Source organism: Adlercreutzia sp., assembly GCF_056795635.1.
In genome coordinates this window covers 1-230,686 of record NZ_JBQIIT010000001.1, presented here as the reverse complement: position 1 = coordinate 230,686, position 230,686 = coordinate 1, and the positions used below count along the sequence as shown (strand labels likewise).

The window sequence follows — 230,686 nt, the reverse complement described above, 5'->3', positions numbered from 1 at the left end:
GATGGGCTTGTCGGGCGTGATGGTCAAAGGCTCGAAGGAGAGCCCGTCGTACTCCTTCACAAGGCCCGAGAAGTACTCCTGCTGCTCCGCGGTCAGCTTCTCTACCTGAATGTCGATGTAGCGCTTGAGGGTGGAGCCCTGGTCGCCGCCCACTTCCTCGACGTACATGGGCTCGATGTCGTGGAGGCCGCCGTCCTTGTCGCGGTAGGACATGGTCACGGTCACGTTCTTGCCCGTGGCGCTCTCGGGCAGCCACAGGTACAGCTTGCCCTTGTCCAGGTAAGAGGGCGCGCCGTACTCCTGCTCGATGTTGTCGATCTCCAGCTTCCACTTCACCACGGGTACCGTTTTGTCGGCATCGGTGGCACCCTTGTCGAACTCGCTCGACAGGTCGATGGTGAGCATCTGCACCTTGTCGGTGTCGGGAAGGCTGCCGCCGAGGCTCTCGACATCGTCCCAGGTCTCCACCCCCTGGGTGTTGTAGGCGGTGCCGCCGATGCCCTGAAATGCCGGCTTGCCGTTGGCCTTTTTCTGGACCATGACCGAACCGCCGGTGACAATGGTGTAGCCAAACGAGGCGCCCAGGGCGGCGCGGGGCGGATTGGTGCTGTTGATGTCATAGGTATTGGTGAGCAGCGTGCCGCCGGTGACGCGCACGATATGATTGTGGTTGGAAGAGGGACCATGGGCGCAGCTCTGACCGAAGGCGTTACCGTGCTGACCGCTGTTGGCAGAGACGAAGCCTCCGTTCACGGTGATATCGCCCGCCACGGTGAAGTAGTTCGTGTCCTTAGCAGAACCGAGGTAGTGCACCCCCTGGGGGCATGTCATTTGGGCTGCCTTGCAGCAGAACCACTCTACGCTGTCGGGCCGGGCATCGAAGCTGTAGCCGCCCGAGGCCGCCTCGCCCGTGGGAATGTTGATGGCATCGGCCTTGGGGGTGCCTCCGCGGTGATCGGAGCTGTAGTAACCCAAGCCCGAGCCGATGCCGGCACCGCAGGAGCCAGCTGTCGCCGTCACGTTGCCGCCGTTGAAGATCATCACAGTGCCCGACCCGGAGGAGCCGCCGCCGATGCCGGCGCCGTTAGAGAGGGCCCAGCGGGAACTGTTCCAGGGCAGCACCTGGGACGTGATGATCCCCCCGTTGAAGATGAGCGTGCCGGCATTCTCGTTGGCCGCCGACCCGATGCCAGCAGAATGGCCACCGCCGGTCACGTTCAGCCTGCAATCGGGCGCCTCCATCTCCACCAGCGAATCACCGGCCTTCAGCCGGGTCACGCCGTCGTAGAGGGTGACGTCCTCGGGCACCATACCCCCCTCGGGCGTGACGATGTCGTCCAGATTGAACTTGGAACCGCCGGCGCGCACGTTGGTCACCGCGTCGTCGATGACGAGAATGGAGCCCCAGCCGCAGCGAATGCCCGGGGAGCCGGTGGCGGTGACGTTGTTGCAGACGAGCGTGTTGGTCTTGCCCTCCGCCAGCGTCAGGTAGAGCATGGTCTTGTTCGTGATCTGATTGGCGTTGGTGACCTTCACGCCGTCCTTGTCCTCGTCGGAGTTGGTGACGAGGTTGATGGGGGCCAGAGACGAGTTGATGTTCACGCCGGCCAGGGTGAGGTCGGCCTTCACGCCGGCATTGATCTCGATGTTGTGGCCCGTGGCAGCTGCCGTGCTCACGGTAAGCGGAGTGGAAGTGAGGATGTGGAGAGTGCTGCCCTCGAAGAAGAAGTCGCCGTCGCCGGCCGTCTGGCTCGTGGCGGCCTTGCCGCCGACGACGGTGAAGTCGCCGGCCGTGACGCTCTCGGGGGCTGCGGGAGCATCGGAGGCCGCTGCGGCTCCGTCGGCGGAAGCGAGCGCGCGGGGCACCATATTGCCGAGGGCTGCGGCCACGGAGGTCGCGGCGGCCCCCTCTTCAGCCGTGGGCTCGGCCTCGGTGGCAGCCGGGCCGGCGGCCGCGGCGTCCTCGCCGCCCGTCTCGGCGGCCGTGGCCCCGGGCGCGGAGGCACCCGTATCGACGAGGGGCCCGTCGAACGCCCCTTCGCCGGAACTGTTCTCAGAACTTAGGGGGGGGGTAGCGGTATTTTCCCCGTCGGCGTAGGCGGCGCCGGCCGGGACCATCAGGCCCCAGGCGAGCACAGCGGCCAATGCGCTGCGGAGGAACCGATGCTGCTGCTTCATGGCGGTCATCTCCTGGCTCTCTTATCGTGAGCGCCGGCACGGCCCCTTCGCCGTTCCGTTGCGCTTCCGTTACCAAGCTGTAGATAACAGCGCATTATATACCCTTCTTGTCCCCGATGTCAAGATGCGCCCCCCGCCAGTGGCGAGGGGCGCTTGTCATCCCTTCTGACCGGGGCCCTCCGGAGAGGGCCCCTCCTTCCATCAGAGCCCTTAGGGACGTCTCTCTCGGTCTCTTCTTACTCCTCCCCTTCCTCTTCCTCGTCTTCCTCCTTGCGGCGGCTGATGAGGACGAGCAGCAGAGCCGCGGCGCCCAGCAGGGTGAGGCCGAACAGCCAGGGCATGAGCTCGTCGCCGGTCTGGGGCAGCTTCAGGTAGAACAGGTTCGTGCCCCACGGGGTGGTGACCACGACGGTGTTCCAGTCGTCATCGCTGCCGGTCATGCCAAGGTCCACGGAGCGATCCGTCTCGGGCGTCCAGTCGTAGGGCGCCAGCAGGTTGAACTTGTGGCCGTAGGCGTTGGGGGTGGTGCGCACCTCGGTGAAGGAGCCGAGCACCGCCATGGCCGGGGTGATGCCCACCTTGCCCGTGCCGAGCACCGAGCCGGCGGCCTCGCCCCAGTCGGAGTCGTTGTTATCGTCGCTGCCCACCTCGATGGGCACGAACTCCTTGCCGTCGGGCATGGTGGCACGCACCCGGTAGATATAGGGCGTGTTGGCGCCGTCGACCATGGGCAGCCCCTCGAAGCGGTAGGCGCCCTCGGCGTTGGTCTCCTGAGAGGCCACCTCAGTCCAGCCGTCGCCGCCCTCCACGGTCTGGCCCTTGATGGCAGCCAGGGCCGTGGGCTTGTAGGAGGCGCCGTTGAAGCCGACCGCCGCCGTATCTCCCAGGGTCTTGCGCTCCAGGTACACCGTCAGGCCGGGCACCGGCTCGGCGGTCTCGTCCTGCAGACCGTCGGCCTCCGGATCGTCGAAGGCGATGCCGGCGATGGTGGCCAGGGCGTAGGGCACCAGGCCCGTGTCGTTGAAGTCGGAATCGACGCCCATGGAGATGACCCAGGTGGTGCCGTTCGGGCCGGCCAGGTAGGCTGCGCCGTTGCCGACCAGATCGGAGCGATCCGACGGGGAGGCCAGCACGATGAGACCGCCGTGGGGATCGGCCGGATCGAGGAGCTTGGTGTCCTCGTTCAGGTCGGAGTCGGTCTCGTGGGAGCCCTTGTTCATATGGGTCACGCCGAAGCCGGCCGGCAGATCGTCCACGGTCACCTCGAAGCCGTAGAGCACGTAGGTTTCCTTGCCGTCCACCATGCGCTTGCCGGCCACGTCCAGGTCATCGAAGATCCAGCGGCCATCGGCGTCCGAGGTCACCGTCTGGCTGAAGGTCTCGTCCAGCTGCCAGCCGTCGGCGGAGTACCAGTAGCGCTTCAGGCTCACGGGCACGCCCGCGATCCGCCCGGTCTCACCGGCATCCTGGATGCCGTCGTAGTTGTCGTCGCGCCACACCACGCCGGCGATATGGGCCTGGGCGATGCGGAACAGGCCGTAGCCGTGGTGCAGCGAGCTGAACCAGTTGATGTCGGACCACATGTTGTCGCCCTCGAGCTCCATGCGGCGGGCCTGGTAGGCCTCGTACAGGTCGTGGTCGCCCGTGCCGTCGTAGACCGGCGTGTTGGCCGTGCCGTCGGCGGCGGTGGCGTCGGTGGTCTCCCGACCGTCGGGGCCCAGGTACACCGGCTTGCCGCCGAGCATCTTCTGCTTGCCGAAGATGGCCTCGTGGTAGTCGGGGTGCGCCTCATGCAGCTCGTCCAGGTCGGCCAGCAGGGCCTTCTCGATCCAGGCCAGCACCTCGCTCTTCAGGCTGTCGGTCACGGTAATGCGGGCCACCGGCCTATCGCCCTGGTAGAGCGTGGTGAGGAAGGCGGCCTCAGTGGCTGCGCGCACCGTGCAGTCGGCATGGGTGCAGCCGGCCTCGGTGCAGAAGCCGTCGCCGTCCTTCTCATGCAGGCACGCAGAGCAGGTGTCGCACAGGCCGTCGCCGTCGGTGTCGGCCACGGCGCGGTCGTCGTGGTTCGCCAGGCAGTCGCCGCACAGATCGCAGCGGTTGTCCAGATCGCCGTCCACGTGCTCGCACTCGGTGCCGGCCGGAGCCGGGCAGCAGTCGCTGGCATGGTCGCAGCCCGGCTCGGTGCACAGGCCGCCATCCTTGACGTGGACGCACTCCTTGCAGGCATCGCAGAAGCCGTCGCCGTTGCCGTCCTCGTGATCGCAGTTCTCCGGATCGCGGTTGACCTGAGAATCGAAGGTGGCGTAGGCGCCCTGGGTCTTGGAGGATTCGGACTCCGTCGCATCGGCCAGGGTGGTCAGCACGATGAGGCCCTCGCTGGCGGCGTCGGCCGGGTCGATGGGCAGGGTGTAGTCGCCCTTGTGGCCGGCGGCGTCGGGGATGTTCGGGCGCAGGGAGCCGAACTTCTCGTCGAAGTCGGAGTTGATGGTGTCGTCCAGCTCGTCATCGACATGCTGCAGGGTGGGCGCGTAGGCCTCGGGCTCGGGATAGCTCACCACTTCGGCCCTGTAGGCGAACAGCACCTTGAACTCGGCGGTGTTCTCACCGGAGCGGTGGGTGCCGGTGCCGTAGGCCATGAACTCCCAGCGGCCGTTCTCGTCGGTGGTGGCGAAGCCGGAGCCGGGCACGTACTTGAAGTACTGGTCGTTGCCGTCCTTATCCTCGCTCACCCACTGCTCGCGCACCTCGTCGGCCGGGGCCACGGCCAGGGCCTCCTCCTCGGTCAGCGGCAGATAGGTGTGCTCGCCCAGGCCGTCCTTGGACAGATCGTGGACGCCCGTGAGCTCGGCCAGGTCGGCCTGGGAGAAGCTGTAGTCGCGGCGCCAGACGCCCTTCTCCCCTTCCGGCGTGGCCTCGCCGATCTTATCGATGCAGGCGTCGAAGGCCTCGCGGATGACCCGCTTGTTGTCGGGCCCCTCGGTGTAGCTGTTGAGGGAGGTGCCCTGGGTGGCCTCGAACACGTTGAGCTTGTTCAGGGCCGCGCGGTACACCGTCTCGCGGTCGGCGGCCGTGGCGTTATCCAGGTCGGCGCCGATGGCACCGAGCCAGTCGATCATGGCCTGGGCCGCGGCCGCGGGATCGGCCACCGCGTCGTCCTCGTCCTCCACGTAGGCCGGGGCCATGGCCTCGATGGCCTTGTACTCGTCCTTCGTGAGGCCGGAGTTCTTGTAGCTGCCGTCGCCAGCGGCGTTCTCCCAGTAGCCCATGCCGGCATCGTCGTACCAGTAGCGCACCAGACGGATCACGGCGCCCTCGATGCCCGCCTCGCCCTCGGTCATGAGGCCGTCGGAGTTCTCGTCGTTCCACACGTCGCCGTCGATGAGCACCGGCAGGCGCTTGGTCAGGCCGGCGTCGAAGGCGCGCTTGTAGTACATGCGGTTCGCGAGGTCGTAGTCGTTCTCCATGTAGGTGATGGCATAGGCGCTGGCCAGCAGGCTGCCGTTCATATCGGCATCCTCGTCCACCTGCTCGGCCACCACGGCGTACACCTCGTTGGCCTTGTCGGCATCGTTCACGTTGTCGGTGAGCGACGACTCGAAGGAGGTGAGGTCGGAGTTGTTGCCCGTGCCGGCACCGTCCACGTGGAAGCGGCTGGCCACGTACTCGCCGGAGTCGTCCACCACCTTGATGGCGTAGCCGGTCAGGTACGGGGTGGCCATGGTGAAGTTCGGGTCGGCATCGGCCAGGACCTGCATGCGGTCGTCGTAGGCAGCCTTCAGCTCGGCATCGGCCTGGATGAGCTTCATCTGCTCGCCGGACAGGGACTTGATGTCCTCGGCCGACAGAGACGCGATCATCTTTACCGACACCGGGCGGGCGTGCAGCACCTTCAGGTCGGAGGTGGACAGCGCCGTGCCGTTGGCGTTGGGCACACCGTAGGGCTGGTAGACCTTGGTCATGTCGGCGGGCTTGGAGGCGGTGACCACGTCGCCGTCCACGAGCACGTAACCGGGCAGGTTGTTGAACTCGTAGATGCCCTCCGCGTTGGTGAGGGTCCACAGCTGGTGGGCCTCGATGACCACGCCGCCGCAGTCGTCGCACTTGCCGTCGCCCTTGCCGTCGGCGCCATCGGCATCGCGGTGGGCCGCCGCAGCGTCCACCACGGCCCCGCAGCCGGCGCAGGTGGCCGTATGGGTGTTATCCAGGTTGTCCTTGTAGGCGAGGCCCTTGCCCACATGGTCGCAGGCCGGGGTCGTGGCCAGGGAGGCCTTGCAGATATCGCAGACCTGGTCGGCGTCATCGTCCACGTGGGGCGCATCGTCGGCGAGCACCGTGTTGCAGCTGCCGCACGTCACATCATGGGTGCCGTCGCCGTTGTCGGTGGCCACCGCGCCGTTGTGCAGGCACGCACCGCAGGCGTCGCAGCAATCGTCGCCGTCGCCGTCGGAGCACGCAACGTTGGCCTCGGTATAGGTGCAGGCCGGATTATCGCAGGTCACCGTATGGGTGCCGTCGTTGTTGGCGGTCACGGTGCGGTTGTCGTGGGTGCAGCTCGGGTCGCCGGGGTCGGTCACCTGGGTGTTGCCGTCACCCTCGCCGTCGGCCAGGGCCGCCGCACTCACGGGCACCGCCGCGGGCACCACGCGCCGGGCCGTGGGCTCGCCGCCCTCGCCCTCGCCGGCCTCTCCGCCGGCCTCGGGATCGGTAGGCTCGCCCGGGTTCTCCGGGTCGGTAGGCTCGCCGCCCTCGCCCTCGCCCTCGTCGGGCTCGTCGGCGCCGTCCTGGTACTGGTAACCGCCGGCCAGGTTGGTGTTCTCCACCCACACGCCGGAGTCGCGCAGCACGCGGACATGGGCCTTGCGCAGGGCATCGTAGTCGTAGGTGCGGCCGGAGCGCACCAGGTACACCTTGCCGTCGGCACCCACGACGATGTTGCCGCCCTTGCCGTCCACCAGGCGCAGGTCGCCGTCCTCGTTCTCGTAGAAGACGTTGCCGTCCTCGTCCTCCAGCAGCTGGTGGCCGCGGTCGTACTCGGGCACGAAGTAGTACTGGGTGAGGATGACGCGCAAGTTCTCCACGCCCTCCTCGGTCTTGTCGCTGTCCTCGGTGTCGAAGCGGTCGTCGGAGGTGTCGGAGTCGTTCACGCCATCGTAGTCCTCGTCGTACCAGGCCTGGCCCACCAAGCTGGAGCGGTCCGGCGGCACGAAGCCGGCGTTCATGGAGGCCTGGTTCTGGCCCGCGGCGAAGTCGTAGCCGTTCTCGCCCGCGACCGTTTCCTTAACGGGGTTGCCGTCGGCGTCGTAGACCGGCTTGCCGTTCTCGTCGGTCTTCACGCGCTCCTCGGACCAGGGGAAGACGGCCTTCTGGGCCGCCAGGCTGGCATCGTCGGAGGCGCCGGCCAGCACGATGCGCCAGTCGGCGGCGTTCTTGGCGATCTCGCCCTCCACCGTGGTGCAGGTGCCCGCAGGCAGGGTGCAGACGCCGTCGCTGTGGGCCTCGTCGGCGGTCTGGATGTTCGGCTCGTCGAGGAACACCGGGTAGTTGTTGTTCTCGTAGTGCTTCCACACCTCGGCCAGGCCGTCGGGGTTGCCGGCGTCCTTGTCCTCGGCGGTCACCATGGGCTGCACCCGGGAGTTCACGACATCGTGGGCCGTGGTCTGGGCCTCGAAAGTGGTCACGAGCAGCGAGCCCATGCCGTCGTCGGCCTTCACGCCGTTCACCTCCACGGTGTAGGACGCGAGGGTGTACTCGTACTTCTTCGCCGCGGCGTTCCACTGGCGGTAGGCCGTGGGCAGCTTGTCGAAGAGGTAGTAGCCAGTCACGGCCTTGCCGCCGAGCTTGCCCTCGGAGACGAGGGTCGGATGGGAGCCGGTCAGCACGGCCACCTTGCCGCCGCCCAGGTTCTTCGAGCCCGGGATGGTCTGAGTGAGGTTGGCGGTCTCGCCGGGCTTCAGGGTGTTCTTGCCCGGGGTGGTCACGTCGGCGGCCTTCACGTTGGTGTCGTTGCCGAAGTCGGCGTTCTGCACCCAGGTGCCGTCGGCGGCCAGCAGCCACTGCTTCAGGATGACCTGCTTGCTGTTGTAGCCGTACTCGATGAAGTCCTCAGTGACCTCCTTGCCGTCCTTGGTGAGCGTCTTGCGCACCTCGGTGTTGTAGTTGTACAGGCCGTCGTAGTCGGCATCCTCCCAGACGAAGCCGTCGATGGCGTAGGTGGGCGGGATGATGATGCCGCCGTCGTTGTGGTCGCGGCTGGCGCCCATCATGAGGTCGTAGGCCACCAGGTCGCCCTTGCGCATCGGCTCGGCCACCACGGGGTTGCCCTCGCCGTCGGTCACCACGTCGCCGTTCTCGTCGCGCTCGTAGTTGGGCGTCTGGTCGGCGTTGTGGGAGGCCGGGGCGTACACGATGTTGGAGCCGTGGGAGGTCAGGCCGTCGGGGGTCTGGCCGTCGGCGTTCACGGTCTCCAGCAGCACGATCATCTCGCTGCCATCGGTGTCCACCAGGTAGTTGTCCTCGGACAGGTCGGAGTCGTGACGGTAGTCCACGGGCGCCTCGGCGGTGCCGCGCACCTGGTACTTGGCCTTGAAGTCGGCCGCATCCGCCACGGAATCCTCGGTGACACGCACCTGGTAGCCGTAGACGACCCACTGGGTGGTGCCGCCCACGGTGCGCAGGCCCGCGGTCTCCAGGTTCTCGAAGCTGTACGTGCCGTTGCGGTACAGGTCGTTGCCCACCAGCTCCTCGTTGAAATCGAGGGTGAGCGCGGTCTTGTCCGTATCCTCCTCCACGAGCACCTTGCCGGTCACGGCCTTGGCCTCGCTGGTGCCGTCGGGCGCCCAGGCCGTGGTGTCGAGCACCCAGTCGGTACCGTTGAACCAGTAGCGCTCCAGGGCCACGGCGTAGCCGTTGATCGGAGCCTCGTCGGTGCGGGCGCCGGTCTCCTCGTCCACGAAGGTGTCCTGGATGCCGTTGTTGTTGGCGTCGTTCCACAGGATGCCGCGGATGGACTGGCGCGTGGGATGGGTGGCGCCCACGTAACCGCCGGCCAGCGGGATGCTGTAGCGATCCCACACCTCGTGCTCGAGACCGCCCTCATCGGTCCAGCTGTCCACGAGCACGCGCTCGGTGTCCACGGTCAGCCAGTCGTAGGCCGCCGTGCCGGCCGTGCCGGCCAGCAGCTGGGACAGGGGCACCCGCGCGTAGTCGGCCGGGTCGGCCAGCTTGGTCTTGCCCTCGCCGTCGCTCACGCCTTCGCTGGCCAGCACGATGCGGCCGCCGTTCTCGTTGCCACCGAGGTTGCCCTGGGCGGTGCGGGTGCCGGCGACCACGGTGCCGTCCTCGGCCACAACCTCGGTCCGGTCGGTCACCACGCGGCCCGCGCCGCCGGTCAGGGGCGCCACGCCGGTGCGGTCGAGGTTCTCAGCATCGGAGTCCACCGTGACGTCCTCGCCCACATGGTAGCGGGTGAGCAGCCAGTTCTCGCCGTCGGCCATATCGGAGCCGCCGGCGCCGAGGCCGTCGAACTCCACCTGGTAGCCGGCGAGCGCGTAGGTGTCGCCTGCCAGGGCCACGGTGCGGTCGGCGGCGATCTTCAGGGCAGAGGCCTCGGCACCGACGCCCGCGATGGCGCTCGGCAGCTTGTCGAAGCCGTAGGTGCCCGCGTCCAGATCGGTATTCACCGTCTTGCCGTCGCGGTCGTAGCCCACCGGGCCGGTGGTCACGGTGCGGACGCCGCTGTTGTTGGGGGTCAGAGTCTGCTGCCAGGAGGTGGTGCCGGTGTCGGCATCGGTCACCGACTCCCACTTCACCTCGGCACCGAAGCCCTTTACCTGGGTCCAGGTCTGGGCATTGCGGTCGTAGGCCCACTGGGTCAGGGCCACGGTGCGCCCGGGCAGGCCGGCCTCGTAGACCGTCTTGCCGTTCTCGGCCCAATGGTCGCGAATGCCGTTGTAGGAGCGCTCGCGCTCGGCACGGTCGAGCAGCAGATCGCCGGACCAGGTGTCCTGATAGGAGTCGTCCCACATAATGCCGTTGATGGAGGCGGTCGGCACGGCGATGAGACCGCCGTCGCCGCCGTCGGCAGACTGCACGTTCATATCGGTGTCGTAGGTGGCACCGGCGTAGAACTTCTGGGTCTGGGTATTGATGGACGTGGAGTTCTTCTCGCGAGCGATGATGACCATGCCGTCGGCGCGGGTGGGCTTGGTGCCGTCGTCGGCCACGTCGATATGGCGGTTCATGAGGGCGAACTCGGCCCCGCTGATGCCCGTGCCGTCGTCGTTGCGGAACAGGTCGGACTCCAGACCGTAATCATCGGCATCGTCGGCCACGTGGGCCCGGGTCAGGGTGTAGCCGCTCGGTACCGATTCCACCTCCACCGTGTAACCGCAGAGGTACTCGGTGTCGGAGGTGTCGCCGGGGATGGCGAAGCGCGTGGGCACTTCCTCGCTCTTGTAGTAGCCCAGGGGCAGATCCTGGATGATGACGCCGTCCTTATCGTAGACCGGCTTGCCGTTGGAGGTGGTGCAGGTGGTCACCGGCACCAGCTCGGTCGCACCCGTGGTCTCGTTGATGCGGAAGGTGCGCTTCCAGGTGCCGTCCGGGTTGGCGGCCGTCTTGTCGTGGTCGTCCAGGTACCACTGGGTGATGCGGATGCGCACCCCGGCGATACCCTTCTCGCCCTCGTCCTGCAGGCCGTTGTAGTTGGCATCATCCCAGATGAGACCCTCGATGGGAGCCGCAGGCGGCATGATGTAGCCGCCGTTCATATGCGGCTCGTTCTTGCCGAAGGTCAGATCGAAGGACACGTCGGTGGCCGCGGCGTCATCCTCACGGTTCTTGCCCGTGGCCCCCTGAAGGTACTGGGTGCCGCTCGTGCGCGGGCCCTGGCCGTCGGCGGTGGTGGAGCCGGCGAGCACTACGATGGCGTCGAGGGCGTGGATCTTACCGTCGGACTTGTAGGCGTCCTTGCGCACGAGCGGGAAGGTGTCCAGGCCGAAGCGGTACTCGCGGGGCAGGCCCTTGTTCACGTTGGACTGGCCCTTGGAGTTCCACACATCGTGGTCGGCATCGTCCACCGAGGTGTCGAAGGTGGTCTCCATCTCGTACTTGCCCGGCGTGAAGGACAGGTTGCCGCGGATGGCCACGGTGTAGCCGGCCAGGTACTCCTTGCCGTTCACGAACACGCGCACGGGCAGGTCGTCGAACTCGTAGTAGCCGTTGTAGGGCTTGCCGGAATCGGCCGCTGCCTTCGTGGTAGTGGTGTCGTAGTAGAACTCCTCCTTATCGCGGTCGGTATCGTAGGCCTTCACCGGGAACCAGTGGCGGTCGCCGGGGCGGGTGTCGTCGGTGTTCACATGATCCGGATCGTAGTACCACTGACGCAGGTACATGGTGGTCGGGTAGCGGCCCTCCTCGATCTCCTTCAGATCGATAGTGCCCAGCCCGGTCGGGTCGTCGGGATCGCGCAGACCCGTGAGCGGGGCGTTGTGGGAGTACCAGCCGTCCTTGTAGGCGTTGTCGCGCCACACGTAACCGCCGATGGAGCGGTAGGCCGGGGCCACCTCGCCCACATCGCCGGCCTCCTCGGTGGCCACGGGGCGGGTCCACTGGTAGGTAGCCGCGCCCGCAGTGTCCATGGCGCTGCCCGCCGGGATGGCGGCGAAGGCGGCCGGGATGCCCTGGGTGGTGTCGGCCTGGACGGTGCCCAGGATGACCTGGCCGTCGTTGGCGCGCAGGGTCTTGTCGGCGTAGCGCTCGATGACCGGGAAGCTGTGGTAGTAGGCCCGGGCCGGCTCGGCGGCGGCCAGGCCGATCTCGTCGGCATTGGCGGCCGGGCCGGTGGTGCCGTCGTCGGTGGCGTTGGAGTCCACCGTGAGGTCGGTGCCCTCGTTCACCGCGGTGATGTGCCACGGGTCGGCCAGTGTGCCGTCGGACTTCAGGTAGTTCTTCGCGGCGGCCAGCTCCACGCGGTAGGCGGCCAGGAAGTACTCGTCGGTGCCGGTGGCGTCGTTGTAGACCACCACGGCCGTGGGCAGGTTGTCGAAGACGTACTCGCCGTCGGCCACGGGCACCTGCGTGCCGTCGGCGGCGGTCTTGGTCGCAGCGCCCTGGGCGTAGGTGCGCACGGCCACCACGGCGTCCTTGCCGCGGCCGTCGGCGCGATTCTCGCCGCCGGTCACCACGGGCACGCGCTCGAAGTGGCCCGGATCGGTGAGGTCGGCCGGATCCTTCACGAACTTCAGCTCGGTGGTCACCCAGTCGGAGCCGAAGCCGATGTTCTGCACCCAGGCGCCCTGGGCCCCGACGCGGTCGGCCTCGTCGGTGGAGGTGGTGCCGTCGGCGGCCACCCACTCCACGATGCCGGCGGCCTCGCCGGTGGCGATCTGATCGAAGATGGGGCTCGTCGCGGGCACGTAGTACCACTGGGTGGCCAGCACCACTTCGCCGGCCAGGCCCTTCTCATCGGCATCGCGGACGCCATTGGGAGCCGTGTTGTCGTCGGCCTCGGTGTCGTTCCACACGATACCGGTGATCTGGGAGGTGGGCACGCGGAACAGGCCGGTGTTCACCGACGTGCGGGCGGCCACCTGATGGGCCGTATCGTAGTCCACCCCGCCCATGGAGGCGCGGTAGGGCGTGTTCGCGGGCACGGAGCCGTCGGCGAGGGTGGAGGCGTCGGCCGTCAGGATGAAGCCGGTGTCCTTGGCAAAGCCGCCGTCGGGCTGCTCGCCGGCCGCCGCGAACTGCGGGTAGGCCGTCACGATGGGCGTGTCGTAGCCGTCCACCTCGGCCGAGCGTCGTACGTCGCGCTTGGCGTCGGAGTCGGTGTCGGAGGAGCCCACGCCGCTGTGGTACACGGTGAGCACGTGGCCGGCCGGCACCTCGGGCACCGTCACGCGGTAGGAGGCCAGGGCCAGCACGTCGTCGGTGGCGGCCGGGTCACCGGCGGCCAAGGGGTTGCCCTCGGCGTCGAACTGCACGTAGGGCAGCAGCCCCTCGGTGGAGCCGGCCGCGCCGTCCTCGTCGTGGAAGCGGTAGGCGCCGTTGGCGTCGGTGTCCATGGCATAGAAGCCGGTGCGGCCCGTGACCGTACCCGTGGCCTCGTCGACGACCTCCTCGCCGAAGGCGGGGTTCTTGATCCAGGCGCCCACTACGGCGTCGGCGTCGTCGCGCACCAGCTCGATGCCGTGGATGTCGTTCACGTCCACGTCCTCGTAGGTCTTGGCGGCCCGCAGCACCTGGCCCTTGTTGTTGGTCACGGCGGCGGCCTGGAAGCGTGGCACCACCTTGCCGTCCACGGTGACGTTCACGAGCGAGCCGTCCAGGTAGAACCACTGGGCCAGGCGCACCTCGGTGTCGGCCAGGGCGGCATCGCCGTCGGAGCCGATCTCCTGCACGCCGTCGAAGTCGGCGTCGTACCACAGGGTGCCGGCCACCTCGGAGGTGCCGAAGTAACCGTAGCCGCCGGAGAGCTTCTCCTCGCTGCGGCCCGTGGCCATGTCGAAGGACACCTTCACGCCGTCGCGCACCTGGTCGATCTTGTAGTTGTCGTCCTGGGTGTAGGTGGTGGTGTTGCCGGCCAGCACGATCATGCCGTCCAGGGTGGAGTTCGAGGTGTTCGACGCCGTGGTGACGTCGATGCCCGCGTCGGCGAACATCTCCGGTGCCTGGCCGGTGAGGTGCTGCCAGCCGAGCGGGTAGTTGTCGTTGCCGTAGGTGTCGATGGAGGCGGTGCCGTCGGTGTAGGTCACCGTGCCGCCCGCGTTCTCCAGCAGCTGGGTGCCGATGACCTGGGCCGTGGACTCGTGCTCATCGTCGGCCAGGGCGTCGCCCCGCTCCTCGATGCGGGTCACGGGCACATTCAGGGTCTCGTTGGTGGCCACACCGTCGCCGCCGGCCACCTCCACGGTGTAGCCGGCCAGGTACTCGGTGCCGTTCACGGCCACGTACACGGGCAGGTTGTCGAAGGAGTAGAAGCCGTCGTAGTGGCCCTCGTCGGTACCGGGGGCGTCAGCGGCCTCGGTGAGGGTGGAGCACTCCACCGTACCGGCGGCCGCTGCGGCCGCGGCGCGGAGGCCGGCGGCCACGAAGGCGGCCAGGGCGCCATCGGCCCCGTCGCCGTCGGTCGGGGGCGCCGGGGCGTCGATGTTGGTGAAGTCGGTCACCTGGACCCACTGGCCGCCCGTGCCGTTGCCGTCGCCGTCGGTGGCGGCGCCGGGCACGAAGTACCACTGCTTCAGGATGACCTTCTTGCCCACCAGGCCGCGCTCGGTGTACTCGGTGCCGCCCACAGTGAAGCGGTCGGCGGTGCCGGCCATGTCGTAGATGCCGTTGTAGTTGGCATCGTGGAACAGGTAGCCGGAGATATGGTGCTTCGGCACATCCATGACGCCGGCGTCGTTGGAGGCGCGGTCGGCGCCCTTGGCGCGGTCGTAGCGCAGGGTGGCGCCGTCGCCAGCTGCGGCGGGCATACGCCCGTAGCGGTCGGCGGTGTTCTGGTTCGGGTTGCCGGAGGCGGTGGCCACGGCCACGTTGGCCCCCTGGGAGGCCACCGTCACGGCCGCAGCACCGCCGTTGGTGGCGTTGCCCTCGATGTCGGCCAGGGTGCCGTGGACGTAGTCGACGGTCTCCTCGGTGTTCAGGAGCACCGTGTACTCATCGGCGCCCATGACGTAGCCGTCGGAGTAGATGAGGTCGGAGTCCACCGTGTAGTCGCTGCCCTCATGGATGTTGGCGGCCAGCAGGCGGCGGGCCCGGAAGTCCTCGTCGGTGACGCGCACCTTGTAGCCGTAGATGACGACCTCGTCCACGCCGTCGCCGTTCACGTCGCGCAGGTCCGAGCTCTTCAAGTTCTTGAACTCGTAGGTGCCGTCGGCGCCGGCCACGGTGGCAGTGTCAACGTTGGCGTAGGGAGCGGCGGTGTAGCTGTAGGTGCCGTCGGCCTCCTTCGTCCAGCCCAGGGCCACGGCCGGCTTCATGGGCGAGGTCTTCGCCTGCACGGTGTCGTTGTAGTCGGCCGGGTAGGCGGCGGCCCACTGGTCGTCCCAGACAAAGCCGTTGTCGGCGCCCACCACGGTGTAGTAGCGCTCCAGGGACACCTGGATGCCGTTCACGCCGGGCTCGGGGCTCGTGACGCCGTTCTCGTCGGTGTAGTCGCCCTGGAGGCCGTCGTTGTTCATGTCCTTCCACACGATGCCGCGGATGGTCTGGTACGGGGGCAGCACCTCGCCCACGTCGCCGCCATGGTGCAGGGCGGTGCCGTCGGGCAGCTCCAGCATCCAGTCGTACTGGACCTGGTTGTCCCACATGTTGTTGCCCTGGTCCACGTCCTCGGTGGTGTTGTCGTTGCCCTTCTCGCCGTCGCCCACCAGCGTGGCCAGGATGATCTGGCCGTGGTTCTGGCGCTCCTTGGGCTCGCCGGAGGCGGTGTCCATCTCGTCGTTCTGCTGAGACACGATGAAGCCGCCGGCCACGCCGATGTTGCCGGCCACGCCGTCGCGGACCTCCTCCACCGGCCAGGCGTTCAAGTTGGCAACGTCGGAGTCCAGCTTGGCCGAGGCCAGGTCGCGCGTATCCAGTTCCTGGGTGGCGCGATGGCGCGTGAGCAGCCAGGTGTCGTCGGCGGTGCCGGTCACGGTGTCGCGGGCGGTCGTCACGTTCATGGACGGGATCTCCACGCGGTAGGCCGCCAGGTAGAACTCGTCATAGGTGGCGTTCTGCACCACGGCCACGGTGGGCAGCTTGTCGAACAGGTACACGCCCCGCTCGATGGCATCGCCGGCCGCGGTGGTCTTGGTGCCGTCGTGGGTGTTCACGGCCACGATGCCGTCGCCGCGGTACCAGGAGTCGGTCATATAAGGTTTATGGACGGTGTTGCCGTTCTCGTCCTGCTCGGTGAGGGCCGTGTAGCGCTCCTCGCCGAACTGGGTGTTGCGGATCCACACGCCCTGGGCGATGGAGGCCACGGGGTTGCCGTCGGCACCCTCGATGCCGTCGGTGTAGCCGAAGGAGGCGCGCACGAGGTCCTCGTGGTTGGCCACGAACTGCGCCCACTTGTCCCGGGGCACGTACATCCACTGGGACAGGCGCACTTCCTCGCCCTCGATGCCGGGCTCGGCGTCGGTGTCCACCACGGTGGTCTCCTTGCCGTCCACGGTCACGGTCTTGGTGGCCTGCAGGCCGTCGTAGTTGCGGTCGTCCCACACGCGGCCGGAGATGTTGGCCTTCAGCAGCTCCACGAGGCCCGCGTCGCCGCCGGCGAGCGGCTCGTCCACGCAGCGGGGCACGTCGTAGCGCTTGCCGTTGTAGAACACCTCGGCACCGATGAAGGCGGCACCGGAAGCGGCATCCGCGTTGTTGGTCATCTGGTACTGGCCGGCGGCCGGCGTGTTGACGGCCGCGTCATCGGTGATCTCGGCGGCCACGATGACGTAGCCGTCGGTACGGGCCGGGCCCACGTTGCCGGTGCCGTCGTCCACGGTGACAGCCAGGTTCTGACCGGCGTTGGTCTCGCCGGGCACCTGCTCGAACAGCTCCACGACGTTGCCGTCCTGGCGCAGGGCGTCGGAATCGTTGGTAATGTTCAGGCCGGCGGCCAGGTTGGCGGCCGTGGCGGCCGCATCGGAGTTCTGAGCCTGGCTCGGGAAGGTGAGCGCGTAGTCGGGCTCAGTCTCGTCCAGGGACACCCGGTAGGCCGTCATGTAGATATGGTCGCGGGTGACCTGGGCGGCGGCCAGGGCCACCGGGTCGGCGTCGGTGTCCACCACATCCAGGGTCACGCCCTCGCCCACGGCGGGCTCGGTCGGCTCCTCGGGCTCGCCGCCCTCGGTGCCCTCGCCTTCGCCCTCGCCGTCGGCGCCTTCGCCCTCCAGCTGGTCGCCCTCGGCCGCGGCCAGGGCCACCTCGCCCACGGGCAGGTTCACGTGCTTGCGGCCCGGGAAGTAGGGCTGGATGTCGGAGAGGGCCGCAGTGGCCTCATCACCCTCGCCCTGGGTGAGCATGTCCACGTAGACGTAGCTCGTCAGCTCCTCGAACAGGTAGTCGCCCGCGCTCTGGGCGGGGTCGGCAGCGTAGGGGTTGAAGCCCGATACCGTGCCCTCGAACCAACCGTTGGCGTCCACGGCCACGCGCGGATCCAGGGTGGCGGGCTGCTGGGTCACGGTGCCGTCGTCGCCCTTCACGTCCACCAGCGGCAGGTCGGCCACGTTGGTGCGGTAGCTGAAGGTCTTGGACTTGAACCAGATGCCGTCGTCGGAAGCGGTGTCGTCGGATTCGAAGCCCGCGGCAGTCAGGGCAGCGACGGTGTCGGTGCCGTCGGCCAGCGTATCGCCGTTGGGAACGAAGAACCACTGGGCCAGCTGGAGGGTCTCCCCTGCCACCGGCTTGTCGCCCGTCGGCTTATCGTTCACGTCCTTCTCGCTGTAGAAGCCGTCCACGTTCTTGTCCTGGAACACGGTGCCGGCGATCTTGCCGGTCTCGTAGGCGCCGAAGCCGCCGTCGAGGTTGCGCTCGTCGCGGCCGAGGTTCCAGTCGAAGGCCACCGTGGCGCCGGGGTTGACGGCGTCGTCGGAGGTGGTGGTTGTCACCGTGGAGGCGGCCGGGCTGTTGGCCTCGGCCACGCCGGCCAGGATGATCTTGCCGTCCATGGTGTGCTTGGTGAAGGCGTTGCCCGCCCCGTCGTCACCGTAGGTGGACTGCTCGGTGGCCTCGTTCCAGGCCAGGCGGTAGTTGCCGTTGGGCTTGCCGGCGGCGTTCTCAGTGGCGGAGACCGTCATGTTGGCGGCCTGGGAGTTCACCACGTCATCGTCGCGGGTGCCATCGGTCGGGCGCTGCTGCTTCAAGGTGGCCGGCAGACCGGTCACGGCCTGGGCCTTCTGGCCGGGCTCCACCGAGGCGCCGTTGATGTTGCCGAGCACCTCCACGGTGTAGCCAGCCAGGTACTCGGTACCCAGCTCATGGCCCTCATGGGCGCGCACGTAGCGGGTGGGCAGCTTCTCGAAGAGGTAGGAGCCCACGGCCGCGGCATCCACGGTCTCGGTGGTGGTGCCGTCGCCGTTGTTCACCACGGTCTTGCCGTCGGAGGTGAGCAGCCAGATACCGCCCTCGGCACCGTCGTAAGTGGAGCCGGGGATAGTGGTGAGCGTGACACCGGCGGCGTTCACCGTGGTGCCGAACTCGGCCTGGGTGTAGTTGTCGTTGCCGAAGTCGGTGTTCTGGATCCACTGCCAGGTGGTGGTGGCGTCGTCGCCCTCGCCCACGGTCACGGGAGCCCAGTACCACTGCTTCAGGATGACGCGCTTGCCGGCCAGGCCCGGCTCGCCGTCGTTGCGGATGCCGTCGTAGTCGGTCGCAGCGGCCGTGGTGAAGGTGTCATCAGCGTCGCGCCACAGCACGCCGCCGATCTTCTGGAACAGCGGCACGCGCAGGCCGCCGTCGTTGTGAACGCGGGTGATGCCCCACGCCATGTCGTAGCGGCGGGTGGCGCTCGTCACGTCGGACACCTCGTTGGCCGGCTTGCCGGCCTCGGCCACGGCCTCGTCCTCGCCGTTGTTCGGGTTCTTGGAGTTCGGCGCGAAGCGGCGGTTGGAAGCCGGCGAGTTGTCGTCGGCCACCTGGAGCAGCACGTCGTACTCGTCGGCGCCCATGAGGTAGCCGGTGTTGAACACCAGGTCGGAATCGTGGTCGTAGTCGTCGCCGTTGAAGCCGGACACCTGCATCTTGGCCGTGCCGAAGAAGCGATCCCACCAGCGAGCGTCGGTGACGCGCACCTTGTAGGCGTAGATGACCTGCACGTCTTCGGTGACAGCGGCGCCGTCCACCTCGTGGGTGAGGCGCGCCCACTCCTGGGTCTTCAGGCCGCCGAAGCGGTAGACGCCATCGTCGCCGGTGGCCAGGGTGCGGGCGATGCCGTCGCCGTGGGCGTCGGCGGCACCCAGGCCGGCCGTCGGATCGGCATCGTAGGCCTTCCACTGGTCGGCAGAGGCCCAGGCGGACTTCGCCAGGGCGTCGGCGCCGGCGGGCAGGGCGTCGTCGCGCACCCAGTCGGTGGCGGCCACGGTGCCGTCGGCGGTCACGATGGCGTAGTAGCGCTCGAGGGTCACCTCGATGCCGGCGGCCAGGGTGTCCTTGCCGGTGCCGGGCTCGTCGTCCAGGTCGTCGGCGGTCAGCAGACCGTCGTTGTCGTCGTCGTACCAGATGCGCCCCTCGATATCGTCGATGGGGGCCTGCACCTCGCCCACGTCGCCGCCGGCCACGCGGGTCACGCCGTTCTCGTCCACGGTCACCTTGCCGTCGGCCGTGGCCGGGGCCGTGCGGCTCCAGTCGTAGGCCACCAGGCGGTCGGTGTCCATGGCCTGGCCGGCGGGCACAGTGACCACGGACTTGGAACCCGAGGTGGCACCGCCGGTGATGAGGCTGCCGCCGTCGCGCGTGCCGGCCAGAATGACCTGGCCGTCGTTAGCGCGCGCCTGCACGCCAGCCTCATCGTAGCTGCCGATGACCTTGATACCGGCGATGCCGGTGTTGGTGATGTCGTCGGCATCGGAGTCGGCCTGGCGGTCGTCGCCCTGGAAGTGGCGGGTGAGCAGCCACTGGTTGTCAGTGCCGTCCTCGTTCTCGGTGTGCTCCACATCGGCGAGCTCCACGCGATAGGCGGCCAGGTAGTACTGGTCGTCGTCGGTCACGTAGGCCGTCGGCAGGTTGGCGAAGTGGTACAGGCCGAGCTGCTCGGCATCCTTCACGACCTCGCCGTTCTCGCCGGTGACTTCACGCACGTCGCCGGTGGTGGTGGCCAGCACGCCCGGAACCAGGTCGGCCTCGGTCACCACGGTGCCGTCGCCGTTGGTGCCCAGCTCATACAGGGTACCCTTGGCATCCACGCTGTGGCCGTTCACACGGTACACGTACTTGAGCGGCGTCATGGCGTTGCCGTCCAGGAGGATGGGGGTGAGCACCTCCACGTCCCCCGTGGCGGGGTTCACCTCGCCCGCCTTCACGAGGGCGGTGTTCCCGGCCTGGTAGGCGCCGTCGATATTGGAGGTGTAGCGGTCGCGGCCGAAGGCCGTGTTCTGGAACCAATGGCTGCCGCCGTCCTCATCATTGGTGCGGGCCGGGTCGTAGTACCACTGGGTCACCAGCACGGTCTCGCCGGCGATGCCCACCTCGTCGGGATCCTGGATGCCGTTGTAGGTGTTGGGCGAGGCGGAGAGGTCGGTCGGATCGATGTCGTTCCACACCCGGCCCGTGATGGAGGCCCGGGGCACGGCGTACAGGCCGGCGTCGCCGCCGCGCTGGGTGCCCATGGGATCGGGCACGTCGTAGGCAACCGAGCCCGTGGCGCCGCTGCCGTAGTTCTGCTCGTACTGGTGGCCGTCGCCGCGGTTGGCGTGATCGCTCACGAGCACGTAGCCGTCGGTGCGCCAGGCGGCCAGCACGCCGTCGAAGAACTCCTCGCGCAGCTCGATCTCGTCATCGGGGTTGCGGATGGCGTCGGAATCCACGTCCTCGCGGCCGTCGGTACCGGTGCCGGTGCCGTCGGTGGCGCCGGGATGATCGGCCGGCTTGGAGGTGGTGGTCAGGTTGCCGCTACCGTCCACGGTATCGGTCTCGATGTTCACGCCCACATGGGTCTTGGTGAGCGAGAAGGACGGGGCGATCTCGGAGAGCACGAGGCGGTAGCTCACCAGGTAGAGCTTGTCGGTGTCCACCTTCTCGTTGTTCTCGTCGGGACGGCCCGCGGCCTGCTTCTCGCCAGGCTGGTAGATGCCGGCGTTGGCGCCGTCCTGGGTGTAGACGAAGCTCGGCAGACCGGAGAAGGCGTAGTCGCCGGCAGCGTCGGTGACGGTGGTCATGGCACCGCCGCCGTTGAATCCGTCCACGCGCACCCAGGCGCCCACCACGGCACCGGCGTTCGTGCCGTCGCCGCGCACGGGGCGCACCGTGGCGCCCGCGGGCATCACTTCGCCGGCCGCGGCCACGAAGTGGGCGGCGTCGCCCTCCCCTTCCATGGTGCCGGCCACGTAGTACCACTGGGTCAGGGTCAGGCTCATGTCGGCCAGGCCGTGCTCGCCGTCTGTGGTCTCGAGCAGGCCGTCGAAGTCGTCGTCCTGCCACACGGTGCCCTCCACGGTGGTGGTGCCGAACAGGCCGAAGCCGGCGTTCAGGCTCACCTCGTCGCGGCCCACGGAGAAGTCGAAGTCCACGGGCACGTCCGTGTCGTCGGCGGCGCCGTCGTTCTTCCACAGGCCCGTGGTGGTCACGCGGTACTGGCCCGCGGTGGCGTTGTCGTTCACGGCGGGGGTAAGGCTACCCTCGGCCGGGGCGGCCAGGATGATGCGGCCGTCCAGGGTGGCCTTGGTGAAGGGCGCGGTGGCGGCATCCGCCGCGGGAGCCTCGGCCTGGCAGGTGTACTCGTTCCAGCGCACCGGGTAGTTGCCGGCGGCGCAGACGTCGGGCACCAGAGCGCCCGCGGCGGCCGTCTCGGCGGAGACCACCTGGGAGTTCACCCGGTCGGCGTCCCCATCGATGGTCCAGCTCTCCTGGCCGTTGGCATTCACCTGCAGGCGCGTGGCCGGCAGGCCGTTCATGGACTGGGCAGCGCTGTCGTCGTTGCCGAGCACCTCCACGGTGTAGCCGGCCAGGTACTCGCGGGCCGGCTCCATCACGCCGTCCAACGCGGTGCGCACCGCGGTGTAGCGGGCCGGCAGGTGGTCGAACTGGTAGTCGCCGGCGGTGTCGGTGGTCACCCACACGCCCTCGCGGCCGGCGTCGTAGGTGGCGCCGGGGATGGTGAACAGGGCGGAAGCGGCCGCGGCCGTGGTGGCCGTGGCGCCGAACTCGGCGCGGGTGTAGTAGTCGTTGCCGAAGTTCTCGTTATGCTGCCAGGTGCCCTTGGCATCCCCCTCGCCGGGCACGTAGTACCACTGCTTGAGGATGACCTTCTTGCCCTCGAAGCCGGGCTCGCGCACCAGGATGGTCTCCGGATTGCCGTCGGTGCCGAGCACCGGGTTGCCGTCGCCGTCGAGCACCGGTTCGGTGCGGTTCAGGGTGCCGTCGTAGTCGGTGTCGTTGAACACCACGCCGGCGATCTTGTTGGCCACGGGCGTGCGCAGGCCGCCGTCGGAGGAGGCGCGGTCGGCGCCCAGGCCCAGATCGTAGGTGAAGCGCGCGCCGTCGTCGGTGGACACGGCGTAGCCGGAGCCGTCCACCACGCCGGCCAGGGCCCCGCCGTTGCGGTCGGTGACCGCCTCGGGCAGGGTGAGCGTAGCGGTGGCGTCGCCAGCGGCCACGGCCTTCTCGTAGAGGGCGGCGGCGTTGCGGTCGGCGCTGTTCTGGTTGGCGTTGCCGGAGGCGGGCACGATGGCGTGGTTCGCCCGCGGCGACTCGGCGGTCACCACGTTCAGGAGTACGTCGTACTCGCCCGGGGCGTTCAGGTAGCCGTCGCCGTAGATAAGGTCGGAGTCCACGGTGTAGTCGTCGCCCATGCGGTACTTCGCGGCGCCGATGGTGCGCTCCCAGAAGTCGGTGTCGATGAGGCGCACCCGGTAGCCGTAGATGGTCACCGAGGCGGGAATGACCGTGACCTGCACGCTCTCCTCGCCGGTATCGGGATCGGTGAAGGGAGTCTCCACCTTCCGGGCCGGGTTGTAGCGGTGGCTCGGAAGGTCGGAGAACTCGTAGCGGCCGTCAGCGTCGGTGGTGGTGCCGCGGGTGCCGAGGCCTGTGGTCGGGTCGGCGTCGTAGGCATCCCATGCGGCCTGGTCGGCCCAGGTGAGGTCGCGCTCCCACGCGGCACCGTCGGCCACGGCGAAGGAGCCGTCGGCCTGCTGCACGGCGGTGATGGCGTAGCGCTCCAGGGCCAGGGCGCGGTCGGCCTCGCCGGGCTCGCCGGCGGTGCTGCCGTCGGCGGCCGGGCCGTCGTAGATGCCGTCGTTGTCGGTGTCGTTCCAGATGAGACCGCTAATGGTCTGGCGCGGGGCCTGGGTCTCGCCCACATCGCCGGCCTCCACGGGAACCACGGTCTCGGTGGTCACGTTCGTGTCGGGATCGGTCACCGTGGCGGTCTCGGGATCCATGATCCAGTCGTACACCTCGGCGCCCGTGCCCATGCCGGCCCCGGCGGGCAGCGCCACGAAGGCGTTGGCGTTAGCGTGGGTGTACTCGCCCGCCTCGTTGGTGGTCGTATCCTGGGCGGCCCAGGCCAGGATGGTCTGGCCCTTGAAGCCGCGGGTGGTGCGGGCCGTGGCCGTGCCGTCCACGGCGGTGCCCTCGGAGGCCAGGCCGCAGGTGGCGGCGTCCAGACGCCCGGCGATGACCATGCCCCCGGCGATGCCGGTGCGCTCGGTCACGGACAGGTCGGCGGCCACGTCGGAGTCGTCGGTCACGGAAGCCGTGCCGTTCACCGAGGACAGCTCGGCGCCGTCGCCGTTGTGATGGTAGCGGGTGAGCACCCACTGGTTGTCGGTGCCGTCGGCGGCGTTGCCGGCCGGCTCGCGGTACAGATCGGCCAGCTCGGTGCGATAGGCGGCCAGGTAGTACTGGTCGTCGTCGCTCACGAACACCGTGGGCAGGTTCTCGGCCAGCCACTGGCCGTCCTCGTTGGTGGTGGCCGCCAGGGCGCCCTCCACCCCGTTCACCCTCGCCAGAGGCGTCTGGGCGGCGGCGTTGCCGTCGTAGATGATGGGCTCCACGGGCTCGCCGTCGGCGCGGGCGCCGTACTTGTTGGAGGTGTAGGTGTCGGCGCCGAAGAGGCTGTTGCGCACCCAGGCGCCCACGCAGTCGGTGCCGGGGGCGAAGTCGGCGGCGTCGGCGGCGGCCACGGAGGTGACGGTGCCGTCGGCGGCCACGAAGTCGGCCTCGGTGTCGGCGATGGCGGCGAAGGCGGTGGAACCGGCCGGCGCCCAGTACCACTGGGTGAGGTAGACGGTCTGGTCGGCCAGGCCGCGCTCGCCGGCGTCCTGCACGCCGTTGTAGCCGGTGGACACGTCGTAGGTGCCGTCGGCGTTGTAGATGCCCGTGTCGTCCCACACGCGGCCCGTGAGGCTCGTGCGCGGGATCTTCACGAGGCCCGCGTGTCCCCCGCGCTGGGCGAACAGCGGGCGCGGCACGTCGTAGCGCACGCCGTTGTAGATCTGCTCGTACTGGTAGCTGGCCTCGTCGCGCTCGGTGCCGGCGTCGTTGTAGGGGTTGCCGTCGGCGCCGCGGGCGGCCACGATGACGTAGCCGTCGGTGCGCCAGAAGCTGGCGTTGTTCTTGTTCTCGTCGGCCTCGTCGCGGTCGTCCTGGTTGTAGTTGTCCTCGGTGTTCTTGTCGTACTCGTCGAAGGTGCCCTCGCCATTCCAGGAGTTGTCGAAGTACTCGTCGACGATCTGGATGACGCGGTCGCCCTCGGGATCGGGGCGCAGGGCGTCGGAGTCGGAGCCCTCCAGGCCGGGCACGGTGATGGCGGCCATGTCGCCCAGGGTCTTGTCGCCCACGTTCACGCCCACGTGCGGCGTGGTCAGGCTGAAGTCGGGGGCCACCTCGGCCAGGGTGATGCGGTAGGAGGCCAGGTACAGCTTGTCCAGGGCCACCTCGTTGGCCTCCAGGGCACCGGTCAGGTCGGTGTCGTTGGGCTGGAGCACGTACAGGTCGTTGGCGGCCGGCGTGCCCGGGGTGTTCTCGTCGCCCTCGGTGGCCGCGGTGAAGCTGCCGCCCAGGTACACGAAGCTCGGGAGCTGCTCGAAGGCGTAGGCGCCGGCCGCGGCGTCGGTCACGGAATCGGGACGGGAGAAGCTCGTGCGCACATCGGCCACGTCGATGGTGGAGGCACCGGCCTCGTTCATCTCGGCGTCGTAGGCGGCCTGCTTCTCGGCGGCGGTCTTCACGTGCACCCACGCGGCCTTCACGGTCTCGTTCGGGGTCTTGTCGGGGTTGCGGGTGATGACGTTGTCGATGCGGTCCACGGTGAAGTTCTCGGGATCGGCGGCCAGGGCCTCGATGAGGGCCGCATCGTCCACGTAGAACCACTGGGTGATGGACAGCTTCTGGCCGGGCACCGGCTCCTCGCCGACGTTCAGGATGCCGTCGAAGTTGTGGTCGCGCCACACCTTGCCGGTGATGGCGGTGTAGCCGTACTCGCCGAAGCCGGCGTGCATGCGGGTCTCGTCGCGGCCGCAGGACCAGTCGTAGATGACGGTCTGGTCGGCCGGCTGGCCGGCCTCGTCGCGGGCGGCCACGGCGGCCCCGGCGGCAGAGCCGGCGGCCTCAGCCTCGCGGGTCTCGTTCACGTAGTACTGGGGCTGAGTGCCGCGGGACGTGGCGGCGGCCGCATCGGCGCGGGCGCCGGAGGCGGCGTCGCGGGTGGGCTCGCCATCGCCGGCGGTCGGCTGGGCCTCGGCCTGGGTGGCCAGGACGATCTTGCCGTCCAGGCTGGCCTTCACCGTGGCCCCGGCGCCGTCGGTGACCTGCACCGTGAGCTCGTTCATGCGCACGGGGTAGTTGCCGTCGGTGTAGTCGGCGAAGTTCTGATCGCTGGAGCCCTTGGCCGCCAGCGCGCTCACGGCCTTGGAGTTCATGGTGTCGTCCACGCCGGGAACGGTCCGCTGGAGCAGCGTGGCGGGCAGGCCCGGGATGGCCTCGGCGTTGGCGGTATCCACCGGGCCGCCGAGCACCTCCACGGTGTAGCCGGCCAGGTACTCGCCGGCGGGCACGGCCAGGTTGCTCGGGTCCACGACCACGGGCTGGTCGTCCTCGTCCTCCGGCTCGCTCATGATGTCGCCGTGGCGGGCGGCCACGAAGCGGGTGGGCAGGCGGTCGAACAGGTAGTCGCCGGCCACGGTGAGGGTGCTGCCGTCGTCGGCGGCGCTATCGCCGTCGGTGAGCACGGTCACGCCCACGCCCTCCAGGTAGGTGGCGTTCGGGATGATGGTGGTGAGCCCCTCGGCGTAGGCCTCGTCGGTCGTGGTATCCACCACGGACACGTCCTCGGTGGAGCCGTCGGGACGGGTGATCGTCTCGGTGCGGTAGGTCACGGAACCCTCGGCCACGGTGTAGCCGTCGTTGCCGAAGTTCCCGTTCAGAACCCACTCGTTGGCAGTCACGGCCTCGGCGGTCACGCCGTCGGCCAGGGTGGTCTGATCCTCGTCCACAAAGGCATCGGCCGCGTCGATGACCTCGCCGGCGGCGTTCTTGTACACCGTGCGGGTCACGGGGGCCCAGTACCACTGCTTCAGGATGACGCGCTTGCCGGCCAGGCCCAAATCACCGGTCGGGGCGGTATCGTCGCCGTCGGCATCCTCGCCCTCGCCATCGGCCTCGGCGGCCACAAGGGGCGCCTCGGAAGAGGCCAGCGTGTTCATCTGGCGGGTGCGGGCCAGGGTGCCGTCGTAGCCGGCATCGTGGAACACCCGGCCGCCGATCTTCTGCTGCACGGGCACGCGCAGGCCGGCGTCGTTGCCGGCGCGGTCGGCGCCGCGGGCCAGGTCGAAGGCGAGCACGGGGCGGAACTTGCCCGCGCCGTCACCGTCGGCGGCCTCGGCGGCCGTCGCGGCACCGCCGGCCACGGCCGCGGCGGCGTTGGTGGTGTACACCCACTCCACCGGGTCGCCGTCGTAACGGTCGTTCTCGCCGTAGCGGTCATGGCTGTTCTGGTTCGGGTTGTCGGGGTTCAGGGCGCGGCGCAGGTTCACCGACGGCGAATCGCCGGCCTTCACGTCCAGCAGCACGGTGTACTCAGACGAATCGCCCTCGGCGGCGGTGCCGCTCATGAGGTAGCCGTCGGCGTGGACCAGGTCGGAGTCGACCTTCCAGTCCTCGGCATCGGCAGCGTAGGAGGAACCCTGGAGGTACTTGGCCGTGCCCCAGTAGCGGTTCCACCAGTCGGCCTCGGTCAGGCGCACCCGGTAGCCGAACACCACGAGCTTGGGCTCGGCGCCCTCGGTGCCGTCAGCCACGGCCACGCCGTCCTTGAACGGCAGCCAGCCCTGGGTCTTCAAGTTGGTGAACTCGTAGGAGCCGTCGGCCAGGGTGATGGCGTTGTGGGTGCCGTCCACCTCGGACTTCACGGGCACGGGGATGCCGTACTCGTTCAGCACCAGGGTCACCGGCGCGTACTCGGCGGGCTTGGTCTCGTCGCCGTTCTCGTCCACCTCGGCATCGGCCACGCAGGCGAAAGCGTGCACCTCGGTCACCTTATCGGTGAACAGGGCGGCCAGCTCGGCCTCGTCGTAGGCCTCGTAGGTGCCGGCGGTCTCCTTGTAGTAGGTCTCCACCTCCATCTTCGGGCAGATGACGCCGTTGGCGTACTGCATGAGCAGCACCTTCTCGTAGACGCCCTTCACGCCCACGGCCGGGGCCACCACCTGGCGGTACACCTCGGCGGTGGTCATGGGGGCCGGGAAGAGGGCCGCCAGATCGGCCTCGCTGTAGGCGGCGTAGCTCACGGTGCCGTCGGTGGGATCGGTCACCTCACGGTACCAGGTCTCGTCCTCCCCAACCTCCGGAGCCTCCCAGGCGCCGTAGTGGTTGTCGCCGGCCAGGCCCTGGGTGCGGTCGGCCTCGTAGACGGCCTGGGCCTCGGCGGTGGACCAGGTGGGATCGGCGTGCCAGCCGTTACCGGCCACCACGGCCTCGTCGGTGCCGAGGTCCTCGGCCAGGGTGTAGAAGCGCTCCAGGGTCAGCTGGGCGCCCTTCACCGGGGCGTCGGCGGCCTCATCGCCCTCGCCGGCGTTCACGGTGCCGTTGATGCCGTCGTTGTCGGCGTCGTTGAACACCACGCCGGTGATCTTCTGCGTGGGCGGCTTGATCTCGCCGGCGTCGCCGCCGCGCACCATCTTCTTGGGCAGGCCCGTGGCCGGGTCGATGACGTCGGTGCCGTCGTCGTTCTTCAGGGTGCGGTAGGTCAGCCAGTCGTAGGTGAGGTAGCGGTCGGTGGGCACGAGCACCTTCGTGCCGTCGGCCATGACGTAGGCATCGTCGCCCGGGGTGCCGTCGACGGTCTTGTTGATGACGTCGGCCAAAGGCACGGTCACCTTGGAGGCCTGCAGGTCGCGGGCTGCCGTGTCCGGATCGATGTTGGAGTACTTCACGCTCTCGGCCTCGCCGGCCAGAATGATGTGGCCGGAATGGGACCGCACGCCGGCATGGGCGCCGCCGTCCAGGGTCAGCACCTCGTCCTGGGCCGTGATGGCGATGCCGCCGTTCTTGCCCAGGGTACCCTCGGCGTCGGAATCCACGTCGTAGGCCGCGGTCGGGTCGGAACCGTCGGCGCCGGGCAGGGTCTTGTGGTAGCGGGTGAGCAGCCACTGCTCGTCGTCGGCCGTGACGGTCTCGTCGCCGGTGGTGAACAGGCGCTCGCCCACCTCCACGCGGTAGCTGGCCAGGTAGTGGCCGCCATCGGGGGCGGTGTAGGCCGCGGGCAGGTTGTCGAAGGTGTACACGCCGCGGGTGCTCTCGTCCACGCGGTCCACCTCCACGTCCACGGCGTCGTCGCCGGTGCCCTCGGTGACGGTCTCGGTGTAGTGGCGCGCGTCGGCCGTCTTCACGGCGATGACGCCGCGCTTGCCCTCCACGTTCCACGCATCGGTGGAGCGGGGGTTCACCTGGTCTTCCTCGGCCGGCAGGCCGGTGACCGGGTCGGTGGCCTGCTCGCCGGTGACCGGGTCGATGACCGGCACCTTCACGGTGCGGCTCGTCATCTTGTCGGTGCCGAAGGCGAGGTTGCGCACCCAGAAGCCGGAGCCGTCGGAGGCGGGCTCGAAGTCGCCGGCCTCCAGGGCCTCGGCGGGCACGCCGGCCTCCTCGGCCAGCTCGGCCACGCGGGCCGTGTCCTCCTCGGAGAGCGATTCCTTGGCGGCCAGCTCGGCCAGCTCGGCGTTCACCGTGAAGCGGAAGGCGTCGGCGTTGCCGTCGGCGGCCTGGTTGCCGTTCAGGTCGGCGTAGGGCAGGTAGTACCACTGGGTCAGGTACACGGCCTGGTCGGCCAGGCCCGGCTCCCCGTCGTCCTGGATGCCGTTGTAGGCTTTGGCGCGGGCTGCGGCGTCGTGGGCGTTCTCGTCGGTCTCGTAGAACGAGTCGTCCCACACCTTGCCGGAGATGCTGGAGCGCGGCACCATGACCAGACCGGCGTCCCAGTTGTACAGACGGGCCGCGTCGCCCAAGTCGTAGACGGTGTTCACGTCGCCGAAGAGCATCTTACCGTTGCCGTAGTCCTCCTCGGACTCGTACTCCAGCTTCTCGGCCAGGTAGGTCTTGTACTTGCCCTTGTAGGTGGCGTACTCGTCGTTCAGGGTATTGTAGATGGCCAGGGCCTCCTCGTAGCGGGCGGTCTTCTCGTCGAAGTCTGCCTTGAGGTGGTCGTAGATGGCCTTGTAGCCGGGGAACTCCTCCTTGGAAAGCGTGCCGGTGGTCACCGTGGTGCCCTTGTCGCACAGGCCGTAGAGGTAGGTGTCGTCGCCCTCGTAGGCGGCGCAGTACACGAGCCACTCGTCCTGCTCGGTCTCGCCCTGGATGACGATGCCGTGCTTGTTGTAGGGCTGGGTGAACACGTTGGTGGCCTCGGTGTTCACCTTGTAGGTGATGAGCTCGCCGTTGGCGTCGGCGTAGACGAAGCCGAGGGTCTTGTTCCACGTGGTGAGGAAGTTTTCCCAGTCGGTGGACCAGGCCTTGTCGGCGGCCTCCCGGGCGCGCTTGCGCTCATCGTCGGTCGGGTTGTTCGGATCCACCACCTTGATGGCGTCGTAGAAGTTCTCCTCGTTGTACTTCTCGTTGGCGCGGGAGAGCTCCTCGGGCGTGGGCGGCGTCTTCGGGGTGGCCGGGATCTCCTTCTTCAGATCCTGGGCGGCCTTCCACAGGTCGTTCAGGGCCTCTTCCACGGCCTCGGTGGACTCGTAGCGGTTCACGGCCTTGCCGCCCAGGGTGAGCAGGGGCAGGTACAGGCCCGTGGCGATCTTGTCCTCGTCGATCTTCTCCTGGCCGTAGACCTCGTTGTCGGAGCTCTCCAGGCCGTTGTCGGCCCAGGTGGCGCCGAGCACGTTCATGGCCGCGTCGCGGGGGCCGGCCACGATGAGGTTCACCGGGGAGCCCTCGTGCTTCAGCAGGCCGGCCACCGGCACCTGGCCGATCACCGTGCCCGGCAGCGCGCTGCCCGTAAGCTCGGTCTTGAAGATGACGCGGCCCACGGAAAGGCCGTCGGCCTCAATGGCCGCCGTGGCCTGGGCGAAGCTCTTGCCCGTCACGTAGTCGCCAGTGGCGATGGTGGGGGCCACGCGCTCGGTCTCCTGGCCGTTCTCGTCGTAGGTCACCTTGTCGCCGTCGCGCAGCATGGAGCTCTGGTACAGCGGCAGCACCGGACGCAGGGCCTCCAGATCGCGCTTGACCTTGTGGGCCACGGTGTTGGTCTCCACCTCGCCGTCCTCGGTGCCGCCCACGGTGGCGGCGTGCACCACGGTCTTCACGGTGCGGAAGCGGTAGGTGGCCGTCACGGTCACGGACTCGCCCGGAGCCAGCTTGATGCGGCCGGTGTAGGCGCCGGAGCCGTCCACGTCGTCGGTGCCGAAGCGCACCACGGGGTTGCCCTCGTCGTCGGTGGCGTTCATGTTCACGGGCACGCCGGCCTTGTCGCAGACGGCGTCCACGCAGACCACGTCGGTCCCGGCCGTGAGGCCCTTGCCCGTCGGGTAGGGATCGGTGATGGTGATCTGCTGGGTGGCGTCGGTCTCGTTGCGGTACACCGTGGTGTAGGCGACCTCCACCGGGGTGTTCTCGTTCAGCTCGGTGAACGGCGCCAGCTCCGGCGAGTCGGCCAAAGGCGCGCCGGTCACGCGGTCGATGAGCGTGCCGGTGGCGGAGTGCTGGCCGATGGAGGCGAGCACGATGTAGCCGTCGGCAAAGGAGCCGGGCTCCGGCGTCCAGCCCTCGTCCCGCTGCTCGTTCAGGTAGTAGGTCAGGGTCGTGGCGTCCTCGGAGTTGGTGCCGTCGGCGCTCTGGGTGCCGCTGAAGCCCTCGCCGGGCTCCTCCGCCTCGCCGTCGCCCTCCTCCACGGCGCCCGGGGCGAAGGGCGCGTCGGTCACGGCCACGTAGATGTCGTCGCCGGCGGCGTTGCCGTTGGCCACCTTCACGTAGCGGGTCACGGCCGGGTCGGTGCCGGCGGGCATGGGCTCGAAGACCGAGCCGTTCTTGATGTAGTAGTCGGTGCCGTCGGTGTAACCGGAGGCCACGTCGTTGGCCTGGCGCAGCACGCCGGTGGCCACGGGCTTGGTCATGAGGTCGGAGTCGGAGTCCACCGACTGGCCGCGGTTGCCCGTGTTATCGGTCATGAAAGCGTTGCGCACGGTGATGGCGTAGTCCTCATCGAGCGCGTTCAGGTCCTCCTGATCGATGCGCAGGCGGTAGCCGGCCAGGCGCTTGGTCTTGTAGTCGCTGTCCAGGTTGCGGGTGTCGCGCGGGTCCACCACGTAGGAGGACACGTCGCGGAACAGGTAGGTGCCCGCCGCGGCCGCGTCGCCCGTGTAGGCCTCGCGCAGCTCGTCACCGGGGTACAGCTGCCAGCGGAACTCGCCCTCGTCGGTCATGGTCCACTCCATGACCGGGGTCTTCTCGCCGGTGTCGGGGTCGATCACCGGCACGCCGGCGGCGTTGGTCTTCCACAGCGGGTTGCCGTTGGAGTCCTTCTTCTGGACGTACTCCATGCGGGTCTCGGCCGGGCCGTAGTACCAGGTCTCCAGCTTCACCTTCACGCCGCCGTTGTCGCGGCCCTGGCCCACGCCGTCCTCGTCGGCCTGCTGCACGCCGTCGTAGTTGGCGTCGTTCCACACGTTGTTGCCCAGGTAGCCCTTGGTGCCGTCCACGTAGCCCAGGGCCAGCTTGTCCTGGCGCTCGTAGCCGAGCCACTTGTTGGCAGGATCCTGGTAGATCACCTTGCCGTCCTCGTCCAAGGGCAGGGCGGCCGTGAGCGGGTAGGTGCGGGCGGAGCCGGACACGTAGCGCAGGTCGTTGTCAGCCACGAGCACGTCGGAGTCGTGGTAGTAGAAGCCGTCGCGCTGGTAGGCCGTCGCATCGTTGCTCCAGGTGTTCAGCGTGGGCTTGATGAGGCGGTTGGCCACGGTCTCGGAGGTCTTGATGATGTAGGTCTTGCCGGCCTTCAGGCGGAAGCGGAAGAAGCCGGTGTCGTCGGTCACGATGGTGGCGGCGTTGCCGTCGGCATCGGTGGCCAGGGTGGAGGAGATGGATCCCTTCGCCTTGTCGTACTCGTAGACGTTCACGCGGATGCCCTCGAGGCGCTTCTCGGGCTTGGCGTCGGCGCCGGCCATCTGCTCCTCGGTGGTGCCGGTGCCCACGCCCACGGAATCCAGCAGGGAGTTGATCTGGATGTCCTCCTCCGGCGTGCCGTCGGCCAGGATGTCGTCGCGGTAGGTGACGCCCTCGAAGGTGATGCCCTGGGCGATGCCGAGCTTCATGGAGGTGGCCTTCTTGTCGTAGGCCTCGTGCACGGCCTTGTCGTAGGCATTGGTGCCGGCGTTGGCCTGGTCGTAGGCCACGGGCTCCACCTCGATGGTGGAGGTGGTCACCACGAGCGCCGCGTCCACGCCGTTGGCATGGTCGGCCTCGATGCGCTCCACGGTGAGGTCCTTGTCCTCGGCGTTGGCGTAGATGTCCGTCTCGCCGATGGACTTCTGGGTGGGCGAGAAGTTGTAGTACTCCTCAGGGAAGGTGTAGCGCAGGCGGTACTTGCCCGGCTCCAGGTTACTGAACACGTAGTAGCCCGGGTTGCCGTAGTAGTCGGTCTCGGTGTAGTAGACGTAGGGCGCGCCCGAGTCGGCGGAGATATAGTTGCCCCAGGCGTCGAACTCCGGCTTGCCGGTGCGGTCGTCGCAGCGGACCCAGCGGTCCTGGCGGCCGGTCTTGTCGTTGTTCACGAGCACCGACACCTCGCCGTCGCGGTTGACGGGGTTGCCGTACTCGTTCAAGAGCTCCACCTTGACGTCGTTGATGCCCGGGTCTTCCTTCTCCAGGTCGTAGTCCAGGTCCTTCAGGCGGCTCTCCCCCGTCTTCTCGTCGACGGTGTTGTCGAAGCGCTTGAGCATCTGCTTCTCGTAGTACACCGGGTTGCCGTCCTTGTCGACCACCGGGTTGCCGTCGCGGTCGATGGCCGGCTCGCGCACGGTCTTGTACTCGGGCTTGCCGGTCGCCGGGTCCACCACCACGCCGCGCAGCAGCTTGCGGCCGTTGAGCGAGGTCCGGTAGGCGGAGTTCAGCACGTTGCCGTCGGCGTCCTTCTCGGCCTCGTTGCAGTTCATATCCAGCACGTCGTCCTCGGGGGTGCCGGACCAGTCGGAGTCGAGCCACACGTAGTCGCCGATGTAGCCGCGGTTGTCCGGGGCGTCCACGAAGGTGCCGGCGCGCACGTCCTCCACGTGGTAGGCGCCGGAGATGTCGCCGGAGTCGTTGATGTTCACGCGGCAGTAGAAGGTGTTCCACTGCACGGCGGAGCGCAGCTCGGCGGCGCGGGCACGACGCTTGTTGTAGAGGGCCTTCTGGTCCTCGGTGTACTTGTCGTACTCCTCCTGCTTCACCTCGGCCTGCAGGTCAACGGCCGGGTCGCCCGTCTTGGTGCCCAGGAACTTGGGCAGGTTCAGCGGGGCCTTCAGGTCGTAGACGAGGCGCAGGTAGCCCTTGCGCGGGATGAAGGTGTCGATCTTCGGCTGGGCCCAGATGGCCACGAGGCCCCGGGTCAGCTCCTCCTTCTCCTCGGGGTACTCCTCCACGTAGTCCTTCAGGTCGGCCAGCTTCACGAGCTTGTAGCGGCGCTTCATGGTGTCGGCGTCGGTGATGAGGTTGCCGGTCACCTCGTCGTACTCGCCGAGGCGCACCTTCTCGAACTCGTAGTAGGAGCTGTCGGTCCACTGCTCCAGGTCGTCGGGGTCCTTGCCGTCCTCGAAGGAGCCGTAGTTCGGCCCGTAGACGACCTTGTCGCCGTACATGTACATCCAGAACAGGTCGGAGGGATCGGCCAGGCTGATGCGGCCCGTGGTCGGATCCTCCTCGTAGGGGCCGACCCAGATGTCCATGTCCACGCCGTCGGTGAGGGTGATGCCGTCGGCGGGCATGGTGGAATCGGCGGCGGAGAACCGCTTCACCTTAATGGAGTCCAGGTCCTTCAGCCAGCCGGACCACTGGGAGCCGCGGGCGATGGGCTCGGCGTTGTTGTTCGTCCAGATCTGATAGTCGCCCTCGAACGGCAGGATGTCGTAGAGCGCGATGTTGTTGAAGTTGCGGGCCTTCGACTCGTCGGCCTCGGGGTTCACAGCACTGGTGTAGTAGCTGTAGGTGGTGCCCTCGGGCACGGCGGCCGCGCCGTTGGAGGCGTAGGTGGCCAAGTCCTCCATCTGGGTGGAGGCCGTCTTGGTGTTGGACAGGTTCTGCTCGCCGGTGAACTCCAGGGCCTTCAGCTGCATCATGACCATGGACTGCGAGGTCTGGCCGTCCAGGTTCACGTCGCGGGTGTCGGACACCAGGCCGCGGGTGGAGCCGTCGTTATCGGAGGTGGCCGGCGTGTAGGGCATGAAGGAGCCCGGCTTGTAGCCGTAGCCGGAGGTGGTCAGCAGGTCTTCCGACAGCAAGTCGGAGGATTCCTTCTGCACCGGCATGATGAGCTCGATGACGATGCCCTGGCCCGGGGACAGGATGCCGCGGTCGTACTCGGTGACCTGGGTCACGTTGCCGTTCTCGTCCTCCACGTCCTTGATGGACTTCTGGCCGCTGAAGCGCCAGTTGAACATCTTGCGGTTGAAATTGGAGCCCGCGTCCACGCCGGCGGCCTTATCGGCCATGAGGAAGGCCGAGCCCTTGCTGTTGATGGGGCCGGGGTCGTTCATGCGCGGCGCCGAGGAGGAGTTGGAGCGCACCACGTCGCCCACCTCGAGGTAGTCGGTCATGTCGGCCACGTAGTAGGTCCAGATGGGCTGCTTCGCGTCCAGGTTGGGATGGGGCTTGTTGCCCACCTTGGTGGACACGAAGTCCCAGTCGAAGTAGTTGTAGGCCGGGGTGGGCACGGTCTCGGTGGTGGTGGAGCCGTCGGGATTGGTCACCGTCTTGGTGGTGTACAGGTCGTCGTAGGCCACGTACTGCAGCTTGTCGTCGGTCATGTCCTGGGCGGCGCCGAAGCCCTCCACGTAGGGCAGGATCTGGGAGATCTGCGGGTTGGCGCAGTAGTCCTGCTCGTAGCCCTTGTAGTTCAGGGCGGCCATCTGCTCGTCGGAGAGGTTGGACAGGATGATCTTGTAGCGCATCATGCGCGAGGAGCCCTTGTCGATGGTGGAGGCGCCGGTGACCCACTTGTAGCCGGTGGTGCCGGAGCCGGAGAAGTAGCCCTGGATGATCTCGAGGGCCAGCACCGGCGACTCGGGCGTGCGGATGAAGCCGGCGCGGCTGCGCTCGGTCTCCACGCTCTTGGTGTCGTCGTAGCGCGGCACCGCCGAGACGAAGTGGTTCACGTGCACCGACGGGTCGGCCTCGGCCGAGGGGGCCTCGTTGTCGGGCGGGTTCTGGGAGGCCTGGCCCACGGTGGGCGTGTTCAGAAGCGACGTGGCGAAGTCCACCATGGGGGCGTTGTCGGTGATGCCGGAGGGCAGGGCCACGGTGGTGTCCGGGTAGTAGTTGCCCGCCGCGTCCAGGATCTGCACCTGGCCGTGGTTGTTCTTCTTGTAGCCCCAGCCGGCGTTCAGGCGCAGCGGGTCGAACTCGTCGGCCTCTTGCTTGCCGGCGGTGACGATCTCCTTGCCGTTCTGGTCGTAGAGCTTCTCGTCGGAATCGGGCACGGCGTCCACGTCGAGGCGGAAGCCGTGGGGCACGGCCACCTCGTGGGACAGGCGGTCGTCGTCGACGCGCGGGGTGATGGCGTTGCCCTTCTCGTCGGTGGTGGGCACGGCCTTCACCACCCAGCGGATCTGGCGCACCTGGCAGCCCTCGTACTTGTCGAGGAAGCTGTCGTCGATGGTGACGTTCTCCTTGTCGGAGATGGCGTAGCCGCCCGGCTCGCCGATCTGGATCCAGCGCTGCTCGTCGGCGGTGTTGTAGTCGGTGGAGTCGCCGAACACCTCGTCGATCTCGTCTTCGCCGTACCAGTAGTCGCGGTCGGCATCGCTGCCGGGCAGGGCGAAGTTCTCATGGTCGGTGTAGGTGGGGCCGTTCTGCTCGTTGTAGGCGTTCACGCGCTCGGCACGGTCGGTAGACACGATGCGGGCGAACATGAACAGGCGCAGCTGGCTCTCGGTCTCGGCGGCCTCGTTGGCGGGCAGGGCGCCGGCCTCGTTGGCGGCCAGGGGCGTGCCCTTTTCATCACCGGTGTCGGTGTAGAGGGCCCCGGGGACCTCCCACACGCCCGTGGACACGCGCTCGAACACCGAGCTCAGGCGACCCACAGCGTAGGCGGTGGACTCGAAGGGCGCGTTGTTCACGGTCATGGCATTGTCGTTGACTGTGGCGCCGGCGGTGGCCCAGAAGGGCACCTGCCAATCCACCACGAAGCTGTTCACGGCGCCGCCGGTGTTCACGGCCTGGGTCAGGTAGAACCCGTTGGAGCCGCGCAGCTGCACGTCCTGGCCGGTGTAGACGCCCATGTCGGAGTTGTAGATGAGGCTGCGCAGCTTCTCGGTGTCGGAGCGCACCGACACGCTGGGCTTGCGCACGTGGAACCAACCGGAGGTGGCGGTCACGTACAGGTCGTCGAGGTCCTTGTCGCGGTCGTAGTTGATGTTCTCGTACTGGTTGTCCTCGGCCTTCTTGCCGGCGCGGAAGAAGCGGTTCACCGACTGGCCGTGGAACGACGTGCCGATGAGGGTCTTGATCTGGTCGTCCTCCAGCTTGGGCTTGGTGGCCGCCGAGCCGCCGGCGTTGCCGGGATCGATGGGGTCGCCGTTCTCGTCCTTGCCGAAGCCGGTGTTCTCGCCGCCGGTCACCTTGTCACCGTCGAAGTCGTCGCCGTAGATGTGGTCCCAGGCGCCGTCCTCCGGGTCGTCGGACAGCCAGTTCAGCTTGGTCTCGTGGGCCGTGGCGTAGAACTGGGAGTCGTCGCCGTCCCAGGAGGCCACGGTCTCCATCTGCTTCTTGAAGCTGACCAGGTTGCCGTCCTCGTAGAGGCTGTCGTCCATGGCCGACTCCACATCGCCCAGGTTGTCCAGGCGCGTCTTCACCTTCACGGTGATGGCGTCGCCGTAGCCCAGGTAGCCGTCGGCGTGGGCGCCGGCGTAGAAGGCGTTCAGCAAGCTGTCGAACTCGGCGAACTCGTTGTCGGTGGCGTCGTCGGGGGCGGCCAGCTCGAACACGACCACCTCGCGGTCGTGGGAGTGGTCCTTCAGGGTGGTCAGCGCGCCCACGCCCTGGTTCTCCTCGGACTCGCCGGCCAGGAGGTCGTGGACGAGGTTGCGGCTCGCCAGGGTGTCGGTCGGGTCGTCCAGGTCGGCCTTGCCGTAGTGGGCGTTGTCGGCGCCGCCGCGGCCGGCCGTGGGGCCGGTGGTGGCGAAGGTGTCGTCGCCGTAGTTGGGCTGGTAGGTCACCTTCACGGTCCAGCCCTCGGCCAGAAGCTGCTTGGGAGTGAGGCGCTCGATGCGCATGACGCCCTCGCCCAGGGTCTTGTCGGCCCAGGTCTTGGCCACGAGCTTGTCGCCCGCGGCGTTGGCCACGTACTCGCCGGCCTCGGTGTCGGCCACGGTCTTGGGCACCAGGGTGCCGGTGCCGTCGTCGACCATGGCCGGGGTGCCGTCGGCGGCCCGCACGGTCTCGCCGGCCGCGGCATCGGCCGTGGTCTTGAGGGTGCCCTTGCTCTCGTTGCCGTTGTTCTCGGCCACGGTCACCCAGCGCTCGATCTTGTGGGCGGCGGCGTCCACCACGTAGTCGCCGGCGGCCGGGTTGGCCACGTCGGCGTGGCGGTCGCGATAGGTGCGCTCCACGTAGAAGGCGTACTCGTCGTTCTCGTAGTCGCCGATCCACTTATAGTTGCTGTCGGTGGAGGTGGTGCCGTCCCAGCCGGCCAGCTCCTTGTCGTCGGTGAGCATGCGGTCGTCGTAGAAGGTCACCTGGCTCGGCAGGTGCAGGGCGTACACGAGCTTCGCGTGCTTCAGGTTGCCCTGGGCCTCCACGATGTCGGTGTAGTCCTCAGGCTCCAGCTTGTCCGCGGAGTTGGTGATGGTGGCCGCGAACCAGGGGTGCTCGTTGTACTGCCAGGCGTCGTTCTCGCCCGAGGGCAAGAACAGGGTGTCGTGCTCGATCCAGTTGTTGTCCATGCCGAAGGATTCCAGGAAGGCCGGATCGTACTGAATCTCGTTGTGGTGGAAGTACGGGTCGTTGTCGCCCGTGGCCACCCAAGCCAGGGTACGGCCGTCCACGCGGTAGTTGTTGAAGGTGTAGGGGATGATCTCCCACACCTCCGGGTCGTAAGTGCCCAGGTTCGGGGTGCCGTCGGCGTTGTAGTCCACCGGGGTGGACACATCGCTCGTCAGGATGTCGGTCCCCTTCTCGCGCAGCATCCACTCGCCCGCATCGTTGGTCTTGTAGGGAATGCTCGGGTCCTTCAGCGGGATGTGGAAGATCACGTTGCGCGTCTGGGTGGTGCGGATGTCGTCCACGGTCTCGTTGCGGCTGTACTCGAACTCGTCGTAGGCGTCGGGGGCCTTCGGCGGCTCCTCGTCCTTCACGCGGATGATCTCCACGGGCAGGTAGATGGAGGGGCCCTCGTTGGAGTCGGACGCCGGGGACTTCACCTCGATGTAGAGCTGGTTGGCCTCGGCCTCCATGTAGTCGCCGAGCTTGTCGGTGCCGGGCACCAGGTCGTGGCGGACCGACTTCTCGGTGACCACCACGCCGTCGCGCACGACGTTCCACGTGCCCTCGGTGCCGTCGGTGCTGCTCGGGTCAGGATCGCTGAAGGTGTAGAAGGTCTCCCCCACGGCCGTGAAACGGCCCTCGTCGGCGGTGATGGTCGCCCCGTCGGGCGCCTTCACCTGGGCCACGTAGTGGGCGTAGCGCTCCTTCACGGGATTCTTGTCCGCGTCCACGAGCGGCTTGCCGGTGCTGTCCAGCTTGTTCTTCTCCACCTCGGTGTAGAGGTAGTAGTTGTCGCCGATCTTGACCAGGCGGCCGAGGCCAGCGGTGGTGTAGACGTACTTGGTGCGCGGGTCCACGTTCTTCTTGAAGATAGTGGCCTTGGTGTAGTCGGTCTCGGCGGTGCCGGAGCCCGTGTGCTTGTACAGCTGCGGGGCGCCCGGGCCGGTGTACTGGTCGAGGTTGGTGGAGTTCAGGGTCACGGCATCGTAGCTGACCTGGGTGATGAACTCGGGCACCTCGGGCTTCTCCGGGTCGGTCGGCTTGCCGTCGCCGTCGCCAGAGCCGTCGCCGCCCTCGCCGGAGCCGTCACCGGAGCCGTCGCCCGAACCGTCGCCCTTGTCGCCCTCGCCCTTGTCGCCGTCCTCGCCCTCGGTGGGCGGGGTGTAATCGGGGTTGGGCACCTGGGTCTCGGTGCGCACGTAGAAGGTGAGGTCGTCCAGCGGGTGCTCCACGAGGGCGCCCGTGGAGTCCTTATCGCCCTCCAGGGTGTACACGTAGTCGTCGAAGAAGCCCACTTCCAGGGCACGCAGCTTGGCGTTCACGTAGGTGACCTGGCCGCGCACGATCTGCTTCACGAAGATGTCGGGAGCCGCGTCGCTCGCGTAGAAGGCCAGCTGGGTGGCCGAGGACAGGTCCTTCTTCTCGTAGGTGCCCTTGGCGTCGTTGTAGGTGTAGAAGGTGGCGCCCAGAGCGCTCTGCTCCGGCACCGCCCCCAGGCTGTAGTCGAAGTAGCTGTAGGGATCCACCACGTCCTCGGTCACCGGCGCCTTGGGGGCCACGCGCACGGAGACGAAGGCGTCGCCCTCGCCCACGAACAGCGGGGTGCCCGCCGCGGCCAGGCTGCCCAGGACGTACTTGTCCCGCGGCACGGCGGTGTACACCTCGTCGCGCTTGTACACTGTGTCGGCGGACGGGTCGTAGTCGGTGGCGTCGGCCACGGCCACGTAGATGAACTGGCCCGGGTTGGCCGGATCGGGGCGCTGGATGTACTTCGTGCCGTCGTAGCCGGCCTCGGCCACGCTGTAGACGTACTCGCGGGTGTAGAAGGTCGTGCCCGCGGCGTCGTCCCACTTGCGGTCGGTGTCGGGAATGGGGTTGGTGGTCACCTTCTTGGTGCGCTTGTAGTTCTCGGTCAGCACGAGCTTGCCGCCGCCGTCGCAGTCGCCGGCGTACAGGTCGGCCACGGTCTGGTCCAGCTCGCCGGTCAGCAGCGACAGGGTGAAGGTCTTCTTGAGGGACCACACCACGTTGCCGTTCTCGTCATAGGACTTCAGCGTCAAGGTGACGACGTTGCCGTCCTTCACGCGCTTGGCGTAGTTCTTCATGGTGCCGTCTTCGTAGCGGGAGCTCATCTCGGTGGTGATGACGCCGTTGTCGTCGGTCTCGGTCACCTTGATGCGCTCGTGGCCCTCGGTGTCGCGCAGCACGCGGTCGGTGAACTTGATGCCGCCCTCCCACCAGGTGCGCGGGGCGGTGATGATGGAGCCGTCCACCGAGATGATGGAGTCCTCGTCGGCGCCCATGCCCGTGGCCGAGGTGCCCGGGATGCCGTCGTTGGCGTAGTTCTCGTTGTTGTCGCTCGGACGGTCGCTCGGGTTGGCCTCCACCTCGTAGGCGGCGTTCAAGGTGGGCACCTTGGTGCGCAGCTTCACGGTGGAGTACACGCCGGCGTCCCCGTGCTCGCGGGCCTCGCCGGCCAGGCGGTTCACGAACTTCTCGCGATGGGTGGCCGCGGTGTCGGGCACCAGGGTGCCGTCGCCGTTCACGTCGCGGTGGCCGTTCAGGGCCAGGGTGGTGGCCGCCGACAGGCCGTAGGCGTTGGCGGCGAACTCGTAGTCGCCCACCGTGAGGCCCTTGCCCTGGGTCAGCGGCGTGGCCAGCGGCTCGCCAGCGGCGTCCTTGGTCACGGTGTCGGTGCCCACGAGCGGCAGGCCCGCGGCGGGCAGGCCGCCCCGGGCGTTGGCCGAGCGGATGGTGCCGTAGCGCTCGGTGTAGGTGCCGTTGTAGCCGGCCAGGTAGTTGTAGGGCACCTTCTCGCCCAGGGAGGCGCCGGTCTTCGGATCGCCCGTCTTGATGTACTTGGCGGGAATGAAGCCCTCGGTGCGCGGCACAGCCGCATACTCGCTGCCCGAGGCGTTCTGGGCCGCGTACTCGTAGTAGGTGCTCTCGGTGGCATCGAGGCGCTTGTCGGCCAGGTAGTAGCCGGTGGCCTTGGCGATGTTGTTGTAGGTGGTAGAGTTCACCGTGGTCCAGTTGGAGTGCTCGGCGCGGTACTTCAGCCACGTGAGCTTCTTCTGGTGGCCCTTCAGGGGATGACCGTCGCCGAACAGGCCCAGCTGGGCCTCGGCGCCCGGGGTGAAGGGGTTGACGTCGCTGGCGGCAACCAGGGTGATGTTGCCCGTGGTCATGCCCGTGGACTGGGTGACGCGGTCGGCCGCGGCGGCGTTGGCCACCTTGATGTCCTCGTCCACGATGTGCTTGGCGCCGTCCACCTTGGAGGTGACGAAGGCGCGGATGTTCTCGTAGCTCTTGGTCATGGAGGCCGGGTCCAGGCCCATCTTCGGCTCGTCGTAGGTGAGCACGTTGAACTTGAAGGTGTCAAGACCGCCCGAGACGATCTGGGTCACCAGGTCGCGAGCGTCGTTGTAGCCCGTGGCCTTGGGCTCGAACCGCAGGACGTAGCGCCACTCCACCGAACCCGTGTCGGTGGTCACCGGCTCGAAGGCGTAGGTGGCATCCCAGTTGGCTTCCTTCCAGGCCGCCGACATATTGTCGTTCACGCTGGCCAGGGTCTGATACCCCGTGGCGTCGCCGGCCGGGGCGGGGGTAGCCGTCAGGTTGTCGTAGTTGTCGGCATCGGCACCCACCACGGCGGACACGTCCCAGTCCTCGGTGGCCAAGGTCCAGTTCGCCATGCCCTTGTTCTCGCCCTTGATGGAGTAGGGCTGGCCGGTGGTCTTGGAGTACGGGGCCACGCCGTAGGGCAGCACCACGGTCAGCACGGGCAGGGTGAGCGAGCCCTTGGACCCGCCGTCCACAGCGTAGTTGTTGTGGTACTTGGAGTTGTAGGTGGTGCCGTTGTGCACGTTGGCCGTGTTGTTGTACTGCCACTGGTAGGGCTGGTCGTTCAGCCAGTAGCGGTTCTCGATGTGCACGTTGATCTGGCGGCGGTCCGCCTCGGTGTCCACATAGTAGGTCTCGTTCACCGCTTCCACGGCGTTGGAGGTCTTGCCGGCTTCGGCCATGTACTCGCTCACGGTGCTCCACACGCGCACGAGCGGCTTGCGCATGACCGCATGGGTGCCGGTCTGGGCGTAGAGGGTCTGGGGCTCGCCGGCGGCGTTCTTCTTCAGGGCGTCGTTGTAGTTCACCTGGGCGGCGTCGGTCACCACGAGGCCCATGGCGGCCAGGGCCCGCTGGCCGTCGCTGGCGGCCAGGGCCTCGTCGGCCAGCACCGAGTTGGTCATGGTGGTGAACCCGTTCACGGCCGGGAAGTTCGGGGAACCGTAGAACTCGCCGTAGAGCGGCGCGTGCACGCCGAGGCGGCCCTTGGCGATGAGGGTCCAGGAGTAGTCCATGCCGTAGGGCTGCACGTTCTGGCGGCGGCTGCGCAGGGCGGCGTTGCCCTCGTACACGTCCACGTCGTAGATCTGGTAGTAGGCGCTCGCGTTGAAGGGACGGGTGCCCTCGGTGCCGGCGGTGGCCTCGGCGGTCTTCTTGTAGAAGGTCACGGTGCCGTCGGTGGGGTCGGCGGCCGTGGCGGCGCGGTAGGTGCCGTCGGCCTCGCGCACGTACAGGGTGCCGGTCTCGGCGGTCGGGTCGGCCACGGCCTCGTAGACGGCCTCGGTGCCGGGGGTGCCGGGGGTGGCGGCGTCGGTCGGGTCGTCCGTCTGGGGCTCGTCGGTGTGCTCGGCATCGTCCCACGGGGCGGTCAGCAGACGGTCGTACCAGGCCTCGTCCTCGTTGTTGCCGAAGACGTGGCTGGCCAGGTTCACGCGCAGCTTGTAGCCGCCCTCGGTGTAGCAGTCGGCCATGTTCGCCGGGTCGGGGTCGGTGGCGTTGGCCACGCCAGCCACCGTCGCCCCGCCGTCGATGGCGCGGCCGAACCACTTGCCGAGATCCTGCTTCACGGTGATCTTCAGCACCCAGGGCTGGGAGCTCTGGGTGTAGGCGGCGCCGGTCATCTTGGCGGTGTCCACCACGGGCGCGTCGCCGGCGCCGGGCACCGAGTCGGTGCCGGTGGCGGCGCTCACGCTGGAGTAGGTGGCCTGCTCCACGGCCCGGGACAGGTCGGTGGCGGCCGTGGTCACGTTGCCCTCGCGGTAGAAGGCCGGATCCTGGATGGCCGCCGGGGCGTCGTAGCCCGCGTAGGCGCTGTAGGGGGTCTGGAGCACCTCCACCTCGATGCGGTCCTCATCGATGGCCTCGTAGGTCTCGTCCACATAGGGGGCGCCGTCGTTGCCAAGGGTGCCGGTGGTGCTCGGGCGGCCGTTGGCGTCCACGGCGCGGCCGCCGGCAGAGTAGCCATTCACGGCCTTCAGCAGCTCGGCGCCCACCTCGATGGTGCCGTCCTCCCCGATCACCGGCTCCACGCCGCGGGGCATGATGTAGGTGAACTCCACGCCGTCCAGGTTGCGGTCGCCGTAGTTGTAGGCGGTCAGCTGGCTCGTGAAGGTCTGGCCGAATTCCAGGGCGTCCTCGTACTGGCCGAATTCCACCTCCGGATCCACGGTCAGCTGCCAGTGGGTCAGGTTGTTCTGGCCGTTGTCGTAGATGTTCTTGTTCGGGTCGGTGTAGTTCACATCGGCGGCCGTGGGGAAATCGGTGTTGACGGCAGCCGAGCCCGAAGCGCCGGTGGTCACGCGGATCACGCCGTTGTAGCGGCGGCCCGTCGGCAGATCCTGGGCCACGTTGCCGCTGTAGCGGCGAGCGGCCTGGTAATCGTCGGCGGCGTTGGCGGCGCCCACGCGGCTGTCGAAGTCGCTCACCATCTCGGAGGTGGTGGTCAGCCACGCCTTCTGCATGTGCAGGCGCGTCTGGGACCACACGAGCGGAGTGGCCGACACCTGGCTCGCCAGGGCGCGGTCCACGTCCACGGTGCTCTGCTTCTTGGCCGTGAGCTTCTTCTCGCCGAAGGTGTTCAGGGCGTCGGCGATGCGGCTGGCGGTGACGAAGGCGAAGTAGTCGCGGGCCACAAGACCGGTGGTGGTGTTGCCCTTAATGTCCCAGGCGTCGCGGGTCACGAAGGAGAACTGGTTCGGCAGGCTGCCCTTGGCATCGGCCACGCGGTTGTCGCCGGTGGTGGGGGTGCCCGTGAGCAGGTAGCTCACCTTCTGGTTGTTGGCCTTGCCGCCGCGCAGGGTCATCACGTCGGCGTCCATGAACTGGCCGTTGGAGCCGGAGGAGCCGTAGTCGTAGGCGTTCACATTGGGGGCCGTGACCACATTCTCGCCGATGTAGCCGCCGCTCGGGCGCTTCACGTTGGAGTCGGTGCCGGGAATGAAGGTGTAGGCGTGGTTGAACATCTCGTAGGTGTCCACGTGCTTGGGCTTGTCGGCCGTGAAGGCGGCCTCGTGGAGCAGGGAGTCCATGTCCATGAGCACGTTCTGGGTCTCCACGCGGTTCACGCCGGTCACGGCGTTGGACAGGCCGAAGGTGGCCGAGCCCACGCCGGGGTTCGTGAAGAAGCTGCCGGCGGCGCAGCCCACGTGCCCGCAGTGCAGGTGGTAGCCGGAGAAGTAGTACTCGCCCAAGCGGGGCAGGAAGGCCGGCTTCTTGCCCGTGGTGTTGCTCGTGCCGTCGGCGTTGGTGGCCGTGGTGGTGGAGGCGTCCAGGTCCTTGTACACCTGGGGCAGGTTCTCCTCGGCGGCGCGCACCGGGAAGGCGATGGCCACGGTGTCGCCCACCTCCACCACGGCGGAGGTGTAGTCGGGGCGGTCCACCGGGCGCAGGGCCACCATGTCGTCGGAGGCCACGGTGCCGTGCTCGGGCACGGAGCCGTCGGTCAGTTGAGAGCCCGTATTCAGTTCGTTCTCGTCCAGGAAACGGCTGTCGGCCGGGTCGGTGATGTAGGTGCGGCCCGTGGCATCCTTATACTCGGGGTCTACCACCCACTCGATCTTGAACAGGCCGAACGTAGTCGGGTTGGACACATTCTTGTCCCGGGGGTCCAGATCGTTGTAGGTCTTGCCCCAGGTGTACTTGTTGGAGCCGCCGTCAAGGCAGGGGTTGTTCAGGCCGCCGTTGGTGCACAGGCCCTTCTCCTGGGAGGCGTAGTTCATGGAGCCGCCGTAGTCAGGGGCCTCGGTCTCGGTGCCCACCAGGGTGGCCTTCAGCTTCAGGCCGCGGGTGCGCTCGGCGGTCACGTCGTTGCCGAAGCGATCGTACCAGGCGATGCCCAAAGCCGAGCCGTCATCGGCCTTGGCGTTCAGCACGGACTCGAGGTACTCCTCGGTGATGCGGGCGCCCAGGTTGCTCGACACGGAGGCCGCGTCGTCGTAGGCGTACTGGGAGGCCTGGCGCAGGTAGTCCAGGGGAATGCGCTCGTAGAACACCGGGTTGTAGATCTCGCCCTCGCCAGCGCCCTCCTCGTGGGTTTTGAGCACCTGGAGCTTGGTCCTCTCTTCAGCAGACCCCTCCCCCACGGACTGGTCGATGGCGTCGGCCACGTTGATGTTGCGGATATAGGCGCGGTCCTCGCCGCCATGGACGGAGCCGTCCTTGCGGTAGTAGAAGTACACCTCGTAGTTGCCCGCCGACACGTTGTAGCTCGGCCAGGTCTGCCAGCCGGTGTTGCCGCCGTAGTTGCCACCGTTCATGGAGCTGACCAAGGCGCCGTTGCGGTACACGCGCCAGTACAGGTAGTCGTAGCTCGCGCTCTCGGAGCTCACGCGGTACTGCCACGACACCTTGGTGTCGGAGTAGGCCGTGAAGGAGAACGACATGGAGGACGTCGCGCTGTTCACGTGGTAGTTGGAGTTGCTGTAGTACTCCGTGCCGTTGAAGGCCCAGCCGCCCGTGCTCATCACCGGCTTGGTGGCCACGGCCGCCAGCTTGGCGTTCACAAGGGTGTCGCGGTACCAGAAGGTCTCGCCGGCCACATAGCCGCTCTTCTGATCGGCGTTCTCGTTGTAGGCCGCCGTGGCCTCCTCCTGGGTCTGGAAGACCTGGTTCTGGAACTGCACGTTGGGGCTCTTACGGTACACGCGGATGGGCTCGTCGATGGCGTCCCACTGGTTCTGGTGGGTGAGCCACTCGCCGTGCTCCACGTTGGTGGAGGCCGCATCACCGAAGGTGGCGCCCTGGATGACGTCGTCGGTGTACAGCGGGTTCTGGAAGTCCAGGGTGGTGGCCTCGTTGTGACGGTGGCTGAAGGCCACGTCCACGGCCACGGTGCCCTCGTAGTAGTTGGCGATGTCGGTCCACAGGTCCAGCGGGTTGCGAGTGTCGTTGAAGCGGGCCACGCCCATGAGCTCCACGTCGTTCAGGGCGAAGGGAGCCAGGCCGTCGGCCGTGAAGGTGCCGTCGTCGTTCTTCACCGAGGCTGTGGCCGGCACGTCGAAGTAGGTCCAGCGCATGGCCTGGGCCTCGCGGAACAGGTTGATGTTGTACACGCCGCGGTTGTCGTAGGTGGCGCCCGTGCTGTCGGTCAGGCCCGAGAAGCGGTTCACGGTGCCGTCCACGTAGTGGGTCTGGCCCGCGAAGGTGCGGCCGGCGAACTCGCCGGTGGTGGCGGTGAAGCCGCCCATGTAGTTGCGCAGGGCCTCGCGGTCCTGATCCTCGGCCAGCCACGCGCCCTCGATGGTCTCGGTGGCCGGGGCGGTCTCGTTGCCCTCCCCATCAACCTGGGCCGGAGTCTTCTTCGTGACGATCTCCACGGCCTCCTCGCCGCCCAGGGCCGGGTCGGCCTTGATGGCCAGGGCCTTGTCGATCTCCTCCTGGGTGGTCAGGGCCACGTAGTACTCCACCATGATGTTCTTGCGGCCGTCGGGGCGCACGGCGGAGCCGTCGGCCACGGTGCGGTTGCCCTCGGTGGTGGCGAAGGACTGGGTGGGGTTGATGGCCTCGCCCATGACGTTGTTGGCCGCATCCATCATGGTCTCGTTGTCGGGCATGGTCTCCGGGTAGGCCAGGTTGTGGCCCGTGAACTCGAAGATCTGACGGCCCGTGGGCTGCTGGTTCTCGGCGTTGAAGCCCTCGGTGAAGCGCACCGTAGTGCGGATGTCGCTCGTGTGGAAGGTGGGGTTCGCCAGGTTGGTCACGGTCAGCTTCAGCGGGTTGCCGTCCTGGTTGGCCGTGGTGCGGCGCGTGGTGGACTTCTCCGTGTAGGCGGCCGTGATCTGCACGTCGTTCTGGTGGTTGTCGGTAACGCGGCCCATGCGCTTGCTGGCCGTAGCCCCGGTAGCGCCGGCGGCGCTGTAGGCGGTGTTGGCCGTGGTGGTCACCTGGCCGTACTTATCGCGGTTGGCGCCCGTGGCGGTCAGCAGGTCGGCGGCCAGGGCGTTGCCCTGGGCATCGGTGCCGCCGAGGGTGAGGTCGGCCACCTGGGCATGGGTGCCGGAGCCGGCCCCGTCGGTGTTGCCGTTCTTGTAGAAGCGCACCTGGGACTCCACGGCCGAGCCGTACTGGTCGCGGCCCGTGAGGTTGGCGGTCACGTCGGTGGGATGGCGGTGGTCGATGGGGTCGAGGGCCTCGTCGTCCACGGACTTGTACACGTCCTCGCCCACATTGTCGGACTGCTCCACGCGGTACTGGCTGAAGCCGTGGCGCGGGGCGGCGGTCACGGTGTAGGCGGCCTGCACGGTGCTGGCGGCGTAGGCCGGCCGCTCGGCGTCGTAGGGCTCCCGCCCGTCGCCGTTGCTGCTGTTGAAGGCCTTGTTCTCCGAGGCGTTGTAGGCGTCGCGGGTCGCCGCGTCGCCCTCCAGCTCGTCGGTCATCTGGGTGATGACGCGGATGTAGACGCCCTCGCCGGGCATCATCTGCTGGGTGGGCGAGCCCACGGAGAACACGAGGGCGCGGTTCATGTCGTAGTGCTCCCCCACCGTGTCGGGCTGGACGGCCCGGGCCAGGGCGTCGGCGGCCACGGCCGGAGCCGCGGGGGCCACGGCCGCCGGGGCCGGAGCCTCGCCGCCGTCGGGGTTCTCGGTATCGGTGCCGTCGGGGTTCTCGGTCTCGCCGGCGTCCGGGTTCTCCGGGTCCACGGGCTCGGGATCGGGCTCGGGCTCCGGGTCGGGCAGCACGATATCGTCGTGGGCCAGCAGGGTCAGATCCGTGGAGGCCGGGGCGAAGGCCATGGTCACCACGTCGGCGCCGGCGGCGTTGGGCTCGCCCAGCAGCTTCGCGGTCACGCGGGCCGCGTTCGCATCGGCGTCGTAGTAGGCCGTATCGGTGGTCAGCGGCGGGTTGGCGGTGTTGATGGCGGGGGCATCCGGGCCGAACTCGCCCGTGACGCCAAGTTTGTCGTTGGCGCCCACGAAGTTGAGCTGGGTTTTCCCGGAGGCGGCGCCGGTGGCGCCGGGCACTTCATCGGTCACCACCTCCCAACCGACGATGCGCTGTCCGCGGTTCACTTCAAAGCGGGCATCCACGTGCTGCAAGGGCAGCATCGACTTCAGGTTCGCACCCACGAACAGGGTGTACTCCACGTAGTCGCCGGCGTACAGGGCGCCGTCGGGGATGTCGTTGGCCGTGGTGGTGGGCTCGTAGCTGAAGATGCTCGTGGAGGAGCGCTCGTCAGCGTCGTAGGCGAACACGGTGTCCTTCTGGCGCAGGGTGGCATCGTCGCGACCGTAGCCCACGGTAGGCTCGATCTTGCGCCCGCGCACATAGGAGGTGTCCATGGTGCCCAGCTTGTGGGCCACGCGATAGGAGGCGGTGTCGTCCACGAAGGCGGTGAGCCCCTCGGTGTTGGGGTCCTTCGCCTTCAGCTCCACGGTCAGCTTGTGGCGCGAGTCGGTGCCCGCGAAGGCGCTCGACTGCTTGCCGAAGGACGGCGTGGAGTTGTAGTCCCACTGACCCGCGTTCAACTTGTCGCCGTCGCGGTCGGCTCCCAGGACGTTGTCCTTGGTGAGGGCCTGGTTCGTGGCGGCCTTGGCCGTGCGGAACAGCTCAACCGGGCGATCGGCGTAGACGCCATCGTACTTGAAGGCGTAGTTCACCATGAGGTTGCTGGCCGTGTAGGTGGCCTGGGTGGTGCCCACGTTGTACTGGCTCTTGCGGGTGAGCCACTGGCCGGCGTCCAGCATGGTGTTGTCGAAGCGACGGTTGGCGTTGGCGGCCTCGAAGGTGATCTGGAGGGAGGTGAACAGCGGCTTGGCGTAGGTCTGGTCCACCTCGGCGCTGTCGTAGGGGTCTACCGCGGCCCCGGCGTTGGCGAAGCCCTTGATGGTATCCGTCGCCTCTGTAGCCTTATAAACATTATATGACATAACGTCATCGCGGAAGAAGCTCTCGAAGTCGATGACGTAGTCGCCGTCGGCGTCGAAGGTCGGCAGGCCGTCGGCGTCGTAGACCACCTGGGCCGTGGCGTCGTCGATCTTCCAGGGGCCGCTCACGCGGCCGGCGTCCTTCAGCTCCTGCCAGGTGACGGACTTCGTCTGCTCAACGCCGTCGCCGTCCACGTAGGTGAAGGTGAAGTCGGTGGCGTTGAACCAGCCGCCGTCGCACTCCAGGCAGGCGCAGGCCTTGCCATCCTGGCCACCGCAGGCCACGGCCTCGATGAAGGCCGCGTCGTCCTTGGTGTAGGTGTCGCCGACGATGGTGAGGTAGATCTGCTCGCCGTTGTGGGCGCCGCCGTCGGCCACCTGCTTGCCGCCCTCGAGCCTGCGGGCGCCGTCGTAGGGCTCGTAGGTGCCGCCCACCTTCACGTAGGGGGCGTACTGGTAGCTGATGCAGGTGCCCTTGGCATGGTCGTCGCACTTGTGGTCGCCGTCGTTCACCAGGTAGGCGGGCACGTACACGTTCTGGAGGCGGAACACCTTGTCGCCGGCCTCGGCGATGTTCTCGTCGAAGCTGCTCTTCAGCTTCACGCGGGCCATGTGGGCCGCGCGGGTGTGGTCCTCGGTGGGCTTGCCGGCCGCCGGATCGTCGAACTGGTTCTGGAAGCGCACCTCGTAGGTGGCCTTCGTGGGCGTCAGGTTGTCGGCGTCGGCGTTGACCTTCTCCTTGCCGGCCACCAGGTCGTACACCCGCTCATCGCCGTAGTCGTAGACGCGCTTGGTATCGGTCTTCCAGGTGATGGTGTTGGTGGTGTAGCCGCTGGAGGTGGAGGACGTGTAATCGTTGGCGCCGTTTCTCAGCCACGCGCCCTGGGGCACGACCGAGGCGTTGGCGGCGTTGTAGCCGTAGCTGTCGGTCCGGGTGATCACCTGGGTGCGGTAGCTCTCGTTCAGCACCCCGTGGGTGGTGGTGTCGCCGATGTGATCGCCGTGGTTGTAGTTCTCGGTGTTGTCCGTCAGGGCGCCGTTGTTCTCGGTCTGGATGCCGGTATTGTAGCCGTAGCGCACCTTGTAGCCCACCATCCAGGCGGTATCGTAGGCCGAGTTGCGCGGCACCCAGGTGTAGGCCCAGCCGGTGTAGTTGTACTGGCGCTCGAAGGCGTTCACGATGCGCCACTGGTTGTTGGAGTACAGGGCCTTCTCCGCGCTCGTCAGGTAGGTGGCAGGAGCGGAGAAGCGGTTGTAGTCCACATGGGCCGTGGAGATGGCGTTGTCGATGTAGCTCTGGAAACGGGTCTCCTGGGCCGTGGTGCCGTCGGCGTACAGCTTGTTGGTCTGCCCCTTGAAGATGTAGGGGCGGCCGAGCACCTGGTAGTCGGACACGGCCTGGCCCGAGCCCTTGTCGCCATCGTAGGCGCGAGCGGTCTCGGCCGTGGCGTCGGCATCGCCGCCGTAGGGGCCCAGGTCGATGGTATAGCTCGTCACGAACTCGCCATCGGGCAGGTTGATGGTCAAAGGCTGGTGATCGTCCTCGTCGGCCACCTTGGTCAGGCGGTTCACCACCGGCTTGCCGTCGGCGCCCACCACCGGGTTGCCGTCCTTGTCGACGCCCTTCTTCACGTACTCGTACTTCGGCGCGCTCGTCCAATTCACGGCGTCCATGAACTCGGGGGTGTAGTCATAGGGGCGCTTGAAGTAGATGATGGCGTCGCCGTCCTTGTTCAGGCCCTTGGAGAACAGGTAGGTCAGGCCCGGAGAACCGGTATCGTCGGCCGGATCGGTCTTCTCGTGGTTCGACGGGCGCAACGACTCATCCACCATGGTCTCCTTGCCGGAGGCGTCCACGAGGAACATGCCGTGCTCGCGGATGCGGATGGTGCGGTTCACCGTATGGGTGACCTTCTGGCCGTCGGAGGTGGTGAACTCGTAGGTGGAGGAGCCGGCCTTCTTCTTCCAGCCGTTATCGGTGGCGGCGTCGGCCTCGGTCCAGGTGCTGTCCTTCTCCCAGGCGGTGGTGCGCAAGGTGATGAACACCTTGTCCATGTTGGCCGCGCGCTCCCAGCGGGCGTAGTTGGTCAGCGGGTTCAGGTGGGCCCACACGTTCGCGCCGTCCATGGCGCTGATGGAGCTCTCAGGGTTGCCCGTGTTCGCCCCGCTCGTGCGGAAGAACTTCAGGCCCGTGCCCAAATAGCCGTAGTACTCGGTGTCCTGATCGGGGTAGATGGTGGGCAGCGAGTCGTTGATGCGGATGTTGTCGGCCGCCGAGATGTTGGTGCCCCAGGGCTTGTAGTCGTGGTCGGTGTAGCTGTTGTTGTTGCTGCCGGGCTCCCAGCGGTACAGGGACATGAAGTAGCCCTCGTCATCGGCGAAGATGCGCTGGTCGTCGTGGTTGTCCGACACGTTGGTGTTGCCGGCCCAGCCGATGGAGCCCTTGTCGCGCACCACGGACTTCTGCACGTAGTTGCGGCTCTCGTAGGTGATGACCGAGGAGGAGGTGCGCAGGTGGCGCATCTTGCCCTCGTCGAACTGGTAGTAGTGGTAGTGGTGGTGATAGGTGTTGTGGTAGGAGCACCAGCCCGACTTGCAGCAGGCGCCCACCCGGTGGAAGTTCTTGTAGCCCCAGGTGCCGCGGTTGTACTCGTCGTAGTAGATGTTCAGGCACTCGGCGGCCCCGCCGGTATCGTAGTCGCCGTAGATGGTGCGCGCCTGCTTGTTGGCCTTGTCGGTCTTGGCGTTAACGCCGTCGGCGCGCTGGTCGGGCGAGTCGTAGCGGGTGGCGGCGGCGTGCACGTACTTGTCGCCGGAGTACTCGCCACCGATGGTCATGTTCACCGTGGTGGTGGAGGTCACGGTGTTGTTGGCCGTGGGCTCGGTGGCCTGGTCGGTCTTGATGAAGCGGCCGGTCACCTCGAAGGACATGGCCTTGGTCCACTCGGCGGACGAGGCCGAGAGGCTCTCGGGGAACCACTGGCCCCAGTCGGGCATCTTCGGGTAGCCGTTGGCATCCAGGGTGCCCTGGTTGATGGTCACGTCGTAGGTGATCTTCTTCACCTTGAAGCGCGGCACCGACTGGGTGTAGTCGTTGAAGGTGTCGCGGTAGGCGTAGGTGGGATCGGTGCCGAAGTCGGCCTCATGGCGGTCGTAGGCCGCGCTCGGGTTGGCCGCCAGGTCCACGGGCTTGCCGCTCTTGTCCACCACCTTCATGAGGTTCAGGCGGAAGAAGTAGTTGCCCTGGTTGTCCAGCTGCACCGAGGTGGGCGTGCCGGCGCCCCCGGCCGTGGCCAGAGAGCTGTAGTACTGCTGGCGGATGGTGTTGCCGTCCACCACCAGCTTCTTGCCGTCGCTGTACTCCACGGTCACCTTGTCCAGGTAGGACAGGGCCTGCTGCTTGATCTTGATGTAGTAGGCGTCGAAGCCGTCGCCGGTGATCTCCTGGACCATCTCCAGGTGGGCGCCGGTGTTGTAGGTGTAGGAGCCCACGGAGTTGTAGCGGGGGCTGCCGTTGGCCCAGTTGTAGCAGTAGTCGTAGTTGTGGTAGTAGGTGGAGTGGTTGTGCACCTGGTCCACGATGGAGCCGGCCTTATCGCGCAGGGAGCCGTCCACGAAGCCGGAGCCGTAGATCCAGCGGGTGTTCTTGTCGTAGTAGGCCCAGTTGGAATAGCAGCCCGGGCAACGGGTGTTGTAGAAGTTGGAGTTGCCCTGCTCCATGAAGAAGGTGCCCTCGGGGGCCACGGCGGAGATGCCGCCGCGGGCGTTGTTGTCGTAGGGCGAGCCGTTGGAGGAGGTGCGGTTCGCCGGCTTGTAGGTGATGTTGCCGAGGTTCTCGTTGGGCGTGGTGTCCACCTGGCGGAAGTCCACGAGGAAGGAGCCCTGGGACTTGTAGCCGATGGCCAGGTTGCCCGAGGTCTCGTCGAGGGAGCTGCCCCAGCAGGCGGAGTGGCCCGACTGGCCGTGGGCGTCGTTGGAGCCGGCGGAGTAGTTGGTGAAGCGGGTGGACTGGGCATCGCCGGTCAGGTAGTCGGCCCCGAGCTTCTCGGGCATGAGGTACCAGGACGGGTAGGTGCCGTCGGCCAGCTTCTCATCGTAGCGGCTGCTCGCGGGATCCTTCACGCTCCAGCTGGGGGTGACGGTCAGCTTGCCCGGCTGGGCACCGCTCGCGTCCCCGGAGGTATCGGGGCCGGAGGACACCACGAGACGGGCGCGGCGGATGTCGGTGGGGGTGTCGTCGCCGGTGAGCACGTCCTCGCTACCGTCCTCGTTCACGCGCACGAGGCCGACGCAGATGACGGCCCCCTCGTCGATGGAGGCGCTCGCCTGCTTGTCGGTCACCTCGTCCACGGTGTAGCCGCCGGCCACGAGCAGGGCCGTGGCCTCTTCCACGGTCTTGCCCACGCACTCGGCGAACAGCTGGGCGCGCAGGTACTCCTCGGTGGGACCGTCGGAGACGTACACCTTCACGGCGCCGCGGTTCTCGCGGTCCTCGGAGTAGTCGCCGATGCGCTCCACCTTGAATACGAGGCCGGCGGCCACGACATTGTTCTTCTCATGGACGACGTCGTTGGCCTCGTCCACGGTGTAGTGATTGTCGGTGAGCAGCTGGATGGCCTCAGCCAGGGTCTTGCCGGTGTAGGCGCTCGCCAGCTCCTCCTTCTCCAGGTCGCCGGGGTGCTTGCCCTCGGAGATAGTCAGCTGCACGGTGCCGAGGTAGTCCTTGGCCGGAGCGCCGTCCGGATCGTCGGGATCGGCCGGCTGGGTCCAGGGACCGCGGGTCAGGGCCAGGTCGATGAGCTCGCCGGCGGGCACCGCGTTGCTGTACTCCTTCACCGTGTCGGTCTCGACGAAGTAACCCAGATCCAACAGCTTCGCCCGGGCCTCGCTCTCGGTGAGGTAGGTGGTGGTGACATTGCCGTCCTCATCGGTGGAGGTGGTGGGGCGCAGGTCCTTGAAGGCATCGGGGCCCTTGGAGATGACCACGGCCACCTGGCCGAGGGTATCCACCTTGGTGGGATCGTCGGTGTTGTACACCGGCTCGGAGAGCTTCTGGGCCGAGATGATGAGCCCGGCGGCCACGGTGTCGCTGTACTCGTAGGTCACTTGGGCATCGGGAATCTCGAAGTTCAGGGGCGCCAGGGCCGCCTTGGCGTCGGCCAGGGTCTTGCCCACCTGGTCGGCGGCCTCGTCCACCTCCTCGGCCGGGCCGGCGGACACGTACACGGTCACGACGGCCTTGGCGGTGTTGGTGGCCTCGCTCTTCAGCTCGGCGCGGATGACGTTGCCCTCGGCGATGCCCGGGCTCAGCCAGTAGAGCTGCTCGCCGGCGGCGATGGCACCGGGCTTGTCGGTCACGCGCTCGTAGGAAGAGGTGCCGTCCTCGGCGGTCACGAGACGGTACAGGTCGATGGCGTTGATGTCCTCGGAGCCGTCGAGCGGGTGGTAGGTGTCGTTGCTGTTCTCGAAGCGCAGCTCGATGGTGTAGTCGGAGTCGCGCAGCAGCCACTTGGCGGTCTTCTTCTCCGCCTCGGGGGCCTTGTCGAAGTCGTCGCCGGAATGCCAGTAGGTGAGCACCTTCTTGGAGGCGTCGTCGCGGTCGACGTTCTCCTCCACGACCACCTTGCCGTAGGTGCCGTCGTCGTTGCGCACGTACAGCTGCTCGCCGGGGGTGTCCCCTGCCCCGTTCTGGGTGGCCAGCTCGGAGCCGCCGGGCACGACGAAGTAGCCGTCGTGCACAAGGGCCTCGTTGTAGGTGAAGAAGGCCACGCCGTCAGCGGGAATGGGAGTCGCGTCGGCGGCCATGGCATCGGTACGGTAGCCGAGGGTGTCCGCAGCGCCGTCGGCGCCGGGCACCGTCACCACGGTCACCTTCTGGTAGGCGCCCTTCTCGTCGCGCACATAGGCCTGGGTGGCACCGCCCACGAGGGTGGCCGGGTCGTCTGCGGCCACGTAGCCGTCGTGGACGGCGTCGGCGTCGTAGCGGTAGAAGGCCACGCCGTCGGCGCTCGGGTCGGGATCGATCTCGAAGAGCGTGTCCACGATCTTCTCGAAGAGGCTCTTGTTCTCGTTCTCGTCGTTCTTATCCTCCACGGCCTCGCCGGAATCCACGTCGGCATAGGCCGAGCGGCTCACGGCGTCGAAGTACATCTTGGACACGAAGATGAGCGAGCGGTCGATGCGGGTGAGGGTGTAGTTGTCCGCCGTGCCGTTGAGCACCTTGTCGCCGTTGAAGCCGTAGTTGGCCTTGTTGCCGTCGGCGGTGAGGGCACCGCTCGTAGCATCGAAGGCCGGCAGGTCCAGGGGCGCCTCGCGGAAAGAGTCTAAATGATTATATGTTGCAATGTTTATAGTGCGCTGGGTCTCGAAGTTGCTGTCTGTGTAGCCCTGGATGAAGACATTCTGGTCGTCGATGGTCTTGCCAGCCATGTCCTCGGCCATATCCTTCCAGGAGTACAGCTGGAACATGGTGGGCACCTCGATGCCCATGTCGTACACCTGCTGCTCGGTGAGCAGGAAGCTGCCATTGGCCTGGAGCGGGATGCGCACGCGGCCGTCCACCACATCGAAACCGTGGGCCCGCAGGGTGGCCTCGCTCACGGCCGCGGAGTTGTAGGACAGCGCACCGCGGGCCTGCAGCGACCGGTTGGCGGTGTTGGTGCCCGTGGCGTACTCCAGCTCGAAGCCGGCCAGGCGCTTCTTGCCGGCCACCTCGGTGTAGTAGGGCCACAGCACCACCTTGGTGGTGCTCGTCTGGGCCACCTTGCGGCTGATCTGGTAGGGCGAGTAGCCGAAGATGCGGATCTTGCCCACCTTGTCATCGGGGAAGCATTTCAGGTAGCCGCGCGAAATGGTGTAGCCGATGGGATGGAAGCCGGTGTAGGCGCTCGTCTTGCCGTTGTTGCCCACCACGGCAGTCTTGCCGGTCTGGAAGGTCTCCCATTCCACGGGGAACGTGATGTTCACGTCGGTGTCGTCCAGCTTGGAGATGCCGGACTCGTTCTTCAGCGTGGCCCAGTAGTTGAAGGTCTTGGCGTAGGGCACGGTCACCTCGGTGCGGGTGCCGTCGGAGGCGTAGGCCGTGGACTCGCTCACGGTCTTGCCCGTGTAGTTGTTCACGTCGCCGTAGCGCACGTAGGAGTGCACTTCCATATAGGGGCGGGCCACCGACAGGGCGGCGCACTTGCGCACCGTGTCATAGCGGTAGTCCCGGGACAGGGCCTGGGCCTTGTCCTTCTCGGCGGTGTTGACGGCGGAGTTGTCCTGCCAGTCGGCCGTGCGCACGCCGCGGGTGTCGTAGGCGCCCTTCTGCTTCAGGAACAGGCGGGCGTGCAGAGTCTGGTTGTGCGGGTAGTACCAGTTGTAATTCCGCGTGCCATTACTGCTCGTGGAATAGTAGGTACGGTAGCCGTTCACGCAGGGAGTGAGGGTCTTGTCGGTGCCGTTGACGAACAGGCCCGCCGCCGACCAGCTGTTGCTGTAGGTGGCGGTGTTGCCCACGGAGTTGTACCAGTCGGCCTTGCCCGTGGCGGTCACCGTGAGCTCGCCGGTGGCATCGGTGGGGTCGGCATAGCCGTTGTTGGCCGCGGTGGCCGGCACCTTGGCACCGGCGTTCCACGAGGCACCCGAGGCAGCCGGGCTGCTGTTGGCCGTCGTGTTGCCGTTGGCGTCCTGCATCACCCAGTCCTCGGCCGCGGCGGAATTCTGCTGGCCAGGGCGCCAGGAGGGCTCCAGCGAATCGTAGTGGAAGTCCACCTGGTACAGGTAGCAGTCGTCGATGGTGTAGGCCGTGGTGTTCTGGTAGATGGGGCCGGTGTAGTTCGCCGCGGTGTAGGCCTCGCTCTTGCCGGCCACGGTGGGCACCGTGGTCGTGGCGTCGTAGCCCGCGTCGCCCGAGGGGGTGCGCACGAGGCCCACGGCCTCAAAGCCGTCGATGGTGTTCACCACGGTATCGCCCGCAGCGTCGCTGTTCCAAGCATCGTGGAAGTTCAGGGTGGTGGCTGCGCCATCAGCACCGAGAAGCGCTGAATCGGCCGGCACCGTGATGATGAACTTCTCGCCGTTGGGCTGGTAGAAGGTCAGGTCGATGGAGTCCAGGGAGCCCATGGTCTTCAGCGCCGTGCCGATTTCCAGCTCAGCGGTCTTGAAGCCGCGCACCACGCCCCGGTAGCCGTAGTAGTTGTTGGTGTCCAGGTCGGCGGCGTTGCCGGCGTTGGCCTCTGGGTAGCCCGAGGCCAGCATGGCCTTCGCCTTCATGGACACGCTCTCGATGCGCAGGGACAGCGTGGCCTCGTCGGAGCGGGCGCGGGTGGCGTTGCGCAGGGTGAAGGTGTAGCCGGCGCCGTCGGCCTTGTTGGCCACCGACACCGTGGCGGAGTTGCCCGAGCCCAGGGTGCCGTTAATGGTGTCTTCGGTGAAGCCATTATCGACCCACTCAGGGGTGGAGGAGCTGGTCGCGCCGGTGGTCGGGCGGCTGGCGGCGTCCTTGAAGGCCGTGGCCTCCGAGGCGCCCAGGTACTTGTCCACCACGAGCTTCTTCTCGGAAGCGCGGTCGATGTTGCCGTAGAAGCTCGACAGCGGGAAGTAGTACATGGTGGAGGCCATGCGGTTGTCGTAGCTGGTGTTCACGGTGCCGCCGGCCACGGCCGTGGGCGTGCCGTGGGTGCGCACGTCGCCGTAGATGCGGGCCGTGAGCGTGGTGTTGCTGCCCGCCTTGGCCGGGGTCAGGCCGTCGGCCGGGTACTCCTCGTACAGCTCGGCGGCCATGGAGTTGTACAGCAGGCGCACGTTGGCGATGACCTCGTAGTCGAAGGCGCCGTCGGCGTCCTCGCGCAGGTCGATGGAGGCGCCGGCGGCCTTCAGGGCCTCCAGGCCGGCCTCGGTCAGAGGCAGGTGCGCGATGGCCTCGTCCACCGAGGCGCCGTCGGTGCCGGCGGCCGTGGTAAAGTCGATATCGGCGGCGCCGTTCTTGACCAGCAGCTCGATGGTGGCGTCGTTCAGGGTGACCGTGGCCACGGGCTTGGTAACGGTCTTGGAGCCGTCGGAGAGCTTGGTGACCTCCACCTCGCCGGTGGCGGCGTTCACGGAGCGGCGGTACTTCTGACCGTCGGCCCCGGTGAAGTCCTCGGAGGAGGCGTGGGGCACCACCGTGGAGCAGCCGTAGAGCCACAGCTTGCTCACGGTGCCGGCGCGGTTGGTCCACTTGGTGCTCGTCACCGTGGTGTTGGCCGGCAGCTTGGTGCGGGTGGCGTCGCCGTCGCGATAGCGGTAGTAGCCGTCGATCTGCAGCTCGTCGGCGATGAAGCCGCGGGCCTGCTCCACGATCTCGTTCGCGGCCCGATGGTAGGTGCCGTTGGCGTCCTTGGTCACCTTCATCATGGACACGCCGTCGATGGCCAGGTCCAGGTAGCCGTTCTCGGCCGTGGACTTCGACTTGTTGGTGAGGATGTACTCGTACCAGGCGTCCTCGCGCGGGTTGTCGCTCGTCTTATCGGGGGCGTCCAGGGTGTCGGTGAAGCGCGGGGTGGCATGGTCCTGGCCCACCTTCCAGCCTTCCCCTTCCCCGTTGCCGAAGTCGAGGTAGCTGAAGTCGCCCTCGCCCCAACGGTAGGGCACGTTGGTGATGGGGCGGTACAGGGTGCCGCCGATGACCTGGCTGTCCACCTTGTTGCCGGCGGCGTCCAGCGTGTAGGTGAGCGGGCGGTGGGTGGTCTGGTCCACCTCGATGTTGCCCTCGCCGGTCTTGCCGCCGGTCCAGTTGAAGTAGGTCTGGATCTCCGGCTCGGCCGTCAGCGGGTTCATCTTGGCGTAGTCGCCGTCGATGGTGCGGCTGTCACGGTTGCGGTTCCAAGGCTCGCTGGCGTACTCGGTGGAGAACTCCCCGTCCACGCTCATGACCGTGGCGCGGGTGGGCACGCCGTGCATCTCGATGACGGCGGCGTCGGCGGCCGTGGGATCGGTCTGGGTCACATGGGCGGCGAAGCCGGGCAGGTGGAACACCACGCGGGTCACGTACAGCTCGTCCTTGCACTGGGTATGGGCCGGGTTGGCGGCATCGTCGTTGTGATCGATGCCGTTCTTGGCCGTGCAGTCATCGCTGTGGGCAAGCCAGGCCTCGCTCGGGATGGAGATGACCCAGTTGCCCGCGGCGTCCTTCTTCAGGTAGTCCTTCAGGTAGATGGCGTTGTACTTCGCCGTCGTGCCGTCGGCCTTGGTGAACACCTTCTCGCCGGTGGCGTTGCCGTCGCCGTCAGTGTAGGCGCCGGTCGGGTCGTCCGCGCCGCCCATCTCGTGGATGGCCTTGTCGGGCACTCCGGGCACCGTGATGGTCTCCCGGGCGAAGGTGCCGTCGCCCTGCATGCGGTTCACCTGGATGCTGCGGGAGAAGGTCAGGTCGGCACGGCCCACGGCGTAGATGTCCACTGTGTAGCCGTCCAGCAGCGCCTGCACGTCCGCCAGATCCAGCTTGTTCAGGGCATCCAGATCGGCCACCGGAGCGATCTTATCGGTCTGCTCCTCGAAGCCGGGCAGGCCGTCGGGGCGCGTCGGGCGCGTGTAGCCGTCGCGCTCGGCCATCGCGCCGGCCAGGGCCGCAGCCAGGGCCGGGCCGTTCACGTACAGCGTCTTGGCATCGAAGCCGCGCCACTGGCCGTCCACCAGCTCGCCGTAGATGGCGTGGTTGCCAGCCGTGTCGCCGCCGTCGTAGTTGTGGAAGCCGTCCACCAGGTTGCCCTGGGAGCTCTTGTCGCCGTCGAAGGCCGAGGTGGCGCTCGCGGGCAGCAGGTCCGCCGCGTAGGCGGCGCCCAGGCTCACCCGGGCGGAGTCCATGGCGTAGTCGGCGTCGTTGGTCAGCGGGAAGCGCCAGCCGGAGTTCGGCGAGCCCATGAGGGTGTCGATGGGCGTGTCGGGCGCATTGTCGTCGCTCCACTCCATGGCATTGTTCACCGTACCGGCCTCGTCGGCGTACAGGTAGGTGTAGGCGCCGATGCGCGGGCGCACCGGGTCCACCTCAGCCACCAGGGTTGCGGCGTCGGCCAGGTTCATGCCGTTGGAGCGGTTCACCTTGGCCTGGTAGCCGTCGTAGTGGTTCGAGCCGAGGGCCTTGTAGGCCATGACCGGGGCGGCAGCCCACAGGGCGGCGCTGTCGGCATCGCTGCGGCCGGCCGTGGCCGTGGCCAGGTTCACCAGGCCCGCGGTGCCGTCGTATTCCAGATGGGCCCAGTGGCCGTACTGGCCGTAGGCGGCCGCGGCGTCGGTCACCGTATCGGCGAAGGACCAGGCGCCGCCGTTGTTCACCAGGCCGTGGTCCCAGGCGCCGGCCGTCTGGGCGCCGTCCAGAGCACCGGCCCCGGCATAGTCGGTGTTGAAGACGGAGTTCAGCGTGATGTTCTTGTTCACGGCATCGGCGCGACCGAGCACGTCGATGGCCGCCTCGTCGCCTTCCTTCACGCCCTTGTTGAAGTGGGCCACATCCACGCGCAGGTAGGTGAAGTAGCCCTCCTCCCACAGGGTGCTCGGCAGCACGAAGTCGCCGTCGGTGGTGTAGAAGGCGCCGGCGGCCGCGGCCGTATCCAAGTCGTAGGTGTAAGTGAAGGTGCCGTCGCCGTTGTCCACGGCGTCAGCGCTCACGGCCGTCGCGTCCAGGGGCACGGCGGTCACGGCAATGGACTTCACGGCGTTGCCCGGCTTGCCGTCGGCCAACTTGTCCCACTTGGCGGCCTCAAGGAGCCCCGCGGACAGGGTGATGCGCTTCGCGTCGAAGGTGCGCAGAGAGCCGGCGTAGTCGTCGGCCTCGTCGGCGGGCACCTCCTCGGAGGGCATGACGCCCACGGCCAGGTAGCTATCGAACATCTCGTAGTCGCGGTCGTACACGTTGGCGTCGGGGTTCCACAGGCTGTTGCCGTAGTCGTTGGCCACCACCTTGGTGGGGTTGGCGTAGTTGGTGTAGGTGAAGCGCCAGCCCGCGCCGTAGTAGCCGAGCCAGGCGGCGGTGGTGTCGTTTCGTTTGCCGTTGGGGGCGTCGGGGCTCAGGTTGGCCGTGGTGCCGTAGGGCACCGTGGTGGCCGGGGTCTCCGGGGCAATGGCGCCCATGGGCTCGGCCTTGTCCACGAAGTAGGCCTTGGCCGTCACCTTCTGGCTGGAGGCGGGCATGTGGGCGAACAGGTCGCCGTAGTCGGTGGAGCGGGTGAGCTCGCTGTAGCGATTCACGGCGTACTCGTTATGGCGATTGCTGCCCTCGGTGCCCTGGTTGTTGCCGACGAAGAGGTTGTTCCAGTTGGCGTTGCCGTAGGTGGTGCGGAAGTCGGTGTCCATGCGCACGGTATCGTAGTACCAATCCCACCACTGGGTCACCTCGGAGCCGTCGTTGTTCTCCCAGCCGTGGTTCACGCACCACTTGTCGCGCACCGACCGACGCTTGGTCACGTCCGGCGAGTCGATGGTGTAGCCGAAGAAGTCCACGTAGGGCTCGTCGCCGTTGATCTGCTTGTAATCCTTCTTCGCCGGATCCTTGGACTCCTCGCGGGTGAGGTCGGCCCGGTAATAGCCATAGTCGATGACCATGCCGGCCAAGTCGCCGGCCACCCACATGGTGGAATCCAGCAGGATGTCGTCGCCGTCCAGAGCGATGCCCGCAGCCTCGCCCGCCGCGATGTCGTACTCGCCCGTGACGATGGGGTTGCCGCTCGCGTCGGTCTTCACCACGGGATAACCGTAGAGGTCGAGCACCGTGTTGCCGTCCGCGTCCTTCTCGAACTCGTAGGTGCGGTGGATGCCCTCCTCGAACCAGCCGTTCACCTGGAGCGCCACGTACTTGGTGGCGCTGAGCGGCGAGGCGGTGGCAGTGGTGCGGACACCGCCGATGAGCGAGTCGGCGCGGCCGTCGCGGGCGTACCAGTTCAGCGTGATGCCGCGAATGGAGCTCTCGTCCGCGCCGCCGTCGGCCGGGCGCAGGCCCGCCTCGTACATCTCCTTCGACAGGGCCAGACGCGTGGTGCGGAAGCCCACGTTCTCCAGAAGCGCCGGGGCGGCGCCGTCGGAGATGGGCAGAATGTTGCCCAGGGTCACCCTCGCGCCATGGGTCATGGCGTAGCGGGACTTGTTGGACAGCAGGGCGCGGTAGCCCACGGCCTCGTCGCGCCAGTAGGCGCGGGGCTGGGTGTTCCAGTTGTAGTCGCGGTACACCGTGTGGTTCGCGCCGGGGGTGGCCGAATTGCCCACGGTGCCCACCGGGGCCGTGCCCACGGAGGTCACCGCCGAGCCGTCGGTCACCGTGGTCGGCGAGTTCGTCTTCTCGTACTTGTCCAGGTCGCCGAAGGCCTTGTTAGCCGTGTCGGCATCCTTGTAGGTGTACAGGGCCACCACCGGGCGCACCGGTGGCAGGGCCACGTTCAGGCGGGCGCTGGCCGTATAGGTGTAAGGGGCGTTGCCGCCCATGGACGCCGTCTTGGAAAGCGTCGTGGAGTTGTAGGCGCCGGCCGAGGCGTTCCAGTAGTAGTTGCGGCCCAAGGTGGTGCCGAAGGTGTTGTAGGCCGACACCGTCCAGTTGCCGGTGCCCGGAGTGGTGGCCTCGCTCACGCTGTAGCTGTAGTTCTGGAACAGCTGGTTGCGCAGGTTCGCATAGGTGGTGAAGTCGCCGTTAAGGCCGCGGACCTTGAAGGCCGGGTCGCCGTTGATGACCGGCGTGCCATAGCTCGCGCTCGTGGAATCGGTATCGTACTTGTTGTTGGAGTTCCACCAGCTGGTGATCCAGTCGGTGCGGAACGTGGCCCGCAGATCCCAATCGGTCCAGCGGTAGGTGCCCTCGCCCCAGTACTCTACATAGGCGCCCATGTCGTTGGTGGTCTGGGCGGCGAAGTCGCGCAGGTGCATCTCCAGGTTGCGGTAGTACTCGTGGTTCCACAGGGCGGCCGTGAAGATGACGTCGCCGTCGGCCTGGCGGTACATAACCACCTCGCCGTCGCTGTCCTTCGCCTCCAGCACACTCCCGTTGAAGGCCACGTGATCGAACAGGCTGCCCTTGCCGCTCGGCAGGGCCACGGTGCTGAAGGAGGCCGCGCCGAGAGCCGCGTCGTCGGCCACCGTGGCGAAGGTGCGCAGGTCGGCGCCGTCAATGGTCAGGCTGGCATCGGCCGCCGCCGGCTCCTGGGCGGCCTGGTCGTAGGGGCGCCAATACAGGGTGAGGTCCTTCACCGTGGAGCGCTCGAACAGGGCCGCCGACAGGGCCACCTTCTCGGTGAAGTAGTTCACCAGGCCCGCGGGCTTCTTGCCGGCCTTCACCTCCTCGTCGTCCTTGTTGTTCACGAAGGGAATCTTGGAGGTGGCGAAGTAGGCCTTGCGCATGCGGAAGTGGCCGTCGGCGCTCGTGAGGTTCGTGCCCTCCTTCTGGGCGAAGTCGGTCATAGCGTTGTCGGTGGCGCTATTGTTGGACAGGGTGAAGCGGAAGCCGCTGCCCTCTTCCTCATAGTAGCCGTTGGTGTAGCCGCTCGTGGTGCCGTTCACGAAGTTGCTCGTGGTCTCGGTGAGCTTGAGCGAGCCGCCGAGGGCCGTCTCCTGGGCCGTGCCGTCGGTATGGTCGTCGTAGCCGGCCGAGGCGGTGGCGTCCTCGGAGCGCATGAAGGTCTCGGCCTTGATGCGCTCGTCCACCTCGTAGGGGCGCCCCATGAGCCAGGCCGTGGCCGCGCCGTTGTGGTAGGCGTTCGCGCCCTTCCAGTAGGGGTTCCAGCTGGCCACGCAGCGCTTGAACTGCGGCATGTAGGCGTTGTAGCGGCTCGTGATGGCGCTGTAGTTGCCGGCGTTGGCCACACACCAGTTGTGGGCCGCGGAGCCGGGCCAGGTCATGCACTGCACATAGTCGCCCACGCGGGTGTAGCCGCTGCCGTAGGCCGAGGGGGTGCGGGAGTTCCAGGCCCACACGTTGGGCCAGCTGCCCCAGGCGTAGCCGCCCTTGTTGGTGCCGTAGGGGCGGGTGGGCTCGTCGCGGTCGTAGTGCCAGCCCTGGTAGTCGTAGGTGCAGCCGAACCAGGAGGACAGGGGCATGTCGCGCACGTTGTTGGCCTCGCCCCACACGTCCACGAAGGCATCGTAGGTCTTCACGGTCTTGTCCGGATCCTCGGGAGTCGGATCGGGCTTCAGGCCCGTGTTCGGGTCCACGGAGTTGAAGCGCACCACCACGTTCAGCACGTAGCCCTGCTTCCACTCGTCCCAGGGAATGATGAGGGAGCCGTCGGAATCGTAGGCCTTCGTAGCCTTGGTCGCGTCGTAGGCGGGGTTGCCCACGGCGTTGCCGGCGGAATCCACCTCGCCGCGCAGGTAGGCGTAGGGCAGAATCACGCGAGTCTTGGCCGGGGCCGCCGCCAGGGGCAGCTTGGTGGCCGTCGGCTCGTAGAAGGTGATCTCCACTTCCTTGATGTCGGAGCTCGCGCGCAGGGCCTTCGAGATCATGATGTTCTTGGTCTGGAAGCCGCGCACGGCGTTCTCGTAGTCCTCCACATCATCGGTGCCGGGCACCAGCTCCCAGGACACTTCGGTGCCCTGGGGCTTGATGCGGCCGTAGGTGATACCGGAATTCGTGGGGTTCACCCAGTACTTGGTGCCCTCGGTGCCGATCTGCAGCTCGCTCTCGAACATGGTGCGGGCGCCGTTGGACACGTTGAAGCGGTAGGCCGCGCCGTCCTCGCCCCACCAGGCCTTGGTCTGGCTGCTCATGCCCGTGATGTTGGTGGTGGCGGCCATGGCGGCCACGGACCGCTTGGCTGCCGCGTCGTAGGTCTCCCCCGCCGCGGGCTCCACGGCCTTGAAGTAGGTGTGGGCCTCCAGGCCGATGTTGGGCTGGCCGCCGATGGCGTACAGGTTCGCCTTGTCCCGGGCGAAGGTGCGCACGCCGTCGGAGTTCACGCCGTCGTTGGCACCGGTGGCGCCGTTGCTGGAACCGGAGATGTGGGACCAGTCGGCATCCGGGTACAGGGCCTTGAACTCGGAATCGGCATCCACGACCACGTAGTAGTTGCCCACGTAGGCGTAGCGGCCGAGGAACTGCTTGTTGATTTGCGAGGTGCTCGTGCCCGGGTTGCCGCCGCCCCAGCAGCCCCAGCCGTGGGTCTGGCCCACGTGCACCACGTTGTAGCTGTCGCCGTAGGCATAGACGTCGTCGGACTCGGCGTAGTAGGGGTCGGTGGCGTTGTTCACGTTCGGCGAGTCAATGCCGTAGCCGAACAGGTCAACGTAGGCGTTATCGGTCACGGTCAGGTGCGCGTCCACCTTCTTGAACGTCACCTCGAAGTAGAAGGCGTCGTTGCCGAACCAGCCCTCGGTGGCCGGGATGTTGATGTTCTCGCCGTCCCACGTGCCGTCGGCCTTGGCGCCCATCCACTTCTGCTGGATCTGCTCCCAGGTCCACGTGCTCTTCACGGCACCCGCCGTGCCCACCACATGCGAGCCGCCCGAGGTGTACTTGGTAAAGGCCGGCACCGAGTGAATGGTGACCGACTCTATCTCGGAGGAGGCGATAAGCCCGGCCGAGAGGGTCAGGTAGGTGGTGTGGTAGCCGAGGTTCTTGTCCAGGGCCTCGCCGGGCTTGTCGCCCTTCTTGTGGCCGTCGCCGTCAGAGCCCCATTCTGCCTGGTCCCAGCGGGGAGTCAGGTTGCCGATGGTCAGCTTCGCTCCCGTGTACATGGCATGGTCGGCGTCGTTGGTGACCACGGCGCGGTAACCGGCGTTCTCCTCGTTGCGGTAGGCCGTGGGCTTCTCGTCGCGCACCTCCGAAGAGGTGATGGGATACTGCTGGTAGTAGTTGCCGCCGCCCTCGGCCGTGAAGCCCTGCTGCTCGCGGCTCGTGCCCGAGTTCCACAGAGTGGTCTTGTTCATGTGGATGGTGCTGATGCCGCCGTAGGTGTTCGGCTGCCCTGGCACGATGGTCACGTTGTCATCGTCACCGGCGGCCTCCACGCCCTGCTTGGCACCGTAGGCGCCCAGGTTCATGGTCGGGCGGATGGGCGGCAGCACGCTCGTGAGGGCCACGGCGCTCGTCCAGGAGCGGGTCCACTCGTCGATGGCCTGCTTGGTCTTGAACGTGGAGTTCATCTGGAAGGTGCCGAGGTTGCTCGTGCGGCCCCGCAGCTCCACATAAGCGTTGGTGGCCTCGTTCACCCACTTGTTGAAGGAGCCGTAGTCCAGCTCCACCGACACGAGGTAGCCGCGGTCCCACAGATCCCAGTCGATGACCCAGTTGCCGTCCTCATAGCGCACCACCGACTTGGACACGGTGGCGCCGCTCTCATCGGTCACGTCCTTGGTGAACCAATCGGGCACGGCCACGGTGCCCGAGGCGAAGGTGCCCTCGGTGTAGCCCTTCCAGTTGGCGTCGCCGGGCTTGGTCACCGTGATGCGGGCCTGGTAGATGTACTCCACCAACTCGTGGAGGCTGATCTCCTTGAGGGTGCCCTTGCCGCCGTCGTTAATATCGTAGTAGGTGATCTTCGCGTCGATCATCTGGCCGGCATGGGAGGCCTGCTTCTCCCCCTCTTCCACGTTGCCCTTCTTGAACAGCTCCGGAGACAGGGTGATGCTGTGGGTCTCGAAGTCCACGAGCTTGTTCGCGTCGGCGGGGTTGCTCGGGTTCTTCAGCACATCGGCCGGCAGGGGCTCCACGGTGAAGCGGGCACCCTGGGCGATGGCGTACTTGGTGTCGTTGGCCACGTTGATGCGGTAGCCGGAGTCCTCGTAGTCGTAGTAGGCCTTGCGCTTGGGAACATCCACCCGGTCTTCGGTACCGGGCTTGGTGGCCCAAATCTCGTCCTTACCGGTGGTGGACTTGATGCGCAGGCCGGCGCGGTGGCCCAACAGCGGGTTGGAGTAGCCCTCCGAGGCGTTGTTGGGGCCCAGGTAATCGGTGTTATCGTCCTTCGCGTCCTCGCCGCGCATATCGGAGAAGGCCTTCACGATGGGAGTGCCGTCCGCGGGGTACGGGGCGCCGTTGAGCACGCCCTCGGAGTCCACGGCCGTGTCCCACTTGGGATTCTCGTAGTTGGTGGAGAAGATGCCGCCGATCTCCATCTCGGCCTTGTTCACCACGGTGCCGTAGATGTCCAGGTAGCCGCCGTCGTTCAAGGTCAGGCCGCTGCCGAAGTGCACGAATTCCTGCTCCAGGCCGCGCAGATAGTAGTTGCCGGCCTTCCAGGGGGCGCAGTCGGCCAGGGTCACCACGATGGTGCCGTCGTCGGCCAGAGACAGACCGTAGGTAGACACCTTGGCATCGTGGGCCTTGTGCAGCTCGGCATTCACAGTGGCGTCATCGGCACCGGCGAAGGAGGGGTTGGCGGCGCGGAAGGCGTCGCGATCCTCCTCGGTGAACAGGTCGAGCAGGGCCCGGAAGGCGATGCCGGGCACCGTCAGCGTCGTCGGCGTCTGGAGGTTCGAGGTGTTGGTGGCATCGAAGACCTCCAGGGTCAGCGTGTCGGGAATGCCGCCGCGGCGCACGTTCTTCTCCACGGCCACGGCATCGGGGCAGTCGGCCGTGTGCACATGGGCCATGCTGCAGGTGTTCGACTCGTACACGGTCATGAGCTTGGTCTGCCACAGAGCCGGGGAAATGGCGATGTGGGAGGCCTCGAAGTCGGTGTGCCCCTCGGTGATGTAGGGGATCTTCTTGTCCACGGTCTCGGTAGAGTCCGTGGGCGCCCCGGCGCCCATGCTGTCCTTCAGCACCACGCCGGCCTTGATGACAGCGTTGCCGATATCGTAGGCCGAGTCGTTGGCCACCGTGATGCGCCAGCCGCTGCCCGGGTCGCCGATGTAGCCCTCGAAGAGCTTGTCGTGGCCGGCGTCGTCTTTCTCCACCACAGGCGTCAGCAGGCTCATGTCGGTGACCGGGTAGCTGTCGCCCACGAACTCGGTGACGTTGTAGGCGAACAAGTCGCCGCGCCTCACGCCGGTCACGGTGTTGCCGTCGGCATCGGTGCCGCGGTGGTAGATGTTCTTGTTGCCGTCGCGGTGGTAGGACAGCACGCCCACGGCCGGGTCGATGTCCACGGTGCGCTCCACCTGCTCGGTAACGGTGTAGGTGAACCAGCCGTCGGCCACGTATCCGCGGTGGCCGTCCGGGTTCTCGTACTCGTCCACCTCCACTTCCACGATGGTGATGTCCCCGGTCACCGGGTCGCGCTGCTCCTGGTCCACCATAACCTTGTTGCCCGTGGGCGTAAAGGCGGTGGTGTAGGGCTTGCTGTGCTCCTTGCCCTCGGTATCCTTGTACTTGAACAGGTCGCCGACCACGATGCCCTCGTTGCCGGAGCGGTCGGTGTACAGGTCGTTGCCTTCGGCGTCCTTCTTGACCCTCACCTCTACTTCCAGCTTGTCGTTCTCGCCCGCGCCGAAGATGAACCAGCCGTCGGCGATGTAGCCGGTCTTGCCGGCGTTGTCGGTGTAGAGCGGGTTGCCGTCGTCGTCGATATTACCCGTGGAGGCCAGCTTCTTGCCGCCGGCCCACTGCTCGGTCACCAGGTCGAAGAGGTAGTCCTCGGTCACCTCGCGGCTCTGGGGCTCCTCGTAGACGAACTTGTCGTCCCGCAGGATGCCGGTGTGGGTGCCGTCGGAATAGCGCTTCGAGCCCGTGAGTGACTCCACCTCGAAGATGGGCACCACGCGGGTCTGCACCTCGCCGTTGGCGTCCTCGTAGGTGAACACGCCGCCGACGAGCACACCGCGCACGCCGTCCTTGTCGGTATAGAAGGGCAGCATGGTGGCCGCGTCGAAGGGCTTGGTCTGCTCGGTGGTCACCGTGGAGCCGTAGCTGAACACCTTGTCCTTCACGATGCCCTTGTTGCCCGAGGCGTCGGTATAGTAGATGTTGCCGTCGTTGTCGCGCTCGTACTCCAGGTTGCCCACGAAGGCGTTCGGGTCGCCGGGCACCTTGCTCTCGCGCATGCCCGTGGTGGTCACGGCCAGGTGGTAGGGGGCCTTGCGGGACGTGAAGGAGGCCGTGGCCTTGGCCAGCACGTTGCGGCCCTCCATGGCGGCGGCCAGCTGCTCGTAGTTGGTGGTCAGGGTGCCGGTCATCTCCATGGTGGCCAAGTCCTCGGCCGAGCCCTGCACCTCAACGTACATCTTGCTCGTGCCGATCTCGCTCTTGCCCTTCAGCTCCTCGAAGGACAGGGTCATGGACACGAAGTAGCCGGCACCGAACAGCGCATCGCTCCAGTCCTCGGGAATGAGCACGGCGCCGTTCTTGGTCCAGGTGGCGATGTCGTCGGGCTCCTGATCGGCGATGACGTTGCCCTTGATGTCGACGAACTTGCCGTCGGCGTTCTTCTTCCACACCTCCTGGCCGCCCACGGTGTAGGCCGCACGGGCCTCTAAGAGCTCGCGCAGGTCGCGCTCTCCCTGGGCCGTGTCGGGATTCAGGGTGTACACGGCGTGCTTGTTCGTGTACAGGGCCCCGTCCTTCACGCGGTAGGTGATGTCGATCTTGTTCAGGACACCGTTATCGAGCAGGCCCTGGTTGATGCCGACGCGCTCCGTGGTGAAGCCGGCGGCCTCGGCCGCGCCGTAGGTGTTGCCCACGGTGAAGGAGGCGGGCTCCATCTTCGACATGGAGTTGTTGCTCACCTGGAAGCGCCAGCCCGACCCGGTGCGAGACAGGATGGGCTGCTTGTTCACATCGTTGGGGCCGATGGCCGACTTCTCGTCGTAGAGCTTCGCGGCCATGGACACGGCCGTGGCGCTCACCTGGGGCGTCGGCGAGAGGGCCGAGGTGAAGGTGGCCTGGGAGCGATCGGATGTCTCCACCGAGGAGGCGTACTTCTGGGCCGCCTGGTTCCAGGTGCGCTTGCCGTACTGCACCTCCACCGCGTTGCGGTAGTCGGCTAAGGGCAGCGTCATGGTGCCGGTGACGCGCACGGTCACGGGCAGCACGATGTTGGCCGCCACGGGCGATTCCATGACCATGCGAATGCCGCCGGTGAAGTTCTTCAGGTCGGTCTTGTCCGTGACGGACAGATCGGTGAGCCCGGGGATGGGGCTGATCTGGCGAGCGGCCAGCATAGACGCGATGGAGGTGGCCTTGTCCTCGCCGCCGAGGCGGTAGATGTGGCGGTAGCGGGTGACCGGCTCGCCGTCCTCGTCGGTGCCGGCGTCGTAGGACTCGGTGCGCACGTATTCGGGGGTGCCGATGTTCACCCAGTAGTAGTCGTCCTCCTCGTTGGCGCTCTCGTCGCCGGGGTCCTTCTCGGCGGGCACGGCCACCTCGAACTGCACGACGGCGCTATGACCCCAGTTCGTGTTGTCGAAGCCGTCCAGGAAGTGGCTCTCGTCGGTATCGAAGTAGCGGGAGAGCGGCTCCATGTCGCTATGGTAGTCGTTGTCGCCGGTGCCCATGGTGCGGGCCGAGTCGATCTCGAACTCCAGGTTGTAGAGGCGGAAGTAGTCCGGCAGGGTGTCCATGACGGCCGGGCCGTGGGGCTTGCCGGCATCCTCGGGACGCTCAGCGCCGCCGATGCTGCCCACGTTCTCGCCGTAGAGGGGCATGTTGCCCTGGGAGGTGAAGTTGCCGATCTCGTAGGTGACCGGGTAGCCCAGGTAGCTGTACTTGGTGGAGAGCACCTTCTCGGCCTGCGGGCGCACAGAGGGATTGGCGGTGGAGCCGGTGTACTTGTTCACCGCCAGCTTCTCGCCGGTCAGAGTCGCCTCGGGAATGCCGAAGGGATAGGCGAACTTCGACACGGCGTCGGACCAGGAGTAGTCGCGGCTCGGCGCATCCACGCCGCTTCCCAAGTGACCGAAATAGATGGTGGTCTTGGGGCCAAAGTCCACATAGTGGCCGCGGCCCATGCCGCCATCGGTCTCGGGGATGTTGGTGGTGTAGGGCACGGCCACGATGAAGGAGTACTGGCCGCGGGCCCCCTCCTTCTCCGGAACGCGGCTGTTCGGGTACAGCAGGCCGCCCTCGGCATCGATGACCGTGAAGTTCACGTAGCCCGGCTGGTCGTTCTGGCGATAGGGAATGGAGTGCGTGGTCACCACGGGGTTGTCGTCGTCATCGAAGGTGCCGTCGATGTTGTACTCGTCGTCGCGGCTGTCGTCGATCTCGTAGCGGGAAACGGTGACGCCCTCCTCGTTCACCTCGGACTTCCACGTCTTCGGGCGCGCGTCGGCACGGGTCATGATCTGATCCAAGTTACTGAACAGCGTCTTGTCCAGATCCTTGTAGTCCTGCTCCAGCCAGTCGGTGGTGTTGTAGATGAGCACGCCGCCCTTGTTCGGCACGCCGACGTACTGGAGGTTCTGGGTGTCCCGCGGGGTCGTGAGCGGCTGCGCCGCTCGGGCCAGAGAGGGATCCTTGTCCTTCTCCGAGATAAGCTCGTTGGGGTACAGCGTGTTGAACACCGCGCCGTCGGGGCGCTTGCTCGTGGCGGGGTCGTAGAGCCACTGCATGTGGTCGCGCTTGGTCAGGCCAGTGTTGTTGTTGTGCTCGGTGTTGTGCACGCGGATGAAGTACTCCAGGGCGTCGATCTCGGCGGTGCCCGTGGAGGTGTTGGTGGTGGTCACCTTGTACACCATGTAGTTGTAGCGGTCGTAGAGCACGTTGTTGGAGATGGGCTCGTAGGTGGTCTCCCACGTGAGGTTCGTCTTCAACAGGTTGATCTTGCGCACGGTGCCGCCGTAGCCCACGCCCATCTGGGCGTTGAAGGTGCCGAACTTGCCGTTCTTCGGGTCGGTTCCCGGCGGGTAGAAGTACTTCTCACCAGAGGGCTGCACGTCGGTGAACACGTGGGCGCGGCCGCCGTACTCGATGGTGCCGCCGGCGTTCTCGGGAATGTCGCCGACCATGTTCACGTTCACGTTGGGGGCGCGGGAGAGGTGGCCGCCCACGGGGAGCTTCTGGTCGTAGCCGGTGGGGTTGTACACGTTGCCCTCGCCGTGCCACACGAAGATAAGCTCGCCGGTGAAACCGTAGGTGAAGTTCAGGCCTTCCAGCTGCGGGTAGTCCTTGATGATGTCGTTCAGGTCATCCTGGGCCAGAGTGGCGATGTAGGTGTCCAGGCAGACGCGCACGTCCTTGCCGCCGTCGGTGGTGGCGCCGGGCACGCGCAGGTATACCGACCAGTTGTTCAGCATGGAGGTGCGGTTCGTGCCGAAGTCCACGGAGATGAAGGGGTAGTTGGTCTTGTCGGCGGGGTTGCCGTCCTTGGCGTAGCCGCCGCGGGACCAGGTGCCGTCATCGTTCTTGTCGCCGCGCCAGTCGGTGTAGCTGTAGGTGGACATAAGGCCGCCGGCCTCGTTCTTGATGAGGTAGGGCACGCGCAGCTCGAACTCGGTGCCCATCTCCTGGTAGCCCTCGGCGTCCTTCTGGTAGTTGTAGTCCTGGAGCTTCCAGTAGTTCTGCTCGTCGGGGGGCAGCGTGGAGATGTCCTCGGGGAAGGAGGAATCCGAGCGCAGGTAGGTGCGCTTGTCCACGGTCTCGGCGCTCGTCACGGCCTCAGCCGCCGTCGTGAACTTGGTGGCGCCGGTGGGGTTCGGCGTGTAGACGAGGTTGTTGTCTTTATCGTATTCGTAGGTGCCGTAGTAGCTCGGGCCGTAGGCGCTCCAGCCTCCCATGTAGCCGGTCTGGCCAGAGAACTGGCAGGACAGCGTCAGCTTCGGATGGTTCTTGTCGTTGATGAGGTAGGTGTCGGCGCCGGTCTTCTCGTCCTTGCCGAGCGGGGTGCCCATGTCCTGGCACACGAGATTCGGGTTGAAGTTCGAGTTGCCGAGCTGGCCGGCGGTGTTCGGGTTGGGCGCGATGGCCAGCGGGGTTACGCCGAAATCCACGAGGGACATGCCCAGAAGCGCCATGTAGATCTCCAGGAGATCGTAGTCGCCCAGGGCCCCGTCGGCCACGGTCAGCTCGCCGCGGGCCGCCCGATCCAGCGCATCCATGAGCTCGTCCATGGAGTGGATGCCGGCGGCGTCCAGCAGCTTGGTCATCTCATCGATGACGTCTTGATCAAACTCGCTGTACTCGGGGCCGACCGCCATGGCGTCGTCCTCGACGGGCTCTTCCTCGGTCGGCTCCTCGCCGTCGTCGGTGCCCTCGCCGTCGTCGGCGCCCTCGTCGCCCTCGGTCGGCTCGTCGCCCTCGCCCTCGCCCTCGGCCGGCTGATCGGCCTCGGTATCGCCGTCGGGCTCGGTGGGCTCGGGCTCCGTCGGCTCGGGCTCGGCCGGCTTCGGGAACACCGCGTCCACGGTGCCCAGCGACAGGATGGCGCAGGACTCCTCGTCGGCCTCCATGGCCTCAACGTCACCATCGGCCTCGGCCACGGCCTCTTCCTGAACCGCCTTACTATATATATAGGACCACAGGGTGAGCTCCGGGGTCTCCGCCTCGTAGGCGCTGCCGTCCTCGGTGAGGGTCAGGGCGCTGGCGGCGTAGGGCACGGCCACGTAGAGCACGCGGGCGCCCACGGCCTCGCCGGTCTCCTCGTCGCGGGAGAGCGTGGCGTCGCCGGGCAGCTCGGCATCCTCGGGAGCCGGCACGGCCTCGGGTTCTGCCTCGTCGGTCGGATCGTCGTCGATGGCCATGAGGTTCTCGAAGCTGATGTCGGCCACGCCATCAGCCACCTTCTGCACCGGGGCGGCCTCCACCTCGGCTGCGGCTAGGGTCGCGGGGTCAGCCGGATCGATGGCGGCCAGCTCGTCGGCGGTGAGGTTGGTGGCGTCGAAGGCCACGATGGCGTCGGCGGAAAGGCCGCCGGCGCCCTTGGCATCCACGGGCAGGTCGGACACGCGCAGGGCATGGCCGCGCTCGAGCAGCGCGCCCTCGGCGGCGGTGATGTTCACGAGGAAGGCGGCCCAGCCGGTCTCGTCAGCGAGCACCGGCTCGCCCTGGGTGGCCACGGCCGCGCCCACGGTGGCCAGGGGCGCCACGTTGGACAGCACCACCGAGGCGGCCTCGGCGTTCTCGGCGCGATAGAGAATGGAGTCGGCCGGCTCGGCGGGCTCATCGTCGGCAGCGGCCTCGGCGCCGTCGCCCTCGGCAACGCCATCGCCCTCGGCGGCCTCCGGCTCGGCCTCGGGATCGGCGGCCGTGTAGGAGCACACCACGTAACCGGCCTGAACGGTCACGGCCTCGGCGGCGGGCACGTTCTGGGTGAGCGATGCCGTCAGCGAGGGCAGCGGGGTGCCGGCCGGCAGCTGCCCGCGGGTCTCACGCTCGGTGATGCCGTGCTCGTCCTGCACGCCGTCGTAGCGCAGCACGATGGTGCCGGACAGGCCCGCGGCCAAGTCCTCGGCCGTGCGCTTCTGGTACTGGCCCATGTGCTCGGTGTACACCGACCAGCCCACGGGCAGCTCGCCGGCCAGCACGGCGCGCATGTCGTCGGCCGCGCCGCCGCGGGCCTTCCACTCCTCCTCGGAGTTGGTGCGCCCGTAGGTGCCGTCGGCGTTCTCATAGAGATAGGGAGCGGCAAACGTGAGCACCACGGCATCGTCGCTCTCGGAGCCACCAAGGTAACCGCCCGCCAGGCTTACGGCCAAGTTGCCAAAGGTGGGGGCCAGCGTCAAGCCGGAGCCGGACACATGGAAGGCATCGTCGGAAGCGCGCAGGCCGCCGGTCACATTAAGGCCGTAGGTGAAGCGCTCGGCCAGAGCGGCCTTAAGCTCCTCCTCGGTGGAGGTGGCGGCGTTCAGCAGCTTATTCGCCTTCGTCTGCTCGGCCTCCTCGGACAGGGAGGGCATCACCTTGTCGGCATCGAGCAGGTCTTTGGGCAGATATGCCTGCATATCTGCCTCGCTGATGTCATCATCAGCGACCGCGTCGTCGGCGCCGTCCTCGGTGCTCTCGCCGTCCTTGCCCTCCGCGTCAGCCTCGTCGGTGCCCTCGTCGGAGGCTCCGTCTGAGGCCCCGTCGGCCTGATCGGCTGCCTCGTCATCGGCCGCCTCGTCCTCCGTAGCCGGCGCCGTGGACACCGGCTCGTCGCCGACGAAGATGGTACGGGCCTCGGCGATGGATACGGAATTCCAGCTGGTCAGCACCAGCAGCACGGCCAAAGTGCAGGCCAGAACCTTGCCCGAGGGGGTCAGCTGGCGCGGCGCGTTGCGGCTCACGATGCCGTCGCCGTTGAAGTCTGCCGGAGCCGGCAGAGCCCCGTCGAACCCGCCCTTGACCTCGGCATCTGCGGCAACGGCATCGGCAACGGCATTCCCCTCCTGGGAGTCAGCACCCTTGGCGGCGGCGTCGCGGGAGACGATGCCCTTGCCGGCAAAACGGCCCGTATCCACCGCAACCGAGTCCTCGTCCACGACGACCTCGGCCTCGACCTCCGTCGCGTCCTGGACGTCCTCGACCTCCTCGACCGCGGAAGCCTCGGCGGCTGAGACAACGGCCTCGACCTCGGCAGTTTCGACGACCTCGGCGGCCCCAGCGACCTCCGCAGCCTCGTCAGCCTTTCGCTGAGAGCGCAGGGCCCTCAGGACGGCAAACACGCCGCCCCGCTGGGCCTTCGGCTCGTTTCCTTCGCGAGTTTCAATGCGCATTTTGCTCATATTTCGCTCGTTCTCTCTCCGTTTCGCCCCGGCGAGCCTTTCCCATGCTCGCCCGGCGGTTATCTCAATGCCAAATTCCCTGATGAATTGGCATATTTTCTCTCTCTTGCAAACACTCGATCCGCGTTTTGGGCGCAGGAGTGCCAAAGAGTGTTTGCGTCTATGGATTATTATCTACAAATCGGCAACAAAGTAAAGCCAAAACGTTTTCAATTTCCATCGTTATACTGGGCTTTTACTATTGACCGGCCGTTATTTTCGATGCGCAAAATGAGCACCCTCCCCCCATTTCGTTCCTCCGAAATCCACAAAATCTCGTCAATTCTCCTTAAAGTTTCTTATGTAACATAGTTATATAATGTCTATATTACTTTACAGTTACATTATATATTGATGATTTGCTGTATCCACTATTCACAATACCCCAGGTAAACCGCTCTTTTTCTAAATCGTAATTAAATCCCTATAGGTTTATGTGATTATACTATTTGCTTGTTTCAAAATTCTTTTATCCCATCATAACATAGTTTAATAATCATTATATGTCTTAATGTCTTTAGGAATTGAGGGCAGCCTCTCCCGAGAAAAAATTTTTCTCGAATTCGCCTAAAACGGAATCGTCTCCATGTTCCCTCCAAACGGCATTGCCAGCCTTCGCAATCTGCCGTCTTCACTCCTTGCCACCCTCTCTTCTTGCCACCCTCTCTTCCCATCACCGTCATAACCCCAAGCCTTTGCTGACGCATCCGCCTCGCGTCTGTCGCAGCCTCACTTCGACCTCCCGCACCCCTCCCCGTCGCTTCACCTCTGCCGCAACACCATCCCTCACTTTCCCGCCTCTCCTCTGGCGTCATGCGCTCCCCATCATCCGCACCCCAACGTTAGTCCCCCCCCGCTTCGCCTCTGCCACAATGCCATCCCTCGCTTTTCCGCACCCTTCCCCGCGTCACGCATTCCCCACCTCCCCCACCCCAGCGTCAGGGCATAAGAAAAGCGCCCCAGAGGGCGCTTGATTGTTGCTCGGCCCCTGAGGGGCCGTCCCAGCTCCTGGAGCCATAAGAGGCGGCGCTGACGAGGGAGGGGTCGCCACCGTGCTTCGCAGCCTTGCGGTCACTTCATGAGCTTGCGGATAAGCTGCTCGTAGGCCATCACGGCGGCCTGGAGCTCGGCCTTGTGGTTGTCCCAGTACTCGTCGAGGGCCTGGCGCATCACCTCGGCGCGGGTGATCTTCATCACCTGGGCCAGCAAATCAGCGTGCTCCCGCTGCTCGGCGGTCATGGGAACGAGCACCTGGGCCGTCATGCGCGCCGACGAATCCGCGGGCTCTTCCACGGGCTCGGGGGCCTTCTTGCGCGGCTTGCGGGTCCGGGGGGTCTTGGGCTTCTCTGCGCCCTTCGACGACCCGCGGCGCCCCGTTCCCGCTGCCGGGGCGACATCCGCCAGGACGGCCACATCCCCAAGCCGGTCGGAGGTATCCGGGGCCATGGCCGCGGCCACGCCATCAACCTGGGACGACGAGGACGAGGCCTGTCCCGAGAGCACTCGCTCGGAAATAGCCGGGGGCGCCTCCCCCAGCGAGGCCTCCGCACGGGGAGCCTCTTCTGCCAGCGAGACCACCTCGTAGGCCACCGACGGGCCCGACTCCACGGGCACAGCAGCGGACGAGGCCGGCGCGGGGGCCGCTTGGGCTTCCCGAGCTTGATCGGCCTCCTGGGCGGCGCCGATGAAGGCGGCCGCGGCCCGAGCGGCGTCCATCTGGGCGCGCAAGTCCTTCTTAGCCATTGACTTCCCCCATGAGCTCGTCGATGAAGAACCGGTAGTCGTAGGCCACCTTGGCCGACGGCGCGTAGTCGAACAGCGACTGCTTGACCGCCTGGGCCTCCTTGATGACCGTGGCCTCGCGGATCCAGGCGCGGAACACCTTGGTGTCCAGCTCGGAGGCCATGGCCTCCGCGTCCTCGTGGATGACCCGCGAGATAGAGGTGCGCGGGTTGTAGCGCGTGAGCAGGATGCCGGCGATCTTCAGGTCGGGGTTGGTGTACTCGCGGATGGCCTCGATGGTGGCCGCCAGATCGGTCACGCCGTCGAGCGAGTAGGCGTCGGCCTGGGCCGGGATGACGACCCAGCTTGCTGCCGTGAGGGCGTTCACCGTAAGGGTGCCCAGGGCCGGGGGTGTGTCCAGGATGGCGTAGTCGTAGTCGTCGGCCACGGCGGCCAGGGCCTTGCGAAGCCGATAGTCCTTCCCGACGCTCGGCATGAGGTCGTCGGCCTTGCCGTTCAGGCGGCTGGCCGGCACCACGGCGTAGCCGTCGATGACCTGGGCCGCCTCGGCGATGGTGGCCTCCCCCGTGAGCACCTCGAGGGATGAGGGCACGCCGGCGCAGGCGGCCTTGAGCGTCGTCGAGAGGTTCATCTGCGGATCCAGGTCGATGTAGAGCACCCGGGCGCCGTCCTGGGTCAGCTTCGCCCCGATGGCCAAGTTGGTCGTGGTCTTCGCCACACCGCCCTTCTGCGAGGCCGCAGCCAATGTAATCATCCCGCTATCCTTCCCTGCTTCCCTTCCCGGGCACCGCAAGAGGGCCCAGTGCTCCTATGGTTGATGAAGCGTACTATAACATATAATGTTGTTAGGAATATAGGGTGTAATGACCTAGGAATTTCGATTTACATAACAACGGCCGCAACCACGGGGCCAACAGAGTTGGAAGCGGGGCTGGCCTAAGCCGAGACAGCCGAAACCGAGGTGAGCGCCCGCTCGCCAAGGGCCGAAGCCAACGCGCTCGGTGCGAAGGCCCCCTCCTCCGTCACGATGGCAGTAATGAGCGAGGCCGGGGTCACATCGAAGGCCGGGTTGTAGAGGGCCACGCCCTCCGGCGGATGCGGGCACACCTCGGCCCCGTCGCGCTCCTCGATGGGAATGGAACTTCCATCGGCCATGGCAACATCCACGGTGCTGACCGGCGCGGCCACGAAGAAGGGCACCCCGAAGTGATGGGCCAGCACGGCCACACCGAGGGTACCGATCTTGTTCGCCGTGTCCCCGTTGGCAGCGATGCGGTCAGCCCCCACCACCACGGCATCGACGCGGCCGGCGGCCATAAGGCTCGCGGCCATGTTGTCGCAGAGGAGCGTCACGGGAACCCCGGCCCGGGCCAGCTCCCAGGCCGTCAAGCGCGCCCCCTGGCCCACGGGCCGCGTCTCGTCGGCCCAGACGCGCTCCACGAGCCCCTCGGCGGCCGCGGCGTACACCACACCGAGGGCCGTGCCGTAGAAGGCCGTGGCGAGGCTGCCGGCATTGCAGTGGGTGAGGATGCGCAGCGGCCGCCCCAGGGTTTGGGCCCGGTCGCGCAACAGGGCCGCGCCCGCGGCCCCGATGCGCCGGTTGGCGGCCTCGTCCTCGACGATGAGAGCCTCTACGAGCCCGTACAGGGTCTCGGACACCTCTTGGGCCGTCTGCCCCCCATCCAGGGCCTCAGAAGCCGTCTGAGCGGCCCTGCGCACGGCCCAGGACAGGTTCACGGCCGTGGGGCGGGCCTGGGCCACCTCGGCGGCCACAGCGGCCAGCGCTTCTCGGAACGGCGCACCGTTCATGGCGGCCGCGGCGGCGTCCCCGGAAGCGCCGGGGCCTTCCGCCGATCGGGCCGAGCCGACCCGCGGGACCGAAGCCATGGCCGCCGCGCCGCCCTCTTCCGCGATGGCCGTTGCCCCGTCGCGCGAACCGGCGAGCTCGAAGGCCGCGAGCATGACCGCAGCCGCCCCCGCCACCCCGATGGCCGGGGCACCGCGCACGGCGAGGGTCTTCACTGCATCCACCACGACCCGCCAATCGGCCGTGCGAATCCACGCAAGCGCGCCGGGCAGGGCCCGCTGGTCGATCATCACGACCCGCGGCTCCCCTTCCTCCCGTTCGACGTAGATGGTCCGAGGCAGGTTATCGAGATGCAACGTCATCGCCGGCTCTTTCTTTTTCATTTTTTGACTGTCAAGTCTTTATTAGTAATTTGTAATACGCTAGTTTGTATTTGTCAACGGTGTAAGTCCCGAAACGTGCTGGCAGTGCCTTCTGATTCTATTGGCTCGTCCAACAAGGCAGGAGGTGATGGCCTATGGAGCTTACCATGTTTATCCTGCAGCTGCTGACCGCTCTCACAGGGTTGGCAACGGCAGCGGTGAAACTCTATACCCAGAGCACCGAGCAGAAACGGCAGGGGTTTGACAAAGAAGCCTCGGGTGAAAGCGCACCCGAGGCTCACAAACCCAACGGCACTGCCCGCTAACGGCCGGGCCTCCGTTGGCACCTATTCTAGCAAGTTCCTTCATTCTGCGCAAGAGAGGAAGGGCCGCGTCGCCAACCGACGACGCGGTCCTCTTCACACAAAGTGAAAAATGAGAGGCGGCCGTCCCGACCAAGGTGTCTACCTATCATATTCTTCATTATAGAACGCCGACCGCCACCGTCAAGACAACCCCGAAAAGAAAGGCGCGGGAGGGCCGAAGCCTTCCCGCGCCTTGGGTGATGCGCGGTTGCACGCTACCGTTGCGAGCACTGGGCGCGAACGCCGCAGCGCCGCAACCGGCGAAAGCGCCCTAGCGCTGCTGGATGGCAGCTTGGGCAGCGGCCAGACGGGCCACCGGCACGCGGTAGGGAGAGCAGCTCACATAGTCCAGACCGATGCGGTTGAACGTGTGGATGGACTCCGGATCGCCGCCGTGCTCGCCGCAGACGCCGCATACGATGTCCGGGTTGCCCTCGTGGCCCAGCTCGACGCCCATCTCCACGAGCTTCGCCACACCGGGATCGATGGTGGCGAAGGGGTTGTAGGGCAGCAGGTGCTCGGCCAGGTACTGCGGCACGAACTCGCCCTCCACGTCGTCGCGGCTGAAGCCGAAGGTGGTCTGGGTGAGGTCGTTGGTGCCGAAGGAGAAGAAGTCGGCCTCAGTGGCGATCTCGTTGGCGGTGACGGCCGCGCGCGGCAGCTCGATCATGGTGCCCACGGGGATGCTCAGCTCAACACCCTCGGCCTCGGCGACCTCGGCGATGGTGGCCTCGGCCACGGCGCGCAGCTTCGCCAGCTCGGGCAGCACCGACACGAGCGGGATCATGATCTCCGGCTTCGGCGCGAAGCCCTCCTTCTGCAGGCGGGCGCAGGCGGTGGCGATGGCGCGCACCTGCATCACGGGCAGGATGGGGTACACGATGCCCAGACGGCAGCCGCGCATGCCCAGCATGGGGTTCTGCTCGGCGAAGCCGTCGATCTTCTCCAGCAGCGCGCGCTTCTCGGCGATGACGTCGGCCGAGGCGCCGGACACCTCCAGCTTGGCGATCTCCACGTCCAGCTCGCGCGGGCTCTCCAGGAACTCGTGCAGCGGCGGGTCCAGCAGGCGCACGATGACCGGCAGGCCGTCCATGGCCTTGAACATGCCGTAGAAGTCGCCCACCTGGGCCTCGTAGAGGTCGGCCACGGCCTTCTCGCGGATGAGCTCGTCGTCGTTCAGGATGAAGGTCTGGATGATCTGCTTGCGGTCGCCCAGGAACATGTGCTCGGTACGGCACAGACCAATGCCCGCCGCGCCGAAGCCGCGGGACAGCTCGGCGTCCTCGGGGTTGTCGGCGTTGGCGCGCACGCCCAGGGTGCGGAACTCGTCGGCCCACTCCAGGATGGTGTCCAAGTCGCCGGTCAACTCGGGAAGCACCAGATCCACCGCACCCAGCACCACGATGCCGGTGGTGCCGTCGATGGAGATCATGTCGCCCTCGCGGATGACGATGTCGGTGCCGGCGATGGCCGCTTCCTTCTTGGCCGCGTCGATCTTCAGGGCCTCCACGCCGCAGACGCAGGGGGCGCCCATGCCGCGGGCGATAACGGCCGCGTGGGACGTCTTGCCGCCATGGGAGGTGAGGATGCCCTCGGCGGCGATCATGCCGGCCAGGTCGTCGGGGTTGGTCTCCCAGCGCACGAGCACGCACTTGCGGCCGGCCTCGGTGGCGGCCACGGCGTCGGCGGCGGAGAACACGGCCTCGCCCACCGCGGCACCCGGGCTCGCGTTCAGGCCGCGGGCCACCACGTCGTAGGTGGCGTCCTTGTCGAACTGCGGGTGCAGCAGCTGGTCGAGCTGGTCGGGGGCCACGCGCATGACGGCCTCCTCCTTGGAGATGAGGCCCTCCTTCTCCATGGCGATGGCGATGCCCAGCGCGGCCGCGGCGGTGCGCTTGCCGGCGCGGGTCTGGAGCATCCAGAGCTTGCCCTGCTCGATGGTGAACTCGATGTCGCACATGTCGCGGAAGTGGTTCTCCAGCACCTCGAAGATCTCCTCCAGCTGGGCGCCGGCCTCTTCCAGGCCCTCCACTTCCTTCAGCTCGGCGATGGGGCTCGTGTTGCGGATGCCGGCCACCACGTCCTCGCCCTGGGCGTTCACCAGGTAGTCGCCGTAGAACTCCTTGGCGCCGTTGGCGGGGTTGCGGGTGAAGGCCACGCCAGTGGCCGAGGTGTTGCCCTTGTTGCCGAACACCATGGACTGCACGTTCACGGCCGTGCCCAGGTCGTCGGCGATCTTGTTGGTGGCGCGATAGAGGACCGCGCGGGGGTTGTTCCAGGAGCCGAACACGGCCTCGATGGCCAGCTGGAGCTGCACCATGGGGTCCTGGGGGAACTGCACGGCGCCGTCGACCACGAGGGTCGGGTAGGCCTCGCCATCGACGTTCTCGGCGAAGATGGCCTTGAACTCGCCCACGAGCTCCTGCAGGTCATCAGCGGTCAGGTCGGTGTCGGAGGCGGCGCCGCGGTCGTTCTTCATGGCCACGATGGCGTTCTCGAACAGGTCGCCGTCCAGGCCCATGACCACGTTGGAGAACATCTGGATGAAGCGGCGGTAGGAGTCCCAGGCGAAGCGCGGGTTCTCGGTCTGCTTGATGAGGCCCTGGATGGAGGCGTCGTTCAGACCCAGGTTCAGCACGGTGTCCATCATGCCCGGCATGGAGAAGGGGGCGCCGGAGCGGACGGAGACGAGCAGCGGATCCTCGGCGTCGCCGAGCTTCTTGCCCATGCGCTCCTCGAGGTCGGCGCGGTACTCGGCGATGGTGTCGAGGGCGCCTTCCGGCCACACGTTGCCGGCGTTGGCGTACTCCATGCAGGTCTGGCAGGTGATGGTGAATCCCGGAGGCACCGGCAGGCCGATGTTGGCCATTTCGGCGAGGTTGGCGCCCTTGCCGCCGAGAATCCACTTCATGTCGGTGTTACCCTCGGTCACGTTGTTCCCGTTGGCGTCCTTGCCGAAGGCGTAGACGCGCTTCACTGCTTCTGTCACCTTACTTCTCCTTAAGCTGTGCGCCGCGCGGCGCGATTGCCGGATAGCCCCATGTGCCAGCCTGGGCCAGCGAGGCGCGCGCCGGCCGGGCTCCGGGAACGGGCCTGGGACGCGCTGCCCCTAGTATAAGGGATTCAGCCGATAATATCCGTCGAGGTCGGATGGCTTCGCTCGTAGTAACGCAAAATCTCTTGAGCGGTCTCCTCCACGGCGCGCCCCTCGGTGTGGATGACGATGCAGCCGAGGCGCCGCATGAGGGCCCGGGAAGCGTCCAGATCGCGGTAGACGTACTCCGGGTCGGCGTAGTCCTTGGTGATGAGCTGCATCTTCCCCGCCGCCTTCTTGATGCGCTTCTGGCGGATGCCGATGAGCACGTCGGGACTGATCATGAGCCCGAACAGCCGCGTGCGATCCACGTCGAAGATCTGGGAGGGCGGCTCGGTGGAGGGGTCCAGGGGCACGTTGGCCACCTTGTAGCCCTGCTGGGACAGGTAGATGGACAGGGGCGTCTTCGAGGAGCGCGACACCCCCAGAAGCACGATGTCGGCCTTGGTGAGGTCCTCGGGCGCCCGGCCGTCGTCGTGGGCGATGGTGAACTCGATGGCGGCGATGCGCCGGAAGTAGTTGTGGTCCACCACGCGCAGGGCCCCGGGCTCGTTCACCGGGTCCATGCCGCTCATCTCGGCGATGGCATCCACGGCGCTCGTCATGACGTCCACGGCCAGGATGTTGGGATGGCGCTCGGTGAAGGCGGCCAACTCGCGGCGGATGCCCGCGTCCACGATGGTGTAGAACACGAGGATGCGGTCGTCGCCCAGGGTCTGCTGGTGGTAGCGCACGTGCTCGGTCAGGTAGTCGTGCACCTCCTGGTAGCTCTTGATCTTCGAGAACACTTCCAGGCGCGGGTTCGTGACGCCGAACTGGGCCGCGGCGGCCCGGGCCACCACCTGGGCGGTCTCGCCGATGGAATCGGAGACCACATGGATGGTGGGCACGCGGGCCGCCCGCTCATCAGGAGTACAGTTGTGCATGGCAACCGCCTTTTCTCTCGCAAAACGCCAAGACTTGGCCGGGAACAGGTCGGGAGGACCACCCGTGCTCGGTCAGTCCTCGCTTTCGTGAAAAGAGGTGGGGAAATTGTACACCTCTTTTCACGAGTCTGCGGAATCTGCGCGCGGGCGATCCTCCCGACCTGTTCCCTCCTTTACCAAGAAAGCAGGGTTATGGTTGCCGAAGGCTACTTCTTGGCCATGGCGCCGAAGTCGGCGACGTGGGCGAAGGCGTTGGCGAAGCGGTTCAGCAGCTTCAGGCGGTTGGCCCGCACCTCCGGGTCGTCGTCCATGACCATGGTGGTCTCGAAGAAGCGGTCCACCGGGGCGCGCAGGGCCGCCAGGGCCGTAAGCGTGTCGGCGAAGCGATCCTCGCGCAGGGCGGCGCCCACGGCCTCCTCGGCGGCGATGACCGCCTCGGACAGGGCGCACTCCACCTCGGACAGCTCGGCCTTCTTGTAGCCGGTACCCAGCTTGGTGTCGCGCAGGTTGTTGGCGCGGGCGAAGGCCGTGGCCAGATCGGCGAACACCTCGGGCTGCTCGGTGCGGGCGGCCTCCAGGGCGCGGGCCCGGGCGGCCAGCACCATGGGCTCCTCGATGCCGCAGGCCAGCACCGCGTCGATGGTGTCGGCCTTCACGCCCGCGTCGCGCAGGGCCACCTTCTCGCGGGTGATGAAGAAGTCGATGATCTCCCGGCGCACCGCGGCGTTGTCGAATTCCAGACCCGCCTCGCGGTAGATGATGAGGGCGGCGTCGATGGCCTCCACCAGATCGATGGGCAGACCCGTCTCCAGGATGGCCAGCACGCCCAGGGCGGCGCGGCGCAGGGCGAAGGGGTCGGACGAACCCGTGGGCGACTGGCCCACGGCGAACAGGCCGCAGATGGTGTCCAGCTTGTCGGCCAGGGCCACCACCTGGCCCACCACGTCGGTGGGGATGGCGTCGCCGGAGAAGCGGGGGCGGTAGTGCTCGGCGATGGCGCGGGCCACGCGCTCAGGCTCGCCGGCGGCGGTGGCGTAGTAGCTGCCCATGACGCCCTGGACGCTCGTGAACTCGATGACCGCGCCTGTGACCAGGTCGGCCTTGGCCAGATAGGCGGCCCGGGCGATGTCGTGCATCTCCTCGCGAGCGATGCCGGCCGCCGCCGTCAGGCGCGCCGACAGCTTCACCACGCGCTCGGTCTTATCGCGCATGGTGCCCAGCGCCTCCTGGAACACCACTTCGTCCAGGCGCTCCACGTAGGCGTCCAGGGGCTGCTTCAGGTCCTCCTCGTAGAAGAACTTCGCGTCGTAGAGGCGGGCCGCCACCACGCGCTCGTTGCCGTCCACGATGGTGGCCTCGCGCTCCGGATCGCCGTTGGAGACGATGATGAACTTGTTCGTCAGCTTGCCGCCGTCGTACAGCGGGAAGTAGCGCTGGTGCATGAGCATGGCGTCCACGATGATCTCCTCGGGCACCTTGAGGAACTCCTCGTCGAAGGTGCCCACCATCACCGTGGGGTACTCGGACAGGTTGATGACCTCGGTCAGGGTCTTGGCCGGCAGCTCGGCAACATAGCCGGTGGCCGCCTCGGCCGCCGCCACGCCCGCGCGGATGCGGGCCTCGCGGGCCTCCTGGGTGGGCACCACGTAAGCGCTCTCCACCACGGACACCAACGCATCGGCGCAGGGCACCGCGTGGGGGCCGGGGGCCAGGAAGCGATGGCCGCGGGTGGTGTTACCGGCGGTGAGCCCGGCGTACTGGACGGGGATCACCTCATCGCCGAGGAGGGCCACCAGCCAGCGCACCGGGCGCGAGAACATCTCGCGGGTGGTGCCCCAGCGGCAGGACTTCGGCCAGCTGATGCCGTCGATGATGCCGCGCAGCACCTCGGGCAAAAGCGCCGCCACGGGCTGGGCGGGCACGCTGCGCACGGCGTACACGTACTCGGTGCCGTTCTCGTCGCGGCGCTCCAGGGCATCCACGTCGAGCCCCTTGCCGCGGGCGAAGCCGATTGCGGCCTTGGTGGGGGCGCCGGCCTCGTCGAAGGCGATCTTGGCGGCCGGGCCGCGGAAGACCTCCTCCAGGGCCTCGGTCTGGTCGGCCACGGCGTCCACGATGGCGATGAGCCGGCGCGGGCTCGTGTAGATGGCCACGTCCCCGTGGGGGATGCGCACGGCGTCCAGGGAGGCCGGCACCAGCTCGGCCAGCTGCTCAGTGGCGCGCTTCAAGTCGAAGGCGGGAATCTCCTCGGTGCCGATCTCGAAGGCGAGGGTCGCGGTATTCGTCATCTTAGGCCTCCTTCTCGGTCGAAGCGTCGTCGGCGATGGTCACGAACTCGAAGGCGCGCTCGGTATGCTCGGCCGCAGCCGCGGCGCCGGGACAGCCGCCGGCCTCTTCCGGATGCATCGGCACCAGGTTCGCCGGCTCTTCCGCGACGGGCTTCGCGAGCGGGTCGGGCACGTCGGCCAGCAGGGCGTCCAAATCGGCGGTGTCCACGTCCATGCCCACCACGTTCTTCATGTAGGAGGCGCAGCAGGCCTTGGCCAGGGTGCGCACGCGCAGGATGTAGGCCATGCGCTCGGTGGCCGAGATGACGCCGCGGGCGTCCAGCAGGTTGAAGGCGTGGCAGCACTTCAGCACCGAGTCGTAGGCCGGCAGCGGCAGGTCGGCCTTCAGGGTGCGCAGGCACTCCACCTCGCGGTCGGCGAACTCCTGGAACAGAAACCCGGTGTCGGCCACCTCGAAGTTGTACTTCGAGTACTCGCGCTCGTTCTCCAGGTACACGTCGCCGTAAGTGAACACCACGCCGTCGTCGCCGCGGGCCCACACGATGTCGAACATGTTGTCAACGCCCTGGACGAACATGGTCAGACGCTCCAGGCCGTAGGCGATCTCCACGGGCACCGGGTCGCACTCGAAGCCGCCCACCTGCTGGAAGTAGGTGAACTGGGTCACCTCCATGCCGTCGATCCAGATCTCCCAGCCCAGGCCCCAGGCGCCGAGCGTGGGGCTCTCCCAGTCGTCTTCCACGAAGCGCACGTCGTGGGCCGCCACATCGATGCCGATGGCCTCAAGACTTCCCAGGTACAGGTCCTGGATATTCTCCGGCGAGGGCTTGATGAGCACCTGGAACTGGTAGTAGAACTGCCCGCGGTTGGGGTTCTCGCCGTAGCGGCCGTCGGTGGGACGGCGGCAGCCCTGCACGTAGCAGGTGCGCCAGGTGTCGGGGCCGAGCGAGCGCAGGGTGGTGGCCGGGGCGTTGGTGCCGGCGCCCACCTCGTTGTCGTAGGGCTGCAGGACCACGCAGCCGGTGCTGGCCCAGTAGCGCTGCAGGTTCATGATGACGTCCTGGAAGGTGGGGGGCAACGTCTCCTCCACGATGCGTGCGGCATCCATTTCCATGGCTCTCCTTCTTCGGTCGGTTCCTACAAAGTCTCCCGCGCAACCCCCAAGGGCGGCGCCTCCACCGCGCCCGGCGCGGCGGCTCCCGCTCGGCCCTCGGGCCCTAGAGCACGCCCACGTCGGTCAGCGGCCAGTAGATGAATATCGCCTTCCCGGTGACCGATCGCTCGGCGATGGCCCCGAAATAGCGGGAATCCTGGGAATTGGTGCGGTTGTCCCCCATCACCCAGAGGGAGCCCTCCGGCACGGTGTAGGGGTAGTCCACCGTGGTGCCGGGCAGAGACGTCAGGGGGAAGGACGGCTCGCCGCGGGTATAGGGCTCATCCTGGAGCACGTCGTCCACGTAGACCCGGCCGTCGCGCAAGTCGACCACCTGGCCGCCCACGGCGATGACCCGCTTGATGAGGATGCGGCCCGCGTGATCGGGGTCGGGATCCTCGAAGGTGACGATGTCGCCGGGGGCCGGGTCGCTGCTGTAGTAGGTGATCTTCTCGGAGAACACCATGTCGCCGGGTTTAATGGTCTCCTCCATGGAGCCCGAGGGAATCTCGTAGGCCTGGAATACGAAGGTGCGCAGGCCCCAGGACAGCACGAGCACCATGGCCACCAGGCCGATGACGCTGAGCAGGGTGCGCAGGATGCCGGCCGACTGGCGCGGGCGCTGCTGATAGGCGGCGTGATCGCTTTCGTACATCGGTGGGCAGCCCCTTCTCTGCGGTGTGAACATACCATGAAAGGCCATGATACCCCTTCGGCCGCCCTTCGCTCTCCGGGTTCGCGAGACAACAGAAATTTCTGGTCAGCGGACGGTGCGCGGCCCTGCTAGGCGAGGGAATCGAGGAAGGTGTGGTCGGCCTTGGTAAGGGCGCCGGCCGCCGCGAAGCGCTCAAGCAGGTCGGGACGGGCGACGGCCGTGCGGGCGAGGCTCTGCTCCCGGCGCCAGCGGGCCACGGCCCCGTGGTTGCCCGACAGCAGCACCGCCGGCACCTCCATGCCGCGGAAATTGGCAGGGCGCGTGTATTGAGGGTATTCCAATAGCCCGCTCGTGAAGGACTCGTCGATGGGGCCCTCCGCTGCCCCCAGCACCCCCGGGATCTTGCGCACCACGGCGTCGATGACCACCATGCTGGCCAGCTCACCGGAGGTGAGCACGTAATCGCCCAGGGAGATCACATGGTCGGCCAGGGTGTAAACGCGCTCGTCGATGCCCTCGTAGTGGCCGCAGATGAACAGCAGGTGCTCCTCGGCGGCCAGCTCGGTGGCGTAGGCGTCGTCGAAGGTGCGCCCCTGCGGCGCCAAGAAGACGATCTTGGGCGCGGATTGTGAGACGCCGGGGGGCGAAGCTACGGGGTACCCTGATTCGCTCAGACAGTCCTCGCTTGGTGAAACAGTCCACTGGACTGTTTCAGTCGCTGCGGAACTCGCTCGGTCAGGGCACCCCGTATCTTCGCCGGGCTCAACCTCGGTTGAAGTCGCTGCGGAACTCGCTTGGCGAGCACCGCCCGAAATCCCTCTGCACTCTTCCACCGTTGAAGCCAGCTTCGCTTCGACGATTTCTTTTCCGAGAATATCCTCCACCGCCTCGAAAATGGGCTCGCACTTCATGACGAGGCCGGCGCCGCCGCCGTAGGGGTCGTCGTCGGTGGTGCGATGGCGGTCGTGGGTCCAATCGCGCAGGTCGTGGGCGCGAAATTCCAGCAGGCCCTTCTCCTGGGCGCGCTTCATCATGGACTCCCCCATGACCGAATCGTACATGTGGGGGAAGGTGGAGAGGGTCTCGATGAGCATGGGCGGTCCTTTGCCGTCGGAAGTGAGCGACCGGGCGCCCTAGAGGTCGAGCAGGCCGTCGGGGCAGGTGAGGCGAATGAGGCGGCGCTCTTCGTCCACCGCGGCGATGAAGGCGTCCACGAGGGGCACCAGGGTCTCGCGGCCGTCGGGACGGGCCACGGTGAGCAGAGGCTGGGTGGCGCGCTCGTCGATGGAGGCCACTTCCCCCACGTAGCCGGCCCGGGCGTCCTCCACGGACCAGCCGGACCAGTCGGGCAGGGCCTCGGCCTCTTCCAGCACCGCCAAATCCACCGCCTCCTCGCGCACGAGGACGCGCCGGCCGGCGAGCATCTCGGCCACGGTGAGGTCGTCCACGCCCTCGAAGAACACGAGGGCCTCGGCCTCCGACAGCGCCTGCACGTCGCGCACCCGGGCGCGACGGGGCGCGTCGATGACTGGCGGCACGAAGGCCACCTCAAGGCCCTCGTACAGCAAAGCGGGAAGGCCCGACGCACCCCGTGCGACGAGCCCTCCATTCAAATTCTTTGGTTTCGCCAGATAGGCGACATCGATCCAGCCGCGCATTTAATCGATGAGCTCCACCTCGACGAGCTTGCCCGTGCGCGAGGCAGCGGCGCGAGCCAGCGTGCGGATGGCCTTGATGACGCGGCCCTGACGGCCGATGACCTTGCCGGCATCGCCCTCGGCGACGCGAATCTCCACGACGATGCCGCCGTCCTCGGCCTCGGTGGCGACAACCTCCAGCGCGTCGGCCTCCTCCACGAGGGGGCGCACGATGGCGTCGACGAGACCGGCGAGATCCTCAGTCAGATCAGCCATGGCTTAGGCGTTCTCGCGGGCGACCTTGATGAGACGCTCCACGGTGTCGGTGGGCTGGGCGCCGTTGGCCAGCCACTGATCCAGCTTCTCCATGTCGAACTTGATGAGGTGCGGATGGCAGCAGGGGTTGTAGCGGCCCACCTCCTCGATGAAGCGGCCGTCGCGCGGGGCGCGGGAATCGGCGACGACGATGCGGTAGTACGGGCGCTTCTTGGCGCCGTGGCGAGCGAGGCGAATCTTGACTGCCATGAAATGGAACTCCTTCTACAACTGATATTTCTCTATACGCAAGCACTGCTCGCACAGTGCGGCGAAAACAGCAATTGCTTATATTACGGCTTCGCGCTCCGTTTGACAAGCGCCCGTCCATGAACTATCCATGGACGGCGAACCCCTGGGGCGCGAAACGGCCCCGAGCGAGGCGGAACCTTCCCCTTTCTCAGGCCAGGGGCACCACCCGGGTGGCGATGCGGGCGGCCAGGGCCGGAGAATGGGACACGAACAGGAGCCCCAGGTCGCGGCCGCGGGCCTCGGCCAGCAGCACCGACCAGATCTGGGCCTGGGTCACGGCATCGAGCATCGTGGACACCTCGTCGGCGATGAGGTAGCGCGGGGACGCGGCCAGAGCCCGGGCGATGCAGAAGCGCTGCAGCTCGCCGCCGGAGAGCTCCCGGGGGTAGCGGGTCAGCCACCGGTCCTGGATGCCCAGCAGGGCGCGCAGGCGCTCCTCTTCCTCAGGCGCGGCCCCGGCCTCGGCCAGGACGGCGGCCATGGTCTGGCGCGGGTCCACGGTCAGCTCGGGATGCTGGCCCACGAGCTGCACGGGACAGCGCCCGCGCCGCGGCAGGGGCGCCCCGTCCACGAGCACCGTGCCCGCGCGGGGCCGCTCGTAGCCGGCCAGGATGCGGGCTAAGGTGGTCTTGCCCGCCCCGGAGGGAGCCGCCAGCTGCACCCGCTCGCCGGGGGCCACGGCCAGGGAGAACCCCTCGTAGAGCAACGGGCCGCTCCCGTAGCCGAAGGAGATGGCGCGGGCCTCTAGCATGGGGCACCCCCTTCTCCGCACTCGTCACCGGGAGCGGGAACGGAAGGGGGCGGGGCGAAGTCGTGCTCGGGCAGGGCGTGCCAGAGCTGGCAACTGAAGGGATGGGCCAGGGTGTCGGGCCCGGCGAAGCTCTCCACGGCGGTCTCCTCCACCACGGTGCCGTCGCGGAACACCGCCACGCGGTCGGCCACGGTAAGGGCCAGCTCGATGTCGTGGGTGATGAGCAGCACGCCCCCGCCCCCGTCGGCGAAGGCCCGCAGGTCGGCCAGGGCGCGCACGGCCAAATCGAGGTCGAGGCCCGGGGTGGGCTCGTCGGCCACGATGAGCTGCGGGCTCTCCATGAGGGCGCAGCACAGGAGCACGCGGCGGGCCATGCCCCCCGACAGCTCGTGGGGAAACAGCCGCGCTACATCCTCGTCCAGGCCGTAGCGGGCGAAGAGCTCGCGGCGGCGCTCGGCGCGCCGGCGCTTGTCGGCCCGGCGGGCGGCCCCGCGGCCCTGGGGCGCCCCCTCCACCTGGCGGCCCACCCGCATGAGGGGGTCCAGGCTTGCCACGGACTGGGGCACGAGCGCGATGCGGGAGCCCCGCACGGCGGCCAGGGAGGCCGCGTCCATGGGTTCTCCGTCGAACCAGATGCGGCCGCGCACGAGGGCGTTGGGCTCGAACAGCCCGAGCACGGCATCGGCCAGCAGGGTCTTGCCCGAGCCCGAGGCCCCCACGACGGCCAGGATCTCCCCCTCGTGGACCGACAGGCTCAGGGAGTGGATCACCTCCACCTCACGCTGGGGCGCCTCCAGATAGCGGCGCCATGCCGAGGGACGGCGCTGCGCTCGCTTCGCCTCCCTTCCCCCCTTCTCTCCTCCTGACTTCTTCCCTTTCCCTGGGCCCGTTTCCTTCTGCCCCTTCACAGCCTTCTTCCCCTGCCCCGCTTCCACGGCCTCCTCGTCGTACATGCGGAAGGCCACGGTGAGGTCCTCTACCGTGAGCAGGTGGTGGCCGTGGGCGTGACGGGAGGCGGCCCCGTGGGAATGGTGGTGGTGCACCGCCTGGGTGCCGTGATCGAGAGTCTCGTGAGCTTCCATAACCTTCCCCTATTCCTGGGCGCTCGCCGGATCGACGAGCCGGCGCAGGCCCGCGCCCACGCTATCGAACAACAGGACGCAGGCCACCAGGGCCGCGCCGGGAAACACCGCGAGCCACCACATCCCCGCCGAGAGGTAGCCCATGGCCTCGGAGAGGATGATGCCGATGGCAGGCATCTCCGGGGGCAGGCCGAAGCCGAGGAAGGTGATGGCGGCCTCGTGGAGGATGGCGTGAGGGAACAGGAGCACGAGCCCCACGGCGAACTGGGGCAGCACGTAGGGCACCATGTGCCGCAGGGCGATGGAGACCGGGCTCGCGCCGAGACGGGCGGCCACGGCCACGAAGCCGGAGGCGCGGCACTGGAGGATCTCGGCCCGCAGGACGCGGGCGAGGCTCGGCCAATGGGTCAGGGCCACGCCGATGGTGACGCCCCAGAAGCCCTTGCCCAGAGCATAGGAGATGAGGATGAGCAGCACGATGTGGGGAATGCCCATCATGAGGTCGGTCAGCCAGCTCACCGCGCCGTCGGCCCAGCGGGGCCCGAGGGCCGCCGCCGATGCCAGGGCCAGGGCGATGAGGGAGGAGGCCACGGCCGCGCCGAGCCCCACGAGGATGCTCGTGGACAGGCCCGCGAGCGTGCGCAGGAACATGTCGCGGCCCATCCAGTCGGTGCCGAAGGGGTGGGCCCAGCAGGGCGCGAGGTTCTTGGCGGCGAAATCGGTGGCCTGGGCGGCCGGGCCCAGCAGTGCCCCGGCGATCACCACCAGGGCCAGGGCCGCGGCGGCCCCCAGGGCGAGCCCGGCGGCACGGCGGCGGTTCGGCAGGCGCCGGACGCGGGGAGCCGACAGCACCGGGGCCGGGGCGGCCTCGGGCGCGCCGTCGTGCGCAACGGCACCGCGCGGGGCGGCAGCGTTATCGGCCATGACTCTACCCCCTCTCCGTGTTTCGGCCGTCGTTTTCCACGCTTCGGGCGTCGGGCCGCACCGGCCGCATGCGAGGGTCCACAAGGCCGTAGACGAGGTTCGCGGCCAGATTCCCCGCGAACACGAGGGCCGCCGATACCAAGGCGATGCCGGCCAGCAGGGCCACATCCCCGCCGAGCCCGGCCGTGACGGCGGCCTGACCGAGGCCGGGGTAGCTGAACACCTCTTCCACGAGCACCGAGCCGCCGAAGATCTCGGCCACCTGGGCGCACTGGAGGGTGATGGCCGGCAGGGCGAGATTGCGCAGGCCGTGACGCACCATGACCTGGCCGCGGCCCTCCCCCCGGGCCCGGGCGAACCGCGCGAAGTCACTGCCCATGACCTCGATGGCCTTGGCCCGGGTATGCAGGGCCACGTTGGCCACCCCCACCACCGACAGGGTGATGGCCGGCAGGGCCATGTGGTGCAGGGCGTCGGCGAAGGTGACCTCAGAGGCGGCCACGCCCGCGGGCACCGAGAAGCCCAAAGGGAACCAGCCGAGCCACACCGAGAACACCATGAGCAGCAAAAGGCCCACCCAGAAGGTGGGCGAGGCGGCCAGCACGAAGCAGTAGGCCCGCACGGCCCGATCCACCAGGCGCCCCTCGTTCAAGGCTGCCGCTATACCCAGGGCGAAGCCGAGACCGCCGGAAACGACCCAGGCCACTCCCATGAGGGCCAGGGAATTGGCGGCGCGGGAGGCGATGACCTCGGCCACGGGGGCGTTGTAGCGCAGCGATATGCCCATGTCCCCTTGCAGCAGGGCGCCGGCCCAGGCGAGGAACCGCTCGGTCACGGGTACATCGGAGCCCCAGTAGGCCGCCAGGGCCGCCCGCTTCTCCTCGCTCATGCCGAGCAGGGCCGCCTGGCCCACGTTGGCCTGGAGGGGATCGACCGGCGACAGGCTCACGAGGGCGAAGGTGACCACGGCCACGGCCGCCATGAGCAGCGCGAACCGCCCGATCTGTCCCCCAATGAACCTGATGACATTATATGACATAATAGTTATAGCGCCTTTCCGTGGACATGGAGAAGTCAGCGGGGCCATCGTCTCCTACTGCCACGACCAGCGATCGACGTTGTTGACCAGGCTCCACCCGTGGCCGTGGGGATGGGGCTTCTGCTCGGCCACGGCCAGGCCCTCCCGCTCGAAATAGAGGTGGTCCACGTTGGCGAGCCATACCCAGGTGGCCGCCCCCTCCGGCGCCACCCCGGTCTGGGTGGCATCGTCCCATTGGGCCGCCTGGTAGAGGGGGTAGGATTCCTCCACGGTGCGGGCCGCCTGGGCCGCTTCCAGATGGGCATCCACCGCGGCGTCGCCGTACTGGGCGTAGTTGCCCCAGCCGGAGGAATGGGTCAGCTCGAAGAGCTCCACCGGGGCATTGGAGCCCCAGCCCCACAGCACCGGATCGGCGTACTGGCGCAGGTAGATGTCGTCCCAGCTGGCCCCCTTGGGGGTCACGGCGATACCGAGGGCCGCGCACTGGTCGGCGAAGTCGTAGGCCAGGGCCTGGCGGGTGGAATCGCCGGCCGCGTAGTACAGGTCGAAGGCGCAGGGCACCCCGTCGCGGGAGCGCATGCCGTCGTCGCCCCGCTGCCAGCGGGCCTCGTCCAGCAAGCGCTCGGCGGCCGCAGCGTCGGTTTCCACACCCATGGCCGCACTCGACCAGGGCATGCCGTCGGCCACGGAATAAGCCGGCCGGCCGAAGCCGGCGAGCACCCGCTCGATCATGGCCTCGCGGTCGATGCCGTAGTTGAGCGCCCGGCGCACGGCGATATCGCAGGTCACATCGTTGCCTCCTTCATAGACCATATCGCCGTCCACCGCCACGTCGGTACCGGCCGGATTGCAGGGCAGCGATATGCCGCGGGAGTCCACCGAGGCGCAGTTCAGCAGCGTGTAGCCCGCCGGCACCGCCCCGGCCAGGGAGGCAGAGGTGTAGGCCACGTCCGCCAGACCCGAGCTTGCCGCGGCCAAGGAGGCGTCCTCCTCCATGAACAGCACCACCACGCGGTCCATGAGCGGTTTCTCGCCGTAGTAGTCGGGATTCGCCCGCAGGATGACCTGCTGGCCGCGATCCCACTGCTCGAGCACATAGCGTCCGCTGCCGATGGGGTTCGCGCCGTAGTCGGACCCGTAGGCGTGGGCCGGCACGATGCCCACCACGGCCAGGGTGTACAGCAGCGCGTTGTTGGGCCGCTTCATGGCAATCTCGCAGGTGGTGGCATCCAGGGCCCGGGCCTCGGCCACCATGGACAGGTCTGCCTCGGCCGCCGCTCCCTGGGCGATGCCGTTGATGGTGAAGGCCACGTCCTCGGCCGTCAGCGGCACGCCGTCGCTGAAGACCGCGCCCTCGCGAATGGTGAAGGTCCAGGTGAGGCCGTCCTCAGAGCAGTCGTAGTCCACGGCCAGGTCGTTCACGAAGTTCAGATCGTTGTCGGTGGTGATGAGGGTCGACTGGATGAGGGGCTCGTGCACATGCTCGCCGGCCCCCCAGCCCATGAGCGGATCGAACCCCGCCGCCGGCTCCGAGGAGGGCGTCATGGTCACGATTACCTGAGATTCCCCGTTCGGCCCCGTGCCCGACGGGCTCGCCCCCGCACTGGCAGCCGCTGGCGCGCCGCCTCCCCCGCCACAGGCGGAAAGAATACCGCCCCACGCAACCGCTCCGGCTGCCGCCGCGGCACCCTTCATGAAGCTCCTCCGGGTAAAACCCATGTCGTCTCCTCTCGGCGCGTTCCGCTGCCGCGTCGCCCCAGGCGACCGCGCAGCACACCGCCTCCCTGCGGTGTTACGAATTCTCGATTGGTAATATACCAGAGAATTTCCCGGCGGTGTTACGAATTTCCCATTCGTATGCCGAATGGCCGATGCAAGGGGAGCATCGAAAGCTCAGGGGTTAACCCGTGCAGGCAGCCTACTGTCCCATCATGTCCTGGATCTTCTTCAGGTCCTTCATGGACATGCCGCCCATGCCGGGAATGCCCAGGCCGCGGCGGCGCTTGCCCTTCCCCTTCTTCCCCTTCTTGCCGCGGGCGGCCCCCATATCCATGCCGGCAGTGGCCTGCTTCACCATCTTCTTGGTCTCGTTGAACTTCTTCATCATCTGGTTCACGGCCGTCACGCTGACGCCGGCGCCCTTGGCGATGCGGGCACGGCGGCTGCCGTTGAGCAGCTCGGGATGGATGCGCTCCTCGCGGGTCATGGAGTTGATGATGACCTCCATGGCATCGAGCGCCCCTTCGTCCACCTGGCCGGAAGCCAGGGCCTTGTCGCCGCCGGGCAGGGCGCTCACGAGCTTCTGCACGCCGCCCATCTTGCGCATCTGGGCGTTCATCATCACGAAGTCGTCCAGGGTGATGTGGCCGCGCATCATGCGCTCGGCTTCCAGCTCCTCTTCCTCGGCCTGCTGCACGCGCACGGCGTTCTCGATGAGGGACACCACGTCGCCCATGCCGAGGATGCGTTTGGCCATGCGGTCGGGATGGAACACCTCCAGGGAGTCGGGCTTCTCGCCCGAGGAGATGAACTTGATGGGCTTGCCGGTCACCTCGCGCACGGACAGGGCGCCACCGCCGCGGGCGTCGCCGTCCATCTTCGACATGATGACGCCGTCGAAGTCCACGGCGCTGGCGAAGGCCTCCACGACGTTCACCACATCCTGGCCAGTCATGGCGTCCACCACCATGAGAATCTGGTCGGGGCGCGTAGCCTCCTTGATGGCCTGGGCCTCGGCCATCATGTCCTCGTCTACGTGCAGACGGCCGGCCGTGTCGATGATGACCACGTCGCGCAGATTGTCGATGGCGTCCTGGATGCCCTCCTTGGCGATGGCCACGGGATCCTTGCCGTCGCCGCGGTACACGCGCACGCCGATCTCGTCGCCCAGGGTCTGGAGCTGGTCGGCGGCGGCAGGGCGGTACACGTCGCCGGCGATGAGCAGCGGGGAATGGTTCTCCTGCTTCAGGCGGTAGGCCAGCTTGGCCGCGGCCGTGGTCTTGCCGGAGCCCTGCAGGCCCACGAGCATGATGACGTTGGGAATGCGGCTGCCCAGCACGAGCCGCGAATCGGTGCGGCCCAACAGCTCGGTCAGCTCGTCCAGCACGATCTTCACGACGTTCTGGGCCGGCGTGAGCGAGTCGAGCACCTCGGCGGCCAGGCAGCGCTCCTTGGTGCGGGCCACGAAGGCCTTCACCACCTTGAAGTTCACGTCGGCCTCCAGAAGAGCCAGGCGAATCTCGCGCATGGCGGCGTTGATGTCGTCCTCAGTCAAACGGCCCTTCGACCGCAGGCCGGAGAAGATGCCCTGAAGGCGTTCGGAGAGATTCTCGAGCATAAGTACTCCTTAACTAAGATCCCTAAGCTTCACTTTCTCGGACATATAAGGGGTTACCCTGTTAGACCAATCCACCGATCCGCCGCTAAGCCTATTGGCCAGATATTCTCCTTCAACCACCTCGACCAACTGGCTTTCAATTTTCAGGATTGAATCCTCCGTTGCACTCAGAGGTAAGACAAATATCTGGGTTGTATCCAAAGCCTTAAACGAGTCAATAGATAGTTTTGACTTCCTCCAATCGAAAAATATCAATCTATCAAACTCAACATTATTAGACCAATGTTTTTTTATTCTCTCGAGAAAATTTTTATATGTTTTTCCAATATATAATTGTTTATATTTACCCAAAACAAGTAGATATATACCACGTCTATCAAATTCTAGAGTAAGGTCTGTCACTTCCTCAAACCCAGGAAACATTGTCAATATCTTTTCCAGCTGACGTTCGAATAACGCTCGATCAAGTTGATCGTAGAAATGCATATTTATGTCGAAATTTGCAAGATTCAGCTGCTCTCGTTCGGCAATTTCTTCTTGACTCCAATTACCTTTAAATTTAAAAGCATACTCTCCATTTTTCTTCTTATACATATAATTATCTCGCGATAGAGTAAGTTCATTAGCACTTTTCTTTAAGTTACATCCAAAATGTATCATGATCAATCCTCGAATTTAGAAGACAACGCTACTGCAATCAATTAAAACCAACGTTTCCAGAAACCTTTCTTTTCTGATTCGGCCGCTTCGGCAGCAACTTCGGCGTTGCGGTCGAGGTCGGCCAGCTCGGCGGCTTCAAGGCCCGCAGGTGTGTCCTCCTCGGCCTCGACCACGATGGTCTCGTGGGTGCGGTGACCCAGCGCCGCGTCCAGCAGGTCGGCGTCGGCGGGCTCCGCCAGAGCCTCCTCGGCCGCCTCGGCAAAGGCCTCCTCCACATCGCCCTGCGCATCCAGCACGGGCTCGTCCGCAGCCAGGGCGGCTTCCGCGAGCTCAGCCTCCTCCGCGAGCTCGGGCTCGGCCCCAGCCTCTTGCGCAGCCTCGGATTCAGCGGCAACCGGCGCGCCCTCCAGCACGTCGCGGCGGCGCTCGCCGGCGGTCACGGCGGCCTCCTTGGCGTTCTCGCCGCGCAGGCCGTCCTCATCGGCGTCGAAGCGCTCGTCGAAGGTGCCCACTAAGGCCGCGGCGAACTCATGGGCGTTAAAGTCGCGCAGGTCGTCGATGCCCTCGCCCACGCCGATCTTCAGAATAGGCAGGTCCAAGTCGTGGCTCACGGCCAGGGCGATGCCTCCCTTGGCGGTGCCGTCGAGCTTCGTGACTACCAGGCCGTCCAGATCGAGGGCGCGGTCGAACTCCCGGGCCTGGGTGAGGCCGTTCTGCCCCGTGGTGGCGTCGATGACGAGCACCGTGTGCACCGGCAGCTTCGAGCGCTTCCGCACCACGTTCACCACTTTCTCCAGCTCGCGCATGAGGTCGGCAGAGGTGTGCAGGCGCCCGGCCGTGTCGATGAGCACCAGATCGGCGCCTGTGGCCTCGGCCCGCTCCAGGGTGTCGTAGCACACGCTGGCAGGGTCCGCCCCGCGCTCCCGGGTGACCATCTCCACCCCGGTCCGGCGGGCCCACACCTCCAGCTGCTCGATGGCAGCGGCGCGGAAGGTGTCGGCCGAGCCCAGGATGACCGCGCGGCCCTCGTCGGTGGCGGCCTTGGCCAGCTTGCCCACGGTGGTGGTCTTGCCCGTGCCGTTGATGCCCACGAACAGCACCACGGCCGGGCCACCGCCGAGGATGTCGGCGCCGCCCTCGGTGAAGGTGGCGGCAATCTCATCGTTCAGCAGGTCGAGCACCGCGTAGGCGTCGGGCAGGGCCCGGCGGGTGGCCTGATCGCGCAGGCGCTCCACGATGTCGGCCGCCGCAGCACCGCCCACGTCCGACAGGATGAGCGTCTCCTCCAGGCCGTCCCAGAACTCCTCGTCCAGATCGGGACCGCGGTCGAGCAGGACGTTCATCGACTCCTTGAATTTATGACGCGAGCGGCTCAAGCCATCGCTGATACGATCGAACAAGCCCATGGGGCACTCCTTCACGCTCTGGATGCCGTTGAAATCACAATTCCCTATAGTGTACGCCATCGGGCCCGTCCCCCGGCGCGGCTGCGGTCCTTCCCCCTATTTTGGTCACAAACCCGAGTCCTGCGCCCGCCATTCCAACGGGCCGCCAACGGATCATCAAAGGGCCGTTATCAGCCACACACCCGCCGTCTCTTCGCAGCCCATCAAACTCTATGATTTCACTAGGTTATTTCACCATCCCGAAGGGAGATTCACCATGAGCTTCATCGACAAAATCAAGGATGCCGGCGAGGATATCAAGGACGCGTTCGCCGAGGGCGCCCACGACCTGGCCGAAAAAGCAGGAGACCTGAAGGACGCCGCGGCCGAGAAGGCGGGCGACATCAAGGACGCCGTAGCCGAGAAGGCGGGCGAGGTGGCCGACAAGGCCGGCGAGATGAAGGACGCCGCGGCCGAGAAGGCAGCCGACCTGAAGGAAGCCGCCGCTGAGAAGGCCAGTGACGTGAAGGAGGCCGCTGCCGACAAGGCCGACGACGTGAAGAAGGCCGCGGGAGACGCCGCCGACAAGGCCAAGGACGCGGCGGCCGACGCCAAGGCGGCCGTGGCCGAGAAGGCCGGCGAGGCCAAGCAAGCTGCCGAGGATGCGGCCGAGAAGGCCAAGGACGCCGCGCAATAGCACTCCCGAGCCGCCCCGATGGGGAAACGGCTCCCCCCTCCTGAAGGCCCCTGGGCCCCGAGATCGCGACATTTTGTCGGGTCTCGGGGCCCTTCTTTCTGGTAGCATAACCAGGTTACCGCATGTTCCGACGCCCGGCCGCTGCGTCGGCGTCCTACCCCTAAAGGAGACCCCATGGAACGCGAGCGCTTCGGCAGCCGCCTCGGCTTCATCCTCATCTCGGCCGGCTGCGCCATCGGCCTGGGCAACGTCTGGCGCTTCCCCTACATCACCGGCGAGTACGGCGGCGCGGCGTTCCTCGTGCTCTACCTCGTCTTCCTGCTCGTACTGGGCCTGCCCATCCTCGTCATGGAGTTCGCCGTAGGCCGCGGCTCCCAGCGCTCCATCGCCCGGGCCTTCAACGAGCTGGAGCCGGCAGGCACCCACTGGCACAAGTACAAGTGGATCGGTGGGGCCGGCTGCTACCTGCTCATGATGTTCTACACCACCGTGGCCGGCTGGATGCTCGCCTACGTGCCGAAGATGGCCGCGGGCCAGTTCGTCGGCGCCGATGCGGTCCAGACCCAGGCCATCTTCAACGCCATGCTGGCCGATCCGGTGGAGGTGGTGTTCTGGATGGTGCTCACCTGCGCCATCGCCATCCTCATCTGCTCCATGGGCGTGCAGAAGGGTGTGGAACGGGTCACGAAGGTCATGATGCTCGCCCTTCTGGCCATCTTGGGCGTGCTCGTGGTGCGGGCCCTCACCCTGCCCGGCGCGGCCGACGGCGTGGCCTTCTACCTGCTGCCCGACTTCTCGAAGATCTTCGCCAGCCCCGATGCCTTCTTCGAGGCGGCCTACGCGGCCATGGGCCAGGCGTTCTTCACCCTGTCCATTGGCATGGGCTCCATGACCATCTTCGGCAGCTACATCGACAAGCACCGCTCCCTCATGGGCGAGGCGGCCACCATCGGTGCCCTGGACACCGGCGTGGCCCTGGCCACGGGCCTCATCATCTTCCCCGCCTGCTTCGCCTTCGGCGTGGCCCCCGATTCGGGCCCGGGCCTCGTGTTCATCACCCTGCCGAGCGTCTTCGAGCAGATGTGGCTCGGTCAGGTATGGGGCACGCTCTTCTTCGTGTTCATGAGCTTCGCGGCCCTGTCCACGGTCATCGCCGTATTTGAGGGTATCCTGCGCTTCTCCATGGACCAGTGGGGCTGGTCGCGCAAGCGGGCGGTCATCGTGAACCTCATCGCCATTCCGCTTCTGTCCCTGCCCTGCGCGCTTGGCTTCAACGTGCTGTCCGACGTGGTCATGCCCGGCGTGGGCGACATCCAGACCGTGGAGGACTTCCTCGTGTCCAGTAACATCATGCCCTTGGGTTCCCTCGTCTTCGTGCTGTTCTGCGTGAGCCGCCGCGGCTGGGGCTGGAAGAACTTCCTCACCGAGGCCAACGAGGGTACCGGCCTCAAGTTCCCCGCCTGGCTGCGCAACTGGATGCGCTTCGGCGTGCCGGTGCTCGTGGTCATCATCCTCATCATGGGCTGGGTGCCCATCGTCACGAGCTGGATGGCGTAGAACGCTCCGCCGAGAGCTCCCCCACCGGGAGGGCGGCGGGGCTCGCACGGTCGGCCTTCGCCTTATTCTCGCAGAGAATGCGCTGAAGGCCCTCCCCTTTGCAAACCGTGCAACTCTCAGGACCGTCCTGCGGCCAGGGCGAACTCCAAAGTCCGCGTGGCCGGATCGGCCGTCTTCAGCACCACGGGAATGCGCTGGCCCAGGCGCCACGACCGGCCGCTCTCTTCCCCGGTGAGCGTGTAACGCACCGGATCGAAGGCGAAGTACTCCTCGCCGAGGGCCCGCACCGGCAGCACGCCCTCGGCCGTGCAGTCGAGGCGCACGTAGAGGCACCAGTTGGCCACTCCGGACACCACGGCCGAGAAGGCCTGGCCCGTAAAGGCCCGCAGGTACTCCACCATCTTCAGCTCCTGGGACTCCCGGGCCGCCGTGTCGGCCACGCGCTCCATGTCCGAGGAGTGCTCGGCGATCCAGGGCAGGGCCGCCACCTCCTGGTCGAACTTCTCGGGGCGTCGCGTGAGGGCCGCCCGCAGCATGCGGTGCACGACCAGGTCGGGATAGCGGCGAATGGGGCTCGTGAAATGGCAGTAGACCTCGCTGGCCAGGCCGTAGTGGCCGTCGTTGACGGGTCGGTACACGGCCCGCTTCATGGCCCGCAGAAGCAGGGAGCTCACCAGCTCGCCCTCGCTGCGCCCCGCGCTGGCCGCCAGAATCTCCTGGATGGCCCGCGGGTCGGCCGCCACGAGCCGCCCTTCCATGGAGCGCTCGAACCAGGGGAACTCCTGGAAGATGGGGATGAGGGAACCCAGCGCATCGGCCGCGGGGGCCTCGTGCACCCGGTACAGGCAGGGAAAGCCCCTCACCTCCAGGAAGGCCGCCACGGTCTCGTTGGCCAGGATCATGGCCTCCTCGATGAGGCGGGTCGCGTCGGTCTTGCGGCGCACGGCAATATCCACGGGCATCCCCGCGTCGTCGAGCACCACCTTGGCCTCGGTCGTGGCGAAGTCGATGCCGCCGGCCGCCGCCCGGGCCGCCTCCCGACGCTTCGCGATCCTCGAGGCGGCCGCGAGCCGCGCCGCGAGGGCGCCGTCCCCGGCGGCCGCCTCCCCGGTCGCTGCGGCCGCAGAGGCCAGGAGCTCGTCGGCCTCGCCGTAGGACAGCCGCGCCCGGGAGCGGATGAGGGCCGGGTACAGCTCGAAGCGCACCACATCCCCCTGCTCGTCCAGGAACAGGTCGCAGGTCATGGCCCGGCGATCCTCGTCCGGCGCCAGGGAGCACAGGCCGTTAGAGAGGGCCTCGGGCAGCATGGGAATCACCCGGTCGGCCAAATACACGCTCGTGGCCCGGCGCCGGGCATCCAGATCCACCGAGGAGTTCCAGGGCACATAGTGGGACACATCGGCGATGTGCACCCCGAGCCGCCACAGCCCCTCGTCCTTCAGGTAGTCCACCGACAGGGCGTCGTCGAAGTCCTTGGCATCGGCCGGGTCGATGGTGAACACGAAGCGGTCCCGCAGGTCGCGGTAGCCGGCCGCGAGCGCCCCGGCCTCGTCCAGCACGGCCGCCTCAGCCTCGGCAAGGGCCCCTTCGGAGAAGACGGTCTCCAGCTTGTGACGGCCGATGATGAGGTCGATGCCGGCCCGGGGCCCCTCAGCCTCCTCGGCGACGACCTCCTCGATGTGGCCCATGGCCGCCGTGCGACGGGTGGGGAACTGGGCGATGCGCACCCGCACGAGGGCCCCGTCGGGCACCTCCGGGTAGTCGGCGCGCAGGGTGAACACGTCGTAGGGGATGCGCGGGTCGGCCGGCACCACCACGCCGAAGGGCTCGGCCACCTCGTAGCGGCCCACCACCGTGTCGTGGGCCCGGTCGATCACCCGAAGCACCCGGGCCGCGGGTCGTCCCGCGCCCCCGTCGGCCTCGGCGCGGCCCTCGCCCCGGCGCCCCTTCTCGGCCCCCTTGCGGGCCAGGGGCGCCACTTCCACCAAATCGCCGTCGAAGGCGCCGCCCATAGCCGTGGCGGGGATGAAGTACTCCCCCTCCGCCGTGCGCACGAAGCCGTAGCCCTCGGCCCGGGACAGGAGCACGCCCGTGGGATTCGCTTGGGGCTTGCGCCGGGTGGCACGCCGCCCGCGGCTCTTCTGCCTGCCCATGCCAGCCTCCCTTCCCGGCCCCTAGGCGACCGGCACGAGAGAGCGGGCCGTGTCCACGGCCACGAGCATCTGGGTGTCCTCCCCCTCGGTGCTGCCATTGGCCACGCCCACCTGGGGCACCACGCCCACGCCGTCGATGGGCTGCCCCTGGGGCGAGAGGTAGTAGGCGGCCGTGTAGCGCACCGCGCCACCGAAGTCGAGCTCGCGCACCACCTGGACCGAGCCCTTGCCGAGGGAGGTCTCCCCCACCACCTGGGCCCGCTGGTTGTCCTGCAGGGCGGCGGCCAGCACCTCGGCGGCCGCGGCGGTGTACTGGTTCACGAGCACCACCACGGGCGCCTCGGTGACCACCTTGCTGCCCGAGGGCACCGACTTGGGAGTAACGCCGTCGTTGGTCTGGATCTGCACGAGCACGCCCGAGGGCACGAACAGGGCCGCCACGTCCACGGCCTGGGTCAGGTACCCGCCGGGGTTGTCCCGCAGATCCAGCACGAAGGAGGTGGCCCCCTGGGCCGTGAGGCCCTCGATGGCCTGGCGCACCAGGTCGGCGGCGTTCTGGGTCACCTGGCGCATCTTCACGACGCCCACGGTGCCCACCAGGTCCGTGGAGAGGTTCGCCTCCTCGTAGACCTTGCACTCCAGGGTCGTGGAGAACTCGCTGCCGGTCTGGGCGTCGATGGAGGCGGGGCGCAGCCAGGTAACGGACACGTTCTCCCCCTCCCGCTGGGACAGGGCGTTCACCACCTCGGTCATGGACCAGGCCGTGGTGTCCTCCCCGGCGATGGCGTTCACGAAGTCGCCCTGCTGCACGCCCTTGGCCTCGGCCTCGGAGCCCTCGAAGACCCCGGCCACGTAGGCGCGGCCGTTGTAGTCGGCGAAGATGACGCCGATGCCGGCGTAGCTGCGGCTCGTGGATTCCTTGATGTAATTGTTGTACAGGTCGGGGTTGTAGTAGGAGGCGTAGGGGTCGCCGGTGGACTTCATCATGTCGGCCAACATGGAATAGGTGGCCCCGGTGAGGTCCACCTTGTCCAAGCTGTAGGTGGCCAGAATGTCCTCCACGTCGGCCACCCGCGCGCTCACCGACTCGTAGGTGTCCTGAGCAGCGGCCTGGGAGAGGCTCGCGGCCTCCTCCTCGGTCACGGGAATGCCCCAGCTGGCCACGAGCGCCGTCTGGCTGCGCAGCACGAAGCCGGCGCAGAAGGCCACGGCCACGAGGATCACGGTGATGAACACGCGGAACATCAGCTGGTTGGTGGCACGCTCCATGCGCTGCTCGCCCCGGAACCGGGCGCTTTGGGCAATGTGGCGGCCGTTGTCTTCTCGGGCCATGGACATCTCCTTAAAAACCGAAGCGCGATCCCCAGGCTCTGCCGGAGGATCGCGCGGGCGATCGCGGTTGTGGCGAACGGGCTACACCTTCAGGTAACGCCTCATAGCGAAGGCGGAGCCGATGAGACCGATGACGAGGCCGGCCACCACGAGCACGATGTAGATCATCGCGTAGGTCTGGCCGCCCACATCGAGCGAGAGGAACGACAGGGCGCTCTGGAGCTTCGGGATGGCGTAGACGCGCAGCACCTGCAGCACGCCGACGGCCAGCAGCGAGCCGATGAGCGCATGGAGGGCGCCCTCCATGAGGAAGGGCCCGCGGATGAAGCCGTTGGACGCGCCCACCAGGCGCATGATGGCGATCTCCTTGCGCCGGGCCATGATGGCCAGGCGAATGGTGTTGTTGATGAACACGAGCGCGATGAACACGAGCAGCAGCACCAGGGCCACGCCGAGGTAGCGCACGTACTTCGTCACCGAGAACAGGCGGTCCACGGTCTTCTGGCCGTACTTGAGCGAGTCGGCCGGGTCCTCGGGGTTGTCGCAGATGGAGCGGAAGGCCTCGTCGCCCTCGATGGCGGAGGCGATCTCGTCCACCTTCTGGGGGTCGGACAGGCTCACGTCGATGGAGGCGGGCAGGGGGTTCGTGCCGTCGAGCTGCTCGATGATCTCCGGGTTGGTGGTCATGGAGCTCTTGAAGTTCTCGAGGGCCTGGTCCTTGGTGGTGAACCCGACGCTCTCCACGCCGCCCATGGAGCGCACGGAGTTCATGACCGCATCGATGGACTCCTGGGGCGCGTCGTCGGCGATGTAGGCGGTGATGGACACCTCGCTCTCGATGGAGGAGACGAGGCGCTCGACGATGGTGCCGCCCACGAGGAACACGCCGATGATGAGCAGCGACAGGAAGATGGTGATGATGGAGCCCAGGGTCGTGGAGAGGTTCCGCGCGAAGCCCTGGAGCGATTCCTTGAAGAAGTAGAACAGGCTAGACATCGAAACCGTACACCCCCCGATCCTGGTCGCGGGTCAGATGCCCGCGGTCGAGCGCGATAACGCGACGGCGCATGTTGTCCACCATCTCGCGGTCGTGGGTGGCCACGAGCACGGTCGTGCCCGTGCGGTTGATGCGCTCGAGCAGGTCCATGATGCCGCGGGAGGTCTGCGGGTCCAGGTTGCCCGTGGGCTCGTCGCAGATGAGCAGCGGCGGGCGGTTCACAATGGCGCGGGCGATGGACACGCGCTGCTGCTGGCCGCCGGAGAGCTGGTCAGGATAGCTGTTGAGCTTGTCGGACAGGCCCACGAGGCGCAGCACCTCGGGCACCTGGGTCTTGATGACGTGGCGGCTCTTCCCGATTACCTCCAGGGCGAAGGCCACGTTCTCGAAGACGGTCTTGTTCGGCAGGAGCTTGAAGTCCTGGAACACGCAGCCGATGTTGCGGCGCAGGTAGGGCACGCGCCAGTTGCGCATGGTGGTCAAATCCTCGTCCGCCACGTAGATCTTGCCCGAGGAGGGCTTGATCTCGCGGGTGAGCAGACGGATGAAGGTGGACTTGCCGGACCCGGAATGGCCCACGAGGAAGATGAACTCCCCGGCGAAGATCTGCAGGGTGATGTCGTGCAGGGCCGGCTTGCTGGGCTGGGCCGGGTAGGTCTTCGTCACATGGTCGAAGGTGATGACCGGGGCCCCCATGGGGGCGGCCATCTCGTCCACTTCCAGCACGGGAAGGGACTGGGACAACTGCGAGGTCATCGACGCCTTGGGATTGCCGGCGCTGTGGGCAGAGGCCGCGCGGGTGCGGGGATTGCCCTGGCCGGAGACCCCGGCGTGACGACCGGTGCGGCCAGGACTCGCCTGGCTCCGTTCATTCGCCACAGCTTGCTCCGTTCAGGTTGATAGGTACTGAGACTGAATAATTCTAGCAGAGGCCCGCTCGCGACCGCGCCTTTTCCACAGCTTCAACAATGGCCGCGGCATCGAGGCCGAAGTAGGCCAGCAGCTCGTCGAACTCGCCGGACTTGCCGAAGCGGTCACGCATGCCCACCAGCTCCACGGGCACCGGGCACGTCTGGGCGGCCAGCTCGCAGACGGCCGAGCCCAGGCCCCCCACGACGGAGTGCTCCTCGGCCACCACGGCGCAGCGGGTCTTCGCCAGCGAGGCCGCGATGGTCTCGCCATCGAGGGGCTTCACGGAGAAGGCGTCGATGACCTCGGCGGACACCCCGCGCTCGGCCAGCACGTCGGCGGCCAGGAGCGCCTCGCGAATTTCCACGCCGTTGGCCACGATGGTCACATCGCAGCCCTCGCGCAGCACGTAGGCGCGGCCGATCTCCAGCTCCACATCGTCGTCGTAGACGCAGGGCACGGCGGCGCGTCCCATGCGCACGTAGACGGGGCCGGGGGTGGCGGCGGCCAACTTGATGGCGGCCCGGGCCGCGGCGTAGTCGGCAGGCACGAGCACGCGCATGCCGGGAAGGCCGCGCATGAGGGACACGTCCTCGAGCATCTGATGGGAACCGCCGTCGGGGCCCACGGAGATGCCGGCGTGGGTGGGGGCGATCTTCACGTTCAGGTTGGAATAGCACACGGTGTTGCGGATCTGGTCGTAGGCGCGGCCGGTGCCGAACACGGCGAAGGAGCCGGTGAAGGCCACGTTGCCGGCCAGGGACAGGCCCGCGGCCACGTCCACCATGTTCTGCTCGGCGATGCCGCAGTTGAACAGGCGGTCGCCATGGCCCGCGTCGGCCAGCTTCTTAGTAGTCGTGGAACCGGTCAGGTCGGCGTCCACCGCCACGACGGGCACGCCGGCGTCGGCCAGCTCCGCCAGGGTGGCGCCGAATGCGGCGCGGGTGGCCTTCTTCTGGGCCGCAGCCTCAGCGCTTGCGAGTTTCACCATGGGTACCCTACCTCCTATGCTACCGCAGCGGACAGCTCCGCCAGGGCGATTTCCAGCTCCTCTGCCTTGGGCGCCTTGCCGTGCCAGCCGGCCTGGTTCTCCATGAAGGAGACGCCCTTGCCCTTCACCGTGGCGGCGATGACGGCCACGGGAGCGGCCTCGTCGGCGGCCGCGGCCTTCAGGCGGCCGAGGGTGGCCACCAGGGCATCGATGTCGTGGCCGTCGACGCGCACCACGTCCCAGCCGAAGGCGGCGAACTTCTCGCCGAGGTCACCCGGGTCGCACACGTCGTGGATGCAGCCGTCGATTTGCAGCTCGTTGTTGTCGATGATGGCGATGAGGCGCCCCAGGCGCTGGTGGGCGGCGAACATGGCGGCCTCCCAGACCTGGCCCTCCTCGCACTCGCCGTCGCCGAGAATGGTGAAGACGCAGCCCGCCTCGCCGGTCAGGCGCAGGCCGGCGGCCAGGCCGGCGGCCACGGAGAGTCCCTGGCCGAGGGAGCCGGTGGACACCTCAACGCCCGGCAGCAGGTTGGAATCGGGGTGGCCCTGCAGGCGCGTGCCCAGCTTGCGCAGGCTCGCAAGTTCCTCGACAGGGAAATAGCCGGCGTGGGCCAAAGTGGCGTAGAGAGCCGGGGCTCCGTGGCCCTTGGCCAGGATGAAGCGATCGCGACCGACCTTGGCCGGATCGGCGGGATCGTGGTCCAGCACGCCGCCGAAGTACAGCGCCGTGAGCATATCGGTGCAGGAGAGCGAGCCGCCGGGATGCCCGCTGCCCGCCTCCGTGATCATGGTCAGAATGTCCTTGCGGATGTCGGTGGCCTTCCCCACCAGCTGCGCCGTATCCATAGCCTGCCTTTCCCTTGGACTACTGATTCGATACTCTCCACGTATGATACCCGATGACGAAGGGTTCCAGGGCGCCGCCGAGCACTGCGTCCACATTTCCCGTCTCAACGCCGCTGCGCAGGTCCTTCACCAGCTGGTAGGGGAACAGCACGTAGTTGCGGATCTGGCTGCCGAAGGAGTTCTCCATGCGCTCGCCGCGCAGCTCATCGATCTCGGCCTGGCGCTTGCGCTCCTCCAGCTCGTAGAGCTTGGCGCGCAGCACCCGGAAGGCCGCCTCCTTGTTCTGGAGCTGGCTCTTCTCGTTCTGGCAGGTGACCACGATGCCCGTGGGCTCGTGGGTGAGGCGCACGGCCGAGTCGGTGGTGTTCACGCACTGGCCGCCGGGGCCCGAGGAGCGGTACACGTCCACGCGCACGTCGGCGGGGTTCAGATCCACCTCGATGTCGTCGGCGATGACCGGCAGCACCTCCACGGAGGCGAAGGTGGTCTGGCGGCGCTTCTTGGCGTCGGTGGGGGAAATGCGCACAAGGCGGTGGATGCCGATCTCGCTGCGCAGCATGCCGTAGGCGTAGCGGCCCTCGATCTGGATCGTGGCCTTGTCGAGCCCGATGCCCTCGCCGGGCACCAGATCGAGCACCGTCACCTTCCAACCCTTGTCCTCGGCGTAATGGACGTACATCTGGTAGAGCATCTCGGTCCAGTCCTGGGCCTCGAGGCCCCCTTGGCCCGGGTTCACGGTCAGGATGGCGTCGCCCTCGTCGAACTCCCCGGCGAACCAGGACTCGATCTCCAGCTGGTCGAGCAGGGCGGTCAGTTCGGAGGCGGCCTGGGCGGCCTCCTCGGCGAAGGCCTCGTCGTCGCTGGCCAGCTCGCAGGCAGTCGCGGCATCGTCGGCCAGGGAGCAGGCCCGCTCGTAGTCGGCGATGGTGGCCCGCAGGCTCGAGGCCCGCTTGCTCACGGCCTGGGCCGCCGCCGCGTCGTTCCAGAAGTCCGGCGATGCCGCCTGCTCGTCGAGGGCGGCCAGGTCGGCGGTCTTCTCGTCGATATGCAGGAAGGCCCGCGCATCAGCCAAGCGGCCCCGCGCCCCTTCCAGTTCCTTCTGTATGTCCTTCAGTTCCATAATCTCCAACTCACAGGTTCGCCCAAGGAAGACAGCGAGGTTCCGACCGGCACCTGAAATTGCCCCGCCTTGGGGCCAAGTTGGCTTGGGCCAACGCCGCGCCCCAAACAAGGGGCAAGGTCAGGTGCCGGTCGGAATCGCAGCGTCAATAGGCCCGACGTTGCGTCAGCAACGGCGGAACTACAAATTCGCGCCGTGGCACTTCTTGAACTTCTTGCCGGACCCGCAGGGGCAAGGATCGTTGCGGCCCACGTTGGCGTAGGGGTCTTCCTTGTCCTTCACGAAGGTCTGGGGCTTGCTCGGGGCCGGGCGCGGGGCGCCGGCCGGCATGTTGGCGGCAGCGTGGCGGCCGCGCACCCCGGAAGTGGCCAGGGCCTCCTCGGGCGAGGAGTAGCTCATCTTGCGGGCGAGCGGGTCCTCGGCCTCCCCCAGAGGGCTCGGGGCGGCCGCGGGGGCGCCGGGCGCGGCCGCGGGCTTCGCGGCGATCTCCAGGCGCAGCAGGGTGCGCAGGTAGTCGTCGTACATGGAGCTCGTGAGGTTCTGGAAGGCGTTGTAGGCCTCGTTCTTGTACTCCACGAGAGGGTCGCGCTGGCCGAAGGCCCGCAGGCCGATGCCGGTCTTCAGATAGTCCATCTCCTGGAGGTGGGCCATCCAGCGGGTGTCGATGATGCGCAGCATGACCTGGGCCGAGAGGTTCTCCATGAGATCGCTGCCCAGCTGCTGGGTCTTCTGCTCGTAGATCCACTCCAAGAACTCGTAGAGGGCGTCGGCCAGAGCCTCGGGGTCGTCCTCGTGGTTCACCTTGGCCACGGCGAAGTCGCTGCAGCCGGACATGTTGGCGGCCCACAGGTCGATGGCCTTCAGGTCCCAGTCGTCGGAGGCGGACCGCTCGGGGCAGCACTCCCCCACGATGGCGTCCACAGCGTCGCGGATGATGCCGGGGATGCGGTCGGTCATGGACTTGCCGTCCAGGATGGCGTTGCGCTCCTCGTAGATGGCCTTGCGCTGGAGGTTCATGACGTCGTCGTACTCCAGCACGTTCTTGCGGGCGGCGAAGTGCATGGATTCCACCTGGCGCTGGGCGCTCTCGATGGATTTTGACACCATGCCCGCCTGGATGGGCATGTCGTCTTCCTGGTTGGTCTTCTCCATCATGTGGGCGATGGAGTCCATCTTCGAGCCGCCGAACAGGCGCATGAGGTCGTCTTCCAGAGACAGGTAGAACTGGGTCACGCCCGGGTCGCCCTGACGGCCGGAACGGCCGCGCAGCTGGTTGTCGATGCGGCGGGACTCGTGGCGCTCGGTGCCGATGACGCACAGGCCGCCGGCGGCCCGCACCTTCTTCTGCTCCTCGGCGCAGATGGCCCGCGCCGCCGCCAGGGCCGCGGCCCGCTGCTCGGCCGTGGGCCAGGCCGGGTTCTTGGCCCCCTCGTCGGTGAGCGGCGCGGCGTCCGGGTCCAGGCCGCGCTGGCGCAGCATGTCCTCGGCCAGCACGTCCGGGTCGCCGCCGAGGCGGATGTCCGTACCGCGGCCGGCCATGTTGGTGGCGATGGTCACGGCGCCGAGGCGGCCGGCCTGGGCCACGATGTGGGCCTCGCGCTCGTGGTGCTTCGCGTTCAGGGTCTCGTGGGGGATGCCGCGCTTGTCCAGCAGGCGCGACAGCTTCTCGGAGTTCTCGATGGACACGGTGCCGATGAGGCAGGGCTGACCGGCGGCGTGGCGCTCGGCAATGTCGTTGGCCACGGCGGCGAACTTCCCCTCCACCGTGCGGTACACCAGGTCGTTCTCGTCCTTGCGGGCCACCGGCTTGTTCGGCGGGATGGCCATGACCGGCAGCTTGTAGATCTGGCGGAACTCGGCGTCCTCGGTCATGGCCGTGCCGGTCATGCCCGAGAGCTTGTCGTAGAGGCGGAAGTAGTTCTGGAGGGTGATGGTGGCCAGAGTCTGGTTCTCCTCGCGCACGAGCACGTGCTCCTTGGCCTCCAGGGCCTGGTGCAGGCCCTCGGAGTAGCGGCGGCCCTCCATGATGCGGCCGGTGAACTCGTCGACGATCTTCACCTCGCCGTCCATCACCACGTAGTCCACGTCGCGGTGGAACAGGAACTGGGCCTTCAGGGCCTGCTGGAGGTGGTTCGCCAGCTGGCCGGAGGGATCGGCGTAGATGTTCTCGATGCCGAGCATGGCCTCGATCTTCTCCAGGCCGCTCTCCGTGGCGTTGATGGTGCGCTTGGCCTCGTCCATGTCGAAGTCGGTGCCCTGCTTGAGCCCGGGCATGACGCGGGCGAACTTCTTGTAGGTGTCGGCGGCCTGGGTGCCGGCGCCGGAGATGATGAGCGGCGTGCGGGCCTCGTCGATGAGGATGGAGTCCACCTCGTCCACGACGGCGAAGTGGTGGCCGCGCTGCACCCGGGAGCTGCCGCGGGTCACCATGTTGTCGCGCAGGTAGTCGAAGCCGAACTCGGAGTTGGTGCCGTAGGTGACGTCGGCCTCGTAGGCGGGCTTCTTCGCCGCCGGGGCCATGCCGTTCTGGATGAGGCCGGTCTTCATGCCGAGGAAGCGGTAGATCTGGCCCATCCACTCGCAGTCGCGGCGGGCCAGGTAGTCGTTCACGGTGACGATGTGCACGTTGTGGCCGGGAATGGCGTTCAAGTAGCCGGCCAGGGTGGACACGAGCGTCTTGCCCTCGCCGGTCTTCATCTCGGCGATCTGCCCCTCGTTCAAGGCCATACCGCCGATGAGCTGCACGTCGAAGTGGCGCAGGCCGATGGTGCGCACGGACGCCTCGCGCACGGCGGCGAAGGCCTCGGGCAGCAGGTCGTCCAGCGTCTCGCCGGCGGCGTAGCGCTCGCGGAACTCGGTCGTCTTAGCGGCCAGCTCCTCGTCGGTCAGGGCCTGGAAGGCCGGCTCCAGCCCGTTGATCTTGTCGACGGTGGCCTGGTAGCGCTTCAGCTGCTTGCCCTCGCCCATCGTGAGCAGTTTGGAGAGAAATCCCATGGGTGGCATCTTCTTTCTCTACGGTATCGGGTCGGTCTCTTCGGGCCGCCCGCTCCGGTGCGTCCGCGGCCCCGCACGGGCCGCGCCACCGGGGTCGAGCGCCCCCCGCGCGTAAATCCGTTCCACTCTACCACAAGGGCCCCCGCCCGCCCCCGATTCCACAGGGTTTGCAGGGAGCCCGTCACCGCCCGCCATGCGGGGCGGCCGCACGATGCCCCCGCCCACAGTACCCCGGCCACCCTGTCCCGACGCACAGGGTGGGCTGCCGGGTGACACGCGGGGTGGCCGCCGCCACAGCGCTCCGGCCACCCTCCCCCGGCGCACGGGGTGGCAGCCACCGGGCGACACGCAGGGTGGTCGCCGCCAGGGCGCCCCGCCCCAGGACGCTCCCGCTCGCAGCGCGCCGGCCATCCCCCAGCGCACAGGGTGGCCGCCACCGGGTGACACGCAGGGTGGTCGCCATCTGACCCGCACGATGCCCACCGCATCCCCTGTCCGCACGGCCCTGATCGGTCGCCGCCAGGACGCTCCCGCCCGTAGCGTGCCACCGTCGCACTCGTTCGGTCACCACCCGACCCGCACGATGTCCACCGCATCCCCCCGTCCGCACGGCCCCGATCGGTCGCCGTCTTCCCACCTCCTCCCGTTCGACCCCTACCAACCCCCAGCCCGCAACTTTTTACCGGCAGAAATCGGGGGTTGGGTATCCCCGAAAGTACCCAATCCCCGATTCTTGCCAAAACTGACCTGGGGTTTCTCGAATGTCGGTACCAAACCCCTCGTTTTTGGCATACCAAACCCCGCGATTCTGCCGGAAATGCATGCAAGAAGGGGCCGGAACCCAGAGAGGTTCCGGCCCCTTGGAAACGCCTGGCTCCGCTAGGGTCACCGGGCTTGCAGGACCCACAAAACCCACAGCACTCGCGGCGCTTGCAGGGCTCGCAGAGGCCACCGGGTGCGCAGCTCTTGCAGCGCTCGCAGAGCCTGCCGGGCTCGCAAGGCTCGCAGGACGCGCCCGATCGGATCCCCAGGCGAAGGCCCGGCAGCGCGCCCAAAGCCTAGTAGTGCGTCAGATCCTCCGGCTTCACGCGGCCGCGGAAGGTGCGGTAGATGATGACGTGGTAGGTCAGCACCAAAGGCAGGCCCACGGCGGTGATGATGGTCATCCAGAACAGCGACAGCTCCGAGGAGGCGGCGTTGGCCAAGGTGATGGCCGGGCCCACCGAGTCAGGGGTCGCGTTCACGAGCACGGGGAACATCGAGCAGGCCAGAAGCGCCACCAGCGCGATCATGGCCCCGGACTGGGCCAGAAACGCCTTCAGGTCGCCGTCAGGTCGACGGCCGAAGACGATGGAGGCCGCCAGGGCCGCCACGACCAGCGCCGCGCACAGCCAGCGCGCCGGCGCCAGGGCCGGGTCCATCTCGGTGCCCACGAGAGCCAGGGCGAACACCGACACCACGGCGAACAGCACCAGGGCGATCACCTGGAGCGGCAGGCGCAGGTGCTGTGCCCGCTCGCGCAGCTCGGAGGGCAGCGGGGCCTTCAGAGCCGCCCACGCCGCACCGGCGGCCAGGAACATGACCAGGCCGAGCAGGCCCGTGAGCAGCGTGAAGGGCGTGATGAGCCCCAGCAGCGGCACCCCGGCGTAGTTGCCGGCGGCATCCATGGGAATGCCGGCGAAGATGTTGCCCACGGCCACGCCCAGCAGCAGGGCCGGCAGCAGCGAACCCACGAAGAAGCAGCCGTCCCACAGCTTCGCCCAGCCGGGGTCGCCGGCGCGGAACTCGAAGGACACCGCGCGCACGATGAGGCCGAACAGCACGAGCATCACGGCCAGATAGAACCCGGAGAAGGTGGTGGCGTAGGCGTTGGGGAACGCTGCGAACAGGGCGCCGCCGGCCGTGAGCAGCCACACCTCGTTGCCGTCCCACACCGGCCCGATGGCCCGGCGCAGCACCGCGCGCTCCTCGTCGTCCTTGGCGATGAGGGGCGAGAGCGCCCCCACGCCCAGATCGAAGCCGTCCAGCACGAAGTAGCCGGCGATGAGCACGAAGATGAGGAAGAACCACAGTACGCTCAGGAACTCGAACATGGCCTACTCGCCTCCCTTCGCAACGGCGCCGTCCTCCGCGGCGGCCGCCTCGGCCACCTCGACGGCCACGGCCCCATCGCCCTCGGCGAGGACGACGCCGTCGGCAACCGCGACCGCCGCTAAAGCGGGCGAAGCCTCGGAGCTATCGGCGCCATCGCCGTCCTCGGCCACCGGGCCCTCCTTGATGAAGCGGCCCACCACGCGGGCCCAACCGATGAGCAGCACCAGGTACACGACGACGAACAGGCCGATGGTCACCCACAGCTCGGGCGCCGACACCGACAGGGAGATGCCCTCGTCGGTGAGCAGGGCCACGCCCTCGGGCCCGGAGACGGAGGGATACACCACCCAGGGCTGGCGACCCACCTCGGCGGTGATCCAGCCGGTCTGGATGGCGATGAAGGGCCACAGCGGCGAGAGCACCGCGAGCCATTGCAGCCAGCGCATACGGGCGATGCGGCCGCCCCGGAAGGTGAACACGAGCACGAGAATGCTCGTCACCATGATGAGGCCGTACATGGCCACCATGAGGTGATAGCTCTGGAACACGAGGTTCACCGGCATATCCTCCACCACCATATCACCGTACTCCTCGGTCTGGGCCAGCTCGTTGAGGCCCGGGTACTCCGTGTCGAAGTTGCCCGTGGCCAGAAAACTCGTGCCGCCGGGAATGGCGAAGGGGGCGATGACCTCCTGGGTTTCCTCATCCACGATGCCCACGGCGTACAGCGGCGGCACCTCGGAGTCGTACATGCCCTCCATCATGGCGAGCTTGGTGGGCTGTTCCTCCCACACCACCACGGCCGAGGCGTGGGCGAACACGATCATGGCGCAGGACGTGACGATGCCCACCACCGCGGCGATGCGCATGGTCTTCATGGCGAAGTCGCTGTGGCGCTTCTTCAGCATGTACCAGCCGGCCACGGCCATGGCCACGAAGGCGCCCATGATGAGCAGGGCGTCCACCGTGTGGGTGTAGCGGGCGAAGATGGACGGGTTGAAGGCGGCCGAGAAGAAGTCGGTGATGACCGCCTCAGTGCCGTCGGCGTTCAACTCGGCGCCGGCCGGCGTCTGCATCCAGGAGTTCGCGATGAGGATCCACAGGGCCGACAGGCAGGATCCGGCCCACACGAGCCAGGCGGACACCATGTAGAACCGCGGCGACACGCGCTTGCGGCCGAACAGCAGCACGCCCAGGAACATAGATTCCAGGAAGAAGGCGAGCAGGGCCTCGGCCGCCAAGGGCGCGCCGAAGATGTCGCCGACGAAGCGCGAGTAGTTCGCCCAGTTCGTACCGAAGGAGAACTCCATGGTGATACCCGTGGCTACGCCGATGGCGAAGGTCGCGGTGAAGATCTTCACCCAGAACTTCGTCGCCGCCGCATCCTCGGGTCTGCGTGTGCGATAGTAGCGCGTCTCGTTGATGGCCAGAATGAGCCCGAGCCCGATGGACAAGGGCACGAACAGGAAATGGTAGGCCACCGTCAGCGCGAATTGCACGCGCGACAGCAGGGCCACATCAGCGAAGGCCTCCATGGCACACCCCCTTTCAAATCAGGTCCGGCCCATAACCCCATCGAGCGGCCGGACGCTTCCGTGTACACAGCCGATTCCCGGACGGGAAGCAGCCCGGGAACATAGTACACGCTTTCGCGGGCCGCGTCTGCGTCAACCATGGGAAATCGCGCTCCGTTCCCCCACGGCCATGTCGCCCTCCAGGAGCGATTGGTAGAGCGCCTGCAACGACGGAGAGGGATCCAGACCCAGGGAGTCGCCGAGAAAGTCGCGGCAGGCGAAGAAGGTGTCCAGAGCGGCGCTGCGCTGATCCGAGACCATCTGGGCCCGCATGAGGGCGGCGTAGACATCCTCCCGCGTGCCGTCCCGGCGCAGGGCCTCGCGGGCGAACCAGAGGGCGCCCTGGGGCTCCCCATCCCGGCGCAGGCGGCACGAGGCGGCCACGAGCCCGTCCACCATCTCGGTGGCGAATCGGTCGCGGAACTGCCCCACGGTCTCGCAGCCTCCCTCCGTCGGCAGCAACGGCGCATCGAAGGTCTCTTGGAGTTGGAGAATAACCTGCTCCCAAGCGAGAGAGCCCGTCGCGGGCCCGAACAGAAGGTGCCGGGTCAGCGATTCGAAGTCGACCACGTCGCTGACGAGCAGGGCCGGATCGAGGCGACAGCCGTAGCGGTCGCGCACCAGATAGGGGCACCGGCCACCCACGGCCAGGATGCGGGACAGCTCGCTCCACACCCGGTAGAAGCTCTTGGCCCCGGTGCGCTGATCGGCGGCGGGCCACATCATGGCCACGATGCGCTCCCGCGTCAGCTCGCGGCCGCGGTGAAGCACGAGCAGGGCCAGCAGAAGCCGAGCCCGGCGGCGCGACTTGAGGGCTGCGGTCACGTCGGTCTCCCCCACCGACACCGTCATGGCCCCGAAGAGCCGCACGTGCAGCAGGGGCGGCGCCAGGGGCACGGCGGCGACGCAGGACGAGACGGCGGAAGCGTCCTCGCGACCGGCGAGCGGGAAGGCGGCGGGAACGGAGGGGGCGGCGAAGGGGTCTGCACCGGGGCCAACGGGGGCGGAACTGCGGCGGGGGCGAGCCGGGGCCGCGGTCTCTCGGCCGCAGCGGGCCATGGAGATGCGGGCCTCGTCGAGGGCTGCTTGGGTCCGCTCCCCCAGGCCTGGCAAGCCCGCGAGGGCGAGGGCGCCCTCGATGCGCTCCAGGGCCGCGGCCGCCTCCCGTCCGCCGAGGCCCAAGCTGCCGCCTGCGGCGGCGCGCTCGGCGCACTCAGCCACGAAAGAAGCCAGGGCCGCCAGATCGGCTCCCGCAAGCAGAGAGGCATCCTCGCGGCCGGGCTCGAAGGCCCCGGTGGACGCTGCGGCATCCAGGGCCCAGGCGGCAGCCAGGAGCAGGGCCTGTTCCAGGTCACCTTCCATCGGGGCGGCGTCGAGCAACTCACGAGCTATCCCGTGCCAGCGAGCGAGGGGGTCCTCTCCGCTCCGATCGGCCAGGGCCACGGAGGCGAGTGCGCGCAGCGCCCCCTCGTGAGCACCGCCCGTCGGCTCCTGGGCGGTGCGGGCAAGCCACGATTCCACGGGCTCGGCCATGGCCCGTCGCGCCGCGGCATTGCCCTGGCCGTAGGCGGCCAGGGCCGCGGCGGCCCGCACCATGTCGGAGGCCTGGGGCGAGCCGAGGGCCTTTCGGGCGAACTCGATGGCACGGCGGCCGTCCCCGGCCAGGGCCCGAGCCCAGGCCATCATCGCGTTCACCCCGGCCCGCTCCTCCACTCGGATGTGGCAGACCGTCCGATAGAGCTCCTCCAGCTCGGCACCGCCGTCGGCCCACAAGAGATGCCATCCGGCCCGGCCGAGCCATGCGGACACCGCCTCGCGGCTGGCAAAGGCCCCCATCACCGTCGCAGCCCGACGGCCAGCTCCCCGGGCCACCATTCGGTCGGCCACCAGACGCACCATCTCGTCGCGCTCGAAACGCCCCTGAACACGGGCAAGGGCATCGAGACTGGGGGCCAGGGCGGCCCGCAGCACCGGAAGGGGCACCTTCACGGCGTCGAAGGCATCCTCGTCCGCCGCGATACCGGTATAGGGGTAGTGCTGCGCCAAAAAGCCCCAGATCTCCCCCGCGCGGACGCTGCCCACGAGCAGGGCCAGATCCGACCGGCTGCCGCGACCCATGGCGAGAACGGCCCACAGCGCAATGCGCGTCTCAGCGGGCAGCTCCTCGGCGGCGAGGCCCCGCACCAAAGCCGCCTGCCCCTCCTCGCCCCAGCGCAGACAGGGCACGCGCATCGCCAAGGGCAGCCCCACCGCAGGCCGGAAAGGAGCCAGACCGTCAGCCCGCGCCTCCTCCTCGTCGACGAGCAGATCCCCCGCCCCGACCGTCACGCGGTCGCGCTGGAGGGCCGCCCAGCCGTCTGCGGCGGGAGCGCAGGTGACGATCACCTCGCAACCACTCTCCAAAAGCCGGTCGACGGCCGTCGAGAGGGCCGCCTCCCGCTCTTCGTCGAGGACGGGCACATCGGCGAGCACGACCAGAGACGCCTCGGGATCGCACGCCGCCACAGCGGAGGCGAGCACGCCGGCGTCCAGATCGCGCAGGAAGCACGGGGAGGTGCCGCTGATCCAGAATACGTGCTGGAAGCCGAATACCACCTCGGCGTACTCGTAGGCCACCGTCGCCTTGCCGAACCCCGTCGGCGCCACAAGGAAGCGGGCGACGCGGCGGTTGCGCAGCAGCTGCGACACGAGGTGCGGCCGGCTCGCGAACCGCTCGGGGGCCACTGAGGTGGGGCGGATGCCGCGGCAGGCGCATTGCTGGATGAAACGGGTCATGGAGCTCCTTTCGCTCTCACGGTTGAAAACAGCCCGACGCACCCTAAGCCTCTGCGCCGCCGGGCGCAAGGGGCAGCCCGGCGCTCCCAGCCTGTGCCGCCCAACTGCTGGCAACCGCCAGGCGGGGTTCAGGTCACTGTCGGGCACCCTGTCGGTTTCCGATTCGCCCTGTTCCGACCCCTCCTTCGATCCTTCCGGTCACGGCGGCCCCACCCGGCCGCCGGACAACCTCCTCGGCCCCGGGCAATCGCGGGAAGCCCCGAACCGACGAAGCGGTCCTCAAAATGCAGGCACTTTCCATGAGCCCTCTGTTGTCATCCAGCCCCGTCGCGAGGCGTGCGACAGGGCCGCTGCAGGGGCGCTCCAGGTTTATCGCAGGCCCGGCGCGGGAACGGCACCAGGATTCCCGTGGGAATGCGCCCCCACTTTTCCGTCCCCCACCACGACATTTCGCCCCTCTCCCCACGGTTCCTCCACGAACCGCCCCCTCCCGCAACGGGACCGGGCGGCGAACCTCCCCCTCTCGCAACGGGGCTGAGCGGCGAATCGGCCTCCCCGCGGCGGGGGCTGTGCGGCGAATCGCATCTTCCCTTGACGGGTCTGGGCGACGAATCAACCCTCCCCTCAGCGGGAACGCGCCGCAAATTCCCCTTCCCGAAAGGAAGACTGGACGACAAATCATCCCCCCTCTCTCCGCCTCCTTCCCTCTTCCTCTCCTTCCTCCTCTTCCTCACCGAACCGCCCTACGGTCCCCCCTTCCCACCCCGCACAAAGAAAAAGGACCCCGCAGGGTCCTTTCCGTTCAGCTCCTTGCGCCGCATGCGCCATGCGGCAGATGCCCCTAGGCCGGCTTGCGGCCCAGCAGCTTGGCGATGCGCTCGGAGTACTCGAGGTTCTCGAGCCCCGCCTCCGTGGCCAAATCGATGGTGGGCGCGTCGTTCCACAGCGCCTCGAGGCGGTAGTACTCGCGCGTCTCGGGCATGAACACGTGCACCACGATGTTGCCGTAGTCCAGCAGCGACCAGCTCCCGTCCGGCGACACCTCCCGATGGGTCGGCTTGATGCCCGCGTCCTCCCGCAGCTTGTCCTCGATCTCGTCGATGATGGCGTCCACCTGGCGGGAGTTGGCCGCCGTGGCGATGACGAAGTAGTCGGTCACGCCGATGAGCTCGCGCACCTCCTGCACCATGATGTCGGTGGCCTTCTTCTCATCGGCCGCCTGCGCCGCGATGATGGCGCACTTCCGCGAGAATGCGGCCTGCTCGGCAACAGCGTCGGTCATGCTGTCCTCCCATTCAGTACGAATCAAAAAACGAATCTACTTACCATAGCACAAGGGAAGGGCCGCTCGCCCTTCCGGGAAAACCTCCGCGGATTCTACGGCCGCCCGTAGGGCATGGGGTCGGCCCCGGGCGCGGCCCGGAACACCTCCTGGGCCGGCATGTAGGAGTTCCAGATCTCGGTCGTGCGCGAGTACAGCGGGTGGCGCCGCTCCAGAATGAGCCGCACCCAGTAGGCGTACACGTCCAGGAACAGCTCGTCCAGCGTCGCCTCGCCCACCCGGGCCCGCAGCTTCTCCACGGTCTTGCCGCCCCGCCCCGGTTCCAGGGCGTCGGCGATGTAGACCACCTTGTCCAGAGGGGTCATGGCCTTCTCCCCCACCGTGTGCCGGGCGATGGCCTGGAGCACCGCCGGGTCGAGGGCGGGGAATTCCCGGGCCAGGGCCGCCGCGGCCGTCATCCCGTGGAGCACCCGGGGCATGCCCCGCAGCTCCTCGGACAGATCGAGGCCCAGCTCGTCCACCCGGGCCAGAATGCCCGGGTCGTCGTAGCCCTTGTCCCAATCGTGCAGCAGGCCCGCGAGGTAGGCGGCCTCCTCGTCGGCCCCGTAGGTGCGGGCCAGGGCCCGGGCGGTGTCGGCCACCCCGAGGCTGTGCTGGTAGCGGCGCGGCCCCACGCGCTCGGCCAGCTCGGCTCGGCGGGCCTCGACGAAGGCGGGGTCTGCGGGATCGGTCACGGTCACGGCGTCCATGGCGCCTCCTTTCCGCCTCCCGCCACAGCCGCAGCGGGGGCCTCCAAGCGATAGAGCCCGCGCGCCTCGATGATCTCGCGCACGGGATCGGGGGTCAGGTAGCGCAGCGAGAGCCCCCGGGCGGCCCGCTCGCGCAGGTAGCTCGACGAGATGGCCAGGGCCGTCACCTCGAAGTAGTCCACCTGAAACGCCCCGCGGGAGGCGAGCTCCTCCTTGAAGGGCTCGGTGACCGCGAAGCCGGGGCGCGTGGCGGCGGCGAAGCGGGCGAGGCGCGCCACCTCGGCGCTCTCGTGCCAGCGGGCGATGGACAGGATGGCGTCGGCCCCGGCGATGAAGAACAGCTCGACGTTGGCCGGGTAATGGTCCCGCAGCGCGCGCAGCGTGTCCACGGCGTAGGTGATGCCGGGCCGGTCCACCTCCAGGGAGCTCACCGCGAAGGCGGGGTTGCCCGCCACGGCGGCGCGGCACATCTCGAGGCGCACCGCCCCGTCGGTCACCGCCCGATCCCGCTTGAAGGCCGGGCGCCCCGTGGGAATGAACACCACGCCGGCCAGGCCGAAGGCCTCCCGCGCCTGCTCGGCGCAGGCCAGGTGCCCCTGGTGGATGGGGTCGAAGGTGCCCCCCATGATGCCCAGGCGCACCGGGGCGCCGTCTGACCCCACCCCGTCGAAGCGGGGGCAGACCACCGCCGGGCGCCCTTCCCCGACCGCCGCGGGAGCGCCGGCCGCACCCTGTGCGCCGCGGCAGCCCCGGCCGTCCTGTTCGCGTCCGGTCACGGCCTTAAGCCCTCACCTGGCCGTCGCCGCGCAGCACGTACTTGTAGGACGTGAGCGCATCGGCGGCGAAGGGGCCGCGGGCGTGGATCTTCTGGGTGGAGATGCCGATCTCGGCCCCGAGGCCGAACTGGCCCCCGTCGGTGAAGGCCGTCGAGGCGTTGGCGTACACGGCGGCGGCGTCCACCGCGGCGAGGAAGGCGTCGATGACCGCCTCGTCGGTGGCCACGATGGCCTCGGAGTGCTTGGTGCCGTATCGGTTCACATGGGCGATGGCCTCATCGGGCCCCTCCACCACGCGCACCGCCAGGTGCGGCCCCAAATACTCGGTCTCCCAGTCCGCCTCGCCCCCCGGCACCACGGCCGGCGATGCCTCGTCGGCCCCGTCGGCCACGGGCAGGCCGGCCTCCCGGGCCAGGGCGAGCACCGTCTCGTCGCCGTGCACCGTGATGCCCGCCTCCAGCAGCTCGCCCAGAATCGGCGGCAGCACCGAGGGGGCGACGGCCGCGTCCACCAGCAGGGTCTCGGCGGCGTTGCACACGCCGAGGCGGCGGCACTTCGCGTTCATGATGATATCGCGGGCCATGGCGGGATCGGCCGAGGCGTGCACGTACACGTGGCAGTTACCCGTGCCCGTCTCGATGACCGGCACCTTCGCGTGCTCGACGCAGTGGCGGATGAGCCCGGCGCCCCCGCGGGGGATGAGCACGTCCACCAGGCCGTGCAGCCCCATGAGCACGTCGGTGGCGGCCCGGTCGGTGGTGGTGATGGCGCAGATGGAGCCCTCGGGCAGGCCGGCCCCCACGGCGGCGGCCGCCAGAATGTCGGCAATGGCCTCGTTGGAGCGGGCCGCGAGGCTGCCGCCCCGCAGCACGCAGGCGTTGCCCGACTTCACGCAGACGCCGGCGGCATCGGCGGTCACGTTGGGCCGCGCCTCGTAGACCATGGCCACCACGCCGAGAGGCACCGATACCCGGCGCAGGCGGATGCCGTTGTACAAGGTGGATTCCAAGGACACCACGCCGAGGGGGTCGGGCAACTCCCGCAGCTCGTCGAGGGCATCGGCCATGGCGCCCACCCGGGCCTCGTCCAGCATGAGTCGGTCCAGCAGGGCCTCGCTCGTGCCGGCCGCCCGGGCCGCGTCCATATCGGCCCCGTTGGCCTCCACGATCTCGGCCGCGTGCTCCCGCAAGGCCGCAGCCATGGCGGCCAGGGCGTCGTCGCGCTCCTCGGTCGTCGTCACTGCCAGCTTCGCGCTCGCCCCCTTGGCCCTCTTCGCAAGCAGAACCACGTCGTCTCGTATATCCATGTTGAACCTTTCTCTGCTTCCTGCACCTTCTCACGGGAACCGGCGCTGTCAGCGGCACTGTCGGCGGAACTCCACCGGGCACCGCCGGAGCCGTCGCGTCGGCCGACCCCTTCCTCCCGCAGAGTAGACGAAACCCGCCTACTCGAACAGCACCAGTTCGTCGCGGTGGACGACGGGGCGGTCGGCCAGCACCGACAGGATGCCGTTGGCCGCCACCGCCTCGCGGCTCTTCCCCACCGCCAGGGCCACCAGATCGCTGCCCGCGGCCGCCCGGCCCCGGGCGAACACGTGGCCCGTCTCGTCGGCCACGTCCACGATGTCATCGTAGTCGAAGGACCCGCGCACCTCGCGGATGCCCACGGACAAGAGCGACTTGCCGCGCTCCACGAGGGCCGCACGGGCCCCCTCGTCCACCACGAGCGTGCCGTGGACGGCATCGCCCAGGGCAATCCACAGCTTCTTCGGCGTGATCTCGTGGGGGCGCTCCGGAGCCGTGAACAGCGTGCCCACCGGCACCCCGACCGCCGCGTCCACCACGCAGTCGGGACGGCGGCCCTGGCAGATGACCATGGGAATGCCCGCGGCCATGAGCACCCGGGCGGCCTTGATCTTCGTGATCATGCCGCCGGAGCCCACGCCCGACACCGCGCCCCCGGCCGCGGCCAGGATCTCCCGGTCCACCCGATCAACCCGGGGTATCAACGCGGCCGCCGGATCGATGAGCGGATTGGCCGTGTACAGCCCGTCGATATCCGACAGGATGACCATGAGGTCGGCGTCGATGAGGCAGGCCACGAGCGCGGCTAGGGTGTCGTTGTCGCCGAAGCGGATCTGCTCGACGCTCACCGTGTCGTTCTCGTTCACAATGGGCACCACATCGAGCTCCATGAGGCGGCGCAGAGTGTCCCGGGCGTGCAGATAGGCGGTGCGGTCGGCCGTATCGCGGCGGGTGAGCAGCACCACGCTCGTGAGCATGTCCCGCTTCCCGAAGGCCTCAGCGTAGGCCGTGGACAGGGCGCTCTGCCCTACCGACGCGGCCGCCTGCAGGCTCGGCATGTCCGTGGGGCGCTTGGCGATGCCGAGGGCCTCCAGACCGCAGGCGATGGCGGCCGAGGTGACCACCACCACATCCCAGCCCGCGCGGCGCACCACATCCAGCTGGGCAGCCAGATCATCTAGGAAGCCGTAGTCGATGGAGCTCTCCGACGTGGTCAGCGTGGCCGAGCCGATCTTCACCACCAGGCGGCGCCGTGCCGCGGTCGTCGTCTCGCCCATTACAGATCCAGCTCCTGGTACATATCCACCCCGTGGCCGTGGGGCGACTCGAAGGCGAAGGAGTAGCCGAGGATGCGCACCTCGTCGCCGTCCAGCGCCCCGGCCTTCTCCAGGGCCGTGTCCACGCCCAGCTTCTTGAAACGGTGCTGGAAGAAGGCCACGGCCTCCTCGTTCTCCCAATCGGTCTGCACCACCATGCGCTCCACCTGCACGCCGCGCACGCGCCAGACGCCGGCGCCCTCGGGCAGAATATCGAAGCGCTTCTCGCGGGCCTCGCGGCGCAGCTCCCATACGTGATCGTACTGGATATCGGCTGCCGCGGCCGCCCGGGCCGCCTCGCGCAGGTCGTGCACCTTGGTGGCGATGGCCGCCTTCAGGGAATCCACACCGGCCCCCGTGAGCGCGCTGATGCGGTAGAGCTTCGGGTCGATGGGGCTCGGGGCGAACTCGTTGCCGCCGGCAGCGGCAATGGAATCGGCCCGCACCCGCTCGGCCAGGGCATCGCAGACCTCCTCGGTGCCCGGGGCGTCGATCTTGTTCGCCACGACAATGCGGGGCCGGGCGGCCAGATCGGCGGCGTACTCGGCCAGCTCGTTCTTGATGACCTCGTAGTCGTCCAAGGGGTCGCGCCCCTCCCAGTCGCCCGTGAGGTCCACGATCTGTACGATGAGGGCCGTGCGCTCGATATGGCGCAAAAACTCATGGCCCAGGCCGCGGCCCTCGTGGGCCCCCTCGATGAGCCCGGGAATGTCGGCCACGACGAAGGACAAATCGCCGGAGGTGGCCACGCCCAGGTTCGGCACGAGGGTGGTGAACGGGTAGTCGGCGATCTTGGGGCGGGCGGCGCTCATCTTAGCGATGAGGGAGCTCTTGCCCGCCGAGGGCATGCCCACCAGGGCCGCGTCGGCCATGAGCTTCATCTCCAGCTCGATCCAGCGCTCCTCGGAAGGCTCGCCGAGCTCGGCGAAGGCCGGGGCGCGGCGGGTGGAAGTGACGAAGTGGATGTTGCCGCGGCCGCCCATGCCGCCCCGGGCCACTACCACGGTCTCGCCGTCGTGGGTCAGGTCGGCGATCATCTCGCCCACTTCCCCGCTCTCCTCGAAGTACTCGCGCACCACCGTGCCCACGGGCACCTTCAGCACGAGGTCCTCGCCGGTGGCACCGTGCATGCGGCTGCCCTTACCGTGGGTGCCGCGCTCGGCCTTGAAGTGGTGCTTGAAGCGATACTCGATGAGCGAGGACACGCCGGCGTCGGCCTGGACCACCACGTTGCCGCCGTGGCCGCCGTCACCGCCGTCGGGGCCGCCCTTGGGCACATGGGCCTCCCGGCGGAACGACATGCAGCCGGCCCCGCCGTTGCCCCCCTTCACGTTAATGCGAACCTTATCGATAAACATAGGAACCTTCCCACTGGGTCGTCGCGAATCAACGCCCCGAAGCGGGGCGCCGTTCTCTGTGCAAACTATACAACAATGCCCCCTGATTTCTCAGAGGGCATTGGCTAACCGTTCGATGTTACGCAGTCGTTGAAACTTAAGCGTTTAGGCGGTCTGCTCGGCGGGGATCACGTGGATCTTGCGCTTGACGCCGCGAGTGAACTTCAGCGTGCCGTCGCAGAGGGCGAACAGGGTGTCGTCCTTGCCGCGGCCCACGTTCTCACCGGGGTGGAAATGGGTGCCGCGCTGGCGAACGATCACGTTGCCGGTCTTCACGACCTCGCCGGCGAACTTCTTCACGCCGAGTCGCTGTGCGTGGGAGTCACGACCGTTACGGGTAGAGCCCAAGCCTTTCTTGTGTGCCATGAGATGTTCCTCCTAACCCGTTTACTCGGCCTTGGCCGTACCGACGGATTCGATCTTCACGCGAGTCAGGTTCTGACGATGACCGCGCAGCTTCTTGTAGTTCTTGCGCTTCTTGAACTTGAAGACCAACTGCTTGTCGCCCTTGAACTGCTCGAGCACGGTGGCAACGACCTTGGTCTTGGCGGCCTTCGCGGGGTCGGCCTCCACCTTGTCGCCGTCGACGACGCAGATGGCCTCAAGCTCCACCTTGTCACCGGGCTCGACGTCGAGCTTCTCGATGTTGATCTTGTCTCCGGGGGCGACCTTGTACTGCTTGCCGCCCGTTTTCACGATTGCGTACATGTATGTATCTCCTTGAATGTGACTAAACGCAAGGTAGTATCCTACCAGCGCACCGCCCCCTCGTCAACAATTTTCTCCCCCATTTTCCCGCCGTTCACCGACGCTCTATATATAAAAGAAGGCACCGAGCGGATCAGAGCGGGAAAAGACCGGGACATCATAGCAGATGCCGCTCCCGTTGCCGCTTCAACGAGGTTTTCGCGCCCAATGAAGCAGCGAAATCGCCTACGGCTTTGGCCAAAACGCATCAGATCGTAAAATCATAAGAGCTCCGGCTCCTCACTTAGCCGAGAAGCCGGATCCCATCGCAAATCCCCTCGATTGTTTGAGGATTTTTCTCATCACCAAAGAAACCGCGTAGCTACCTCTACTTGAAATAACATCTCCCTTGTCGCGCGATCATTCAGATTCCTCATTCCAGACGAAAAGCCCAAGAAGCAAGTCTGAAATCAAATAGCTTTTCGATGCAGAATTATCCTACCCTTAGTTTGAGGCTCACTGTCGGTGAAGTAATCGCCGACCATCTCATCGCCCGTAACGCGATACGAGCAGAAACCCATATGATTTCTTGGCCAAGTCTTAACGAGGGTCGAACTTTGACTTTGGGTTTTGTTGGAGTACGCCATATTCAAACGGCAGCCTGTAGCAAGATCGTCAGAGCATAAAAGGCCCACAACGATCCCGTTTGAATAGGAGCTCCTTGTTTTAAAAACGCAGGCGATTTTCGTAAACGCTTGATAGACCCTCAGCTGGCAACTATACTCAACACAACTTCTATCTTCCTTCGTAAATGACGACACCCCCGTCCCCACCCATTCACCATTTAGATTTGCTATATGATGCCATCGAGCGAACACCCTGCATTTCCACAAATAGCGATCAAACCATAGCCAGAGAACGGAATAGAAGAAAAAGGCACTTATAGCCCCTGAGGCCACCTCGATCAGTATCTTCGCGAACGAGCTTTGCCCACAGAGACCCAAAGCCACCTGCTCCATAGGTGACGCTAAATATTCGCTAACAATAAAATAGAGAGCGACGGAAGCCACCGCAATCCACTTTGATACGCGCTCTCTATAGTTTCCTTCGATCGAATATGCATTGCTATATCTCACAATGTGCTTCCCCAAATCCTGGCACGGTCTTCTGCACCAAGCGAGCTCCAGGAGCCCTGTATTCGCTCCATCATTAACGATAAGTAACAGAGACCTCAGGGCTCATTCCCGCAAGATGCTTATATTGAAAAGGTTAGCGCACGCCCAACACCGCTTCTATGTCAGCAATTTCACGCACAACTAGTACTTCTTCACCAAGATCATCGACCCCCTGCGACTGAATCAACTGATAATTCGGTTTTCCACGCGAGGTGTAGGGCATCTCAACCCGAAATCGATATGCGTATATTTTGGTGTAGCTTGGAAGCTCGTTGGCGATAAGCGCATCCAGTTCGTCAGCGAGACGATCGACACAACTGAGCTGATCAGCTTCGACCACTATATTTGCCACCGAGGCCGACCCCATGCGCTCATGGGGCAGACCGACTACGACACTTTCCCTAACGAGAGGATGAGTGCCAATCACGTCCTCGATCACGCTGGGGTACATGTTCATGCCGAACATATTGAACCCACGGCCAGCACGATCGATGATCTTAATTCGTCCTTCCAAGTCCATCGTGCAGACATCGCCTGTTGACACCCAAATCTCATTGGCATCATCGACAACGAATACCTCTTCGTTCCTCGCCGCCGCAGCGCCATGATATCCCAGCATAACCGTGGGGGTTCTCACCATCAGCAATCCTTGAGCTTCCTGTCCGAAGGGAAGCTCGTAGAAAGATTCCTCATCAACGATGACCGCATCGTTGTCAGCAAGAGGAACTCCGATAAAACCAACCCTGTTCTTACGGCCATTCCCGTAACAAAACGCAGCGTTAATTTCGGACATGCCATATCCTTGGCCGTAGACACCCTCAGCTCCATGCTGTGCAAAGAACTGATAGTTGGCCAAATCCTCGACGACTGGCATACCCGCTCCGCCACTTGCGACTAATTCAAGAAACGAAAAGTCAGCATCCTCGGCCCGCTTAGACTGACGCAGGAAGCGCATATGGGGCGGCCCGGCGTACACATGCTGCGGTTTGAAATCGAGAAGAAAGTCGGCAAAGCAATCCATTCTGAATGGATTAACGAGTACAATCGTTTCACCCCACATAAGGGGTACGTGAATCGCATTGCAAACCCCATAGGCAATGAAAAGGGGCAGCACGTCCAGGAGCCGTTTCCCGCGAGCAAATGCATATCCAGAATTCACCCATGCCACAGCCATGGCATTGAAGCTAAAGTCGCTCAGCTTCACCCCCTTCGCCGCACCAGTCGAGGCCCCCGTATATACGATGGCCGCAACATGGTCCGCTCTCCAAGATGCCACCTCGCATTCTCCCGCATCTTCCCCACTCCTCAAAAAGTCATCATAGGTAATTACCGCGTTGAAGCGATCGGGAGAATAATCTGGAGACAGGGAGACGACGACTTCAGCCAAACCACCGCAGGCAGCCTCGGCGACCTTTTCGAACCCCGTTGACACAAAGAGACACTTTGGAGCCGCCTGCTCCAACTTCGCCTTCAACTCGTTAATGCTATCTCTCGGATCCATGCACGCAAACGTTGCACCAACCTTGCTCGTGGCATACAGCAAGCAAACTGCCTCAGGAGTGCTGACCATGGCTGCCGACACAACGTCATCACGTCCCACCCCCAAGACGCAAAGCGAGCGAGCAATTCGATCAATCTGAGCGAAGAACGCACCAAAAGACACACTCGCGTCGCCGTAGATCAGAGCCGTTCCCTCAAGAAAATCCTTGTTGTTGTCAAACACTGCCTGATAGATGGTCTTGCAGGGTGCTCCCACCCAAGCCACCTTCTCCTCATAAAATTGCTCATAAGGCTTAGCGATGGAGGCAAAGGAACCTTCGTCATCCCCTGCGTGCCTCTTGCTATAACGAGCAAGGTGAATGCGCCTCAACTTTCCCAGACCATCCATAGGAAATTCCTCTCTCCGAAGAAGGGACGCCAAGGAAATATCTCATTCCAGCAGCGTTCCAAACCCACACCTAGCTATATTGACTTGTTTTATCAAGTCAATAAGGGAAGTCTACCACATACCATAGGCCCATGACGGACATTGATCGAAAAGAATGCCTTGGGGCGGCGATTCGCCTCCATCGGGAAGCCCAAGGGCTCTCCCAGCGCAAATTCGCGCTGATGGTCGGCAGCAACCAAACGCATATCTGGCAGATCGAGACCGGAAAAGTCAGCGTGGGCATCGAATTGCTCTGCCGCATCGCCGACAGCCTCGGCGTGAGGGTCCGCGACTTGATTGATTTCTAGGCCAGCGCCATTCCCTACCCTTGTTCGCCGTCCCGGGCGAGCGAACGTACTATCGCCGTAATCGCCACGACGTCCTCTTCCGACAGCACGCCGATGCGCCCCGCACTGCCCAAGTATCCTGCGGGAATCTCGGCGATGCGATCGGCTCGCGCAATGGAAGGCTGGCGCAGTCCGGCCGCCTTCCAATTCCTAATAGGGTAATCGTGGGCGAGCGAGAGCTTATTGGTGGCACTCGTGACCATCATGACAAGCGAGCCATCATCCCTCATATCGACAACGATGACGGGTCGGTACTTGTATCCCGTGCCCCCGTCATAGTTGAACCGGGCGTGCCACACCTCCCACGGCTCGGGTTTCACCTCACTCATCGTCGTCCCAATCAGCGGGAAGCACGGCAATTCCCTCGCTGTTGAGGGGCGCACGATAGGCCATCGCGGCGACTGCGTCATAGGAAGGCACCTCTGGCCTCAGGGCAAAGGGCAAACCGCCTACCTCGATCGATTTGACGAGAAACATGTTGATCGCATCGTTGAGGCTGAGCCCCCAATGGGCATACACCGCCGAAGCGTCCGTCTTCACCTGATGGGAGGTGCGGGTTTTAATCTCGGCTTTTTTCTCAAGAACAACGGGCATGGTACGCTCCTTCCGATGGTACCCATATTGTACCCAATTTGGGTCAAAATAGCGAATCAAGGGAACTATGGAAGCAATCTGTCAAGTAACACGGCCCCGCAACCCAACCGCAGTGATTGCCCCCGCCCAAAACGAGGAGAGCGCCCCGGCACAAGGGGCGCTCTCCCGGAAGGATGACAGCCGGCAGGCTGTTATCGATCGCGTTGGCGGATGCTCTTAGGCAGCGCCGCCGGGCAGGATCATCATGGCCGCAGTCAGGATGACCATGCACACCACGCCGAGCACGACGAACAGCTTCGCGCCGAACTTCAGCCAGGTGGAGTACTCGATCTTGGCCAGGGCCAGACCGCCCATGATGGCGCCGGAGGTGGGCGTGAACAGGTTCACGAGGCCGTTGCCGGCGGAGTAGATCATGACCATGGTCTCAACGGAGAAGTTGAGCTGGCTGGCCAGACCGCCCATGATGGGCATGGACACGGTGGCCATGCCGGAGGAGGACGGGATCAGGAAGGACAGCACCACGTAGAGCAGGAAGGACAGCGGTGCGAAGATGATGGCCGACATGCCCGCCAGTGCGTTGGCCGCGTTGTTCAGGATCCACATGTCCAGGCCGGTGGAGGCCATGAGCACGGTGATGGAACGGGCCAACGCGATGATGAGCACGACCGACATCATGTCGGCGGCGCCGTTGATAAAGGCCTTCACGAAGCGGCTCTCGGACACGCCGCCGATGATGCCGATGACCAGCGCCATCAGCAGGAACCAGGTGGAGGCCTCATCGAAGTACCAACCGCCGAGCGGCACGTTGGTCAGGAACTGGGACCAAGCGGGGGTGACCTCCTCCTCGGAGACGGAGGTGGCCTCCACCGGCTCGGTGATGGTGGTCGTGGTGGCGCCGTCGTTGGCGTCGTCGATGAACGCGGCGATCTCCTCGCCGTTCATGGTGGTGGTCACCTCTTCGGTGGTCAGGCCGGCCTCGAAACCGTTGAAGCCCAGGTCGGTCCAGGGAATGAAGGACACGATCATGACGACGAAGGTCAGGGCGAACACCACGAGGGAGGCCTTCTGGCGGCCGGTCATCTTCGGAGAGGAGGACTGGCCGTCGGCGGCCTCTTCCTCAGACTCCTTCATGCCCCACTCGTCCATCATGGCCTGCTGCTCCTGCAGGGACAGGAAGGTGGAGCCCTTGTCGTCCATGACCTTCTTGGCGTAGCGCATCACGAACACGATGGAGATGGCCAGGGTCACGATCCACAGCAGGGCGCCCAAACCGATGATGGTGGCCTGGTTCACGGCGATGCCCACACCGGACAGCGCGTCCACGGCCACGCCCACGGCGAAGGGGTTCACCGTGGAGCCGAGCACGCCGCAGCCAGCGCCCAAGAGCACCACGGCCGCGCCGGTCAGGCTGTCAAAGCCAGCGGCCACCATGGTGGCGGCCAGCAGCAGGTAGAAGGGCACCGTCTCCTCGCACATGCCGTAGGTGGTGCCGCCGATGGAGAAGATGATCATGAGGATCGGGATGAGCACGAGCTCGCGACCCTTGAGCTTGTGCACGAGAGCGGCGATGCCGGCGTCGAGGGCGCCGGTCTCGGTGATGATGCCCAAAAAGCCGCCGAGGATCATAACGAACAGGCACACGCCGATGGCGTCCTGGAAGCCGAACACGGGCGCGGTGAGCACGCCGGAGAGCGTCGCGCCCTCGATGCCCTCAACGCCCATGGCGGCCATGACAACCGTCACGACAGCCAGAACGACGAGGATAATCAGCAAAATGGTAAACGAAGAAAGGCTCGCGCGCTTCTTCTTCTTTGTCTCTGCCATGAGATGAACTCCTTATGGGAGTGGCGCCCGACCCCTCCCCCGACTCGGGCGCCCGATGAACATTGCAAGGAGGGCGGAGCTTGCCGTCTCCGCCCTCGCAGGGCACTTCTTAAAGCCTACAGGGCCTCGCGCCAGGCCGGCATGGACATGCAGCGCGGGCCGCCGCGGCCGCGGGACAGCTCGGCCGACGGCATGACCAGGCAGTTGATGCCGTTCTTGTACAGCACGTCGTTGGTGACGTTGTTGCGCTGGTACACCACCACGGTGCCGGGGCGCACGCACAGGGTGTTGCTTCCGTCGTTCCACTGCTCGCGCTCGGCCGCGATGCGGTCGCCGCCGCCGCAGGGGATCAGCTGCACCGGCTGGCCAACGTAGTCGGTCAGGATGCTCTCCAGGTCCTCATCGCGCTCGCGAATAACCGTGCCGCCGTTGCCGTCGGGGGTGATCTCGAACACGGTCAGCGGGCCCATGATGCCGGGGTGGATGGTGAACTTGTCGTAATCGATCTGGGTGAACACCGTGTCCAGGTGCATGAAGGCGCGGGACACGGGGATGTTAAAGGCGAGGATGGTGTCGATGGTGGACGTCTCGTCGCTGAACACGTTGTGGGCCAGCTGGTCGATGGCATCGGGCTCGGTGCGCTGGGAGATGCCGATGGCCAGCACGTGCTCGTTGATGTTCAGCACGTCGCCGCCCTCGATGTGGAAGGTGTTCTCGCGGCTGTAGTACTGCGGCACGTCCTTGAAGTCCGGATGGTAGTTGAAGATGTAGGAGCCGTAGATGGTCTCGCGGTTACGGGTGGTGCTGTACATGCGGTTGATGCCCACGCCGTTGCCGATCATGTTGAACGGGTCGCGGGTGAAGTACAGGTTGGGCATGGGGGCGCACACGAGCTTGGTGCGGTCGGACACCATGTCCACGAGCAGGTTGGTGTGCTGCTGCGGCAGCTCCTGGAGGTTGATGCCCGCCATGGTCTTCATGACCATGTCCTTGGTGCCCGCGTACTCGGAGTTGATGTAGTCCTTGATGATGTTGGTGTACATCTCGGTGCGGATGCCCGCCTCGTAGATCCACTGATCGAGGAACTTCTCGCGCAGGGACGGATCGGTATCCAGGGCCTCGGCCATGAGATCCTCGAGGTACACGACCTCGACGCCCTCGTTGCGCAGGATGTCAGCGAACGCGTCGTGCTCGGCCTGGGCGACCTCCAAGAACGGGATGTCGTCGAACAACAGCTCCTCCAAGGTGTTCGGGGTGAGGTTCAGAAGCTCATTGCCCGGGCGATGGAGGATAACCTTCTTGAGGTTACCGATCTCGCTCTTGACGTTTACTCCTTGCATGTGACTCTCCGATCTGGCGCCCGTGGCGCCTGTCGATGTGCCGGCTGCCGTGGTTTCCCTCCACGGCCCATCGCATATCCGCGATGTTTGATGGCTCCAATGTGCGGGATAGTCACATTTTGCGAAAGGTCTAAACCAGGTGTAGGTGTGTATGTATGTTGAGACTATGTGGAGACACATCTCCCTACAACCTCCATAAACCGCAGGTCATAATTGGGTTTTATCAATCCTAACCTATGCTCTTCACTCATCTAATTGTGCGCTGTTACCGTCCCGTTACCTAACTCGATCAAAAATTTCTGAAGGCTTCAGGCATAGCAGGGGTCATTGGCGAATTGGTATATAATGGCAGCAGAATTCATCGCCCGACGGGCTGGCCAGGATGAAGGGGATCCATGGAACTTGCCATCTTCTACGAGACGCTTCTCGTGATTCTCGTCTCCGTTCTCACGGCCGCCGTCTGTCTCTCATCATATTTAGTGACCCATCGCAAGACCATGCTGTACGCCTGCGCGGCCTTTTTGTTCTACTTCCTGGACGTTGCCTCCATCTTGCAGGACGATTACGCGGCCCAAATCCTCGGGCCGGAGCTTTCTCCGGAGTACATGTTCTTCCGCTCCATCTACACGCTTGTCACCGGTGCGGGATTCCTCGGCTCTTTCTGGCTCATGGTCTGCGAGTACATCGGCGAGCGCAACCGCCGCGTGCGCGCGCTGCCCATCATCGTATTCTGCATCATAGCCTTCCTGCTTCTGGCCATCTCGGGTGAGAACAAGGTGCTGCGCTTCTGCTTCTACAATTGCCGCGCCTGCTTCATGTTCTGGATCCTCCTTTATGGCGGCATCTACTACCTGCGCACCCGCGATGAGGTGGAGCGCCAGCGTCTGGCCCGCTATCTCCCCCACTGCGTGGCCCTGGCCCTCCTCGGGGTGCTCATGATCTTCGAGGACGTCATGTTCTTCCTGGTGCTGTCCACCGAGACCATCACCGTGGGACCGTTCACGCTTACGGCCGAGCGCAACTATGCCGAGAACCTGCTCATGCTCGTCTGCGCCCTCATGACGTGCCACTTCGCGTTGCGCCAGCTGGATATCCGCTCCCACACTGCCCCGGTCATCGACGACACCGAGCGTTATCATCAGACCGCCGAAGATTTGCTCGTCTACGCCCGGCGCCACTCGCTAACGGCCCGAGAACGCGAGGTGCTCGACTACATCCTGAGGGATCAGGACAACCAGAACATCGCCTCGGCCATGTCGCTGGCTCCCTCCACGGTGAAGGTGCACGTGCACAACATCCTCCAGAAGACCGGCCACGCCAACCGCCAAGAGCTCATCCAGGACTTCTGGAAGACGGTGTAAGAGCCCGCCATAACCCCTCAGAGGTCACAGCGAAGACTTTTCTCGCCAGTTCGCCCAAGGAAGCCAGCGAGGTGCCCCGCCCGACCACAGTTGACGACAAAGGGAGCGCGGGGTGTTCTGACCGAACGAGTTCCGCAGCGACTGCGACAGTCCGGTGGACTGTCGCACAAAGCGAGGACTGTCTGAGCGAATCAGAATACCCCGCGATCCCGACCGGGATGACCAGGGCAAGCGGAACCTACTAGTGCGCCTCGGCCCAGGTGGGTCCCCAGCTGACATCCACGAGGAGAGGCACGCGCAGCTCGGCCACAGACTCCATCACCTCGCGCACCATGGCCGTGAGGCGCTCCACCTCATCGATTGGCACCGAGAAGTCCAGTTCGTCGTGAACCTGGATCATGAGCTGGGCCGCGAAGCCCTCGGCAAGCAGACGGCGCTGCACTTCGTTCATGGCCATCTTGATGATATCGGCAGCCGTGCCCTGCATCGGGTGGTTCATGGCCGTGCGCTCGCCGAAGCCGCGCTGCTGGCCGTTGGAGCTACGCAGCTCGGGAATATGGCGCTTGCGCCCGAACATCGTGGTAGCAAAGCCGCTCTCCTTGGCCTCGCGCACGGTCTCGTCCAGGTAGGTGCGCACACCGGGGTACACCTCGAAGTAGCGATCGATCATGTCCTTCGCCTCAGCCATGGGAATCTCCAGCGACTGAGCCAGACCGTAGGCCTGCTGCCCGTACACGATGCCGAAATTCACCGCCTTGGCACGGCTGCGCAGAGCAGGCGTCACATCCTCGGGAGCCACGCCGAACACGCGAGCCGCCGTGGAGGTATGCAGGTCGGCCCCGGAGTTGAAGGCGGCCACCAGGTGCTCGTCGGCCGACAAGTGCGCGAGCAAACGCAGCTCGATCTGGGAGTAGTCCGCCGATAGGAACAGCTCCCCCTCCCGCAGGGGCACAAAACAGCTGCGAATCTGGCGGCCGAAGTCGGTGCGCACGGGAATGTTCTGAAGGTTCGGATCCGACGAGGACAGGCGCCCCGTGGTGGTCACCGTCTCGTTGAACTGCGTGTGCACGCGCCCGTCGCCGCCGCGCATGCGGGGCAGCGCGTCGATGTAGGTGGTCTTGATCTTCGAGAACTCCCGATAGCGCAGCACAAGATCGGGCAGCGGGTGAATGGCCGAGAGCTCCGTGAGCACCTTGGCATCGGTGGAATAGCCGCGTTGGTTCTTCTTCTTGGCCGGCAGCTCCAGTACCTCGAAGAGGATGCGGGCCAGCTGCTTGGGCGAGCTCAGGTTGAAGGTCTCGCCGGCCAGCTCGTAGATCTGGGCCGTGAGATCATCCACCTCTACCTGGGCCTCGGCGCCCAAGGCCTCCAGCCGCGGCACGTCGATGGCGGCTCCCACCCGCTCCATGCAGGTGAGCACCCCCACGAGCGGCAGGTCGATGTCGGCATAGGCCTCCCAGGTGCCGTCCTTCTTCAGGGCCTCCTCCAGAAGCCCCTGGAGCATGCGGGCCGCCGTGGCCTGCACGGCCGCGCGCTCTCCATCGGTCTCAGTCGCCGGCAACGTGGCCCCGGCCACCGACTCCATCAGGGAATCGTAGGTGTAGGCACTCGTAGAGGAGTTCAGCACGTAGCCGGCCAGCCCCAAGTCGAAGCCGGCCATGGCGAGCACTTCCTCGTCGGTCACGCGGGCCGCTTCGGCGGTATCGGCCGGATACACGCGGTGCACGTCGGCCTTCACGTCCAGAGCGCAGAAGGTTCCTTCGCGCACGATGGACGCGAACAGGTCGAGAGCCCGCTCCCCCTCGGCCATCACCCGGGCCGAGCCCGTGACGAAGGCTGCCGTGGCGCCGTCGTTGAACAGCGACACCTGCTCGGGATCCACGAAGGCCACGCCGATGACCTCGCCGGCCGCACAGGCCCGCTCGATCTCGGCCGCGCCGTCGGCCCCTTCTAAGACAGGGGCCAGAGTGAACTCGATCTCGCGGGAGGGCGGCTCGGCGTCGATCATGGACAGCACCCGGGCCAGGGGGCTCGCCAGCTGGTACTTCCCGAAGGCCTCCTCCACATCAGCCGCGTCGAAGGCCGGGAAGGCGGCGCTCTCCAGATCCAGGGGGAAGTCCAGGTCGCGCACGATGGTGGCGATCTCGCGAGACAGGAAGGCCATGTCGCGGTTGTTCTCCAGGTTCTCCTTCTGCTTGCCCTTCAACTCGTCGATATGCTCGTAGATGCCCTCCATGGAGCCGTAGGCCTGCAAGAGCTTCGTGGCCGTCTTCGGGCCGATGCCGGGCACGCCGGGGATATTGTCGGACGAATCCCCCATCAGCCCCAGGTAATCGATGAACTGGGCCGGAGTCACGCCGTAGCGCTCCTCCACCTCGGCCGGCCCGTTCACGGTGATGTCGGTGATGCCCTTTTTCGTGGTGACGATGCGGGTGAGTTCGCCGGCCAGCTGGTAGGCGTCCTTGTCGCCGGTCACGAGCAGCGTCTCGAAGCCGAGGGCCTCGTCCCGGGCCGCGATGGTGCCCAGAATATCGTCGCCCTCCCAGCCGGGCACCTTCACCACGGGAATGGCCATGGCCGCCAGCAGTTCCTCCATGACGGGGAATTGCACGCGCAGGTCGTCATCCATGGGGGGCCGCTGGGCCTTGTACTGTTCGAGGGCCTTAATGCGGTGCACCGGCTTGCCGGCGTCGAAGGCACAGACTACGGCATCGGGCTCGGCGATCTCGATGAACTTGCACAGCATGGAGAGGAAGCCGAACACGGCGTTGGTGGGAGTGCCGTCCTTGGCGGTCATGGGCGTCTGCACGGCATGGTAGGCGCGGTGCATCAGCGAGTTGCCATCAATGACGGCGATCTTCTTCGACATGGAAACTCCTTCTTCATGGAGGGAACTTGCTCGAAACTCCTCGGGGCGGGGCTGGCTGGAAGGCGATCGCAGCCCGCTGCGCGCTTTTTCCTGCTGCGAACGCGATAACAGAAACAGCGAAGACAAGCGCACATCGGTCGGTACCATCCCCCACTCGCTGCTGCTGAAGTGGAAGCTGTTTCTTACGAATCGCGTTCTCCGCAGGGCGCGCAGAGGTCTGCGCTCACCTCCCAGCCATCCCCTTTCTACTCAACGTCCGTCGTCTTACGCATTCCACAAATAACCGACGCCACGCACTGTTTCCAGGCGCTGGGCCAGCTCGGGGCCGAGCTTCGCGCGCACGCGGCGCACGTGCACGTCCACGGTGCGGCTGCCGCCGTAGTAGTCGAAGCCCCACACGCGGCGCAGCAGGGCGTCGCGGGAATAGGTGCGCCCCGGGTGGGTCACGAGAAAGGCCAGCAGCGCGTACTCCAGGTAGGTGAGGTCCACCGGCTCGCCGCCCACCTTCACCTGGTAGGTGGCCAAATTCACAGTCATGTTGTCCACGACGATGTAGTCGGCCGAGGAGGTCTCGTTGCCAGGCCACAGCAGCTGGCGGATGCGGGTGGCGCACTCGGCGGCACCGGCTCCGTGGACTACGAAGTCGGCCTTACAGGACACCGGCAAGCGGAACTGGGCCAGATCGGCCTCGTTCACGATGACGAGCATGGCCCCCGAACCCTCCTCGGCCAGGGTCGCCTCGGCCGAGGCCAGGGATGCAAGGCGCTCGCCGCGGGCCTCGTAGATCACCAGATCGTGGGAAGGGTGGGCAGCCAGCAGCTTCTTGAACTGGGCCGAGGAACCGGCCGCCACGTCCACATCCAGCTTCGAGAGCACCTGCTGGAACTTATGGGCGTTGTCGAGGCTATCGGCAATGAAGATGACGGTCTTGCGCTGCATGCTACAGCACCGCCAGATTGCGCTCGAGCTCCCAAGGCGTCACCACGGCCTGGTAGGCATCCCATTCCGCTCGCTTGGCCCGCACGAGGTAATCGTGAATGTGCTCCCCCAGCGTCTCGCGCATGAGCGTGCTCTGGGCGAACAGCTCCACGGCCTCCCCCAGGCTCTCGGGCAACGGCGCCACACCCCTCTCGCGATGCTCCCGACGACTGCACCCGAGGGGCGCGGCCTCATCAGCAGGGGCCATGAGCTCCAGGCCCTCCTCGATGCCCGCCAGGCCGGCAGCCAGCATGACCGCGAAGGCCAGGTAGGGATTCGCCGCCGGATCGGGGCTGCGCAGCTCCACGCGGCAGGCCGATTCGCTGCGCGGCCGGTACCCTGGGATACGCACGAGAGTAGAGCGGTTGCGGGCGCCCCAGCTGATGCAAGTGGGAGCTTCCCCACCCGGTTGCAGGCGCTTGTAGGAGTTCACATACTGGTTCGTGACCAGGGTGAATTCCGGCGCGTACTTCAGGAGGCCGGCAATGTAGGCCTTCGCCGTGGCCGACAAGTTGTAGCCGGACGGGTCGCTCTCGTCGAAGAAGACGTTGTTGCCGGCCCGATCCATCAGACTCTGGTGCACGTGCATACCGCTGCCCGGCGCCCCGGCCAGGGGCTTGGGCATGAACGAGGCGTACACCCCGTGCTTCATGGCGATTTCCTTCACCACCTGCTTGTAGGTCATCACCGCGTCGGCCATGGACAGGGCGTCGGCGTAGCGCAGGTCTATCTCGTGCTGCGAAGGACCCTTCTCATGATGGGAGTACTCCACGGGAATACCCATCTTCTCCAGAGTGAGCACCGTGTCGCGCCGCAGGTCGGAGGCGGAATCAAGGGAAGTAAGGTCGAAATAGCTGCCGTGGTCGAGCACCTCGGTGCCCTCAGCGTCCTTGAAGTAGAAGTACTCCAGCTCCGGCCCCACGATGAACGAGTAGCCGGCCTCGGAGGCCTTGCGCACCATGCGCTTGAGCACCTGGCGCGAATCGCCCTCGTAGGGCTCGCCCTCGGGGGTGCGAATGTTGCAGATCATGCGAGCCACAGCATTGGAAGAGGGGCGCCAGGGCAGTACCTGGAAGGTGGAGGGATCGGGGAAGGCCAGCATATCGGATTCCCGCCTCTCCGAGAAACCTTCGATGCAGCTGGCATCGAATCCCATGCCGTCGTCGAAGGCGCTTTCCAACTCACCGGGCACTACAGCGAAGGACTTCATATTCCCCAGCACGTCGGTAAACCAGAAGCGCACGAAATGCACGTCACGGCTCTCGATAGTCTTCAGCACGAAATCTTGCTCGGGGGTTACCACCACGTCTCTGCTCCGTTCGACCGTCGCGTTCTTGATCCGTCCCATTATAGTTCGCAGTCAGAAGAGCCCTCGGGGGAATTTACCGGACTGCAAAAGAAAAAACCCGCCGCGGTGCGCGACGGGTCTCAAAGGTGCGAGAGGCAGCGGAACTACTCGGCGGCCTCAACCTCGGCCTCGGTCAGCTCCACGCCGGGGGCCTCCTCAGCGGTGGCCTCGGCAGCGGTGTCCTCCATATTCTGGACCTCTTCCTCGGCCTCGGCGCGAGCAGCAGCCTCAGCAGCCTTGGCGGCGAAAGCGGCGGCACGCTCGGCCTTAGCGGCGGCCTTGGCCTCGCGCTCGGCCTTCTTGGCGGCCTCGCGCTCGGCGATCTGAGCGGCGCGCTCGGCCTTCTTGGCGGCCTCGCGCTCGGCAACGACGTCCTTAGCGGCGCCGAAGCGGTCGGCGAAGCGCTGCACGCGTCCACCGGTGTCGATCAGCTTCTGGGTGCCGGTGTAGAACGGATGGCAGGCGTTGCAGATGTCGATCTTCAGCTCCGGCTTGGTCGAGCGGGTGGTGAAGGTGTTGCCGCAGCTGCACTTCACGACGCAGTCCACGTACTCCGGATGAATTCCTTGCTTCATGGGTTCTCCTATCTTCCCTTGGTTTCCGACCAAGAGTTCCGAATAAGGCTTGGTTTCCGACCAAGCCCGAGACAAGCCTGTTTATATTAGCACCGATTCGCCCCAATGCAAGAAAAAAGACCCGCGCTACACGGGTCTTTCAAGAATTGCCGGGGAACGGCCGAGCGTTCTACAGCTCGGTCACCCACAGGCCGTGGAGGTTGCAGTGCTCGTACACCTTCACCGGGGTCTCGCCGGCGGGCACCGTGAACTCGGCGTGGGGGGCATCGGCCGGGGTCAGGGGCTTGATCTGATAGCCCTTGTCGGTCACCAGGCAGATGAACTGGATCCAGTGCTCCTCGGTCATGGGATGATCCACCGAGCCCACGTTCACGATCACCTTGTCGCCCTCAACCTCGACGGCGGGCACGTGCTTCTCCAGGGCGGCGTCCTGGGAATCGGCCACGAGCTCCACCATCTTCTCGCCGCAGCACACCAGCGGCACGCCGGCGTCGAACACCTTCACGGCGATGTTGCCGCAGTGCATGCACTTGAAGAACTTCACATCCATGTTGCACCTCATATCTCTTGAGACGATTTCCTTGATGCGGCCGCCCGCGCGAGAGCGGGGTTTCGGCCGCCCCCTATTGTAGGGGAAGCAGAACGGCGCTCCCAAAAGAGCGCACAATCGACACCGCGTCGTTATCGAAGCCAGACGACAGGCAGCCGCCACGCGCTCGGCCGCGGCCCGACAACGTGCATCCGGCCTAGCGAGCCGAACCGCCCTCCCCTGCCGCCGCCGATAGGGCGCCCGGCCTAGGAGGCCGTTGCGGGGCCCTCCCCCATCTCGGGAGCCGGGAGCCGCCGCGGCCCTTCCTGGGGCAGCTTGCGGGTGGCCGCGTACACCAGCAGGGCGATGCCGGCCACCACGAGGGGGGCCGAGAGCACCTGGCCCATGGTCAGCCAACCGCCCCACAAGTATCCCAGCTGCACATCGGGCTCGCGCACGAATTCGATGAGGAAGCGGAACACGCCGTAGAGCACGAGGAACACACCGACGAAGGTACCGCGGGGGCGCGGGGGCAGCCGGCGCGAGAGGACGAACAGCACGCAGAAGATAACCAGGCCCTCGAGCACCGCCTCATAGAGCTGGCTCGGGTGGCGCGGCATCATGCCGGCGGCCCCGCCGAACACCACGCCCCAAGGCCCGTCGGTGGGCGCGCCCCACAGCTCACCGTTCACGAAGTTGGCGCAGCGGCCGAAGAAGAGCCCCACCGGGGCGGCAATGGCCCCCAAATCGGCCAGGGTCAGATAGGGCACGCGGGTCATGCGTGCCGCCACGGCGCCCCCGACGAGCAGACCCACGAGCCCCCCGTGGAAACTCATGCCCCCCAGGTTGAAGGCGAGGATCTCGAGCGGGTGGGCGAGGTAGTAGCCGTCGCCGTAGAAGAGCACGTAGCCGAGCCGGCCGCCCACCACCACGCCGATGATGGCGCAGATCATGAGCGTGAGCAGATCGTCCATAGTCAGACCGAGCCGCCAGCGACGGGCGATGCGGTAGATGATGAAGGCCGCCAGGGCGAAACCGGCCACATAGGCCAGGCCGTACCAGCGCACCACCAAAGGCCCCAGGCTCAGGGCGATGGGATCGAGGTTCTGGTAAATGTCGTTCAGCATCATAGGTTCCCCTCATGGGCGCCCATGCCGGCACCCAGCTCGATAGCGGCGAACTGAACCTCCTCGCGCAGGGAGGGAGGAATGGGCTGGATGGCCGAGACGGTCGCCGCGCAATGGGGGCACGCCAGGGAGAACAGCGCCAGGTTCGGGCGCAGCACCATCATGGAATCGTAGGCGCGCACATCCAGATCGTCCGCCCCGCACGCCGGGCACGTCACCGCAGCTCCCATGGAGCGCCACCGCCTTTCCGTTTTTGGAGTTCGCTTCAGATCCCCATTGTAGCAGAGGCCGCCACCGACGGGCCGCCAACGAGAGCGGCTATCCGACTCCTCTCCGGATTCGAGGCATCGGAGAGGGCGCCTAGAGGATGAAGCGGTTGCGGCCGCTGAACTTGTCGCGGCCGCTCGGCGCTTCGGGATCCACCTCCGGGCCATGGACGAGGAAGTGCTCGCAGAAACGGCAGACCTGCTTGATGGCGGCCTCGTAGTCCCGCTTCGGGTTCAGCAGCACGTCGAAGTCGTCGCACACCACATGGGTCGGCCGATGGCACGCCGCATAGTGGCAGTCGGCCGGGCACGGCTCGCCCGGCACGTTGTGCGGGCAGCGCCCTTGCATCTCATCGTCGCAACCGCGACGGCTCCAGCAGCCCTCCATTCCCTTCCCTTTCTCGTGAAAGCGGGCCCCGAAGGGCCCGCTCAGCTCATGGATTGTTCCAGGCCCTTAGGCGGCCGGCACCACGCTGGTCACACCGGGGACACGCTCCTTCAGGATGCGCTCCACTCCGTTGTCCAAGGTCATCTGGGACATGGGACAGCCCTTGCAGGCACCCTGGAGCTCCACCGTGACCACGCCGTCTTCGGACACGTCCACCAACGACACGTCGCCGCCGTCGGCCTGGAGGCTCGGACGGATCAGCTCAAGCACGGCAGCTACATCGGACTTCTCAACCATAAGGCACTCCCTTTCAAAGAGGTTCTTCCGTTCGCAAGCCATCATAGCACAGCGCCGCGGCGGCGGACGCGCAGGGCCGCGAACACCACAACGGCGCCAGCCAGGGCGCTCCCCCTAGCCGATCCAGTCCTGACCGATGATGACGAGCAGGTCGGTATCGAACTGGTAGAAGTCGCCACCGTTCACCACGCGACCGGCGGACAGATCGCTCACTACGGCCTTGGCCGCTATCTCGAAGGCGGCATCCTTGTAGATCACCATGGTCTCGGGGTAGGCCGTGCCGTCGTCCACGTTGCCCACCGCCTTCACCTGATAGCCATCGGACTCCAAAAGCTCGCCGCAACGGGCAGCCGCCCCCTGGATGCCGGAGCCGTTGCGCACCTCCACGGTGAGCAGGCTGCGATCCATATTGGCCACGTTGCCCGCGGCGCTCTCCGGGGCATTGCCGGCACGCACGGCCTCCATCATGGTGGCCAGCTCGTCGTCGGACACCTCGTAGGTGCGCGCACCGTCCTCGCCCTCCACGGCACGGCCGGGCACCACGGCGGCGTACACCGTCACCTCCGACAGGGGCCGCAGCACGTCGCCCAGGGCGATGATCTGGCCGCTCGACCAGTCGGTGCTCACGGCCGGGGCACCGTCGGCCACCACGGTCGGGAAGCTCAGACCCTCGCCGGAACTCGCCCGCTCGGCCAGGTTCACCGTGAACAGGGCTCGCATCTTCGCCTGGGTGCCGTAGGGGTCGGCATAGTTCGATGCCCGCAGAAGCGTAACGGCCGAGGGGCCGTCCAGGGTCACGGAGCCTGCTTGCAGCACCTGAATGCCGGCCCGGGGGTCGTCCACCTCCTGATCCAGCTCCACGGCCACACCGCCCACGATATCCACGAGTCGCTCGATGCCCGCGGCATCGGTGGCAGCGAAGTGCGCGATGTCCACGCCCAGCAGAGACGCCACCGCTCGGATGAGCTCGGCATCGCCCCCGACGGAAGAGGCCTTGGACAGGGGGTGGCGCGCCCCGTCGGACAATTCCACGGACACCGTGGCCGGCACCGATATGAAGGTGAGGGTGTGAGTGGCCTCGTCGACGCGCACGGCCAGATAGGCATCGCCCTCGGCCGCTCCAGCCGGGGTGGCCGAGCCCAGATGGGCGGTGCACAGGACAAAGTAGGGCTCCCCCTCGGCCGGGGCAACGAGCGCCTCGGTGGCGTTGGAATCACCCAGCGACAGCTGGGAATCGGACAAGGCGAAGAAGGCCGACACGCCGGCGAACACGGCCACAGCCACGACCGCGAGGGCCGCCACGGCCAGAACCGCGATGCGACGCCGACGGGAGCGGATCTGAATCTCCTCCACATAGCCGCGCCGACCCCGGCGGCGAGCGTAGTCGGCATCGCTTTCCCCACTTGTGGCCTGAACGTCCACCTGCTCCACCATACCGCGGGTCGCGCGGCGGGAGCGGCGACTGTCGGAGAAGTCAACCCGGGTGGTGCCCACGGGGCTATCGTCCTCGCGGCGTCCGCGGCGGCCGGCGGGACGGGCCACGTGGGAGCCGATCACGGAATCGTTCACCCGACGGGACGTGCGGCGGGTCTGGGAGGCCGAGAGCCCCTTCTTGCTGTGCAGCGCCATGGAATCGACCGCCTATCCCCGGCTGGAGACGGGCACGCGGCAGATATCGGCGCCGAGGGAGGCGAGCTTGCCCGCGTAATCCTCATAGCCCCGATCGATATGCTCCAAATGGTGCACGCTCGTCTCGCCGTCGGCCACGATGCCCGCGAGCACGAGGGCCGCCCCGGCCCGCAGGTCAGTGGAGGACACCGGGGCGCCCTCCAGCTCGGCCACCCCGCGTACGATGGCATGATGGTCGTCCAAGGTGATGTCGGCGCCCATGCGCATGAGCTCGGCGGCGAACATGAAGCGGTTCTCGAAGACGTTCTCGGTGATGACCGACACATCGTCGGCCAAAGCTGCCAACAGCATGAACTGGGCCTGCAGGTCGGTGGGGAAACCGGGGTGCGGCAGAGTCTGGATGTCCACGGAGCGCAAAGGCTCGCTGCGCGTAACACGCACCCAATCGGGGCCGCACTCCACCGCGCAGCCCATGGCCCGCAGTTTCATGATAGCCATGCGCAGAAAGGCCGGATCGATGCCGTGCACGGTAACCGGGCCGCCCGTAAGCGCCCCGCCCACGAGGAAGGTGCCCGCCTCGATGCGGTCGCCCACGCAGGTGTGCTCGCAAGGGTGCAGCGCGTCCAAGGGCACGCCCTCGACCTCGATGAGCGACGTGCCGGCACCGGACACTTTGGCCCCCATGGCGTTCAGCATGTTCGCCAGGTCCTCGATCTCCGGTTCGCAGGCGGCGTTCTCAATGGCCGTGTGGCCCTTGGCGGTCACGGCGGCCATGAGCATGTTCTCGGTGGCGCCCACCGAGGGAAATTCCAGATACACGTGGGCGCCCTTCATGCCGCTGGGCGTGGTGGCCTCGAGCACACCATGATCCACGTCGAAGGCCACACCGAGGGCCTCCAGGCCCACTAGGTGCATGTCGATCTTGCGGGCGCCGATCTGGCAGCCGCCGGGCATGGCCACCCGCGCCTCGCCGAAGCGCCCGATAAGGGGGCCGAGCACGGAAATGGAGGCGCGCATCTTCGATACGAGTTCGTAGGGAGTCTCGCACGAGTCCACCGATGCCGTATCGATGGAGAGGCTGTGACCCTCGCGGGTCACCGTGGCTCCCAGGCGCTCGAGCACCTCGCCCATGATCTCGATGTCCGAGATGACCGGGATGTTGTGCAGAACGGTGGTTCCCCGGCCGAGCAGCGTGGCGGCCATGAGCTTGAGCGCGGAGTTCTTGGCGCCGGAGACGGTCACGTCGCCGGAAAGGGCATGGTTGCCCCGAACGATGATGACTTCCTGGTTCATTTCTAGTCCTTTGTGCGGGCGCCGAAGCGCCCGGTAGTCCATCATAGGTTCATACGTCCCATCATTATAGAAAAAAGGCCGCCCCGTAAGGCGGCCTTTCTCTTATTGGAATAAAAACTCCAGCGACAGTTACTCGCCCAGGGCGAAGCGGACGAAGCCGGTGATCTTGATGGAACCGCCCATGGCCTTGGCGCACTCATCGGCGTAGGCGGCCACGGTCAGGTCCGGATTCTTCACGAAGGCCTGCTCGGCGAGGCAGTTCTCCTTGTAGAACTTGTCCATGCGACCCTCGGCCATCTTCTCCTGGATGTTCTCGGGCTTGCCGGACTCGGCGGCCTGGGCCTTGTAGATCTCGAACTCGTGGGCGGCCACATCGGCGGGCACATCCTCGCGGGTGGCGGCCACCGGGTTCAGGGCGGCCACCTGCATGGCGATGTCGCGACCGCACTTCTGGAACTCCTCGGCGGCCGGGTCGATGCCCTCCACCTCGAAGGTCACGAGCACGCCGATCTTGCCGCCGCCGTGGATGTAGGCGGCCACAGCCGGGGCCTCCACCACAGCCACGCGGGCCAGCTGGGTGTTCTCGCCCATCACGTGGATGCAGTCAGTCACGACCTCCTCGACGGTCTCACCGTCGATGGTGGCGGCATTCAGAGCGTCCACATCGGCCGGCTTGGCGGCCAGGGCGGCCTGGGCGATCTTCTCGGCGTAGGCCTTGAACTTCTCGTTCATGCCCACGAAGTCGGTCTCGCAGTTCAGCTCGACCACGGCACCGGTGGTGCAGTCATCGGAGACCAGCGCCATGACGGTGCCCTCGTTGGTGGCACGGCCGGCCTTCTTGGCCACGGCGGCCAGGCCGCGGGTGCGCAGCACGTCGACGGCCTTCTCCATCTCGCCCTCGGCCTCGGCCAAGGCCTTCTTGCACTCCATCATGCCCGCGCCGGTCATCTCGCGGAGCTCCTTCACCATAGCGGCGGTGATGTTAGCCATGGAATCCCTCTTTCTTAATTAATCGAATGACTCATAGGTCCACTAAGGTCAGCGAGGTTCCGACAGGTGCCTGGCCTTGGCCTGCCTTTGGGCCAAGGCCAGGTGCCTGTCGGAACCGCAGCATCGACAGGGCCGTTCGTCCCGTCAGGGCGAACGGAGCTACTTTACTCGGCGACGGCGTCGGCCACGACGTCGGCGACGACCTCGGCGCCAGCGCCCTCGGCCACGTCGGCGGCAGCCTCAGTAGCGACCTCGGCGGCAGCGGCCTCGCCGGCCATCTCGGCGGCGGTCACGTCAGCGCCGGTGCCGGCGATCACGGCGTCGGCCAGGAAATCGGCCAGCAGGCGCACGGAGCGGATGGCGTCGTCGTTGGCCGGGATGCCGTAATCCACGTCGTCGGGATCGCAGTTGGTGTCCAGGGTGCCCACCACGGGGATCTGCAGGCGATGGGCCTCATGGATGGCGATGCCCTCGCGGTTGGTGTCGATCACGAAGATGGCGTCGGGCACCTTCTTCATGTTGCGGATGCCGTTGAGGTTGGTCTGGAGCTTGGCCAGCTCCTTGTGCAGCAGGATCTGCTCCTTCTTCGGCAGCAGGGCCATGCGGCCGTCGGCGTCCATGGCCTCCAGCTCCTCCATGCGCTTCACGCGGGTGCGGATGGTGGCGAAGTTGGTGAGCATGCCGCCGAGCCAGCGAGCGTTCACGTAGGGCATGCCGCAGCGGTTGGCAGCCTCGGACACGGCCTCCTGGGCCTGCTTCTTGGTGCCCACGAACAGCACGGTGCCGCCCTTACGGGTGAGGTTGCTCACGAAGGTGTAGGCGGAATCCAGGCCGTAGAGGGTCTGCTTGAGGTCGATGATGTAGATGTCACCGCGATTGCCGAAGATGTAGGGCTTCATCTTCGGGTTCCAGCGGCGGGTCTGATGCCCGAAATGCGCACCGGCATCGAGCAGCGTGGTGATGCTGACTTTCGTCATGATCGCTCCATTCGTTAGTCCTCTGCCCGAGGTCTTCCCCGCCTGCCGCAGCCTTTTTAAGGTGGCCACTCGCGGAGGCAGGTCGCCCGAGCATGTGTGATAGTTGCCGCCGTGCTCCGTCTTGGGGGCGGACACAGCCTGTCTAAAATAGCACAATCCCCCGCTAATGCAAGGGATTGCGCGAAGAAATCGGGAAATCACGCGAGCTCTTCGATGCTGCGGCGCTTGAGTGTGCGCAGCAACGCCTTTCGTTGCGCGGACGATTTCAAGCCAGTCGTGCGCCACGGGCGCCCCAGGGCGCGCGACAGCTGAGCGGCCAGATCGTCAAGCGCTTCGATAGACGAAAGGTGGAGCGCAGTGGCCGTAAACAACCGCATGTCCCCAGCCTGTACCTCATTTCGCCGCAGCGAGTCCGCACGAATCTTGTCCTTTTCTGTATGATGCGCATCGCTGTCGTACTCCAGGCCCACACCAGCATCTGGCCAGCATGCATCCACTACTCGGAAGCGACCCCCCTCGACGTCAATCACCCAGTTCATGCACGGCTTCGGCAGGCCGTAGCCTCCAGCATTCCGCGGAAGGGACAGCATAAGGGCCAGCGCCGTTTCCATAGGAGACGCGGCGCCCTCCACCGCGTAACGTACCGCCCGCGCCATCTGGCGACCCGCTTGGGAGCTTCCATGACCGCGCGCGACCTCCTCCATCGCCGCCAGGCACGACACCGGCACGGGGCGATGGCTGAGCGCCGCTTCTTGCACCTGCACCTCAGCCCGCGCCGTTCCGTCTTCGCCGCGCACCAACTCGGCACGTTCAGTCAACTCGTAATAGTACGTAGAGCACAGCTCGCTGATCAGTTCGGCCAGCTGGGGCATGGACAGATCCAGAGCCAACTGGAGCACGCACCATTCCGGCGAGGCAATGAGCAGCCCGCACTCTGCACTGCGCACGAACGCTCCGGCACCTGGCGTCGAAGCGATAACCGAACAGGCGACAAGTGGCGAGTTCAGACGCGATGCCTTGTTGGGAACCATAACGCTGACGGGCATCGACACCATACCGCATCCGCGATCCGCCAACGCGCGAATCGCCCCGCGAGAGGGCTTTTTCGCGACGCCGTTTCCAACCGCGACCTCGTAGTCAACCGCTTCGTCGTAGGTGACGAACAGGCGCTCGAAGGCCAGCTCCCGCGCACGTTCTTCCAGTTCCGGATTCCCCAGCGGCACCGAACGTCGCGGCGATGGCGCCCCCGTCTCGAGATCCACGGCTCCATCGGGAAGCAGCGATTTGTAGAAATGCCGGCACGTCCAACACTCCGCCGCGGACACGCCCTTAACATAGGTGGTCATATGCCTTCCTTCTCATTCCGCAGAACATCGTCGCTGCTCCGGCCGAGCGCGCTTTGGCCCCACGCTTGAGCGTCAGGCCCAACTTTTAGTTTCCGACAGGGACCTTGAATATGGAATATCTGATATTTTATGCAGAATTCGCTCAAGTTCTCGAAGTTGCAAAATAAAAAGCAGGATTTCCACGTTTGAAAGATGGAAATCCTGCTTTTTGGCGCGCAGTTCGCAACGGTAGATGCGCCTGCCCTTCGCCCCCATGAGCGACCATGCCTTTGACCTGGTAATTCTCGCCACTCGTTTCCGATCGCTCTCCACTGCGGAACACTGCAACGTGGAAAATCTGCTTTTCTTTCGGCCTTTTCGCAAATTGAGTGAAAGAATGCGCGAAATGGCAGATTTTCCATATTCAGCAGGGCCCCCACCACAAACAAAAGCCGGGGAGGCTACCAAAGGGGAGAGCCCGGAAGCACTGTAGCGGCCATCGCAAGGGAGGTCGCCGTCTGTGCCGCGCCCAGAACAGACGCCACGGCACAGACGGCTACCGCAAAGAGCGGTGCGACCACAGCTGCACCCGGCAACCGAAAGCGCGATCTTCCAGCCGCCGGGGCAACGTGATCGAATGGGCGTCGCTGCCCGCTTACTTGTACTGGCTCTCGTGCTTGCGGAAGAAATCGAAGCGCGGGGGCAGCTCGTGGATGCGGTGCTCGCCGGCATCGATCTCGATGGCCGGGCACAGCTCCTCGTTGGAATCGAAGTCGTAGTTCCAGCTGAAGAACTCGTCGAAGCCGAAGCTCAGGTAGTCGCAGATCTTCTCGCAGCCGGCCGGCACGATGGGGTGCATGAGCAGGGTGGCCACCCGCAGCAGGTAGAACGAGTCCACGAGCACCTGGCGGCGCGCCTGCTCGTCCCCGCTCTCCTCGGCGGCCTTGATGCCATCGGCCCACCACTTGTTGGACCAGCGGATGAACTCGTCGCACAGCGACATCGCCCGATGCAGCTCTACCCGGTGCATGCACTCCTCGTAGGCCAGCAGCGCCTCGAATGCCCGGCGGCGCACCTCGTCGCTCACGCGGCCCAAGGGCATGCAGCCGTTGAAGTTCTTCCCCGCCTCGTAGAAGCAGCTGCGCGCCAGGCGGTTGAACACATTGGTGAGCAGCGCCCCCTCCTTCAGAACCGGATCGGCGTAGCGCGGATCGTCCCGTTTGGCCTCGTCGGGGTCGAAGGGCTTGGGCGAGAATCCCACGGACTTCTGATCGAGGCCCAGAGCCAGGAAGTGGGCCCGCAGCTGCTCGGGAGTGTAGTGCTCCAGAAGCTGCTCGCCCGTGGGCGGCTTCACCGCGCCCGACGAGGAGGCCTTCTTCTTCCCGAACAACATGTGATGGTTGGCCACGAGCGTGGTCTGGCGCATCTGAGAGTCAGGCCCTTCGGCGAACAGGCCGTCGGGGCGCAGCGCCTCCCACAGGGCCGGCTGGGCCACGCCGTAGAAGTACAGGTTGTCCTGGCCGATGAACTGGTACACCCGCGCGTCGTCGTCGCACCAGAAATCGCGCCAGCTCGTGCGGGGCAGGCCGCGCTCGTCGTTCACCGTGATAGTGAACGAGATGGGCGCCCACAGCGATTCGGGCCAGCACCACACGGTGAGCCCCTCCACGTCGTCGATGACTGGCGCCGCCACGCCCCACTCGATATTGCCCGTAATGCGGAAGGGCACCAGCGTCTTGGAGGTGCGGAAGCGAATGCCGGCTCCAGCCAGCACCGCACGGGCCGCGTCGCGGGCCGCGATGTCGGCGAACTCGATCTCGAAGGACTGCTTGCCCTTCTCGGCCTCGCGGAACTGGTGGGGCGGCAGGCTGTCGGCCAGGGCGCGGTAATCGTCTACGTGCTCGTTCTTCACGAAGATGACCGGGGGTGCCAGAAACTCGGCGATGGTCTGAGGCACCACGGGGCGCACCTCGCCGTCGGCGCGCAGGGCCTCCACCCGCTCCTTCAGAAAACCGTCGAAATCGGGCAGGTCGAAGTACCAGTTCTCCACCGGGCGCATCTCGGGCACCGTGCCCGTGAGGGTGGACACCGGCTTGATGAGATCGACCGGAGCGTACTGGTGGCCCAGGTCACACTCGTCGGCGTAGGCGTGCTCCGACTTACAGCCCTGCACCGGGCAGCGGCCCTGCACCTGGCGGCCGTTGAGAAACGTGCCCGCCTCGGTGTCGTAGAACTGCAAGGTGGAATCGAGCTTCAAGTGGCCGCACTCGTGCAACCGCTCGATGAACTGGTTCGTGATCATCTGGTGCACATCGCCGGCGTGCCCGATGCCGCTGCCCTCGTAGATGTCCAAGCTCACCTGGAAGGCCTCCAGCGTGGCCTTCTGGCGCTCGTGGTTGGCCAGCACGTAGTCGGCGATGGCGCCCGTGAACTCGCCGGCCTCCACCAGCTTGCGGTAGCCCTCGTTGATGGGGCTGCCGAAGCAGTCGGTGCCCGACACGAAGCGCACGTTCTCGGCGCCGATGCGATCGCGCAAAAAGCGGGCGAAGGCGTCGGCCGGCACGAACACGCCGCCGATGTGCCCGAAGTGCAGGGGCTTGTTTCCGTAGGGCATGCCCGCCGTCACCACGGCCCGGGCCGGCCACTCCACGCGGGTTCTGCTACTCAAGTCCGACACGGTCTTCCAACTCCTTCAGCATATCGGTCACGGCGCCCTCGTCTTCGGTGCCCATGATATCGAGCAGCCGTCCCAGGTCACTCGAGGAATCCTGCAGGTACGCGGTATCTGCGTGGGTAACGCCGGCAAGGGACGCTGCCTTCTCCACGGCCATCTCCAAGGTACCGATCTCGTCGGCCAGGCCGTTGCCCACGGCATCGATGCCCGTGAAGGTGAGTCCCGTAGCCAGCTCGCGCACCTCGTCCTCGGTCATGGAGCGACCCTCGGCCACCGTGGCGATGAACACGTCGTTGATCTGGTCAACCTGAGCCTGGTACCAGGCGCGCTCCTCCTCGGTGAGGGGCCGGTTTCCGCCCCCGGCGTCCTTGGCGTCGGCCGAGGTGATGTTATCCACCGAGATGCCCAGCTTCTCGTAGAGGCCCGACAGATCGGTCACCGACATGATGACGCCGATGGATCCCACGGCGGACGTCTCGGCCGTGTAAATGTAATCGGCCTGGGAGGAGATCATGTAGGCGGCGCTGGCATCGAGCGAAGCGCAGGACACCACCACCGGCTTGGAGAAATCCCGCACGTAGCGGGCCATCTCCTCACCGGCCGTGGCCACCCCTCCCCCGGAATTCACCCGCAGCACCACGGCCTTGATGTGCGGATTCTCCTCGGCAGCGTCCAGCTGGGCCTTCAGACCCTCGGGGCTCGACGTGGAGCCGTCGTACTGGATGGTGCCGTCGATATTGATGATGCCCACGGTGTCGCCCGTGACCGTATCGGCCCACGAGGGCGCATCATAGGAGAGGGCCCCCATGGGGGCGGTCATCACCGCGGTGCACGACCCGATGGAGAAAAGCCCCAGAATGAAGAAGGCGAGCACGGCGGCCAGGCCCACGATCCAGCCGCGACGCTTGGGAGCGGCGGCCGGCGCGGGCGGGGCCCCGTAGGCGGGAGCGCCCCATCCCGGGCCGGGGGCGGCGGCACCGGTGCCGTAGGCGCCCGACGGGGCCCCGGGAGCCGGGGCGGTCGGCGCAGCTGGCGCCGGCTGCGAAGCCGGCTGGCCCGGAGCGGGGGTGCCCCCCGGGGTGCCCCAGGCGGCATTGGGCCAATGGTTCTGATCGGTCATAGCGAGATCCCGTGCCTTCTACAGCTCGAAGTTGTCGTCGGAGCGCCCTTGCTGGGTCTGGGCCTTCTTCGCCGTGCGGATGAGGAACTCCTGGTTGGAGCCCGTCTGCTTGAGCGACTTGATGAGCATGTCCATGGCCCGCTCCGTGGAATTGGTGTTCGACAAGATGCGGCGCACGGCCCAGATGAGCGGCGCCTCCTGGGGCTCCAGCAGCAGCTCTTCCTTGCGGGTGCCCGAGGAGATGGGGTCGATGGCCGGGAAGATGCGGCGGTCCGCCAGGTTGCGGTCCAGCTTCAACTCCATGTTGCCGGTACCCTTGAACTCCTCGAAGATCACCTCGTCCATCTTCGACCCCGTGTCGATGAGGGCCGAGGCCAAGATGGTGAGGCTGCCGCCGTGCTCGATGTTGCGGGCGGCGCCGAGGAAGCGCTTGGGCGGGTAGAGGGCCGTGGAGTCCACACCGCCCGAGAGGATGCGGCCACTGGCCGGCTGGGCCAGGTTGTAGGCACGGGCCAGGCGGGTGATGGAATCCAGCAGGATGACCACGTCCTTGCCCTGCTCCACGAGGCGCTTGGCGCGCTCGATGACCAGCTCGGCCACTTGGATGTGGTTGTCGGCGGGCATGTCGAAGGTGGAGGACACCACTTCGCCGCGGATGGAGCGCTCCATGTCCGTGGCCTCCTCGGGGCGCTCGTCGATGCCGAGGTACATGAGGTGCACCTCGGGGTTGTTCGCCGAGATGGCCGCCGCGATGTCCTTGAGCACCGTGGTCTTGCCGGCCTTGGGCGGCGAGACGATGAGGCCGCGCTGGCCCTTGCCGATGGGAGCCGTCAGGTCGATGACCCGGGCCGTCGTAGTGGTCTTGCCGTGCTCCATCCACAGGCGCTCATCGGGGAAGATGGGCGTGAGCTCGGAGAACTTCGGGCGCAGGGCCATGACCTCGGGGGCCATGCCGTTCACCAGGTTCACCTTCTGCAGGGCGGCGAACTTGTCGTTGGGGCGGGCCGGGCGCGTGGTGCCGGTGACCATGTCGCCCTTGCGCAGGTTGTTCTTGCGGATGGCAGCGAGCCCCACGTAGATGTCGTTCTCGCCGGGCAGGTAGCCGGAGGTGCGCAGAAAGCCGTAGCCGTCGCCCATGATGTCCAGGACGCCCGTGACCTCGGTGAAGCCCTCGGCCTTGCAGGTGGCCTCGTAGATGGCCTCCACGAGCTCGGCCTTCTTGAGGGCCGCCCCCTCCACGCCCAGCTCGGCGGCCTTGGCGCGCAACTCGGCCACCTTGAGCTCGGCCAGCTCCTCCCGGGTCACCGAGGGCTGGGGCTCGCGATTGCGGTTCTCGTGGCGCTGGCGGCGGTTGTTGCGGTCGTTGCGGTCGTGGCCCTTCTTGCCGTTTGGGCTCTGGCCGTTCTGCTTGGCCGCGCCGTTCTGGCTCTGGCCGCCGTTCTGACGGCGCTCCCCCCGGTCGTCGGGGCGCTCGCCGCGGCCGTGCTTGCGCACCACCGTGGCCTTGCGGTCGGCCTTCTTGGCGCCGTCGGCCTCCCCCTCGCCCGCAGCGGGCGCCTCGGGGGCGCCGGATGCCTCGGCCTCGGCGGGCTCGGCCTTCTTGCGGGCCCGGCGCACCTTGGGGGCCGCCTCCGGCGCGGGAGCGGACTCAGCCGTCTCCGTCGGGGCGCCGTCGGCCCCGGCGGCGTCGGCGGTCTTGGCCGTGCGCGAGCGGCGGGGCTTGGCCGGAGCGGCCTCGGGAGCCGGCTCCGGGGCGGCCTCGCCCGCAGCGGCCTTGGTCGCGCGGCGGCGCACCGGCTTCTTGGCCGGGGCCTCGCCGGCCGCCTCCGCAGCCCCCTCGGCCGCCGGGACCTCGGCGGCCTTCTTGCGCGGACGGCCGCGCTTGGGCTTCTCCGGAGCCTCCTCCAGGGCGTCGGCGATGGTCATCTGGTTCTCGTCGGCCTCACTCATGCGTTCTGAACCTTCCCCCAGTCCTTAAGGAACGACTCGAGGCCGCGGTCGGTCAGCGGGTGCTGCACGCACTTCTTCAGGATGCCGAAGGGCACGGTGGCGATGTCGGCGCCCATGAGGGCCGCCTGGGTCACGTGGTTGGCGCTGCGGATGGAGGCGGCGATGATCTCGATCTGCTCGCCGTTCACCGTGTCAGCGGAGAAGTCGTAGTTGCCGATGGCGCGCACCACGTCCTCCAGCTGGGCCAGACCGTCCTCGGAAATGTCGTCGAAGCGGCCCACGAAGGGCGAGATGTAGCGGGCGCCGGCGCGGGCGGCCAGAATGGCCTGGGGCACCGTGAAGCACAGGGTCATGTTCACCGGGATGCCCTCGTCGGCCAGCACGCGGGTGGCGGCCAGGCCCTCCACCATGGTGGGGATCTTCACCACGACGTTGGGGGCAATCTTGGCCAGCTCGCGGCCGTCGCGCACGATCTCGTCGCGGGTCATGGCCACGGACTCGGCGGATACGGGACAGTCGGGGCCCACGATGTCGCAGATGCGCTTGATGTGGTTGTGGAAGTCGTCCAGCTTGCCGCCGATGCGGGCATACAGCGTGGGGTTGGTGGTCACGCCGGCCAGGGCGCCCCAGCTGGCAGCCTCCTCGATCTCGGCGAGGTCGGCCGTGTCCAGAAAGAACTTCACGTTATCCTCCTTCTTGAGGTGTACAGGCAGAGGGAATGGGGTGGCACTCGAATCGACCGCGGTAAAGCGCACTGCGAACCCGAACCGTGAGAACATTGGAAGTGAGTGATACGGAACCAGGGGAAGGAAGCGGGGCGCAATCGCGCCCAAGATTCAAAGCTGCAACCATAGTAGCGCAACAGCCCGCCACGCACAAGAAGAAGCACACAGAGGGCTCGGGAGGGGGTGAGCGCAGCCCGCTGATCGCCCGGCCCCCTTCCGAGCCCTCCGGCGGATCCCTGCGTCACCCCTCCATCATCGAGCGGTAGAAGCAGGTGCGCGCGCCCGTGTGGCAGGCGGGGCCGGCCGGGTGCACGAGGGCCAGCAGCGTGTCGCCGTCGCAGTCGTAGCGCAGATCCACGAGCTTCTGGGTGTTCCCGCTCGTGGCGCCCTTATGCCACAGCTCCTGGCGGCTGCGGCTCCAGAACACCGTCTCGCCCCGCTCCAGAGTGAGCGCCAGCGATTCCGCGCTCATCCACGCCATCATGAGCACCTCGCCCGTATCGGCATCCTGCACGATGCAGGGAACGAGCCCCGCCGCGTTGTACTTCAACTCGGGAAGATTCACCACGACCTCCTACAGGCGCACGGGGATGCCGGCGGCGCGCATGGATTCCTTCACCTGGCGCACGGTCAGCTCGCCGAAGTGGAAGACGCTGGCAGCGAGCACCGCATCGGCCTCGCCGTCGATGATGCCCTCGGCGAAGTGCTCCAGCTTGCCCACGCCGCCGCTCGCGATAACGGGAATATCCACGGCCCGGGCTACGGTGCGCGTGAGGTGGCAGTCGAAGCCGTCGCGGCTGCCGTCGCGGTCCATACTGGTGAGCAGGATCTCCCCTGCCCCGCGCCGGGCCGCCTCGCGCGCCCACTCCACGGCGTCGATGCCGGTGTTCTTGCGGCCACCGGCCACGTACACCTCCCACTTGTTGGGGTTGCCGGGCACCGCCTTCGCGTCGATGGCCACGAGGATGGCCTGGGTGCCGAAGGCCCGGGCCGCTTGGGTGATGAGGTCGGGGTTCGCCACGGCCGCCGAGTTCACCGACACCTTGTCGGCCCCGGCGGCGATCATCGTCCGAATGTCGGCCACGCTGCGGAAGCCGCCGCCCACGCAGTAGGGCAGGTGCAGCTCGGCCGAGGCGTGGCTGGCCAGCTCCACCGTGGTGGCACGGTCGTCGCTCGTGGCCGTGATGTCGAGGAAGATCACCTCGTCGGCCTTCTGCTCGTCGTAGGCCCGGGCCAGCTCGATGGGGTCGCCCGCATCGCGCAGCCCCACGAAGTTGACGCCCTTCACCACGCGCCCGTCCTTCACGTCCAGGCAGGGAATTACTCGTTTCGTCAGCATGGTCTTTCCAACCTGTCCGTCGGCGAGCCAGCCGGTATTGCGATTCGCTCAGACAGTCCTCGCTTTGCGAAACAGCCCACCGGGCTGTTTCGGTCACTGCGGAACTCGCTCGGTCGCAACACCGTCTGTCTCGCCGACTACGTTTCCTTACTCGCCTTCCAACTCTTCCAACGTCAGGGGGCGCGCTTCTTCTTCCAGCTGGTCGCTCAGCTCGTAGGTGCCGGCACAGGCGGCCACGCCGTCGGCCACGGAGAGGGTGCCCTCGTAGATGGCGCGGCCGGCGATGACGCCCTCCACGGCATCGGCGATGGGGGCCAGGGCCGCAATATCAGCGGCCGTGGCGATGCCGCCCGACACGATGACCGGGTTGCCGAAGGCCGCGGCCATGCGTTCGTAGGCGCCGTTCTCCACGCCGGTCTGCATGCCGTCGCGGGCGATGTCGGTGTACACGATGTGCTCGAAGCCCTGGGAGGCCATACGGGCGGCCAGGTCGGTGGCGGCCACGCCGGACCCTTCGGTCCAGCCGGCCACAGCGGCCTCGCCGGCCTTGGCGTCGATGCCGGCCACGAGCGCGTCGGGGCCGAACTTCTCCATAGCGGCCTGGGCGAAATCGGGGTCGCGCACAAGGGCGGTGCCCAGGATGACCCGAGTGGCCCCGGCGTCCAGCAAACGGTCGGCCACCTCCAGTGAGCGCACGCCGCCGCCCACTTCCACCTTCAGCTTCGTGCGGGCCAGAATGCGGCGCACCACCTCGATGTTGTCGGGGTTGCTGGACTTCGCGCCGTCCAGGTCCACCACATGGAGCCAGGTCGCGCCGTCTTCCTCGAAAAGCTGGGCCTGGGTGGCGGGATCGTCGTGGTACACGGTGACGGCGGCATAATCGCCCCGGGCCAGGCGCACGGCGCGGCCGTCCAGGATATCAATGGCGGGCAAGAGGTACATGGCTACTCCTTTGACGAGGCGGCATCTTCCGCCATGGTAGCGGCGTCGCCGCGGCGGGCCGCCGCGGCGTCGGCAACGGTTACGAAGTTGGCGAGCAGGCGCGCGCCGGCATCCGAGCTCTTCTCGGGATGGAACTGCACGCCCCACACGGGACGGCTGGGCACGCGCACGGCGCAGGGGAAGGTGACCGAGTGGGTGGTGCGTCCGATGGTCGCGGCGCTCTCGGGGGCGGCGAAGGAGTGGGTGAAGTAGAAGTACTCCCCGCTCTCAAGGCCGTCGAACAACGGGTCGGCCGCGTCCCACGCCACGGAGTTCCACCCCACATGGGGAATCTTATAGGCCGCGCCCGCCTCGTCGGTCTTGGGCATGAGGTCCACGGTGCCGGCAACGAGCCCCAGGCCCGCGGGCAGCGGGCCGGCTTCGGGGGCGTGCTCGGTGCCGTGCTCGAACATGAGGTGCATGCCCAGGCAGATACCGAGAAACGGCGCCCCGGCGGCCACGGCGTCGGTCACGGCCGCGCCCAGGCCGAGCTCTTCCAAAGATGCGGCGGCATCGGCGAGGGCGCCCACACCGGGCAGCACCACGGCGTCGGCCGCGCGTACCTGGGCCGGATCGTCGGAGACGACGACCTCGGCGCCCGCCTGGCGCAGACCCCGCTCCACCGAGAGCAGGTTCCCTTTATGGTAATCAACGACAACGATCACTGCTTCGCAACTCCCCTCACCGCTACGGTCAACAACGCCGGGCGCCCATGGCTCGCCGGCTACAGCACGCCCTTCGTGGAGGGCACCTCGCCGGCCAGGGCCCCGTCGATGGCCACGGCCTCGCGCAGGGCGCGGCCGCAGGCCTTGAAGGCCGCCTCCAGAATGTGGTGCACGTTGTCGCCGGCCAGCTGGCGCAGGTGCAGGGTGATGCCGGCGTTCGCGGCCAGGGCGATGAAGAACTCCCGGGCCAGCTGGGTATCGAAATCGCCCACCATGCCGAAGGGCACGTCCACGGCCCAGTGCAGCTGTCCCCGGCCGGAGATGTCCAGGGCCGCCAGCACCAGGGCCTCGTCCATGGGCACGAACGCGCTGCCGAAGCGCGCGATGCCCGCCTTGTCGCCCAAGGCCTCCCTCAGGGCCTGGCCCAGCACGATGCCGGCGTCTTCCACGGAATGGTGGCCGTCTACCTCCAGATCGCCCGCCACACGCACCGCGAGATCCATGCGGCTGTGGCGCGCGAGGGCGCTCAGCATGTGATCGAAGAACCCGATGCCCGAGGCCACGTCGGCCCGTCCCGTGCCGTCCAGGTTCACGGTCACCGCGATGTCGGTCTCGGCCGTCGTGCGGATGATGGTCGCCTCTCTCGCCATGATGCTCCTCCTTCAGTCCCGTGCCGCTTGGGCGCGGCGGCTCCCCCGCTCGGCCACGAAGGCCCGCAGCAGGCTGATGAACCGGTCGTTCTGCTCCGGAGTGCCCATGGTCACGCGCAGACAGCCCTCCAGAAGCGGCGTCGTCGAGAAGTCGCGCACGAGCACCCCGTGCTCGTAGAGGTACTCCCAGGCCTCGCCGGCGTCTTCCATGCGCAGCAGGATCCAGTTGGAATCCGACGGGAACGGCACGATGCCGGGAGTTGCCCGCAGCGCCTCTGCGACCCGGCCCCGCTCCTCGATGATCTCGCGGATGCCCGGCTCGAACCGGGCCCGGTGCTCGAAGATCACCTCGCCGACGACCTGAGACACCGCGTCCACCGAATAGGGCTGGCGCACCTTGATGAACTCGCGAATGACCGCCGGGTTCGCCAGGATGTAGCCGAGGCGCACCCCGGCCAGGGAGAACGCCTTGGAGAACGTGCGCAGGATGACGAGGTTCTCGTGGGTCGCGAGCAGGGGGCGCACGGTCTGGCGCGAGAACTCGAAGTAGGCCTCGTCCACCATGACCAGGGCGTCGGTGGCATCCAGCAGCCGCTCGAGGAAGTCGGCCGGGGCCCGCAGCCCCGTGGGGTTGTTCGGACTCGCCACAATGACATAGTCGATGTCGCCGGCGGCCAGGCGCTCGAAGGTGGCCTCCTCGTCGATGGAGAAGTCGTCGCGGCGGGCGATGTCCACCACCGTAGTGTTCGTGAGCCGGGCGTTGGCCGCGTACACCGAGAAGGTGGGCGGGAAGTTCAGGCAAGTACGCCCCGGGCCGCCCCAGGCCAGGGCCAGGTCGAACAGAAGCTCGTCACCGCCGTTGCCGATGAGCACCCATTCCCGCTCCAGGCCGTTGGCCTCCGCGATGCGGTCGCGCAAGCCGTTGGCCAGCGGGTCCGGGTAGCGGTTGAAGGGCACGGCCGCGATGCGGTCGGCCACGAGGGCCCGCAGCTCGCCGTCGACGTCCCGCGGGTTCTCATTGGCTGACAGGAACGCCTCGGCCGGCAGGTACTTCGGATCGTAGGGCGTAAGGCCCGCCAGTTGCGGAGCCGCCGCGCGCACCCTATTCATCGGCCGCGCCCGTCGTCGTCGCATCCGCGCCGGCATCCACCCCGGCCGCCGCGCTGCCGCCGGCCACGCTCGCCTGCTCAGCGGCGAGCAGGCTCTGGAGGCGCAGGGCCACGGACTGGGCGTGGGCCCACAGCCCCTCGTGGGTGGCGATCTGCACCACGGAGCGGGCGTCATTCTTCAGGGCGGCGGCCGTGTACTGGATGACGGAGGACTTCTTCACGAAGTCGTCCACGGAAAGGGGCGACGAGTAGCGGGCCGTGCCGCCGGTGGGCAGGGTGTGGTTGGGGCCGGCCACGTAGTCGCCCACGGCCTCGGGGGTCCACTCCCCCAGGAAGATGGCGCCGGCGTTGCGGATGGCGCCGAGGTACTCCATGGCGTTCGCCACGTGCATCTCCAAGTGCTCCGGGGCGATGACGTTCACCGCCTCCAAGGCCTGCTCCATGGTGGGGCACACCACGATGAGCCCGTGGTCGTCCAGGGAGGCGCGGGTGATGTCGGCGCGGGTGGTGCGCTCCATATGGTCGGCGATGGCCGCCTCCACGGCGTCGGCGTAGGCGTCCGAGAAGGTGACCAGGTAGCAGGCAGCCAAGGGGTCGTGCTCGGCCTGGGCCATGAGATCGATGGCCACCATGGACGGGTCGGCGGTCTCATCGGCCACGACGCACACCTCCGACGGGCCGGCGATCATATCGATGCCCACATCCCCCGAGACGAGCTTCTTCGCCGCGGCCACGAAGGCGTTGCCCGGGCCCGTGACCTTGGCCACGGGGCGGATGGTCTCGGTGCCGTAGGCCAGGGCCGCCACGGCCTGGGCGCCGCCGACGGTGTAGATCTCGGTGACGCCGGCGATCTTGCAGGCGGCCAGCACCGTGGCGTCCAGGGTGCCGTCCTTGGTGGGCGGCGTCACGCACACGATGCGCTCCACGCCGGCCACCTGGGCCGGCAGGGCGTTCATGAGCACGGTGGAGGGATACAGGGCCCGACCGCCCGGCACGTAGATGCCCACGGAATCCAACGGCGTCACCTTCGACCCCACGATGGCCCCGTCCTCCCGCGCGAAGAACCAGCTCTGCTGCTTCTGGCGCTCGTGGAAGTCGCGGATCTGGGCCGCGGCCTGGTTCAGGGCGTCGATGGTGTCCGGATCAACCGCGGCCAGGGTCTCCTCGATGACGCTCTCGGGCACGCGGAAGTCGTCGATGGCCACGCCGTCGAACTTCTCGGTGTAGGCCCGCAGGGCCGCGTCGCCCTTCGCGCGCACCTCCTCGATGATGGCCGTGGCCGCCTCCAGGGCGCCGGGGTTGAAGGCCCCCGCCCGGTCGATGAAGTCGGCGGTGAAGGGCTCGGTGGGCTGCAAGTCAACGCGTCGCATGGTCATGGGTCTTCTCCTTGGGATCAGGGGCGGTCAGGCGGGGTTCGATGCGCCGGCGATGGGCGCGTAGGTGTGCTCGGGGGCGTGGGCGGCCAGGGTGCGGGCCAGCTCCACGATGCGCTCATCGGTGCGCAGGGCGCAGCCGTTGGCGAAGAAGCGGGCTGTGGAGGCCAGCACTTCGTCGACGATCTCCAGGTTGTTCTCGGCCAGGGTGGTGCCCGTGGCCGTGATGTCCACGATGCGGTCGGCCAGCCCCACCATGGGGGCCAGCTCCACGTTGCCGTGGAGGTAGACGATCTCCACCTGGGTGCCGCGCCGGGCGAAGTGGGCCCGGGTGATGGAGGGGTACTTCGTGGCCACGCGCATGGCGCCGAGCTTGCGGTAGCGCTCCTCGATGGCGGCCGTGGTGCCGGCGGCCTCGGCCACGACGAAGCGGCAGCCGCCGAAGCGCAGGTCCACGAGCTCCACGACGTCGGCCCCCACTTCCAGAAGCGAGTCCTTGCCGCAGATGCCGCAGTCGGCCGCCCCCAGGGCCACGAACACCGGCGCGTCGGAGGGGCGCACGATGATGTAGTCCACGCCGGGGTTGGAAATGACGAGGGACCGGCCCGGGTTCGCGAGCCCAGTCACATCGAGCCCCGCCTCTTCCAGGCAGGCGATGGCCTCGCCGTTGAGCGAGCCCTTGGGCACGGCGATGCGCAGAGGCCGCGCCACCCCCTCATCACCGGCCGTGGCTGCGGCGGCCATGGCCTGTTCCAGGTAGAAGGCGAAGCCGGCGGCGGGGCGGTCGGGGCCGTAGGCGCCGAGGGTGCGGTCGTAGCGGCCGCCGGAGCCCAAGGGCGATCCCACGGCCGGGGCGTAGGCCTCGAAGACGATGCCCGTGTAGTAGTTGAAGGAGCTCACCACCGAGAAGTCCACGAGGATGCGCTCGGCCAGGCCGGCATCGGCGAGCCGGTCGTAGGTGGCCTGGAAATCGTCCAAGTCGGCGACGCAGCCGAGGGGCGCGGCCAGGGCCCGCACCTCGTCGATGGCGTCCTGGGCCCCGCGGATGCGGGCCAGCCGCCCGATGGCAGCGGCGTAGGCCGGGGCCACGCAGCCCGGGTCGGGCACCGCGTCCCCATCGGCGGCGGCCACGGCGCCCGGGGCACCGGCGGCGCACAGGCGGTCGAGGGCCACGAAGTCGGAGTCGTGGTAGGCGTCGAGCACGGCGGCCTTCCACGGCTCGGAGGCGCCGGAGCGCTCGAGCAGGGCCCGCAGCACCCCCACGGTGGCCAGGCCCAGCACGAAGGTGCCGGCGCCGGCCAGGGTGAGCGCCTCGGCGAACAGGGCCACGATCTCCGCATCGGCGGTCGGCCCCGTGGGGCCGATGCACTCCACGCCGCACTGGGTGAGCTCCCGGGCCTGGGCCTGGTTGTCGGCCTCGGCCTCGCGGAACACCCGCTGGGTGTAGCGGAAGCGCAAGGGGCCGGGCTCGTCGGCCAGGCGCGTGGCGCACATGCGGGCGATCTGGAGGGTCACGTCGGGGCGCATGGCCAGCAGGTCGTTATGGGAGTCGAAGAACTTGAAGGGCGAGGCGGGCATGCGGCCGCCGGCCCGCACGACGTCCATCACCTCCAGGGTGGGCGTCTCGATGGGAGCATAGCCGCGCTCGGCGAACAGGTCGGCCACGGCGCGAGTGATGACCTCGCGGGCCCGCGCCTCCTCGGCCAGCACATCGCGGAATCCCGATGGGGTGACTGCGTTCACGAACCGCTCCCTCTCTGCGCGACGGCCACCTGGGCCGCAGCGCCACTCGTGGGCCTTTGCTTACGGAAGTTCTCATATTATCCGCCTTCGCGCCCGCAGCGCGGGCCGCGCGGGGCCAAAGGCGAATTATCGCCAGGGAACACCGCCCCGGGCGCTTCCGTTACTTTATCACAGTAGAGTGCTAAAGCAAAGGGAATTACGCGAGCGGTTCTATCAGCATGGCCCGCAGAATGCCCGGGGTGTCGTAGGCGCGCTTGCCCGCGCCCATGCCGATGCGGGTGATGGCGAAGCGCTCCGGCAGGGCGTCCTGGGTGCGCAGGGCCCCGGCCACGGCAGCGCCTGTGGGCGTGACGAGCTCGCCGTCTGCGGCCACGGGGGTGAGGGGCAGCCCGCAAGCCTCGGCGATGAAGGCCGTGGCCGGGGCCGGCACCGGGATGAGCCCGTGCTGACAGCGCACGGTGCCCCGGCCGCAGGGCAGATCGGTCACCACCACGCCGTCGGGGGCCAGATCGTCCACGGCCACGGCGATGGCCACGATGTCGGCGATGGAGTCCACGGCCCCCACCTCGTGGAAGTGCACCGCCTCCCGGGGCACCCCATGGGCCCGGGCCTCGGCGTCGGCCACGATTCCGAAGATGTTCTTGGCGATGGCCCGGGCCCCGTCGGTCATGGCCGCCCCGTCGATGAGGGCCTCGATCTCGGCAAGCCCCCGATGCTCATGGGAGTGGGAATGGGCATGATCGCGCCCATGGAAGTGCGCGTGCGAATGGTCATGCCCGTGGTCGCAGGAGTGCCCGTGGGCATGGCCGTGCGGATGGTCGTGTCCGTGACCGTGCGGATGATCTTCCCCGTGGGAGCGGGCGCCCTCTTCCCCAGCTCCGTGGAGATAGGCCATGTCGTGGTCGTGGTTCTCGTGGGCCTCGTCCAACACCACGGAGAAATCGCACACATCCAGGCCCGACTTCACCACGCGGCTGATCTCCACGGTGAAGCCCTCCACCGCTAGGCTGTCCAGGGCCCGGCGCACGGCCTCCTCGCTGGCGCCAACGTCCAACAGGGCCGCGGCGCACATGTCGCCGCTGATGCCCGAGGTGCATTCCAGATAGAGCAACGAGCCCATGGCTCCTACCTTCCCGCGGCCGCGCCGCGCGTGTTCAGATGGTTGATGGCGCTCGCCTGGAAGGCGGCGCCGAAGCCGTTGTCGATGTTCACCACCGACACCCCGCTCGCGCAGGAGTTCAACATGGCGAGCAGGGCCGCGATGCCGCCGAAGGAGGCCCCGTAGCCCACGGAGGTGGGCACGGCGATGACCGGGCAGTCCACCAAGCCCCCCACCACGCTGGCCAGGGCCCCCTCCATGCCGGCCACGGCCACGATGGCCCGGGCCCGGCGCAGATCGTCGGCCACATCCAGCAGCCGGTGCAACCCCGCCACCCCCACGTCGTAGCAGCGCAGCACCTCGTTGCCGAGGAACTCGGCGGTCAGCGCCGCCTCCTCGGCCACGGGCAGATCGCTCGTGCCGGCCGCCACCACGGCCACCACCCCGTCGCCGTCGGGGGCGCCCAGCTCGCCGAACACGAGCAGGCGGGCCTCACGGTGGAAGACCAGGGGCACTGGACGGGCCCGCAGGGTGGCCGCGAGGGTGGCACCCGCACCGGCCACTGAGGCCGCGCGGCCTCGCTCGGCCCACAAAGCCTTGACCGCCGCGGCCTTCCCGTCGTCAACCCGGGTGGTCAGCACCCGGGGCTGCCCCGCCTCCAGCAGGGCCGCGGCGATGGCGACGACCTGCTCGGCGGTCTTCCCCTCGCCGTAGATCACCTCGCCGGCCCCCTGGCGGGCGGCCCGGTCGTAATCGGGGCGGGCAAAGGCGCCCAGCCCCTCTCCGCTCTCATGATGGTCGCAGCCCACGGGCCCTCCCTCGGTCGGTTCTCGTTCTCTGCATGATAAATCTTGGAGTTGGCTCCATGGATTGCGAAAAGAAAAAAGCCCACGGAAGATTCGCAAGGGCCTTTGGGAAAGCGAGGAATGGTCGACGGCTACTCTTCGGGACGAAGGGCCCGTTCGCTGTCGGCCATAATATCGTCGTAGTGGTCGATTTTGTACTCCAGGCGCTCAAGGGCCCGCTCCAGATCGGCGATGCGCTCGCGGATAGCGATGCTCTGGCGAGCGAGCAGTTCCTTACGGGCAGCCCGAGTCTCGTCTCCCTGCTCGATGAGCTCCATGTACTCGACGAGGGACTCGATGGACATGCCGGCGTCGCGCATGCACTTGACGAACTCCACGGCGTTGCAGCTGGCCTCGTCGTAGTCGCGGATACCGCTCCTATTGCGCGGAACGTGGCGCAACAGGCCGATGCGCTCGTAATAGCGCAGCGTATCGGTGGAAACACCGTAGCGCTTGCTAACTTCCGCGATCTTCATTCGGTCCCTTTCGAGCGGGGCTGCACCAATCGTCCCGTACAGACTACACGTCAATTAGACCATATGGAGTAGACTACAAGTCAAGAGCGCTTTGTCAGATTTCCGCGAACGCTCGTGCACGGGCGCAGGCACCGTGCTCCCCTGCCGCCCTGGCAGACCTCGCGGCAACGCGGACGGAACCGATGGAGCCACCGCGGCGAGGGGGCGCGCCGGAACCGCCCCGCGCCGGCGGCCTAGCGGGCCGATGCCAGGGAGTCACGCAGGGCCCGCAGCGCGTTGCCGCGGTGGGAAACGGCGTTCTTGCGAGCCTGGGGCACCTCGGCCAGAGTGAGGCCGCCCCCGAAGGCATCGGGGATGAACAGCGGGTCGTAGCCGAAGCCCTCGCTCCCCCGCTCTTCGCGGCCGATGGTCCCCTCGATGGTGCCCCGGGCCACGGTCTCGACGCCGTCCTCGTCCATGAACACGAGGGTGCACACGAAGCGAGCCGCCCGCTCTCCGTCGGGAACAGCGGCCAGCTCGGCCAAAAGCTTGGCATTGTTGGCCGCATCATCGCCGTCGGCACCGGCATAGCGGGACGAATACACCCCCGGGGCGCCGTCCAGGGCATCCACGGCCAGACCCGAGTCGTCGGCGAGCACGGCCACCGTCAGGCCGGCAGCGCGGGCGGCCTCGGCCGCAGCCCGGGCCTTGATGCGGGCGTTCCCCTCGAAGCTGTCGGCATCCTCCACCGGATCGGAGACCAGGCCGGCCTCGGCCAGGGTCTCGAACTCCCAGCCCTCGAAATTCAGGGCCGAGCGGATCTCGGATACCTTGTGGGCGTTGTTAGTGGCGATGACGACGGTCTTCATAGGGCTTCCTCTCTCGGGCTCTTCTCAATGCGTTCGGCAAAGTATACCGCACGGAGTCATCGGAACCGACAAGCGAGCACGGCGGAGGAGGGATCCCGAAAACCCCGATCCGATGCTACGAAACGACCAGCTCGGGCAGATCGACGTGCTCCACCACGTCCATGGGGCGCGAGAGCACCCGGCCGCCGAAGCGGCGGAACTCGGCGGTGTCGGCGCCGGTGGTGAAGAAGGCGGCCGTGGGCGCGTTGCCCGGCTCGGCGAAGCTGCTGCGGCGGCGCAGGATGTGGTCCACGTCCCGGGCCGTCTCCTCGGCCGAGGAGACCAGGGTGACCGGTCGGCCCACGACCCCGCCGATGAGGGCCTTCAGCAGCGGGTAATGGGTGCACCCGAGCACGAGGGTGTCGATCCCGCAGCGGCGCAAAGGCTCTAGGTACTCCCGGGCGATCTCCTCGAACTCGGGACGGATGTAGACCTTCGCGGCGCCGGACAGATAGTCCTCGATGGGGCCGTCGGCCAGCTTCAGACCCATCTCGGCTATTTCCACGAAGCGCGGCGTGGCCGTGGAGAACACCGTGATGCCGGCGTCGATGTGGCGGATGGCCTCGGAGTAAGCGTTGGAGTCCACGGTGCCCTTGGTGGCGATGACCCCCACCCGACGGTTCATGGTGGTGTGGGCCGCCGCCCGCGCCCCCGGCTCCACCACGCCCACCACGGGCACGTCGAAGACCCGCTGGGCATGGGAGAGCCCGGCGGCGGTAGCGGTGTTGCAGGCGATGACGATCATCTTCACGTCCTGACCTAGAAGCCAGGTGCAGATCTGCTGGACGAAGCGGTCCACTTCCGCCTGGTCCCGCGGCCCGTAGGGGCACCGAGCCGAGTCGCCGAAGTAGACGATGCTCTCCTCGGGCAAGCGCCGCTGGAGCTCCCGAGCCACGGTCAGGCCGCCGTAGCCGGAATCGAACACGCCGATGGGGCGGTTGTCGTAGCCGTCGCCCACGAGGGGGCGGTCCTGGATGGAAAGCACGGGTACCCTAGCTGTGGACAACGACGACGTCGCCGACGGAGAGGAGTCCGTGGAGCTCCTCGGCCTTCTCGGGGGGCAGGTTGATGCAGCCGTGGCTGCCGTGCTCCAGGTACCAATCGCCGCCGAACTGGGCCTGCCAGCCGGCATCGTGGAAGCCGATGGAGTTGTCCTTAAAGGGCATCCAGTAGGCCACCTCGGTCTCGTAGTCCTTCGTGCCGTCCGGCTTGTAGCCGCGCAGCACCGACTTCCCGTCGTTGGTCTTGATATAGTAAGTGCCCTCGGGAGTGGCCCGACCGTCGGCCGGCTTGCCCGAGACGATGTCGCTCTCCCACAGGATGGAGCCGTCGCTGTCGTAGAAGCGGGCGTACTGCTCGGTCAGGTCCACGTCGATGTAGCGGGCGCCGAAATCGCGACCGTACTGGTCCGGGGCCTGGGCCGCCCGCTGCTTCATGGTGATCTCGATGGGACCGCCCACAGCGTTCACGAGCGCCTCGCGCACCGCCTCGGCCGTGGCCTCGCTGTCGGTGATCCAGCCGTAGTCGCCGCCCTTCACCACGATCTGCTTGCCGTCGGGACGGGCATAGGCGCGCTCGGCGCCCGTGGTGTCCATGGCGTTCACCTGCTCCTTCACCATGGCCACCAAAGGCTCAGGATCGTAGGTGACGGACAGGTCGTCGCCGATGGTGATGTGGGCCGCGATGGCATCGGCATCGATGGCCAGCCGCTCGGTGCCCTCCATGGTCACGCTCACAGGGGCCGAGACGTACTTGTTTGCCTCGTCGCGGGCAGCGGCCAGGGCCGGATCGCTCGAGAGCACCTCGGGCCGGGCAAGCACCGCGTCGCTCAAAGTCACCTTCGGGGCGAAGTTCACCGTGCCGCGGGCCACCTCGTCCATGACCTTGTCGGCGAGCAGGGTGTTGCCCTCCTCCTCGGGCACCACGACGAAGGCGTGCTCGGCGGCATCGTAGGCCACCATGGCGTTCTTGGGGGCCGTGCCGCGGGCGTTGGCCTCCTCCACGGCGGCGTGGATGGTGTCGGCGAGCTTGGTCTCCTCGAAGGTGGATACCAAATCATCGGTGTCGTCGTGGTTCTGGAACACCTCGTAGGGCCAGGCCCAGGGGTTCATCTCGGACAGGAGGCCGTCGGCGATGGACTGGCTGTCCAGGGACATGCCCATGTCGGCAGCGGACAGGGTGAGACTCAGGCCATGGCCCTCCACCTTGAAGGTGTAGTCGCCGAGCACCCCGTCGAGCATCTGGTGCACTTCCTCAGGAGTCTTGCCCGAGATGTCCATGTCGATGATAGAGCTGTTGGGGAAGAAGCGCCCCATGAAGATGAAGGCGCCCGCGAGGTACACGATGGCGAGCACGCCGAGGATGATGCCCACGGTGATGCCGAAGATCTTGAGGCCGCGGTGACGCTTCTCCTCCGGCGGCACGGGGCTCGCCTGGTAGCTGGGCACGTACCCCCCGGCGAAGGGGGAAGCCGGCTCGGGCCCCTGCGGGGGCACCGGCGGCATCGATCCGGTGGAGGCAGGGCGCACTGGCGCCATGGCCCCCGTGGAGCCAGTGCGCACGGGCACCGTGGATCCGGCGGAATCGGGGCGCATCACGGGCACGGATCCGGTGGAGGCCGGAGAGGCGGCCGGCACGGGACCGTGGGCGCCAGTGGAGCCGGGAGCGGCGGAGGTCACCGGAGCGTGGGCTCCAGTAGATGCGGGGCCCTGGTCGCGCAGCGGGGCGATGCCCCCCGTTGCCGAGAGCGCTCCCCCGCCCGGGGCCGCAGCGCCCGGAGAACCGGCAGCCCGGGGCGCCCCCGAGGGGATGCGGAACTCGCGGCCGCGCTTGGGCTTGGCCGCACCGTCCTTCTTACCGTGATGTCCCTGTTTATTCTGAGCCATATCGCGCTTCCATGGATGTCGTTCGTCAACGGAGGGCCGCCTGCCCGGCGCTCCGATCTCAGCGAGTTTCGCCCTATTATACGACACTCCCCGCCCGTTCGGCTCCGCACCCGCGGCCATGGTGCCACTTTCACACAGGAGCACCCCTCAAAGCCCGCACAGGGGTCATTCTCCGCGACCCGTCCACAAGACTTACGCGAGATTCAGACGTTTCCCCTGAATATGACTGTTTTTATTAAGATTTTGGAAGAGGGCCGTCGCCCTTCCCGCTTTCGGTCGGTCTATTGGTTAATTATTGGCTAACGCCCGTGAGGAAACGCGAGAAACCCCTGGTCGCCTCTGGCCAACAGGGGGCCGCCCTCCGGCGGCACCACTGCAACCCATCAAAGAAAAAGCCCCTCTGACCAGGCAGGTTACCAGTCAGAGGGGCGGTGTCGATTGGTGGAGGCGCGGAGAATCGAACTCCGGTCCATACTAAATCGTCCACGAGGCTCTACAAGCTTAGTTGGCGATCGGGGTTCGGAGCGGATCGGTTCGCCAACCAACGTGGCCGCTCCTAGTCGGTTCTCTCTTTTCCCGGGCCATACCGGCTACGTGCCCGGGAGCATTCCCCTCAAGTTGACGCCTTGCCCGGTTCGGGGAAACACCGGGGTCGGCGATCACCAGGTTGCTGTTAGGCAGCCATGGCGGCCGGCATGTAGTAGCCGGTCTTAGCAGTGTTTTTGCCAATTAACTTGACGGTACCCCTGTTTTACGTGGCGAGGAGACCACGACCTGCTCCTCGTTTCGGACTTACCATGTCGAAACCAGTCGCCCCCAATAAGGGTATCGGTTTATTGTAGCCGCCCCGGCCCCGCTGTCAAGGGCGCGGTTCCACAGCCCTAGGCCGCGGCCACGCGCAGCAGCTCGGCGCCGTCCAGGTCGTAGTCGTCCATGCACGCGCTCTGGCGCGCCGGCTCCTCGTAGGTGCACCAGTAGTAGGTGCGCGTCGCCGAGGAGAAGCCGTCGGAGAACAGGGTGTACTCGTAGCGGCCGTCGGTCATCTTCGCCCCGCCCTTGCACATGGAGGCCCCCTCCAGCGTGCGGAACAGGCGCGTCACGTTGGCGGCCTCCCCTTCCTCGGCCGGGTAGTTCGCATTCAGGAAGGCGGCCCGCACAAAGCGGCTGGCCGGGTCGTAGCCGCCGGGGAAGCCCGCCATGCCGGCACCGGTGCCGAAGGCCTTCAAAGTGTCGCGGGTCCAGGTGACGGGCTCGGGATGCTCGCAGCTCACGTGCATATAGTTGCGCACGTTCTCGGCGTGCCAGGGGAAGGGCGGCTGGTTGGTCAGCACGTCCAGGCCGTTGTCGTAGACGTGCATGCCGTCGGCCTCGCACTCGATGATGAGGGACTCGGCCCCGTCGCCCACGATCCAGTGCAAAGGCGAGACGGCCCACAGATCGTTCACGGCTTTGTTCACGATGGTCACGCCGTCCAGGGCCGCGCGCACCTCGGCCACGGTGGCGAACTGGGAGGCGATCCACAGGGGCACCTCGTAGGCGGCCAGGTTCACGGTGCCCTCCACGGGCTCGGGGGCGAACACCGCGTAGCCGGGGAAGTTCAGTCCCGCCACGGCCAGGCCCGCCTCGTTGGCGCAGTCGAAGTACAGAGGCGCCCCCGCCTCGATGATGGCCATGCCGATGCAGGCATGCTTCGGCTCGATGGTGCCCAGAAACGGCGAGGGGATGCGGGCACCCCGCGGGGTGATGACCACGCCCTCCCCGTAGTGCTCGCACCAATCCAGGTTGCGGCCGAAGTACAGATTGCCCTTGCTGTCAGCGAAGCGAACGCCCGTGCACATGATGATCTCCTAACGACGAAACGGGAGCGACCAGTCCGATCGCTCCCGTCCATGGTAGGGCCCCACGGCGCCCTGAGCGGGCGGCCGGTCCCTTGGTTGCCGTTTTGACAGCGCGGCGTCGCCGTTACTTTTTCTTCTTGAGGAAGCTCAGGGAGTCGGCGATCTCGTCGAAGGTGCCCTTCAGCTCCGCGGCCACGGCCACGCCGTCCTTGTAGATGGCGTTCACATCCTTGGTGGCCGCCGCCACGCCCTCGCGGCTGATGCCCAGATCGAACTCGTCGCCGCCGGAGGTGCGCTCCACGCGCACGCCGTCGCTGTCGTTGTCCTCGTCGACGTAGTAGTACTCCACCTCGTTGCCGTCCTCGTCCAGCAGGATGAAGCCGATCTCGTTGTCGAACTCGTCCACGATGACCGCGTGCACGTCACCGTCCTCGATCTCCATCTCGATGATCTCGCTCTCCTCTTCGGGCACCTCTTCAATGTGGTAGCCCTCGGAGTGCAGCACGTCGGCGTCCTCCTCGTCCTGCACGGCCCGCTCCACTTCGTCCTCGTCCCAGCCGTCGTAGTCGGCCTCGTTGTCGGTCATGAAGCTGTCGTAGGCGTGCTCCACATCGCTTTCCGCCGCATCTTCGCCGAAGATCTCGTCCTCGTCGCTTTCCACGTCCTCAAGCTCGGTTTCCTGGTCGGTCCACTCGGCATCGGTCTCGCCGAGCTCTTCCATGCTCTCCAGCTCTTCGTCCAGACCCATGGCAGCACTCCTTTTATCGTGTCCGTCCTTCAGGGCCGCTGCGGCGGCCGCACACCCATGATGTCATCCTGCCGCCCGTCTCGCCCAGACGGCGCGGTTTCGTTTCCCTAACGTGAACGCTCTTTCATGGCACGGTCGATCTCGCGCTTGGCGTCCCGTTCCTTCATGCTCGCCCGCTTGTCGTAGAGCTTCTTGCCCCGGGCCAGAGCCAGCTCCACCTTCACCCGGCCGTCGGTGTTGAAGTACATCTTCAACGGCACGATGGCCAGACCCTTCTCGACCACCTTCCCGTCCAGGTAGCGGATCTGCTTCTTGTGCAGCAGAAGCCGGCGCTTGCGGTCGGGATCGGGGTTGAAGATGGACCCGTTGGCGTAGGGCGGGATGTGCACGTTGTTCAGCCACACCTCGCCGTTGCGGATGAGGGCGAAGCAGTCGGTGAGCTGGCAGTTGTTCTCGCGCAGGGAGCGCACCTCGGTGCCCGTCAGCTCGATGCCCGCCTCGTAGGTCTCCAAAATCTCGTAGTCGTGAAGGGCCCGGCGGTTCTTCGCGATGGTCTTCTCGTCGCGCTTGGGCACGGTGCTACTCCTCCCCCGCTGCCTCGGCATCCGCCTCACCGCCGGCGATGGCGCCGCCCATGCCCGGCACGAAGCTGACCTCGGAGGTAAGATCGCGGGCGAAGCGGGTGATGAGGCGCACCGTGGCGTCCAGGTCGGCCAGGCACACCACCTCGGTGGGCGTGTGCATGTAGCGCAGCGGCACCGAGATGAGGCCCGTGGGAATGCCGGCACGCGTGACCTGGATGGCCCGGGCGTCGGTGCCGGTCACACTCGGCTCGGCCTCCAGCTGGTAGGGAATGCCCTCGGCCTTGGCCGCGGCCACCAAGCGCTCGAAGACCACCGGGTTGATGTTCGGGCCGCGGGCGATGACCGGGCCGCCGCCGCAGACGATCTTGCCGTACTTGGTGGCGTCGATGCCCGGGTAGTCGGTGGCGTGGGTCACGTCGAAGGCCAGGGCCACGTCGGGGTTCACGGCATGGGCACTCGTCTGCGCGCCGCGGGTGCCGATCTCCTCCTGGGTGGTGGCCACGGCGACAAAATCGCCCGCCGCGCGACCGGCCTCGGCCAGCTTCTCCATGACGCGGCAGGCCACCCACACGCCGCACTTGTCGTCGAAGCACTTGGAGACGGCCATGTCGTCGCCGAAGCGCTCGAAGCCCACGCCGAAGGTGATGGGATCGCCCACGGCCACGAGCTTCCGCACGCGCTTGGCCTTCATGCCCAGATCGATCACGAGGCCCGAAAGGGGCGTGACGTTCTTGCGCTCGTCGGGCTCGATGAGGTGGATGGGCTTGCGGCCCACGACACCGCGCAGCACGCCGCTCGCCGTGTGCACGTCCACGCGCATGCCGGGCAGAATGGCCGCGTCCACGCCGCCGAGGGAAGCCACCGACAGGAAGCCCTCCGGAGAGATGTAGGTGACCATGAGGCCGATCTCGTCCATGTGGGCCGCCAGCATGAGCGAGGGCGCGGCCTCGTCGGTGCCGGAAAGCACTGCGGCCACGCTGCCCATGGTATCGGTGGACACCTCGTCGGCCACCTCCCCCAGCCGCTCGCGCACCAGCGCCGCCACCGGTTCCTCGAAGCCGGTCGGAGAGGGGGTCTCCACCAGCTGCTTCAAGAACTTGATCTGCTTCTTCTTCATAAACGATGCTCCTTTTAACTGCCTACCAGTACCCCTTGGAGTGCTTTCGCTTGCGCTCGGGCTTGGGGGGACGGAAATCCAGCGCCATCTGGCCGTCGGTGGTCTTCTCCTGCTTCTCGGCCGGGGCCGCGGCCTTGCGCTCCACTTTCTCGATGGTCCAGGACACCGCGCCGGCCCCGAACAGCTCCAGCATCTTCAGCCGTGCGTCGTGGGCATTGGCCTTGGTGCCGGCCCGCGCCTCGCTTTGGAATTCGAAGAGACCGCGCTCGCGGTCGTGGGATCCCTTGGGTGACTGGTAGTGGGCAACATAGGTCTGCATAAACGGGCGGTCCTTCCGTCTCTGTGGTTCAGGGGCCATTCTAGCACGACGGAGGCCCCGCCTTGAAAGCCAAACAGGCCACCGCTGGAAAACCAACGATGGCCTGTCTATGATTATGGAGCCAGTGACAGGAATCGAACCCGCAACCCACTGATTACAAATCAGTTGCTCTACCGTTGAGCCACACTGGCGCCGTGCATGCGGCACCTCTCCCTCCCCGAAGATGACGCCGCATCCGCTTATTGTACGACAAGCTTTCCATTTAGGAAAGTCACAACGGCGCAACGGCACCGCCGGCATGGAAGATCGCCGCCCCGCGCCCAGAAGCGGCTACTCCTTGGCGCCCCACTGCTCGTAGTAGGCGTCGATGGCGGCGGCGATATCGTCGTCGATGACCACGCGGCCGGCCACCTCGCGGTTGTGCAGGCATTCCTTCACCTCGGCCATGGACACGATGGAGGCCACCGGGAAGCCGTACTTCGCCTCGATCTCCTTCTGGGCCGTGGTCACGCCGCCCTTTCCCACCTCCATGCGGTTGAGCGACACGATGAGCCCCTGCACGGCAACATTGGCCGCGCCCGTCACGATGGGATAGGTCTCGTCGATGGACTTGCCCGAGGTGGTCACGTCCTCCACCATGATGACCTTATCGCCATCATGCAGCTCGGCGCCGAGCAGGTTGCCCGCATCGGCCCCGTGGTCCTTCACTTCCTTGCGGTTGCAGCAGTACTTCACTTCCTTGCCGTACAGCTCCTGCAGCGCCATGGCGGTGACCACGGCTAGGGGAATGCCCTTGTAGGCCGGCCCGAACACCACGTCGAAGTCGAGCCCGAAATTGTCGTTGATGGCCTGGGCGTAGTACAGGCCCAGCCGGTGCAGCTGCTCGCCGGTCACATAGGCCCCCGCGTTCATGAAAAACGGCGACTTGCGCCCGCTCTTCAACGTGAAGTCGCCGAACTTCAGCACGTCGCTTTGAACCATGAACTCGATGAACTCGCGCTTGTAAGCCTCCATGACCGCCCTTTCATCCACGAGGGAATCCCTCATATTTTCTTGTGCACCTATGATACCCCATTCGAGCGTCCCACCCTGCCGAACTGGTGAAAACTATCGCGGACAGCGAGTGGCTCCGGAACTTTTTTGGGGTTATTCGAGCAGCAGCACGTCCTCGCGCGTGCGTGCCAGGGCGCGCAGGTCGTCGGAGAAGCCGCTCACGCTGAAGAGGACGTATACCGGAGCCTTCCCAAAACGTTGAAAAGCCGGGTCGCTCAATGCCTTTTGCACCTGTTCTTCCAAGTGAGCCAAAACATTGGCCCCCACGGGCTTCGACCAGAACTTGCACTCGCCGAATGCTGCCCGCCCCGCATCCACGCTCAACCCCACGACATCCAGCTCGACATCGCGCGCACCCCACCAAGCACCCACGCGCTCAGGCATGAAGGACAGCGCCCCTCCCGCGCCCGCATCCCACAGACGGTCGCGGCACACGTCCTCGTACACATAGGAGACTTGTCCGTCAATGAAGTTCCACTTGATCGTTTTGAGCGCTTCCGCCCGGTGCCCCGTTTCCAAAAGCCCCATCTGGGGAAAGACGAAGCGGAACCAGAACCTGAGATAATTGTCCTTGATGCGATAAAGGCCCTTCTTACTCTTCTCGGGATTCGCCTCCGTCACCGGCACCGTGCGGTCCAGCACGTCGAGCCCCTCGAGCACCTTCAGGTACTTCGACAATCCCGTCTGCTTCACGTTCAACGCCGCCGCGATCTGGCCGCTTTTGCGGTTTCCCGCCGCCACTGCCCGCAAAATGGAGAAATAGGTTCCCACCTCGCTCACTTCCTTCGATAAAAGGAAGTTCGGCTCGTCGTACAGATAGCTGTTGGAATTCAGGACGCTTCTCTCAATGCCGCGATACACATCCCCGGTGTCCTTGAAGCTCTCGATGTACTTGGGAACGCCGCCGGTAACGCTGTACAGCTCGACCAACTCGCGATACCCCGTTTTAGCGGGAAAGAAATCCCCGTAGAACCGGAAGGGTATCTGCCGCATGCGAATCTGCGCCGTACGCCTTCCGTACAGAGGGCTGCTATAGGAGAGGACCTGGCTTTCCATAAGCGAAACAAGCGAGCCGCAGAGGATGATCATCACGTTGCGTTTGCTGAGCATCGTATCCCACAGGCGCTGAAAGACAGAGGGGAACGCCGGGTTCGCCTTGCCGAGGTATTGGAACTCGTCTAGCGCGATGACGAGGCGTTCACCGCTTTGCGTCAAGCGGTCAAAGAGAATGTCCCAGTTGTCGACGGATACCTGGCCGAGCAAATTGTCGCCTGTGAGCGCAGCCACCTGCTTTTGAAAGGCCACCCGGTTCTGCTCCTCCGATTCCTCGGTGGCCAAAAAGTACAGGGCACGCTTGTCGCGGACGAACTCCGTGATGAGCGCCGTCTTCCCGACGCGGCGGCGACCGTAGATGACTACCAGGGCAGCCTGGGATTCGGCGTACTGCTCTTCCAGCGTGGCAAGCTCCTCAACGCGATCGACGAACGGGCCCATAATGGCGCTCCTTCCTGCAACTCTGCCATGGTTACATAGTATTATACTCTAAAGTATAATACTTCAAAGTATAATATTTTTTCCCTGTCGTGACCCATTGAACCACCTCCGAAGACCGTGCCGCCCTCATGCCGAAAACCCATGGAGCGCCTCATCCGGTCAACGGGAGAGCAGTTGACACCCGAACATTTATTCGGTTATTATAGCGTACATTCATTCGTGCGAACAGGTGTGCTTATGAGGTGCCGTCGGCTGGAAGGGGTAACGCGGTGAACGTCATCGAGAAGCTGGAAGTGCTGGCCGATGCGGCGAAGTACGACGTGGCCTGCACCTCCTCCGGCGTGCAGCGCTCGGGGAAGAAGGGGCAGCTGGGCGCGGCGCACCAGGCAGGCTGCTGCCATTCCTTCACGCCCGACGGGCGCTGCGTCACGCTGCTGAAGGTGCTCATGACCAACGCCTGCGTCTACGACTGCGCCTACTGCGTGAACCGCGCCAGCAACGCCGCGGTCGCGCGCACGGCCTTCACCCCGCGCGAGCTGGCCGATCTCACCATCGGGTTCTACCGCCGCAACTACATCGAGGGGCTCTTCCTCTCCTCGGGGGTGGCCGGCTGCCCCGACCGCACCACCGAGCTCATGATAGAGGCCCTGCGCATCCTGCGGGATGAGTACGGCTTTCGCGGCTACATCCACACCAAGACCATCCCCGGCACGTCTTTGGAGCTCATCGACGAGCTGGGCCGTCTGTCCGACCGCCTCTCGGTGAACCTGGAACTGCCGAGCAAGCAGAGCCTGGGGCTTCTGGCCCCCAACAAATCGCGTCATTCCATCCTGCGCCCCATGCGGCACATCTACGAATCGGTGGCCGAAGACAAGGAATCCCGCGCCCTCGCCCAGCGCCGCACCACGGTGTACCTCCAGAAGAAGACCGCCCGCAAGACGCGGGCCTTCGCCCCGGCGGGCCAGTCCACCCAGATGATCGTCGGTGCCACCCCGGAGAGCGACTACCAGATCCTGAACCTGTCGGCGGCGCTCTACACCCAGCTGTCCTTGAAGCGCGTGTTCTTCAGCGCCTACCTGCCCGTGGTGGCCGACCCGCTCCTGCCCGCCACCGATGCCGTGCAGCTGAACCGCGAGCACCGCCTGTACCAGGCCGATTGGCTGCTGCGCTACTACGGGTTCGACGTAAGCGAGATCATCGACGAGGAGAACCCCTTCCTCGCCCCCGATGTGGATCCGAAGGCCAACTGGGCCCTGAACCACCTGGACTTCTTCCCCGTGGAGGTGAACACCGCGCCCCTGGAGGCGCTGCTGCGCGTACCCGGCATCGGCGTGCGCGGAGCGCGGCTCATCCTGCGGGCCCGGCGCCAGTCCACTCTGGGCGAGGCGGAGTTGCGCAAGCTCGGCATCGCCTACAAGCGGGCCCGCTACTTCATCACCATGAACGGCGCCTACGGGGGCTCCGGCATCGATTTCTCCCGCGATGCGCTGCACGCGCGCCTTTCCGCCCCCATCGAGGGCGGCCGCCACGGGCGCCGTGCCGACCGGGCCGTGCAGGGCCAGATGAGCCTCTTCGAGGCGGTGGACGCTCCGCCGGTGCTCCCCGAGGCGAGCCCCGCCAACCGCGCCGCCCTCGATGTCGCCTTCGAGGCCCAGCGCCGTGCCCTGGCCCAGGCAACGACGGCCCCGGCGATGGGCGGTGGCACCGCAGGCGAACGGCGACAGGCCTTCGGTGCAGAAGCGTACCGCCCTGGACGTGAAAGCGCGGCACAGGAGAGCGCCGAGCACGGCCACGACACCCGCGAGCCGCTGCTCTCGGTGGCCTAGGAGGGCACCGTGCACCGCACAGACCACGACACGCCCGCAACCTCTTCGCCGACCGTCGCGCACCGGCCTGCCGCAGATTCGCTTCCCGCCGTCGCGGCCGGGGCGGGCTCCCCTCCCCGGCCGGCCACCCCGTCGGCGAGCCCGGAGGCTATCTACGACGAGGTGGCCTACGCTTACGATGGCACCTTGGAAGGGCTGCTCTCGGCCATCTTCGCCGCCTACGAGCGCCGCGAGAACCCGACCGATGTGGTGCCCGAGAGCCGGCTCCAGCCCCGCCTGGGCCAGCGGGTGGCGCCCATCCCCACGAACATGGGCCATGCGGCCCGCGTGCTGCGCGGCGTGAAGCGGGCCTGCGGCTGGCGAGCGGCCCATGCCGTGAAGCAGGCCAGCTGCTCCGACGAGCCCGATGCGGGCACCGCCGCCTACCGCTTCGTGCGCTACGCCATGGACGAGCAGAAGCGCCGCAACTGCGAGCACTGCCGCAAACGGGCCTCCTGCAAAGGGCGCGGCGGTGTGGGCCCCTGCCCCAAGATGCGGGGCCGCGCACTGTCCGACATCACCCATCCGGCCGTAGAGCGGCTCTTCCGCATTTCCCGCTCCATCAGCCAGGAATGCGAGCATATGCGCCAGTTCGTCCGTTTCCAGCACCTGCGGGGCGAGGGCGAGGGCGGCGGGGCCAGCACCGAGGTGTGGTTCGCCCGGGTGAACCCCAAGGCATCGGTGGTGCCGCTGGTCATGGACCACTTTGTAGAACGGCTCGGCGTGCAGCCCTTCATCATCTACGATGAGGTGCATGAACTGGCCGGCGTCTACGACGGGGGCGACTGGCACCTCGTGGCCACCGCCGGCCAAGGCGATCTCGCCCGGATCCTCCCCAACCCCACCGCCGACGAGGCGCTGTTCAGCGACGCCTGGCGCACGTTCTACCGCTCAGTGTCGGTGGATGCCCGCTACAACCCCGAGCTGCGCCGCCAGTTCATGCCCAAGCGCTTCTGGAAGAACCTCACCGAGCTCCAGGAGAGCCCCGCTGCCCTACGCAAGGCCCGATCGTAACCCCATGCAAAGCGGGGGCGCCCCTTTGTGCGCCCCCATCCATCGTATCTAGAACCGGCCGTCCCGCGGGACGCCCCTTGTTTGGCCTCGGCGCCCCTTACAAACTGAACACCAGCTCGCTGGCGGGGGCGGTCAGCTTGCCGGGCACCGGGCGCTCGCACTCGTAGGCAAGCCCCACGGCCGGCCCCACGTGCACGCCGATGACCGGGCTCACGGGCAGCACCTCCACGGCGCGGCCCACCACCGGCTCGATGGCATCGCGGGCCCACTGCACCGCCGGCGCGGCCGAGCCGATATAGTGCACCACCACGCGCTTGAGCCCGCAGGCCCCGATATCCTCCTTGAAGACGTCCACCATATGGGCCAGCGTCTTCTTCCACGTGCGCACCTTGGCCAGGGTGGCGGTCTCCCAATCGGCCACCGTGAGCACCGGGGAGATGCGCAAAAGGCCGCCGAGCAGGGCCGAGGCGCCGCCGATGCGGCCGCCGGCCTTCAGGAACGCCAGGCTCTCGGGGGCGAAGATGAAGCGGGAGGCGGCCACGGCGTCCGTCGCCGCCCGGGCGCACTCTTCCAGGGAGGCCCCCGCATCGCGCGCATCGGCCGCGTCCAGCACGGCGAACAGCTCGTCGCCGCAATTCGACGTGGAATCGATGAGCGTGCAGCGGAACTGGTCGTAGCGCTCCTTGCAGGCCCGAGCGCTGCGCACGGCCCCCTCGAAGGTTCCGGACATCTTCGACGACAGGAAGATGCCGAGCACCTCGTCGGCCGCCTCGGCGGCGCGGTCGAAGAGCGCCTCCAGCCCGTGCTGGGAGGGCTGGCTGGAGGTGGGCGGGTTGTCGATCATGGAGGCGATATCCTCGTAGAACGCTTCCACGTCCATATCGGTCTCGCGGTACTCGCGCCCGTCGCGGTTCACGAACAGGGAGACCACCTCGATATCGCGCTCCCGGGCCATCTCGGCGGGAATGGAGGAGACGGAATCGGTCACGATCTTAATCACAGGTGCTCCTTTCAAGGGCATCGCGAACGGGGAGTCGCTACGGCTTTGCACTATCCTACACCATCGGCCGCGCCCCGTCCCAGCGCAGGCGAAAGATCACACCCCCGTGAAGTCGAAGGGCGGGATGAAGCTCTCCTCGGCCGCGCCGCCCTCCTGCCAGAAGTAGTCGCGCACCCCCAGCTCGTCGGCGAAGTCGAGCAGCGCCTCGTACTCGTCGTCGGGCACGGTCTCAGCCAGCTCGGGGCTGACCGCCAGCACGGCGGCGGCCCGGGTGCTGCCCGCTTCGGCGGCGCGGGCGAGCACCGGCGTGTACTGGTTCATGAGGGAGAGGCGAATGGCGTCGCCGAAGCGCCCGTGCAGCAGGCGCACCACGGCCTTCGAGTTCTCCAGGGCCCCGGGCAGCATGAGATGGCGCACCACCACGCCGCCCACAAGGCGCTCCTGGCCGCGGTACTCGTCATAGCGCACGGGTCCCGCTTCCTCCACCATGGCCTCCAGGGCCTCCAGGGCCGCCTCCGGGTAGTCGGCCGCATGGGAATAGCGCCGGGCCAGCGAGGGATCGGCGTACTTGAAGTCGGTGAGGTAGGCATCCACGCAACCGCCGTTGGCCCGCACCGCCTCCACGGTCTCGTAGCCGCCCGTGTTCCACAGCACCGGCAGCGCCACGCCCCGGGCGCGCGCCTGAGCCACCGCCGCGCGAATCTGGGGCGCGTAGTGGGTGGGGGTCACGCAGTTGATATTGAGCGCCCCGGCCACCTCCAGCTCTTTCATAATGGCGGCGAGCCGTTCCACGGTGATCTCCCGGGCATGCTCGGCCAGGGCGATCTCGGCGTTCTGGCAGTACACGCAGCCCAGGGGGCAGCCCGCGAAGAAAATGGTGCCGGAACCGTCCTCGCCGGAAATGGGCGGCTCCTCCCAGAAGTGCAGGGCCGCGCGGGCCACCAGTAGGCGCCCATCGGCCCCGCATACCCCGCGCTCCCCCGCCGCCCGATTCGCCCCACAGGCGCGGGGACACAAACCACACGACGACGGCAATGCGCAGAGGGGGCGCGGGCCACCTTGACCGACCGATTTCAGTTCCTGCATCTCAAACCCCTCAATCTGCGCAGCAAACGCCGCGAGATAGACTTTCCCTCATTCCAATCTCTCACCATGAAGCAAATCTATCTCCGATAGACGCCATAACACCTGATCATGGTTTTCCTTGGAGAACTTTTTACGAGGTCCTTCTGGCAGAGACATCTACTTCGCGGCGTTTGCTGCACAAAGCAAGGGCCGGTAGAAACGAAACGACGAATCAAGGCGCCCCGCATCCCCGACCCCGATGGCAACTCGCAGCGTCAAGCAGTCCGTGCGCGCCGGCTCCGCTCGGCGATGGCTCGCAACTAGTTTGCGGTGTAGTCGAAGTCATCGTAGTCGGCGCCGTCGGCCCAGTCCGGGTCGTCGTAGTCGTTCCAGTCCTCGCCGTGGTCGTGGTCGCCGCCGTGGCCGTAGGCCTGCTCGGCCCGGGCCCAGTCAAGCCCCGCCGCGGCGCCGGCGGCCTCGTCGCGGTACACCAGGGCCAGGGCCGCCGGGGCCATGTCCGCCCCGCCGATGACGGCCAGAAGCTCCAGCAGGTGCATGGTCGCCTCCACGCCAGGCAGGATCACCTCGGCGTCGTCGGCGGCCATGAGGGCGGCCGACAGCTCGGCCAGCAGCATCTCGGCCGTGTAGTCCCCGGTGAAGCGCTGCTGCTGCACGGCCCGTACCACCGGATCGGTGCTCACCGTGCAGAACAGCGGCACCTGGTCGGCATCGAGGGCCCCCACGGAGCGGGCGGCCGCATCGTCGAGGGCCACGGCCTCGATGGCCGAGGCCAGGTTCGCGGCCAGGGGCAGGGTGTGGGTGCTGCGCATGAGCTGGGCCCGGCCGGGGGCGCCCACCTCCACCACTTCCCCGAAGATGGCCTCCAGCAGCGTGCGCACTCCCTCGGACAGCTCGCTCTCCGAGGCCACGGGCCCCAGCAGGTTCTCCTGGGCGAAGGCCTCGGCGGCCACGAGCGAGCGCACCGTGAGGGGCGCTTCCACCATGACCAGGTCGTTCACCGTCGCCACGGCGTTGATCTCCCGGGCGAAGTTCGGCGTGGTGGCCGACAGGTCCACCAGCACGGTGCCCGGGCCGGCGCTGCTCACCAGACCGTCGTCGCCGAAGTAGAGATCCTCCAGAGCCGAGGCGGTCGTGCAGAAGGTGACGATGATGTCGGCCGAGGCCGTGTCCTCGGCGCGGACGAGCCCGGCATCGGCAAGGCGGCCCTGAACGGCCTTGATGAACGTGGGTGCCCCCACGTAGGCATAGGATGCGGCCATTACTTCTCCCCCTTCACCTTGCGGGCGATGCGGTCGGCCACGGACATGTTGTCGCGCTTGTCGGCGCCCCAGAACACCACGGCCAGCATCTCGGGCCCCACGTGGCTGCCGATGACCGGTCCGATGCTGCATTCCAGCACGAACAGGTTCGGGTCCTCCTTCAGCAACAGTTCCCGCAGGCGGGCGGCGTCCTTGGGGCAATCGGCATGGCCGATGAGGGCCACATGGCTCGGCCCCGAGGCATCCGCGTTCTTCTTGTAGAACTCCACGAGCTGCTTGATGCCCTTCTTGCGGCCGCGGGCCACGCCCGTGAGGGCCAGCTTGCCGTCCTCCCCGATCACGAGCAGCGGCTTCACGTCCAGGGCGGCGCCGGCCACGGCCACCGAGGCCGGGATGCGGCCGCCACGGCGCAGGGCCCCCAGATCGTCCACCATGAACTCCTCGTTCACGAAGCAACGGGCCTCCTCGGCCCAGGCGGCCAGCTCGGCGGCGGTCATGCCCTTCTCATGCTGGACGAGGGCCTCGTAGATGAGCAGCCCCTCGGCCACGGAGGCCAGGTGGGTGTCCACCAGGTGCAGCTCGAAGTCGGGATACTCCGCCCGCACCTGGTCGGCCACCACGCAGGCGGCGTCGTAGGTGGCCGACAGTCCGCTCGAGAAAGCCAGGTACACGCAGGGCGTCCCCTCCTGGGCGGCCGCCGTGAACGTGTCGGTCAGGGTCGAGAGGGCCACCTGGGCCGTGGAGGGTTCGGAGCCCTTGCGCATGGCGTCGTAGAACTCCTGGGCCGGGGAGGAATCGAACAAGTCATCGGTGAACGTGCCCCCCTCCATCATGTAGGGAAAGCCCATGAGGGTGACGCCCTCGCGCTTCACCACCTGCGGCGGCAGGTCGCAGCAGGAGTCGATAATGAGATGGCAGTTCGCCATGAACGCCCCTTCCCGGCAGCCCCGCGGGGCCGCCTCTCTCGCATCGGCGCAGGGCCCCGACCGCTCGGGCCGGCCCCTGCGCCGCTTCAACCTATAGAATGTGGCGCAGCTCGGCCACGAGCGCCCGGCGCCGATCGCTCAAGCCCGCTTCCAGTCCCACGGGGTAGGTGTGGGGGTTCAGCATGCGCAGCTGGGTCTCGTCCAGCCTATCAAGGCCGGCTGCGGCCCGCTCCCGGGCCGCGCAGGCGTTGCGGAACTGAGGCGCGAGCACCACCCGGCCCCCACGGGCCAAGGGCGCGAGCAGCGTCTCGAAGGAAAGACCCGCCAGGTTCTTCTGACGCAGGTCGTCCAGGGGATCCACGATGACCTCGCGGCCGGCGGGCGGCCGGCTCACGTCGAAGACCATGTCCCCGGCCACGGTGCCGTTGCCGTGGTAGTAGCGGCGCACGTCCAGCACGCCCGGGGTCGTCAGCTTCGCCATCGATTCCGATATCTTGAGGCGGTCCTCCCAAGGGGCTCCGGGACCGGGCCTCACGGCGGAAAGCTTGTAGACACCGCCCAGAGTGGGCTGGTCATAGGCGCTCGCCAGCTTCGTGCCCACGCCGAAGGACATGACGTCGGCCCCCTCGTCTAGGATGGACTGAATGGTGTACTCATCCAAATCGTTGGAGAGCACGATGCCGCAGTCGGAAAGCCCCGCCTCATCCAGCATGCGCCGGGCCATCTTCGAGAGCCACGAGAGGTCCCCCGAGTCGATGCGAATGCCCGCCAGGCGCTCGCCGCGCTCCCGCATCTCGAGCCCCACGGTGATGGCATTTCTGATGCCCTGCTCCACATCGTAGGTGTCCACGAGCAGGATGCAGTTGCGCGGGAAGACGCGGGCGTACTCCCGGAAGGCCGTCAGCTCGTCGTCGAAGGACATGACCCAGGAGTGGGCGTGGGTGCCCGACACGGGAATATCGAACAGGCGCCCGGCCAGCACGTCCGAGGTGGAGGCGCAGCCGCCCACCACGGCCGCCCGGCTCGCCCACACGCCCCCGAGCCCCTGGGCCCGGCGCAGGCCGAACTCGGCCACGGGGCGCCCCTTGGCGGCACGCACCACCCGGGCCGCCTTGGTGGCGATGAGTGTTTGGAAGTTCACCATATTCAGCAGGGCCGTCTCCATGAGCTGGCACTGCATGATGGGGCCCGTGACCCGCACAATGGGCTCATGGGGAAACACGATGGTGCCCTCGGGCACCGCATCGATGTCCACAGTCAACCGCAGGTCGGCCAGGTAGGTGAGAAACGCCGGGTCGAACAGCGGGCCGCCGCCGGGAGCGTCCAGCGCTGCCAGGTAGGCGACGTCCTCCTCGCTGAAGCGGAACTGCTCCACGAGATCGGCCAGCTGGGCCATGCCGCAGGCCACCGCGTAGCCCCCTTTGAAGGGGTAGTCGCGGAAGTACATGGTGAAGCAGGCCTCTTCCTCGGTCTTGCCCGCATCCCAGTACCCCTGGGCCATGGTGATCTGGTACAGATCGGTCAGGAGGGCGTAGTCCACGTTCATCTAGGCGCCCCCTCCCTTGCCGGCGCCGCCGGTGCCCGCCGCAGAGCCGCCCTCGCCCTTGGGGCGGCGGCTGCGCCGGCGGCGGCGCGGCTTGGGGGCAGCGCCCTCCTCGCCACGCGGAGCGCCCTCGGCGCGATTGTCGCGATCGGGACGGTCGGGACGGCTCGCCGCCAGGCCCGAGGACTTCTGTCCCGGCCGGGCGCCGCGGCCCTGCTTGGAACCGTTACCGCGCTCGGGGGCACCCGAGCCCTTGGCGCGGGACGAGCCCTGGCCGCCGCGGCCCTGCTGGGCGTTGCGGCCCTCGCCCGAGGCACGGCCGCCGTCCTTGGAGCGACGGGAGCGGCGCGGCTTGGGGGCGGCATCCTTCTCCTCCCGGGAGGTGGACACGCGCTCTAAGGCATGGCCGTCCTCGGCCGCCGCCAGCTTCGTGGACCGACGGCGCTTGCGGGGGGCCGGCGCGGCGGCAGGGGCGGCATTGTCGCCTCGTCCCGAGCGCTTGCCGCGGGAACGGCCCGGAGCCGAGCCCTCTGACCGGCCGCGGGACGACGAGGAGCCCCGGCGCGAGCCGCCATTGCCGGTGTGGCGCACCTTCGCCCCCTCCGCCAGCTTATCAGAGCCGGTGAACTGGCTCGTCGAGAAGATGAGCGCCTCGCCGAGGCCGCCTCCGTGCTCGCTCGTAGCCTCCTCCCAAGCCTCCTCCCCCACAGCGTTGGGGCGGTTGGCACCCTCGGGCGCCGGGTCGAAGTCGGCTAGGGGCACCTTCACGGGCTTCTCCCCCTCCACCTTCAGGGAGATGATCTCCCGGGGCACGTCGTGGTCCACCACCTTGGCCGGACCGGCCGGCGTGGACACCGTGGCGTTCAGCTTGGGAGCGCGGCCCTTGAAGTCCTTGTAGGCGTCGAACTCGTAGCGCAGACAGCACATGAGCCGCCCGCACAGCCCCGAGATCTTCTGGGGGTTCAGCGAGAGCCCCTGCTCCTTGGCCATGCGGATGGACACGGGACAGAACTCGCCGCCGAGGCGCTTGCAGCACAGCTCCTGGCCGCAGTGGCCCACGCCGCCCACCATGCGGGCCTCGTCGCGCACGCCGATCTGGCGCATGTCGATGCGCACGTGGAAGCGGCTGGCCAGCTTGCGCACCAGCTCGCGGAAGTCGATGCGCTCCTCGGCCTCGAAGTAGAACACGGCCTTGTCGCCGTCCAGCAGGAACTCCACCGACACCGGGTGCATGTCCTCATGGGCCTCCCGGGCCATCTCCTTGAAGATGGGCAGAGCCTCGCGGGACTTCTCCTCCATCTCGGCGGCGCGCTGCACGTCCTCTTCCGTGGCCACGCGCTCCACGGGGCGCAGGGCGCTCTTCAGGGCGCGCACCTGCTCCTCGGGCACCTCGATCACCTCACTGGCGGCAATGCCGAACTCGGTGCCGCGAGCGGTGCGCACCACCACGGGATCGTCTTTCTGAATCTCCAGGTCGCCGGGGTCGAACCACAGCGTTTTGGGATTGAAGGTCAGGTTAATCGGTGCGACCCGAATCATTGAGAACCTCTCTTACGTCGAACAGCAACGCGTCGATGCACGTTTCTGGGGATACATTATAGGCAAGGGCCCGCTCGCAGTCGTCCACCTTGGCGGCGGCCGCGGCCAAGCGGCCCGCATCGGCCGTCGAGAACAGGTCGACGAGCACCTCGCGCACGTCGGTGTTGATGACCAGATCGGGGGTGCCGGCGGCCACCATCATGCCATCCCGCAGCCACGAGCGCACGAGCGAGGTGGTCTGGCGCAGGTACTCGGTGGTCTTGGCCGACAGCGAGCGCTTGTTGCGCGCCTCGATCTGGCGGATGGCCGACTTCGCGAGGAAGTCGGCGTTCTCGGCCAGCTCCGTCTCCTGGGAGGCCCGCACCACGTCGAGGGGGGCCTTGGAGGCCTCCAGCATCTCCCGGGCCATCTCCACGATGTCCCAGTCGTCGGCCCGAGCCAGACGGGCCAGGGCCGCGAAGAGCCGGCTGCGGAAGGCGAGCCGCTCGTTGCCCGGCGCCTGGAGGAAGGCCACTGCCGCGGTGATGGAGCCGCCGCAGGCCTCGATGGCCATGCGGGCCTGCGGGAGGGCCGCCCCGGTGTTCTGGGCCACGATGCCGGCCGCCTCGGAGGCGGGGATGTGGCGGAAGGGCACCACCTGGCAGCGGGAGACGATAGTGGGCAGCACCGAGGCGCGGGTACGCCCGAGCAGAATGAGCACCACGTCGTCCTCGGGCTCCTCCAGCGTTTTCAGGAAGGCGTTGGCGGCGCTGGCCCCCAGCTGGTCCACCCGGTCGAGGATGTAGATCTTCTTGTTGGCCTGAATGGGGGCCATGGCCGTGTCGGCCACGATCTCGCGCACCTGCTCCACCAGATAGCCGTTGGCGCCGGCCGGGGCGAAGTAGCGCACATCGGGGTGCTTGCGCCGCATGACCTTATCGCAGCGGTTGCAGTCGCCGCACATGCCGCCCCGGGGGCCGTGGGGGCCCTTGGGGCACATGAGCGCCTGGGCCAGCGCGTAGGCCGCCAGGGTCTTGTTGGAACCGGCCGGCCCCACGAACAGGTAGGCCTGGGTCACGCGCTCGGAGATCACCGAGGCGCGCAGGAACTCGCGCACCTTCGGCTGGCCCAGGATGTTCTCGAAGGCGTCAGCCACGGCGACCCCCCTTCCCCTTCGCGCCGTCGCGGCCGCTCGCAGAGGCCGGGGCGCCCGCAGCGCGCCCGCCGTCGCGGGACGCCGGGCCGCCCGGGGCGTTCTGAGACCCCTGGGGGGCTTTCGCCTTCTGGGAACCCGGAGTGGCTTTGCCGCCGTGCGAGCCCTTCGCGCCCTGAGAGCCCTTGCCCCCCTTTGCATTCTTGCCCCCGCGGGCACCCTGGGGATGCCGGCCGCCCTTGGGCGCGCCCGCACCCCCTTGGCGGCCCCGGCCCGACGAGCGGCGACGGTCGCGCTGGGCGGCCCGCTTCCTCTCGCGCTCCCGCTCGCGGCGCTTCTCTTCCATGACGGCGGCCACGAGCTCGGTCAGGGCCGCCGGGTCGTCGCCGTCGGCGGCCAGAGCCGCGGCGGCCTCGGGCAGCAGCGGCGCCAATTCGGCCAGGACGGCGCGGAAGGTGTCGGTGCGGTGCAGCTGGGAGCTCACGGTGCGCACCCGCTCGGGCTCGGCGGCGGCCAGGGCCGCGAAGCCCTCGGCCACGCGGCCGTGGAAGGCGTCCCCAGCCCGCTCCAGGCGGTCGGCGCCGCCGCGGCGCCCCATGCGCGAGCGCACGGCCTCCTCGGGAGCCACGAGCAGAATGGTGGCGTCGGGCACCAGGCCGTCGCAGGCGAAGCGGTTCGCCGCCGCGATGAAGGCGCCGTCCAGCCCCCGGCCCGCCCCCTGGTAGGCCACGGTGGAATCGAAGAAGCGGTCGCACAGCACCACAGCGCCCCGCGCCAGGGCCGGCGCGATCACCTCGTCGACGATCTGGGCCCGGGCCGCCTCGTAGATGAGCAGCTCGGCCCGGTCGCTCATGGCCCCGTGGGCCGGGTCCAGCACCACGCGCCTCAGGGCCTCCCCCACGGCAGTGCCGCCGGGCTCGCGCAGGCACACCACCTCGCGGCCGGCCCCTTCCAGCAGCCGCGCCAGAAAGCGGATCTGGGTCGATTTCCCCGCCCCGTCGCCGCCCTCGAAGGTGATGAGCAGCCCGCGGCCGTCCTGTCGCCGAGATTCAGCCACGGCTAGGCCTCGGCGCGCACGGCAGCGGCCACGGCGTCGGCGGCCCGCGGGTCGAAGGGATCGGGCATGATGAAGTCCTCGCGCAGTTCCTCGTCGGACACCAGGGCAGCCAGGGCCCGGGCGGCGGCCAGCTTCATGGGCTCGGTGATGCGCTCGGCCCGGGCCTGGAGGGCGCCCTTGAAGATGCCCGGGAAGGCCACGACGTTGTTCACCTGGTTCGGGAAGTCCGAGCGCCCCGTCCCCACGACGCGGGCCCCGGCGGCCTTCGCCTCATCGGGGAAAATTTCAGGGGTGGGATTGGCCATGGCGAACACGATGGCGTCATCGGCCATGGAGGCCACCATCTCGCCGGTGATGGCCCCGGGCGCCGATACACCGATAACGATATCGGCCCCGGCCATGGCGTCGGCCAGGGTGCCCCGGACATCGTCCAGGTTCGTCACCGCGAGCATGGCCCGCTGGGCATCGTTCATGCCCTCGTAGGCGCTGCTCAGAATGCCGCGGATGTCGCACATGGTGACGTTTTCGAAGCCGTAGCTCAGCAGCAGCTTCGCGATGGCGATGCCAGCCGACCCGGCGCCGTTGACCACCACGCGGGCCGTGGTGTCCTTGCCGGTCAGGCGCAGGGCGTTGATGATGCCCGACAGCACCACGATGGCCGTGCCGTGCTGATCGTCGTGGAAGACGGGAATATCCAGGGCATCGTTCAGGCGCGCCTCGATCTCGAAGCAGCGAGGCGCCGCGATGTCCTCCAGGTTGATGCCGCCGAAGGCCGGGGCGATGCGGATGACCGTCTCGATGATCTCCTCGGTGTCCTGGGTGTCCAGGCAGATGGGGAAGGCGTCCACGTCGCCGAAGCGCTTGAACAGCACGGCCTTGCCCTCCATGACCGGCATGGCCGCCGCAGGACCGATGTTGCCCAGGCCCAGCACCGCGCTGCCGTCGGAGACGACCGCCACGGTGTTGCCCTTGATGGTGTACTCGTAGGCCGCCTCCGGGTTCTCGGCGATTACCTTGCAGGGCTCGGCCACGCCGGGGGTGTAGGCCACGGCCAGATCGTGACGGTCGTCGATGGCCATCTTCGGATCGAAGGCCAGCTTGCCCTTCCAGGCAGCATGTTGGGCGAGGGCTTCCTCTACAATATCCATAACAGTACGTTCCTTAGAACCATTGAGGCGAATAGAGTCGTTAACCTGCTTATTGTACCCCAAGGTGCCCCAATAACCACCGCTGCGCACAAGCTACACGCAGACCCTCGTCCCCGGCGACCGGTCACCGACGGCCGCCACAGGAGCCCCACGCCCTGTTTTGCGACGAAAACGACGGTTCTCGTAGTCGGGGGCCGCCCATCACCTACCTTCTGGCAGCATTTCCCCAGGTCACGTTTTTCGAAGGCAGAAACCAACCCCGCGAAAACTACGAGAGCCGTCGTTTTCGCCGCAAAAAATGCCTCTCGGGGAAGTAAAGCGAAGTGCGCTACACTGGTTTCGTCGAAAGGAACGCCATGGGAACTGACAACTTGAACGCCGAGGTAGTGGCCGCCGCCGTCTACGACGCCATCCGCGAGAGCGCCACCATCCTGCGCCCCGATTTCCGCCGGGCCATCGAAGAAGCCCGCGAGGCCGCCGACCCCAAAAGCCGTGCCGAAGGCGTGCTCGGCCGGATTCTGGAGAACGCCGACATCGCGGCCGCGGACAACGTGCCCCTGTGCCAGGACACCGGCAGCGTGTGGGTCTGCTTGGAAGTGGGCGAGGCGCTGGCCGTGCCGGGAAACATCTTCTCCCAGGTCAATGATGCCGTGGCCCGGGCCTATGCCGACGGGCGTCTGCGCATGTCCCTCGTGCGCGACGCCCTGTTCGACCGCGCCAACAGCGGCGACAACACCCCGGCCTTCTGCGAGTTGAAGCTCGTCGAGGGCCACGGCGCCACCCTCCACGTACTGCTCAAGGGCGGCGGCTCGGACAACGCCTCCCGCGTGGTCATGCTGCCCCCCGGCGCCGGCGCGGCCGGCGTGCGGAAGGCGGTGCTCGACTGCGTGCGGGAGAAGGCGGCCAACGCCTGCCCGCCCCTCGTCATCGGCCTGGGTGTCGGCGCCACCTTCGACAAGGTGGCCGGCCTGGCCAAGCACGCCCTTTTGCGACCCGTGGGCGCGCCAGCCGCCAGCGACGAGGCCGCAGCCTTCGAGGAGGCGTTGCTCGCCGAGGTGAACGCCTTAGGCATCGGCCCAGCGGCCCTGGGAGGAGCGCCCACGGCCGTGGCCGTGCACCTGGAAACGGCCCCCTGCCACATCGCCGCCCTGCCCGTGGCCGTGAACATGGGCTGCTGCGCCATGCGCAGCGCCTCCATCAAGCTCGTCTAGCCCCGTTGCCCCCCGTTCCGAATCGCCCCGATCCGCACCGTCCCGAGGCGGCGGGGCCCTTCCGAAGGATCCCGCGTACTCCCCGTGCTGCCAAGAAAGGAAGTCCCATGGCGAAGACCGTCTCCCTCACCCTGCCGCTGACCCGCGAGGATGTTGCCGCTCTGGAAGCCGGCGACGAGGTGCTGCTCTCCGGCCCCGTCTACACCATGCGCGATGCCGGCCATGAGCGGGCCCTCCAATGCCTGGAAGATACCGGCGAGCTGCCCTTCGGCCTGGCGGGCGCCACCCTCTTCTACGCCGGCCCCACGCCGGCCGCCGCGGGGCGGCCCTTAGGCTCGGTCGGTCCCACCACCGCCAGCCGCATGGACTTCGCCACGCCGCAGCTCTTCGAGGCCGGCATCGTAGCCGCCATCGGCAAGGGCAAGCGCAGCCCCGCCGTGATAGAGGCCTGCCGGGAAACCGGCAGCATCTACCTGTGCACCGTCGGCGGCATCGCAGCGCTCCTCGCCAAGGCCGTCACTGAAAGCGAACTCGTGGGCTGGGAAGACCTCGGCACCGAGGCCCTGCGCAAGCTCACCCTGAAGGACTTCCCCACCTACGTAGCCGCCGACACCAAAGGCCAGGACCTCTACCGCCAGATAGAGCAAGCCGCCCAATAGAACCCCGAGCCCCCAAGAAGCGCTCGGGAAGAATCGGCTCGGTACCTGGCGGCACGAACTCTCCCGTCGCCCGCTCTCCGCCGGGCGGCCAAAGGGCCAGACACCCTCCGCCGAGCCCTCAACGGGTTGACGCACCCCGAACGCCCAAAAGGCGAGGGTGTCCTCTGCCGAGCGCCCTCGCAGCCCGTTGCCATCGTCGCGGTATCCCTTCGATACCAAACCCTCCCTTTTCGTCATCCCAAACCCCTTTTTTTGCCATCTTCTCTGGAACTCCGTCAAGATTCGGGGGTTTGGTACCGACAATCCCCTTGATCGGAAAATTTGACCTGGGGTTTCTTCGCCCAGAAATACCAAACCACTTGTTTTTGGCATACCAAACCCCCGAATTTTGACGCCAATTCCCCAAAATACCCGAAGGCATCCGGCCACCGATCCCAAAGCAACCGAAAACACCTGATCGACGACCCCGGGGTGCTCGGAAGGCGCTCGTCGCCCCTCCCCCTCCCCGATCGCTCCGCAAAGAACTCGACTGGTAAAGAAAGAGCTCTGCACCAGCAGCAAGTGCGCTGGTACAGAGCTCCCATGGGTGCGCCCCTTCCGCTCTTTCTTTAATCGCGTTCGGAAGGGGATCAGCGCTCAGCGGGCGGCGATGGGCACCCTCCGGGCGCTTCCCCGAAGGTTCCCAGCAAAAGCTACTTCTTAGCAGCCTTCCGAGAGCCACCCTTGGCACCCCTCTTCTCGGCCTTGGCCTTCTCCTCTTCCTCTTTTCCCGGGCAATCGAAGTTCGGGCACAGCTTCCACGGGCCGCGGGCGGTCTTGATGACCACCATAGGGGCGCCGCAGTGCTCGCACACCTCCTCGGTGGGGATGATGTCGCCGTACTGGGGCAGCGGGTAGCGCGTGGCGCACTCATCGAAGTTCTCGCAGGTGACCGAGCGCTTCAGCGTGCGCGGGTTGCGCCGGGCGATGAGCTGCTTGTCGAGGCCCTTGGCCGCGCAGGCGGGGCACTTCCCCACCACCACCTCGGGCTCCTGGTTCGTGGGACAGTTCGGGTCGATGCACTGGGTGCGGGGCTTGGAGCGGAACGCCGTCACCTTCACCTGGGGCATGCCGCAGGTGGGGCACTTCTCGGGCACCGCCTCGATCTTGCCCTTGGGCAGCGGATAGGTCACGTCGCAGTCGGGCCAGCCGGCGCAGCCGATGAACATCGACTTGGTCTTGTGGCTCGCCCGCAGTTGGAGGTCCTTGCCGCACTTCGGGCACGGGCCCACGTAGGCATCGGCGGCCACGGCGTCGGAGAGAGCCTCGGCCACCTCCTCGGAATGGGGCATGAGGTTGGCCAGCTGCTCGGACAGCAGTTGGCGCGACTTCTCCACCACCTCGTCCTTGGTGACGGCCCCCTCGGCGATGGAGTCCATGGAGTGCTCCAGCTCGGCGGTCATCTCCGCGTGGGTGATGTGGGGCGCGAACTTGTCCAGGGCCTCGATGACGGCGATGCCGAGTTGCGAGGGCTCGATGGGATCGTTCTGCACGTACTTCACCTGGTAGAGGCGCTCGATGATGGAGGCGCGGGTCGATTTCGTGCCGAGGCCCAGCTTCTCCATCTCCTGGACGAGCTTGCCCTGGGAGTAGCGGGCCGGCGGCTCGGTCTGCTTTTTGGTGCAGGTCGCGCCGTTGAAGGCGATGGTGGCCCCCTCGGCCATGGAGGGCAGCGTCTCGTCCTTCTTCAGGCCATAGGGGTAGATGGCGCGGAAGCCCGGCACCGCGAGCACGTCGCCCTTGGCCACGAAGGGCTCGCCGGCCACATCCAGGGTCACCTTCGTGCCCTCCACCGTGGCCGGCCCCGAGAGGGTGGCCAGGAAGCGGCGGGCGATGAGGTTGTACAGCTTGTAGTCGGCGGCCGACAGGTCGTCGGGCGTGGCCGCGGCCGTGGGGTAGATGGGCGGGTGGTCGGTGGTCTCGGTCTTGCCGCGGGTGGCCTTCAGGGGCCCGGCGGCCAGAAGCTCGCGGCAGTAGGGGCCGTAGGCCGGATTGCCGGCGATGGCGTTCACCACTTCGGCCAGATCGAGGGAGTCGGGGTACACCGTGTTGTCCACGCGGGGGTAGGAGATGTAGCCGTCCATGTACAGGCTCTCGGCGATGCGCATGCAGCGGGCCGGGCTGATGCCCTCGGCCGAGGCGGCCGCCATGAGCGAGGTGGTGTTGAAGGGCACGGGCGCGGCCACGGTGCGCTTCTTCTTCTCCACCGATACCACGCGCGCGGTCGTGGCGCCCTCCACATGGGCCATGGCCGCATCGGCCTCGGCCTCCACCTTGAAGCGGGCCGTGGCGTGGGGCGCCTCGAAGGCCTCAGAGCCGTCACCAGCGGTGGGGCCGCTCGCCGCGCCCGCGTCGAAGGCGCCGCGGATGACCCAGTAGTCCTCGGGCACGAAGGCCATGCGCTCCCGCTCCCGTTCCACGATGATGGCCAAGGTCGGCGTCTGCACGCGGCCCGAGGAGCGCACGTTGCCGTAGCCGGCGAACTTCACGAGGGTGAGGTAGCGGGTGAGCACCGCGCCCCAGATGAGGTCGATATCGCGACGGGACCCGCCGGCGGCGGCCAGGTCGTCGTCCATGGGCACGAGGTTCGCGAAGGCGTGGGTGATCTCGGGCTTGGTGAAGGCCGAGTAGCGGGCGCGGGACACCGGGGCCGTGGCGTTCACCTGGCGGCAGCAGGCCAGGGCGTCCGAGCCGATGAGCTCGCCCTCGCGGTCGAAGTCGGTGGCGATCACGATGGAGTCGGCCTTCTTCGCCAGGTTCTTGAGGGAGCGGATGATGTCCTTCTCCTTGGGCAGCTTCTCGATGGGAGCGTAGATGAGATAGGGCAGCGCCTCCATCTTCCACCCCTTCAGCTCCACGCCGTCAGCGGTGAAGGGCTTCTTCTTTTTGAAAGGGGGCACCGGCAGGGCGGCCGGCAGCACGGCCGGCAGCGCCTCGCCCTCGGCGGTCACGCCGGACCAGCCGCCGCGCTTCTTATATATGAGGGACGGAGTGAAGTCGGGCTCCAGGATATGGCCGCGCAGGCCGATGGTCACCCACTCCTCCCCGTCGATATCGAATCGGTAGACCGGGGTGTTGAACACCTTGTCGGCCTTGGGCTTCGTAGCCCCCAGCAGATCGGCGATCTTGACCGCCGCATCGTTCTTCTCGGTAACGACCAGCTTCATGTAAGGCCTCCTCCCTAGGGCCGCGTTTCCGCGCGGGCCGCGACATTCGCACGATTCCCCATTCAAGTTTTACGTGCGCGGGGTTTTGCAGGAACGCGAAGGGCGGCGCTCGTGGCCGCGTTTCCGCGCGGGGCTAAAGGATACACGATTTCGGCAACGGCGCAAGAAGAATACGACGGTCGCCCGCACCGGCCCCCATCGGCCGCGGCCAGACGGCCCGGGCGGCGCAGCGCCATCGACGACCATGGTCATTCCCTGGACATCTCATCGCCAACCTTTGAAGATGCTGCGAGGTATTTATGAAGGGAGGGCCGCCCAAGGTACCATGGGCCCACGGCACCGTCGAATTGCAGCACAGATTCGCCGAAACCGACCACGGTACGCACCACCGACGGCGCCCTTTGCCGACCCTGACGGTCGAAAGCTGACGAGAGCGGGTCCGCACGGGCCCATGAAGGAGAGCGGGGAGGCGGCTCGAGTGCCGTCGGCGTGAGGAGGCCCCATGGACAAGATCATCAAAGCCCTCATCGGCCTCATCTTCGTATTCATCGCCCTGGTGGGCGTTTTCGGCATCCTGCCCCAGCTGGGCGTGGAATCCCCCTTCGCGAATTTCCAGAACCCCCTGGCGGGGCTGTTCGAGCAGGGCAAGAACGCCGCCGCCAACGCCGCCCTGGACGCCACGGGCCTGAAGAGCAAGGCCAAGGCGGCCATCGAGGGCAACCGCGACAAGATCGCCGCCGCCACAGGCCTGTCCGATGCCGAGGTGGACGCGGCCATTGACGCGCTTGCCATCGATAGCTGGGAGGTGACGAGCCTGCCCGAGGGCGCCAGCGAGACCGGCTCCTCCTCCATCAGCTACGGGGGCACCGACGCCACCATCACCACCTACGACGACCCGAGCGTCGTCACGGTGAACGCCTACGGTCAGGACCTCACCCTCGCCGTCCCCGATTCCGCCCAGGACTACCTGCCGTTTTTGGGATATTTGGGATAGAGCGAGACCCTCTCCCCCGCTCAAAAGAAACCGAGGATCGGCGGGTTCCTGAAGAGTTGCCCTCGCAACGAAGGCAACTCTTCAGCCCGAGCGCGCTGCCGACCTCGATCGTAATCTACAACAGACTTCGGATGCCACTTCCCATCGCCTTGCAGGGCAAGGGCCGCACCCTTGCCGCAGCCGAGCCGAACCCTCGTTCAGTCCAGCCTTAATGGGCGACGACCATGGCCAGTCAGGCGTCGATCGCGGTCGGCGCCTTCTCCGCATCCTCGCGGTCGAGCACAGCTTGCATGGCGGCGATGGCGCACTCCATCTGGCTGTCGTCGGGCTCGTGGGTGGTCAGGTACTGCATCTGCATGCCGGGCCACAGGATCACCTTCACGAGCGGGTTGTCAGGATGGCTGCCAGCCCACTTCACCGTGATCTCGTAGGAGATGCCGGCGATGACGGGCATGAGCACGATGCGGGCCACGATGACCAGGGCCAGCTTCGGCAGGCCGTCGGGCACCCCGAAGCCGGAAATGATGGCGTTCAAGGGAAAGATGGTGTACACGAGGATGGCGATGACCATGACCATGATGAGGAAGGCCGTGCCGCAGCGCACGTGCAGGCGCGGGAACTGCCGGGCGTTCTCCGGGGTCATGGGCAGGCCGTGCTCGAAGCAATGGATGGCCTTGTGCTCGGCGCCGTGGTACATGAACATGCGCCGGATGTCCTCCATGCGGCCGATGAGCCAGATGTAGAACACGAACACGGCCACGCGCAGAAGGCCGTCCACGATGTTCCAGGCCAGTGTATGGTCGTCGTACTCCCCCACGATGAGGTTCGTGACAGCCGCCGGGGCCACGATGAACAGCACCACGCCCAGCACGAGGCCCACCACCATGGAGAACACCATCTCGCGGTGGCCGAAATCGGCCTCCTCGCTGTCGTTCTTCGCCGAGGCGTCGGGGGCGGCAACTTCGCCGGCAGCGGCCCCTGCGCAGCCAACAGGCTCGTAGGCGCCCTCGGCGGCCGGCCCCTCTACCACCTCTAAGGTGCGCTGGGCGCCCAGGCCGTCCACCATCTCGTCCGGGTTGCCGAAGTCGCGCCGCCAGTCGAAGGGGCGGCCGTCGCCGTCGGCGCCCCGCGTGCCCGGGCCCGCGCCGTCGCGGGCGGCCTCGCGCTCGGTGCGGTGCTCCTCTTCCGCGGCCACGGCCTCCGCGCCCTCAAGCTCCGCTTCGGCTTCCACGTAAGCCGCCTCGGCGACGGCCTTCTGCTCGCCCTCCTCGTCGCCGAAGGCGTGCAGCGCGGCGATCTCCAGGGCCTTGAACCCCAGCATGAGCGATTCCACGAGCGCCCGGCAGCCGCGCACGAGGGGCCAGTACATCCAGCCGTTCTTATCCTGGCCGCTGGCCAGGTCGTGTTCTTCCACGTAGATGGCGCCGCTCGGCTCGCGCACGGCCACGGCCCAGTTGTACTTGCCGCGCATCATCACGCCCTCGATGAGGGCCTGACCGCCCACGTGGGTCTTAACGGCCCCGTCCTCGGAAAACGCGCGGGACAGATCGCTCTTCTGCTTCGCCATGGGTTCTTCGTATCTCTTTTCGCTCTCGGTATCTCACGGTATCTCGCTCAAGGCGCCCCGGCAGCCGGGGCCGGGCTGAGCCGCCTAGAGGCTCAGCGTTGCGCGGTCCACGCGCGGGAAGGGGGCGCCGCAGGTCATCTTGCCCTCGGGGCAGGTGCCGTGCACACAGGGCGCGCCGGCATCGGCGAAGATGAACGGCGCCGTGGGCCGGGCCAACTCCAGCATCTTCCAGGCCAGATCGCGAATCTCCCACTGGGCGCGATTGCAGCAGCGCAGCTCGAAGAAGTGCAGCAGCTCGCGCACGTTCATGGTGATGACGATCTTCGTCTCGGCGGCGTTGGGCAAAAGATAGCGGGCATCCTCGGCGGGCACGCCGGCCTCCACCAGCACGCGGTAGGCCTCGGTCACCTTCGCGATGGCCTCGTCGAACAGGGCGTCCGTCTCAGGATCGGCGGCCACGCTGGCCGGCTTCACCACGGGAATCTCGCCCTTGAACTTCACATAGCGCTGGGACTGCTGGTTGAAGCTGGCGATGCGGTGGCGCACCAGCTGATGGGTAAGGGCCCGGGACACGCCGTCCACGGCGAAGGTGTAGCTCGCGTGCTCCAGGGTGGAGAAGTGCCCAGATCCCATGATGGTGGACAGCACCGAGTGCACCTGCTCGGGGGCCATGGTCTCCATGAGCTCGCTGGCGCCCACCGGCGCGTAGCACAGACGGGCCGCCGTGGCGATGGCGCGCTCGGGATCGGGGGTGTGGTACAGCAACTCTACCTGCATGGGGCTCTCCTTGCTCGTCGTTCGCGCTCTTCTCATTGCGGCTCTCCGCCGGCCGGAATCGCCCGGCATTCCAATTCGCTCAAACAGTCCTCGCTTTGTCGAACAGGACATTAAGTCCTGTTCGAGTCGCTGCGGAACTCGCTCGGTTGGAACACCGGGCACTTCCTCTACGCTCTTTCTCGCTTGGAAGAACGGCAAAGCACCTGACATGGTTCCCGAGAAGTATAATGGGTGGGAACATCGCGGGCGCCATGGCTTCGGCGAACCTCCCAAGGAACCTACAAGTGCGCCCTATCCCTCGCGGAAGGAACGGTATGGAATTCGACGACTTCGCCCCCCTCCTGACCACCACGGACTGGAACGGGGAATGGAAGGAGCTCCAGAAGCGGCGCCGACCCCCGGATAGCGCCGCCTACTGGGACAAGCGGGCACCCACCTTCAGCACTCGGGACGCGCCGTCGGCCTACACCGACCAGTTCCTCGCCCTGGCGGCCCTGAAGCCCGGCGAAACCGTGTTCGACATGGGCTGCGGCAACGGCGCCCTGGCACTGCCCCTGGCCGCAGCGGGCCACGAGGTCATCGCCGCCGACTTCTCCCAGGGCATGCTAGGCGACCTGGCCGCCAAGGCCGCGGCACGGGCCGTGGCCGACCGCATCCGTCCCGTGCGCCTCAGCTGGGCCGACGACTGGGAGGCGACCGGCTTCGGCGAGAACTGCGTCGATGTGGCCGTGGCCTCGCGATCGCTTTCCACGGCCGACCTGGGCGATTCCCTGGCGAAGCTCTCCGCCGTGGCGCGGCGAGGGGCCTGCGCCACCCTCGCCACCGGCCCCTCGCCCCATGTGGATCCCCGTGTGCTTGAGGCCCTCGGACTGCCGGTACGCAAGAACTACGATCACCTCTACGCCCTGCTCATTCTCACCCAGATGGGTTACCAGCCCGAAGTGCGCCTCATTGCCAGCCACCGCGTGCGCACCTACGACAGCGCCGAGGAGGCTACCGCTTCCCTCCTCACCATGATCGAGAAGTTCGCCGCCCCCGAGGCCGACCCCGCCGCTCTGACCGCGGCCCTCGATCGGCTTCCTAGATGGGTCGAAGAGAACCTCGTGCCCAACGAGAACGCCGGGGCCGACGACCATCACGGGAGCGTGGAAAAGCCCCTGCGCCTGCGCGAGCCCCGCCCCGTCCAGTGGGCCTTCCTCTCCTGGGACACGGGCCAGCTACCCCGCCCCGCCTGGTAAGCCGTGGCAACCCCTTCGCGGGGCAAGCGACCAGCCTTCCCAGCCCCCGCAGGGCAAGGACCACGCCCTTGCCGCCCTTCATCGTCCGGAGCACCGCCCGGGAGGTAGCCCCGCCGCCCTCGTAGGGCAAGGACAAGCTCTTGCCGCCACCCAGCAGGGACCTGCCGCGCACAAATCATGACCACCCGCATAGCGGGTGGTTTGCTCTGGGGGTGTAACCCCAAGGGAGAACGGGCGGCGTCTCAAGGCGCCGCCCTTCGCTCCGCTCAGGTCCGATTGCCCTTGCCGCCTTCGCGGCCGCTGGAAGCGGCTACCTCGCGAACGGGTCCTGGTACTCCTTGACGCTCAACTTGTCCAGCGCCTGGTCGTGGGCCTCCTGCTCCCTGATGTACTTGGCTATCGTCGCCTCGTTCAGGCCGACGGTCGACACGTAGTATCCCTCGGCCCAGAACTTCCTGTTGCCGAACTTGTACTTGAGGTTGCCGTGCTTCTCGAAGATCATGAGCGAGCTCTTGCCCTTGAGGTACCCCATGAAGCTCGACACGCTCATCTTGGGAGGTATGCTGACCAGCATGTGGACGTGGTCGGGCATGAGGCGCCCCTCGATTATCTCGACTCCCTTGTACGAGCACAGCCTCCGCAGTATCTCGCCTATGCTCTCGCGGTATTGGCTGTAGATTATCTTCCGTCTATACTTTGGTGCGAACACGATGTGGTACTTGCACAGCCACTTCGTGTGCGACAGGCTGTTTGCTTGTTGCGCCATGACTTCGCCTTTCTCTCGAAACAATGGTGACCTGAGCAATCACCATTGTAGGGAGAAGGGCGATTTCGCATAGCGCCTGTTGTCCCCCACCCGCATAGCGGGTGGTTCTCTGCCTCTCGCGCTTCGCGCAGAGGGCTGGGTTGAAGACCCATGAAAAGAAGGGCTCCGGAAATTCCGGAGCCCTTCGGCGTTGATGGAGTATCTAAAGCTTAGAGACGTTCCACGTTGCTCGCCTGCAGCTTGCCGTTCTGGCCCTCGGTCACCTCGAAGGTAACGGCGTCGCCCTCGTTGAGGGTCTTGAAGCCCGACATCTTGATCTCAGAGAAGTGAACGAACAGATCCTCGCCGTCGTTCTGAGAAATGAAGCCGTAGCCCTTCTCGGGGTTGAACCACTTGACAGTGCCTTCCGCCATGATGCTTTCCTCTTTCCTCCCTCCCGTCTTACGAGAGGGGATAGTAACACGGGCCCGAGAGCCCCAGCTCCCCATTTAGGAGCGCTTCATCACTATACGCTAAGTTGCGCAGTTTTTCGCGAGGAATTCCCGCTATTCTGCCGCCTCCTCAAGAAAAGCCTCAAGTTCTTGATCGGTCACCGCTTCCGCGAGCAGCTCATGCCCAAAAGCGGCGGCCAGGGCCTGGGCCTGATTCGAGCGCAGGGCGGCCATCTCGCCGTTGCCCGCCTCGCCGTAGTAGCGCGCCGACAGCAGGAGGCTGCGGGCGATATGCTCCGTCAGGTGCGGATCGACGCCGGATACCTGCAGAATGGCGGCCATGGACTCGGGGGCCAGGGACAGCAGCGCCTCTCCATCCAGATCGGTGGCCTCCCCCACGGCCATGTCCAGCATACGCGCGGCCCCGTCGGGGTCCTCTTCCCCCGCCGCCCGCTCCATGGATCGCCGAATGGCCCCCATGAGCTGGGCGATAATGCGCATCAGATAATCTTGCTCGAACATGGCGTCTCCTAAAGCTCGGGAGGGGTGAGGCCCAGATGCTCCCAGGCACCGGGCGTAGCCTGGCGCCCCTTGGGGGTGCGCATCATGAGGCCCTGCTGCATGAGGTAGGGCTCGTACACGTCCTCCACCGTATCGGGATCCTCAGCCAGGGCGCTCGCCAAAGTGGTGAGCCCCACGGGACGGCCGGTGAACTGCACGCAAAGCACCTCCAGAAGCCGGTTGTCCACGGCGTCCAGCCCCAGGTGGTCCACCTCGAAGAAGGTGAGCGCCTCGGCGGCCACGTCCTCGGTGATGGCGCCGTCGCCGCGCACCTGGGCCCAGTCGCGCACGCGCTTCAGCAGACGATTGGCCAGACGCGGCGTGCCCCGCGACCGCCGCGCGATCTCAAGCGCCCCTTCTCCGTCGATATCCACATTCAGGATGGAGGCCGAGCGGGTCACGATGAGGGCCAGCTCCTCAGCCGTGTAGTATTGCAAGCGGAAGGCCACACCGAAGCGGTCGCGCAGAGGGCCCGTCAGCAGACCCGTGCGCGTCGTGGCCCCAATCAGCGTGAACCGCGGCAGATCAAGGCGAATGGAGCGGGCCGCCGGCCCCTTGCCCACCACGATATCCAGCTCGAAGTCCTCGAGAGCCGGGTACAGCACCTCTTCCACCATGCGGTTCAGACGGTGGATCTCGTCGATGAACAGCACATCGCCCTCTTCGAGGTTCGTGAGGATGGCAGCCAAGTCGCCCGTGCGAGCGATGGCCGGCCCCGAGGTGGTGCGGATGGAGGCCCCCAGCTCGTTGGCCACCACCGTGGCCAGGGTGGTCTTGCCCAGGCCGGGAGGGCCCGAGAGCAGGATGTGGTCGGCCGCCTCACCGCGGGCCTGGGCCGCCTCGATCATAATGCCGAGGGATTCCTTCACCTTGGTCTGGCCCAGGTAGTCGTCCAGCCGCTTCGGGCGCAGCGAGAAATCGAGCTCCAAGTCGTCTTCGGTAAAGGTGGGCGCCACGGCCCGCTCGCGCCCCTCGGCCGTCGCGCGCCCGGCGGACGCCCCGCTCTCGGCTATGTATCCGATGCCCTCTATGTCCAGATCAAATGCCATGATTGCCTATCGCTATCGACTTCCCAAACGTTTCAACGCATATTGTAGCAGCGCGCCCTCGGTGGCACCCTCGGGAGCACCCTTCAAAGCCACCTCGGCCTCGGCCGAGGTAAATCCCATGGAAAGCAGCGCCTCGGTAGCACCCGTAAGCGCCGCATTGGCCATCGAGGTGGCCCCGGTCTCTGCGCTGTCGAACAACGTCTCCAGTCCGCGCTCCAAGGTTCCCTTCAGCTCCAAGATGATGCGCTCGGCCGTCTTCTTGCCAACACCGGGAATATGCGACACCCGGGCGATGTCCTGGGCGGCGATGGCATCGGCCAGCTCACCGGGCGTGAAGGCCGAAAGTGCCGACAGGGCCATCTTCGGCCCCACCTTCGACACGCCGATGAGCTTCTCGAACAGCATCTTCTCCTCCTCGGAGAGAAAGCCGTACAACCCGATGCCATTGTCGGTCACCGACAGGTAGGTGAGCACACGCACTTGTTTGCCCACTTCCAACTTGCCCAGATCGCCCCCGGGCATGGCCACAGCATAGCCCACGCCATGCACGTCGATGTAGGCCGTGCTCGGCGGCAGTACCGCCGCCACCTCCCCGCTTAGAAACGCTATCATGCGAACCTCCCCGTCTCGTGGGTCGTATAGCAAATGGCCGCGGCCAAGGCGTCGGCCGCATGGTCGGGCTCCGGGTCGCGATCAAGCTTCAGCAGGTGGCGCACCATGTACTGCACCTGCTCCTTCTCGGCAGTGCCCTCGCCCACCACAGCCAGCTTTATCTGGCTCGGCGAGTACTCGCCCACGGCCAGCCCCATCTCGGCACAGGCCACAAGCGCCGCTCCCCGGGCCTGCCCCGTGGCGAAGGCCGCCGTCACGTTGTTGCCGAACCACACCGTCTCGATGCCCACGCAGCAAGGCCGGAACCGCTCGATCACGGCCCCCACCTGATGGTGTATCTTCAGCAGCCGCTCGGCCAGGGGCGCATCGGAAGCAGTGGCCACGCACCCGTAGGCCACGCAACCCAGCCGTGGCCCGCACTGTTCGATGACTCCCCAGCCCGTATGGGCCAAACCCGGGTCGATTCCCAATATGATGCGCGCCTCGCCAGCCAAAGGATAAGCCCCACTTTCTGTATGCAAGTGGGGCTTATCATAGAACATATGTTTGCTGATTGCAAGAACCTTTGACCCGCAGGCGGAAACTTTTCCGACCGGCCGGGCCCGCAGGCTCAGGATCGCGTCTTACGGGCGCAGGCCCATGCCGCCTTCCAGGGTGAGGGTCTCGCCGCTCATGAACTTGAAGTCGGGGTTCGCCAGCTGCACCACCACGCGCCCGATCTCGGTCTCCACATTGCCGTAGTGGCCCATGGGAGGCATGTGCACGTTGGCCTCGAAGGCCTCCGGGTAGGCCTCCTGGAAGTTCTCCAGGGCAGCGGTCCAGGCAAGCGGGCACACCACGTTCACGTTGATGCCGTCAGGACCCCACTCGGTGGCGGCCACGCGCGTCAGGCCGCGAATGCCCTCCTTGGCGGCGGCGTAGGCGCACTGACCGTAGTTGCCGAACAGGCCCGCGCCGGAAGCGAAGTTGATGACCGAGCCCTTGGTTTCCTTGAGGTGCGGATAGCACGCCTGCATATAGTAGAAGGTGGCGTACAGACCCGAGTAGATGGCCAGGTCGAACTGGTCGGTCGTGTGATCGGCCAGGGTCACGCCGGAAGCGGAGGCCTGGGCGTTGTTCACGAGCACGTCGATGCGGCCGAACGCGGCGATGGCCTGGTCCACCACGTTCTGCACCACGGCGGCGTTGTCGGCCCCGGCATTCACGTCGGCGGCCACGCAGAGCACCTTGATGCCGAACTCGGCTTCCAGCTTCTCCTTGGCCGTCTCCAGCTTCTTGGCGTTGCGGCCGGTGATGACGAGGTTCGCGCCCTCCTTGGCATAGGCGGTGGCGATGCCGTAGCCGATGGAGCCGGCGCTCCCGTCCTTCAGCGCCGCGAAGCCGGCGCCGGTGATGATGGCGGTCTTACCTTCGAGAAAACCCATGGAGCCTCCTTTTCCGTGCGCCAGATCCTCAGAACGATCCGTGGAACCGACGCGGTTGCCTGCCCTCCACCCTAGCAGATTTCCCCGGCCCTGTGTTTCCATCCTGTTGCGAGGCGCAGACGGCACCCCGAACGGAAACGGGACGCCGAGCCCTCCGGCCCGGCGCCCCGCACACAGCGCAATGGGAAAATGAGAACGTCAGCGACTACTCGTCGAGCGCCTCGGCGATCTCGTCGGTGATGTCCATGGTGTGGTACACCGCCTGCAGGTCCTCCAGCTCCTCCAGCTTGTCGATGAGGCGCATGACCTTCTTGGCATCGGCCACGGACACCTCGGTGGGAGTGGTGGGAACCATGATGAGCTCGGCGCCCTTCACCTGGATGCCCTGGGCCTCCAGCTCCTTCACCACGGCCATGAGGTCGGACGGGGCCGTTGACACGACCCACTCCTCGTCGGCGTCCTCGTAGTCGTCGCCGCCGGCCTCGGCCACGGCGAGCATGAACTCCTCTTCATCGGCCGCAGCGCCGTTGGGGCCCACGGGATTCTTCTTGTCGCCGGTCTCCACTTCCTTGGACACCACGATCTGGCCCTTGCGCTCGAACTGGAACGCCACGGAACCGGAGGTGCCCAGGTTGCCGCCGGAATGGGAGAAGGCGGCGCGCACATCGGCGGCGGTGCGGTTGCGGTTGTCAGTCAGCGCCTCGCAGAGCACCGCCACACCGGCCGGGCCGTAGCCCTCGTAGATCACGGTCTCGTAGTTGGCGGCGTCCTTGCCGCTCCCGAAGGCCTTGTCGATAGCAGTCTTGATCTTGTCCTTGGGCATGGAGTAGCCCTTGGCCTTCTCGATGGCGGCGGCCAGCGACGCGTTGTTGTCGGGGTTCGGGTCGCCACCCTCCTTGGCGGCCACGGTGATGTTGCGAGCCAGCTTGGAGAACAGAGCCGAGCGCTTAGCGTCCTGCGCGGCCTTGCGATGTTTGGTGGTTGCCCACTTAGAATGCCCTGACATGAATTAAGTCCCTTCGAAACACGAATACAACAGCGGTTCATGGTACCACAAGGAGCGCGCACGGGAAAACCCGGCTGCCGCGCTGCACGGTTTTTCTACGGAAGGGGCGCACGCAGAGGCCGAGCACATCGCCAGATTTGTCGGATGTTCGGTTGCGGCGCGCCCCTGGAAAGAAGCCCCCGCGTCCCGAGCAATCGCTGACGGTATCCACAGATTTCCCAATTCGTGGGTTGCGCGGGCTTCTGTAAAGTACTATGATCGGTCAACAATTGAACATGATCTTCAGGGCGGGGTGAAAGTCCCCACCGGTGGTACAGCCCACGACCCGCAAGCCTTGCGCTTGCGGCTGATTCGGTGAAACTCCGAAGCCGACAGTTACAGTCTGGATGGAAGAAGATAGGCAGTGCTCCCCAGCGGAGCGCGTCGGACTGCTAGAAGCCCTGGAACCTTTTGGTTTCAGGGCTTTTTTCGCAATCGTCCGCTCATCTTTTCGGAAGTGGCGCCCGAAGGTCGCAGCGATGCGTTGGAGGTGATCGATGTCCCAGAAGTTAGAGCAGCACGCACGCGACGAGGCTTTCATGGCCCGTGCGCTGGCGCTTGCCGAGAGAGGGACTGGCTGGACCAGTCCAAACCCACTCGTAGGTGCCGTTATCGCGAAAGACGGCCGCATCATCGGCGAGGGCTGGCACACCGCATGCGGCCAGCCCCATGCGGAGCGGGAGGCACTGGCCGTATGCGACGAAGACCCCGCCGGAAGCACCCTGTACGTCACGCTGGAGCCGTGCTGCCATTGGGGCAAAACGCCGCCCTGCACCGACGCCATCCTGGAAGCGGGCATTGCCCGCGTCGTCGTGGGCGCCCTCGACCCGAACCCGTTGGTGGCGGGCCAAGGGTGCGCGCAGCTGCGCGAGGCGGCCACGGTAGTGGAGACGGGGGTTCTGGAAGAGAGGTGCCGGCGCCTCAACGAGGTATTCTTCCACTTCATTACCACCGGGCGCCCCTTGGTAGTGTTGAAATACGCCATGACCTTGGACGGGAAAGCGGCCACGCGCACAGGGGCATCTCGATGGATCACCGGGCCCGAAGCACGCGAGCGGGTGCATCGCGACCGGCATCGGTTCGCGGCCATCATGGTGGGCATCGGCACCGCCCTGGCCGATGACCCCGCGCTTACCTGCCGCCTGGAAGGCGGTCCCTGGCGGCAGCCGCTGCGCATCGTGGTCGATTCCCAGGGGCGCTTGCCCCTGGATGCGTCGCTCGTGCGGACAGCCGAAGAGATACCGACGCTGGTGGCGGTGGGGCCGCAGGCGAGCGCCGAGCGCACAGGCGCCCTGCGTGAGGCCGGATGTTCCGTCTGGGTATCGCCGCCGGCGGAGGAGGGCAACGGCGCGGTGAACCTGCCGGCCCTTCTCGATCACGTGGGCGGCTTGGGCATCGACTCGATCCTCGTCGAAGGCGGCCCTGCGCTGCACGGCGCCTTCATCGACGGCGGGTTGGCGAACCGCGTGCAAGCCTATATCGCCCCGAAGCTTTTCGGGGGAGCAGGCGCTTTAGGGCCGGTGGCAGGCCGGGGCGTGGCGCTGCCCGCCGACGCGCTTTGCCTTTCCTCCCCCACGATCACCGCACTTGGGCCCGACCTGCTCTTAGAATGCGCCGTTTCCCCTTCGGTCGAAAGCGAGGCGATCCCATGTTCACCGGCATTGTAGAGGAAATCGGCACCGTAAGGGCGCTGCGCCGGGGCGCCCATTCGGCCGTTCTGTCCATTGACGCGCGCACCGTGCTCGAACGAACTCGGCTGGGCGACTCCATCGCAGTGAACGGCGTCTGCCTCACCGTCACCTCGCTGGGAGCGACCCAGTTCAGCGCAGATGTCATGCACGAGACTTTGCGACGCAGCAACCTCGGCGCATTGCATGCCGGCAGCCCCGTGAACTTGGAGAGGGCCATGGCAGCCGACGGTCGATTCGGCGGGCACTTGGTGTCGGGGCACATCGACGCGGTGGGCACGATTCGCCGTATCCAGCGTGACGACAACGCCGTGTGGTACACCATCGGCGCCGATGCGGCCACCCTGCGCCACGTCATCATGAAAGGATCCATCGCCATCGACGGCATCAGCCTCACGGTGGCGCGCCTGACCGACGCCGATTTCGCCGTGTCCATCATCCCCCACACCCGGGCCGAGACGACCCTTTCCCTCAAGCACGTTGGCGATGAAGTGAACCTCGAAACTGATATGGTCGGGAAGTACGTCGAACGGTTCCTCGGCACCCCCCTGCCCCCTCCATCCGCGACTGCCGAGGGCGACGGTATCACCCAAGCATTTCTGACAGCGCATGGATTCTAACGAAGGAGCACCCATGGAAGAGAACAAGCCATTCCAGTTCAGCACGATCGAAGAGGCGCTGGATGATTTGCGCGCGGGCAAGATCATCCTGTGCACCGACGACCCCGACCGCGAGAACGAAGGCGATTTCATCTGCGCAGCGCAGTTCGCCACCACCGAGAACGTGAACTTCATGGCCGTGCACGGCAAGGGGCTCATTTGCATGCCCATGTCCGTCGAACTGTGCCAGAAGCTGGCGTTTCCCCAAATGGTCACGGAGAACACCGACAACCACGAAACCGCCTTCACCGTGTCCATCGACCACGTTGACACCACAACGGGCATCTCGGCGGCAGAGCGAGGGCTGACCGCGCGCGCTGTGGTGAAACCCGACGCCCGCCCGTCCGACTTCCGCCGACCGGGCCATATGTTCCCGCTGATGGCAAAGGCCAACGGCGTGTTGGAGCGCAACGGCCACACCGAGGCCACGGTGGACCTGATGCGGCTGGCCGGCCTTGAGGAGTGCGGCCTGTGCTGCGAGATCATGCGCGAAGACGGCACCATGATGCGCACGCCCGAGCTGATAGAGCTCGCCCGGCAATTCAATTTGAAGTTCATCTCCATCAAGGCGCTCCAGGACTACCGCAAGAAGCACGAATGCCACGTGGTGGAAGTGGCCGATACGGCAATGCCCACGCGCTACGGGGCGTTTCGCGCCCACGCCTTCGTGAACAAGTTGAACGGCGAGCACCACGTGGCCCTGGTGAAGGGCGACATCGGAGACGGCGTCGATGTGCTGGTGCGCGTGCATTCCGAGTGCCTCACCGGCGATGCCTTCGGCAGCCTGCGCTGCGATTGCGGCCAACAGCTGGCCGCGGCGATGGCCCAGGTGGAAGCCGAAGGGCGCGGGGTGGTGCTGTACATGCGCCAGGAAGGACGCGGCATCGGGCTTGTGAACAAGCTGCGCGCCTACGAGCTGCAAGATGCCGGCATGGACACCCTGGAGGCCAACCTGGCCCTGGGCTTTGCGGGCGACCTGCGAGAATACTACATCGGCGCCCAAATTCTGCGCGAGCTGGGCGTAAAGACCATGCGACTGCTTACGAACAACCCCGACAAAGTGTACCAATTGGGTGATTTCGGGCTGCAGATAACCGAACGCGTGCCCATCCAAATGCCTCTGACCAGCCACGATGAGTTCTACCTGCGTACCAAGCAGGAGAAGATGGGGCATTTGCTGTACTTCGATGAGGAACGCCAGGCGTCTTAGCGCCTGCGCATCTCGACTAAGGAAACCTACGCGTGAGAAAGGATCATCATGACGGTATTCGAAGGGAAGCTGGTATCGGAGAACATCAAGGTCGGCATCGTGGCCTCCCGCTTCAACGAGTTCATCACATCTAAGCTGATCGGGGGCGCCATGGACGGTCTTTTGCGTCACAACGTGCACGAGCAGGACGTCGACATCGTCTGGGTACCCGGCGCTTTCGAGGCACCGCTTGCCGCGCAGAAGATGGCGCAATCGGGCCGCTATGACGCCGTCATCTGCCTAGGCGCCGTCATCCGCGGCGCCACGAGCCACTATGACCTGGTCTGCAACGAGGCCGCCAAGGGCATCGCCCACGTATCGCTGGAAAGCGGGGTGCCCGTTATGTTCGGTATCGTGACCACCGACACAATCGAACAGGCAATCGAGCGGGCGGGCACCAAGGCGGGCAACAAAGGATTCGACTGCGCCACGTCGGCCATCGAGATGGTCAACCTTCTGCGGGAAATCGAAGGCTAGGCGCTCATGGGCGGCACGGTATTTTTCGACTACGATGGCACACTCCACGATTCCATGCATCTGTACGGACCGGCGTTTCGCCGCGCCTATGCCGCCTTGGTAACCGACGGGTGGGCCGCCCCGCGTACGTTCTCCGATGAGGAGATCGCCTCGTGGCTCGGATATTCCCCTGCCGCCATGTGGGCTTCCTTCATGCCCGATCTCCCCGAAGCGATATGGCGGCGCGCATCAGCCGCCGTCGGAGAGGAGATGCGCCGCTTGCTCGCAGCGGGCGCAGGGCGCCTGTACCCCGGTGCGAAAGCCATGTTGGAATCCCTGCGCGAGAGGGGGTGCACGCTCGTGTTCCTCTCAAATTGCAGCGGCTCCTACCGCGACGAGCATCTTGCCGCATTCGGCCTCGGTGACCTGTTCGCCGGCGCCTGGTGCGCCGAAGACTTCGAAGGGTTGGAGAAGTGGCAGATCTACCGGCAGATTTGCGTACGATACCCGAAGCCCCACCTCATGGTCGGCGACCGGCGCCACGATCAGGAGGTGGCCGTGCGCGGAAACATTCCCTTTGTTGGCTGCACCTACGGGTTCGGAACGCCAGACGAGCTCAGCCGGGCGGACGTCCTGGTGAATACGGCCCCCGAAATCGCAGGGGCAGTGCGAGCACTTGCCGGGAAGTCGCGCGTGCGCCCCTAGCCCTCGTCCACCTTCGCGAGCAGCTCTTCGCGGCCGCCCACGCCGAGCTTCTTGTAGATGCTCTTCACGTGGGTGCGCACGGTGGACTCGGAGATGACAAGCGTGTCGGCCACAAAAGCGATGCCGTGGCCGCGGCCCAGATAGCCTAGGATCTCGCGTTCCCGCGGCGTGAGGCCGACCTCGTCGGCCAGGGCCTCGCAGCGCGCCTGCACGCCTTGGGCCTGCGCGTCGGCCCCCGCGCCGGCCGCCCGCACACCGAGCCCCTCGTCGGATGCACGCTCGCCTGCGCCCGCGCGCCAAAAGCCCCAGAGCGCCGCCGCGATGACGCCCGCGAAGTAGAACGTGCTCACCACCAAGAGCACCGGGCCGCCGCCCTCTTCCTGGAAGGGGGCGGTGGGCGCGCACCCCAGGCCCAGAAGCGAGAACAGCGCGAAGGCCGCCACCGCCGTGCCGAACACCGCGCCGGCCGAGAACTCCCCGGCATGGGCCACGGCCGCCAGGCTCGCCAGGGCGAGGATGGCCACGGCCCCGTAGAACACGTAGGTGAGCCACGCCGCGAAGAACATCGGCATCGTGGCGCCGGGGAAGCTGTTCAGCACGATGAGCACCAAGGCGAACGCGGGCACGAGCATGCGGTAGATGAGCGTGGTGAGCGGCCGGGTCGTGCGCAGAAGGCAGATGGGCAGCGCCACCACGGCCCCCAGCGCGCAGCCGAGCAGCTCCATGTTCACAACGTCGAACAGGAGGAACTTCCGCGCCCCCATCATGAAGGCGAACACCATGAGGCCCGCCAGCGGCATGCCGGCCACCGAGGCCAAAGACGCCAGCCGCGCCCGGCGCGTGGGAGCCGAAGATTCCGCCGCCTCCCGCACGGACGATGCCGCACCAGCCGCCTTGGCCCCGCCGCCCAGATCTCCCGGGCGCGCGCCGTCCCGCGGACGCTTCCACGCCGCCAGGCAGGGCACGGGGAAGCTCGTCAACACCAGCACCACGAACACGATGAGCCCCACGCCGAAGGTGGTGGAGGACAGCAGAAGCCCCACGAGCGCCGCGCAGCCCACGGAAAGCGCGCACCATAAAAGCGCCTGGCGCAGGTCGTAGGCGGCCATGTAGCTGCCCCACAGCACCGCCAGCTCCACGGTGCCCGCCGCCAGCAGAAAGCCCGAGAGCGCGCCTGCGGCCCCCGTGCCCACGCCCGGCAGCGCCGCCGCGGCTATGAGCAGGACGTAGCCTGCCAGATAGGCGGCCACGCCGGCCACCACCCAGCCGCGGCCCAAGAGCCTTTCGGGGCGGCGGCGCCCCGAGGCCAGCGCGGCGGCAGCACCCAGCACGAGCGTCGCGCAAAGCATCGTGTTCGCGAAGGGCGCCATGAACGTGGGCACGTCGAAGACGCCGGTCTCGAAGAGCAGCTGGTTCGGCGAGTAGATGGGAATGGTGGCCAGAAACGCGATGAGCGTGAGCGCCTCGAGCCTGAAGTATTTGGAAAGCGGCAACCTGTACCCTCCCTGGCTTGTCGCGGCTTCGTCGCGAACCAGTATAGCGAAACTTTTCGAAGTTGCCACGGCGTTACCGAGCCGTCATTCTTGCTATATGGCACTGACCTGCGGTTTATTTCCATCTCCCCCATTTCCGCGAGGGCGCTTTCCGAGAAATCCCCCAAGCTGACGATTCCTCGCGGGGCGGTCGCGGTGCCACCATGGGCCCCGAAGCGGCGCACCGAGGCGCCGTGACCGCATCCGACCCAAGGGAGGAATCAGGGATTATGAGCAAAGCAACCACCCAGGGCATGTCCCGCCGCTCGTTCATCGGTATGGGCGCCGTGGCCGCCATGGCCGCCGGTGCCGCCGGCCTCGCCGGCTGCAGCCCCGCCGCCAGCGAAAGCGCCCCGAAGGGCGCCGAGGACGCAGGCGAGGCGAACGGCCAGCCCGCCGCCAGCGATGTACACATCCACAACGTCACCGACACCAGCTGGATGACGCCCCCGGCCGAGGTGACCGAGTTCGCCACCGAGATCGACTGCGACGTCGTCGTGGCCGGCCACGGCTTCGCCGGCATCACCGCCTGCCGCGAGCTGGCCGAACAGGGCAAGAAGGTCGTGCTCATCGAGAAGCAGCCCGAGGACACCTACGCCGCCGTGGGTAACGAGTTCGCCGCCCTGAACGCCAAGATCCTCCAGGAGCGCGGCGTGCCCCACATCGATCCGGTGGAGTTCTACCAGAACTTCATGAAGATCACCGCGAACATGCCGAACCCCTCGCTCGTCATGAAGTTCGCCCAGAACTCCGAGGAGAACTCCAACTGGTACCTCGACCGTCTGACCGAAGAGGACTTCGCCACCATGACGACGGCCTTCTTCCCGCCCACCGAACATCAGCTCTCGGAGCTGTCGGGCATCAAGTTCTGGCCGAGTGTGTGCTCCTTCTACGGCGAGTGCAACCAGACCAAGATCCAGATGTACAACCAGGCCGCGGCCGAGGAGAAGGGCGCCCAGTTCTACTTCGCCACCACCGCCGAGTACCTCATCATGGAGAACGGCGCCGTAGCCGGCATGGTGGCCTCCACCGAAGACGGCTACATGAAGATCAACTGCCGCGCGGCGGTCATCGCCTGCGGCGGCATGGGCGGCAACCCCGAGATGATGGCCTACTTCATGCCCGATATGGCCCAGGCCCTCACGGGCAACGACGCGCTCACCTCCATGTCCGCCAACGACGGCCGCGGCGTGCAGATGGCCTACTGGGCCGGCGCGCACCTGGAGACCACGCCCATCCCCGGTATGAACATGAAGGGGCTGTCGGTACCCGGCAAGATGAACTGCCTGCCCCAGGCCGTGTGGATCGACGAGAACGGCCGCCGCTTCTGCAACGAGTACTACCCCACGAGCGAGCAGCGCGGCTACCAGACGGTGTTCATGAGCCGCAAGACGAAGTACGCCGTGTGCGACAACAACTTCACCGAGTACCGCCAGTACACCCTGCCCCAGCACGCCGGCTTCACCGCCAATGAGGAGAACATCGCCTCTCTGCGCGAGGCACTGGACACCGCCTACGCCAAGTTCCAGGGCACCTACGAGGAGCCGGAGCAGCAGGAAGAGGGCCCGGGCGGCCACGGCCCCATGGTCCAGGTGGAGTACATCGCCGACGACACCCTGGAGGGCCTGGCCGGCCAGCTCGGCCTGGAAGGCGAGGCCGCCACGGAGTTCGTCGCTCAGATCGAGCGCTACAACGGCTACTGCGAGAGCGGCGTCGACGAGGAGTTCGGCCGTGCCGCCGAGGTGCTCTTCCCGGTGAAGGACGGTCCCTTCTACGCCTGCAAGTTCGATCCGGTGCTCGGCGAGACCATGGTCACCATGGGCGGCATCATCACCGACGGCGAGCAGAACGCTCTCGATGCCAACTACGAGCCGATTCCCGGCCTCTACATGGCCGGCAACGACTGCGGCCGCCGCTTCGGCACCGAGTACATCACCCCCATCCCGGGCGTGTCCCTGGCCTTCGCGCTGGTGCTCGGCCGCGAGTGCGGCAAGTCCGTGGCGAAGTTCCTCGGCTAGCCGTCCTACGCCATTCCCGCTGCGGAGCCCCTCCCTCCCGGCTTCCGCAGATAACTAACAAAGCCCCCGGCCGCTCCCTCCCCGGCCGGGGGCTTTTCGCTTGCACGCAAGAACGCCCGGCCGTGGCCGGGCGTCGCAACCTTCACGATGTTCGAGGGCCCGCTGCCCCGCCCCTCCCGCGGCTATGCCTGCGCTTCCCGCAGCCAGAGGCCCGTCTTGCCGCCGTCCTTCTTCAGAAGGCGCACCTCGCCGATCTCCATACCGCGGTCCACCGCCTTGCACATGTCGTAGATGGTCAGGCACGCCACCGACGCGGCCGTCAGCGCCTCCATCTCGATGCCGGTCTTGCCGGTCACGCCGCAGGTGCAGGTCACGTGGATGCCCACGCGGCCGTCCTCGCGCTCGCCGGCGGCCACCGGCTCGCAGGCCACCTTCGCCTTGGTGATGTTGAGCGGGTGGCACATGGGAATGAGATCGCTCGTCTTCTTCGCCGCCATGACGCCGGCCACCCGCGCGCAGGCCAGCACGTCGCCCTTGGCCGCCTTGCCCTCCACAATGAGCGCCAGCGTCTCCGGCCTCATGGAGATGAAGCCCTCGGCCACGGCCACACGCTCGGTGTCGGCCTTTTGCGACACGTCCACCATGCGCACGTCGCCGCTCTCATCGATATGGGTTAGAACTTCGCTCATGCTCGTCTCCTCGCTTTGTCCGGCGCGGGGCCGACGGGAGCACCCGTGCTCGGTCAGTCCTCGCTTCGTGAAATGAGGGGTGACGATGATACCCCTCATTTCACGAGACTGCGGAATCTGCGCGCGGGCACCCCCGTCGGCCCCGCGCCTCCCTTTTCGCCTAGCCGCCGATCTGCGACATCTTGCGGTCGGTGCCCACCTTGTCGTGGTGCTCGTCGGGCTTGGCCCCCAGGGCACGCAGCAGCACCTCGCGCACCGCCCCGTCGTCGCCGGCCCGCAGGGCGGCCCGCACATCGTACTCCGTATCGGAGAACAGGCAGGGGCGCACCTTGCCGTCGGCAGTCACCCGCAGGCGGTTGCACTCGCTGCAGAAATGGCGCGACAGCGGACTGATGAACCCCACGGTGCCCTGGGCCCCGGGGAACTCGAAGTAGCGGGCCGGCCCCCAGCCGAGGGGCTTGGCGGCACCAGCGGCCCGCAGCGAGGGCAGCCCCGCCGCTGCGGCCCGGCGGTTGATGGTCTGGAACAGCTCCTCGGAGGGAATGACGTCGCCCTCCCCCCAACCGGTTCCGGCATCCTCGCTCGTATCCCCCACGGGCATGTACTCGATGAAGCGCACGTGGAGCGGCCGGTCGATGGAAAGCTTCGCGAATTCCAGGAAGTCCTGGTCCAAGCTGCGCACGGCCACGGCGTTCACCTTCACGGGGTTGAGCCCGGCCGCAAGCGCCGCATCGATGCCGGCGAGCGTGTCCTCCAGGCGCCCCACCCGGGTGATGGCGTGGAACTGGTCGGGGTCCAGCGTGTCCAGGGAGATGTTCACCCGCGACAGGCCCGCGGCCTGCAAATCGTCGATCATGGCCGGCAGCAGCACGCCGTTGGTGGTCATGGACACGTTCTCGATGCCGTCGATGTCGGTGATGGCGTCCACGAGATCCACCACGCCCTTGCGCACGAGCGGTTCGCCGCCAGTGAGGCGCACGCTCTTGATGCCGAGGCCGGCGGCCACCCGCACCAAGCGCTCGATCTCCTCGATGCGCAAGATCTCGTCGTGGCCCATGGAGCACACGCCCTCGGCGGGCATGCAGTACACACAGCGGAAATTGCACCGATCGGTTAGCGAGATGCGCAGATAGTCGATCACGCGCCCATGCGAATCTTTCAAGGCTCCCCCTTGCTTCGTCTCTCGGAAGCCATTATACACAAGCGCGAATAAACCGCCAAGCGCCGGCGGGCCGCGGGCCTCACTCCCCGGCCGTCGCCTCGTCCACGAGGCGGATCAGCTCCTGGTGGGAGTGCACCCCCAGCTTCCCGTAGATGTTGCGGGTGTGGGTGCGCACCGTGTTCCAGGAGATGGACAGCTTGCTGGCAGTGGTGGAAGAGTTGTAGCCCATGGCCAGGCAGCGCAGCACGTCGGTCTCCCGCGGGGAGAGCTGGTGGGCCTCGGCCAATTCCCCGATGGCCGCCGCGAAGCGCCCCTTGCGCACCGGGCCTTCCGCCCCGCCCTCGGCACTCTCCGTCGCCAGTTCGCGCATGAGCAGCTCGTCCAGGGTGGGAGCCCCCTCCTCTTCAGGGGCGAACAGGCGGTCGAACTCCCGCTCCGAGAAGATGATGAAGGCGCAGGCCAGCACGATGATGGCCATGACCATGTAGGCGAAGGGGCCGCCGATGGCCACGAACAGCGAATCGAGGGCCCGCACACCGAAGAGCCACCCCACGCCGCTGCCGAGCAGATAGGCCCCGTAGCCGTAGCCGAACACGATGACGGGCGAGATGCGCCGCTGGTACACGATGAAGGCCAGGGTGCACCAGAGGAACAGCTCGAAGACCACGCTGGCCAAGGAGACGATCTGGGCCAGCACCGTCTGGAGCACTGTGACGAGGGGCAGGCAGGCCACGAGCGCCACCGAGGCCACCATCACCACCGAGTAGGTCTTCCCGAAATTCAGCTTGTCTCCCACGGTGCCCACGGCCACGGCGGCCAGCCCGAGAGCCAGCAGCATGCGCAGCAGCATGACGAGCCGCGAGCCGTCGAGGGTCGTGCCGATGGGAGAGACCGCCACGGCCGAGCCGTACACCGTGGAGACAATGCAGGAGAACACGAATACTACGGCCAGCAGCTTCCAGAACGACTTGGGCAGCGCCCCGCGCGAGGTCTCGTAGTCCTCAGGAACCGGCCGCGCCTCCGAGAGACGCGCTAGCGACGCCAGGCCGCCGGCCACCATCGGCAGCCCCACGAAGGCGGCGATGCCCGCCAGGGACGGGCCGCCCGGCACCGGGGCCCAGGAGGGCGCGCCGACCACGATGAAGAACGAGGCGGCCACGACCAGCTGGGAGAAGGCCGCATAGACGATGACCTGGCGCGGAGGCAGCGTCCCGTAGAGCTGGCCGCAGCGCAGGGCGATGGCCCCCAGGCCGCCGCCGAACAGCACGCCGCCGGCCAAAAACAGCAGGCGCACGAGATCGTAGGGCAGAAAGGGCGTCAGGTAGTAGGGGCCGATGAGGATGACGAGCAGGGCGCCCATCGTCGAGAGGAGGCCCGCGGCGAGCATCGCGGTCGGCCGCTCGAGTCGGACGCGCACCGTCGGCACGGCGAAAGTGGCCGCCAGCATGACCGCGCCGGCCACCAGGTTCGCGGCAATGAAGAGCGAGGAGAGGTTCTCCCCGTTCATCTCCGTATCCGACAGCCAGGCCGTGCCCGAGCTGGCGATATAGACGGCGGCCAGCCACGCGCCCCAGGCCATCGAGGGCAGCGCGGGCCACGCCCGCACGAGCCGCGCTATGAAATTCCCCGTCTCCGCCATCGTCCTCTCCCCTCACGCCGGGGCGCCCGACCTGCGACACCGCCCCGTGCTCCCACGACCAGCGACGCTCAGGCCACGACCTCGCACTCCTCGCCGACGACCGGCGTCCCGGCCACGGCAGCCGCTTCCGCAGCCCGCCGATCCGCCAGGGCCCGGCCGATGCGGCAGAAAGCATAACTGATAAACACCACCGAGTATACCGCCACCGCCGCCGAAGAGGCGATGCCGCCGTGCAGGGCCGACGGGAGGAGCATCAGCAGCAGGTGCACGTACACCAGGGCGAAGAACGGGTAGGCCAGCTTCTGCACGCGCTTCCACGTATCGGTGCGCATACGGCGCTTCACGAAGGCGAACGATGTCACGCCCAGCACGATGAGCAGCACCAGCAGCAGCACGGCCAGAATGAAGGCGCCCACCACGTTGCCGGACACCGCGCCGCCGCCCGCCAGGCGCGGCAGGTAGCTCTCCAGATACACCGCCATGTGCCCGAGAGAGAGGAACCACGCCACGATGGACAGCTCGCTTCTCACCGGCTTCAGCCACCGGTAGGCGCGCCCGGCGCGGTTGAGGCAGCCGATGAACATAACCACCACGAACAGGGCCAGCGCGAGCTCGCACTTCTGGACGAGCACGAACAGCGGGCTCCACATCGCGCGCGGCAGCCCGAAGAAGACGCCGTACACGTACACGACGTCCACGGCGATGGCCGCGGCGTAGAAGGCCACCGGGCACGCCTTCAGCGGCGCTTTCAAGGCGAAGCAGGCGGCTACGGTAGCGGCGAGGATAACGGCGAAGTCCATGGCCCTACTCCCCTTCCAGCCGCTGCTGGAGTTCCACGGCCATGGAATCCAGAAGCTCGGCGTCCTCCAGGAAGAACCCCTTGGAGATCTTCAGCACGCCGCGGTAGAAGCGCGTCTCCAGAAGGAGCAGCGCCACGTCCTGGAAGGTGTCGAACCACGACAGGATGTGGTCGGCCAGAAAGGCCCGGGACACCTCCACCTGCCGCAGGGCCTCGGCGTCGTCGCCGGACGCAAGGGCCTCCTCGATGCGCCCCGAGAGCACCACCAGAAACTCGCACATGAACGACAGGTGGTCATGGGGGAAATCGTAGCCCTCGGCCTTAGCCACATGGTTGGCTTTGTAGAGCTGGAACACCTCGTGGTAGGCGTCCTGGAAGAGGAGCCCCTCCTCGCTCGTGTGCACAGACTCGTAGGGCACCGCGTAGCGGCCCTTCCACGAACTCGTGCCCGCGAACGCGCTCGTGAAGTCCACGGCCAGGGCCTGGCGGGTGCCCGAATGGCGCTTGCGCAGGTAGCGGGTCATGTCGTTCACGCCGTCGGCGAACAACTCGTTCAAATCGGCGTACTCCGACCAGTCCATCGCGGCGATGTTCTCGATCTGCTCGGCGGAAAGCGGCCGGAAGTAGATGGCGGCCAGCATGTCGTAGAAGGCGGCCCGCCCCCGCAGCGCCGCGATCATATCGGCGGTCACGGCGTCGCGCGCCGCCACCGCGCCGTTCTCGGTGATCTCCTCCATGGGTGCTTCCCTTCCTCTCGTCTCGGGATCAGTATTCCCATCCCTTCCGAACTTCCTCCATCGGGCAAGGGCTTGTGCCCCCGCCACTCCTCTGTAGGGCAAGGGCCATGCCCTTGCCGCCCGGCCGGAACCCGGCGCGGGCCCAGGGCGCGCCCCTTGCCCTACACGCCCCGCCCGCGGCGCCCAAGGCGCCGGGGCTGGGGCGGCAGGGGCTTCCGGCCGCCGGGTTGGGAGGGGAAAGGGCGGCCGGAAGTCCGTCGAAGGCGAGGGGCGCCCCTGCGGCTGGCGCCGAAGCGCCCCTCGTGCGGTAGGTCGATTACTGCTTCTCGTAGCGGGTGACCTCGACGGGCTCCTCCTGCCATGCGGCGGTCTTCTCCGAGAGGATGTAGACCGTCGTGGGCTTCAGGTCGGCGGGGTCGTACAGGTAGTGCGTGTTCTCGCCGGCGGCGGCCACGGCCTTGGAGGCCGCGCTCTCCGGGTCGTCCAAGTCGCCGAAGATGCGGGCGCCGCAGCAGCAGTTGTGCACGCAAGCCGGCTCCCAGTTCTCGTCATTCTTGCGCTGGAAGCACAGGGTGCACTTCTCGATGACGTTGGTCTTCGGGTTCATCTGGCGCACGCCGTAGGGGCAGCCGGTCAGGCAGCTCTCGCAGCCGATGCAGTCCTCGGCGTTCACGAGCACAATGCCGGTCTCCTCGTCGCGGTAGCTCGCGCCGGTGGGGCACACCTCGATGCAGCCGGGGTTCTCGCACTGCTGGCACTGCATGGGCAGCCAGTACATCTCGATGTCCGGGAAGGTGCCCACGGGCCCCACAGCCGACACGTGGTTGCGCACCACACCCAGGTTCATCTGGTTCTCGTGCTTGCAGGCGGCCACGCAGGAGTCGCAGCCCGAGCAGCGGTCCAAGTCGATGACAAGCGTATTTTTCATTAGAACACATCCTTCGTCTGGGCTTCAGCGAGCATTTCGGTCGTGGGCATGAAGGGCTCGAACTCCTCGGCCTCCACCCAGATGTTCTCCGGGCGGGTGGACTTCTCGATCTTCACCGTGAAGCCGCGGTTGGTGTAGGAGCCGTAGACCTCGTTGAAGGGGGCGTCGTTCTTGGTGAGCACGTTCACGTTGCACTCGCGCCAGCCGCCGGTGGGGTTTTCCTGGGAGGCGTCGAAGCACTCGGGGTTCCAGAAGCGCTCCATCCACACGGTCTTGGGGCCGATGCCCTCGGTCAGGTAGGCGCGGGCGTGCACCTCGCCGCGGCGGCTCGTCACCTTCACCCAGTCCATGTGCTCGATGCCCAGATCGGCCGCGGCGGCCGGGTTGATGCGGATCTCGGCGCAGGGGAACAGCTCGCGGCTGAAGGGGGCGTGGCGCATGGTGCCGTGGTGGAAGTAGGGCACGCGGCCCGAGGTGAGCACGAAGGGGTACTCGGCATCGTAGCCGGGCATACCCTCGTAGGGAGACTCCGCCGGCTCGATGGGCACGCAGATGGGGCTGTAGTCGGCACAGGACTCCTGGGGCTCCGGGTAGCAGAACGGATAGCCGTTACGGGCGAGCTTCAGGAGGATCTGGCAGTAGGTCTCCACTTTGCGCGACTCGGTGCCAAAGCCGACGGGCAGCCCGTCATCCGCAATCTCCTCGTGCTGGTTGTACTTCCAGTAGTCCGGTGTCACATGGGGCACGTACTCGTCGATGTTGGCCTGGAGCGTCTCCCAGTCCGGAGCACCGAGGGTCTCAGCCGTGGACTGCTTCACCTCGGCCTCGGTGGCCGACCCCAAATACCCGGGCATGAGACCGCCGGGAATCTCGCCGCCCCACAGCTCGCGGCACTTGTTCACCACCTGGGCCGCGGGAATGGAATGGGACACGGTCTCGCCGATGTGCACGCACTCGTTCTGCAGCCACTGGGTGTCCAGCTGGCTCATGTTCACCATGGGCTCTTCCAGCCACTCGCGCAGGGGAAACACCAGGTCGGCGGCTTCAATCTGGAAGGAGGTGAGGTGCGGGTACTGGCAGATGATGTAGTCCACCTCGGGGAACACGTCGTACCAGGACTTGGCGTTGCCGAGCATGGCCAGCTTGTTGCCGGACATGTCGAACCACACGCGGGGCTTGAAGGGCTCGCCGGTGGCGATGGCGTTGCGCACCGTAGGGATGTGGGAATGGCACCAGGCATAGAGGCCCTTGTGGTCCTTCATGCCCAGGCGGTCCTGGAGCAGCTTGTTCAGGATGCGCTGGGAATCGGGCATCTTCTCGCCGAGCTCCTTGATGCGGGCCTCGTTCTCGGCATCGGACAGGCCGATGACCGCGCCCACGCCGTACATGTCGGAGAACATACCGTCGAAGCCGTTGTTGTAGGTCAGCGGGCGAGTGGGCGCGGCCACCTCGCCGGTGGGACCGAACACACCGGAGGCCTTCTTGGTCATGGTGCAGCCGGGCTTGAAGATGCGGCCCATGATGGAATCCAGGCCCATGCACCCAAGGGGTACCTGGGAGGCGGACTCGGTCATATCGGAGGCCACACCGTTCACGATGCCGCCGTTGTTCTCGGCGTACAGCTTGATGGCCGCCTCGATGCGATCGGCGGGCACCCAGCACTCCTCGGCCGTCCGCTCCAGCGTCCAGGGATCGGCCTCCTCCTTGTAGATCTGGCCCGCGGTCTTGTACTGCTTGCCGTTGAACTCGCCGGCCCAGAAGATCTCCGGGTCCACGGCGGAATCAGCCGGGGCAGAGTACTCGAAGGGGGCCACGGCGCCCGTCTTCAGGTCGAAGCACACGTAGGCCGGAGTGTTCTCGGGCGTGGTCTGGGCGAAATCGGGGAACAGCTCCTGGGCCTTCACGGGGAGCTTCGTGTCCGGGTCGATGAGGAAGGGCAGGTTCGTCCAGTACTTCGTGAACTCCTCGTCGTAGAGTTTGTTCTCGAAGATGTAGCGGAACCAGGACAGCAAGAGCTTCGTGTCGGTGCCGGGGCGCACGGGCAGCCACACGTCGGCCTTCACGGCGTCGGGCGAGAAGTTCGGGTCCACAACCACGGTCTTCACGCCGGCGGCGCGCAGCTCGGCCATGCCGCGGCCCGACTCGGCGGTCTCGGAAACGGAGGGCTGGGCGCCCCAGATGACGACGACCTCGGTCTTGTTGTCGGTCACCTTGAAGATCTCCTGCACGGCGTTGTCGGCCACGGACTGGTCGTCTCCGCCGTAGAAGAGCTTCGACATGGACCAACGGGGCAGGTAGCACTGGGCGCAGCCCGGCTCGAACACCGTCGGAGACCCGAAGGCCATGGGCAGGGTCATGGCCTCCATGAACGAGTAGGAGCCGCCGCCGCCCACCGAGCTGAAGAAGGCGTAGTTGCCGTACTTGTCGATGGCGTCCTTGATGTGGGTCGCGGCCTCGGTGATGGCCTCGTCCCAGGAGATGACCTCCCACTTGTTCTCACCGCGCTCGCCGGCCCGGCGCAGCGGGTGCAGCACGCGGCGGGGGCTGTACATGGTGTGCAGCTGGTTCAGGCCCTTGATGCACAGGCTGCCGCGGGACACCGGAGCCTCCGGGTCGCCCTCGAGCTTCACCACCACGCCGTCCTTCATGTAGGCGATGGCCGGGCACATCTGGATGCAGCCGTGGCACGAGGTGCGCACCTTCGTGAGGCCCTCGGTGCTCGAGAGCGCCTGCTCCTCGCCGCCCTCGGCCGGTCCGCTCTCCTGCATACAGCCGGCCATGGAGGCGCCCACGGTCGCCGCCGCGCCCGCCAGTGCGGACACCTTGACGAAGCTGCGCCGTGTCAAACTGGTTTTCGACATATCGTCTTCCTCTCCTCTAACAGTACGTGCGTTTACGCTTGGTCGTGTTCCAACAGATCTTCCAGAAACTCCCTTCCCTCCTCGGTCAAGGTCCAACCATCCTTCCAAACGAGAGCGCCGGCGCGCTCCAGCTTGTCCACGAATACCGAGGGCTGCATGGTCTCCACGCGCCCGTCGATGACGGTCTCGAGCGCCGGGCGCCCCGCCAGCAGATGCTCGATCTGCCCGTAGGGACGCGCCGCGCCGTCCACGAATCTCAGAAGCTCGATATAGGTATCGGTGCGCTCGGGCACCAGATGCAGCAGGTCCACGAGACGGGCCGCCGGCCGGTTGTACTCCGCGAAATAGGCGCCCACCTCGGTGGTCTTGAAGGAGATCGCCGCCACCAAGTCGTCGATCTCGTCCTCGGTCAGCCCCTCCTTCTGGTCGGGGGAAACCTCGTTACCGGCCTCGTCGCGCTCGATCAGCACCAGGCCGTGGGCCCGCACCAAGGACGTGAGCAGGTAGTACTGGTTCTGGGTGCAGGCGGCGAACTGGGGCAGGGCCGCGATGAAGTCCTCGGCCTCGCGCAGCGGGCGCTCCGTCTCGCAGAACACGAGGGCCTTGTAGAGGATCTCGCGGTTCAGCGGGTGGCGCATCACCGTGCGGTTGAGCACGGCCAGCCGCTCCTCGAAGGTCAGCGCGTCGGCGGCGGGAAGATCCTCGGCCGCCAGGGAGCCGTCGCACCCGAGGGCGCCCCCTTCCGCCTCCATACCGTCGAAATCGGGATCCTGCACCGTCGAACGGGCGTCGAGGTAATCAGTCATGGCATGCTTCGCATCGTTGTAGATGCGACCCTCCCCTCAGGTAATCAGATGCTCCTCCGCGCCGCTCGGGCGCCCCCGCGGGGGCCGTCCCGCCTCCTCTCGGCCGCGACGCTCACTGAGGCCCAATATAGCGATGCGGGCGGCCGCTCGGCCACCCGCATACTGTCTGAAATTAAGGATAATTGAAGGGAAATTCCTCACGCAGTCTGGGTGAGTGAGGAAATCTACCTGGGAAAACGCCAGCGGCCTAGCGCGTGACGAGATACACCTTCTCCGGCGGGATGCGCACCCACAGCTCGTCCCCCACCTCTGGCAGCGGGGCCGGGCCGTCGCCCTTCCCCATGCGCCAGAACAGGTGCTGGTGCAGATAGCTCATCTCGTTGTCGTCGAAGGCCACGGCCCGCTCGGCCGCCCCCGCCTCTCGATCGAGAAAACCCAGCAGCACCGTGCGCTCGAAGCGGGAATCGCTCGTGCGGTCCACCCGCACCCGGTAGCAGTTCTCGCCGGGTCCCTGTGCCCGCTCCACGGCGAAGGCCCGCACACCCATGTAGATGACCCCCGCCGGCACCGGGGCCGCAGTTCCCACCGTAACGCCCCAGCGCGGCAGGAACACCGCGTGCTCGCCCGCGGGCTCGGCCGGCGTGGCGTTCTTGCAGCCGGACAGCTTCAACCCCGCCACCGACTGGGGACGGTTTACCAGATCATCGGCCGGCCCCATCTCCATGATGCGCCCCGCCTCCACCACGGCGATGCGGTCGCAGAAGCGCAGCGCCTCGTCGATGTCATGACTCACGTACAGGATGGTGCCCTCATAGGCGTCGAAGAGGCTCACGAGGCTCTGCTCGAGCACGCCTTTCAAATGAGCGTCCAGGGCGCTGAAAGGCTCGTCCAACATGAGGATGCCGGGCCGGGCCGCGAGCATACGGGCCAGGGCCACGCGCTGCTGCTGGCCGCCGGAGAGCTGGGAGGGATAGCGCTGGCCGAAGCCCCGCAGGCCGAAGCGCGCGAGCTCCTCGGAGATGATGCGGGCCCGCTCGTCGCGCCCCACCTCGCGCCCGATGCCCGCGCCGATGTTCTCGGCCACGGTCAAGTTCGGGAACAGCATGTAGTTCTGGAACAGAAGCGCCGTCTTGCGCTGCTGCGGCGTCAGATTGATGCGGGCCTCCGAGTCGAAGAATACCCGGTCGTTCACGACGATGCGTCCCTCGTCCGGCGTCTCGATGCCCGCAATGCAGCGCATGGTCAGGCTCTTGCCGCAGCCCGACGCCCCCAGAAAGCCCAGGGTCTCGTCTCCGGCCTCGAAGGCCACATCCAGCGCGAACGATCCATAGCTCTTCCGGATATCCACCGACAGGCTCATCGCGCACCCCCTTCCGCACTGCGCCGGCCGCCCCCGCGCTGCCCCTGCCGCCGCGGCTTGGGCGAGCGCCCATCGGAACGCGGCTGCTGGCGGTAGCGGGTCGTGTGCCGGCTCCACAGATTGATGAACAGGATGACCGCGAAGCTGAACACCAGAAGCACGATGGTCCAGAACCACGTGGCCTCGGTGTTGCCGTTCATCCACTCGAAGTAGATGGCGATGGGAATGGTGCGCGTCGTGCCCAACTGGTTGCCGGCCAAAAACAGCGTGCAGCCGAACTCGCCCAGAGCCCGGGCGAAGGCGAGCACCGTGCCCGAGGCGATGGAGGACCAGGCCAGGGGCAGCATCAGCTTCATGAAGATGCGCCCGTTGGACCACCCCAGCGTGCGGGCCGCGTCCAGCATGTTCGGATCCAGGCTCTCGAAGGCGCCGCGAGCACTCCGGTACATGAGCGGGAAGGCCACCACCACGGCCGCGATGACCGTCGCCTGCCAGCTGAACACGAGCGGGAAGCCCACGTCCTGGAAGAACTGGCCGAGGGCCGTGTTACGCCCCAGGGCCATGAGCAGCAGAAAGCCGCACACCGTCGGCGGCAGCACCATGGGAATGGTGAAGATGGTATCGAAGATGCTCTGGGCCCGCTGGGAGATGCGCAGGGTGAAGTAAGCGGCCGCCAGCCCCAGGAAGAACACGAGCACGATGGCCACGCCGCAGGTCTTGAGCGTCACCCACAGAGGCGAGTAGTCCATCGTGGCCAGAAATGCTCCCAGCGACTCCAAGGGCCCGGCCGCCGCAGCCACGGTCGCCTCCTCGGCCGCCACGAGCCGGCAGCTGGCCATCTGAGCGGGCTGCACGGCGTCCTTCACGTCGAAGGCCTCATCGGGACCCTCCACCGTCACATAGAAATGGCCTTCCGTCAATTCGCGCCCGAAGGTGTAGGTGACATCCCCGACGCTCAGCGACGCGTCGCGCCCGTCCCCCGGCGTTCCCGCAAAGACGTACCAGGTGTCCTGCTCGGCGAGAGGAGCCACCCCCGCGGAGAAATTGGAATCCAGCGCAGCGAGCAACGCCTTGAGATCCTCGACCCCTCCCCCGTCACAGGCAAGGGAGAAGGCCTCGGCCGTCTCGCGCGGGACGAATAGCACCGCATACTCCCTGGTGTTTACCACGGCTACGCGGTCGGGACCACTGAGGCGATAGGTGTAGCCGAAGTTCTCTCCCCCTATATCCCGAGCCGATCCCGTGCGGGAGCACTCGAAGCCCTCCACAGCGAAGGAGCACCCTTCCATGCGGGCCGCGTCCCCGTCGGCCGCCACGTCCACTTCCGCGAATGCCGGCACGCCCTCGCTCGAGACCGCTGCCCCATTAGGCTCCCCTTCGCCTGTCGCGGCAATCGCTGCATCGGCTGCCGAGCCAATCGTTCCGGCGGCCGCCTCGCCACGCGCCTCATCAGCCGCCGAGGCAGGCGCCGCGTCCGCGCCTTGAGCCGCATCGCCCTCGGCCGCCCATGCCCCTCCCGTCGGTGCCAGGAGAAGAAGTGCGAGCAGCATCGCCGCGAACCGTTGCACCATAGAACCTCTCTCAGAAAAGATGGGCGGAAAGCCTCCGCCCATCGGTGTGCCATTTTTCCGTTGACATCCAGTGTAGCGTTTTTTCGCGCTCGCGCCCAGGGACGCCCCTTAGTTCTCGGCCAGCTCGAAGCCCCATTGCCCCCAAATCTGAGCGCAGTCCTCGTCGGTCATGCACCAGGTGAGGAAGGCCTGGGCCGCCTCGGCGTTCTCGCTGCCAGCGCAGACAGCTCCGGGGTACGTGATGGGCTTGTGGGTGTCGCCCGGCACCACCGAGCAGATATCCACCCCTCCCATGCGGTACACATCAGAGGTGTACACCATGGCGATATCTACCTCGCCGGACTCGGCGTACTTGCACACATCGCCCACCTTGCCGCCGAGGGTCACCTTGTCCTTGAGGGCATCGGAGAAGGTACCGCCCTTGCCCGTGGCCTCGGCGCCGATCGCACCGTCGGGCTCCACATAGGCGCCCACAGTTGTAAGGGCCTGACAGGCATAATTGCCAGCCGGCACGTTCTCGTCTCCCACAGCCAGCGTATAGGTGCCCGCCGCGATGTCGGCCAGCGCGATATCCTTGCCCGCAAGCTCGCCGCCCTTCTTGGTCACGATGACGAGATCGTTGTTGAACATCGTCTGGCGCGTGTCCTCCCTCACATAGCCCTCCTCAACGGCGGTGTCCATGGTGCCCTTCGAGGCGGTAATGAGCACATCGGCGTACTGGCCGGCCCCAAGCATCTCATTCAAGGTGCCCGAGGCCTCATACTGGGTATCGCCGAAGGCAACATGGGGATTCTGCTGCGTGTAGAGCTCCTGGGCCTCGGCCATGGCCTTGGTGAGCGAGTTGGCGGCGAAGATTTGGAGCTTCACCGGCTCGGCAGAGCCCTGCTCTCCTTCGCCCGTGGTCGTGGCATTCGGCTGCTCCTGAGCCGGATCGACATCCTTCGCTGGCTCCGACGCCGTCTCGCCAGCACAACCAGCGAGCCCGAGGGCCGCCACCATCATCGTCGCCGTGAAAACAGCGAACAGTCGGCGGGTCATGTTTCTCATGGGACCTCCTTTGGTCATATTATCCTCATGCACGAATAATACATGGCGCTATGATACCCCTTCCCATTGCTGACCGCAAGCATCATTATTCGCCAATGAGGATAATTTTACGCCACAGAACCCGCGCCCCCAAGCGAGCGCGGGCCCTATCGGAAAACCTCACGGGGTTACAGCGCGAAGCCCAGAGCGTCAAGCACGTACTTCGGCACCATAAAGCGCACGGTCTTCTCAGGATCCACCATCTGACACACCTGCACATCGGCCACAAGAGAAAGCAGCATGACCATCTCGTCGGCCGGCTTGCCCGTGCGGCCGCAGATAAGATCCACCATCTCGTGCACGGCCCGATCGGCCGCCGCGTCCAGGCTCTCAGCCGAGGCGATGATGCCGAGATGCGTGGCGTTCTCGATCAACGGGTCGGGCAGGGAGAGTTCCGGCATGGCCGTAAGTGTCACCGTGGCGAATCCCGCCGCCTCGGCGCCGGACACGCTGATCTCACCGTCGCCCATGGCCGCATGCATGTCACCGCAGCCGAAAAGCGCACCGTCCACGGCCACGGGAAAGTAGAGGGTCGCTCCCGTCGTGATAGCCGTGTTGTCCATGTTGCCGCCATGGCTTCCCGGTGTGCCGCAATTCACCGCCTCCCCTGCCGGCGCCACGCCGATGACCCCAATCATGGGATTCAGGGGAATGCGCAGCGTGTCATCCCACACCAGCTCGTCACCGTCGATGGCGCACAGATGCGTGCTCCAAGCATTGAAGCGGTCGCCACAGACTCCTTCGCCCTCGCCCGTGCAGGAAGCGGTCTGCCCGTCAAACTCGATAGCATCGATGCTCACCTTGAGCGCGCCGCCCGCAACCGCACCCTCCACGTAAATGGGACCCGTGGCAGGGTTGATGTGATCCCAGTCGATCTCGTCGAGCTCGTCAGTGGGCTTCTGCACCTGGTTGCCGAAGCAGTCCTTTGTGCGAATGCGCACCGTCTCGCCCGACAGCACCGTCAGGGCCGGCTCCAACGCCTTGTCGAAGGCGTAGAGCACCCTCTCATCGCTCAGTTCAACCATGTTCTTCTCCTCAAAACAAAAAAGACACCTTATACGGTGTCTCTCATTCTAATACATTTTAGGGAACGCCCTCAGCGGAACCGCGCCGCGCCCCGCGGGCGCCCGGGGCGTGAGAAAGCGCCCCCTGCGAGCGGAACGACCTGTCCTCCCGCGGCCTGGCGCCGCAGTACTTTCGGCGAGGTGGGGCTTAACTGCCGAGTTCGGAATGGGATCGG

General features: G+C 66.9%; 136 protein-coding genes, 1 tRNA gene, 1 rRNA gene, 1 other RNA gene and 1 riboswitch (1 of these 140 cut by a window edge). Of the genes, 17 read left to right on the top strand and 122 right to left on the bottom strand.

The annotated features are described in order from the left end of the window. From ACTOXK_RS00695 to mtnA, 5 genes are all read right to left on the bottom strand, one after another. Positions 1 to 2,187, bottom strand: partial view of a hypothetical protein gene (locus ACTOXK_RS00695; RefSeq protein ID WP_482279818.1) — the 5' portion only. It extends 3,429 nt beyond the left edge of the window; the window shows 2,187 of its 5,616 coding nt (coding positions 1–2,187); its start codon is at positions 2,185 to 2,187; the stop codon falls past the left edge of the window. Between the two features lie 227 nt (positions 2,188 to 2,414). Further along, a complete protein-coding gene (locus ACTOXK_RS00690; RefSeq protein WP_482279817.1) occupies positions 2,415 to 76,193 on the bottom strand; it encodes an SdrD B-like domain-containing protein in 73,779 nt (24,592 codons plus the stop codon). 1,110 nt (positions 76,194 to 77,303) lie between these two features. Then, positions 77,304 to 77,975, bottom strand: coding sequence for a hypothetical protein (locus ACTOXK_RS00685; protein WP_482279816.1), 672 nt, complete (start codon positions 77,973 to 77,975; stop codon positions 77,304 to 77,306). Then, on the bottom strand, positions 77,968 to 78,729 hold the full coding sequence (locus ACTOXK_RS00680) for a ParA family protein (RefSeq protein ID WP_482279815.1): 762 nt from the start codon (positions 78,727 to 78,729) through the stop codon (positions 77,968 to 77,970). The genes ACTOXK_RS00685 and ACTOXK_RS00680 overlap by 8 nt, the downstream gene beginning before the upstream one ends. 182 nt (positions 78,730 to 78,911) lie before the next feature. Next, positions 78,912 to 80,144: an S-methyl-5-thioribose-1-phosphate isomerase gene (gene mtnA, locus ACTOXK_RS00675; RefSeq protein WP_482279814.1), complete on the bottom strand. Its 1,233-nt coding sequence runs from the start codon at positions 80,142 to 80,144 to the stop codon at positions 78,912 to 78,914. 167 nt (positions 80,145 to 80,311) lie between these two features. On the opposite strand from mtnA, the gene ACTOXK_RS00670 reads away from it, so the two are divergent. Continuing rightward, complete coding sequence (locus ACTOXK_RS00670; RefSeq protein ID WP_482279813.1) at positions 80,312 to 80,470, top strand: hypothetical protein; 159 nt, start codon at positions 80,312 to 80,314, stop codon at positions 80,468 to 80,470. Positions 80,471 to 80,780: 310 nt separating this feature from the next. On the opposite strand, the gene ppdK is transcribed toward ACTOXK_RS00670, so the two are convergent. From ppdK to ftsY, 17 genes are all read right to left on the bottom strand, one after another. Beyond that, positions 80,781 to 83,498 carry a pyruvate, phosphate dikinase gene (ppdK, locus tag ACTOXK_RS00665; RefSeq protein ID WP_482279812.1) on the bottom strand — a complete coding sequence of 906 codons (2,718 nt, stop codon included), beginning with the start codon at positions 83,496 to 83,498 and terminating at the stop codon, positions 80,781 to 80,783. A gap of 134 nt (positions 83,499 to 83,632) precedes the next feature. Further along, positions 83,633 to 84,529, bottom strand: coding sequence for a pyruvate, water dikinase regulatory protein (locus tag ACTOXK_RS00660; RefSeq protein WP_482277372.1), 897 nt, complete (start codon positions 84,527 to 84,529; stop codon positions 83,633 to 83,635). A 206-nt stretch (positions 84,530 to 84,735) separates the two neighbouring features. Further along, positions 84,736 to 86,817 carry a glycine--tRNA ligase subunit beta gene (glyS, locus tag ACTOXK_RS00655; RefSeq protein ID WP_482277373.1) on the bottom strand — a complete coding sequence of 694 codons (2,082 nt, stop codon included), beginning with the start codon at positions 86,815 to 86,817 and terminating at the stop codon, positions 84,736 to 84,738. A gap of 1 nt (position 86,818) precedes the next feature. Beyond that, on the bottom strand, positions 86,819 to 87,931 hold the full coding sequence (locus ACTOXK_RS00650; protein ID WP_482277374.1) for a glycine--tRNA ligase subunit alpha: 1,113 nt from the start codon (positions 87,929 to 87,931) through the stop codon (positions 86,819 to 86,821). Positions 87,932 to 88,034: 103 nt separating this feature from the next. Beyond that, positions 88,035 to 88,625: a signal peptidase I gene (gene lepB / locus ACTOXK_RS00645; protein WP_482277375.1), complete on the bottom strand. Its 591-nt coding sequence runs from the start codon at positions 88,623 to 88,625 to the stop codon at positions 88,035 to 88,037. A gap of 128 nt (positions 88,626 to 88,753) precedes the next feature. Next, positions 88,754 to 89,719, bottom strand: a complete 966-nt coding sequence (trmD, locus tag ACTOXK_RS00640) for a tRNA (guanosine(37)-N1)-methyltransferase TrmD (RefSeq protein ID WP_482277376.1) — start codon at positions 89,717 to 89,719, stop codon at positions 88,754 to 88,756. 39 nt (positions 89,720 to 89,758) lie between these two features. Next, positions 89,759 to 90,283, bottom strand: a complete 525-nt coding sequence (locus ACTOXK_RS00635) for a ribosome maturation factor RimM (RefSeq protein WP_482277377.1) — start codon at positions 90,281 to 90,283, stop codon at positions 89,759 to 89,761. Beyond that, complete coding sequence (locus tag ACTOXK_RS00630) at positions 90,284 to 90,538, bottom strand: KH domain-containing protein (RefSeq protein ID WP_482277378.1); 255 nt, start codon at positions 90,536 to 90,538, stop codon at positions 90,284 to 90,286. It lies immediately after the preceding gene. A gap of 3 nt (positions 90,539 to 90,541) precedes the next feature. Next, the gene (rpsP, locus tag ACTOXK_RS00625; RefSeq protein WP_135971415.1) at positions 90,542 to 90,787 is read right to left on the bottom strand and encodes a 30S ribosomal protein S16; all 246 of its coding nucleotides are present in this window, start codon (positions 90,785 to 90,787) and stop codon (positions 90,542 to 90,544) included. A gap of 190 nt (positions 90,788 to 90,977) precedes the next feature. After that, positions 90,978 to 91,580 (bottom strand): ABC transporter ATP-binding protein, encoded by a 603-nt coding sequence (locus ACTOXK_RS00620; protein ID WP_482277379.1) that lies wholly within the window; start codon positions 91,578 to 91,580, stop codon positions 90,978 to 90,980. Beyond that, positions 91,574 to 92,662, bottom strand: a complete 1,089-nt coding sequence (locus tag ACTOXK_RS00615; RefSeq protein WP_482277380.1) for an ATP-binding cassette domain-containing protein — start codon at positions 92,660 to 92,662, stop codon at positions 91,574 to 91,576. Before ACTOXK_RS00615 ends, ACTOXK_RS00620 begins: the two co-directional genes overlap by 7 nt. A gap of 9 nt (positions 92,663 to 92,671) precedes the next feature. Then, on the bottom strand, positions 92,672 to 93,586 hold the full coding sequence (locus ACTOXK_RS00610; protein WP_482277381.1) for an ABC transporter permease: 915 nt from the start codon (positions 93,584 to 93,586) through the stop codon (positions 92,672 to 92,674). Between the two features lie 4 nt (positions 93,587 to 93,590). Beyond that, complete coding sequence (locus ACTOXK_RS00605) at positions 93,591 to 94,625, bottom strand: ABC transporter permease (RefSeq protein ID WP_482277382.1); 1,035 nt, start codon at positions 94,623 to 94,625, stop codon at positions 93,591 to 93,593. A gap of 54 nt (positions 94,626 to 94,679) precedes the next feature. Further along, positions 94,680 to 96,344 (bottom strand): ABC transporter substrate-binding protein, encoded by a 1,665-nt coding sequence (locus tag ACTOXK_RS00600; RefSeq protein WP_482277383.1) that lies wholly within the window; start codon positions 96,342 to 96,344, stop codon positions 94,680 to 94,682. 199 nt (positions 96,345 to 96,543) lie between these two features. Continuing rightward, complete coding sequence (ffh, locus tag ACTOXK_RS00595) at positions 96,544 to 97,962, bottom strand: signal recognition particle protein (protein WP_482277384.1); 1,419 nt, start codon at positions 97,960 to 97,962, stop codon at positions 96,544 to 96,546. 9 nt (positions 97,963 to 97,971) lie between these two features. After that, positions 97,972 to 98,622: a GIY-YIG nuclease family protein gene (locus ACTOXK_RS00590; protein ID WP_482277385.1), complete on the bottom strand. Its 651-nt coding sequence runs from the start codon at positions 98,620 to 98,622 to the stop codon at positions 97,972 to 97,974. Positions 98,623 to 98,663: 41 nt separating this feature from the next. Further along, complete coding sequence (gene ftsY / locus ACTOXK_RS00585) at positions 98,664 to 100,028, bottom strand: signal recognition particle-docking protein FtsY (protein ID WP_482277386.1); 1,365 nt, start codon at positions 100,026 to 100,028, stop codon at positions 98,664 to 98,666. A 256-nt stretch (positions 100,029 to 100,284) separates the two neighbouring features. Here ftsY and ACTOXK_RS00580 point away from each other — a divergent pair, with 256 nt between their 5' ends. Together ACTOXK_RS00580 and ACTOXK_RS00575 are read left to right on the top strand one after the other, a co-directional pair. Next, positions 100,285 to 100,704 carry a hypothetical protein gene (locus ACTOXK_RS00580; RefSeq protein WP_482277387.1) on the top strand — a complete coding sequence of 140 codons (420 nt, stop codon included), beginning with the start codon at positions 100,285 to 100,287 and terminating at the stop codon, positions 100,702 to 100,704. A gap of 174 nt (positions 100,705 to 100,878) precedes the next feature. Further along, positions 100,879 to 102,261, top strand: a complete 1,383-nt coding sequence (locus tag ACTOXK_RS00575; RefSeq protein ID WP_482277388.1) for a sodium-dependent transporter — start codon at positions 100,879 to 100,881, stop codon at positions 102,259 to 102,261. Between the two features lie 116 nt (positions 102,262 to 102,377). Here the strand turns inward: ACTOXK_RS00575 and rnr are convergent, their stop codons facing one another. The 21 genes from rnr to ACTOXK_RS00470 all read right to left on the bottom strand — a co-directional run bounded on the left by rnr (position 102,378) and on the right by ACTOXK_RS00470 (position 130,622). Beyond that, entirely contained in the window at positions 102,378 to 104,414 is a 2,037-nt protein-coding gene (gene rnr, locus ACTOXK_RS00570; RefSeq protein WP_482277389.1) for a ribonuclease R, read from the bottom strand. 21 nt (positions 104,415 to 104,435) lie between these two features. Further along, positions 104,436 to 105,746, bottom strand: a complete 1,311-nt coding sequence (locus ACTOXK_RS00565) for a S41 family peptidase (protein ID WP_482277390.1) — start codon at positions 105,744 to 105,746, stop codon at positions 104,436 to 104,438. Between the two features lie 81 nt (positions 105,747 to 105,827). Beyond that, positions 105,828 to 106,742, bottom strand: a complete 915-nt coding sequence (gene ftsX, locus ACTOXK_RS00560; protein ID WP_482277391.1) for a permease-like cell division protein FtsX — start codon at positions 106,740 to 106,742, stop codon at positions 105,828 to 105,830. Next, positions 106,735 to 107,622, bottom strand: coding sequence for a cell division ATP-binding protein FtsE (ftsE, locus tag ACTOXK_RS00555; protein ID WP_482277392.1), 888 nt, complete (start codon positions 107,620 to 107,622; stop codon positions 106,735 to 106,737). Before ftsE ends, ftsX begins: the two co-directional genes overlap by 8 nt. 43 nt (positions 107,623 to 107,665) lie before the next feature. Then, complete coding sequence (locus ACTOXK_RS00550; RefSeq protein WP_482277393.1) at positions 107,666 to 108,643, bottom strand: transketolase family protein; 978 nt, start codon at positions 108,641 to 108,643, stop codon at positions 107,666 to 107,668. Between the two features lie 14 nt (positions 108,644 to 108,657). Next, positions 108,658 to 109,491: a transketolase gene (locus tag ACTOXK_RS00545; protein WP_482277394.1), complete on the bottom strand. Its 834-nt coding sequence runs from the start codon at positions 109,489 to 109,491 to the stop codon at positions 108,658 to 108,660. 19 nt (positions 109,492 to 109,510) lie between these two features. Then, positions 109,511 to 110,611: a peptide chain release factor 2 gene (prfB, locus tag ACTOXK_RS00540; protein ID WP_482277395.1), complete on the bottom strand. Its 1,101-nt coding sequence runs from the start codon at positions 110,609 to 110,611 to the stop codon at positions 109,511 to 109,513. Positions 110,612 to 110,791: 180 nt separating this feature from the next. Beyond that, positions 110,792 to 113,605, bottom strand: coding sequence for a preprotein translocase subunit SecA (gene secA / locus ACTOXK_RS00535; RefSeq protein ID WP_482277396.1), 2,814 nt, complete (start codon positions 113,603 to 113,605; stop codon positions 110,792 to 110,794). Positions 113,606 to 114,663: 1,058 nt separating this feature from the next. Next, positions 114,664 to 115,698, bottom strand: coding sequence for a cytochrome d ubiquinol oxidase subunit II (cydB, locus tag ACTOXK_RS00530; RefSeq protein ID WP_482277397.1), 1,035 nt, complete (start codon positions 115,696 to 115,698; stop codon positions 114,664 to 114,666). 3 nt (positions 115,699 to 115,701) lie between these two features. Then, positions 115,702 to 117,234, bottom strand: a complete 1,533-nt coding sequence (locus tag ACTOXK_RS00525) for a cytochrome ubiquinol oxidase subunit I (RefSeq protein ID WP_482277398.1) — start codon at positions 117,232 to 117,234, stop codon at positions 115,702 to 115,704. 132 nt (positions 117,235 to 117,366) lie between these two features. Further along, a complete protein-coding gene (locus tag ACTOXK_RS00520; protein ID WP_482277399.1) occupies positions 117,367 to 120,048 on the bottom strand; it encodes an AfsR/SARP family transcriptional regulator in 2,682 nt (893 codons plus the stop codon). 841 nt (positions 120,049 to 120,889) lie between these two features. Then, positions 120,890 to 121,330, bottom strand: a complete 441-nt coding sequence (gene rsfS / locus ACTOXK_RS00515; RefSeq protein ID WP_482277400.1) for a ribosome silencing factor — start codon at positions 121,328 to 121,330, stop codon at positions 120,890 to 120,892. Positions 121,331 to 121,425: 95 nt separating this feature from the next. After that, complete coding sequence (gene yqeK / locus ACTOXK_RS00510; protein ID WP_482277401.1) at positions 121,426 to 122,079, bottom strand: bis(5'-nucleosyl)-tetraphosphatase (symmetrical) YqeK; 654 nt, start codon at positions 122,077 to 122,079, stop codon at positions 121,426 to 121,428. Further along, positions 122,067 to 122,855: a nicotinate-nucleotide adenylyltransferase gene (gene nadD / locus ACTOXK_RS00505; RefSeq protein WP_482277402.1), complete on the bottom strand. Its 789-nt coding sequence runs from the start codon at positions 122,853 to 122,855 to the stop codon at positions 122,067 to 122,069. The genes yqeK and nadD overlap by 13 nt, the downstream gene beginning before the upstream one ends. 4 nt (positions 122,856 to 122,859) lie before the next feature. Beyond that, positions 122,860 to 124,161, bottom strand: coding sequence for a glutamate-5-semialdehyde dehydrogenase (locus tag ACTOXK_RS00500; RefSeq protein ID WP_482277403.1), 1,302 nt, complete (start codon positions 124,159 to 124,161; stop codon positions 122,860 to 122,862). Between the two features lie 138 nt (positions 124,162 to 124,299). Further along, the gene (proB, locus tag ACTOXK_RS00495) at positions 124,300 to 125,436 is read right to left on the bottom strand and encodes a glutamate 5-kinase (RefSeq protein WP_482277404.1); all 1,137 of its coding nucleotides are present in this window, start codon (positions 125,434 to 125,436) and stop codon (positions 124,300 to 124,302) included. Next, complete coding sequence (gene obgE, locus ACTOXK_RS00490; protein ID WP_482277405.1) at positions 125,436 to 126,833, bottom strand: GTPase ObgE; 1,398 nt, start codon at positions 126,831 to 126,833, stop codon at positions 125,436 to 125,438. The genes proB and obgE overlap by 1 nt, the downstream gene beginning before the upstream one ends. A 144-nt stretch (positions 126,834 to 126,977) precedes the next feature. Beyond that, on the bottom strand, positions 126,978 to 127,238 hold the full coding sequence (rpmA, locus tag ACTOXK_RS00485) for a 50S ribosomal protein L27 (protein ID WP_135970774.1): 261 nt from the start codon (positions 127,236 to 127,238) through the stop codon (positions 126,978 to 126,980). A gap of 21 nt (positions 127,239 to 127,259) precedes the next feature. Then, positions 127,260 to 127,580: a 50S ribosomal protein L21 gene (gene rplU / locus ACTOXK_RS00480; protein ID WP_016309052.1), complete on the bottom strand. Its 321-nt coding sequence runs from the start codon at positions 127,578 to 127,580 to the stop codon at positions 127,260 to 127,262. A 449-nt stretch (positions 127,581 to 128,029) separates the two neighbouring features. Continuing rightward, the gene (locus ACTOXK_RS00475; protein WP_482277492.1) at positions 128,030 to 128,578 is read right to left on the bottom strand and encodes a Cap15 family cyclic dinucleotide receptor domain-containing protein; all 549 of its coding nucleotides are present in this window, start codon (positions 128,576 to 128,578) and stop codon (positions 128,030 to 128,032) included. Between the two features lie 250 nt (positions 128,579 to 128,828). Continuing rightward, complete coding sequence (locus ACTOXK_RS00470) at positions 128,829 to 130,622, bottom strand: class I adenylate-forming enzyme family protein (RefSeq protein ID WP_482277406.1); 1,794 nt, start codon at positions 130,620 to 130,622, stop codon at positions 128,829 to 128,831. A 131-nt stretch (positions 130,623 to 130,753) separates the two neighbouring features. Between ACTOXK_RS00470 and ACTOXK_RS00465 the strand changes: the two genes are divergently transcribed. Beyond that, the gene (locus ACTOXK_RS00465) at positions 130,754 to 130,969 is read left to right on the top strand and encodes a helix-turn-helix domain-containing protein (RefSeq protein WP_482277407.1); all 216 of its coding nucleotides are present in this window, start codon (positions 130,754 to 130,756) and stop codon (positions 130,967 to 130,969) included. Between the two features lie 14 nt (positions 130,970 to 130,983). On the opposite strand, the gene ACTOXK_RS00460 is transcribed toward ACTOXK_RS00465, so the two are convergent. The 4 genes from ACTOXK_RS00460 to arcA form a co-directional block, all read right to left on the bottom strand. After that, a complete protein-coding gene (locus tag ACTOXK_RS00460; protein ID WP_482277408.1) occupies positions 130,984 to 131,337 on the bottom strand; it encodes a type II toxin-antitoxin system PemK/MazF family toxin in 354 nt (117 codons plus the stop codon). Beyond that, positions 131,330 to 131,602 carry a type II toxin-antitoxin system RelB/DinJ family antitoxin gene (locus ACTOXK_RS00455; protein WP_482277409.1) on the bottom strand — a complete coding sequence of 91 codons (273 nt, stop codon included), beginning with the start codon at positions 131,600 to 131,602 and terminating at the stop codon, positions 131,330 to 131,332. The genes ACTOXK_RS00460 and ACTOXK_RS00455 overlap by 8 nt, the downstream gene beginning before the upstream one ends. 216 nt (positions 131,603 to 131,818) lie before the next feature. Further along, positions 131,819 to 133,426 carry a YfcC family protein gene (locus ACTOXK_RS00450; RefSeq protein WP_482277410.1) on the bottom strand — a complete coding sequence of 536 codons (1,608 nt, stop codon included), beginning with the start codon at positions 133,424 to 133,426 and terminating at the stop codon, positions 131,819 to 131,821. Positions 133,427 to 133,542: 116 nt separating this feature from the next. Further along, positions 133,543 to 134,766, bottom strand: a complete 1,224-nt coding sequence (gene arcA, locus ACTOXK_RS00445; RefSeq protein WP_482277411.1) for an arginine deiminase — start codon at positions 134,764 to 134,766, stop codon at positions 133,543 to 133,545. A 395-nt stretch (positions 134,767 to 135,161) separates the two neighbouring features. Between arcA and ACTOXK_RS00440 the strand changes: the two genes are divergently transcribed. Then, positions 135,162 to 136,127, top strand: a complete 966-nt coding sequence (locus ACTOXK_RS00440; RefSeq protein ID WP_482277412.1) for a helix-turn-helix transcriptional regulator — start codon at positions 135,162 to 135,164, stop codon at positions 136,125 to 136,127. Positions 136,128 to 136,368: 241 nt separating this feature from the next. Here the strand turns inward: ACTOXK_RS00440 and polA are convergent, their stop codons facing one another. From polA to ACTOXK_RS00235, 41 genes are all read right to left on the bottom strand, one after another. After that, complete coding sequence (gene polA / locus ACTOXK_RS00435) at positions 136,369 to 138,996, bottom strand: DNA polymerase I (protein ID WP_482277413.1); 2,628 nt, start codon at positions 138,994 to 138,996, stop codon at positions 136,369 to 136,371. A gap of 264 nt (positions 138,997 to 139,260) precedes the next feature. After that, a complete protein-coding gene (locus ACTOXK_RS00430) occupies positions 139,261 to 139,935 on the bottom strand; it encodes a winged helix family transcriptional regulator (RefSeq protein WP_482277414.1) in 675 nt (224 codons plus the stop codon). 1 nt (position 139,936) lies between these two features. After that, positions 139,937 to 141,280 (bottom strand): glutamine synthetase family protein, encoded by a 1,344-nt coding sequence (locus tag ACTOXK_RS00425; protein WP_482277415.1) that lies wholly within the window; start codon positions 141,278 to 141,280, stop codon positions 139,937 to 139,939. A gap of 146 nt (positions 141,281 to 141,426) precedes the next feature. Further along, a complete protein-coding gene (gene rpmE, locus ACTOXK_RS00420) occupies positions 141,427 to 141,897 on the bottom strand; it encodes a 50S ribosomal protein L31 (protein WP_482277416.1) in 471 nt (156 codons plus the stop codon). A 169-nt stretch (positions 141,898 to 142,066) separates the two neighbouring features. Beyond that, a complete protein-coding gene (locus tag ACTOXK_RS00415; protein WP_482277417.1) occupies positions 142,067 to 142,447 on the bottom strand; it encodes a desulfoferrodoxin family protein in 381 nt (126 codons plus the stop codon). A 245-nt stretch (positions 142,448 to 142,692) separates the two neighbouring features. Beyond that, positions 142,693 to 143,553, bottom strand: coding sequence for a prolipoprotein diacylglyceryl transferase (lgt, locus tag ACTOXK_RS00410; protein WP_482279824.1), 861 nt, complete (start codon positions 143,551 to 143,553; stop codon positions 142,693 to 142,695). Beyond that, positions 143,553 to 143,783 carry a UDP-N-acetylmuramoylalanyl-D-glutamate--2,6-diaminopimelate ligase gene (locus ACTOXK_RS00405; RefSeq protein WP_482277418.1) on the bottom strand — a complete coding sequence of 77 codons (231 nt, stop codon included), beginning with the start codon at positions 143,781 to 143,783 and terminating at the stop codon, positions 143,553 to 143,555. The genes lgt and ACTOXK_RS00405 overlap by 1 nt, the downstream gene beginning before the upstream one ends. A 130-nt stretch (positions 143,784 to 143,913) precedes the next feature. Next, positions 143,914 to 144,207, bottom strand: a complete 294-nt coding sequence (locus tag ACTOXK_RS00400) for a hypothetical protein (RefSeq protein ID WP_482277419.1) — start codon at positions 144,205 to 144,207, stop codon at positions 143,914 to 143,916. Between the two features lie 66 nt (positions 144,208 to 144,273). Next, positions 144,274 to 144,504 (bottom strand): NifU family protein, encoded by a 231-nt coding sequence (locus ACTOXK_RS00395; protein ID WP_482277420.1) that lies wholly within the window; start codon positions 144,502 to 144,504, stop codon positions 144,274 to 144,276. Between the two features lie 114 nt (positions 144,505 to 144,618). Next, a complete protein-coding gene (locus tag ACTOXK_RS00390) occupies positions 144,619 to 146,133 on the bottom strand; it encodes an LCP family protein (protein ID WP_482277421.1) in 1,515 nt (504 codons plus the stop codon). Positions 146,134 to 146,145: 12 nt separating this feature from the next. Beyond that, complete coding sequence (murA, locus tag ACTOXK_RS00385) at positions 146,146 to 147,426, bottom strand: UDP-N-acetylglucosamine 1-carboxyvinyltransferase (RefSeq protein ID WP_482277422.1); 1,281 nt, start codon at positions 147,424 to 147,426, stop codon at positions 146,146 to 146,148. A gap of 129 nt (positions 147,427 to 147,555) precedes the next feature. Next, on the bottom strand, positions 147,556 to 148,416 hold the full coding sequence (gene tsf / locus ACTOXK_RS00380) for a translation elongation factor Ts (protein ID WP_482277423.1): 861 nt from the start codon (positions 148,414 to 148,416) through the stop codon (positions 147,556 to 147,558). Positions 148,417 to 148,580: 164 nt separating this feature from the next. Next, positions 148,581 to 149,393: a 30S ribosomal protein S2 gene (rpsB, locus tag ACTOXK_RS00375; protein ID WP_482277424.1), complete on the bottom strand. Its 813-nt coding sequence runs from the start codon at positions 149,391 to 149,393 to the stop codon at positions 148,581 to 148,583. Positions 149,394 to 149,590: 197 nt separating this feature from the next. Beyond that, a complete protein-coding gene (locus ACTOXK_RS00370; RefSeq protein ID WP_482277425.1) occupies positions 149,591 to 150,739 on the bottom strand; it encodes a hypothetical protein in 1,149 nt (382 codons plus the stop codon). A 634-nt stretch (positions 150,740 to 151,373) separates the two neighbouring features. Next, positions 151,374 to 153,386, bottom strand: a complete 2,013-nt coding sequence (locus tag ACTOXK_RS00365; RefSeq protein ID WP_482277426.1) for a class I tRNA ligase family protein — start codon at positions 153,384 to 153,386, stop codon at positions 151,374 to 151,376. Continuing rightward, a complete protein-coding gene (sppA, locus tag ACTOXK_RS00360; RefSeq protein WP_482277427.1) occupies positions 153,379 to 154,512 on the bottom strand; it encodes a signal peptide peptidase SppA in 1,134 nt (377 codons plus the stop codon). Before sppA ends, ACTOXK_RS00365 begins: the two co-directional genes overlap by 8 nt. A gap of 18 nt (positions 154,513 to 154,530) precedes the next feature. Then, positions 154,531 to 156,462: a transcription termination factor Rho gene (gene rho / locus ACTOXK_RS00355; protein ID WP_482277428.1), complete on the bottom strand. Its 1,932-nt coding sequence runs from the start codon at positions 156,460 to 156,462 to the stop codon at positions 154,531 to 154,533. After that, a complete protein-coding gene (locus ACTOXK_RS00350) occupies positions 156,459 to 157,145 on the bottom strand; it encodes a transaldolase family protein (RefSeq protein ID WP_482277429.1) in 687 nt (228 codons plus the stop codon). The genes rho and ACTOXK_RS00350 overlap by 4 nt, the downstream gene beginning before the upstream one ends. A 283-nt stretch (positions 157,146 to 157,428) precedes the next feature. Next, entirely contained in the window at positions 157,429 to 157,752 is a 324-nt protein-coding gene (gene hisI, locus ACTOXK_RS00345; protein WP_482277494.1) for a phosphoribosyl-AMP cyclohydrolase, read from the bottom strand. Between the two features lie 9 nt (positions 157,753 to 157,761). After that, on the bottom strand, positions 157,762 to 158,526 hold the full coding sequence (hisF, locus tag ACTOXK_RS00340; RefSeq protein ID WP_482277430.1) for an imidazole glycerol phosphate synthase subunit HisF: 765 nt from the start codon (positions 158,524 to 158,526) through the stop codon (positions 157,762 to 157,764). Positions 158,527 to 158,673: 147 nt separating this feature from the next. Further along, complete coding sequence (gene hisA, locus ACTOXK_RS00335; protein WP_482277431.1) at positions 158,674 to 159,468, bottom strand: 1-(5-phosphoribosyl)-5-[(5-phosphoribosylamino)methylideneamino]imidazole-4-carboxamide isomerase; 795 nt, start codon at positions 159,466 to 159,468, stop codon at positions 158,674 to 158,676. Positions 159,469 to 159,470: 2 nt separating this feature from the next. Next, complete coding sequence (hisH, locus tag ACTOXK_RS00330; protein WP_482277432.1) at positions 159,471 to 160,172, bottom strand: imidazole glycerol phosphate synthase subunit HisH; 702 nt, start codon at positions 160,170 to 160,172, stop codon at positions 159,471 to 159,473. Positions 160,173 to 160,231: 59 nt separating this feature from the next. Next, positions 160,232 to 160,822, bottom strand: coding sequence for an imidazoleglycerol-phosphate dehydratase HisB (gene hisB, locus ACTOXK_RS00325; RefSeq protein ID WP_482277433.1), 591 nt, complete (start codon positions 160,820 to 160,822; stop codon positions 160,232 to 160,234). A 12-nt stretch (positions 160,823 to 160,834) separates the two neighbouring features. Then, positions 160,835 to 161,932 (bottom strand): histidinol-phosphate transaminase, encoded by a 1,098-nt coding sequence (gene hisC, locus ACTOXK_RS00320; RefSeq protein ID WP_482277434.1) that lies wholly within the window; start codon positions 161,930 to 161,932, stop codon positions 160,835 to 160,837. Then, complete coding sequence (gene hisD / locus ACTOXK_RS00315) at positions 161,925 to 163,307, bottom strand: histidinol dehydrogenase (RefSeq protein ID WP_482277435.1); 1,383 nt, start codon at positions 163,305 to 163,307, stop codon at positions 161,925 to 161,927. The genes hisC and hisD overlap by 8 nt, the downstream gene beginning before the upstream one ends. A gap of 27 nt (positions 163,308 to 163,334) precedes the next feature. Next, on the bottom strand, positions 163,335 to 165,047 hold the full coding sequence (gene hisG, locus ACTOXK_RS00310; RefSeq protein WP_482277436.1) for an ATP phosphoribosyltransferase: 1,713 nt from the start codon (positions 165,045 to 165,047) through the stop codon (positions 163,335 to 163,337). A 196-nt stretch (positions 165,048 to 165,243) separates the two neighbouring features. After that, positions 165,244 to 166,167: a nickel pincer cofactor biosynthesis protein LarC gene (gene larC, locus ACTOXK_RS00305; protein ID WP_482277437.1), complete on the bottom strand. Its 924-nt coding sequence runs from the start codon at positions 166,165 to 166,167 to the stop codon at positions 165,244 to 165,246. Positions 166,168 to 166,172: 5 nt separating this feature from the next. Then, positions 166,173 to 166,955 carry a nickel pincer cofactor biosynthesis protein LarB gene (gene larB / locus ACTOXK_RS00300; RefSeq protein ID WP_482277438.1) on the bottom strand — a complete coding sequence of 261 codons (783 nt, stop codon included), beginning with the start codon at positions 166,953 to 166,955 and terminating at the stop codon, positions 166,173 to 166,175. A 128-nt stretch (positions 166,956 to 167,083) separates the two neighbouring features. Beyond that, the gene (locus ACTOXK_RS00295) at positions 167,084 to 167,467 is read right to left on the bottom strand and encodes a MerR family transcriptional regulator (protein WP_135971307.1); all 384 of its coding nucleotides are present in this window, start codon (positions 167,465 to 167,467) and stop codon (positions 167,084 to 167,086) included. A gap of 233 nt (positions 167,468 to 167,700) precedes the next feature. Beyond that, the gene (rdgB, locus tag ACTOXK_RS00290; protein ID WP_482277439.1) at positions 167,701 to 168,315 is read right to left on the bottom strand and encodes an RdgB/HAM1 family non-canonical purine NTP pyrophosphatase; all 615 of its coding nucleotides are present in this window, start codon (positions 168,313 to 168,315) and stop codon (positions 167,701 to 167,703) included. A 115-nt stretch (positions 168,316 to 168,430) separates the two neighbouring features. Beyond that, positions 168,431 to 169,339, bottom strand: a complete 909-nt coding sequence (murI, locus tag ACTOXK_RS00285; protein WP_482277440.1) for a glutamate racemase — start codon at positions 169,337 to 169,339, stop codon at positions 168,431 to 168,433. Between the two features lie 7 nt (positions 169,340 to 169,346). Beyond that, a complete protein-coding gene (locus ACTOXK_RS00280; protein ID WP_482279810.1) occupies positions 169,347 to 171,239 on the bottom strand; it encodes a L,D-transpeptidase family protein in 1,893 nt (630 codons plus the stop codon). A 439-nt stretch (positions 171,240 to 171,678) separates the two neighbouring features. Further along, positions 171,679 to 172,057: a transfer-messenger RNA gene (ssrA, locus tag ACTOXK_RS00275) on the bottom strand. Between the two features lie 63 nt (positions 172,058 to 172,120). Next, positions 172,121 to 173,077 (bottom strand): choloylglycine hydrolase, encoded by a 957-nt coding sequence (gene bsh, locus ACTOXK_RS00270; protein WP_482277442.1) that lies wholly within the window; start codon positions 173,075 to 173,077, stop codon positions 172,121 to 172,123. Between the two features lie 124 nt (positions 173,078 to 173,201). After that, on the bottom strand, positions 173,202 to 173,825 hold the full coding sequence (locus ACTOXK_RS00265) for a hypothetical protein (RefSeq protein ID WP_482277443.1): 624 nt from the start codon (positions 173,823 to 173,825) through the stop codon (positions 173,202 to 173,204). A 107-nt stretch (positions 173,826 to 173,932) separates the two neighbouring features. Next, positions 173,933 to 174,400 (bottom strand): SsrA-binding protein SmpB, encoded by a 468-nt coding sequence (gene smpB, locus ACTOXK_RS00260; protein WP_482277444.1) that lies wholly within the window; start codon positions 174,398 to 174,400, stop codon positions 173,933 to 173,935. A gap of 4 nt (positions 174,401 to 174,404) precedes the next feature. Then, entirely contained in the window at positions 174,405 to 175,526 is a 1,122-nt protein-coding gene (locus ACTOXK_RS00255) for a M42 family metallopeptidase (protein WP_482277445.1), read from the bottom strand. A gap of 22 nt (positions 175,527 to 175,548) precedes the next feature. Further along, on the bottom strand, positions 175,549 to 175,845 hold the full coding sequence (locus tag ACTOXK_RS00250) for a hypothetical protein (protein ID WP_482277446.1): 297 nt from the start codon (positions 175,843 to 175,845) through the stop codon (positions 175,549 to 175,551). A 116-nt stretch (positions 175,846 to 175,961) separates the two neighbouring features. Then, positions 175,962 to 176,036, bottom strand: a tRNA-Thr gene (locus ACTOXK_RS00245). Between the two features lie 139 nt (positions 176,037 to 176,175). Further along, positions 176,176 to 176,859 (bottom strand): orotate phosphoribosyltransferase, encoded by a 684-nt coding sequence (gene pyrE, locus ACTOXK_RS00240; protein WP_482277495.1) that lies wholly within the window; start codon positions 176,857 to 176,859, stop codon positions 176,176 to 176,178. A 132-nt stretch (positions 176,860 to 176,991) separates the two neighbouring features. Beyond that, complete coding sequence (locus tag ACTOXK_RS00235; RefSeq protein ID WP_482277447.1) at positions 176,992 to 178,392, bottom strand: ATP-binding protein; 1,401 nt, start codon at positions 178,390 to 178,392, stop codon at positions 176,992 to 176,994. 269 nt (positions 178,393 to 178,661) lie between these two features. Between ACTOXK_RS00235 and ACTOXK_RS00230 the strand changes: the two genes are divergently transcribed. Together ACTOXK_RS00230 and ACTOXK_RS00225 are read left to right on the top strand one after the other, a co-directional pair. After that, a complete protein-coding gene (locus tag ACTOXK_RS00230; RefSeq protein WP_482277448.1) occupies positions 178,662 to 180,218 on the top strand; it encodes a putative DNA modification/repair radical SAM protein in 1,557 nt (518 codons plus the stop codon). A gap of 9 nt (positions 180,219 to 180,227) precedes the next feature. Then, the gene (locus ACTOXK_RS00225; protein WP_482277449.1) at positions 180,228 to 181,271 is read left to right on the top strand and encodes a TIGR03915 family putative DNA repair protein; all 1,044 of its coding nucleotides are present in this window, start codon (positions 180,228 to 180,230) and stop codon (positions 181,269 to 181,271) included. Positions 181,272 to 181,368: 97 nt separating this feature from the next. On the opposite strand, the gene ACTOXK_RS00220 is transcribed toward ACTOXK_RS00225, so the two are convergent. The 9 genes from ACTOXK_RS00220 to ACTOXK_RS00180 all read right to left on the bottom strand — a co-directional run bounded on the left by ACTOXK_RS00220 (position 181,369) and on the right by ACTOXK_RS00180 (position 191,961). After that, entirely contained in the window at positions 181,369 to 182,271 is a 903-nt protein-coding gene (locus tag ACTOXK_RS00220; protein ID WP_482277450.1) for a DegV family protein, read from the bottom strand. Between the two features lie 96 nt (positions 182,272 to 182,367). After that, positions 182,368 to 183,357: a radical SAM protein gene (locus ACTOXK_RS00215; RefSeq protein ID WP_482277451.1), complete on the bottom strand. Its 990-nt coding sequence runs from the start codon at positions 183,355 to 183,357 to the stop codon at positions 182,368 to 182,370. 299 nt (positions 183,358 to 183,656) lie between these two features. After that, positions 183,657 to 184,616 carry an NAD(P)-binding domain-containing protein gene (locus tag ACTOXK_RS00210; RefSeq protein WP_482277452.1) on the bottom strand — a complete coding sequence of 320 codons (960 nt, stop codon included), beginning with the start codon at positions 184,614 to 184,616 and terminating at the stop codon, positions 183,657 to 183,659. Further along, on the bottom strand, positions 184,616 to 185,542 hold the full coding sequence (locus tag ACTOXK_RS00205) for a DegV family protein (RefSeq protein WP_482277453.1): 927 nt from the start codon (positions 185,540 to 185,542) through the stop codon (positions 184,616 to 184,618). Before ACTOXK_RS00205 ends, ACTOXK_RS00210 begins: the two co-directional genes overlap by 1 nt. Positions 185,543 to 185,633: 91 nt before the next feature. Continuing rightward, positions 185,634 to 187,088, bottom strand: a complete 1,455-nt coding sequence (locus ACTOXK_RS00200; RefSeq protein ID WP_482277454.1) for a nicotinate phosphoribosyltransferase — start codon at positions 187,086 to 187,088, stop codon at positions 185,634 to 185,636. Then, positions 187,089 to 188,624: a PSP1 domain-containing protein gene (locus ACTOXK_RS00195; protein WP_482277455.1), complete on the bottom strand. Its 1,536-nt coding sequence runs from the start codon at positions 188,622 to 188,624 to the stop codon at positions 187,089 to 187,091. Next, positions 188,602 to 189,759: a DNA polymerase III subunit gene (locus ACTOXK_RS00190; RefSeq protein ID WP_482277456.1), complete on the bottom strand. Its 1,158-nt coding sequence runs from the start codon at positions 189,757 to 189,759 to the stop codon at positions 188,602 to 188,604. Before ACTOXK_RS00190 ends, ACTOXK_RS00195 begins: the two co-directional genes overlap by 23 nt. Further along, positions 189,752 to 190,813 (bottom strand): dTMP kinase, encoded by a 1,062-nt coding sequence (gene tmk / locus ACTOXK_RS00185; protein WP_482277457.1) that lies wholly within the window; start codon positions 190,811 to 190,813, stop codon positions 189,752 to 189,754. Before tmk ends, ACTOXK_RS00190 begins: the two co-directional genes overlap by 8 nt. 2 nt (positions 190,814 to 190,815) lie before the next feature. Continuing rightward, complete coding sequence (locus tag ACTOXK_RS00180) at positions 190,816 to 191,961, bottom strand: NAD(P)-dependent malic enzyme (RefSeq protein WP_482277458.1); 1,146 nt, start codon at positions 191,959 to 191,961, stop codon at positions 190,816 to 190,818. Positions 191,962 to 192,317: 356 nt separating this feature from the next. Here ACTOXK_RS00180 and ACTOXK_RS00175 point away from each other — a divergent pair, with 356 nt between their 5' ends. Both ACTOXK_RS00175 and ACTOXK_RS00170 read left to right on the top strand, forming a co-directional pair. Next, positions 192,318 to 193,172: a fumarate hydratase gene (locus ACTOXK_RS00175; RefSeq protein WP_482277459.1), complete on the top strand. Its 855-nt coding sequence runs from the start codon at positions 192,318 to 192,320 to the stop codon at positions 193,170 to 193,172. Between the two features lie 5 nt (positions 193,173 to 193,177). Continuing rightward, the gene (locus tag ACTOXK_RS00170; protein ID WP_482277460.1) at positions 193,178 to 193,831 is read left to right on the top strand and encodes a FumA C-terminus/TtdB family hydratase beta subunit; all 654 of its coding nucleotides are present in this window, start codon (positions 193,178 to 193,180) and stop codon (positions 193,829 to 193,831) included. A gap of 692 nt (positions 193,832 to 194,523) precedes the next feature. Here ACTOXK_RS00170 and ACTOXK_RS00165 read toward each other — a convergent pair. Further along, positions 194,524 to 197,037: a DNA topoisomerase I gene (locus ACTOXK_RS00165; RefSeq protein WP_482277461.1), complete on the bottom strand. Its 2,514-nt coding sequence runs from the start codon at positions 197,035 to 197,037 to the stop codon at positions 194,524 to 194,526. 502 nt (positions 197,038 to 197,539) lie between these two features. Between ACTOXK_RS00165 and ACTOXK_RS00160 the strand changes: the two genes are divergently transcribed. Then, positions 197,540 to 198,031 (top strand): hypothetical protein, encoded by a 492-nt coding sequence (locus ACTOXK_RS00160; protein WP_482277462.1) that lies wholly within the window; start codon positions 197,540 to 197,542, stop codon positions 198,029 to 198,031. A 232-nt stretch (positions 198,032 to 198,263) separates the two neighbouring features. Here ACTOXK_RS00160 and ACTOXK_RS00155 read toward each other — a convergent pair whose 3' ends face one another. Next, positions 198,264 to 199,598 (bottom strand): DUF1385 domain-containing protein, encoded by a 1,335-nt coding sequence (locus tag ACTOXK_RS00155; protein ID WP_482277463.1) that lies wholly within the window; start codon positions 199,596 to 199,598, stop codon positions 198,264 to 198,266. A gap of 84 nt (positions 199,599 to 199,682) precedes the next feature. After that, positions 199,683 to 200,375, bottom strand: a complete 693-nt coding sequence (gene thyX / locus ACTOXK_RS00150) for an FAD-dependent thymidylate synthase (protein ID WP_482277464.1) — start codon at positions 200,373 to 200,375, stop codon at positions 199,683 to 199,685. A gap of 314 nt (positions 200,376 to 200,689) precedes the next feature. Between thyX and ACTOXK_RS00145 the strand changes: the two genes are divergently transcribed. Continuing rightward, entirely contained in the window at positions 200,690 to 201,613 is a 924-nt protein-coding gene (locus ACTOXK_RS00145) for a class I SAM-dependent methyltransferase (protein WP_482277465.1), read from the top strand. Between the two features lie 310 nt (positions 201,614 to 201,923). Here ACTOXK_RS00145 and tnpA read toward each other — a convergent pair whose 3' ends face one another. The 8 genes from tnpA to ACTOXK_RS00105 form a co-directional block, all read right to left on the bottom strand. Next, the gene (tnpA, locus tag ACTOXK_RS00140; RefSeq protein WP_482277466.1) at positions 201,924 to 202,379 is read right to left on the bottom strand and encodes an IS200/IS605 family transposase; all 456 of its coding nucleotides are present in this window, start codon (positions 202,377 to 202,379) and stop codon (positions 201,924 to 201,926) included. 209 nt (positions 202,380 to 202,588) lie between these two features. Continuing rightward, positions 202,589 to 202,792, bottom strand: coding sequence for a cold-shock protein (locus tag ACTOXK_RS00135; RefSeq protein ID WP_016309120.1), 204 nt, complete (start codon positions 202,790 to 202,792; stop codon positions 202,589 to 202,591). A 132-nt stretch (positions 202,793 to 202,924) separates the two neighbouring features. Further along, positions 202,925 to 203,332, bottom strand: a complete 408-nt coding sequence (locus ACTOXK_RS00130; protein WP_482277467.1) for a hypothetical protein — start codon at positions 203,330 to 203,332, stop codon at positions 202,925 to 202,927. Between the two features lie 8 nt (positions 203,333 to 203,340). Beyond that, entirely contained in the window at positions 203,341 to 204,420 is a 1,080-nt protein-coding gene (gene ruvB / locus ACTOXK_RS00125) for a Holliday junction branch migration DNA helicase RuvB (protein ID WP_482277468.1), read from the bottom strand. A 12-nt stretch (positions 204,421 to 204,432) separates the two neighbouring features. Continuing rightward, positions 204,433 to 205,032, bottom strand: a complete 600-nt coding sequence (gene ruvA / locus ACTOXK_RS00120) for a Holliday junction branch migration protein RuvA (RefSeq protein ID WP_482277469.1) — start codon at positions 205,030 to 205,032, stop codon at positions 204,433 to 204,435. Next, on the bottom strand, positions 205,029 to 205,574 hold the full coding sequence (gene ruvC / locus ACTOXK_RS00115) for a crossover junction endodeoxyribonuclease RuvC (protein WP_482277470.1): 546 nt from the start codon (positions 205,572 to 205,574) through the stop codon (positions 205,029 to 205,031). Before ruvC ends, ruvA begins: the two co-directional genes overlap by 4 nt. An 81-nt stretch (positions 205,575 to 205,655) precedes the next feature. After that, positions 205,656 to 206,456, bottom strand: coding sequence for an SDR family NAD(P)-dependent oxidoreductase (locus ACTOXK_RS00110; RefSeq protein ID WP_482277471.1), 801 nt, complete (start codon positions 206,454 to 206,456; stop codon positions 205,656 to 205,658). 205 nt (positions 206,457 to 206,661) lie between these two features. Beyond that, positions 206,662 to 207,462, bottom strand: a complete 801-nt coding sequence (locus ACTOXK_RS00105) for a YebC/PmpR family DNA-binding transcriptional regulator (protein ID WP_482277472.1) — start codon at positions 207,460 to 207,462, stop codon at positions 206,662 to 206,664. Positions 207,463 to 207,736: 274 nt separating this feature from the next. After that, positions 207,737 to 207,864, top strand: a riboswitch (FMN riboswitch). A 134-nt stretch (positions 207,865 to 207,998) separates the two neighbouring features. Between ACTOXK_RS00105 and ribD the strand changes: the two genes are divergently transcribed. From ribD to ACTOXK_RS00080, 5 genes are read left to right on the top strand one after another with little or no spacing between them, the layout of a single operon-like run. Then, positions 207,999 to 209,168: a bifunctional diaminohydroxyphosphoribosylaminopyrimidine deaminase/5-amino-6-(5-phosphoribosylamino)uracil reductase RibD gene (gene ribD / locus ACTOXK_RS00100; protein WP_482277473.1), complete on the top strand. Its 1,170-nt coding sequence runs from the start codon at positions 207,999 to 208,001 to the stop codon at positions 209,166 to 209,168. Next, positions 209,150 to 209,809: a riboflavin synthase gene (ribE, locus tag ACTOXK_RS00095; RefSeq protein WP_482277474.1), complete on the top strand. Its 660-nt coding sequence runs from the start codon at positions 209,150 to 209,152 to the stop codon at positions 209,807 to 209,809. The genes ribD and ribE overlap by 19 nt, the downstream gene beginning before the upstream one ends. Before the next feature lie 13 nt (positions 209,810 to 209,822). Next, positions 209,823 to 211,058 carry a bifunctional 3,4-dihydroxy-2-butanone-4-phosphate synthase/GTP cyclohydrolase II gene (locus ACTOXK_RS00090; protein WP_482277475.1) on the top strand — a complete coding sequence of 412 codons (1,236 nt, stop codon included), beginning with the start codon at positions 209,823 to 209,825 and terminating at the stop codon, positions 211,056 to 211,058. A 48-nt stretch (positions 211,059 to 211,106) separates the two neighbouring features. Next, positions 211,107 to 211,574 (top strand): 6,7-dimethyl-8-ribityllumazine synthase, encoded by a 468-nt coding sequence (gene ribH / locus ACTOXK_RS00085; protein ID WP_482277476.1) that lies wholly within the window; start codon positions 211,107 to 211,109, stop codon positions 211,572 to 211,574. 6 nt (positions 211,575 to 211,580) lie between these two features. Continuing rightward, on the top strand, positions 211,581 to 212,258 hold the full coding sequence (locus ACTOXK_RS00080) for an HAD family hydrolase (RefSeq protein WP_482277477.1): 678 nt from the start codon (positions 211,581 to 211,583) through the stop codon (positions 212,256 to 212,258). Here the strand turns inward: ACTOXK_RS00080 and ACTOXK_RS00075 are convergent. Then, positions 212,255 to 213,751 carry a response regulator transcription factor gene (locus ACTOXK_RS00075; protein WP_482277478.1) on the bottom strand — a complete coding sequence of 499 codons (1,497 nt, stop codon included), beginning with the start codon at positions 213,749 to 213,751 and terminating at the stop codon, positions 212,255 to 212,257. The genes ACTOXK_RS00080 and ACTOXK_RS00075 overlap by 4 nt on opposite strands. A gap of 269 nt (positions 213,752 to 214,020) precedes the next feature. Here ACTOXK_RS00075 and ACTOXK_RS00070 point away from each other — a divergent pair, with 269 nt between their 5' ends. Further along, entirely contained in the window at positions 214,021 to 215,808 is a 1,788-nt protein-coding gene (locus ACTOXK_RS00070) for an FAD-dependent oxidoreductase (RefSeq protein WP_482277479.1), read from the top strand. Positions 215,809 to 215,990: 182 nt separating this feature from the next. Here ACTOXK_RS00070 and moaC read toward each other — a convergent pair whose 3' ends face one another. The 13 genes from moaC to rrf form a co-directional block, all read right to left on the bottom strand. Further along, positions 215,991 to 216,497: a cyclic pyranopterin monophosphate synthase MoaC gene (moaC, locus tag ACTOXK_RS00065; protein WP_482277480.1), complete on the bottom strand. Its 507-nt coding sequence runs from the start codon at positions 216,495 to 216,497 to the stop codon at positions 215,991 to 215,993. Positions 216,498 to 216,657: 160 nt separating this feature from the next. After that, a complete protein-coding gene (moaA, locus tag ACTOXK_RS00060; protein ID WP_482277481.1) occupies positions 216,658 to 217,659 on the bottom strand; it encodes a GTP 3',8-cyclase MoaA in 1,002 nt (333 codons plus the stop codon). Between the two features lie 79 nt (positions 217,660 to 217,738). After that, entirely contained in the window at positions 217,739 to 219,298 is a 1,560-nt protein-coding gene (locus ACTOXK_RS00055) for a helix-turn-helix transcriptional regulator (protein ID WP_482277482.1), read from the bottom strand. A gap of 68 nt (positions 219,299 to 219,366) precedes the next feature. Next, positions 219,367 to 220,098: a ferric reductase-like transmembrane domain-containing protein gene (locus tag ACTOXK_RS00050; protein ID WP_482277483.1), complete on the bottom strand. Its 732-nt coding sequence runs from the start codon at positions 220,096 to 220,098 to the stop codon at positions 219,367 to 219,369. A gap of 4 nt (positions 220,099 to 220,102) precedes the next feature. Further along, positions 220,103 to 220,834 (bottom strand): TorD/DmsD family molecular chaperone, encoded by a 732-nt coding sequence (locus tag ACTOXK_RS00045; protein ID WP_482277484.1) that lies wholly within the window; start codon positions 220,832 to 220,834, stop codon positions 220,103 to 220,105. Positions 220,835 to 221,150: 316 nt separating this feature from the next. Continuing rightward, the gene (locus tag ACTOXK_RS00040; protein ID WP_482277485.1) at positions 221,151 to 221,762 is read right to left on the bottom strand and encodes a 4Fe-4S dicluster domain-containing protein; all 612 of its coding nucleotides are present in this window, start codon (positions 221,760 to 221,762) and stop codon (positions 221,151 to 221,153) included. After that, positions 221,762 to 224,623 (bottom strand): molybdopterin dinucleotide binding domain-containing protein, encoded by a 2,862-nt coding sequence (locus tag ACTOXK_RS00035; protein WP_482277486.1) that lies wholly within the window; start codon positions 224,621 to 224,623, stop codon positions 221,762 to 221,764. Before ACTOXK_RS00035 ends, ACTOXK_RS00040 begins: the two co-directional genes overlap by 1 nt. A 32-nt stretch (positions 224,624 to 224,655) precedes the next feature. Next, a complete protein-coding gene (locus ACTOXK_RS00030) occupies positions 224,656 to 225,429 on the bottom strand; it encodes a hypothetical protein (RefSeq protein WP_482277487.1) in 774 nt (257 codons plus the stop codon). 247 nt (positions 225,430 to 225,676) lie between these two features. After that, positions 225,677 to 226,789, bottom strand: a complete 1,113-nt coding sequence (locus ACTOXK_RS00025) for a sulfate/molybdate ABC transporter ATP-binding protein (RefSeq protein ID WP_482277488.1) — start codon at positions 226,787 to 226,789, stop codon at positions 225,677 to 225,679. Next, complete coding sequence (modB, locus tag ACTOXK_RS00020; RefSeq protein WP_482277489.1) at positions 226,786 to 228,360, bottom strand: molybdate ABC transporter permease subunit; 1,575 nt, start codon at positions 228,358 to 228,360, stop codon at positions 226,786 to 226,788. Before modB ends, ACTOXK_RS00025 begins: the two co-directional genes overlap by 4 nt. Positions 228,361 to 228,468: 108 nt before the next feature. After that, a complete protein-coding gene (locus ACTOXK_RS00015) occupies positions 228,469 to 229,407 on the bottom strand; it encodes a molybdate ABC transporter substrate-binding protein (protein ID WP_482277490.1) in 939 nt (312 codons plus the stop codon). 167 nt (positions 229,408 to 229,574) lie between these two features. Further along, the gene (locus ACTOXK_RS00010; RefSeq protein ID WP_482277491.1) at positions 229,575 to 230,471 is read right to left on the bottom strand and encodes an acetamidase/formamidase family protein; all 897 of its coding nucleotides are present in this window, start codon (positions 230,469 to 230,471) and stop codon (positions 229,575 to 229,577) included. A gap of 127 nt (positions 230,472 to 230,598) precedes the next feature. Further along, positions 230,599 to 230,686, bottom strand: a 5S ribosomal RNA gene (gene rrf, locus ACTOXK_RS00005); the annotation flags it as partial.

Bases quoted from the DNA above. Each gene is read 5' to 3' on its own strand.
- ACTOXK_RS00590 (WP_482277385.1), bottom strand. From the start codon at position 98,622: ATGATACATTTTGGATGTAACTTAAAGAAAAGTGCTAATGAACTTACT.
- ACTOXK_RS00450 (WP_482277410.1), bottom strand. From the start codon at position 133,426: ATGGCAGAGACAAAGAAGAAGAAGCGCGCGAGCCTTTCTTCGTTTACC.
- ACTOXK_RS00050 (WP_482277483.1), bottom strand. From the start codon at position 220,098: ATGGACTTCGCCGTTATCCTCGCCGCTACCGTAGCCGCCTGCTTCGCC.
- rpmA (WP_135970774.1), bottom strand. From the start codon at position 127,238: ATGGCACACAAGAAAGGCTTGGGCTCTACCCGTAACGGTCGTGACTCC.
- ACTOXK_RS00520 (WP_482277399.1), bottom strand. From the start codon at position 120,048: ATGACCCGTTTCATCCAGCAATGCGCCTGCCGCGGCATCCGCCCCACC.
- rplU (WP_016309052.1), bottom strand. From the start codon at position 127,580: ATGTACGCAATCGTGAAAACGGGCGGCAAGCAGTACAAGGTCGCCCCC.
- ACTOXK_RS00265 (WP_482277443.1), bottom strand. From the start codon at position 173,825: ATGGGTCTGGACGAAGAGCTGGAGAGCATGGAAGAGCTCGGCGAGACC.
- murA (WP_482277422.1), bottom strand. From the start codon at position 147,426: ATGAACCAGGAAGTCATCATCGTTCGGGGCAACCATGCCCTTTCCGGC.
- ACTOXK_RS00465 (WP_482277407.1), top strand. From the start codon at position 130,754: ATGACGGACATTGATCGAAAAGAATGCCTTGGGGCGGCGATTCGCCTC.
- ACTOXK_RS00670 (WP_482279813.1), top strand. From the start codon at position 80,312: ATGTTTATCCTGCAGCTGCTGACCGCTCTCACAGGGTTGGCAACGGCA.
- ACTOXK_RS00370 (WP_482277425.1), bottom strand. From the start codon at position 150,739: ATGACCACCTATGTTAAGGGCGTGTCCGCGGCGGAGTGTTGGACGTGC.
- ACTOXK_RS00180 (WP_482277458.1), bottom strand. From the start codon at position 191,961: ATGGATATTGTAGAGGAAGCCCTCGCCCAACATGCTGCCTGGAAGGGC.
- ACTOXK_RS00155 (WP_482277463.1), bottom strand. From the start codon at position 199,598: ATGGCGAAGCAGAAGAGCGATCTGTCCCGCGCGTTTTCCGAGGACGGG.
- moaC (WP_482277480.1), bottom strand. From the start codon at position 216,497: ATGAGCGAAGTTCTAACCCATATCGATGAGAGCGGCGACGTGCGCATG.
- rnr (WP_482277389.1), bottom strand. From the start codon at position 104,414: ATGGGCAGGCAGAAGAGCCGCGGGCGGCGTGCCACCCGGCGCAAGCCC.
- ACTOXK_RS00525 (WP_482277398.1), bottom strand. From the start codon at position 117,234: ATGGAGGCCTTCGCTGATGTGGCCCTGCTGTCGCGCGTGCAATTCGCG.
- secA (WP_482277396.1), bottom strand. From the start codon at position 113,605: ATGGGATTTCTCTCCAAACTGCTCACGATGGGCGAGGGCAAGCAGCTG.
- ACTOXK_RS00030 (WP_482277487.1), bottom strand. From the start codon at position 225,429: ATGACTGATTACCTCGACGCCCGTTCGACGGTGCAGGATCCCGATTTC.
- ACTOXK_RS00210 (WP_482277452.1), bottom strand. From the start codon at position 184,616: ATGGCCGCATCCTATGCCTACGTGGGGGCACCCACGTTCATCAAGGCC.
- prfB (WP_482277395.1), bottom strand. From the start codon at position 110,611: ATGGAACTGAAGGACATACAGAAGGAACTGGAAGGGGCGCGGGGCCGC.
- ACTOXK_RS00630 (WP_482277378.1), bottom strand. From the start codon at position 90,538: ATGGCTGATCTGACTGAGGATCTCGCCGGTCTCGTCGACGCCATCGTG.
- ribH (WP_482277476.1), top strand. From the start codon at position 211,107: ATGACGGTATTCGAAGGGAAGCTGGTATCGGAGAACATCAAGGTCGGC.
- ACTOXK_RS00605 (WP_482277382.1), bottom strand. From the start codon at position 94,625: ATGTCATATAATGTCATCAGGTTCATTGGGGGACAGATCGGGCGGTTC.
- ACTOXK_RS00295 (WP_135971307.1), bottom strand. From the start codon at position 167,467: ATGAAGATCGCGGAAGTTAGCAAGCGCTACGGTGTTTCCACCGATACG.
- ACTOXK_RS00430 (WP_482277414.1), bottom strand. From the start codon at position 139,935: ATGCAGCGCAAGACCGTCATCTTCATTGCCGATAGCCTCGACAACGCC.
- ACTOXK_RS00690 (WP_482279817.1), bottom strand. From the start codon at position 76,193: ATGAGCAAAATGCGCATTGAAACTCGCGAAGGAAACGAGCCGAAGGCC.
- tnpA (WP_482277466.1), bottom strand. From the start codon at position 202,379: ATGGCGCAACAAGCAAACAGCCTGTCGCACACGAAGTGGCTGTGCAAG.
- ACTOXK_RS00635 (WP_482277377.1), bottom strand. From the start codon at position 90,283: ATGCGCGGCTGGATCGATGTCGCCTATCTGGCGAAACCAAAGAATTTG.
- ribE (WP_482277474.1), top strand. From the start codon at position 209,150: ATGTTCACCGGCATTGTAGAGGAAATCGGCACCGTAAGGGCGCTGCGC.
- ACTOXK_RS00660 (WP_482277372.1), bottom strand. From the start codon at position 84,529: ATGCACAACTGTACTCCTGATGAGCGGGCGGCCCGCGTGCCCACCATC.
- ACTOXK_RS00040 (WP_482277485.1), bottom strand. From the start codon at position 221,762: ATGAAAAATACGCTTGTCATCGACTTGGACCGCTGCTCGGGCTGCGAC.
- ACTOXK_RS00130 (WP_482277467.1), bottom strand. From the start codon at position 203,332: ATGTTCGAGCAAGATTATCTGATGCGCATTATCGCCCAGCTCATGGGG.
- ftsY (WP_482277386.1), bottom strand. From the start codon at position 100,028: ATGGGCTTGTTCGATCGTATCAGCGATGGCTTGAGCCGCTCGCGTCAT.
- ACTOXK_RS00620 (WP_482277379.1), bottom strand. From the start codon at position 91,580: ATGCTAGAGGCCCGCGCCATCTCCTTCGGCTACGGGAGCGGCCCGTTG.
- rpsB (WP_482277424.1), bottom strand. From the start codon at position 149,393: ATGACGAAAGTCAGCATCACCACGCTGCTCGATGCCGGTGCGCATTTC.
- ACTOXK_RS00235 (WP_482277447.1), bottom strand. From the start codon at position 178,392: ATGGGCCCGTTCGTCGATCGCGTTGAGGAGCTTGCCACGCTGGAAGAG.
- rdgB (WP_482277439.1), bottom strand. From the start codon at position 168,315: ATGAAGACCGTCGTCATCGCCACTAACAACGCCCACAAGGTATCCGAG.
- ACTOXK_RS00160 (WP_482277462.1), top strand. From the start codon at position 197,540: ATGGACAAGATCATCAAAGCCCTCATCGGCCTCATCTTCGTATTCATC.
- thyX (WP_482277464.1), bottom strand. From the start codon at position 200,375: ATGCAGGTAGAGTTGCTGTACCACACCCCCGATCCCGAGCGCGCCATC.
- ACTOXK_RS00615 (WP_482277380.1), bottom strand. From the start codon at position 92,662: ATGGAAGCTCACGAGACTCTCGATCACGGCACCCAGGCGGTGCACCAC.
- modB (WP_482277489.1), bottom strand. From the start codon at position 228,360: ATGGTGCAACGGTTCGCGGCGATGCTGCTCGCACTTCTTCTCCTGGCA.
- ACTOXK_RS00650 (WP_482277374.1), bottom strand. From the start codon at position 87,931: ATGGAAATGGATGCCGCACGCATCGTGGAGGAGACGTTGCCCCCCACC.
- ACTOXK_RS00090 (WP_482277475.1), top strand. From the start codon at position 209,823: ATGGAAGAGAACAAGCCATTCCAGTTCAGCACGATCGAAGAGGCGCTG.
- ruvA (WP_482277469.1), bottom strand. From the start codon at position 205,032: ATGATAGCGTTTCTAAGCGGGGAGGTGGCGGCGGTACTGCCGCCGAGC.
- hisF (WP_482277430.1), bottom strand. From the start codon at position 158,526: ATGCTGACGAAACGAGTAATTCCCTGCCTGGACGTGAAGGACGGGCGC.
- ACTOXK_RS00400 (WP_482277419.1), bottom strand. From the start codon at position 144,207: ATGGAGGGCTGCTGGAGCCGTCGCGGTTGCGACGATGAGATGCAAGGG.
- lgt (WP_482279824.1), bottom strand. From the start codon at position 143,553: ATGCTGAACGACATTTACCAGAACCTCGATCCCATCGCCCTGAGCCTG.
- ACTOXK_RS00405 (WP_482277418.1), bottom strand. From the start codon at position 143,783: ATGGGAGCTGCGGTGACGTGCCCGGCGTGCGGGGCGGACGATCTGGAT.
- tsf (WP_482277423.1), bottom strand. From the start codon at position 148,416: ATGGCTAACATCACCGCCGCTATGGTGAAGGAGCTCCGCGAGATGACC.
- ACTOXK_RS00685 (WP_482279816.1), bottom strand. From the start codon at position 77,975: ATGGCTAAGAAGGACTTGCGCGCCCAGATGGACGCCGCTCGGGCCGCG.
- obgE (WP_482277405.1), bottom strand. From the start codon at position 126,833: ATGTTTATCGATAAGGTTCGCATTAACGTGAAGGGGGGCAACGGCGGG.
- ACTOXK_RS00610 (WP_482277381.1), bottom strand. From the start codon at position 93,586: ATGGCCGATAACGCTGCCGCCCCGCGCGGTGCCGTTGCGCACGACGGC.
- ACTOXK_RS00175 (WP_482277459.1), top strand. From the start codon at position 192,318: ATGGGAACTGACAACTTGAACGCCGAGGTAGTGGCCGCCGCCGTCTAC.
- hisA (WP_482277431.1), bottom strand. From the start codon at position 159,468: ATGTACCTCTTGCCCGCCATTGATATCCTGGACGGCCGCGCCGTGCGC.
- ACTOXK_RS00680 (WP_482279815.1), bottom strand. From the start codon at position 78,729: ATGATTACATTGGCTGCGGCCTCGCAGAAGGGCGGTGTGGCGAAGACC.
- arcA (WP_482277411.1), bottom strand. From the start codon at position 134,766: ATGCAAGGAGTAAACGTCAAGAGCGAGATCGGTAACCTCAAGAAGGTT.
- yqeK (WP_482277401.1), bottom strand. From the start codon at position 122,079: ATGGACGCCGTGACCGTGACCGATCCCGCAGACCCCGCCTTCGTCGAG.
- trmD (WP_482277376.1), bottom strand. From the start codon at position 89,719: ATGCTCATCGAGACCCTCTCCACCTTCCCCCACATGTACGATTCGGTC.
- ACTOXK_RS00055 (WP_482277482.1), bottom strand. From the start codon at position 219,298: ATGGCGGAGACGGGGAATTTCATAGCGCGGCTCGTGCGGGCGTGGCCC.
- ACTOXK_RS00145 (WP_482277465.1), top strand. From the start codon at position 200,690: ATGGAATTCGACGACTTCGCCCCCCTCCTGACCACCACGGACTGGAAC.
- ACTOXK_RS00455 (WP_482277409.1), bottom strand. From the start codon at position 131,602: ATGCCCGTTGTTCTTGAGAAAAAAGCCGAGATTAAAACCCGCACCTCC.
- rpsP (WP_135971415.1), bottom strand. From the start codon at position 90,787: ATGGCAGTCAAGATTCGCCTCGCTCGCCACGGCGCCAAGAAGCGCCCG.
- ACTOXK_RS00565 (WP_482277390.1), bottom strand. From the start codon at position 105,746: ATGGCCCGAGAAGACAACGGCCGCCACATTGCCCAAAGCGCCCGGTTC.
- hisC (WP_482277434.1), bottom strand. From the start codon at position 161,932: ATGAATAGGGTGCGCGCGGCGGCTCCGCAACTGGCGGGCCTTACGCCC.
- ACTOXK_RS00195 (WP_482277455.1), bottom strand. From the start codon at position 188,624: ATGATTCGGGTCGCACCGATTAACCTGACCTTCAATCCCAAAACGCTG.
- ACTOXK_RS00070 (WP_482277479.1), top strand. From the start codon at position 214,021: ATGAGCAAAGCAACCACCCAGGGCATGTCCCGCCGCTCGTTCATCGGT.
- ACTOXK_RS00165 (WP_482277461.1), bottom strand. From the start codon at position 197,037: ATGAAGCTGGTCGTTACCGAGAAGAACGATGCGGCGGTCAAGATCGCC.
- ACTOXK_RS00025 (WP_482277488.1), bottom strand. From the start codon at position 226,789: ATGAGCCTGTCGGTGGATATCCGGAAGAGCTATGGATCGTTCGCGCTG.
- ACTOXK_RS00080 (WP_482277477.1), top strand. From the start codon at position 211,581: ATGGGCGGCACGGTATTTTTCGACTACGATGGCACACTCCACGATTCC.
- ACTOXK_RS00545 (WP_482277394.1), bottom strand. From the start codon at position 109,491: ATGGATACGGCGCAGCTGGTGGGGAAGGCCACCGACATCCGCAAGGAC.
- ruvC (WP_482277470.1), bottom strand. From the start codon at position 205,574: ATGTTCTATGATAAGCCCCACTTGCATACAGAAAGTGGGGCTTATCCT.
- ACTOXK_RS00460 (WP_482277408.1), bottom strand. From the start codon at position 131,337: ATGAGTGAGGTGAAACCCGAGCCGTGGGAGGTGTGGCACGCCCGGTTC.
- polA (WP_482277413.1), bottom strand. From the start codon at position 138,996: ATGTCGAAGAAGATCGCCGTCATTGATGGCAACTCGCTGATGCACCGC.
- ACTOXK_RS00110 (WP_482277471.1), bottom strand. From the start codon at position 206,456: ATGGGTTTTCTCGAAGGTAAGACCGCCATCATCACCGGCGCCGGCTTC.
- ACTOXK_RS00135 (WP_016309120.1), bottom strand. From the start codon at position 202,792: ATGGCGGAAGGCACTGTCAAGTGGTTCAACCCCGAGAAGGGCTACGGC.
- ACTOXK_RS00280 (WP_482279810.1), bottom strand. From the start codon at position 171,239: ATGGCTCAGAATAAACAGGGACATCACGGTAAGAAGGACGGTGCGGCC.
- ACTOXK_RS00415 (WP_482277417.1), bottom strand. From the start codon at position 142,447: ATGGATGTGAAGTTCTTCAAGTGCATGCACTGCGGCAACATCGCCGTG.
- ACTOXK_RS00580 (WP_482277387.1), top strand. From the start codon at position 100,285: ATGAGCTTCATCGACAAAATCAAGGATGCCGGCGAGGATATCAAGGAC.
- sppA (WP_482277427.1), bottom strand. From the start codon at position 154,512: ATGACCGATCAGAACCATTGGCCCAATGCCGCCTGGGGCACCCCGGGG.
- ACTOXK_RS00600 (WP_482277383.1), bottom strand. From the start codon at position 96,344: ATGGGTTTTACCCGGAGGAGCTTCATGAAGGGTGCCGCGGCGGCAGCC.
- ACTOXK_RS00200 (WP_482277454.1), bottom strand. From the start codon at position 187,088: ATGAACGTGGACTACGCCCTCCTGACCGATCTGTACCAGATCACCATG.
- ACTOXK_RS00470 (WP_482277406.1), bottom strand. From the start codon at position 130,622: ATGGATGGTCTGGGAAAGTTGAGGCGCATTCACCTTGCTCGTTATAGC.
- ftsX (WP_482277391.1), bottom strand. From the start codon at position 106,742: ATGTCTAGCCTGTTCTACTTCTTCAAGGAATCGCTCCAGGGCTTCGCG.
- ACTOXK_RS00500 (WP_482277403.1), bottom strand. From the start codon at position 124,161: ATGGATATACGAGACGACGTGGTTCTGCTTGCGAAGAGGGCCAAGGGG.
- cydB (WP_482277397.1), bottom strand. From the start codon at position 115,698: ATGTTCGAGTTCCTGAGCGTACTGTGGTTCTTCCTCATCTTCGTGCTC.
- ACTOXK_RS00390 (WP_482277421.1), bottom strand. From the start codon at position 146,133: ATGGCGCTGCACAGCAAGAAGGGGCTCTCGGCCTCCCAGACCCGCCGC.
- proB (WP_482277404.1), bottom strand. From the start codon at position 125,436: ATGGGCGAGACGACGACCGCGGCACGGCGCCGCCTGGTGGTGAAGATC.
- lepB (WP_482277375.1), bottom strand. From the start codon at position 88,625: ATGTACGAAAGCGATCACGCCGCCTATCAGCAGCGCCCGCGCCAGTCG.
- ffh (WP_482277384.1), bottom strand. From the start codon at position 97,962: ATGCTCGAGAATCTCTCCGAACGCCTTCAGGGCATCTTCTCCGGCCTG.
- ACTOXK_RS00205 (WP_482277453.1), bottom strand. From the start codon at position 185,542: ATGGCGAACTGCCATCTCATTATCGACTCCTGCTGCGACCTGCCGCCG.
- pyrE (WP_482277495.1), bottom strand. From the start codon at position 176,859: ATGGAGGCTTACAAGCGCGAGTTCATCGAGTTCATGGTTCAAAGCGAC.
- hisB (WP_482277433.1), bottom strand. From the start codon at position 160,822: ATGGCGAGAGAGGCGACCATCATCCGCACGACGGCCGAGACCGACATC.
- ruvB (WP_482277468.1), bottom strand. From the start codon at position 204,420: ATGGCATTTGATCTGGACATAGAGGGCATCGGATACATAGCCGAGAGC.
- mtnA (WP_482279814.1), bottom strand. From the start codon at position 80,144: ATGACGTTGCATCTCGATAACCTGCCTCGGACCATCTACGTCGAACGG.
- ACTOXK_RS00395 (WP_482277420.1), bottom strand. From the start codon at position 144,504: ATGGTTGAGAAGTCCGATGTAGCTGCCGTGCTTGAGCTGATCCGTCCG.
- ribD (WP_482277473.1), top strand. From the start codon at position 207,999: ATGTCCCAGAAGTTAGAGCAGCACGCACGCGACGAGGCTTTCATGGCC.
- bsh (WP_482277442.1), bottom strand. From the start codon at position 173,077: ATGTGCACGGGCGTTCGCTTCGCTGACAGCAAGGGCAATCTGTACTTC.
- ACTOXK_RS00015 (WP_482277490.1), bottom strand. From the start codon at position 229,407: ATGAGAAACATGACCCGCCGACTGTTCGCTGTTTTCACGGCGACGATG.
- ACTOXK_RS00010 (WP_482277491.1), bottom strand. From the start codon at position 230,471: ATGGTTGAACTGAGCGATGAGAGGGTGCTCTACGCCTTCGACAAGGCG.
- ACTOXK_RS00440 (WP_482277412.1), top strand. From the start codon at position 135,162: ATGGAACTTGCCATCTTCTACGAGACGCTTCTCGTGATTCTCGTCTCC.
- ACTOXK_RS00255 (WP_482277445.1), bottom strand. From the start codon at position 175,526: ATGAAGAAGAAGCAGATCAAGTTCTTGAAGCAGCTGGTGGAGACCCCC.
- ACTOXK_RS00105 (WP_482277472.1), bottom strand. From the start codon at position 207,462: ATGTCAGGGCATTCTAAGTGGGCAACCACCAAACATCGCAAGGCCGCG.
- rho (WP_482277428.1), bottom strand. From the start codon at position 156,462: ATGAGTGAGGCCGACGAGAACCAGATGACCATCGCCGACGCCCTGGAG.
- rpmE (WP_482277416.1), bottom strand. From the start codon at position 141,897: ATGAAGCAAGGAATTCATCCGGAGTACGTGGACTGCGTCGTGAAGTGC.
- ACTOXK_RS00250 (WP_482277446.1), bottom strand. From the start codon at position 175,845: ATGCAGACCTATGTTGCCCACTACCAGTCACCCAAGGGATCCCACGAC.
- ACTOXK_RS00475 (WP_482277492.1), bottom strand. From the start codon at position 128,578: ATGGAGCAGGTGGCTTTGGGTCTCTGTGGGCAAAGCTCGTTCGCGAAG.
- ACTOXK_RS00575 (WP_482277388.1), top strand. From the start codon at position 100,879: ATGGAACGCGAGCGCTTCGGCAGCCGCCTCGGCTTCATCCTCATCTCG.
- larC (WP_482277437.1), bottom strand. From the start codon at position 166,167: ATGGGCTCGTTGCTCTATCTGGAATGCACCTCGGGCATCAGCGGCGAC.
- ACTOXK_RS00035 (WP_482277486.1), bottom strand. From the start codon at position 224,623: ATGTCGAAAACCAGTTTGACACGGCGCAGCTTCGTCAAGGTGTCCGCA.
- ACTOXK_RS00550 (WP_482277393.1), bottom strand. From the start codon at position 108,643: ATGGTGAAACTCGCAAGCGCTGAGGCTGCGGCCCAGAAGAAGGCCACC.
- hisD (WP_482277435.1), bottom strand. From the start codon at position 163,307: ATGACCATGCGACGCGTTGACTTGCAGCCCACCGAGCCCTTCACCGCC.
- glyS (WP_482277373.1), bottom strand. From the start codon at position 86,817: ATGACGAATACCGCGACCCTCGCCTTCGAGATCGGCACCGAGGAGATT.
- ACTOXK_RS00045 (WP_482277484.1), bottom strand. From the start codon at position 220,834: ATGGAGGAGATCACCGAGAACGGCGCGGTGGCGGCGCGCGACGCCGTG.
- ACTOXK_RS00215 (WP_482277451.1), bottom strand. From the start codon at position 183,357: ATGCAGGAACTGAAATCGGTCGGTCAAGGTGGCCCGCGCCCCCTCTGC.
- rsfS (WP_482277400.1), bottom strand. From the start codon at position 121,330: ATGACCGACGCTGTTGCCGAGCAGGCCGCATTCTCGCGGAAGTGCGCC.